Raw genomic sequence first — 230,686 nt, forward strand, 5'->3', positions numbered from 1 at the left:
ATCGACACGAGCGCGGTCAGCGGGAACAATAATTACGAACTCCGCTATGCGGGCACCGGTATTCCCATCGTAAGCGCTTTCTCCGGGACTATCCGGGCGCTCGTCTGGAAGCGCTGACCTTCATCAAAATCCAACCGAAAGAAACCGCGTGAACAGCGCGGGGAGGTAAACTCATGGCTGTTTTGCCCGACTATGTGACCGGGACGATAACGCTCGCCAATGGTTCAACGACCGTTAACGGCACTGGGACAATGTTCGCGACAGCGGCTTTCCGTCCCGGCGATACGCTGCAAATCCAGAACCTGACGGCAATCATTGCCAGCGTCGATAGCAATACTTCGCTGACCCTGACCGAACCATGGACTGGCACGAGCCTGACAAACGCGCCATATCGGGCTCGTTATTTGCCGGATGGCGCGCGTGTGACCGCCCAAACGACGACGCTCATTGAACTGCTCGGCAATGGTGTTCTGTCGAATATTGCGAGCGTCCCTGTGCAGGACGGCAAGTTGCTCGTTGGCAATGCGGCGGGGCAGTATGTTCCCATCGACAAGTCAGCGGTTGGCGTCCAAGACCCGAACGGCAGCCTTGGCAAGCTGGCGGCGCTGACGTTGGCGGCGAATAGAATTCTGAACACCGACGGCTCCGGCAATCTCACGCAGTCGGATATCACGGCAGCGGCGCTTGTGCTGCTCAAATTGGCCGGAACATCGGCCGCGAACAAGCTTCCGTATTTTGATGCTGCCAATTCCGCCGCTCTGGCTGACTACACCGCAGCAGCCCGTGCACTGACAAACCTCTCGGGCACGGCAGCAGCAGATATGCTCCCCTACCTTACTGGCGCAAGTGGGGCGGGTCTGACGGCTCTGACTGCTTTTGCTAGAACGCTTCTGGATGACCCGAACGCATTAACAATGGCAACGACCCTTGGAAATGTCTGGAGTTACGCCAGCAACGGTTATTGTAAGCTTTCATTCGGCGTTTACCTGATGTGGGGCGCGACCAGCAGTGCTAATTCGGATTTCCGCATCTATTTTCCAACTGCTTTTCCAATTTACTGCGCCTACGTCAACATGATTAACGTCTATGACTACGGTGGGGCTACTAACACTTACATGGCGGCATCAACTTCGAACCCTGACAAAACAGGTTTTGACGCTCGCTGTCGAGTTATCCAGAACGGCGGGTATGTGGGAGCGCAAACGAACCTCCCAATTCGTTGGTTCGCAATCGGTTGGTGAAGGACAATTTGCTATGCAAAGATATGCCGTGTTTGACAGTGATGGCCTTCCTCGTGGGTTTTATTCTGAAGATGTGCATGGTGCGAGGTTGCTGCCTGTTTATGCCGAAGCCGATGAGCAACCAGGCGAGGCCCAAGTTGTAGGTTGGAAGCCGAACCCTGATTGTAAAGTCCCTCCCGAAGCTATCGAAATCACAACCGACCAGTGGATTGAATTTCTCGATAATCAGGGGGCGAGGCGTTGGGAAAACGGACAGGTGGTTGAATATGTCCCGCCCGCTTCGCCGATTGTGACCGTTCTTCCAGCCGTCACTCTGTGGGAGCGCCTGACCGATGCCGAAGCTGAACAGGTCAACGCGGCGATGGCAACGCAGCCTTTCCGCACCCGTCAAATTTTCCTGACTGCGAACACCTTCCGCTCCGATCATGAGCTGTGGCCGCTACTCGTGCAGATGGCCACTGATCTGTTCGGGGAAGAGAGGGCGGCTGAGCTTCTCTCAGCTGCCTAGCCGACACCGAAAACTTGACGATCCGCACCGCCTTCAGGGCGGTTTTTTAATGCCCGAAAGGAAAGACCATGGATAAATCCGTGCCAGCAGGAGCGGCGCTTCTGCTCGACTTTATTGGCGGGATCGAAGCCCCTCGCGGCTATGACGTGATATACGGCAACAATCAGGACAAGTTGCCAAAGCCAATCACACAGATGACAATTGGCGAACTGGTCGACGCGCAAGCATCATTTACCAAGCGGTTCAAATCCTCGGCATCGGGCCGATACCAGTTCATGCGCGCCACGCTGCAAGACCTTTCCCGTGAGCTGGGTTTGCGTGGCACACAGAAGTTCGACGAAGACCTGCAAGACCGGCTCGGTTTCCATCTGCTGAAGCGGCGCGGCTATGACGACTATGTGGCCGGAAAGATTACCCGCACGGAGTTCGGCAAGCGTCTAGCGCAGGAATGGGCTTCATTGCCCGTGCTTGCAGCGACAAAAGGCGCTCATCGCGATTTGAAGCGAGGTCAGAGCTACTACGCTGGCGATGCTTTGAATAAGTCGCTTGTCTCCCCGGCGAAGGTCGAGGCCGTTTTGAACAAGGTCAATACAGTTGGCGCCGTTCAGCCGGCTATCGTCGTTCCCGAAGTCGTCACCGTGGAAAAACCCGTTGTGGCCGATCCGGGCGAGCTTGGAACAAAGCCGTCCAAGAGCAAGACAGTATGGACGTGGGCCGGTGCTGGCATCATGTCGGCAATCAGCGGGGCTGGATCGTTCCTTGGTGGCCTCGACTGGCGCGTCCAGCTTCTTTTCAGTGCGGCCATCATCGGATTTGCGATCTACGGCATCAAGCGTCGTGCGGATTTGTTCAAGGCCGTGAAAGACCTTAAGGCGGAAATCGGCTGATGGGCGCGCTTTGGGGACTTATCCCACCATGGGTAAAAACTGCTCTGGCTGCCGTCGTGGCGGCGCTTCTGCTTCTGACGGCTGGATATCTCGCTGGGAAGCGTGAAGGCCGTCAGCAGGCCGTTTCCGAGCAATTGCGCGAAACCGTCAAAGCCGAAAAGGAAAGGGGCAAGGACGATGAAAAACTACGCGGGCTTACGGATTATGATTTTTGTGTTCTTGCCCTTCGTCGTCGCGGGCTGTCCTTCGACCAGTGCAACGAGCTGCGCGGGGTGGAGACAGAATAACCTTTCGCCTGCTGGTCTGGTCGCTTTGACCAAAGTGGACCGGCCAGCAGCGGAACGGGTCGAGGGTAACGACGAAAACGGAAAACGGCGGGGCTGCTGGAAATGAACGGACCGTTAGACGAATTTGGCCTCAAATTATCCGTCGTGATTGCCGGGTTTGCAGGCGGTGCTCTACGCGCACTGTCCCGTAAGCGATATACTGTGCGGGAAACGATTGCTTCGCCAATTTGCGGAGCGCTCGCGGCCGGCTACCTGACCGGACCGCTTCTGCATTATTTAAATGCCGTCCATTTCCCATTGCCGCCCGATGACGGGTCAAATGCGGGGCTTCATGCCGCCGCATTTGTCGTCGGAGCCTGCGGAATGTGGATATCGGATGCCCTGTTTGAAATCGTTACCCGTCGCCTCAATCATTAACGATTCCTGCCACTGGGCATCTTCTGGCCAGCCGTTAGGCGGGCGTATGAAGCACTTAATACTGGCACGGAACGTTCCGTTTAACTATAAGGCCAGTCGATTCCGCGTCTGGCGAAAGTGTCGCGGCCAAATCAACTTTAAGAGGCTGGTATGAACAATCGCTACGGAACCCTCGCTTCCTGGGTCTATAATCTGGATAAACCTGTCGGGCGTTCTTTCGGCGATGTGGAATATTATCAGCAACGCCTTAGAGAATCCGATGGTCCGATCCTTGAGCCTGCTGTCGGCAACGGCCGTGTTCTTGTGCCGTTGCTCGAGGCAGGGTTCTCGGTAGGAGGGGTTCGATGCATCTGAAGAGATGCTTGGTTATTGCCAAGAGGAATGCAGGAAGCGCAGTCTTCCCGCGAATGTGATACGAGGGACGTTCGAAGATTTCTACTATGGCCAAGGCTTTGCAGCTATCATCATCCCAGCTGGTTCGTTTCAGTTGGTGACTGATATGAGAACTGCGACCGCTGTGCTGAGGCGGTTTTATGATCATCTGGTTCCCGGCGCGAAATTGATCATGGACCTCGATCCCATCGGGAGTTTCCTCGGCCCGACCGGTTCGGTACGACGTTGGACTACGGAAGACGGCGATCTGCTCACGCTCACAGATCATCGGGTCGAAACCGACTATGTCGCGCAGACCACACTCAGCCATCTCCGCTATGAACAATGGCGGGATGGAAACCTTGTGAAATCTGAGATTGATCTGTTCAAGTTGCGGTGGTGGGGTGTCGAAGAATTCTTGATGGCGCTCCAACGTGCGGGTTTTGTGGATGTCGTAGTGTCTGGTAACTACCAGCATGGAAGAGCGCCGCACAATGGCGACGAGATCATCAGCTTCGAGGCGCGGCGTCCCAGGTAAACCGAGATGGAGCTTTACGGCTGTGGGGCTTGAGTGCCCACATGAATGGTCGCTCGAATTCCAGCTGTTTGCTGCCCCGGAGTTCTTCAAACATCCATTTCACGAGGCTTACGACTTCGTCCTTGTTCTCACAAACGCCATAGGGCAAAGCCTGAAAGGGGCTTCGGGTGCAAACCAGTGCCCATTTCCAACTTCCCGCATTGGGGCCGAAATCGTTCCTCAAGATGCGGCAGAAATCGCCCCCGTCCGGGCCCACAAGCGACCAGAAGTGACAGCCTTAACACGAAAAGACCGCTGGAACCCTTATTCCGGCGGCCCTTACGACTCGGAATCTGAACAGATTTAGGTGACGCGTTCTCTTTTTCCCCTGGTTGCGTCTACCACTTCACGCGGAAGCCCACATTGCCCTGGAGCGAGTAGCTGTCGGCGAAGTTGTTGAGGCTGGTGTTGACGAGAGCTTCCCCGTAGATGGAGTACTTGTCATCGTTCCAGTTGTAGGAGCCGCCCAGTCCGATACCGCCCCACAGACGATCCTTCTGGTTGGCAAAGCTCACATCAGCAATATTCACACGGGTGCCTTCCAGAAACTCGTAATAGAGATTGGCAATCCCATAGACATGAGCCCGGTCCAGCATGCCGTTGGCATTTTGCCACGCGGTCTGGTGATCGAGCGTAAGGCCCAGTCGCCCCTGCAGGCTCTCACCCCGGTCGAGACCAACGGTGATATTATCCGCATCGTGGAAATCATCGAAGTCCACGGAGGAATAGACCAACTGGGCCTGTGGCGTAAGTGACCAAGCCGGATCAAGCGCGATGCGCTTACCCCCTTCGATGGACAGGGCATAGCCAAAGCCATCATTGCCTTCGATCAGAGACTGGTTACCGCCAGCATAACTCAGGTCGCTGTTATACCAGGTCGCCTGTGCCTGCGCATCAATGTAAAGGCCATTCTCGCCATACCAGGTCAGCGTTCCACCAAGGCCATAGCCATCCGTGCTGATGCGGCCGCCACCGGTCTTGGCATCATAGATCGAAGCCGTCTTAGTAAGGCCATGGGCATAATGAACGCTGATACCGCCGATCAACTTACCATTTTCATTCTCCATCAGCATGCCATCGACGCCAGCATGCAGCTTGAAGATGTTCTGGTCGTAAAAGACCTCGGTGGTCGAGCGTCCGGTCTCGATGTGATTATGCGCGCCTTCGATGCGTCCCCAGACCCCATTGCCCTCAATATGCGTGCCGGCTTCTTCCGGTGGGGCGTAAGGCGTACTGATGGCATCGGCCCCTTCGGCAATCACCTTGTTGCCATTGTCAGCCCAAACACGATTGCCAACGCGCTGCTGCAAGGTGGAAACGCCGTTCAAAGCGAGAAGTGCCTGCGGGTAGGCTTCATAGACGGGGGCACCCGCATCATAACGGGGTGTTTCCGGCTGGCCGGGTTCACCCGGCTCTTCAGGTTCCCCGGGCTGATCCGGATCGACAGGGGGCTCTTGGAGTGTCGAGCGCAGATACCAGTTTCCATCGGTCGGCGTGCTAATGCCATTGTGCTCCAGCGTGTAGGCATAGGCTCCGCCCCTGATTGCCTGCCTGTTGTCCAATGTTTCATAGTTACCAAGAAGGGTAAAATTCCCTTCCGAAGCCCCGCCAACCTCAATGATCTTGATGCCCTCCACCGTCTGCGCCCCGGTGCCACCGGCATTCGTGATCTTCACACTCGTCGAACCCGCTGTCTCGCCTGCCACAACAAGCAGATCTGTCGCAGATGCGTCATCACCCAAGACGGTATTAAAATGAACAGCGCCGCCATTTCCTGAATAATTGCCCGCGACCGTCAGAACTGTACCGGGCGTTGTATCGGTCCCCATATTGACGACACCTGCGTTCACCAGGCTCAATATGGTCTGGCTGTTGCCACGCAGATCGAGCATAGCACCACTCTGCACATCATAATCAGAATTGGGACTAAATACCTTGGTCGAACCAGCAACAAGTACAGCGCCGTCATAAACAGCTGTCCGGCCAAAATAATCGTTTCCAGCTCCAACCATTACCGTGGTTCCGGCGTAGACATCCACGGTGGTGGTTGTCGCAGTTCCACCCGTCAAAGCGGGAGCGAACTCGTAATTGCCACTCATGTCAGTATGGTTGAATACGAGACTACTCGTTCCTGAGCCAAAAGTGACTTTCGAGGTTGAGAGAATACCGGGGGCAACAGCAGGTCTGGCCTCGGCTGCGCCTACGTTCAATACACCAGTGCTGATATCATACTCGGCTATCGTAACCTCGGATGCGTTGACCGTTCCCGAATCTGAAATCGTTAGTGTGCCGTCACCACCATAACCTACATACAGAACACTAGCACCGTTCCATTGCGATCCCGCCCCGTTTACGGTTACCTCGCCAGCGCTATTGGCAGCGTAACCTATAAAGCCCCCGACATTCGACACCACGCCTCCAGTGGCGATATCCAACGAACCTTCGCGCGAGAAGCGGCCAATATAGAGATCGCCTGAGTTGGTCCATTTCGATCCGGGACCAGTCACCGTTACAACACCCGTACTACCAGTAATATTGCCTACGGCACTACTCGTACTGCTGACCACTCCTCCCCCGGTTATATTAAGCGCACCATCACCTTGATGGCCCACATATATAGCACTGGTGCCATTCCATTGTGATCCCGCGCCGTTTACGGTCACCGTGCCAGTGCTATTAGCACCGTAACCAATAAAGCTATCTACATTAGACAAAATACCGCCATCTGTTATTTCCAGCACCCCAGTACCATTAAAGCCAACATACATACCAGTACTGTTCCATTGCGCTCCGGCGCCGCTCACCGTCACTGACCCAATGCTATTAGCACCGTAACCTATATAACCCAGTGTATTCACCACGACGCCACTGGCACCAACGACTAATTCGCCGCTACCAGTGTCTCCGACCCTAAGTGACGTTCCAATGTTCCACGGTGAATTTTGGGATCCAGGCACTGTAACGATCTGCCCGCCGTCGATAACCACCTGGGCCAACGAGGAAGTCACTCCGAGCGACACCGCGCCGAAACCGTAAAGCAGAATAGCGGGCAAGGAAAATCGAATGAATTTTTTGGTAATCATTCTCATTCCTCCTATCCACGCGGGGCCCCGTTCCCGGCGCATCGCGACTGCAATATTAAATTTGCGATTTGAATTACTCATAGAATTTCCCCTCAAAATGGCTGTTTCATCATTTCCTGCTGCGCGTCGGACGAAACGGAAACCGGCAGATTTGGCTTTCCGCCCGGTATTAATCGCGGACGGTATCGAACAGCGGCACGAAATAATGGCCCTGCACATGCGTCGTACCTCCCGCACGCGCCCGCTCAAGATCGCTCACCGTTTCCACCTCCTCAACGACAACGAGAGGAGCGTAGTTTGAGGCGAAACTGACAATGTCGGCAAAGTAGTCACCACCGGTCGCGGACCGCTCCGCAGCGTGGACGAAAGACCGGTCGATATTAATGATCTCGAAGTTGATTTGCTGAATCAGACGCAGCGACGAAAGGCGCACGCCAAAGTCCATTGCAATGCGGCTGCCAAGACTGCGTGCCTCATCCTGCATGGTGGCGGCCAAGCGCACGGCCAGTTGCGGACGCGCCGCAATCTGGTCAAACAATGCGCGCCATGCGGGACGATTGACGAGGTTTTGGCCGGAGATGTTGCAACCCAAACAGAGGTCGGGTTCGCTTTCCAGGCTGTCCCGCACCAGAGCAGGGATACGCCGGTCTAAGGCGGGCGTCAGTCTGAGTCTATCCAGATAGGAGATTAGATCGACGGTCTCAATCAGTATGCCATTCTCATCGCCGACGCGAGCAAGACCTTCCCCGTAGGTGTTGTCTTTCGGATTAGTTGTGCGATAGATGCCTCCGGCAGCTAGCAATATCCGGTCTTGCGCCGCGGCATCCGCGACCAACGTAGTATGGAACCTGCAGACAGGTTTTCGAACAGACGGCACCGCAATAGCCTCTTCGTTCAGATCACAATACCAGTGTCCCCCGTCATTTCAGAGATCATCCCAGCCTTCATTCATGAGGAACGCTTTATTTGGCGCACTTCAATCACGTCGGCATGCAAGCTGTACGGTAAAATAATCGATCTTGTGTAATAACAACAATATAGTGTTTCTGCCATCGTCATAAGGACACGGCGAAGTCTCTATTTAAGGAAACTCTAATATAAATCGGCATTTTTGGCAAGCTAAACAAAAAAGAGCCCAGCGCCCGTTTCGTGGTGGTTAGCCCTATAAGTCATGGTTCGGTATTCGTTTGAAGATTTCTGGTTTTCTTTCACTGAGTGGATCGCAGAAAGAACGCCCTGCCGCGTCCACGGAAACATCAGACAGCAATCAGATGGCCGAGTACTCGACATTATCGAACTGGCAGAAAAGGCTGGTTGGACGACCTTAGCGGCCCCATCTGGCATAACGCGGTTCTCTTGTGTGGTGACCCACCACCGTCCGATTCACCGATTTTCGCTCGGTAATGCGATCAATTATTGCGCGCTCGTAACGACTGCATCGCTTATCCGCGAGGGCTGACTTGCTGGTGAAGCGAACCGGCGGCCAGATCTCGGCATAAATGATCTGATGCAAGCAGATTTTGTTTTGAACATTCGTGGGCTGAAGGAGGTCAACTCATACCTTGGTGGCCGGAAACACTTTTGTATGCGACAAATAAATATCATCCTTGTTGCTCGCTCCTCCTCTTCGAAGTACTTCGAACGAATTAAGGGGTTGCTTTCGGCAAATAATGTTACTGAATGGCGAGAATTTTCTTGACGGGAGAACGGTTGCTCCATTGGCAATATAACCGCACAGACCCGAAATTTTGATCGGGAGCTCCGATTTCTTAACTCGACCATAACGCTAAAATTATCCCAAGGAATGACAGTCAAACACAATACCTTTGAATTCGCAGATTGCAGCGGACAGTTTGCTAAAGCTGGTCAAAGAGAGACTTCATCGCAATTCGACTTCTTGGGTGTGCCCTGGGTGCAAAACCGCTTTTGTTCGCGTCACGTTCTGCATACGTCCACAAGCGTTCGACCAACTGGAACCGCGTAAATTAGCAGTTCTAAGCTTTCCCGATTGCGTTGCCTGAGTAGAGGTCACAAAGTGGGGCAGGCGCATGAAAAAACATAATGTTTTTAACGCATGCTTTTCTGTCCCACTTTTCTGCAAGTCATTGAAAAGGCCGGAAATCCGTAGAACCTCCGGGACTCACAAGCAAGCTAGCTATCATCTGATTTTTGGGTGCTTATTTTAAGTAATTCATCTTGGTGCCTTTGATGCTTAAAGTACCAGAAACTAAATCCTAAAGTAGCCATTATGCATCCGAACCCGAACGAAATTAAAAGAATAATGTTTTGAGAGTCTAGGCTTTTGGCTGTAATATTGGCGTTACTGATTTTCTCATTGATTTCATTAAATCGTTGCTTTATAGATTTGAGAGTTTTCTCACTCTCGGCTTTGGTGACTTTTAATTGCTCGACTCGTGATTCAATTCTGGCAAATTCAGCCGAACCGGGATCGGGGCGTTGTGCTGGATCTTTAAGTTGGCGATGCAACATACTGGCTTCATTGTCCGCGCCTTTAACCTCTCCCTCCAGGATTTCAGCTTGAGATCTTAATGATTGCATCTCAAATTCAGCGGTTAAGACGGCTACTTGGATTTTCCTGGTGTTCTCTATGTACGTCCACGCGCTGAAAATAATCAGCGCAACCCCCAAAAACGTAATAAATTTGTAGAGGTTGTCAGTAGGTGGATTTTGCAGCAATGAAGCCCCCTTCGCTCGATGTGTCCAATTAGTAGCGTATAGCGCCGTATATACCAGTGAAAATCGAGCCCGCTTGGTTCCAACTTTCAATCATAATAAGCTGAGAAAAGGTGAGCTGAAGTTGGAACGTTTTTTGATTTCGCAGGCTTTCTTCCCGCCTTCTAAGCCGGTGCTGGCGGGTTCGTGTCATTCGTGGTAGGTTCATGATGCTGTGAACTGCAGCCGATTTGGGCAAATATTTTGTGTATATAGTTGTGCATATCCTTGAAAAAGGCCTCTTCTGTTAAGGCTTATATTTCAAGTAGATAATCATATTAGATCGAGTGACACCCCCTCCGCCATTTTCATCGAATTCAATAAGTATCAGCGGTATTCGGTTGCAAGGGTGCGCGCGTTGCGGGCTACGACGCCCGTATTGAAAGCCTCCCTCCTTCTCGGTCCCAAGGACGGCCGAGCTTGTGCAACTGTGGAAGGCCACGGTGCCACCAAGCTGCAATCCTTGCAAAAGCGGACTCAAATATACTACAAAGTCCCATTGGTGTTCATGCCAATAAAAATCATGAACATTATCACTATGACGACCCCGAATAATGCAAGGGATTGGAGAATAGAGAATGTATCAATTTCCATATTCATTAATCCTAAAATATAATATTGTATAGACTGGCATAAAATTACTTGACACGCCAGAAGATGATTCTCGATTGGAGAGGTACGCTTTTTTATTGCGCTAATACTCGAGATTACTTTCGCTCAGGGGTGCGAAAATGAGAAGGGCGCGACAGGTTTCGCGCCCGGAGCGGTGCTCAAGAAGCTTCTTCTTCGATCACATTCTGTGCGACCTGTTCGATGCCGCCATTGAAGCGTTCGGCGGCCAGCAGTCCGAGCCATACGGCGATGAGGCATAGCACGACCGAAAAACCGATATTGAACAATGCCTTGCCCGGTTGGCCAGCCCGGAGGAGGTCCATTGTCTGCAAGCTGAATGACGAGAAAGTGGTGAAGCCACCGCACACGCCGACCATGAAGGCGATGCGCCAGATTTCCGGGATGGGAAAGCGGCCTTGTTCCAGCGTCAATGCGCCGAAGAACGAGATTGCAAACGAACCGATAATATTGACGACGATAGTGCCCCAGGGAAGCTCACGACTTACGGGGAGCATCAAGAGGGCCAGCCAGTATCGCGCGACGCTTCCGATCGCTCCGCCGAGCGCTACAACGAGGGTAGCTTGCATTGTTCTGTGTCCATTCAATAATGGATAGAGGCTTCGCCGTCTGCTTCCGGAAGCTTGATAAGTATCCTGCTTCACGAGGCACTGCGACGCGCTCTTCTCCTGTTTCAATTCAAGCAGGAGTCATCAGCCAATTGCTGGCAGTTTCGGGAGAACCCCATTCCCATCACGTATGGCAAAGGCCATGGGGGATTTATACTGAAAACCGAGACCGCCCGTCAATCTGACGGGCGCGGCTCCATCGCCCGTGCCGATCACAAAACGGTAATCAGTTGAGAGCGCCGCCTTTGCGCCGACCCAGACGGCGTCTTGCGGCGTCGCTTGCGCGATAAATGAATGAAGCGGGTGCGGGCAAGGTGCGACGCATGAAGGCGACCTTGCGCAAATAGTTTTCGATTTTCCAGGTAGCCCATGTGCCACCGCGGAAATAGGCGACGTCGCCCGCCCGCAAGATGCGGGTGCCGCCGTCCGCATCGGTGACGTGGACTTCGCCTTCAAGGATATAGACGGTTTCGTCCCAGCCGAAATACCAGCGGAAGGTGCCTGCGGTGCAATCCCATATAGCGGTATAGGCGGCGCCGTCCGCGCTTGCCGATTGCTCGCTGGAACGGGCCTGCGGATTGCCATCCAGCACCCAGTCGGGATTGATCGGCGCGGGCTTCAACTCCATTTCCATTGCATTGTCGGAGACGACGGCGGGCCCCTGGGGCGCAACGAAGACCCTTGGCATTGTCCGAGCTACAGCAAGGACGGCACTCGCAAACATCAATTTCCAAGCCATGATTTCCCCCGATTGGCTGCCACCCATCAGATAGCGGCTAATCGTCAGAAATCGGTTAAGGTGCGGGGCGAAATCGGCCGCCCGTGCAACTAATGCGATAGGCGCGGGCGGCAGAGTTTCCATATCAGTGGCACTGCGAGAATTGCGATGGCCCCGACGCCTGCGAAGAACGGTCCATATCCGAAATATTGCGCCACGTAGCCCGATGCGACGCCGCCCGCCATGCTGATGAGAGCATCCATGCACTGGAACAGGGTGAAGTCCACCCCGGCCTGTCTCGGGTCCGACCAGTGCATGAACTGCGCATAAAGCGCGACGAAACCAAGTGCCACAACGCCGGAGGAACTCGCCACTGCAACCGCAATGAGCACGACGCCTGCATTCTTGTCCGAGGAATGGAGAGCAAAGAACAGGAAGCAGAAAGCCTGCAGCAGCAGGGCCGCGACCAGAATGCCGCGAACGCCGAAAGCGCGAACCAGCCAGCCACCGGCCAGCGCCGCCGCAAGGCCGATGAACATGCTGCCTGCTCCGTTCAGAATGCCGACTGTGGTGAGGTCAAGCCCTGCATCGATGAGAAACGGGCCGAGCATTGCCAGTCCGGCCTTTTGTGCGATCACATAGACCGCAGCCGCCGCAAGGCCGCGTCTCATCTCCGGTCGCCGCCATGCGGCCAGCAGGGAAGGGGTGTGAGGGCGATCCTCGACCCTGTCTCGGCCGCGCGAAAAGACCGCGAAAGGAAGGCCCAGCAGCACGAGGACTGCGGCCATGGTCCAGATGGCGACCTGCCAGCCCGCTTTGTCCACGAGGATCAGAAAGGCACCGGCGCCGATGGCCGACCCGAGATAGGCGCCGCCGACCTGCGCTGCATTGCCCCAACCGTAGTTTTCGGGCGACAGGCTTTGCACGGCATAGCCGTCACAGGCGATGTCCACGGTGGCCGTGGCAAAGGCGACGACGGCCAGGATCGCAAGCAGCAGATAGACCTGTCCCGGATCGACAAAGCCGATGACAAGGAGGCAGAGAACGGACAGAAAGCCGCCGCCGAGAATAATGGTGGCGGTGCGGGTTTTGCCCGCCGGAGGCAGCCGGAAACGCTCTACCGCGGGCGCCCAGAGAAACTTGAGCGCCCAGGGCAGAATGATGAGCGAAACGAGGCCGATCTGGTCGAGCGATACGCCATTGTCGCGCATGATCGCTGGCAAACCCGTCCACGTCATGCCGCCAATGACACTCTGGGCGATGTAGAGGCCGCCGATCGTCGCAAACACGGCGACCGGCGAGGGTGCTTTGTCCATCCGCTCCATTTGGGCCATCAGAAGCGGTAGCGGAGGCTGCCGAACATCTGGCGGCCTTCCTGCTGATAGCAATAGCCTGCCGTGCAGACCGGGTCGCGATTGTCGAAGATGTTCTTGGCGTTGACCTGCAACAGAACGCCTTCAAGCTTCGGATCCTGATAACCGAAATCATAGGAAACGGCGGCATCGACCATGATGCGGGATTCGTTCTTGAAGCTGTTCAGATCGTCTCCATAGCTGGAGCTGACGTAACGAATGCCGGAACCGAGGCCGAGACCGGCAAGCACGCCGTTCTCGATCTTGTAGTTGCCCCAGAGCGACAGGACATCGTTCGGCGTGCCGGAGAGTTCGTTGCCGACGGTGCCTTCCGCGCCCTTGTCGATCTTGACCCGCAAGTGGGTGTAGGAAGCGATGATGCCGATGCCGTTATCGAGCGTGGCATTGGCTTCAAGCTCGAAACCGCGCGAATTCAGATCGAGCTGGCGCTGCTTGTTCATGCCCGAAGACGCATCGAGCACGATGCCGTCCTTCTGGTCGATGTCGAACAATGAAGCGCTGATGACGGCGTTATAACCGGGAATTTCGTATTTGACGCCGATTTCCTTCTGGCGACCGATGGTCGGATTGGCGACGTGCCTGTCATCGCTCGCGACGTCATCGTAAACGAAGCCGATATTGGGAGAGAAGGAGGTCGAATAGTTGACGTAGGGGATGAGCCCCCATTCGGTCTTGTAAGCCACGCCGACGCGTCCCGAGAACGCGCTGTCGTTCTGCCTGGTATCGGTATAGTCGACATCCGTGGTCGTGGACTTCACCCAGTCATAACGGCCACTGCCGAACACGGTGAGGTTATCCCACTCGATCTGGTCATGCGCGTAGATGCCGACCTGATTCATCTTCTGGGCGCCGTTGAACGGAACGTCCATTGCGCGAATGTCTTCAATCGACACGTAGGACAGGCCGCTATAGGCCTTGTAGTCCGACCAGGCATAGTCGATGCCAGCGATTGCCTTGTGGGTCAGCGCTCCGGTTTCAAAATCGAACTGCGCCATCGTGTCGACAACGAAGTTCTTCATGCGCTCCTTGTAGTGGCCCCAGTAGCGGGCGAGATCGGCGGTGCCTTCCTGCGGATAATGGCCGCTATATTCAAGGTCGGCATCGACATCGCTGTAGCGGACATTCTGGCGAACGGTCAGCAGATCGTTGAAACGATGCTCGAATTCGTAGCCAACGCGGCCCTGTTTCTGCACGAAATCATTATAGTTCGGATCGCCTTCGTAGAGGTTGGAAACCTCGCCATAGGACGGATTGTAGAACGCAGCCGTGCCCCCGGTCACCGAGCGGGAAAACTCGCTGAGGAATGTAAAGCGCGTGTCTTCATCCGGCTTTATGGTGAATGACGGGGCAATGTAATATTTGTCGTCCGGATAGCCGGGTAGTTCGGTATCGCTAATGCGGCCAAGGCCGGTAATGCGATAGAGGAATGTTTTGTCTTCATTGGCCGGGCCGGACAGGTCGAAAGCGGCCTGATAGCGATTGTGGCTGCCGAACAGCAACTCGACCTCCCGGAATTCTTCTTCCTTCGGGCGCTTGGTGACGACGTTGACGATACCGCCGGGGCCACTCACGCCATAGAGGGAGGAAGCCGGACCCTTCAGCACGGTAATGCCCTCGATGCCGTATGGCTCGGTTTTCAGCCACGCAGACGGGCCGTTGATGATGCGCAGGCCATCGCGGAACATGCCTGTGTAATAGGCCGGAAAACCCCGCAGATAGAACGCGTCATACCGTGTGTCGAAGCCGAAATTGTTTGGATTGGCGCTCGCCGTATAGCTCAACGCATCGTTGAGCGTAACAGGCTTCTGGTCTTCCATCTGGCGCTGGGTGATGACCGAAATGGACTGCGGAATCCTGACGATATCCGTGTCGATCTTGGTGCCTTCACGATCTCTCTTGGCGACATAACCGTCCTGAACGAGCGTGTCGTTGCTCTGCGACTGGATCGTAACCGTGTCCAGAACAAGCGGTTGCGCGCTGTCCTGCGCCAGCGAAATCGCAGTGGAAGCAAGAAGGGTGGAGCAGGTCAAAGCCAGGTTCAGCCGACCGTGACGGGAATTGAAGCGCATGCGGGTCCCTCGGTTCATAAGCCTGTCGCGAGAGTTCCCCGTCTCGTGACATTAAATAGGAGTGTGCTACTCAACTATAAAATGGAGTAAGAGAGTCAACAATTATTAGGGGGCAATCGAAGGGTAAGGGTGAGGTCAGGCTTGCGGCTGCGATCTATCTGCAACACTTTGCCCACGCTGCCGCAACCCTGTATGGCGGGCGTGAAGCAGCTTGCGAACAAGGGTTGTGCCAGGCGCTTGGAAGAGGTCAGCCGATCTCGCGGGATGCGGTCGGCGTGTGATAATAAAGCGGGAAGATCAGGCCGTAGGGAATGGTCACGACATCGGCCATCTGGTCGTCGGTAGGGCGATCATCGCTCATGCTATCGCGGTCCGTGTGACCGGCATCGATATCCAGCTCCGACAGTACGACGATGATCGTGCTCCAGAGCAGGAATGGAAGCAGGGCGATGGCGATATAGATATAGCTCGTGTCCATGCTGCGATGGTGAGCTACGAAGTCTTCTTCATCAAGGAACAGACTTCTCAAGTTCGGCCGCTTTGCAGTCGGATTTTGCTTTTGCCGTGGGCGCCACCGGAATTGCTCCGGTGGCGAAAATCATGCGGAGACGATTGCGTCGTTGGGGGCGGGCAGTTCAAACAGCCGGGCGCCGTTCTCGGTGCCCTTTTCCTCATAGCCGATGATCCGGAACCATTTCACAATGTCGGAACGGTCGAGCCAGCTTCGCGAGTGGACAGGCAGATCGCCCGCCAGCGCCTGAATCTGCCGGATATGCTGCTTGCAGAAGCGCACGGTGTTGCGGTTGAAGAATTCTTCCTTCGCGGCGAAAAGCGTGTCCGTCGCGCCATCCGCTTCGTGCCACGCGATGATTGCCACCACCTTGTCGTCTTGCAGCAAGGCATGTGCACGACCTTCCCGCAGGTTCATCATCAGGTTGTCATAGGCGGCTTTGGTATCCTTGCCGGCGGCGATATATTCGATCGCCATGCGCCTCGAAAGGTCATGAAAAACGCTTTCAAGATCACCGACAGTCGCTGTGCGTGCCTTCATTTTTCTGACCTCCCTTCGTTTCACTCCCGTCGTGCGCAAACCACGACGGCCCATAATGACCTCTTTCGGCCACCGCTTTCAACGTGAAAAGCCGGGGCCGGTTCCGGTCGGGCGAGGCGAATTATCCCTGCGGAAGCGGGCTCAAGGGCGTTGCCGGGCAATATCGGCGGGCAAATCCTGCAATCACGTGCCTGCAATCACGTGATTGTGAAAACGAGGTGCAAAACCGCCAAGGCAAGCGGATTTCCGGTCGTTCTGCGGGGCTTTTCCGAATGCGCTAAAGCCCCGGTTTTATAGAGACCTGGGGATGTTTATGCACAACTAGGGTACAAGATATTTGAACTATTCTGAAGGTATGTGTATCCAGCGTATATGTTTCTCGTCTGCGTATCGTGGAATTTCTCGGAAACACTCAAAAAGTCTTACCCACCAGATCGGCAGGAAACGACAATGACCGACCTCCCCGGATATCCGAGTCGTCGCAGTTTTCTGAAAGCCTCCGCAGCAAGTGTGATGCTTTCAGGGCTCACTGTCTCAGCAAAAGCGGAACCGCAAACTCCCCCGGTTCCACTCGAACAATATGAACGCCAATATTTCAATGAAGTCGAATGGGCTTTCGTTCTTGCAGCCACGGCGAGACTGATTCCGTCCGAAGGCGACGGCCCCGGCGCTATCGAAGCCCGTGTTCCCGTATTCATCGATCTCCAGCTCGCCGGCGATTTCGGTCGCGCGGATGACTGGTACATGGTCGGACCCCACGATCCGTCCGCAGATCCGACGCGTGGCTGGCAGACACCGCTGAACCCTGCGCAGATTTACCGTCAGGGCATTCCTGCATTCAACGCATGGTGCGAGCAGAAGTACGGCGCGGCTTTCTCCGCCCTGACTGCGGAACAGCAGGATGCGGCGCTGACCTCGCTGCAAAAAGGGGAGGTCGGCCTTCAACCTGAACTGCGCGACTTCTTCACGCTTCTTTTGCAGAACACCAAGGAAGGCTATTTCGCCGATCCGATGTATGGCGGCAATCACGGCATGCAGGCGTGGAGCTATATCGGCTTCCCCGGTGCGCGCGGCAGCTACAAGGAATGGGTCGAACGCTACAATGTTCGCTACCCGCTGGGCCCGGTCTCGATCAAGGGCGAAAGGGCTTAACGATGGCACGTCAGGAAAAGAAAAAAGACGTGGTTGTGGTCGGCCTCGGCTGGACCGGAGCCATCCTGTCCATGGAACTGGCGCAGGAAGGGCTTGAAATCGTCGCGCTCGAGCGCGGGCATGACCAGAACACGGTCCCGGATTTCAAATATCCCAACATGATCGACGAGCTGAAATACGGCGTGCGCCTGAAGATGATGCAGCGCGCCAGCCAGCAGACCGTCACGATCCGCCGCAACGCCGACGAAGTCGCCTTGCCCTACCGCAGCTTCGGCTCGTTTCTGCCCGGCAACGGTGTCGGCGGTGCAGGCACGCACTGGAACGGCCTGAACTGGCGTCCGCAGCCCGAAGAGCTGCGCCTGCGCTCCTATGTCAAGGAACGCTGGGGCGAGCAGATCATTCCCGAAGACATGCTTCTCGGCGACTACCCGATCCACTATGACGAGCTGGAGCCTTTCTTCGACCGTTTCGAGCGCATCGCGGGCATTTCCGGCAAGGCGGGCAATCTGAAGGGAAAGATCGTCGAAGGCGGCAATCCGTTCGAGGGCTGGCGTTCCAATGACTACCCGATGCCGCCGATGCACACGACCTGGGATGGACGGAAGTTCGCCGATGCGGCTCAGGGCATGGGGTATCACCCGTTCCCGTCGCCGGGCGGCATTGCCTCGACCGCCTATGTCAACGAATATGGCATGCAGATGGGGCCGTGCAATCACTGCGGTTTCTGCGAGCGTTTCGGCTGCTACCAGTATTCCAAATCATCGCCGCAGACGGCCATCCTCGATGCGCTGAAGCGCATGCCGAACTTCTCCTATCGCACGGAGTCTGAAGTTCTGCGCGTCGAAATGGCGCCGGACGGCAAGACCGCCACGGGCGTGACCTATTTCGACGAGGCGACGCAGGAAGAAGTCTTCCAGCCTGCCGATATCGTCATCCTGGCGTCCTTCTCGCTCAACAACGTGCATCTGGCGCTTCTGTCGGGCATCGGCCAGCCATACGACCCGGTAACGGGCGAGGGCGTCACCGGGCGCAATTATGCCTATCAGATGAACGGCGGCGTGACGCTCTTCTTCAAGGATGAGGAATTCAACCCCTTCATCGGCACCGGCGCGAACGGCATGTGCATCGACGATTTCGGTGTCAACCAGATCGATTTCGGACGGGAAGGCTTCATCGGCGGTTCGTACTGGCGCGCCGGCCAGACCAACGGCCAGCCGATCCGCAGCATGGCGCTGCCATCCGGTACACCGGCATGGGGCGGCGCGTGGAAAAAGGCCATCGCCGAATGGTACGGCCATTCCATGTCGATCGGCAGCCATGGTTCGCACATGTCCTACCGGACCAACCATCTCGATCTGGACCCGACCTACAAGGACCGTCACGGTCGCCCGCTCATGCGCATGACCTTCAACTGGAATCCGAATGATATCCGGATGACCCAGTACATGAAGACCAAGATGGAAGCGCTGGCCAAGACGATGAACCCCGACCTGATGCAGTCGTCCTTCAAGAAGGAAGGCGCGCAGTATGACGTGCGCCCATACCAGACGACGCACAATACGGGTGGCCATATCATGTCGGACAATCCGCGTGAGGGCGTGGTCAACCGCTATTCGCAGGCATGGGACAAGCACAATGTGTTCCTGACCGGCGCGGGCAATTTCGTGCAGAACACGCAGTACAATCCGACAGGTCTGCTCGGCGGGCTTGCCTATTCGACTGCGCATGCGATCCGCACGCAATACCTGTCCAATCCGCGTCCGCTGATCTGAGGAGAATGGTGATGAAGACTTTTCTTCGCATAATCGGCGCTCTCGTCGTCATCGGAATTGTCGCGCTGCTGGCCTTCATCTTCGTGCCGGTACAGCTGACGAAGCCAACCAGGGAACCGGCGGCGGACTGGAAACCCGCCGAAGGGCAGGGCCAGTATGTCATGTATGCATCGGACTGCATGGCCTGCCACACGGCGGAAGGCGGCAAGCCTTTTGCCGGTGGACGCCCGATTGCAAGCCCAATGGGTACGATCTGGACGACCAACATCACCCCGGACAAGGAAACCGGCATCGGAAACTGGACGCTCGATCAGTTCCGCGCCGCTCTTTATGACGGCATTCGTGCCGATGGCTCACATCTCTATCCGGCAATGCCTTACGAGAACTATCGCAAGCTGACCGAGGAAGATGTCCGCGCGCTGTATGATTATTTCATGCATCAGGTACAGCCGGTGAACAATGTCGTTCAGGAAACCAAGCTCGGCTTCCCGTTCAACATGCGTTTCGGCATTCGTGCATGGAACTGGCTGGCTCTCGGTCAGGAAGCGGGCTTCAAGGCCGCAGGCAAGTCGGAAGCACAGGATCGCGGCCAGTATCTGGTCGAGGGCCCGGCTCACTGCGCCGCCTGCCACAGCCCGCGCAATCCGCTGATGGCGCAGAGCGGCACGCAGGTTGGTGACAAGGACTTCCTCACCGGCGGCGTCGTCGATGGCTGGAACGCACCGTCGCTGCGCGGCGCAAATTCCGCCCCGCAGAAGTGGTCCATCGAGGAACTGGCGACCTATCTTGCAACAGGCCGCAATTCCTACTCCACGGCCAATGGCGAAATGGGCCTTGCGGTCGAACATTCGCTTCAGCATCTCACCGATGCCGACAATCTGGCGATTGCCGCATTCCTGAAGGGGATTGACGGTGCTGCCGTTGAAGTGCCGCAGGAGTTTGCCGTGAAGGCGTCCAAGGCGCTGCCAGCCGCCCCGGCTGATGCCGCCGGTGAAGCAACGACAAAGATGCTGACCGAAGCTTCTCCGGATATGCCGCTTGGTGCGCGGCTCTATCTCGACAACTGTGCTGCCTGCCATTTCGTGACGGGCAGGGGCGCTCCGGGTATCTTCCCCGAGCTTGCCGGTAATGATCTGGTGACAGGTTCGGAAACGCAGCCGCTGATCTCGATCATCCTGCACGGCGCCGAGGTTCCGTCCACGGCAAAGCGTCCGATGCGCCTTGTGATGCAGGGCTACGCCGACCGCCTGACGGACGATGAAGTTGCCGAACTGGCTACCTTCGTGCGCTCCGCATGGGGCAACAGCGCCGGGCCGGTGAAGGCGGCGGATGTTGCAACGGTCCGCAACAGCCAGACCCACTGACAACAAAGCGCCGATCTGACTGGATCAGATCGGCGCTCTGTCTCTTTATTTTGGGCGATCTTTCCCGAAAACCGTTTCACACTTTTCGGGATGCTCTTTAAAGAACGGCGGAATGAAAGTTCCGCCGTTTTGTCATTCAGGCGGCTTCGATGTCGCGCATCGGCGGGTTGCCGTAGAAGCGGCTATATTCGCGGCTGAACTGCGACGGGCTTTGATAGCCGACCCGATGGCCTGCCGTACCGGCGTCCAGCCGCTCGACCAGCATCAGCCTGCGGGCTTCGTTAAGGCGGAGCTGCTTTTGATACTGTACCGGCGTCATCGCCGTGATCGCCTTGAAATGGTGATGAAACGACGACGCGCTCATATTGACGTGTTCGGCAAGCTGTTCGATCCGCAACGGTGCGGCAAAGTTCTGGCGAAGCCATGCGATAGCCCGCGCTATACGGTTGGCCTGGCTGTCGGCGGTGGCGATGTTGATCAGTCGCTCGCCGCCGGGACCCGTCAGAAGGCGATAGAGGATTTCCTGTTCGATCAGGGGCGCCATCACCGGAATATCGTCGGGGTTGTCGAGAAGGCGCAGCAGGCGCAAGGCTGCATCCAGCAGGCCCGCAGGCGCGGCATTGACGGTTATTCCCCATTGATCGCCATCGGCCATCATCCGTCTGCGAACATCCACACGGCCGATCAGGTCGGTCAGTTTCTCGCTGTCGATGGCGAGCGCCAGGCACAGATGCGGCGCTTCCGGGCTCGCCTCCACCACCCGCCATGTGACCGGCAGGTCCAGCGACGTCACCAGATATTCGCCCTTGGTATAGTTGATCGTTTCGGAACCGAGGCGCAGCGATTTTGCGCCTTGCAGCACCATGGCGAGGCAGGGTCTGTAACTGCTGTGGCACGGTATGCTTGGCGTCGTGCGCCTGCTGATCGACAGACCTTCGATCGGCATGCGGTATTCGCCGTCCTGTGCGGTGAAACGCTCCGCGAGAGCGGCAAGCTCGTTATAGGTCTCTGTCAATGACGTCATGGATGATCCGGTTCAGACGATGTGGAATAGAGCAATTATTGCGCAAGCGGGTCGGTATCGGCAATCGCGAAACAGGCAGTTTTGCAGGATCGTGCAAGAAGCTTGCAGGATCGGTCTACCGCATCTGCCCGTGTCTCCGGCATATTCCGCCTGCTTCCCCAATCCAATAAATGGAGTCTATCATGGCCATAGCAAGAGGTTATGCTGCTACGGATGTAGACGAGCCGTTGGTTCCGTTCACATTTGAACGGCGCGAGCCCAACGCGGATGACGTGGTCATCTCGATCCAGTATTGCGGCGTCTGCCATTCCGACATCCATACCGTTCGCAATGAATGGAAGAATGCCGTTTATCCCATCGTTCCGGGACATGAAATCGCGGGCGTCGTGACTGCCGTCGGCGATGCGGTCACCAAATTCAAGGTCGGCGACAAGGTCGGCGTCGGCTGCTTCGTGGATTCCTGCGTCGGCTGCGCCAGCCGGGATGTCGACAACGAGCAATATCTTCCGGGCCTCATCCAGACCTACAACACCTTCGACGCCGAAGGAAAGGAACGGACGCAGGGCGGATATTCGGACCATATCGTCGTGAAGGAAGGATATGTCCTTTCCATGCCCGACAATCTCCCGCTCGATGCGGCAGCGCCGCTGCTTTGCGCGGGCATCACGCTTTATTCGCCGCTGCGTCACTGGAATGCAGGTCCGGGCAAGCGGGTCGCGATCATCGGCATGGGCGGGCTCGGGCATATGGGCGTCAAGCTCGCCAATGCCATGGGCGCGCATGTGACGGTGCTGAGCCAGTCGCTTTCCAAGAAGGAAGACGGTCTCAAGCTCGGCGCCCATGAATATTACGCCACCAGCGACGCTGCCACCTTCCAGAAGCTGGCCGGAACGTTCGACCTCATCATCTGCACGGTTGGCGTCGCCATCGACTGGAATGCCTATCTTGCGCTGCTCAAGGTAAACGGCACCATGGTTGTTGTCGGCGTGCCGGAACATATGGTGCCTGTGCATGCCTTCTCGCTCATTCCGGGCCGCAAGTCGCTTGCGGGATCGATGATCGGCTCGATCAAGGAAACGCAGGAAATGCTGGACTTCTGCGGCCAGCACAACATCGTTTCCGAAATCGAGAAGATCAATATCCAGGAGATCAACGAAGCCTATGAACGCGTCCTGAAGAGTGACGTGCGCTACCGCTTCGTCATCGACATGGCTTCGCTGGCAGCATGATGTAGCCTGGAGGAGAGGGCATTTCCCGTTTCAACCGAACATTGGAGATGCACGTCTATCCAGAAATGCAAAACCCCGGCCCATCGGTGCCGGGGTTTTGCCTTGGATAATCAGTGCCTGCGCAGGTTTTTCCATACCAGCGCGGCTGTCACCGTCAGAAAAGCCGCAAGGATCGTACCCTCTATTATAAAATACCAGTGCATGAGCGAAGCTCCTATGCCGGAACTCTGCCGCCGCCAGATCGAACGTTCGGTGCCCACGGAATTGCTGTTTGCGGTTCTTCGAGAATATTTCGCTTGAGGGCGAAGCCTGCTACCGCATGGCGCGCGACGTGCAGGGGTTTGAGACCGTTCTGCGCATCACAACATGCCTTCCATGTCATTTCATATATGACATCGCGGTCATGCTCCGGCCATTCATAAAGATAATCTATTGCATCTTCAACGCAGGCAATTTCGCGAATGAGATAGGGCCCATCCTTAACAAATACAGGGCTGTCAAACAAACGGTCGCTCATCAGAACCTCCATTTGATCGAACGAAAATGTTAGTGTGACGGCGTCGATTTAGTAAGCCGCCACGGCCGTTCAAGTGGCCGGAATAAAAAAGTTTTCAGCTTCTGGGGTTTAGGGGCAGGACCCTGTCAATTTGATGGAAATGGCGCCTGAAATGACAAGGGCTGCCAGGAGAGACGCACAGGCACATTGCTTATCGCTTATTACAAAGAGCTGAATTACACTCTGTCGGGCAGCATCTTGCGGTTGGGGGAACGCATCCTTGGGTTTTGACGAGAATACTCTGTTTTTTGCGGCGGGTATCTGCTCCCTGGCAGTGGCCCTGACGATCCTGAGTGTCTGGTACCAGAACTCCCGCGACAGCTTCCTGTTATGGGGTTGCCTTGGCATGATCCTGCTCGGCACGGGGGCGGTGCTTTATTATGCCGGTCCGTTGCCGCTGGCCACGGCCTCCATCATTGCCTTCACCCTCGAAAGCCTTGGCTTCATACTGCTGATCCTCGGTTCGCGGCAGATTTCGGGCCGTGCGGTTCGCAGCCGCTTTTTGATCGTTCTGGCGATTGCCGTCATCAGCGCGACGGTGCTGCCGATCCTGGCGGGACAGACGGGCACCGGCACGGCAATTTTCAACCTGACATCGGCCCTGTTGCTCCTGCTGACCGCGAAGGAATATTTCCATGTCTATCGCGAGGCGCCGGTGCCCGTGACAGGCATGATCGCGCTTTATGTCCTGACGGCGATCTCGTTCTTTCTGTGCGGTGCCGTGATCCTTTATGAACGGCAATGGGTGATGACCGCCATTCCCAGCAACTGGGCTGAAAATATCAATGCGATAACGGCCATCATCGGGATTACGGGCATTGGCGCCCTGTCGCTGAATTTCACCCAGTCGCGTATTGCGCGCCGCCATGCCAATGATGCGCGCACCGACAGCCTGACCGGTTTGCTGAACAGGCGCGCCCTTTACGATGTGCTGACCGACAATGAATTGCAGCTCGGGGATTCCGTCGTGATCTTCGACCTCGATGCGTTCAAGTCGATCAACGATACGCACGGCCACATCATCGGCGATGAGGTGCTTGGAACCTTTTCCAATGTCCTGCGCAGCCATGTCAGATGCGAGGCGCTGATTTCCCGTGTCGGCGGCGAGGAATTCGTCCTGGTCCTGCGGCAGAAGCAGAACAGCGAGGTTCTCGCCATGGCGGATGCGATCCGCAAGGCCTTCGCGGCGACAGTTTTTGAAGCTCTGGCCGGAGATTTTTCCACGACGACCAGTGCGGGCATCGCATTCTGTACGCCGGGAGACCGTGATTTCCTGACCGTGTTCCACCGGGCGGATGCCGCGCTTTATCGCGCCAAGCATCTGGGACGCAACAAGGTATGCACCGAACTGCACAGCGTCGCCTGAACCCTCTGGTCAGCAATGAAAATGGGCCTGAATTTCAGGCCCATTTCCTCTGGCTCGTCATGTGCCGAAGCGTTCTTCGCTGAGCGCCGCCGCCATCAAGGCCCTGGTATAGTCTTCGCGCGGGCGGTCGAAGACCTGTTCGGTGTCGCCCTGTTCGACGATCTTGCCGTTCTTCATCACGATCACATAGTCCGAGACGGCGCGCACGACCGCCATGTCGTGGCTGATGAAGAGATAGGACAGTCCATGGTCCTTTTGCAGGTCGCGCAGAAGCGTGACGATCTGCTTCTGGACCGAACGGTCGAGCGCACTTGTCGGCTCATCGAGCACGATGACGCGCGGTTTCAGGATCATCGTGCGCGCAATGGCGATGCGCTGGCGCTGGCCGCCTGAAAACTCGTGCGGATAGCGGTTGCGCATGGCCGGATCGAGGCCGACTTCCTTCAGCGCCTCCTGCGCGCGGCGGTCGCGTTCCTTTGCCGAAAGGTTCGGTTCGTGGATCAGAAGCCCCTCGGTAATGATGCGTCCGACCGTCATGCGCGGGCTCAGCGAGCCGAACGGGTCCTGAAAGACGAGCTGCAATTCACGGCGCTTGGGGCGCATTGCTTGCGGCTCGTGCGGCAATTCCTGCCCGAGATAGGCGATGCGGCCCTCGGAGGCTATCAGCCGCAGGATGGCGCGCCCCAGCGTGGACTTGCCCGAACCGGATTCGCCCACAATGCCGATGGTCTGGCCCTGCTTCAGCGTCAGCGAGACATTGTTGACGGCTGTGAGGTAGTTGGCGGCGCCAAGCCACGGCTTGCTGATGAGAAAATTGACCTTCACATTATCGGCGCGAATGAGAACCGGCGCATCATCGCGGGGAGGGGCTTTTTCGCCTTCCGGCTCGGCGTTGAGCAGCATCTTCGTATAGGCGTGCTCGGGCGCGGTGAATAGCTTTTCCGTCTCGTTCGTTTCGACCACTTCGCCGGAGCGCATCACGTAAACCCGGTCGGCAAAGCGCCGCACGATGCCGAGATCATGCGTGATGAAAACCACCGCCATTCCAAGCCGCTTCTGCAGATTGGCCAGAAGGTCGAGAATCTGCGCTTGAATGGTGACGTCGAGCGCGGTCGTCGGTTCGTCGGCGATCAGGATATCCGGCTCGTTGGCGAGCGCCATGGCGATCATGACGCGCTGGCGCTGGCCGCCCGACAGTTCATAGGGATAGCTGTCGATGCGGCGTTCCGGTTCGGGAATGCCGACGAGCCTGAGCAGTTCGAGAATGCGCGGGCGCGCATCCTTCTTGCTCAACCCGCGATGATAGCGGAGCGGCTCTGCAAGCTGGTCCCCGATGCGGTAAAGCGGATCGAGCGATGTCATGGGCTCCTGAAAGATCATGGTGATCTTTGCGCCGCGGATGGTGTTGAGCTTCTTTTCGGGCATGCCGATCAGATCCTGCCCGCGATAGAGCGCCTGGCCGGTAGCCCTGCCGTTCTGGGCGAGAAGGCCCATCATCGCCATCGTCGTCTGGCTCTTGCCCGAACCGGATTCTCCCACGATTGCGATCGTCTCACCCGCTTTGACATCGAGATTGATGCCGCGCACGGCTTCGACCGGGCCATCATGCGTGTCGAAAGTGACCTTCAGGTCGCGCACGCTCAGAATGTTTTCACTTGTCATCTCAGCGATCCTTCGGGTCAAGGCTGTCGCGCAGGCCGTCGCCAAGGAAGTTCAGCGCAAACAGGATTGTGGTCAGCGTGATGGCAGGCCAGATCAATAGCCAGCTGGCGCCGCGCATGTTCTGGGCACCTTCGGAAATCAGCAACCCCAGAGAGGTGAGGGGGTCCTGAACGCCGAGACCGAGGAAGGAAAGGAGACTTTCGAGCAGGATAGCCTTGGGCACCAGCAGCGTCACGAAAACGATGACGGGGCCCAGCGCATTCGGGATGATGTGGCGGGTAATGACGCCGCTGCGTGTCGCGCCGAGCGCTTCCGCCGCCTGCACGAATTCCTGCCGTTTGAGGCTCAATGTCTGCCCGCGCACGATGCGCGCCATATCCAGCCATTCCGTCGCGCCGATGGCGATGAAGATGATGAAAATGGATCGCCCGAAGAAGACGAGCATCAATATGACGAAGAAGATGAAGGGCAGCGAATAGATGATATCGACAAACCGCATCATCACATTGTCGATGCGCCCGCCCAGATAGCCGGAGATGGCACCAAAGGACACGCCGAGGATCAGCGACATGGCGGAAGCCAGCAGGCCGATGGCGAGCGACATGCGAACGCCGACGAAGATGCGGGTCATCAGATCGCGGCCCAGATTATCGGTGCCGAGCAGGAAATAGTTGCGCGTCACGTCGAGGGTGAGCTTGCCCGACAACCCATCGGACGCGATATCGATCTTGGGATTGCTGAACAGGTCGGAACGCTGGAAATAACGCAGCACGCGGTCATCTGTCGGGCGCTGTGAGGTGAAATTGACAACGACATTGTTGCCGGTCAATTCCGGTTCGCCAGCGGCTTTCAGCCGTGCACGGGCCAGTTCGCGTTCAAGGCCCGGCATGATCGTATCCGCGCGCGGATAGGCTTCGAGGCTCGGAGCCACGCGCACGAACTGCGGATAGATCTTGTCATAGGGATGCGGGCTCAGCATGGGGCCGAACACGCCCAGAAAAGCCATCACGAGAAGGGCGATGGCGCTCGCCGCGGCGGCCCTGTTCTTGCGCAGGCGCAGCCATGCATCCTGCCAGAGGGAGCGGCTTGGAACTTCCAGCCGGGCTGTTTCGGTCGGAACGGAAAGATCAGTCATAGCGAACCCTCGGATCAAGCCATGCATAGAGAAGATCGACGATCAGGTTGAAAACCACGATGAAGATCGAAATGACGACAACGGTTCCCATGACGAGGGTGTAATCGCGGCTGAGCGCGCCCTGCACGAAGTAACGACCGATGCCGGGGATGCCGAAGATCGTCTCGACCACGACCGAACCGGTGAGAAGGCCGGCGGCGGTGGGGCCGAGATAGGAAACGGCGGGAAGCATGGCGGCGCGCAAGGCGTGCACGCCGACAACCACGCGGGAAGGCAGGCCATAGGCGCGCGCCGTCCGAACGTGGTTGGCGCGCAGCGCCTCGATCGTTGCGCCACGCACGAGACGCGCAATGACGCCCACCTGCGGCAGTGCCAGGGTAAGGACCGGCAATATCCAGTAGGTTATATTGGCCGAGGACCAGCCGCCCGCCGGAACCCAGCCGAGGATGACACCGAACAGAAGGCTGAGAAGAGGGGCCACGACGAAGTTCGGCGTGGTGATGCCGAATGTGGCGAGCGCCACGACGAAATAGTCGATGGTCGAGTTCTGCTTCAGGGCTGCAAGCGTGCCGAGAAACGTTCCGATGATTGCCGCAAGCGTCAGGCCAAGCGTGCCGAGAACGATCGATACCGGCAGGCCGGAAGCGAAAAGATCATTCACGGAGAAGTCGCGGCGCGTGAAGCTCGGTCCAAGATCGCCATGCAAAAGATTGCCCAGATAAATCAGATACTGCTGCCACAGCGGCGCATCCATATTATAGGCCTTCTTGAGGTTTTCCAGGATCAGGGGGTCGATGGGCCTTTCAAGGTCGAAAGGTCCCCCGGGTGCCAGCCGGATCGCAAAGAATGTCAGCGTGATGATGATGAATATCGTGGGTATCGCACTACCCAATCGTCGGAGCGTATAGCCCAGCATGTTCTTTTCCCTTCTTTGCCGAACCGCCGTGCAGCGGTCCGGCAAATCCCAAACTCTTTGTTTTATGCATTTTCCTTATGCAAAACCGCTTCGCGCCTTTGACTGGAAAATGCTTCTTGGGCCTTGTTTTTGTTGTGTTTTCAGTTCTTCAAGGATAGCCAGCGGGTGCCGTGCGAATTCATAAGGTTGTTTTCATAACCCTGAACACGGTCGGCAACGAGCGCGGTGGACGAATAATACATCAGCGGAACGACCGACCCCTCGCTGAGGAGGATTTTCTCTGCGTCTGCGAGAATGTTTGCCCGGTCAGCGAGATTGGTCGTCGTGGCGGATTTCGCCATCAGCGCGTCGTAATCCTTGTTCGACCATTCGGCGTAATTGAAATAATTGCCGGTGGTATAAAGCTCCAGGAACGAATTCGGATCATTGTAATCGCCGATCCAACCGTCGCGGGTAATGTCGAACATCCCCTTTTCCTGAAGGTAGTTGTAGAAGGTCGTACCCTCGACCTCGTTGAGCGTGGCCTTGATACCGATATTGCCCAGCATATTGGCGATGGCCGCCATGGTATTCTTGTGGTTTTCCGAAGTGTTGTAGCGCAAGGTCACCGAAAGGCTTCCGGGCTCGACACCGGCTTCCTTCAGCAGCGTTTTGGCCTTGTCCTCACGGTCCAGAACGTCCGCATCGGCGAAATCCAGCTTCGGAGCGTCCTTCACGTAATTCACGATGCCGGGCGGCACCATGGAACTGGCTGGGAGCATGACGCCGCGCCAGACTTCATCGGCGAGGAAATCACGATCGATAGCCATGGAAATGGCCCGGCGCACACGCGGATCGCGCAGCTTACTCGACGGCTCGCCCTTGATGTCGATATAATAGATCCCGAGATAGGGGGCGAGGCGGAACTGGCCGCTCAGGTTCTTCTTCACATAGTCCATCTGCTCGGCCGGAACATCGGAACAGATATCGACTTCCTTCGCTTCAAAACGGCGCATGCAGCTTGCACGGTCTTCAAACGGTATCCAGTTCACTGCATCGATCTTCACATTGGAAGCATCCCAGTAGTTGGGGTTCTTCTTCATGGAAATCTTATCATTGGGATTGAAGCTGACAAGCGTATAGGCGCCATTGGTTACGAGATTGCCGGGCAGGGTGAACTTGTCCCCGAACTTCTCGACCGCTTTCCGGTTGAGCGGAAAACCGGTCTGGTGGGTGAGCAGTTCCAGAAAATAAGGGGCAGGGTTCTTGAGCGTGATCTGCAATGTTTTGTCGTCAAGCGCCTTCACGCCCAACTGGTCCAGCGGCATCTTGCCGGTAGCGACTTCCTCGGCATTCTTGATGGCATATAGGACGCTGGCATATCCCGCGGCGGTTTTCGGGTCCATGATGCGGTGGAAAGTGAACTCGAAATCGCCAGCGGTGACGGGGTCGCCATTCGACCACTTGGCGTTCTCACGCATGTGGAACGTGTAGATGAGGCCGTCTTCGGAGATGTCCCATGAGGATGCGGCGCCGGGAATGGCCTCGCCCTTCTCATTTTGCACAAGCAGACCTTCATAAAGGTCGCGCAGGACACGGTTTTCCGAAACTGTGGTCGTGTGTTGCTGGTCCAGCGTGGCGGGATCGGTATCGTTGCCCCGGTTGAGCACTGTTTCTGCCGATGCGGCACCTGCCAGCGCCATCAGGCAAACGCCTGTCATCAAAATTCCGCGAACCATGAAAAACTCCCATATACTTTTTTACAAAATGTTTGCCCCGCAAAAGGGCCCTCCGGATCTGCCGGAAGAAAAATGGGCCGCGCCGATAAGCGCAGCCCAAGCTGAAAATTTATTGTTTTAAGGAAAGCCAGCGCGTCTTGTGGACATCCATCAGGTTGTCGGTCCAACCCTCGACCTTGTCCGAAACAAGGGCGCGCGATGAATAATAGAGGATCGGAATATTGCTCAGTTCATCGAGCTTCAGCTGTTCGGCTTCGGCAAGCGTCTTGGCGCGTTCCTTGAGATCAAGGGTTTTTGCCGCCTTTTCCATCAACGCATCATAATCGGCGTTCTTCACCTTTGAATAGTTGAAGCTCACGTCGCTCTGGCTGATGTAGAGGAAGTTCTGCGGATCGTTGTAGTCGCCGATCCAGGCAGCACGGGCAATATCGAACGGACCATCGTCACGCATGTAGTTGAAATAGGTCGCGCCTTCGGTTTCGTTGAGCGAAGCCTTGATGCCGATATTGCCAAGCTGGTCGGCGATGGCAGCCATGGTGTTCTTGTTGTTTTCCGAGGTGTTATAACGCAGTTCGACCGAGAGCGTATTCGGTTCGACGCCTGCTTCCTTCAACAGTTCCTTGGCCTTGTCTTCACGCTCCAGCATATCGTCGGAATATTTCAGCCTTGGCGCATCCTCAACATAATTGGCGATATGGGGAGGAACCATCGAATAGCCCGGCAGCATCGTGCCCTGCCAGACCTGATCGGCGATGAAATCACGGTCAATGGCCAGCGAAATGGCCTGACGGACGCGCGGGTCCTTCAGCTTGCTGTCGGCGGTCTTGCCCTTCACCGGCAGATAGTAGACGCCGAGATAAGGCGCCAGGCGGAATTCCTTGGAAAGGTTCTTCTTCACATAGTCCATCTGCTCGGCCGGAACGTCGGAGCAGATCTGCACTTCCTTCGCCTCGAAACGGCGCATGCAGCTTGCGCGGTCCTCGAACGGTATCCAGTTGATCGTATCGATCTTCACCTGATCCGCTTCGTAGTAATGCGGGTTCTTCTTCATCACGATCTTGTCGTTCGGGGTGAAGCTTTCCAGCATATAGGCGCCGTTCGTCACCATCTTGCCGGGCGTGGTGAACTTGTCGCCATTGGCCTCGACGCTCTTCTGGTGCAGCGGGAAGCCGGTCTGGTGGGTCAGAAGCTCAAGGAAATACGGAGCAGGGGAGTTCAAGGTCACCTTGAGCGTATGATCGTCGACGGCTTCGACGCCGAGCTGGTCGGTCGGCTTCTTGCCGCCGGCAATGTCTTCGGCATTCTTGATGACGAACAGCATGCTGGCATAACCGGCGGCTGTCTTCGGGTCCATCAGGCGGCGGAAGGTGAACTGGAAATCGCCGGCGGTAACCGGGTCGCCGTTCGACCATTTCGCATTGTCGCGCAGATGGAAGGTGTAGACCGTGCCGTCTTCGGAAATATCCCAGGATTTCGCCACACCGGGAATTGCCTCGCCCTTGGCGTCCTGAATGGTCAGGCCGTCATAAAGGTCGCGCAGAACATTGCCTTCGGACACAGTCGAGGTGCGGTGATGGTCCAGCGTCGCCGGGTCGGTGTCGTTGCCGCGATTGAGAACGGCTTCGGCTGAAGCAGCACCGGCCAGCGCCAGAAGACATACACCTGTCAGTAGAAATTTACGATACATGTGAGAACCCCTCCTTTGAAATTTTTGAAATGCCCCGCATCTTATTTATAAGATCGCCACTTGCAAGAGAAATTATCAACACTTTGACTTAATTAATATATTCACAATTTTTTGAGTAATTCGCGCGCTTAACTTCTGGTACGGGGTCACGGGTTTTCATCGGATTTACAAAGCCGGAACGCCATCTGGATGTGCCCAGAAAACGCCGCATTTCCCGCGATTTCCGACATTTGAATGTCAGTTGGAATGCACTTGAAAACAGCTCGATTCGCTGGAAATTTACATGCACAGTTTCAGCGGCGATCCTGTTATAATCTGCATCCTGCCGTTTATCGCCGTCGCGCATCCGGGACGATATCCACCACTATCGCGATGGGTCCATCGCTTCACATCGGATAGTTCCATAATACATATTATCTGATTGATGCACGGACCCTCAGGCCTGCTCCCGCAAAGAAAGAAGCGCCTTTTCAGGCGCTTCCTCTCTCATCAGAATGTCCGCTGCAGCATGATCAAGCCTTGCCAGGCGTCTGTCCCGTTGAGGACCGACTTCTTGTCGCGCCACCGCACATAAGAAATCTCCGGCGTGACCGTGAAGCCCGGAACCATTTCGTAAGCAACATTTGCGGTCGTGTAGAATGTATTCACACCGTCATAGGAAAGCTCGGCATTGAATACGGTCTTGTTGGACATCTTGTAGGCGCCGCCGCCCCAGACGGCCCAGTCGCCACCCCATTGGCCATAGAAACTGTTGATCGCGCGAACCTGCCCCGCGACCTGTCCGTCCTCGCCCTTGACGTCCATATAGCTGTCCTTGTTGGACTTGTAGGCTCCCATGGCCCAAAGGGACAGCTTGTCGGTAATGTTGAGATTGCCGCGCAGCTTGCCCGCCCATTCTTCGTTGCGGGCATCATAGGCAGCGACTGCGATGATGGCGCCCCAGTCCTTGGAGTATTTCACGCCGCCAACGACATGCGGGGCGTAATCGCTTATGGTGCCGTCATAGCCATAATCATGGTCGGTGTCCTTATTGTTGCCCTGTTCGAGCGCAAGGACAGCCGACCAGCCATCTTTGCCGGTATAGGTATAGCTGATCGCGGCGGTGCGTGCGCCGCCAGCCGGGATGACATCGTCGTTGAAGACGTCGCCAAGATAGCCGACGAAAGATGTGAAGACCGAATAATCAAGACCGACACGCAGCCCGCCCAAATCCACATATGCAACGCGCAACGACCCGGTGGAGCTGGAATCCGCGCCATTGCTCCATTGGAAACGGGTTTCCGCATAGGTTTTGAGCGTACCCAACTCCGTCTCGGATGCTGTGCTGGCGCGAAGCGTGAAGCGCGTGGAAATATCCCAGGTGTCGCGCTTGGTGGAGCGCTGCAGATATGGCGCACCGTCCTTGTCGGTAAAGCCGCGGCCATAGACATCATCGCCGCCCTGCATGAGATAGCGGACATAGCCATGAACCCGCAGGCAGGTTTCGGTGCCGGGTATGTAGAAATACCCAGCGCCATAGGCATCGCAGACCCTGACATATTGTGCTGCGTCCGGCTCGGGTGCGACTATGTTGTCCGCACCATATGCCACGGAAAGGCTGCTCAGAGTCGCAATGGAACTCATCGATAATAAAGTAAATCTCATTTCCCCTCACAAATATTTAAAAAGTTATTGTCAAAGATTTGCTTCGTCTTACGATGCGTGAGAATGATAGATGAAAGGAATATTTTTCTCTAATCGCAAGTTGTATTACATTAATTGTATCGCACAATTAGTTGCACGTTATTGGAGAGGAAGTGGCAATAAAGCGGGGGTAATTACTTAAAATAGTAAGCCTGACACTGAACGGATACAGTTACTTATTCTCGCGGCCCTTGGGGCCGCTTTGTCATTGGGAGGGTTTCATGTATCTACGTTTCGTTCTTGCAAGCGCTTGCTGGCTTTCCTTGGCTGGTGCCGCATCGGCCGAAACCGTGCTTAACCGCGACAGCGGCAGCGATCCGTCATCGCTGGATCAGCATCGGACAACAACGGCGCAGGAAGGCGCCCTGCTGCGTGATCTTTACGAAGGGCTCGTTACGGAAGACGGCAAGGGAGAGCTGATACCCGGCGTTGCGCAGTCCTGGGATATTTCGTCCGATGGACTGACCTATACGTTCCGCCTGCGGGAGAACGCGAAATGGTCGAATGGCGATCCCGTCACGGCTGGAGATTTCGAGTATTCGTTGCGCCGCATCATGGACCCGAAAACCGGTGCTGGTTACGCCAGCATCCTCTATCCGATCAAAAATGCGCGGGAAATCAATACGGGCAAACTGCCGGTCGATCAGCTCGGCGTCCATTCGCTGGACGATCATACGCTGAAAATCACACTGGCCTCCCCCACCCCTTATTTCCTTCCCATACTGGCCCATCAAACGGCCTTGCCGCTCAACCGGAAAGCGGTCGAGAAATACGGCGACAAGTTCACCATGGCAGGAAACATGGTGTCGAACGGTGCATACACATTGGTGAGCTTCACGCCGAATGCCCAGATCGTCATGAAAAAGAACCCGTATTTCTGGGATGCCGGAAGCGTCAGGATCGACGTGGTGAACTGGGTCCCGTTTGAGGAGCCTGCCTCGTGCATGCGCCGGTTTGAATCCGGCGAGATACAGATTTGTGGCACGGTTGCTGCCGAGCAGATGGACTATATCAAGGCAAATCTGGGAAAGAATCTGCGCGTCGCCCCCTATTTCGGCATCTATTTTGTCAGCGTCAAAGGCGAACCCGATGGCAAGTTGCGCGATCCACGGGTGCGTCAGGCCATCTCGATGGCAATCGATCGCAATTTTCTGGCCAGTGAAATCAGGCGCGGAATGATGGTGCCCGGCTATTCGATGGTGCCTCCCGGCACCCAAAACTATGTCGCGGATGCGCCACGTCTGGAATATAAGGACCAGGATATTCTTGATCGCGAAGACAGGGCGAGACAATTGCTGGCGGAGGCAGGCGTCAAGCCGGGCAGCCTTTCGGTCAAGCTGCGTTATGCCACCTCGATCAATAACAAGAACTCAATGATCGCGATTGCCGACATGCTCAAGAATATCGGCATCGAGGCGTCGCAGGATGAAGTGGAAAGCACGACCTATTTCAACTATTTGCACGAAAAGGGCATGTATGATTTTGCATATCAGGCGTGGATTGGCGATTACAACGATCCCTATTCCTTCCTGAGCCTATTCACCACCGGCAATTACTTCAATATGTCCGACTGGTCGAACAAGGATTACGATGCCCTCATCACCCGGTCGGAAACCATGACCGACGCCAAGGCGCGGGCGGAAACGCTTGCCGAGGCCGAGCGCATCCTGTTGAAAGAAGTGCCGGTCATTCCCCTGCTCTACCCCTTGTCGCAAGCGCTCGTATCGGAACGGGTCGAAGGCTATAGCGACAATCTGACGAACGTGCACGCAACCCGCTGGCTGTCCCTCAAAACCAAATGAGGCATGCTCCATTGCACGCTATCGCGCTTGGGCAGGGATGATCCCTGCCCTTGGCACTTCATTGTCGAAACTCAAAAACGGCTCTTTGCAAAACGTTGCTGCAGCCACTGGGCGGCGGGCCCCTGTCGCCGCCGCTTGTTCCAGATCAGTTCCAAAGCGACGGGATGTGCGCCCTCGTCGAACTGTAACCGGGGAATGACGAGTTCCGGCGCCAGCGGCGAGTCCTGCAGTATATGTTCAGGAATGAACGCCCAGCCGATCCCTCTTGTGAGGATTTGCAGGATGACCCAGTGGCTTTCCACCCACCACACATCAGCGCCGACCCGCAGGCGCTGGCTTTCAGCCGTATCGCTGTGCTTTCGCGCCATGATCTGGCGAAACGAACGCAGATCTTCCCAACTGACCGCTGTTTGCGCCAGCGGGTGCGTGCGTCCGCAGACCAGCACCAGAGGCACCCAGCCGATTGTATGGAAGCCAAGTTCATCCGGCATCTGTTCGGCGCGCCACATGACCCCGAGGTCCGCCTTTCCGTCGAGCACAAGCCCGCTTATCGCGGTCGAGGGCGGGAATTTCAGTTCCAGCTCGACATGCGGAAATTCCTGCGCGAAAGCGGCAAACAGCGTCGCGATGGCGGGCTCGGGGTAAAGCTCGTCTATCGCGACGACGAGGCGGGTTTCAACGTGATCGCCGAAATTTCTGGCGACTGAAATCAGGTGCTCCCGCCGGGCAAGCAGCAGGCGCGCTTCCGGCAACAGCCGCGCTCCGGCCTCCGTCAGCACCGGATTGCGGGAAGCCCGACTGAACAGCTTGACGTCGAGATCGTCTTCCAGCGAGGAAACCAGCGTGCTGATGGCGGACTGCGCCTTGCGCAGGTGCCGCGCGGCGGCCGAGAACGAGCCGTGGTCCGCGGAGGCCACAAAGGCTTCGAGTTGCTCCAGTTCAATGCTCATCTATCTGAAATCCAGATAATATCTAACTTTTCTTATCGTCAGAATAAGATAGAAGCACGCTCGTTAACAACAGGGATTAAAGGAAATGCGCAGTTTTATGGACCGTGTCCGCCATGCAATGATGTTTGAAATCATCGGTCTGGCGATCTTCATACCCGGTTCGGCCTTCATTCTGGACAAGCCTGCGGCAGAGATGGGCGTCATCGGCATTGTTTCGGCTACCACCGCGACCGTGTGGAATTTTCTGTTCAATCTGGGCTTCGACAAGGCGATGCTGCGCTTCACCGGCAGCGTCAGCAAGAGCATGATTGTCCGGGTGCTGCACGCGACCCTCTTCGAGGGCGGGTTGGTCGTGCTCCTGATCCCATTCATCGCCTGGTATCTGGGAATTTCGCTGATTGCCGCCCTTGTGATGGATATAGCGATTGTCGTCTTCTATCTGGTCTATGCGTTTGTATTCAATATCGCATATGACAAGCTGTTCCCCTTGCCTGTCGGTCAGGCCGCGCACGCGGTTTGACCTCCCTTCAGGAGTGATGCAGCCGCACGGGGCGTGTTTGGCAGCCGGCTCTCAACAGGGAGCGCGGCGCTTGCGCAAATTCGCTTGGCGCTGTTCCCAGGCGATAAGCAGCAGACTCGCCAGCACGATCAGGAATGCACCGGCAAAGACATTTGTTGCCGGAACTTCCGCCCAGATCAGGTAGCCATAGATAAAGGCCCAGATCAGACCGCTATATTCCACCGGCGCCAGCGCGGAGGCCGGTGCGTGGCGAAACCCTTCGTAAAGAAGGAACTGGCCGAGCGTCGACACCAGCCCGAGACAGATCATCAGCATCCAGCCTGAAAGGTCGGGCTCCTGCCAGGTCCATGGAAAGGACAGCGCGCAGGCCAGACCGAACAGCAGGCTGGTCGCATACATCTGCGTCATCGTGGTTTCGCTGCGGCTGACAAGCCGGATCAGGATCGTGCTCCATGCCCAGCAGAAGCCCGCAACGATGCACATGGCGGCGGGAATGAGATTGGGCGAATGGGTCGGGTTCGCGGCCACGGTCACACCGATGAAACCGATGGCGCAGGCGATCCACCGCCCCGGCCCGATCTTCTCTTTCAGCACGAGGATCGACAGGAACATGACCATGATCGGCGCGGAGAAATAGAGCGTGGTCAGTTCTGCAAGCTCGAGATGGCGAGCCGCATTGTAGAACAGCAACCACGCGCCGAGCATCAGGCCCGCGCGGAGCACGATGGTGTTGCGATAAGGGCTTTTGAAAATCGACGGATGGCGGTGATAGCGGATCAGAACGCCCGTGATGAGCACGATCACCAGGCTGCGCATGAACAAGATCTGCGGCACCTGATAGGTCGCGACGAGCCATTTCACCATTGCGTCCTGAAGGGCAAAACAAGCGTAGCCGCCGCAAGCAAGGGCAATGCCTGCAAGCGGTCTTGAACTGACTGACCCGGTGTTCATGGATTCCCCGATCCGGTCCAGGAATCCCTGTAGCGGGAAGGACCACGAACGCTGAATTTGCAGGACTGGAGCCCATAAGCAAGAGGCTGATATATGACGGCTGCAGACGGAAGCGCCAATGTAGCCGGAATGCAACAAATTGGGAGCCTGGAGCGGTTCCGGTTAAAACGGAATTGTCAGAACCGCTCTAGGTATTTGTCTTGTCGCATTATCCACCGCGTAGACGCTTCGCACTTTTGCTGGAAATGCTCTAGAACACCAGGGATCGATGCGCCGCGGTTCCCGCCGTCACCCCGTCGGCAACCGACCACGCAACGCTGTGCGCACCGCGCGTAATATCGCCTGCTGCAAAAATGCCCGGCACCGTTGTCGTCTTCAGACCGTCCGTCCGTATCGTTCTGCCGAGCGGCAGTTCATCCATTGCGCAGCCGAATATGCAGGCAATCTCGCTGTTCAGGCGATTGCGGGGGCCTATGTAAAGCGCATCGATGGGCACCAGTCGCCCGTCCTCAAGCTCGACCTGCGAAAGTTCTGTCCCCTGCCCGCAGAGCGCACGGACGGGGCTGCGTTCGATCTTCACGCCGCGCCGTTGCAGTTCTGCGAATGCCTCGGCATCCGGCTCCATTCCCTCGTCGATGAAGAAGGTCGTTGGTCCCCATTCGGAAATCAGCATGGCCTGATGCACCGACATGGGCGACAGATTGAGGACGCCAAGCTGCCGGTCGCTGAATTCATAGCCGTGGCAATAGGGACAATGAATGACGGTATTGCCCCATCGCTCCGCAAGGCCGGGAATATCCGGCAGTTCGTCCGATATGCCGAAGGCAAGGATCAGCCGCCGCCCCTCGACGATCTCGCCACTATCGAGTTCGATCCTGAAATTGTCGATTTCGCCGCTGCCGGAAACGGCCTTGCCTCGTGTGAAGGTCACGGTCGGATAGGCTTCGACCTGCGTTTTCGCGGTATCCAGCATGGAAAGCGGGTTGCTGCCGTCCTGCGCAAGGAAGCCGTGCGAATGTTCGGCAAAACGGTTGCGCGGTTTTCCGGCGTCGATCACGCGGACAGTTCGCCTGCCGCGCGCCAGATAGGTTGCCGCAGACAGGCCGGCGAAGCTGCCGCCGATAATGATCGCATCATGACGCATGACTGCTCTCCAGATCGAACTTTACGCCGCGTTCCAGCGCGCGTTGATGAAAATCCGCGCTCAGCATGGCAAGCGTGACCTCGCCAAATCGCTCCAGAAGAAGATTTTCGGCGTCGCTGAATGCCTTGCCGAGCGAAGCGTTGACCGCCTGTTCCACCAGGCATTCCGGCTTTTCGGCGCGGTTTCCCATGGCCAGAAGTGTCGGTTCCCCAATGGCCTCGTAAATGTCGCGCAGCGTCACCTTGCTGAGATCGCAGGCGATTTCCCAGCCGCCGCCGTGTCCCTTTTCCGAGCGGACATAGCCCTGCTCGCGCAGGCCGCCCATCACGCGCCTGACGACGACCGGATTGGTGGTCATGGCCTTGGCAAGGACCTCCGATGTGACCGGCCCTCTATGTTCCGCCATGTGAAGAAGGACGTGCAGGACGCCCGATAGTTTGCTGTCTCTTTTCATGTAACTATAAATGTTACGAGAAGCGGCAGATGTCAACACATCCGGCGAAAAACACCGGATCAGATAAATGTGATAGCTATGGCGCGGGCTTGATTATGTAGCTGTTTCAGGCCTGTAGCAGTGCCGTTACATCCCTGGGCGTATGATCGTTTTCAAGCCGTTGGCCTCACCGGCTATCAGCCGGGCATAGGCGCGTGGCACTTCATCGAGCGGGATTTCCCGGTCGACAAGCTGCAATAGCTGCGCCTCAAGATCGGGCAGAAGTCTTGCGATTTCATGCAGTTCGTCCTGATAGGCGTGGCAGCCGATCAGGCTTATCTCCCGCTCGACCAGAATGTTGGGATCGAGTTCTATCCTGCCATGGGATATGCCGACCAGTGCCAGCGAACCGCCGCCGGAAAGCACGTCGAGCGTTGCCATGAGGACGCCGATATTGCCGGTGGCATCGATCGCATGCCGGATCGGCTGGCCATTGATTGCGGTCTCAATCGCAGCCTTGTCGAGAGGCACTGCGGTCGCGCCTGTGACCGTTGAAACGAGATTGGCGCGTTGGTCATTGCGGTCGCAGACCAGCACCGGACCGTCATGCAGGCGGGAGAGCAGCAGCGCTGCAAGCCCGCCGATTGGCCCGCAGCCGACAACGAGAACGGCTTCGCCCGACGGCATACGCTGCCTGCGGATGGCGTGCAGCGCCACCGACAGCGGTTCGCCCATGGCGGCGACCACCGGATTGATGGCCGGGTCGTAATGAACGAGCAGACGGACGGGAAGTGCTGTCTCCTCGGCAAAGCCGCCATCGCAGACTTCACCGATGAAGCCCAGCGTTTCGCAGACATTTTGCCTACTGCTTTTGCAGGACGGGCACTCGCCGCACCAGTAACGGGAGTCCGCGATCACCGTATCGCCCGGTTTGAATCCGGTCACGCCATCGCCGGTTGCGGTCACGATGGCTGCAAATTCATGGCCCGCGACCGAAGGGGACCGGCTGATCCACTGGCCGGTCATGAAATTATGCAGGTCCGAGCCGCAAATGCCCGCAGCCGTTACCTTGAGCCGGGCCCAGCCCGGCTCGGGATGCGCCGGCGGGTCGATGGTCTCGACCCGCAAATCCTTTGCCGCATAAAGCCGGACAGCCTTCATCGCAGCCCCTCCCGGCCTTAGAGGTAATCCTTGCGGATTTCCGACACGGCGTTCTCGTGCGAGGAGAAGCCTTCATAACGCGCCAGCGTGCGGGCGTGTTTTGCAAATTCCGGATAGGCGGATGCCGTCACATATCCGATGGACGAACGCTTGACGAAATCGGTTACCGAAAGCGGGCCATAGGTGCGCGCCCAGCGGCTGGTCGGCAGCACGGCGTTCGGGCCGAGGCCGAAATTGCCGATGACGACCGGCGTGTGCGGTCCCATCAGGATTTCGGCTGCTTCGGTGATGTGGCCGAGATGCGCGAACGGATCGGTCGAAAGAAGCTCCAGATGTTCCGGCGCATAGTCGTTGATGAACCTGTAGCTCTCTTCCACGGATGACGTCAGGACGATGCCGCCATATTTGCCGGTAAGCACGGTCCTGGAGAAGCCGACGCGCTGCTCGGTCATGCGCGCCCAATGGTCCGGCAATGCGGCCAGCGCTTCCTCCGCTACGCGGCGGCTGTGCGTGACGAGCCATGCCGATGAATCCGGACCATGTTCGGCCTCGATCAAAAGGTCGAGCGCCGCAAGCCCGCCCTTCACCGTATCGTCGGCGAAAATGACGGCTTCGGAAGGTCCGGCAGGCAGGCCTGGATCGATCACGCCGCCAAGCAGGCGCTTGGCCGCAACCACCCACGGGCTGCCGGGGCCGACGATCTTGAGCGCCGGTTTCACCGTTTCCGTGCCGTAGGCGACGGCAGCGACAGCTTGCGCGCCGCCGACCTTGTAGACGGTTTCCACACCGGCAAGCCGTGCTGCGACGAGCGTGGCAGCATCGACTGAACCATCCGGCGTTGGCGGAGTGACGATGGCAAGATCAGGCACGCCTGCAACGACAGCCGGAACCGCGGTCATCATGGTGACGGACGGAAACGCCCCCTTGCCGCGCGGAATATAGAGCGCGACGGAGCGGATCGGCGTGAAACGATCGCCCGCAAAGGCGCCGGGACGCATTTCCTTCAGCCACATGGCCTCTGGCTTCTGTTCCTCATGGAAATGGCGGATATTGTCGATGCCGAACTGGATGGCCTCGATCACGTCCTTTTCCACCTTGTCGAAGGCGGCATCGAATTCGGCTTCCGTCGCCTTGATGTTGGCCGGGTCGACCTCGGCCTTGTCGAGATCGCGCGCAAAGCGGACGAGTGCCGCATCGCCTTCCGTGCGAACGGCTTCGATGATCGGCTTCACCTTCTCGATAAAACCGGAGAGGTCGGTTTCCGAACGCTTGAGCAGTTCGGCGCGAGCTGCATCGTCCAGTTTTGCCAGTTCGTGAAAAGAAACATCGGACATGATCGGCTCCTTGCCGGTTGCTGTGGAGGCGCAACCGGTCATTTCGATTTGAGGAAGATGTCGAGCCCGACCAGCTGGTCGAGCAGGAATATGGCGGCGGCGGCACAGGCGATGAAGACGACGGAGATGGCCGCAAGGTCCGGCGTGATGATGGACCGGATCGAATTGTAGATCTGCACCGGCAGGGTGACGATGCGGGCATCGACCAGAAGCAGGCTCACCAGAAATTCGTTCAGCGCCAGAATGAACATCAAAAGCGAGCCGCTAATGACGCCCGGCACCACGACCGGCAGGGTGACGAAGAAGAAGGTCGAGATCGGCCCTGCCCCGCAATTGGCGGCGGCAAGTTCCAGATCGGCATCGAGATTGGCGGCACTTGCCGTGACGGCCCAGATCATGAAGGGCAGATTGATGACGCAGGCTGCAATCCCTACCGGCCAGAGCTGGCCCAGTATGCCCGCCTGACCGAAGATCAGCATAAGGCCGATACCGGAGCCGATCAGCGGAATGGTAAAGGGCAGCAGCAGGTAAATCTGGATCGTCTTTTCAAACCGCACGGCATATTTCGCCAGAGCTATACCAGCGAGCGTTCCGACCGGAATGGCGACGATAGTGCAGATGAAGGAGACGTAGAGCGAGCGCAGGAATGCATCCCAGAGGTCGCTCGTTCCGGCGATCTTCTGATACCATTTCAGCGAAAATCCTTCCGGCGGAAAGGTGATCATGTTGCCCGATGTGAACGACGCGCCAAGCACCACGATGGTCGGTGCGGAAAGCAGCACCAGAACGGCGATAACGAATGACCATATGACGATGGATTTCGACAGCGGCGAGGTCATTTGCGCGCCCTCCCCATGGCAAGCGTGCCTGCCCCGAACAACGTGAATACGATCCCGACGAGGATGGAGCCGACGCCGACCAGAAGCAGTGCCAGCGTCGCGCCCAGTCCCTGATCGGACGTGCGGAAGAACTGGTCATAGATCGCATTGGCGATGAAATCCTGCGATCCGCCGCCCAGAATAGCTGGTACGGCGAAGTCGGTAAGCGAAAGCGTCATCACCACCAGTCCCGCGCCGATCAGGCCCGGACGCGCCATGGGCAGCACGACATGGGCGAAGGTCCGCAGCCAGTTCGCGCCGAGCGAGCTTGCAGCCGCTTCCATTTCTTCCGGAATTGCAGTCAATGCCGGTGCGAGCATCAGTACGGCGAATGGCAGCATATACTGGATGAGACCGAACAGAACCGCCGGATAGTTATAGAGGAGCCGCATCGGCGCGATGCCGACAAGGCCAAGCGCCTCGTTGACCATCCCCTGATTGCCGAGAATGATGAGCCAGCCATAGGCGCGCACCACCTGCCCGATGAAGAACGGCAGGAACAGCGCGATCAGCAGGAATTTGCGCAAGGCAGCCGATGGCGTGCGCACCATGAGATAGGCGTAAGGAAAGGCCAGAACGAGCGTGAACACGGTCACGACGAGCGAGCCGAACAGGCTGCGCCATGCCACGGTTGCAAAGAGGCTTTCCGTCAGCGCGCGCTTGTAGTTGGCGAGCGTGTAATAATCCGACATCAGGAATGTCGAAGTGTCGAGCGTGCGCAGGCTGGTATCCGCGATCTGGATCAGGCCCAGCACCAGCAGTCCGACCAGGACAATCGCCGGAAGCAGCATCAGATAAGGTACTGCGCGATTGAACCGCGCAGGCCACAGAAAGGCTGCGATTGCTTCCAGCGCATCCATGATGCGCCAGACAACCGGATAGGCAGTGCGTGCCGCTCGCATGTCTCAATTCCTGAATATCTGAATGGGGAGCCGCCCCTGAAGGCAGCTCCTGCAATAAGGGGGTATCAGCCCTGCATGATGGCCTTGAACTTCGAGAACCACTCGCTCTCGTTTTCCACCTGCACCTTTGCCGAAATGCGGATGAGGTGTTTGAAATCCTCGTCCTTGGTCGGATAGGCCGGATCGTTCACAAGATCGGCGGGCGGGGTCAGGCCCGGCACGACGCCCGGCAGGCCAAGTCCATCGAGCCAGACCTGCTGCGCATCCTTGGTGAGCGCGAAGTTGATATATTCCTTGGCCCAGTAAAGCTCGTTTTCCGGCAGGCCCTTTGGAATCCACAGACCGTCCGTGTCGAACTTCGCGCCCTCTTCCGGGACGGTCCAGTCGATCTTGACGCCGTTCTTCTGGGCTTCGCGTGCATTGGTGGAAATGGTGCAGGCCAGATCGATTTCGCCCTTCTGGAACCAGGTGGTGAAATCCGGGTCCTCACCGAGAAGCGGCTGCTGCTGCTTCACCTTGGCGATGAAATCCCATGCGGGCTGCATATTGCCGGGAATGTCTTCCAGCTTGCCGCCACCGGCAACCTGCGCCGGGAAGTGGAAGCCGATGCCATCGTTATAAAGCGCGATGCGGCCCTTGAACTTCGGATCGAGCAGGGCGTGCCACGACTTCGGCGGGCCATCCGGGAAGGCTTCCGGACGATAGGCCAGCACATAGACATAGCCATATGTGTTGACGATCGGATAGCCATCGAGACCAACCGGCTTGGCAAGATCGGTGGTGTTCTTGAGGTTCGACAGGTCCGAAAGGTCTTCCGTCACGCCGCGCAATGCCGATTTGGTCGCATTGGTGGTCGTATCCCAGTTGACGTGGATCGGCGGAACACGCTTCTGCGCGACCGCAGCCCAGAGCTTCGGCTGGATTTCGTTGTCTTCGGTCAGGTCGTGGCGGACGGCAATGCCGGTCTTGGCAGTAAACGGATCGGACACGCCAGCTTTCAGCGCATCCACCCAGCTGCCGCCCCAGGCCCGCACGATCAGTTCCTTCGGCTTGGCCGGTTCTTCGGCAAAGGCGCGCGAAAGGCCGAGCGACGTCGTGCCGGCTGCGGCGGCAAGAGCGCCCGCGCTTTGCAGGAAGCGACGGCGGTCGAGGATCAGAAAAGGCTTCTTCAGATTGTTCATTTTGTTTCTCCTGTGGAGTTTCCCCGTAATGTTTCACTCATGCGGCAAAGACGATGAGATCGCGGGCGTTCCAGCCAAGATGCACGGTCTCACCTTCCGCAAACTGGCTGTGGCCGATGGGATCGTGGTCGAAGACACGCATCAGCGCGTCTCCCAGGGCAGGAACCCGCAATTCGTAGACGATGCGTTCGCCTTCAAAGATCGCATCGGTTACGATGCCTTCGAGCACTGTATCGAGTGCTCCATGCGCTGCGGCGCTGCCGCCAATGCGGATTTGTTCGGCGCGGATTGCGCAGGAGACATTCGCGCCGGGGGCAACGCCTCCACGCCCCTCGCCTGCCGTGCCTGCCAGAGCCGTTCCCGCATCGACCCGCACCAGATTGCCGTCGACTGAAGATGCCTTGCCGGAAATGAAATTGGTGACGCCGATGAAGTTCGCCACAAAGGCATTGGACGGGTTGCGATAGGTTTCGGACGGCTCAGCCATCTGCTGGATTTCGCCGCCATCCATGACGATAATCTCGTCGGATACGACGAGCGCCTCGCGCTGGTCGTGGGTGACGTTGATCGTCGTGACGCCGAGTTCCCGCTGGATACGACGGAATTCAAGCTGCATTTCCTCGCGCAGCTTGCGGTCGAGCGCTGCCAGAGGTTCATCGAGCAGAAGCAGGTCCGGCTCGAAAACGAGGGCGCGCGCGATGGCGACGCGCTGCTGCTGGCCGCCGGAAAGTTCATGCACACGCCGCTCGCCGAGGCCGTTGAGGCGAACGAGGTCGAGATAGCGTTCTACCCGCTCGGGGATGGAGCGCGCATCGAAACGGCGCATTTTCAGCGGAAAGGCGACGTTTTCAGCCGCCGTCATATGCGGAAAAAGCGCGAGCTTCTGGAAAACCATGCCGATGGAGCGCTTGTGCGGCGGCACGGCGCTGACGGCTTCACCATTGATGAAGATTTCGCCGATGCTCGGTTTCTGGAAACCGGCGATGAGCCGCAGGAGCGTCGTCTTGCCGGAGCCGGACGGCCCCAGAATGGTTAGAAAGCGGCCCTTGGCGAGATCGAAAGATGCCGCACGCACGGCGTGGAAGCCGTTATAGATCATGCTGACATTGTTGACCGATACGGCAGCCGGTCCGTTTGAGATTTTACGGCCAGGTCCGGTGTCGGTTGTATTCATCGCAGTTTCCCATTTCAGTCAAAGCACCGGAAGATGCTTTATGATGTTATTGCAGTCCTGTTTCGCGACTTGCTGATATTCCACTTCAGGAAAATCAGATCGAAGCGAGGTAGCCTCCGTCAATCGGTATCACCTGCCCGGTGACATAGGACGATGCGGCGCTTGCCAGAAACACCACGGCGCCCGCGACATCTTCCATCGCGCCGAAACGCCCCTGCGGAATTTTGGCCAGCATCGCCTTCTGCCACTCGTCATTCTCGTAAAACACATCGGTCATGGCGGTACGGAAATAACCCGGTGCGATGCCGTTGACGCGAATGCCGGAAGGCGCCCATTCGCTCGCAAGCGCGTGGGTCATGCCCATGAGGCCGGATTTGGAGGAGCCGTAAGGCACGGCGGTCGGCACGCCGACATAGGAGGTCAGCGAGCAGAGATTGATGATCGAACCGCCCTTGCCGTTCTCCGTCATCTGGCGGGCAGCGGCCTGCGCGCAGAAGAACGCGCCCTTGAGATTGGTCGAAACGATACGCTCCCAGAGCGCTTCGTCCACATCGAGCGACGGGCGGATTTCTTCATAACCTGCATTGTTGACGAGGATATCGAGACCGCCGAGCGTTTCCGCTGCCCGTGCGACGGCGGAGGCGCAGGCGGCGACATCACGCACATCGAGCGAAAGACTTGCCGAGGCGCGCCCATGAGCGGCGATACGGGATGCCGTTTCGGAAAGATCGCCGGACTTGCGCGCTGTAACAGCGACATCGGCACCAGCCGAGGCAAGCGCTTCGGCAATGGCCTGTCCCAGTCCCCGGCTCGCACCGGTAACCAGCGCTTTACGCCCGCTGAGGTCGAAAAGCGATAAAACCTGCATCATGTTCCCCTGCGGACCTTTGGCAAAACAATATTGTTGCCGAACTTCTACTCGTTCCGGCACTAATGTTTAGCAATTTTTTGTGGTCTCACCGACATAGGACCATCTTTTTTATATGTTGTCTATACATATATAAGCAAAATTGGATTTTAGACTTGGCCAGTCTCTCCTAAAGGCTGCTGACCGGCAAAAAGCTGCGGTCCGGCAGGGGCGAACGCACCGGAAAGTGCGGTCATGCGCTCTGATTCGGCCCCTTTCCACGGCTCCGGCAGTTGTTTCAGTTTGAAAGCAGGTTTCGGGAGGCTGTCGTCTGTTCTTGTGCTAGAAAGTTCCCATGAGAGACCTTTTCGACCAGATGGAACCGCGAGAAGTTCTTGCGCCCGGAGCCGTGCTTCTGCGCGGCTTTGCGCTTTCCCGCGAGGATGCCGTTCTGAAAGCGGTAGCGGATGTTGCTGCTGCCGCGCCCTTCCGGCATATGACGACGCCCGGCGGTTATCGCATGTCGGTTGCGATGACGAATTGCGGGAATTTCGGCTGGGTTACGGACCGGAGTGGGTATCGTTACAGCACCGACGATCCGGAAACCGGCCTGCCCTGGCCTGCCATGCCGGAAGCGTTTCGCACGCTTGCCCGGACTGCCGCCGGAGAAGCCGGTTATTCCGATTTCGTGCCGGATGCCTGCCTCATCAACCGGTATGAGCCGGGTGCGAAACTTTCATTGCATCAGGACAAGGATGAACAGGATTTCAACCAGCCGATTGTTTCGGTGTCGCTCGGCCTGCCCGCGACTTTCCAGTTCGGCGGGTTGAAGCGAACCGACCCAATCGCGAAATATATCCTGCATCATGGCGACGTGGTTGTGTGGGGCGGACCGTCGCGCCTCTTCTATCACGGCATACTTGCCTTGAAGCGCGGCGAGCATGAAAAACTGGGTCCGTTTCGCTTCAATCTGACGTTCAGAAAATCGCGTTAACCGTCATTAAACGCGATTTTTCGAACAAAAAACGTCATAAAACGCTTCTCAAATGCGGCGAACGCCCGTTCTTTCTGTGGCTATTTTGTGGCAGACGGGGTTTCAGTTGAATGCCCCGCCATCGCTTTTGCTCTCCGGGCGCTCCCTGGCAACCTTGTCGCGGTAGCCGCTCGCCCTGTATGCGGCAATGGGTTCGATGGCCCCGCCGGTGCGGCGGCGCGCTTCCGCAAGGATCGGTTCGACGTCTGTCCGGTAGGCCCGTTTCAGCGTATCGGAAGCCATCAGCGCATCGTTTTCCCGCTGGTAGATTTCCAGTGCCTCGCGGTCCACCAGCAGCGCCTGCGCATAGGCGCGGCGGATTTCATTTGCGGATGAGATGAGGCTTTCCAGCGGATCGGTGACATTATGCGACTGGTCGATCATGTGGGCGGGATGGAAATCCGCCACACCGCGGTAGTCGGCATCCACCAACTCATTGAAAACAAGGAACAATCGATAGGGATCGATGGAGCCGGCGTCGAGGTCGTCGTCACCATATTTGCTGTCGTTGAAATGGAATCCGCCGAGCTTTCCGAACTGGATCAGCCGCGCCACGATCATTTCGATATTGGTGTTGGGGGCATGATGGCCAAGGTCGACCAGACATTGCGCCTTCGGCCCAAGCGTCGAGGCGATGAGATAATTGGTGCCCCAGTCCTGAACCACCGTCGAATAGAAGGCCGGTTCATACATCTTGTGCTCGGAGAACAGCCGCCAGTCGTCTGGCAAGGCCTTATAGATTTCCCCCATCGAAGCCAGATAACGCTCGAAGGCGCGCGTGAAATTCTGCTGGCCCGGAAAGTTTGAACCGTCACTGAGCCAGACGGTCAAGGCCTTGGAACCTATGGCTTTTCCGATTTCGATGCACTCGATATTGTGCTCGACGGCCTGCGCCCGCACTGCCGGGTCGACATGGGTCAACGACCCGAATTTATAGGAAAGCTTCTGGTCCGCCGCATCGGCAAACGTATTGGAATTCATGGCGTCGAAGCCGAGACCAAGCGCCTGCGCATGGGCTTTGAGCTTCTTCGGATCAGCCTTGTCCCATGGAATATGCAGGGAAACATTCGGCGTTGCACGGCATAGCTCGTTGATGACCGCGCAATCGTCGAGCTTGTCGAAAATGCCACGCGGTTCGCCCCTGCCCGGAAAGCGCCCGAACCGTGTGCCGCCCGTGCCGGTGCCCCATGAAGGCACGGCGACGAAATAAGCCGCCACCTTTTCGGTGATCCTGTCGATCTCGATGCCACGGCGCAAAAGCTGTTCGCCAAGCGCCTGATAATCGCTTTTCAGGGCGTCTTCAAAACCGGAATTATGCTCGGCGATGAAATCTGCCGCAATGCGTTGCTCGGACATGGTTCCTCCCAGAATGTCCTGAATTTCATGGACAAAAGGCGCGAAAGCAAGGGCTGTCGCGCCTTTCCCGGATCAGCGCGGAAAGCTCTGCTGGTTTCCGGCGTCCACATTGATGATGTTGCCGGTCGACTTGGCCGAGGCGTCGCTCGCAAGGAAATAGATCGCCTCCGCAATGTCTTCGGGGAAGACATTCAGCTTCAGCATGGAGCGCTTGCGATAATGTTCCTCAAGCTCGGAAACGTCGATTTTGGAAGACGCCGCCCGCTGTTCGCGCCATTCGCCGTCCCATATCTTGGAGCCGCGCAGAACCGCATCGGGGTTGACCACATTGACGCGAATGCCCGCATCCGCGCCTTCCAGCGCCAGACAGCGCGCCAGATGGATTTCCGCAGCCTTTGCAGCGCAATAGGCCGAAGCATTGGGCGAAGCGGCAAGCCCGTTCTTGGATGCGACGAACACCACGTTGCCGCCGATCTTCTGGCGGCGGAACAGGCGGAATGCCTCTCGCGACACAAGGAAATAGCCGGTCGCCAGAATGTCGATATTGCGGTTCCACATGGAAAGTTCGGTGGTTTCCACCGGCGCGGATGAAGCGATACCGGCATTGGACACCAGAATATCGATGCCGCCAAGCTCGACACTGGCTTCAACAAAGGCGTTGGCTACGCCGTGCTCGTCGGTGACATTCAGTTCGACGCTGCGCACCTGATCGGCACCAAACCGCTTTACGAGATTTTCGTGAGCGGTTTTGAGCGATCCTGCGTCAATATCCGCCAGAACCACGCAAGCACCCTCGCCCGCCAGCTTTTCGGCGGTCGCAAAACCAATACCGCCAGCGCCGCCGGTGATGAATGCAACGCGGCCCGCAAGGCTCTTTGGCTTCGGCATACGTTGCAGCTTTGCTTCTTCAAGCAGCCAGTATTCGATATCGAAGGCTTCCTGTTCCGGCAGGCCCTGATATTCCGATACGCCGGATGCACCGCGCATCACATTGATCGCATTGACATAAAACTCTCCGGCAATGCGCGCCGTCGCCTTGTCGCGGGCAAAGGACAGCATGCCGACGCCGGGTATAAGAAAAATCACCGGATTGGGATCGCGCATTTTGGGTGAATTGTCGTGCCTGCACGCTTCGTAATAGCGCTTGTAATCGGCGCGATAGGCTTCCAGCGCTCCCTCAAGTCCGGCAACCACCGCATCGACATCGGGCTTCGCCGGATCGAAATCGACAACCAGAGGACGGATTTTGGTCCGCAGGAAATGGTCCGGGCAAGACGTGCCAAGTGCTGCGAGCGGATGCAGATTATTCGAGTTCACGAATTCCAGCACTGCGTCCTGATCGTCAAAATGGCCGAGCTTGCGCTCGTCCTTGCCGATCAGCCCGCGAATCTCCGGCATCAGCCGCGCGGCGATGGCGCGGCGTTCGGAAGCGGCCAGGCTTTGCGCGGCAGCGCCGCCGAAAGCAGCCTTGCCTGCCGTCTTCTGGTCCAGCCATTCGATGGCCTTGTTGATGATGGCGAGGGTGGTTTCATAGCAGGTCTTCGCATCGTCGGCCCAGGTGAAAAGCCCATGGCTTTCAAGGACAACGCCCCTGGCGTCCGGGTTTGCCTTCACGAAGGCTTCAAGATCGAGGCCAAGCTGAAAACCGGGGCGACGCCATGGCAGCCAGCCGATTTCGTCACCGAAAATCTCGGCCGTCAGTTCACGGGAGTTTTTGGAGGCTGCGATGGCAATGATCGCATCCGGGTGCATGTGGTCCACATGCTTGAAAGGCACGAAGCCATGCAGCGGCGTGTCGATGGAAGCGGCGCGCGGGTTGAGATTGAACGTGCAGTGCGGCAGGAAGCCGACCATGCGGTCCTCGTCCTCGACGCCTTTATAGATGCCTTTCAAAGCGTTGAGCTTGTCCTGATAGAGCGTGGCGAAACCGTCGAGCTTGATCGTGCCGACATCGCCGCCCGAGCCCTTGACCCAGAGAACCTGCACCTTCCCGCCGGTGAGCGGATCGGTTTCCTCGACCTTGGCGGAGGTGTTTCCGCCGCCGTAATTGGTGATGCGCTTGTCGGAACCGAGCAGATTGGAGCGATAGAGCAGCTTGCCCGGCTCATCCATCGTTGCCGCCCTGGCGTCATCCCACCGGTTTTCGAGAAGCCTGCTCTGGGCCACCATGTCATCCTCCCAATGCTGTTATGGTGGATCGCAATCCGCATGTCCGGGCCATGTGCCCGTCCGATGCGCCAGCGATCATGTTAGCGGCAGATATGACGTATGAAAGGAATTGCTGTCAATCACAAACAATCATCTTCAATCATTAATGTGATTTTTGTGCGCTGTTGTGATTGTTTGTGATTGACACGCGCAGGCTTTTTGCCCGATACAAGAAAAAGGAGGAGCCATGCACGAACGAGAGCGCCACCGCATCATCCTGAGCGCAGTTCAGGAAAAGCCGGTGATCACCATTCAGGATCTGGTGGAACTGACGGAAGCGTCGGAAGCGACCCTTCGCCGGGATATCGCGTCGCTCCATATGCAGGGCCGCATCAAGCGCGTGCGCGGCGGGGCCGAGGCCATCCATCCGCCGCAGTTCGCCAGCCTGACCGGACGTCCATTCAAGGTTTCGGAATCGGAAAATGCGGATCGCAAGCGCGCCATCGCCCGCGAGGCCGTGGCGCTTTGCGAGGAAGGCGACAGCATCATCATCAATGGCGGGTCCACGACTTTCCAGATGGTGCATTATCTCGCCCCGCGCCGCTTGCAGGTGCTGACCAATTCCTTTGCCATCGCGGAACATCTTCTGCGCCAGTCGAAAAGCACGGTGATCGTGCCCGGCGGCGCGATCTATCGCGACCAGAGCCTGATCCTGTCGCCGTTTGACAACGACGTCATCCGTAACTTCTACGGACGACGCATGTTCATGGGCTGTCAGGGCATCAGCCCGCTCGGGGTGATGGAGTCCGATGCGCTGATCATCCAGAGCGAACAGAAGCTGATGGGCCAGGCGGACGAACTTGTCCTGATGGTCGATTCAACGAAATTCACGCGCCGTTCCAGCCTCATCCTTTGCCCTCTCGACCGGGTCAGCACGCTGATCACCGATGACGGCATTTCGGACGAAGCGCGGCGCATGGTGGAAAATGCGGGCATCCGGCTCATCGTGGCGCAGGTTTCCGCAAATGCAGGCAGGGGTGACGAAGGCGAAGGTTCCGCCGAGGTAGCCTGAGCCGGACCTGACTTACGCTCCGGTTCCGAACCGGACGAAGCAAACATATGTCTTTATACTGGGAGGAATGAGACATGAAACTTTTCAAGAAACTTGTACTGGGTACAGCGCTGGCCGTGGCCTTCATGGCCACCCACGCGCAGGCCGCCGACATGAAGATCGCGCTTGTCGCAAAGTCGCTCGGCAACGGCTTCTTTGAAGCTGCCAACAAGGGCGCGCAGGAAGCCGCCAAGGAACTGGCCGAGGGAGGGGATAGTGTAGAGGTCATCTATACCGGCCCGACCACGACGACGGCGGAAGGCCAGATCGAGGTCATCAATTCCCTGATCGCGCAGGGCGTTGACGCAATCGCCATTTCTGCCAACGACCCGGATGCGGTCGTCCCTGCCCTGAAGAAAGCCGCGCAGCGCGGCATCAAGGTCATTTCGTGGGATTCGGGCGTCGCACCTGAAGGCCGCATCGTTCACCTCAATCCGTCCTCGAACGAACTGATCGGCAAGATGTGCCTCAAGCTTGCCGCCGATCACCTGCCGGATGGCAAGGGCGATTTCGCGATCCTTTCCGCCACCACCACCTCGACCAACCAGAATATCTGGATCGGCGAGATGAAGAAGCAGCTGAAAGACTTCCCCGGCCTCAATCTGGTGACGACTGTTTACGGTGACGACCTGGCCGACAAGAGCTATCGTGAAGCACAGGGCCTCCTGAAGTCGAACCCGAACGTCAAGGTCATCGTGGCGCCGACCACCGTTGGCGTCCTCGCCGCCTCGCAGGCCGTGAAGGATGCGGGCAAGATCGGCGAAGTCTATGTGACGGGCCTTGGCCTTCCCTCCGAAATGGCCGGTGCCATCAAGTCGGGCGCGACCAAGGAATTCGCGATCTGGAACCCGATCGACCTCGGCTATTCGGCAACCCAGATTGCCTATCACCTCGTCAAGGGCGATGCCGATGGCAAGCCGGGCTCTGAAATCGAAGCCGGACGCATGGGCAAGATCAAGATCGGCGATAACGGCGAAGCTGCGATGAGCGATCCGTTCGTCTATGACGCGTCGAATATCGACGAGTTCTCCAAGGTCTTCTGATCGGAAAAGCGCATCCCGAAAAGTGGAAACCGGTTTTCGGGATGCGCGCACGAAAGATGCATTGGGTGTCGCACCCAATGCCGCCTGTCGCTTTCCAAACCCGATTTCAGGTATCTGCGATGAATGCAGCCTTTCTATCCAACGGCCAATCCGGCGGCCAATCCGGCGGAGAGCCGGCACTTGCCGCCACGGACCAGCCCATTCTGGAAATGCGCGGCATAGCCAAGACCTTTCCGGGTGTGCGAGCGCTTGATGACGTGAACATCGCGCTTTATCCTGGCAAGGTGACGGCGCTGATCGGCGAGAACGGCGCGGGAAAATCCACGCTCGTGAAAATCCTGACCGGTATCTACCAGCCCGACGAAGGCGAAATCCTTATCGACGGCAAGCCGGTGCATTTCGCGACGGCGCAGGATGCGACCGATCACGGCGTTACGGCCATTCATCAGGAAACCGTGCTTTTCGACGAATTGTCGGTGGGCGAAAACATCTATCTCGGCCATGCGCCGCGCACGAGGTTGGGCTTTGTCAACTGGAAGGCCGTTTATGCGCGCTCACAGGCGCTGCTGTCGTCGCTGGAAACGACCGTCGATGCGCGTATCAAGCTGAAGGAACTGTCCATCGCGCAACGCCATCTGGTCGCCATTGCCCGCGCCTTGTCGGTGGATTCACGCATCGTCATCATGGATGAGCCCACCGCTGCGCTGTCGCGCAAGGAAGTGGACGATCTGTTCCGCATCGTGGCGCGGCTGAAGGCGCAGGGCAAGGCCATCCTGTTCATCAGCCACAAGTTCGATGAAGTTTATGAAATCGCCGATAATTATGCCGTTTTCCGCGACGGTCACGCCGTGGGACACGGCGCGCTGGCCGATACGCGGCAGAATGATATCGTGCGCATGATGGTCGGGCGCTCCGTCGAGCAGGCTTTTCCCAAGCAGGTTGTCGCCATCGGCAAGCCCGTGCTGAAGGTTGAAAACTATTCGCATCCGACCGAATTTCGCGACATTTCATTTGAGCTGCGCAAGGGTGAAATTCTCGGCGTTTATGGACTTGTCGGTGCTGGGCGTTCGGAGTTCGCGCAGTCGCTCTTCGGCATCACCAGGCCTTCGAGCGGCCGTGTCGTGCTGGAAGACCGCGAGATCAGCATCCGCCGCCCCGGCGATGCGGTGGCGCATGGGATCGTCTATGTGCCGGAAGAGCGCGGACGCCACGGCGCCGTGCTGCAATTGCCGATCTTCCAGAATGTGTCGCTGCCCTCGCTTGCCCGCACGTCACGCAACGGCTTTCTGCGCATGGCGGAAGAACTGGCGCTGGCGCGCAAATATGCCGAGCGTTTCGACCTGCGCGCCGCCGCACTTTCGGTCCCTGTCGGAACCCTATCCGGCGGCAACCAGCAGAAGGTCGTCATCGGCAAGTGGCTTGCCACCAGCCCGAAGGTCATCATTCTCGACGAGCCGACCAAGGGCATCGACATCGGCTCCAAGGCCGCGGTCCACGCCTTCATCAGCGAACTGGCGGCAGAAGGCTTGAGCATCATCATGATCTCGTCGGAACTGCCGGAAATCATCGGCATGTCGGACCGGGTGATGGTGATGCGCGAAGGGCTGATGGAAGGCATGTTCGAGCGCGCCAGTCTCGACGCGGAAGTGCTGGTGCGCGCCGCCACCGGAAACACGGAGTAGACGATGAAACAGTTGCTCAAGCAGCGCGAACTCCTGCTCCTCGTTATCATCGCGCTTATGGTGGGGCTGTTCGCAAGCCGCGCGCCGGGCTTCGCCAGCGCCGGAAATCTGGCGAATATTTTCAACGATACGTCGATCCTGATCATCATCGCGCTCGGGCAGATGGCGGTGATCCTGACAAAATCCATCGATCTGTCGGTCGCCGCCAATCTCGCCTTTACCGGCATGGCGGTCGCGATGCTGAACGCGACCTATCCCGGCCTGCCGCTGGTGCTTCTCATCGTGCTGGCCGTTGGCATCGGTGCGGTTCTGGGTGCGATCAACGGCATTCTCGTCTGGAAGCTCAACATTCCGGCCATTGTCGTCACACTGGGTACGCTTACCATCTATCGCGGGATGGCCTTCGTGCTCTCCGGCGGCGCGTGGGTCAATGCGCACCAGATGACGGCGCCGTTTCTCAACACGCCACGCACGGTGGTTTTCGGCCTGCCGCTGCTTGGCTGGACGGCGATCCTGATCGTCGCGCTGATCTATGTGCTGTTGACGCGGACCTTCTTCGGGCGCGCGCTTTATGCCTCGGGCGGCAACCCGACCGCCGCCGTCTATACCGGCATCGATGTGGGGCGCACGCGCTTCTTCGCCTTTGTGCTGTCGGGCGCGCTTGCCGGGCTTTGCGGCTATCTCTGGGTGTCGCGCTATGCCGTCGCCTATGTGGATGTTGCAGCCGGGTTCGAACTCGACAGCGTCGCGGCCTGCGTCATCGGCGGCATCTCGACGCTTGGCGGGATCGGTACGGTTGCCGGTGCGGTGCTGGGCGCGCTTTTCCTCGGCGTCATCAAGAACGCCCTGCCGGTCATCGACATATCGCCCTTCTGGCAGATGGCGATCTCCGGTTCCGTCATCATTCTGGCCGTGATCTTCAATGCGCGGCAGGAAAAGCGGCGCGGACGCATCATCCTGCGCGACAAGGCCGCAAAGACTTATGAGGAGGCTGCGGCATGAATAACGAACAGCGCCGTCACATTCCCGACCGGCTCGGAACGCCTTTCTCGCGCATCTTCGCAAGCTGGGAAATGCTTCTGCTTGGCGTGGCGATTGCGATCTTCATCGCCAATTCCTTCGCCTCGCCTTATTTCCTCAATGCCTGGAACCTGTCGGACGCCACGTTCAACTTTACCGAAAAGGCATTGATCGCCTTCGCGATGACGCTTCTGATCATTTCCGGTGAGATCGACCTTTCGGTCGCCGCCATCATCGCGCTTGCCTCCACGGCCATGGGCGCGGCGGCGCAGGCTGGCGTCGGCACTCCCGGCCTCGTCCTGATCGGCATCGGCACGGGTCTTGTCTGCGGCGCGATCAATGGCGGGCTGGTTGCAGGGCTGAAACTGCCCTCTATCGTGGTCACCATCGGCACGATGAGCCTGTTTCGCGGCATTTCCTATATCGTGCTCGGCGATCAGGCCTTTGGCGGCTATCCGGAAAGTTTTGCCTATTTCGGACAGGGCTATGTGTTCTGGGTGATCTCGTTCGAATTCGCGCTGTTTGTGCTCTTTGCCCTGCTGTTTGGCGTGCTCCTGCACCGGACCAGTTTCGGGCGCCGCATCTATGCCATCGGCAACAATGAATTTGCGTCGCGCTTTTCCGGCATTCCGGTCGAGAAAACCAAGTTTGTGCTTTTCCTCATGACCGGGGTGATGAGCGGCATTGCTGCGGTCTGCCTTACCTCGCGCCTCGGCTCCACGCGCCCGTCCATCGCGCAGGGCTGGGAACTGGAAATCGTCACCATGGTGGTGCTTGGCGGCGTGTCGATCCTCGGCGGCTCGGGCACGATCGTCGGCGTGGTGATCGCCGCTTTCGTGATGGGCCTCGTGACCTTCGGCCTTGGTCTTCTCAATGTGCCGGGCATCGTCATGTCGATCTTCATCGGCCTGCTTCTGATCGTCACCATTTCACTGCCCATCCTTGTCAGGCAGCTCAGGGCGAGGCGCGCTGCATGACCAGTGAACGCTATGCATTTCGCATGAAGCTGAACCCCGGCATGGAAGCGGAATATCGCCGCCGCCATGACGCGATATGGCCGGAACTGGTGGAACTCTTGCACAAGGCTGGCGTGTCGGACTATGCCATCTATTTCGATGAGGAGAGCAGTGCCCTCTTCGGCGTGCTGACGCGCAGTGCCAATCACGGCATGGCCGCCCTGCCCGATCATCCGGTGATGAAAAAGTGGTGGGCGCATATGGCCGACATCATGGCGACCAATCCGGACAATTCGCCGGTTTCGGTGGACCTCAAGCCTGTCTTTCATATGCCATGAAGCGCCCATGAAACACATTGCCATTCTGGATATAGGCAAGACAAACGCCAAGGTCGTTGTGCTGGATGCGGCGAGCGGCGAAGAGATTGCGGCCAGCCGCATGCCCAATATTGTGCTGCGCGATGGTCCCTATCCGCATTATGACATTGACGGGCTGTGGCGCTTTTTCTTGAAAAGTCTTGCAGCTTTTGCCCGAGATCCGGGCTTCGACGCCATTTCAATCACGACGCACGGCGCATCAGCCGCCCTTGTCGCGGCGGACGGCACTCTGGCGATGCCTGTCCTCGATTATGAACTCGACTATCCGGCAGAAATCCGTGCCGCCTATGCCGCCATCAAACCCGATTTCAAGGATACGTTTTCCCCGTCGCTTTCGCTCGGCCTCAACCTTGGTGCGCAGCTTCATTTTCTGAAGACCGCGTTTCCAGACGATTTTACGCGGACCCATTTCATATTCACCTATCCCCAATATTGGGCGTGGCGCCTGACCGGCATAGCGGCTACGGAAGTGACGTCGCTCGGGTGCCACACCGATCTATGGCTGCCGAAGGAATCCGCCTTCTCGCACCTCGTTGACCGGCTGGACATCCGCGAGAAATTTCCGCCGCTTCGCTCCGCCTTCGATGCGCTCGGCAACGTGCTTCCTGAAATTGCCGAGAAAATCGGCCTGAGCCGGTCTGTGCCTGTTCATTGCGGCATCCACGATTCCAACGCGTCGCTGCTGGCGCATCTGATGGATCGCGAAGGTCCGTTTTCCGTCGTTTCGACCGGGACATGGGTCGTCAGCTTTGCCGTTGGCGGCAATCTCGACGGGCTGGACCCGGCGCGAGACACTCTGGCCAATGTCGATGCCTATGGAAGAGCGGTGCCTTCTGCGCGTTACATGGGCGGGCGCGAGTTCGACCTCATGACCGAGGGATTGTCCGTGCCTCCGGCCGCCGAATTGCCTGATATTGTGGCGCGGGTGCTGGAGCGGCGGATCATGGCGCAGCCTTCGGCCGTTCTCGGCTGCGGCCCCTACCCGCATTCCAGCCTTCGCTGGATCAACGCGGAGACGACCAGCGATGCGGAGCGCCATGTTGCCGCCTGCATCTATGCCGCGCTGATGACGGAAACTTGTCTTCGGCTGCTGGGTGCCGATGGCCCGGTCATTGTCGAAGGCCCGTTTGCTGGAAACGTGACCTATCTTGAAGCCCTCGCGAACTTTACGGGCCGCGATGTTGAAGCGGTCACGGGATCGACCGGCACCGCGCTTGGCGCCGGATTGCTTGCAGGCGCAACCGTTCCCGAAAAACATGGCAGGATATTCAAGCCACGCAACGACGCCTATGCCGCCTACCGAAGGCAGTGGCTGGCGAATACAGTATAGCTGAATAAGCCGGAAGCCGGATTGGCTTCCGGGCCTGATCGTCAGTCCAGCGCCTTCTGCCGCGTTTCCACATCGATGAAGAAGGCGATGATGCCGGCCAGCGCCAGAAGCCCCGCAAACAGTGCTACTGCCACATAGAAACTCTGGCTGATGACGAGCGCCAGCGCGGACGGTGCAAGCAGGCCGCCAAGGCGAGCCATCGCGCCTGCCGCTCCCATTCCGCTTGCGCGCAATCCGGTCGGGTAAAGCTCCGGCGTGAAGGCATAGAGCGCGCCCCATGTGCCAAGCAGCGCAAAGCTCATGATGAGAATGGACGCACCCACGACTGCGGAACTGTTGGCGACGGTAAAGAGCGCGCAGGCGGCAGCGCTGATGAACAGGAAGGCAATCAGCGTCTTCTTGCGTCCCCACGCCTCGACCCCATAGGCGGCAAGCGCGTAGCCCGGCAATTGCGCCAGTGCAACCACGACAAGGAAGCCATAGCCGCGGACAAAGCCGAAGCCGTCACCGGCGAGCTTTGCCGGTATCCAGGTGAAAATGCCGTAATAGGAAACCGAAACAAGGAACCAGATCGCCAGTGTCGTCAGCGTGCGCTGGCGCAGATTGGGCGAGAGCAGCTTTTCATTGGTGACCATGAGCGGCGCTTCGAGGCGGGCTTTCGGCGGCAGTTCTGGCTTGCCGTTGCGGCGAAGCACGCGGTTCATGACCGATTTCGCTTCTTCCGGGCGTTCCGACTTGAGAAGATGCATCGGGGATTCCGGCACCCAGAGGCGCAGCCAGATGCCGATAAGAGCCGGGGCTGCGGTGACGATGAAGATATAGCGCCACGCATCCTCGACGCCCGCGAGACTTGTCGCCCAGGCCGCAAACGCAATGATAACCGTGCCGACCGCCCAGAAACCTTCCAGCATCACGAGCCAGCGGCCACGGTTCCTCGCGGGCAGGAATTCCGCCATCATCGCATAGTCGACCGGCAAGGTTCCACCCACTGCCACACCCGTCATGAAGCGCAGGGCAAGCAGAATGCCGAAATTTGGCGCGAACGCCGAAAGCAACCCGAACACGGCATCGCAGGCGACGGTGACCAGAAGCACGCGACGACGACCGTATTTGTCCGCCAGCCTGCCGAATACGGCAGCACCGATCAGCATGCCGAGGAAAAACAGCGTGCCGGTCTGCAATGCCTGCGGGATGGTGAGCCCGAATGTCCGCGCGATGGATGCGCCGGTAAAGCCGACGGCCAGCACCTGCATGGCGTCGGCGGCCCAGACCAGACCAAACACGCCCAGAAGACCGCGTTGAAATGCGCCCGTACCCGCCTGATCGAGCGTCTGTTCAATGGTAACTTTCATGCCGCGATGTGTCCCCTGCTACCGGCTGAAGATATGTTGCCTTTTACAGCGCTGACGGCGGGGTGCTGTCAATCGCCCTTTTCGGATATTGCCCGATCTTTTGCCTGCAAATATTCCCAGAAGCTTTCTGCATGGGCCGGAAGTGCTGCATCATGACGATAGATGCGGATTTCGACAGTGACGTCCCAGTAGGGATCGGCAGAAGCCGGTACGAGCTCGCCTCGCCGCAATTCGTCGTAGATGAGGCTCTCCGGCAGCCAGGCGGTGCCCCAGTCGGCAACCGCCATGGCCTTGAGACCGATCGACATGGTGTTCTCGTGGACTACCTGGCGCTCGAACGCGTTGCCAGATGCAAATTTCTGCGACAATACGGCCCCGAAGAAGGAAAAGTCGCCATAGCTCAGATATGGCAGCGGTTCTCCGCTGGCAATGGCGTGGTCGAGCGTCGGCCCTGCGGGCGAAGGGCGCGAGACCGGCAACAGCCGTTCCGTGCCAAGCACGATATAGGGAAATTGCGTGCGGTCGATGAGGATCGGCACCGAGCTGTGCGCATAGGTCAGGAAGAAATGTACCTCCCCTTCCGTCAGCGTCGCTATGTTGTCCTCGAAGCCGCCGCGATCCGGACTGAGCAGCGAGCGTATGCCGCCAATGTCGTTCTCGATCTGCTTCAGCCAGTGCGGAAAGAAGGTGACCGTCAGCGTATGCAGCGCTGAAAATGTGAGGACGGGGTTTTGAACCTCGCGGCTCGGTTGCAGCGCCTTGCGCGTGTTGTAGAACTGGCGAACGGTCTCCTGCGCGACAGGCAGGAAGGTTCGTCCCTCCCGGGTAAGTTCGGCCGGAAACGTCGCCCGGTTGACCAGTGTAACGCCCAGCCAGAGTTCAAGCTGCTTGATGCGGCGGGAAAACGCGGATTGCGTCACATGACGGGTATCTGCCGCGCGCGAGAAACTCGACGTTGCCGCCAGCGCGATGAAGTCTTCCAGCCATTTCAGTTCCATAGGGCGGGCCTTCTCAAGGGGGAGGTGATGCGTATGATCATAATTAGCGCTTATTTTCTTCTACACTAATTGCAAATGAAAACGTCATCGGCTCACCATGCCGAAACCCGATTTCGCAGATGTTCTCGTGAAAATATATATGTAAATAGATTTGAAAGTTTTTAGGCGATTATTCAATTCAAATGCAGGTGATCTGTCATAGTGGGAATTGAATATAGGTAGTGTAAAAATCGAAATATCAGTCAAATATATAGGTGTTGCGGCAAGTCATGCCGAATGTATATATCACCACGTAATCCGAGAAACGATTTTTCCACCGTGGAAGGATGATAATGCGTTTATATATTTATAGTCTTTGTTTTTTGTCTTCTTTCTCTCTGTTTGTTCCTTTGTCCGCTCATGCGGATGCTAATAACACCCCCGGCGTGAAGAGTGAAAAACTGCTGGAGTCCGAACAATCGTGGGATGGGACGGCTTACAAGTCCTATCCGGAAGGAACCCCTCAGCTCTCTGTTTTGAAAATTACCATTTCACCTTTCAGACGTCTGGCGTGGCATGAACATCCGGCCCCGAATGTTGGCTACGTCTTGGAGGGGGTTCTAACCGTGGAGAAAAAATCCACCGGTGAAAAACGCACCTTGAAGGCGGGAGAGGTGCTGCCGGAAACGGTTGATATTGCTCACCGGGGTTATACCGGCAAGGAGGGAGCCACGATTTTGGTCTTCTACGCTGGCAAGAAAGGGCTGCCCCTCTCCCGCCCCGCGCAATGATTTGAAAGGCTGTTGGCCGCGCCGATGCCTGAAGTATGAGAGGCGATCTTCCGTCTCTCATACTGCCGCTCGCGTTTGTTTCGCCGCCCCTGCACCTTATGCAATTTTAGCATAGTTATTGCAAAACATAGCATTGGCGGCTCCAAAAGTTTTTTCCTACCGTCCGGACCAATCAATCACACAGATGTCCGAGGACGTGTTTTGGCCAGGGTAATTTATTTGAACGGCGCTTTCGTCGCTGAGAATGAAGCGAAAGTGTCGGTGTTCGATCGCGGCTTTCTTTTTGGTGACGGGATTTACGAAGTCAGCGCTGTCATCGATGGCCGTCTTGTCGATAACGAACTTCACCTGGCTCGTCTGGAGCGTTCCGTCAAGGAACTCGGAATACCATTGCCTGCCTCGCTGGATGCGATCCGCGCCGCGCAGATCGAACTCATCGTCCGCAACAAAATGCACGAAGGCGTCGTCTATATGCAGGTGACGCGCGGCGAAGCCGAACGCGATTTCGTCTACACGGATGACATCAAGCCCAATTTCGTCATGTTCACGCAGGCGAAGAACCTCGCCAATGCGCCGTCGGTCCAGAACGGCGTGCGGGTGGACGTTGCGCCGGATACGCGCTGGGCGCGCCGCGATATCAAGACCGTCATGCTTCTGGCGCAGGTGCTGGCGAAGAAGCAGGCCAAGAGCAAGGGTTTCCACGAGGTCTGGCTGGTCGAAGACGGCTTCGTCACCGAAGGCGGATCCTCGACGGCATTCATCATCACCGCTGACAATGTGCTGGTAACGCGGCCCAATTCTCACGCCATCCTGCCCGGCTGCACGCGCCGTGCCGTCATCAAGATCGCGGAAGAACAGAACCTTCGCATCGAGGAGCGCCTGTTCACGGTCGATGAGGCAAAGGCCGCCAAGGAAGCATTCCTCACGAGCGCATCGAGCTTCGTGACGCCTATCATCGGCATTCAGGATCACACGGTCTCTGACGGCAAGCCCGGGCCACTCACCCGCCGTCTGCAGGAGATTTACATGGACATGGCTCGCACGGGAGCGGAGCCGGTATTTCAACCTTAACCTCAAAAAATGAAAGCAAGAGGGGAAAATGACAATAAAAAGACTACTGAAACATACAGCCTATGGTGCACTTTTTGCCAGCGCGGCAGCGCTGGCAGGTGCGGGAACAGCATCGGCGGCCACCGAAGGTTACGGCGACTGCCCGCTGACCGGTGAAAAGGGTTCGGCCAAGATCAATCCGGCGGTCGACGGACAGTTTACCGTCATCATCAACCTGCCTGCCCTTGGCCAGTTCAACGGCGATACGCCCGATACCATCAAGGACGGCTATGAATTCTGCATGGCCGTCAACATTGCGCATCGTCTGGGCTTCGACAAGGTAAAGCTCGTCAACGCCTCGTTCGATTCCATCGTGGCCGGACAGAACAAGGATTACGACATCGCGCTCGCGCTGATCTCGGTCACCGAACCGCGCAAGAAGGTCGTGGATTTCTCGGTTCCTTACATGAGTTCCGCCTACGGTGTCGCCGCGCGCGCCGACAAGCCGGTGACAGAAGCCGACATGAAGACCGGGAAGATCGGAACGCAGGCCGGTACGACGCTGGTTCCGTTCGCACAGGATACGCTGAAGGTCGCAAGCCTCGACGTGTTCGACGATACGGCGTCGATGTTCACCGCCCTTGCCGCAGGCAAGGTCGATGCCGTGATGACCGATCTTTCGATCATTCTCGGACAGGTGCACAATTCCAACGGAAAGCTGGCGGTTGTCGGCAAGTATGAGTCCGGCGGCCAGACCGCAGGCATCTACCCGAAGGGTTCGGAAAACAAGAAAGTCATCGATCAGCTGATCGAGGACATGGAAAAGGACGGCACGCTGAAGAAGCTCGAAGCCGCCTATCTGCTTCCGTCCTGGGGTACGTCGCCTTCCGACGTTCCGCTCTGGAAGCCTTGATCTGACGGCTCCCGGGTCGCAGCCGCAACGCCGGTTGCGGCCCGGACCGACTGTTCCCCATACTGTTTCAGCGAGAATAAATCATGTCTTATCCGGCACCGGATGCAGGCGCGGAACGCGCGCGGCAATGGCGTGTCCGAAACAAGGTTCGCACCCATGGCGGTCGTTCCCTGTTCGCTTTCGTCTTTTCCTTCCTCACCCTTCTGGCTGCGGGCCTGACGGTCTATAGCGTTTCGGCCTATACGATTTCGCAGGGCTGGCCCGAACTGCCCGTCGTCGCGGTCGGCACGGCCTTGCTGCTGGCGCCGCTCGCCGTCCTGTGGTTCGCATGGCGCGCCGTGCAGATTTCGGGCGCTTCCGGAAAGAGCGCGGACATTTACCGGGGCCGCGAACTCGGTGCAAAGACATCCGACCTTTCCTGGCAGGTGATTTCCTATGCGGTGGCGGTCCTCATCATCTGCGCCGGCGCGTGGTTCATGATCGTCAATGACGCAGCCGTCAGCCGGACCTTCTTCGACGTCAGCCTGATCGCCAAATCGGCTGGCACGGTGCTGAAGGCCTTCGGCACGAATATCGTCATTTTCTTCGTCTCGGCTATACTCATCCTCGTCTGGGCGCTCGTCATCGCCATTGCGCGCACCCTGCCGGGCAAGGCTGGCAAGCCGATCCGCGTGCTTGCAACGCTTTACAGCGATCTGTTTCGCGGGCTTCCAGCCATCATCACGATCTATCTCATCGGTTTCGGCCTGCCGCTGACCGGCCTGCCGATCCTGAAAGACCTGTCGTCCAACGCCTATGCCATCATCGCGCTGACGCTGACCTACGGCGCCTATACGTCGGAAGTCTATCGCGCGGGCATTGAAAGCGTGCACCCAAGCCAGATTGCGGCGGCGCGTTCGCTCGGCCTCTCCTATGCGCGCACCATGCGCTATGTGGTTGTGCCGCTTGCCGTGCGCGGCATCATTCCGCCGCTGATGAACAATTGCATCAGCCTGCAGAAAGACACCGCACTGGTCGCTATCATTGGCACCATCGATGCCTTCAACCAGTCGAAGATCATCGCGGCGAACTACTTCAACCTGTCGGCTGTCACCACTGTCGCCATCCTGTTCATCGTCATCACCATTCCGCAGGCCCGCTTTGTCGATCGCCTGATCGAACGTGATCGCAGAAAAATGCGCTCGAGCATGTAAGGGGGACGGACAATGGCACTCGTAGAAATCGACAAGGCATATAAGCGCTATGGCGCGCTGGAAGTTCTGTCCGGGATCAGCCTCAACATTGAGGAACATCAGGTCGTGTGCCTGATCGGGCCTTCCGGCTGCGGCAAGTCCACATTGTTGCGCTGCATCAACCGGCTGGAAACCATCGACGAAGGCGAAATCCGCCTGCACGGCGATCGAGTCACCGGGCCGGGCGTCGACCTCGACATTCTGCGCCGGGAGATCGGCATCGTGTTCCAGGGCTACAATCTGTTTCCGCACATGACGGTAATGGAGAATGTCACGCTGGGGCCGACAAAGGTGTTGGGCATGCCGGTGAAGGAAGCCCAGGAAAAAGGTCTGGCGCTGCTCGCACGCATCGGGCTCGATCACAAGGCGAAGGAATATCCGGACCGCCTGTCCGGCGGCCAGCAACAGCGCGTCGCCATCGTGCGCGCCCTGCTGATGGACCCGACGCTGCTGCTGCTTGATGAAATCACCTCGGCGCTCGATCCCGAACTGGTGTCGGAAGTGCTGGACATTGTGCGTGATCTTGCCAAGAAGGGCATGACCATGGTTCTGGCCACGCATGAAATGGGTTTTGCCCGCGAGGTTGCGGACAAGGTCTGTTTCCTGCAAAACGGCAAGGTCTATGAAGAAGGCCCTCCGTCGCAGATTTTCGGCAATCCGCAAGGGGAGCGCACGCAGGCTTTCCTCAAACGCATCATCGAGGCCGGGCGTCTTTGACGCCCTGCCCCTAGAGCATTTCCTGTTTCCTTGAATCATTGGAAATGCTCTATCTATTTGTTTTGTCGCATTATCCTACGCAAAACCGCTTCGCACTTTTGCTGGAAATGCTCTAGCATCAACGGAAAATGACCATGACTGGCAAGGCACGCGACTACGGCATCATTTGCGGCATCATGCAGCCGGGCGAGAATAACGCCATCACCGATGTGCCGGGCGTGCGCGTGGGGCACCGCACCTTGCGCAGCGGCGATATAAACACCGGCGTGACGGCGATCATCCCGCATGACGGCAACCTGTATCGCCGCAAGGTGCTGGCCGCTTGCGATGTCATCAACGGGTTCGGCAAGAGCACCGGTCTCGTGCAGGTCGAGGAACTGGGCACGCTGGAAACGCCGATCCTGCTGACCAACACGTTCGGCGTCGGAACCTGCGCCAATGCATTGATCCGCGAGGCGATTGCGGCCAATCCCGATATTGGCCGTACCACGGCAACCGTCAATCCGGTCGTTCTGGAATGCAATGACGGCCCGCTCAACGATATTCAGGCGATGGCCGTTACGGAAGCTGACGCAAGGGAAGCTCTGAAGTTTGCTGAAACGACTGTTGGCGAAGGCAATGTCGGTGCAGGCACCGGCATGAGCTGTTTCGGCTTCAAGGGCGGCATCGGCACCTCCTCGCGCCAGTTCGAACTGGGCGGCAAGGTGCATCATCTCGGCGTTCTGGCGCTCACCAATTTCGGTCGGGCCGGTGATCTGGTTCTTCCCGATGGACGCAGGCCCTCGCCCAAGGCCGAAGCGCAACCGGAAAAGGGTTCGGTCATTCTGGTGCTTGCGACCGATGTTCCGATGGAACACCGCCAGTTGAAGCGCGTGACGCGCCGCTGCGGCGCAGGGCTGGCGCGTCTCGGCGCCTTCTGGGGCCATGGAAGCGGCGATATCGCCATCGGCTTTTCGACGGCGGTGACATTCGATCACGATGAAGCGCGTGATGTGGTCGAGATCGCCGTGCTCAATGAAAACCGCATCGATACCTTGTTCCGCGCGGCAGTGGAGTCTACGCAGGAAGCCGTTCTCAATTCAATGTGCATGGCCGAATCGATGCGCGGGCGCGCCGCAAACCGCTGCTCGCTTGCCGACTGGCTGGAAAACGACAGAGGCTAGACCTTGGCGGAAGCTGACGGCTTCCACACACAATCCTGATATTTCCTGTGCATTGCCACAATTGACTTCGATCATCCGCTGATGGTCGAAGGCGAAGGATGGCATTATGCCACCCAAACGCGACTCGACGTGGCCCAAGGTATACTCCCACGAGCTTGGGGTGCCTGGGTGCTGCCGTTGCAGATATAAGGGCGTCTTGTTTTCGGTGGGTGAATACCGTCCGAGGACAGCACCGGAATTTCAGGACCCATTTATTGACGATATCGCTTGTTCGCCTGACCGTATTAGGAAGCATCCTGCCAATGCTGGCGGCGTGCGTCACTGTTGGTCCCGATTATCAGACGCCGAATGTGGTGACGCCTGCCGGTTGGAACAGCAGGGCTGACAGCCGTATCCCGCAACTGGGCGACTGGTGGAAAAAGCTGAAGGACCCGGTTCTGGATCAGCTGATAGCGGACGGTATTGCAGGCAGCCCCGATGTCGCGACTGCGAAGGCAAAGGTGCGGCAGGCTCGCGCCAATTACACTTCGGCGGGCGGCGCGCTTTATCCGAAGCTCGATGGCGACGGGAGCTACAAGCGATCTGACACCCCGGCGACATTCGCCACCAATCAGTCGAGCATGGGCTTCAACACCACGTGGGAACTCGATCTTTTCGGCGGCAACAAGCGCGGCGTGGAAGCTGCCTATTACAATGTCGAATCCGCAAATGAACAATTGCGGGCGGCGCTCGTCACGCTGATCGGCGATATCGCCACCAATTATGCCCGGTTGCGCGGTGCGCAGGCCGATATTGCCATTGCGCAGCGCAATGCCGCTTCCCAGCGACAGACCGTTGCACTGACGCGCAGCCAGCTTGAAGCTGGCCAGATTTCTCAGGTCGATCTTCTGAATGCGGAAACGCAGGCCAGCAGGACAGAATCCCAGGTGCCGGGACTGCGGATCAACTATGCCCAGTATCTGAACCAGTTGTCCGTCCTGACCGGGCGGTCTTCATCGTCGCTGGCCAGCGTTCTGGACAAGCCGCGTCCGGTCCCGGCCATTCCGGGCAAGATATCAGCCGGACTTCCGGCCGATCTGTTGCTGAGCCGCCCCGATGTCCGTGCAGCCGAACGCGATTATGCAAGTTCCAATGCCAGCGTCGGCCAGAAGCAGGCCCTGCTCTATCCAAGTGTTTCGCTCACGGGGGCCATCAATACGGGCGGCGCCAATTTCGGCGATCTTGGAAAGCTGTCGACGATCAGCTGGAACTTCGGCCCAAGCCTGACCGTCCCGATCTTCCAGGGCGGGAGATTGAGCGCGGATGTGGATGCCGCGCGCGCTGCGCGCGACCAGTCCTTCATCGCCTATCGCAAGGTCATCCTGACGGCGCTCAGCGAAGTTGAAAATGCCAGCGTATCGCTCAACCAGAACCGTCTGCGCGTTGCGCAACTGCAGAAAATCGTGAGCAACAGCCGGAAGATCAACGAGTTGACGCTGGAGCAGTACAGGGCGGGCACCAAGAGCTTCGTGGATGTGCTGACGGCGCAACGCGATCTTCTCGGCGCGGAAACCGAGCTCAGTCAGGCGCGGACCGAGCTTGTGCTGAATTATGTCGCCTTGCAGAAAGCGCTTGGCGGCGGCTGGAACGGCATCATCGACGTTGCGAAGCCGGAAGTCGTTGACAGCTATACAGGCCCCCGCATCGTCAAAACGACACGGATTCCTCCGCTGACAACCGATAAGAGACCACTATGAAACCCAAGTCGAAACGCCGTTTTCGCTGGCGCCTGTGGCTGGCGGTCCTCATCGCGTTGCTGATCGTCGGCTATTTCGTCGTTCGTGCGCTGACCAAGGAAGAGCCCCTGCCCGCCACGACAGAGATCAGGCGCGGCGAGATTGAAAGCTCGGTTCTTGCCACCGGCACGCTGCGGCCTAAAAATCTGGTCGCAATCGGCGCTCAGGCGACGGGCCGCATTCTTTCCCTGAAAGTGAAACCGGGCCAGCAGATAAAAGCCGGAGAGGTCGTCGCCCTGATCGACTCGACCAACCAGCAGAACGAACTGAACAAGGCCCAGGCGTCACTTCGCCAGAACGAAGCCACCCGTGCCCAGAATCTTGCCGATCTGGAACTGGCCCGGCAGGATCTGGCGCGTAACCAGATGATGATCGGCAAGAATGCCGTAGCGCGCGCCGATTACGACAAGGCGGTCAGCACCGTGAAGGTGAAGGAAGCGCAGGTCGAGAACAGCGAAGCGGCAATCGCTGCCGCGAAGGTCGAGGTGCAGATCGCCGAGACCAATCTCGCTTATACCCGCATAACCGCGCCCATCGATGGAACGATCCTCGCGACCGTGGTTCAGGAAGGCCAGACCCTCAACGCGCAGCAGAGCGCGCCGACAATCGCCATTCTGGGCCAGCTCGACACCATGAGGGTGGAGGCGGATATTTCGGAAGCGGACGTGACGCAGGTTCGCGAGGGGATGCCGCTTTATTTCACCATAGCGGGACAAAATTCGAAGCGTTACGATGCCGAGCTGGAAAAGATCGAACCCGCACCGGATTCCATCGTCAGCGACAAGAGCTTCACGACTACGGCAGTAAGTTCGTCCTCCAGCACTGCCACCGCTTCCGCCATTTATTACAAGGGCATTTTCACGGTTCCCAATCCGGATGGGCTGCTCAGGACCTATATGACCACCGAGGTTCATATCGTGCTCGCACGGGCAAAAGACGCCTTGATCGCGCCCGTAACCGCTCTGCAAGACACGGACGAACCCGGCAAGGCCAAGGTGCGCGTCGTGACCGGCGCTGGCAAGATCGAAGAACGGACCGTCGAAACCGGCATTACCGACAAGGTGAATATAGAAATTCGTTCGGGCCTGAACGAAGGGGACAAGGTCGTGACCGACAATCAGGTCGCGGCCCCCGCCCCGGCTGGTAGCTGACATGGCTGATGCGCCGCTGCTCTCGCTCAAGGGCGTCTCCCGGCATTACCCCTCGGGCGACGACTTCACGACGGTTCTGAACCATGTGAACCTGACCATCGAGCGGGGCGAGATGGTGGCGATCATCGGTGCGTCCGGTTCGGGCAAATCGACGCTGATGAACATTCTCGGCTGCCTGGACCGGCCGTCTGAAGGCGAATATCTGATTTCCGGCCGCGCCACATCGGAACTTGAAGCCGATGAACTGGCGCAGTTGCGGCGTGAGCATTTCGGTTTCATCTTCCAGCGCTATCATCTGCTGGGCGAGCTGGATGCGGTGGGCAATGTCGAAATTCCCGCCATATATGCAGGCCAGAAAAAGGAAGAACGGCGTCAAAAAGCCCGCATGATCCTGCAACGACTCGGGATGGGCGAACGCACGCATCATCGCCCGAGCCAGCTTTCCGGCGGACAGCAGCAGCGCGTTTCCATCGCCCGCGCGCTCATCAACGATGCGGAGGTCATTCTTGCCGACGAACCGACCGGCGCGCTCGACAGCCATAGCGGTGAAGAAGTTCTCGGCATCCTTCAGGAGCTCAACCGTGAAGGGCGCACCATCGTCATCGTGACGCATGACCGGCAGGTCGCCGCCCGTGCGCAGCGCATCATCGAAATTCGCGACGGCGAGATCATTTCGGATACGAGAAACGGTGAAACCGAACGCCCTGCGACGTCCGTGCCGGTTGAACAGGCCCCCGCCAGGCCAAGGCTTTTCGCCGGGATGTGGGATCGCTTCAACGAGGCGTTTTCGATGGCGCTTCGCTCGATGAACGCGCACCGTCTCCGCACCTTTCTGACCATGCTCGGCATTATCATCGGCACGGCATCGGTTGTCTGCGTGGTTGCACTGGGACAGGGGTCGCAGAAGCAGATTCTCGAGCAGATCAGCGATCTGGGCACCAATACGCTCTATATCAGCCCCGGCAAGGGATTTGGCGACCTGAAAGCGGCGCTTATCACCACGCTCAATCTGGCGGATGCGACCGAAATCGCGAAGCTGCCCTACGTTCTGGCGGCAACGCCGTCCAGTTCGACCAGTTCGACGATCCGCGTCGAGGACAAGGAAGTCAGCGTTTCCGTGAGCGGGGTCGGCGCAGATTATTTCGTTACCCGCAACAGCAAGCTGCTCGAAGGCCGCTTTTTCGATCAGCGCAACGTCAACGATCTGGCGCAGGTGGCGGTGGTCGATGAAACCGCCCGGAAGACGCTCTTTCCTCACGAAGCGGGTTCGGTCGTCGGCAAGACTATCCTTCTGAGCAAGGTGCCGGTACGGATCGTCGGCGTGGTCAAGGCCGAGGAACGCGGCATGGGTAGCGCGCAGCGGCTCGAAGTCTATGTCCCTTACACCACCGTGCAGACACGCATGACCGGCTCGCGTTCCCTGCAGATGATCCTTGTGCGCGTCGCCGACACGATGGACCCGTCTGAAGCGGAAAAGCTGATAACGGCATTCCTGACCAAGCGGCATGGCGAAAAGGATTTCTCGATCTTCAACACCGACAGCCTGCAAAAGACGATTCAGGCCACCACTGCGACGCTTGCCCTTCTCGTATCCAGCATCGCCGGCATATCGCTTTTCGTTGGCGGCATCGGGGTGATGAACATCATGCTCGTCGCCGTGTCGGAAAGAATCAACGAGATCGGCGTCCGCATGGCGATCGGCGCACGCCAGAGCGACATCCTGCAGCAATTCCTGATCGAGGCGATTCTGGTCTGCCTGATCGGCGGGGTTCTGGGCGTACTCATCGCCGTCGGTTTCGGCCTGCTGTTCGCGCAGTTCAACTCGATGTTCCAGCTCATCTATTCGCCGGCATCCATCGTGGTTGCGCTTGTCTGCTCCAGCCTGATCGGCATCGGTTTCGGCTTCATTCCGGCCCGAAATGCCTCGAGGCTCGACCCCGTCGTCGCGCTGGCACGGGACTGACGGGTGAGTCTGCCCGCGTCAGCGGCATTTACCTCCGGCGATGCGTGGAATGGCAAAATTAACAGGCCGCCGTCGCTACCTGTAATTGTTCGAATTCGAATAAATCAATATAAGAAACGTCTTTATCAAGCTGTTATTGTTTGGTTTTGTGTTGCAACCGATGGTGATATGCGTTGCGAACTGCCTTCCGGCGGCACGATTTGGCTGCAAGAAATTTCTGTCGTCTGGGCTGTTTCGGAAGGGGGTTGTTAACCTTCATTTTTTATTACTTGGGCTCATTCAGGCGACAGTATCTATGGTTCAGGTATCATGCGTAATTTGAGAGAAAATTTCCCCCCATCGACAGGAAATCGTGCAGAGAACGCTCAGGACCCGAAGCAGCCTCGCGGCCAGACGGGAAGCCACAATCCTGCCAGCGATGATGCCTGGAAAATCCATTTCTCGCTCGGTGAGAATGTTCGCTTTACCCGCACGCCGGAAGTCGAGCTCATGCGTCGCCGGGGCGAGGAACTGCCGAGCATCAATGAGCGGACGCAGGCGCATGCAGCCGACGCGGCGCCAGTGATCAGCGTTGAAAAGGTTGCCGAAGAGCAACCCATGGCTGTTGCCGAGCTTCAGAAAACCGTATCGCAGGGCATGGTTCGTTCGCCGGTGGCGCCCGTTCCCCCTGCAATGCCCGCGGTCCCCGTTGCTGTCGTCACACCGCCTGTAGAAGCCGCCCCGGAAGTGGTTGCTGTTGTAACCGAGCCTGCAACTCCCGAGCAGCCGTCGGCATTCACCTATCTATCCGACTTTGCCTTCTGGGAAGGCTGCGGCGTCGATACTGCGCTTGTGCCTGCGGAGCCTCTCGTTTCGGCTGTTCCGGCTGAACCGCGCAAGCCTTTGCCAACGGTCGAATCCATTCTGGCGCAGTTCCGCATTCGCGAATGGAACAAGCAACCTGAGCCGGTTGCTGCCGCCCCTGTCGAGCCAGTCGCGGAGACGCCGGTTGCCCCTGTTCCGGTCGAAGTGGCTGCACCGCAGCCCGTTGCTGTGACAGAAGTGGAAGCGCCTGCGCCACAGCCTGTCGCGGCCGAGCCGGAGATTGCGCCGGAAGTCGTCGGCGAAGCCACCGAAGATGAAATCGTGCTGACCGTTTCGGAAGCGGAAGAGCATGTCGTCGGGGACGTGGAAGTTGCCGAGCCGGTGATTGAAGCGCCTGCGCCGGTTGCAAAAGCCGCGCCTTCAATTGCGCTTTACCAGCCGCAGCCCCTCCCCCGTGCAGAAGCGCCCGTCATGCACGGCGCTTATGAGTTCCCGCCGCGCGACCTGTTGCAGATGCCGCCCGAACAGGACGGAAATGTCATCACGCAGGAAATGCTGGAACGCAGCGCCGGACTCCTCGAAAGCGTGCTGGAAGATTTCGGCGTGCGCGGCGAAATCATCCATGTCCGCCCCGGCCCGGTCGTCACGCTCTATGAGTTTGAACCGGCGCCCGGTGTCAAATCCTCGCGCGTCATCGGTCTGGCAGACGATATTGCCCGCTCCATGTCGGCGCTTTCCGCCCGCGTTGCGGTCGTTCCGGGCCGCAATGTCATCGGTATCGAACTGCCGAACGCCAACCGCGAAACCGTCTACTTGCGCGAAATGATCGACAGCCGCACCTTCGAGGCATCGAACTATCGCCTGCCGCTTTGCCTCGGCAAGGGGATTGGCGGCGAGCCTATCATCGCGGAACTGGCAAAGATGCCCCACCTTCTGGTGGCTGGCACCACCGGTTCAGGCAAGTCGGTTGCCATCAACACGATGATCCTGTCGCTGCTCTACCGCTTCAAGCCGGAAGAATGCCGCCTGATCATGGTCGATCCGAAGATGCTGGAACTGTCCATCTATGACGGCATTCCGCACCTGCTGACGCCGGTTGTTACCGACCCGAAGAAGGCCGTGGTTGCCCTTAAATGGGCCGTGCGCGAGATGGAAGAACGCTATCGCAAGATGGCCCGCCTCGGCGTGCGCAACATCGAGGGCTTCAATGCCCGTGCTGCTTCCGCCAAGGGCAAGGGCGAAACCGTGATGTGCACGGTCCAGTCCGGCTTCGACAAGGAAACGGGTGAAGCTACCTATATTCAGGAAGAACTCGACCTGACACCAATGCCTTACATCGTGGTCATCATCGACGAGATGGCCGACCTGATGATGGTTGCAGGCAAGGATATCGAAGGCGCAGTCCAGCGTCTTGCCCAGATGGCTCGGGCCGCCGGCATCCACCTCATCATGGCAACGCAGCGCCCGTCGGTCGACGTTATTACCGGTACGATCAAGGCCAACTTCCCGACCCGTATCTCCTTCCAGGTCACCTCGAAGATCGACAGCCGCACCATCCTCGGTGAAATGGGTGCCGAGCAGCTTCTCGGTCAGGGCGACATGCTGCATATGGCAGGCGGCGGACGCATCGTCCGTGTCCATGGTCCGTTCGTTTCCGACGAGGAAGTGGAAAAGGTGGTCAATCACCTGAAGGAACAGGGACGCCCGGATTATCTGGCAACCGTCACGGAAGACGAGGAAGAAGAAGACGCAGCGCAGGAAGCGGCTGTGTTCGACGCAACCGCGATGGGCTCGGAAGATGGCGATGACGTGTATGAGCAGGCCGTCAAGGTGGTGATGCGCGACAAGAAGTGCTCCACCTCCTATATCCAGCGCCGCCTCGGTATCGGCTATAACCGTGCCGCCTCCCTCGTCGAGCGGATGGAAAAGGACGGCCTGGTCGGTCCGGCCAATCATGTTGGAAAGCGCGAGATCCTGACCGGCAACCGCGACTGACCAGTAAGGCATGACAGAATGAAGCCGGATCGCGCCTGCGATTCGGCTTTTCTTCATGCTTTGCAATGGGTTGCAGACTGTTGCGCAGATGCGCTTGTCAAGACATAAAAATTGGTTAATACTTAGTTCATTCGTACATTCTTGATAATCGGTCGAGGCAGCCTCGGAAGCCGTCTCGTGCCCAGAATATAGGGAGAATGATCGATGAAAAGCATTATTATCGGTCCAGCAGCGAGCGATAAGGAACGCACAGTTACGCAGCAGATTCTGCGGCGCATCCATGAACAGATGCCAAAGCCTTCGGAAGACAAGACACAGGTCTGCAACGTATTGCGCCTGTCGAAGGGCGGCTATTCACACCGCAGACGTAAAATCCATAAACTTGCCTGATAACCAAGCGATATACTGAGATTTTTCCCAGCGCCACGCATTCGTCCCGAATGCGGCAGGCGCTGTAATTTTTTTTTGGACAGGCTGTTCAGTGCCGAAGAGCGAGCGCGCTGTAGAGCTTCGCGTCCTCTGGTTCCCCGGTCATACGCTCCGCCAGAATCCGCCCTGTCGTAGGCCCAAGCGTGAACCCCTGATGCCCGTGCCCGAAATTCAGCCATAATCCCTTGTGTCGCGGGGCTTCTCCAACGACTGGCAGCATTCGCGGCATGCAGGGTCGGCTGCCGAACCATGGCGTATGCTCCACGGGTGCGCCAATGTCGAAAAGCTCGCTTATGGCCTTGATAGACCTGTTCAGCTGCTCGTGTCGCGCCACGCTGCCGAGCGGCGTCAGCTCTGCCCCTGTCAGGATGCGCAATCCGGCGCGCATGGGTGTTGCAACGGTCGAATTGCTCACATCGAGAACAGGCACCTTCGGTCCCGCACCGGAGAAATGCTGATGGTATCCCCGTTTGATAACCAGCGGAATTTTATAGCCGAAAGTGCGAAGGATTTCCGGGCTCCACGGGCCGAGGGCGAGCACGACGTGGCGCGCAGCATGTGGGCCATCCGCCGTATCAATCTGCCAGCCGGAACCATCCTGCCGCAAGCCTCGCGCATCGCCTTGCACGAAAGTGCCGCCGCGCTTGACGAACAGGCTGGCATAGGACTGGACGAGCGCGCCGGGATCGGAACATGACCAGGGATCGGTCCAGTGAATGGCTCCGGCCAGATTTGCCTTCAAGGATGGCTCGGCGGCGCTGACTGCCTTGCCGTCCTCGATGATGCTGGCGACGCCGAATTCCTGCCTTTTCAGCTCCGCGTCACGTGCGGAAAGGTCGAACGATCGGGCAGACCGATGCAGTTCGCGCAATCCCGCCCGCCTGATAAGGTTTTCAGCGCCCGCCGCTTCGATCAGCGGCGCATGATCATCGGCAGCGCGCCGGATCATGCGTGCATAGAACTGCGATGCCGTGCGGTGACGCCCCGCTTCCGAATTATGCCAGTAGCGCCACAACGGGCCGACCTGGCGTGGCATGTCGCGAAGCCGCCATGCGACCTGATTATTGGCGCCGAACGCCGCCCTCAGCAGTTCCAGAGGGGCGCGTGGCAAGGCATAGGGGCTGACGGCCTCTGTCTGGATAATTCCAGCATTGCCATAGCTCGTTTCAGTTCCCGGACCGCTTCGGTCCACAAGAAGCACCGACCAGCCCCTTTCCTGCAAGGCGAGCGCTGTACCGACACCCACCATACCGGCACCCACAACGATGCAATCCGTCATATTCAGCCACTTCCAGAACTGGTGCGATTCTCTTTCCGCCACTATGGGAAATCCGGCTCGCAGATGACAAGTTCAGCGATCACGTTCTTTTGTGGTTCTGCCCTTTCTCGCCATTGCATTTTTGCTATAGAAGGCCACTTTCTCTATCAGGCTTTGTAGCTGCCGTGATTGAAGGACAGGATGATGCCCTCCCCCAAGAATGAACAACCCGTCCAGAAGCCTTCCTCGCGTTTCTTCATCGGCCTGTTTTCGGTGCTGGGCGCGGTTTTCTTCGTTCTATTCATGGGGCTTGGCATCTGGCAGGTGGAGCGCCTGCAATGGAAGCTCGATCTTATCGAACGGGTCGATGCGCGGGTCCATGCCGAGCCGGTCGCCGCACCCGCACGGGACGACTGGGCCAATGTCAACCAGAAGGATGACGAGTACCGCCGCGTCAAGCTGACCGGAACCTACCTGAATGACAAGGAAATACTGGTTCATGCGCTGACCGAACGCGGCGCGGGCTATTGGGTTCTGACCCCGATGCGCTCGCCCGACGGTGCGCTGACTTTCATCAATCGCGGCTTTGTTCCGAGCGACAGGCGCGATCCGTCTTCCCGCCACGAAACGCAAATTGCCGGGGAAACGACCGTAACCGGACTATTGCGCATGCCGGAACCGGACGGGTTTTTCCTGCGTCCGAATGATCCGGCGCGTAACGACTGGAACTCGCGCGATGTCGCAGCCTTTGCGCAGAAGCTCAATCTGGGTCAGGTCGCTCCCTATTTCATCGATGCCGATGCAAATTCCGCTGCCGGAGCGCTGCCCATCGGCGGTCTGACGGTCGTGAAATTCCGCAACAGCCATTTTTCCTATGCAATCACATGGTTCGCGCTTGCCGCCATGGTTGCCGGTGCCGCCATCTTTCTCTGGCGGCACGAGCGTAAATCATCAAACATGTAAGGCGTGACCGAGCGCCTTCATGCTGGCTTCGACAAAACCCTCGCTCAATGTCGGATGCGCGTGGATCGTTGCCGCGATGTCTTCCAGCCTTGCACCCATCTCCACGGCTTGCGCGAAGGAAGATGAAAGCTCGGATATGCCAACTCCGACGGCCTGAATACCAAGGATCAGGTGGTTATCCGCACGTGCGACGACACGGATCATGCCGTCTTCCCGCTCGACGGTCATTGCCCGGCCATTGGCCTGGAACGGGAAGATGCCGACCTGAATTTCATGGCCAGCCTTGCGGGCTTCATCCGGCGACAGGCCGACAGTGACGATTTCCGGATCGGTGAAGCAGACGGCAGGGATGCAGCGCTTGTCCCATACCTGGTTGCCGCCGGCAATGATCTCCGCCACCATCTCGCCCTGCGCCATGGCGCGATGGGCCAGCATCGGCTCGCCGGTCACGTCGCCGATGGCGTAGACGCCGCGCATGGAGGTGCGGCAGCGCTCGTCAATCCGGATGAAACGCCCATCCATATCCAGCCGGATTTCGCTCAAGCCCCAGCCATCGGTCTGCGGCTTGCGGCCTACCGTAACAAGTATCCTGTCTGCCTCGATGGTTTTCGTGGTTCCATCGGCGGTCAGGACTTCCAGCCCGGCCTCATCCTTTGAAAGTCCCTTGGCCGAAGTGCCGGTCAGGACTTCGACGCCGAGCGCCTTCAGGCGCGCCATGATGGGCCGCGTGAGTTCCGCATCATATTGCGGCAGGATGCGGTCTGTCGCCTCGACCACGGTGACCTTCGCACCAAGCTTGGCAAAGGCAGTGCCGATCTCAAGCCCGATATAGCCGCCGCCGACGATGGCGAGCTTTTCCGGTATCTTTTCCAGCGACAGCGCCTCGGTGGATGAAATGATTTTTCCGCCGAAAGGCAGCGCCTGAATTTCAACGGGAACCGAGCCGGTCGCGATCACGATGTTTTCGGCGTGGATCGTCTGGCGACCCGTATCGGTTTCAACGAGAACGGTCTTTCCGTCGAGAAAACGCGCCTGTCCATGGAACATGCGCACACGCGAGCGTTTCAGGAGACCGGCAACGCCGCTGTTGAGACGGTTGACGATGCCGTCTTTCCATTCGAGCGTTCTGGCGAAATCGATGGCCGGGTTCTCGGCGGAAATACCGAGCGCGCCCTTGGATGCAAAGACGGAAAGCCGGTGAAATTCGTCGGCCGCATGGATCAGCGCCTTGGACGGGATGCAGCCCACATTGAGGCAGGTGCCGCCAAGGCGCGTCTTCTCCACCAGCACCGTATCAATGCCAAGCTGGCCCGCCCGGATGCCGCAGACATAGCCGCCGGGGCCGCCGCCGATGATCAGGAGTTTGCAGGAAATCTCGCTCATTCGATCAGCCTTCTACAAAAATCATCGCAGGCGCTTCCAGAAGGCTTTTCAGCTTCTGCACGAAGACCGCCGCATCCCAGCCGTCGATCACGCGGTGGTCGAAACTGCATGACAGGTTCATCATCTTGCGCGGCACGAACTGCACCCCGTCCCACATCGGACGCACGGCCATCTTGTTGATGCCCACAATCGCGACTTCCGGACGATTGATGATCGGCGTCGTGGCGATTGCGCCGAGAGCCCCAAGCGACGTGATGGTGATGGTGGAACCGGTCAGTTCCTCCCGCTTGGCGGTGCCGTTGCGGGCGGCATCGGTCACGCGCGACAATTCGGAAGCCGCCGCAAATACGCTCATGCTTTCCGCGTGGCGCACCACCGGCACGATCAGGCCGTTCGGCGTCTGTGTGGCAATGCCGACATGCACGCCGCCGAACTGGCGGATGATGTCCGCTTCGTCATCGAAATGCGCGTTGAGGCCGGGCTGTTCCTTCACGGCTTTCACAATTGCCCGGATGATGAACGGCAACAGCGTCAGGCGCGGACGGCCTTCCTTCTTCTCGTTATTGAGACTATTGCGCAGTTCTTCCAACTGCGTGACATCGACCTCTTCGACGATAGTGATATGCGGAATGTGGCGTTTCGCTTCCGCCATGCGTTCGGCAATCTTGCGGCGAAGGCCGATGACCTTGATCTCATTGACCGAGGTGTCGGTCGCGTAGCCGGATAGAGCGGGAGCCGCGCCGGTTTCCTGCTGGAAATAGAGATCGAGATCGTCATGCGTGATGCGTCCTGCCGGTCCGGTGCCGCGAACCCGGCGCAGATCGACGCCCCCGTCGCGAGCACGCAGCCGGACAGAAGGCGTGGCAAGCGGCTTTTCACCTTCCTGGCGAACCGGTCCCGCGCCGGAGAAGGCACTGCCTGCGGCTTCGCGCTTCGGTACAGCGGGTTTCGGTGGAACAGGCGTCTGCAACAGAACAGGTGTTTCAGGCGCCGGCGCCGGTAGGGGTTTGGCCGCTTGCGCTGCCGCTGGAACCGGCTTTTCCTCAGCCTGTTCCTCCGGCGAGCCGCCCTCGATCTCCAGACGGACCAGTTCGGACCCGACCGCGATCTTCTCGCCTACCTCGCCATTGATGGCGATGACCTTGCCAGCGCGCGACGAGGGAATTTCCACCGTTGCCTTGTCGGTCATGACGGCTGCGAGAAGATCATCCTCGCGCACGACATCGCCGACCTTCACATGCCATTCGACGAGTTCGGCCTCGGCAACGCCTTCACCAACATCGGGGAGCTTGATCGTAAAATGTGCCATTTGCTTCGCCCCCTCAAGCTTCCATGATCGATGTAAGCGCGCGGCCCACCCGGTCCGGACCGGGGAAATAGGCCCACTCCTGCGCATGCGGATAAGGCGTATCCCATCCTGTGACGCGGATGATTGGCGCTTCCAGATGGTAGAAGCAATCACGCTGCACGAGAGCGGCAAGCTCCGCGCCATAGCCGCAGGTCAGCGTCGCCTCGTGCACGATCACGCAGCGCCCGGTCTTCTTCACCGAAGCCATGATGGTGTCGGTGTCGAGCGGCAAAAGCGTGCGAAGATCGATCACTTCCGCATCGACGCCGGTTTCCTCGACGGCGGCAAGCGCCACATGAACCATCGTGCCATAGGCAAGCACGGTCACGTCGCTGCCTTCGCGGCGAATAGCGGCCTTGCCAAGCGGCACGGTGTAATAGCCTTCCGGCACATCGCCGAGATCATGCTTTTTCCACGAGGTCACCGGGCGATCATGATGCCCGTCGAAAGGCCCGTTATAAAGGCGCTTCGGCTCGAACATGATAACCGGATCCGGGTCTTCGATCGCCGCCAGCAGCAGGCCCTTCGCATCGGCAGGCGTGGATGGCATGACGGTTTTCAGGCCCGACACGTGTGTGAACAGCGCCTCCGGGCTCTGGCTGTGCGTCTGCCCGCCATAGATGCCGCCGCCGGAAGGCATGCGGATCACGATAGGACAGGTGAACTCGCCCGCCGAGCGATAGCGCAGTCGCGCCGCTTCCGAAACGATCTGGTCATAGGCCGGGTAAACATAATCCGCAAACTGCACTTCAATGCAGGGGCGAAGGCCGTAAGCCGCCATGCCGATGGCAGTGCCCACGATGCCAAGCTCGCTGATCGGCGCGTCGAAGCAGCGTTCCTTGCCGTATTTCTTCTGGAGGCCAGCCGTACAGCGGAAAACACCGCCGAAATAACCCACATCCTCACCGAACACGACGACATTCTTGTCGCGTTCCATGGCAATGTCATGGGCGTTCTGGATCGCCTCGATCATGGTCATCTTGCTCATGGATTAAAACCCCGCTTCCTGGCGCTGGCGGATAAGATGCGGCGGCGTTTCAGCATAGACATCCTCGAACATGTCGCGCATGGATGGCTTGCGGCCATCATGCAGTGTGCCAATGGCTTCCGCCTCGCGCTGTGCGGCCACCACCAGATCCATCACCTCGGCTTCCGCCTGCTTGTGACGCTCGTCCGACCAGACACCGCGCTTGATAAGATGGTTCTTCAGTCGCAGGATCGGATCGCCAAGTGGCCATGCATCGCTTTCGGCTTTAGGGCGATAGGCGGACGGATCATCCGAGGTGGAATGCCCGCCAGCGCGGTAGGTCACATATTCGATGATGGTTGGCCCGAGATTGCGCCGGGCGCGTTCCACCGCCCATTTTGCAACCGCATGGACGGCCAGATAGTCGTTGCCGTCGACGCGAAGCGCCGGAATGCCGAAACCGTGCCCACGTGCGGCGAAAGTGCCGGAGCCGCCGCGTGCAATGCCCTGGAAGGTGGAAATGGCCCACTGGTTGTTGACGATGTTCATCACCACCGGGGCCTTGTAGGTCGAAGCAAAGACCAGTGCCGCGTGGAAGTCGCTTTCGGCTGTCGAGCCATCGCCGATCCATGCGGCGGCGATCTTCGTATCGTGGCTGATGGCCGACGCCATGGCCCAGCCGACGGCCTGCGTATATTGCGTTGCAAGATTGCCGGAGATGGTGAAGAAGCCGTGCTCCTTCGAGGAATACATCACCGGAAGCTGGCGGCCTTTCAGCGGATCGTGCTCATTGGAGAAAATCTGGTTCATCATGGTGACGAGCGGATAATCGTCGGCGATGAGCAGTCCGGCCTGACGATAGGTCGGGAAATTCATGTCGCCCTTGCGCAATGCCTTGCGGAAGGCGCAGCTTACCGCCTCCTCACCCAGATGCTGCATATAGAACGACGTCTTGCCCTGGCGCTGCGCCATCATCATGCGCGCATCATAGGCGCGCAGGATCATCATGTGGCGAAGACCCTCTTTCAGTTCGTCGTCGGTAAGTGTTCCTGCCCACGGGCCAACCGCCTCGCCATCACGATTGAGAACGCGGATGATGCTGAAAGCCAGATCGCGCATCGCTTCCGGTTTTTCATCGATCTCCGGTCTGCGAACGCTGCCCGCGCGCGGGATTTTGACATGGGAGAAATCCGGCGCGTCACCTGGCCGCCATTCCGGCTCGGGAACATGCAGGGATAGTACGACATCATCGCTCATGCGGGGAACCCTCGAAACTGGCCTGGCCACTGGCCTCGCAAATTTACGGAATGTCGAACGGGAAAATTTAAGACTGGTTCCGGAGCCCCCGGACCCGCTTTCGGCGCGTGAATATCACGCCGCCGATCTTGCTCCTCCCATGCGACATGGCGCCGATTTCCTCCTTCGGCACCATCCGCATTCAGGGTGGAACGGGTTCAAAAATAAAGCAAGATTATTTTTCGTGCCCCTTGGCACTCTTTCGTGAAACGGGTTCGCTCCTACCTGACCAGGGGGCGACGTCCATTGGACGAAACAAGCTTAGTTCCGCGATTTAAAAGGGATTTCAACTCGAATGTTTAGCGTCCCGATACCGCAACATTATTGCTTTTGATTGACGATAACGTCAGTACCCATCGGTACTATTCCGGCTCGTGCGAGCCATGTTGCCATCACTCATGAAACCGTGTGAGGCGTTTTGTCCATATTGGCCCGGCACGATTTGCAGCCACCGGACCAACCCGATTCTCCAAAAGAAAAGCCGCACCCGCGAGGGTACGGCTTCAATAGAAACTACGAATGTGGCTCTAGCGGATCGCCTTGCCGTTCGCATCGAACCGATGCACCTTGCCGTCATCGGGCGTGATGAAGATCACGTCGTCCTCATTGTAGTGGTGCTCGCCGAAGAGCCGCACTGTGATCAGGCCTGCTGCTTCTGTTTCGACGTAAAGGATCGTATCGGCCCCAAGATGTTCGGCATGGATAACCTTGCCTTTCCATCTGCCGCTATCGCGGCTGACGGAAATATGCTCGGGCCGGATACCGACCGTCTTCGCCCCTTCGTCGCCGATGCGGGTGCCGTCAACGAAATTCATCTGCGGCGAACCGATAAAGCCCGCGACAAAGAGATTATCGGGCTTGTTATATAGCTCCATCGGCGAGCCTACCTGCTCGATGCGACCGGCATTGAGAACGACGATGCGGTCCGCCAGCGTCATGGCCTCGACCTGATCGTGCGTGACATAGATCATCGTCGCCTTCAGCTCGCGGTGCAGCTTGGCGATCTCAAGCCGGGTCTGGACGCGAAGTGCCGCATCGAGGTTCGACAGCGGTTCGTCGAACAGGAACAGTTCCGGTTCGCGCACCAGTGCGCGGCCGATGGCGACACGCTGGCGCTGGCCGCCCGACATTTCCGCCGGGCGCCGTTCCAGATACGGGTCGAGCGACAACATGGCGGAAGCCTTCGAAACGCGCGTTTCGATTTCGGCTTTCGGCGTGCCTGCCTGCTTGAGGCCAAGTCCCATATTGTCCTTGACCGACAGGTGCGGATAAAGCGCATAGGACTGGAACACCATCGCAATGCCGCGCTTGGAGGGCGGCGTCACGGTTACGTCCTCACCATTGATGAGCACCTGCCCGGAGGAAACGTCTTCCAGCCCGGCGATGGAACGCAGCAGCGTTGACTTCCCGCAGCCGGACGGCCCGACGAAGATGATGAATTCCCCGTCCTGCACTTCCAGATTAATGTCTTTCAGGACTTCCTGCGCACCGTAGCGCTTGTGTACCGATTTGAGTAGCAGCGATCCCACGTATCAAATTCCCTTACAATTTGACCGGCTTGCCGGTGCGCACACTTTCATCCGCTGCAAGGCAGATGCGCAGCGATTGAAGCGCGTCATCCATATGGCGGTTGAGATCGATATCCTCGCGAATGGCCTTCAGCATGTAGGCCTGCTCGCGTTCACACAATTCCTGATGCCCCGGCTCGTCTGCCATGGAGAGGTCCGTATCCGGTTTCAGGAACTTGCCATCGGCTCCACGCTCGGCGCGGTGAACGCGGATGGTCGAGGTCTTGGTATGCGCGTCTACATCGTCGGATTTCGTCACGGCCTCGTTCATGACGATCGAGACGCAGCCATTGGGCGAGATGACGTCCTTCACGAAGAAGGCGGTCTCCGACATCATCGGGCCCCAGCCCGCCTCGTACCAGCCCACCGTACCGTCATCGAACAGCACCTGTAGATGGCCGTAATTATACATGTCTGGCTTGATCTCGTCGGAAAGGCGCAGGCCCATGCCGCGCACTTCCACGGGCTTGGCGTCGGTAATCTGGCACATGACGTCCACATAATGCACACCGCAGTCGACGATGGGCGACGTGGTGTTCATCAGGTTCTTGTGGGTTTCCCAGGTCGCGCCGCTGGACTGCTGGTTGAGGTTCATGCGGAAGACATAAGGTCCGCCAAGCTGGCGCGCCTCGGAGATGAGCCGCATCCAGGATGGATGATGGCGCAGGATATAGCCGATGACGAGCTTGCGCCCATTGGCCCGCGCGCAGTCGATCACGCGGCGCGCATCTTCGACCGTCGTTGCAAGCGGCTTTTCCACGAACACATGCGCACCCTGCTCCATCGCGGCGACGGCATAATCCGCATGGCTTTCCGAATAGGTGGCGACGCAGGCGAGATCGGGCTTCAGTTCCTTCAATGCTTCCAGGAAGGAAGGATGAATTTCATAGCCCGCCAGCTCGTCCGGAACCGCAACCTTGGTGCGATTGACGAGACCGACAATCTCAAAACCGGGATTGCGATGATAGGCGAGCGCATGGCTGCGGCCCATATTGCCGAGACCGGCGGAAAGAACACGAACAGGATTTTGCATTGCAGAACTCATTTTACAGCTCCCGCGGTAATGCCGCGGATCAGCTGCCGCGAGAAGAGAACATAGAGGATGAGGATCGGGAACATCGCCAGTGAAAGGGCCGAAAGAACAGCGTTCCAGTTGGTGACGAACTGACCGATGAAGAGCTGAGAACCGAGCGTTACCGTCTTGGTGGCTTCGCTTGGCGCGAGGATCAGCGGGAACCAGAGGTCATTCCAGATCGGGATCATGGTGAAGACGGCGACGGTCGCCATGGCAGGCCGGATAAGCGGCAGCACCAGCTTGAAGAAGATGGCATATTCCGACATGCCGTCTATTCGCCCGGCATTCTTCAAATCGTCGGACACGGTTCGCATGAATTCCGACAGGATGAAGATCGCCAGCGGCAGGCCCTGCGCGGTATAGACGAGGATAAGAGCCGTCAGCGTATTGACCAGACCGACCGCCACCATGCCTTGCAGCAGGGCCACCGTGCCGAGCCGGATCGGGATCATGATGCCGATGGCGAGATAGAGGCCCATCAGCGTATTGCCCTTGAAGCGGTATTCGGCGAGCGCGAAGGCTGCCATTGCTCCGAACAGGATCACGAAGAATATGCTGACCACGGTAACGATGGCGCTGTTCTGGAAGTAGGTCAGAAACGAGCCTTGCTTGAGAACCGTCTCATAACCGATGAGACTGAAACTTTCCGGTGTCGGAAACTGCAACGGCGTGCGGAAGATTGCGTTGCGGTCCTTGAAGGAATTGATCAGCGTCAGGGCCACCGGAAACACGGCGATCAGCATGTAGAAGATCAGGGCCGCATGGACGAGCGTGGTGCGAAGGGGCGATGTGCGTGCTTTCGACATGGTCTCGTCCTCAGAACTGATAGCGGCGCATGCGGCGCTGGATGCCGAACAGGTAGAGCGACACGCCTGCCAGAATGATGAGGAACATCACGGCGGCGATGGTCGCGCCCATCGACGGATTGCCAAGCTGCAACTGGAAGCCGAAGAAAGTGCGGTAAAGGAACGTGCCCAGAATGTCGGTCGACTTGTCCGGTCCCGCCAGCGCGCCCTGCATCGAATAGATGAGATCGAACGCATTGAAGTTGGCAACGAAGGTCATCACCGAGATCAGGCCGATCGATGGCAGGATCAGCGGCAGCTTGATCTTGAAGAACTGGCTCCAGCCGGTAATGCCGTCGCATTCCGCCGCCTCGATGATTTCATCGGGAATATTGAGCAGCGCCGCGTAGATCAGCATCATCGGAATACCGACGAACTGCCAGACCGAGACGAGTGACACAGTGACGAGAGCCGTATCGGCCTTGCCGAGCCACGGGCCGAACAGCCATTTCAGCCCGACGAGATCCATCATCCATGGAGCCACGCCCCAGATCGGCGACAGGATCAGTTTCCAGATGAAGCCGACGATAACGAAGGACAACAGCGTCGGAAGAAAGATCGCCGTGCGGTAGAAGGCGGCGAAACGCAGCTTCGGCAGCGACAGCATGGCCGCCAGCAGAATGCCGATCGGATTTTGAACGAGCATGTGAATGCAGAAGAATATGAAGTTGTTTTTCAAGGCATTCCAGAAATCACGCGACCAGTTCGGATCGCCGAAAAGTGCCTGGAAGTTCGCGAACCCCACGAAAGTGCGCTGTCCGTCGACGACATTGAAGAATGCCTGCCGCAAGGTCTCGATCAGGGGCAGGACCATCACTGCCGTGTAGATCAGGACGCAGGGCAGAAGAAACACAAGTATATGCCAGCGCCTCGGGCGCTTGTGCACGATACCTGTCATGTCGGCAGATTGGCTCATATAGGCATTCGCTCTTCAAGAGCATTTCCAGCAGAGGATGAACCGCTTGCATTCGGAAATGCATAAAACCGATGGCTGGCGTTCTTTCTCACGAGAAAGCGTGCAAACCGGAGAAAGCCGGGCTTCCCCTCCCCGCACGCTCGCGTCATTTTAAACTGACACGGAATGCACCGAATGCAAAACGGCATGTCGATGCGCCAGACGAAAAGATATGGGCGGCGCGCCCCCGCGATCGCCGCCCATAAAGCCCCGCGTGTTTATTTCGCAGGCTTGAACCAGCTGTCGAGACCTTCCTGAAGCTTCTTCGCAGCGTCTTCCGGCGTTACGGTGCCGTTGATGACGTTGGCCGACTGAACCCAGGTTTCATTTTCGAGGTTCGGCGTGCCACGCGACAGAATCTGGTAGGTCGAACGAATGGTCGGCTTGCACTTTTCGCGCCAGGAAACAAATTCCTGCGCCAGCGGATCGCTCATCTTCACCGCGGTCGAGTTCAGGCTGAAGAAGCCCGGCAGCGCGTTGGCGTAGATTTCAGCGAATTCAGGCGAAGCAACCCAGTTCAGGAACACCTTTGCCTGTTCTGCGTGCTTGCTCGAAGCGTTGAGACCGAGGCCGATGTCGTTGTGGTCGGAGATGTAGCAGGTGTCGCCTGCATTCTTGACCGGCGGCGGGAACGCGCCCATCTTGAACTGCGCCTGCGTATTGAACAGGCCGATTTCCCACGAGCCTGCCGGATAGATGGCCGCGCGACCGAGGGTGAACAGGTTCTGGCTGTCCGGATAGGTCTGCGCTTCGAAACCGTCGCCCAGATAGTCCTTCCACTTGGCAAGAACCTTGAACGGCTCCACCCACTGCGGGTCGGTCAGCCTCTGCGTACCGGCGATCAGTGCCTTGCGGCCCTCTTCGCCCTTCCAGTAGGTCGGGCCGATGTTCTGGTAGCCCATGGTTGCGGCTTCCCACATGTCCTTCGTGCCCATGGCCATCGGGATGTAGTTGCCGTCTGCCTTGATCTTTTCGAGAACGTCAAAGAATTCGGCTTCCGTGGCCGGAACCTTGAGACCCAGCTTGTCGAAGGCTTCCTGATTGTAGATGAAGCCGTGAATGACCGAAGCCATCGGCACGCAGAAGGTCTTGGAACCGTCGTCGGTGGTCCAGGCGGACTTGGCGACGTCGGAGAAGTTCTTCATGCCTTCCAGATCGGTGAGATCGGCGAGCTTGCCCTTGTTGAAGAGCTCAAGCGAAGTGTCGAAAGGACGGCAGGAAATGAGGTCGCCGCCCGAACCGGCGTCAAGCTTGGCATTGAGGGCCGCGTTGAATTCGGTTGGCGCGCTCGGTGCGAAATTGATCTTGATGCCAGGGTTCTTGGCTTCAAAAGCCGGAATGATCTTTTCCTGCCATATCTGCAGATCGTCGTTACGCCAGCTTTCAACCGTCAGCGTAACGTCTTCGGCCAGCGCAGCCGATCCCGACGCCAGAAGCGTGGAACCCAGCAGCATGAGTTTGAACGTATTACGAACCATTTGACCTTCTCCCGTTTTTTGAGCGCGGATGCGCAAAAGAGGCGAAAGCACGCCAGACCGCTTCGGTACGATCACTCCTCGCGTTACGGGATTGTACCGGGCCCCCGCCGGTTGTCTCCATCCCAAATCCGCGTGACCCACGCACTCAGCGGCACTGCGCTCCCCTTCTGCTGAAATTAATGCCAAAAACGTACCAATTGTCCAGAGAAGTTTACAACTTTCGCGCAGAAAAATTCAGAGCGGCTTTTTTTCCTTAATTGTTTCAATGAATTAATCAAATTTTTCACAAGTCGACAAATCTGCTTGGTTAATGGTATTTTTTTGGTATCTTCAAGCCGGAGGTATCTTCATGACTGAATTCTTCATTGGCGTTGATGGCGGTGGCACCGGATGCCGTGCTGTTGTGGCCGGCAGCGATGGTGCGATTCTGGGTTCAGGGCGCAGCGGCTCTGCCAATATCGTCACCGATCCGCAGACGGCGCTGATCAATGTGATCGCGGCGGTCGACAACGCTTTTGACGATGCCGGGCTGGACAAGGCGCACTATGCAAACAGCCACGCGGTTCTTGGCCTTGCCGGCGGCAATGTCGAGGGTGCGGGCGTACCGATAGAACGCGGCCTGCCCTTTGCGCACTCCGATGTGGAATTCGACGGCGTGATTGCGCTCCAAGGCGCGCTTGGCGATCAGGATGGCATCGTCGCCATTCTTGGAACCGGTACGGCCTATATCACGCGACGGAACGGCCGCATCCATTCGGTCGGCGGCTGGGGTTTTCCCTTGGGCGACCTCGGCAGCGGCGCGCGGCTCGGTCAAAGCCTGCTGCAGGAAAGCCTGCTTGTGCATGACGGCATTCATCGACGCACGCGCCTGACGACCGATCTCCTCGATGAGTTCGACAATAACCCCGACAATCTGGTCGAGTTCGCCTGGACGGCAAAACCCGGCGACTTCGGCAAATATGCTCCGCGTGTTTTCCAATATGCCAGTGAAGGCGATGAAACGGCGCGTATGCTGCTGGAGCGCTCCGCCGGTTATATCAGCGAAACGCTCGACATGCTGATCAATCAGGGCGCCGAACGCATCAGCCTGCTTGGCGGCATGGCGCCGCTCTATGTGGAATGGCTGCCTCCCCACCAGCAGGCGCTTCTGGTCGCCCCCGCGGCGGATGCATTGACAGGCGCGCTTCAGCTCGCTCTCAAGCGATATGGGCCGCAAAATGGAAGGGCGCGCGAATGAGCGGAAATTTCAGCGCTTTCCTTCCCAAGAACCTCCAAGGTTCCGCCCCTTCTTCCGGAGGGCCGCTTTACATGCAGTTGCGCCAGTCGCTGGAAGCCGCGATCCGCGCCGGACAACTGGTTGACGGCGAAGCCCTGCCGCCGGAACGCGACATCGCCGAATATGCCAATATCAGCCGCGTCACTGTGCGAAAGGCCGTGGACGATCTGGTAAAGGCCGGGCTTCTGGTGCGCCGTCACGGTTCCGGCACTTTCGTCGTGCGTCCGAGCGAGCGCGTGCAGCAGTCGCTTTCCATGCTGACCTCGTTCACCGAAGACATGGCACGACGCGGCATCACAACGCAATCCAAATGGCTGGAACGCGGTCTTTACTATCCCTCGCCCGAGGAAATGATGAAACTGGGCGTTTCCTCGGAAACCCGCGTTGCCCGCCTTGGCCGTCTGCGCATGGCGAGCGATCTGCCGCTGGCCATCGAACGGGCCAGCCTCTCGAGTGAAATCCTGCCCGACCCGGATGCGGTCAAGGGTTCGCTCTATGCCGAACTGAACCGTAACGGGTTTCGCCCCGTTCGCGCTGTCCAGCGCATCGCCGCCTGCAACATCAAGGACCCGGATGCACGCATTCTTGGCGTCAAGGAGGGAGACGCTGGCCTGTCCATCGAGCGGATTTCCTATCTGCCCTCCGGCCGGGTGGTCGAATTTACAAAATCACTCTATCGCGGCGATGCTTATGATTTCGTGGCGGAGCTGACGATACCGCAGCCTTGAATGAGTTTATCAATGAAAACGGCCCGTTTCCGGGCCGTTTTGGTTCGTATCAATGATGTTTCTTGCCTTCCCGGGCCATATCCGCCGTCGGATCTGCCGACAGGCGCCTGCGCGCCCGGTCGTCCATCAGCTCATACCACATGGCATTGAGCACGGCGAAAGCTGCTGCAAGCGGAAGCCCCAGTAACCAGGAAAAATACCACATCTTGCTTCCTTTCCGATTAGAGCATTTCCAGCAAAAGTGCGAAGCGGTTTTGCGTAGGACAATGCGTAAAACAAAGAGATAGAGCGCTCCAGCGGCTCCGGTTGAACCGGAACCGCTCTAATAGGCGTGGTTGCTGTCGTCTTCGATCATGTCCTTTTCGACCTTGCCCCACAAAACCTTGTAGACCCAGGACGTGTAGACGACGATCAGCGGCAGGAAGATGAGCGTCACCACCAGCATGATGAACAGTGTCATATGGCTGGAAGACGAATCCCACACCGTCAGGCTGGCGCGTGGATCGAGCGACGATGGCAGGATGAACGGGAACATCGACACGCCGACCGATGAAATGATGCCGAAAATCGACAGCTTTCCAAACAGCAGCGGCGCGACTTCACGACGGCTGCGCAGCGCGACGAAGACCGCAAGCGCTCCAAGGATGCCGAGCGCCGGAGCAATCAGCAGGATTGGATAGTTCGCATAATTGGCGAACCATGCGCCGTGATCCAGTTCCACCGTCTTGCGCAGCGGATTGGACGGGCCGTCCGTGACGACAGCGCTTGTGATGCGGTAGCCCGAAATCCAGAGCCAGCTGATCACCCCGGCCAGAACATAAAGGACAACGGTCAGAAGCGACGCGATGCTGCCATAGAACCGCGCACGCGCCTGTACTTCCCCGGTCGTTTTCAGGACCAGCCACGAGGCGCCATGCATGGAGAGCATCGTGACTGAGAGCACACCGCAAAGCAGCGCGAACGGATTGAGCAGGCCGAAGAACGAACCTTCGTAGAATATCTGAAGGTCGTCGGCGAGCCGGAAGGGAATGCCCTGCAGGACGTTGCCGACGGCAACGCCGAAGATGAGGGCAGGCACGAAACCGCCGATGAACAGCGCCCAGTCCCAGCCCTTTCTCCAGGCTTCGCTGTCCCGCTTGGAGCGATACTTGAAGCCGACCGGACGCAGGATGAGTGCGAACAGGATGACAAACATCGCCAGATAGAAGCCCGAGAAGGACACCGCGTAGAGCGGTGGCCAGGCGGCGAAAATGGCGCCGCCGCCCAGAATCAACCAGACCTGATTGCCTTCCCAGACCGGGCCGATCGTGTTGATGATGATGCGCCGCTCCACATCGGTCTTGCCGACCACCGGCATGAGAATGTCCACGCCGAGATCGAACCCGTCCATCGCGGCGAAGGCAATCAGCAATACACCGAGCAGTACCCACCAGATGATGCGCAGGGTTTCATAGTCCAACAAATCGCTGAGTGTCATGATCCTTACTCCGCAGGTGCGATGCTGGCCGGGGCGAGAATTGCTTCCGGCTTGCTGTCGGGTTCAGGTCCGGCCTTGATGGCGCGGATCATCAGGCCCATCTCAATGATGAAGAGAACCGTATAGATCGCCACGAAACCAAGTATCGTCAGCAGCACTGTGGACGCCCCGAGGTTTGAGACGCCGACCGCCGTCGGCAATATGCCCTCGATGACCCAGGGCTGACGGCCGAACTCGGCCACGATCCAGCCCATTTCGGCTGCGATCCACGGCAGCGGTATCGCAAATACGGCTACCCGCAGCAGGAACGGATAACGGTCGAGCTTGCGACGGGCGGACAGCACGAAGAATGTGCCCGTCAGCAGGATCAGGAAGAAGCCGATGCCCACCATGATGCGGAATGCCCAGAACAGGGGCAGCACGCCGGGAACCGTGTCGTTGGCGGCCTGCGTGATCTGCGCGTCGGTTGCCTGACGCGGATCGTCGACATAGCGCTTCAGCAGAAGCGCATAGCCCATCCACTGGCTGTTATCGGCAAAAACGTCCTTCACTTCCTGCGGAACGGCGTTCGTATCGCCAGCCGCGCGGATTTTCTGCAAGGCGTCATAGGCGACGATACCGTTCCTGATATGGTTTTCCGCATTCTGGACCAGATCGTTGATGCCCTGGATCGGGGTTGTGAGAGAGCGGGTGCCGATCAGGCCCATGACCCATGGAATACGCACCGCGAAATGGGTTTCGCGCGCCTCCTGATTGGGGAAGCCGAAGACCGTAAACGGCGCAGGTGCCGGTTCCGTTTCCCACATGGCTTCGATGGCGGCGATCTTCATCTTCTGGTGTTCATTGGCCAGATAGCCGCTTTCGTCACCGAGAACGACAACCGAAAGCGAAGCGGCCAGACCGAAGGAAGCCGCGATGGTGATGGAACGCTTGGCAAGCTCTACCGAACGCCCCTTGAGGAGATACCAGGCGGAAATACCCAGGACGAAAATGGCTGCTGTGACATAACCGGCTGATACCGTATGCACGAACTTTGCCTGGGCGACCGGGTTCATCAGCACGGCGAAGAAATCGGAGATTTCCATGCGCATGGTTTCGGGATTGAACGCCGAACCGACCGGATTCTGCATCCAGCCATTGGCGATCAGAATCCATAGCGCCGAGAAGTTGGAGCCCGCCGCAACCGCATAGGTCGCCATGAGGTGCCCGACTTTCGACAGGCGATCCCATCCGAAGAAGAACAGGCCCACGAAGGTCGCTTCGAGGAAGAATGCCATGAGGCCTTCAATGGCGAGCGGTGCGCCGAAGATGTCGCCGACATAGTGGCTGTAATAGCTCCAGTTCATGCCGAACTGGAATTCCATCACGATGCCCGTCGCAACGCCCATCACGAAGTTGATGCCAAACAGCGTACCCCAAAATTTCGTCATCTGCCGCCAGATGAGTCGCCCCGTCATAACGTAAACGGTTTCCATGATGGCAAGCAGCACGGAAAGACCCAAGGTCAGAGGTACGAAGAGGAAGTGATAAAGTGCCGTGATCGCAAACTGCAATCGCGACAGGGAGACAATATCGAGTTCCATCTCTTTAAGCCGGTAGATCCGGCCCTCCTGGTGTTATGAGCTGCGCTCCAGCGCTGCCCCCTTTGAAAGCGGGCGGGTTCCTGAAAACCCGTTTCCCGCGCTTCAATTCCAACTACCGGTCCAAGTTCCGGTTAAGCCACCGACACGAGCCTTAACCGTCCCGGTGCTGTTCGCTCACCTCATGTTTTCGAGGATTTCGTCAAAGCGCCCTGTCTCCTTACCTACGGACTCAATTAGAGCGCCTTGATTTAAAACAATGATCCGTTCACAAATTCGCGCCTCGCGACGGATATGCGTGGCGATCAGCAATGTACGTGAACCCGCCCGCGCCTTGAGGCGCTCAAGGACATCCTCGGCTGTCGCATTGTCCAGACCCTCGGTCGGTTCATCCAGCAGCCAGAGCGGCGCATCGGTCAGAAACAGCCGCGCAAGGGCCAGGCGGCGGGCCTGCCCGCCCGACAACCCCAGACCGCCCTCGCCCAGCATCGCATCCAGCCCGGCTGGCAATTCCCTGATAAATGTCCCAAGGCCAGCGGCGTCCAGCGCATCCATCAGTTCATGATCGCCTGCATCGGCGCGCGCCAGACGCAGATTATCGCGAAGACTGTCCTGAAAAAGCTCGGTCCGCTGTGTGAGAAGGCGTGTCGGCAACACCGCGACACTGCCCTGCGTTGCTTGAATTTCTCCTGCGAGCAGACTGAACAGCGTCGATTTGCCTGCGCCGCTTGTGCCGACGATGGCGACACGCTCACCAGCAGCAATATCGAGCGTGATATTTTTGAGGGCATCGCGTTCGGCACCCTCATGGCGAGCGGAAACGCTTTTCAGCTGAACCGCCTTGCCATTCGCTGGCCGTTGCGGCGCTGCGGGTTCGGCCTCATCCGTCAGTTGAGGCGCGACGCGCTTCGCAGCGAGGACTGTGCGGCCAAGTTCCATCGCGCCGCGCCGCAATGCGGAAAAAGGCTCCATCGCGCCAAGAATGACGAGCATTCCGAGCGCTGCGACGGGGGCTCCTATCGTCTCTGCCTGCATCAATAATCCAACAGCGACGAGACCGCCTGCAAGCAAGGATGCGTGAACGATGCCGAAACCGGCGCCGGTAACGATTTCTATGCGGTTGAGCCTGCGATCCGATGCGGCGATGTAACCATCGGCGCGGGCCAATGCGAGCTTCTGATCTGCAAGCCGCCCGGCCATCAGAAGTTCGGTCTGACCGGCCACAAGATCGACCGTGCGGGCGCGCAGCGCTTCCGTGCCCTTGGCGCGCCGGCGCATGGATTTTTCGGAACGGCGGGCAGCTGCAAGCGGAATACAAAGACCAGCCGCAAGTAGGACGGTCGCCACCACCAGCCCAAAAATCGGGTTCATCAGACCGAGCGCGATACCGGCAACAAGGGCGGTGGCAAGCGCAGCGCCAATCGGCACCACCACGCGCAGATAAAGCGAGTCGAGCGCATCGATGTCCGCGGTCAGACGGAAGAGAAGGCGCGCCGGACGTTTTAGCAGCGTATTTGCAGCGCTTGGGCGCGCCCAGCTGCGGAACAGTTTTTCGCGCAGGGCCGCGAGGATCGCGAGCGTCGCATCATGGGTGACGAGCCGTTCGAGATAGCGTGAACCGGTCCGCAGGATCGCAAGCAGGCGAATACCGGCGGCGGGCGCGAACACGTCGAACACAACCGCCGTGGCGATGCTCATGCCTGCGATTGCCGTTGCGGTTATAAACCACCCCGACAGGCCAAGAAGTGCAATGCCGGCGAGGACCGTTACGGTTGCCGTTGCGATACCTGCAAGGAGAGCTGTTCCCTTGGTGCGGAAAAAGAGCCTGAGGATCGGCTGCAATGACTGGAAACCATTCATTCAGCTGCCCTCCTCTGCCAAAGCGGATCGTTGCTCACGCCGCCATCCAGACGGACGACGCGATCCATCCTGCGGGCAAGGGTTTCGTCATGGGTAGCGACGATCAGAGTCTTGCCTCTGGCAAGCTTCAAAAGACTGTCGGCAATGAGCGTTGCCGTTTCCTGATCAAGATGAGCGGTCGGTTCATCAGCCAGGAGAATATCTGCACCGGGATCGACAGCCGCACGGGAAAGCGCCAGCCGCAGGGCCTCGCCCCCGGAAATGCCGGCCCCGTTTTCACCAATCAGGCTGTTGCCGGTAACGCCCAGAACATGACCAAGCGCCATGTCGTCGATAATGGCCCTGGTGGCTTCCACGTCGGTGTGTCGGCCAAGGGTGATATTTTGACGGGCCGATCCGGCAAAGATGTGCGGTTTCTGTCCGATCCAGCTCATCCTTGCACGAAGTGCTGCTGCGGTTTCATCTGTCAGCGCCACGCCGCCGATCTCGATCCGGCCAGCCTGCGGAGCCGTCAGCCCGGCAACAAGCGCCAGAATGGTGGATTTTCCGTAGCCACTCGGCGCGAGCAGAGCTACGTGTTCTCCAGCCTCGATGTTGAGGCTGAATTCGTTGAGAACCTTGGCTCCCGTCCCGTAACTGAAGCCGATATTGTGCAAGCCCACTGTGGGGGTTCCGCTCATTGCTGTCGGGCTTTCGCTCTTTCCGACAACGGTCATCGGATGTTCGGAAAGCTTTTCCAGCGCGTCGATAGAAGCTTCACCCGCAGCGCGGTCATGCCAGACGGCGGAAAGATCGCGTAGCGGCTCAAAGAACGCAGGCGACAGAAGCAGGACGAAAAGACCTTCCGCCAACGTCAGCTTATGGCCCCACGCTCCGAAGTTGAGCTGGCCCAGCAAATGAAAGCCAATGTAGACCGCGACCATGGCGACGCCAATTGCCGCGAAAAGTTCAAGCACGGCGGATGACAGAAATGCGATGCGCAGGACGGACATGGTTTTCGAGCGCAGGGTTTCCGCATTCTCGCGCAACCGGTTCGCGGTAGCATCCACGGCATGGAATGTGCGGATGGTGGCAAGGCCGCGCAGGCGGTCGAGCAGAAAACCGTTCATGCCGCCAAGAGCGATAAGCTGCTTTTCACTGGCCGCTTTTGCGCGCCAGCCGATCAGCGCCATGAATATCGGTATCAGCGGGGCTGCAACCATCAGGACAAGCGCCGCAGCCCAGGAATACCAGAGCACGACTGCAATTATGGCCAATGGAACCAGCATGACGCGAATGCGCACCGGCACGAAACGGGAAAGATAAGGAACGACCATTTCCGCTTGTTCGGCAAGAATGCTTGCAGCCTCGCCGGATGATGGGCGCATCACATCGAGGGGCGAGCGCTCCGCAAGCGCCGCAACGGCATTGGTTCGCAGTCGGGAAAGCTCTTGCCGGGCGGCATCGAAAGCCTTCGCCGCACCTGCACTTTCGAGAATGCTGCGCAGGCAGCCAAGAATGAAGATGCCTGCAGCACTGTAATAGACGGAATTGTCGAAGCCGGTATCGGCCAGCCGCCCGATCGCATAAGCGAGAATGCCCGCCTGCGGCAGCCACAAAAGTGCGGCCAATGCCTGAAGATATGCCCCCCGCTTCAGCAAGGACGGAACAGGACGACGTTGCGGGCGGCGCGAACTTTGCCGGATGCCCGTCACTTCGCCGCCTTCTGCCGTCAATGTTTCCGTTCGGGGGACAACGGATGTCACTCTCGCTTAGGCTCCTTTTTGGCCGATGTTCGCCCGCGCCCCAGCGCCACGATCCTGTCCGTGGTCTCAAGGAAGCGGGTCACCTTGGCGCCAAGCGCCAGGAGACTGGTCAAACGGTCCGTATCGAGCCGCTTGACGTCGTCGTACCAGTTGGTCAGCCTTTCGATCAGGCCGTACATGTCCTTCATGCGATCCTGCGCATAAAGATCGCTTTCGCCCTTCGGCTGTTCCATGAGGATCTCGCGCAGAACGGTAAGCGTGGGATCGATCTCGCGCTTCTTGCGCTCCTCGGCGAGCGTGCGCAGGATCTGCCACACATCGTCGGGCGTCGTGAAGAAATCGCGACGATCACCGGGAATGTGCTTCAGCAACACCAGATTCCAGCCTTGCAACTCGCGGATACCCATGGAGACGTTCGAACGTGACACACCGAGAGCGTCGACGATCTGGTCGGCGCAAAGAGGGTCAGGCGATATGTAAAGCAGCGCATATATCTGCCCCACGGTGCGGTTGATGCCCCAACGGCTGCCCATTTCTCCGAAGTGGAGCACGAACGATTGAACGATTGGCGACAATTCCAAAATTCTCTCTCCCGTAAATTCTGAATTTTCAGAAATTACTGAAAATCAGATAATTCAAATGGTCAGTTCCTTCAATCCGCTTGCCCCCGGGTCTGGCCCGAATGGACAATTGGCCGCAGCCCCGGGACACTCCTCCAAATGCCCGAAAAGACGATAGGCCGCTGCATCCCGCTCCGCGGTCGGTGGGCAATGATGCAGGGGATTCGGCAAATGGCAGATAAAGTTCCGGTCGGCAGGATAGCCGGTCTTGAAGCGAACTCCAAAACAGGTCTCCGGTCAGCCCGGAAGCGACAGCCGCCGTCTCCTGTCGGAGCAGGCGGTTTTCCCCATTTGGTGCGGCGGAAAACGCTGGCTTTCCGCCCTCTCCGCACCCTCGAACATCAAACCGACTATAGCGGGTCGGAAGATGAAGGCAGCTCCTTGCTGTCCTGCGTTCTGTCGCGATGGATCACGGCGCGGCTGAGCAGCATGAGCGTTACCGGCGTTGTGACAACCACAAAGACGGTAATGACCACTTCATGCAGAATCGGCTTCGATTGCAAGATGGAGAAAAATATAATCGACGCGATCAGGATCCCGCCCGCTCCGAACGACGAGCCGAGCGTGGGCGCATGAACGCGCTCGTAAAAGCTCTTGAAGCGGACGAGGCCGATGCATCCGACAAGCGTCAGGAACGCGCCGCCCAGCAGGAAAAATGAAATGATGACAGCGGCCCAGACGGGAATTTCGCCTGCATTGATCATTCGATCACCTCCCCGCGCATGAGGAATTTGGACAGCGCCACGGTAGCGACAAAGCCGAGAAGAGCGATAATCAGCGAGGCTTCGAAATAGATGATGCTGCCCGTGCGTATGCCGAATGTAATCAGCAGCAGCAACGCGTTGAGGTAAAGCGCATCGGTCGCAAGAATGCGATCCTGTGCGCGCGGACCGACCAGAAGCCTGTAGACTGCGCAGGCCATGGCGCCAAGAAGCATCAGCTGAGCGAAAAGCAGGGACCAGAAGATGATGACTGCGCTCATGCGGATTTCTCCCCCTCGATGATGTCGGCGGCTGTAAATATCTTGATGAGCGGCTGCTCATACCGTCCCTTGATCGTATCCCGCCACGCCTGCGCATCGTCCAGATCAAGCACGTGGATCGTCAGTTCGCGCCTTGCGGCGTTATAATCCACCCAAGCCGTGCCTGGCGTCGCGGTGATTATGCAGGCGAGCACGGCAAGCGCAGTCCGGTTTTCCAGATCGAGCTGGATGACGACGAAGCCCGGACGCCGCTTGCGCTTGCGCGACAGGATGATCCCCGCAACGGCGATATTCGATTGCAATATGTCATAGCTTATGGCTCCGAACAGCCAGAGCATGGTCGGGACAGAGCGAATATGGTTCTTCTGCGGCTGCAAGGCCGTCATGATGAGGCATGCAATGATTGCGATGATCGCACCGAGCAGGAACTGCGCCCGTGTGAAGCCATTTAAAAGCAGCCAGAACAGAAGCAGCGAGGCGAACAGAAGCGGATAAGGCAGGATTCTCTTCACTGTGCCTCCTCCGTTTGCATGCCAGCGCGCGGCGCATTGAGAACGCTGCTGATATAGGATGCAGGATTGTGCAGCGAACGCGCCGTTTCGTCCATGTAACGCATCGCCGGACCGGCTGCGATCGTCAGCGCCAGACAGATTGCCAGAAGTCCTGCGATCGGCACAACTTCGCGCACCAGAACACGCGGCACGTTACCTTCGAGCGAAGCCCAGAAGGTACGGATGCCGGTACGTGTCATCGCGATCAGGGCCGACAGGCCGGATAGGAGAACAAGCGCAACCAGTGCCCAGCTTGCCGGGCTGACCGGCATTGCAAGCTGCGGGGTTGCACCCTCTCCGTTGAACACCGCCGCCAGGATCAGAAATTTGGCGATGAAGCCCGAAAACGGCGGAAGACCGATCAGCAATATCGCGCAAATCCCGAAGAACGTGCCTAGGACGGCAAGGGTCGCAGGCAATACCGCGCCGATCTCGTCCTCTTCTTCTTCCTCCTCATCGTCACCATAGGCTTCCATGGTAACGGCGAGAACGTTGGCGGCTGCGTCCTGCCCACGTTCGATCAATTCGATCAGCAGGAAAAATGCGGCAATTGTGAGTGTCGAACTGACCATGTAGAAAAGTGCCGCACCTGTCATGGCGGTGTTGCCGCTGCCGATGGCGGCCAGCAAGGTGCCGGAGGATACTAGAATGCTGTAGCTGGCGAGACGTCCCATCGCTTGCGATGCGACGACGCCGATCAGGCCGAAGGCAAGCGTTACCATCCCGCCGAAATAGAGCCAGTCATTGCCGAAGCCATAGGATGAACCGGCACCGATGCCGAACATCAGCGGCGACAGGCGCAGAAGGACGTAGATGCCGACCTTGCTCATGATGGCGAAGACGGCCGCAACCGGTGCTGCTGCTGCAGTATAGGTTGGCGCGAGCCAGAAATTGAGCGGCCACATGCCTGCCTTGACGAGGAACGCTACGCCCAGCACCGCGGCGCCTGCTTCAAGCAGCATACGATCTTCGGGCGCTACCTGTGAAATCTTCTGCGCAAGATCGGCCATGTTCAACGTGCCGGTCACACCGTAGATCAGGCTGACACCGATCAGGAACAGCGACGAGGCGACGAGGTTGACGGCGATATAATGCATGCCGGCCTTCACGCGCGCCGGACCGGAGCCGTGTAGCGCCAGCCCGTAGGACGCAGCCAGCATGACTTCGAAGAACACGAAAAGGTTGAACAGGTCGCCGGTCAGGAATGCGCCGTTCAGTCCCATCAGCAAAAGCTGGAATATCGTATGGAAATGCGGACTGGCCTTGTGCCAATGGGCAAGCGCAAAGCTGAGCGATGCCATGCCGAGCAGGCTTGTCAGCACCAGCATGAGGGCCGCGAGGCGATCAAGCACCAGAACGATGCCGAATGGCGCGGGCCAGTTCCCGATCAGGTAGACCAGAGCGTCGGGCGCCCTTTCGCTCGCCATGCCTGCAAGCGTGATGGCAATCGCGATCAACCCCAGGGTCGAAATGGAGTTGATGGCCATCTTGAGCTTGCGCTTGCGCTCATCGAACAGCAGCAGGACGGCCGCCGTGACGAGCGGCAGGACGATTGGCGCAACGATGAGATGTGTTTTCCAGTCCAACATCAATTCTCCTTGCCGTCCACGTGGTCCGTACGTGTCAACCCGCGTGAGGCGAGCAGCACGACAAGGAAAAGTGCGGTCATTGCGAAGCCGATGACGATGGCGGTCAGAACGAGCGCCTGCGGCACAGGATCGGTATATTGCGTGGCCTGAACGTCAACACCGTTATCGAGTACGGGGGCCGCATTGGTGCGAAGCCGCCCCATCGAAAAGATGAAGAGATTGACCGCGTAGGAAATCAGCGACAGGCCAATTGCCACCTGGAAGGTGCGCGGGCGAAGGATCAGCCACACGCCGGATGCCATCAACACGCCGATTGCCAGAGCAAGAACGAGTTCCATCAGTTCTCCTCCTTCGTTGCGGCCAGTTTCTCGACACGGTGTTTGCGGAGCGATTGGTGCGCGAGAGCGATCAAAACGAGCACCGTAGCGCCGACCACGAGGGTGAAGACACCAAGATCGAACAGCAGGGCGCTGGCTGTCGGCATTTTTCCGATATGCGGTATCTCCGTATACTGGAAGAAGGTTGTGAGGAACGGATAGCCGAAGAACCACGATCCCGCGCCTGTTGCACCGGCCAACAGCAGGCCCATCCCGATCCAGCGCAGGGGCAGGATGCGCAGGCGGTCCTCCACAACGCGCGCGCCTGACGCCAGATATTGCAGCAGGAATGCAATTGCGAGCGTGATACCGGCCGCAAACCCGCCACCCGGCAGATCATGACCACGCAGGAACAGATGCACTGCCAGCACAACGATCACCGGGAAAAGCCATTGCATGATGACGGACGGCACGGCCAGATAATCGGCCAATGTTTCACCTGCCTTGCGGTCGGGCGCTGCCTCGTCATAGGCGTCCTGTATTTTCTGTTGGGCGGTCGATCCGGTCGTGTCAGGCGCTGGACGAAAACGTCGCAGCAGCGCAAAGACCGTAAGACCGACAATACCAAGGACGGCGATTTCGCCGAACGTATCAAAAGCGCGGAAATCGACCAGAATGACATTGACGACATTCTTGCCGCCGCCGCCCGAATAGGCGTTTTCGAGGAAATAATCGCCGATGCTGCTGGGAGACAGGCGCGTCATCACGGCATAGGCGATGACAGCCACACCTGCCCCGCTGCCGATGGCGAGCAACAGGTCGCGATAACGGCGGATGCGCGGGCCGATCTGCACCGGAAGCGGATCCGGATCTTCCCAACGCTTCGGGAGCCAGCGAAGCCCAAGCAGCAGCAGGACGGTGGTTACGATCTCGACGAGCAACTGCGTTACCGCAAGATCGGGCGCGGACAGCCAGACGAAGGTGATGCAGGTGATGAGCCCCGCCCCGCCCAGAAGGATAAGCGCTGCCAGCCGGTGATACTTGGCCTGATAGGCCGCCCCGACGGCACAGGCCCCGCCAAGTATCCAAAGTCCGGCGAAGATCGGGTCCACCGGCTGCGGACCAAGCGAACCGGATTGCAGGCCGGAGGCGAAAATCGGCCAGGCGGCGGCAAGGACCGCCACCGCGACCACGATACGGAGTTGCGGCTGCAGACGGCGCGTGCTGAGGAAAGCTTCCGCCTTGCGCGCCCAGTTCCACGACAGGGTTACAAGAACACGCTCGAAAATGCGCTGTCCCTGCAAGTGCCGGAAAAGCGGAGGGCCGTCTTCGCTCGTCGCGAGATAGTTCTTCAGCATCCAGTGCAAAAGAATGCCGCCGATCATGGCCACGATACTCATCATCAGCGGCAGGTTGAAACCGTGCCAGACCGAGAGGCTATATTCCGGCGTCGCATGACCCAGCACCGACAGCACGGCCGAATGCAGGAACGGCCCGATCGACAGTCCCGGAATGATGCCGATCAACAGGCAAAGCAGAACCAGAAGCTCGATAGGACGGCGCATCCAGTGCGGCGGTTCATGCGGCTCATGCGGCAGATCATGCGGCGGCGGTCCGAAGAACGTCGAATAGATGAAGCGCACCGAATAGGCGACCGTGAAGATGCCCGCGATGGTGGCCACGTAAGGCGTGATCGTGTCGAGCCAGGACGCCATATGGGTTTCGACCGCTTCGGCGAAGAACATTTCCTTGGAAATGAACCCGTTGAGCAGCGGCACACCGGCCATGGCCGCGCTCGCCACCATGGCAAGCGTCGCCGTATAGGGCATGGGGCGCAGGAGCCCGCTCAGCCTGCGCATGTCACGTGTGCCGGTTTCGTGATCGATGATGCCGGCGGCCATGAAAAGCGATGCCTTGAAGATCGCATGGTTGACCATGTGGAAGATCGCGGCGACTGCTGCCAGCGGACTGCCAAGCGAAAGCAGGACTGTAATCAGGCCAAGATTGCTGATGGTCGAATAGGCGAGCAGCCCCTTGAGGTCCTGCTGGAAAACCGCAAAGAAACTCGCGATCAGAAGCGTGATCAGGCCCGCCGAACCGACGATCCAGAACCACTCCTCAGTTCCGCTTAAAACCGGCCAGAGGCGGGCAAGCAGGAAAACGCCAGCCTTCACCATTGTTGCCGAATGCAGATAGGCCGATACCGGCGTCGGCGCTGCCATGGCGTTCGGAAGCCAGAAATGGAACGGAAACTGCGCGCTTTTGGTGAATGCGCCAAGCAGGATCAGGATCAGCGCCACGCTGTAGAGCGGATGCGTGCGAACGAGGTTGCCCGCTACCAGGACCTTGTCGAGATCGTAGCTTCCGACGATATGCCCCAGGATCAGAACGCCTGCCAGCAGACAGAAACCGCCTATGCCGGTCACCGTCAGCGCCATTCGCGCACCATCGCGGGCGCTGGCATTGTGATACCAGTAACCGATCAGCAGAAACGAGAAGATGCTGGTCAGTTCCCAGAATACCGCAAGCAATATCAGATTGCCCGACAGAACCACGCCGAGCATCGATCCCATGAAGGACAAAAGGAACGAGAAGAACCTCGGCACGGGGTCTTCCGGCGACATGTAGTAACGCGCGTAAATGACGACCAGAAGGCCGATGCCCGTGATGAGCATCGCGAAAAGCCAGGCAAAGCCGTCCATCCGGAAGGTGACGTTGAGACCATAGGCAGGGAGCCATTCCACGGTGCCGCGAAGCACCTTGCCGTCCGACACGATGGGATAAAGGCTGGCGGTGACGATAAAGGCGACAAGCGCAATCGCTGCCGTAAACCAGGCCGAACCGCTGCGATCCGCCCCCCTGAATAGTCCGGTTATGGCGCTGCCGAGAAATGGTAGAAGGACAAGCAGGAAAAGCATTCTGCCGTCCATCGTCATGCGCCACAGGCCTCCTAGCCGAAATCAAGGTTGATCCGAAGCAGGCACCGCTCAAGAAAACAGCAACAGAATCGCTCCGGCAAGTTGTAGAGAGGAATCATATGTTCCGATGGCGTTATTATGACGGGCCACGGAACATTATGGCAATAGCTTTCAATGGCTTATCGCGCGAATTTGAATCATTTTATGGTTCCTCTTGCCGGAAAATCTATAATTTGTCGGTTGCTGCGGACCGCGATGCCCGACGATTGGACATATTGTCCCGAATATCTTTCAGCCGAATGACATGATCTTATTGGGACGATTGCCGCAGGAATGGCTTTTGGAGAGGTTCTTATCCTTCAAGCAAGATCGCTGACAGCCGCTCGGCCTGAACGCGGATATCCGGTACGGCTGTGACCTCCCAGAATGCGCCTTTCGTGACTGGCCCGATCGCGAAGAACGGACCTGATGGTTCGCCTCGCGCATTGAGAAGCTGAAGGTCGCGGGTAACATCCAATCCGAGATCGAGCGCATCCGGCCGTGCCAGCCCATGCTCCATGAGGCCGATCAAAGCCGCATTGCGGGTTGTCGAGAAACGCGGATTTCCGCCACGGCAATCAATGACGGTCGCGACATGCTGCTTTTCGATCTTCTCACTGCGGCGCGGGCGATAGCGAATTTCCATCCCTCCCCCTTCGTCGCGTACTGAAACGAGGTGACCGGCCGTGATTTTGAGTTGCCCGTGCTTCATGGCAGATTCGATGCGATCCGCCACGGCGGGAGCCATGCGGTGACGATGGACATCCCACCATGGGCGCAGATGCCGGAGGAAACTGCGACGCTGTGAGGTCGGCAACCCCGCCCAGACATGCTGTGTATGCGGCCGCAGACCGTCCATTACGCCGCGCCAGCCGGAACCCGATTTTTCCGCTTCCGCCATCATGGTGCGCACGCGTCGCATGAGCTTGGAAAGCCCGAGCGAGACCGGAAGGTCGTCGGCTGCGACGGGAAAAACCTGCGCAGGGGCATGGCGTGCCGGAAGAAGCCCACGGCGCGAAATGGCATATATTTCCGCACGATGACCATTGTCGAGCAGCGACAACACGCTGTCGATCATCGAGAGGCCTGTACCAAATATCGCCACAGGTGCATCCGTCGGCACATCGAAATACCCGTTGCTTGCCCAGTATTCCGCAATCTGGCCGCCCGATTTCGCAATAGCGGCCTCATTGCCCGTTGCAAGAATGACCGCATCCGCGGCGAAGGTTTCGCCGGTTTCGGTGACAACCGTCGGCCTGCCAGCTTTGAGCGCCACATCGACGACGCCTGTCCTTTCGACCGTCAATCGTGAGCTGCCGGCAGAGAGATAAGGCTCAATCAGATGCTCCAGATAGGCGCGATAGACTTTGCGCGGCGCAAAACCGTGCGGTTCCCACCGGTCGCCACTCTCCTGCAACCAGTTGAGGAAGTGATCCGGCTGGTCGGGAAACGCGCTCATATTGCTGGCGCGCACATTAAGCAGATGGCTGGGATTTTCCGTCGCGTAAGCGATCCCCGCTCCCAACCTGCCCGACCGTTCGAAAATTCGCACAGACGATTCCGGTGAACGCCCGAGCAACTGTGCAGCCAGAATGATGCCGCTTGCCCCGGCGCCGATGATGATAAATGACTTCAAACTATCGTGACCTCATCCCAATTCCCGACAACGACCCGAATAGAGCGCCGTCAAAACCCGCCCTATAAATCTCACTAATTTAGTTAGATTCCAATAAAGAACCGCTCTTGTAAACCCCGCAAAACCGGGCCAATTGCCGTACGGCTGATGGACAATGAACCCGTGTTCGCTCCAGGCACATGGCGGGAAAGTAAACAGTCAGGAGAAACCAGCCACGTATCGTTGACAGTGTGTTTCAGAAACACGGGCTGGCCTCAACCGCCCGAATAACAATATCTAGCCCAACACTATCCCAACAGGTTGCCTCGAAATCCCAAGCCGGACAGCCTGCCAGACCGCTGAAACACAGGACCCAGTCATGAATAATTCCCTGCTGAATTCCATCAAGAAGCGCCGTACGCAGTATGCTCTGGGCAAGTCCCTTCCGCTGTCGAACGAAGATGTGGCCGAGCTGATCCGCGAAGCGGTCAAGCACACCCCTTCGTCCTTCAACTCGCAGAGCTCGCGTGCCGTGATCCTGTTTGGCGCCGAGAGCGAGAAGCTGTGGAGCGTCGTGAAGGAAACGCTTCGCCAGATCGTTCCGGCCGACGCTTTCGCGCAGACGGAAGCCAAGGTCGACAGCTTCGCTGCCGGTGCCGGTACGGTTCTGTTCTATGAAGACCAGAGCGTTGTTAAGGGGCTTCAGGAAAACTTCCCGCTTTATGCCGACAACTTCCCGGTCTGGTCCGAACAGTCCGGCGGCATGGCACAGCATTCGGTTTGGACCGCGCTCGCCAATGCAAATATCGGCGCCAGCCTCCAGCACTACAACCCGCTGATCGATCAGGAAGTTGCCCAGACTTGGGACATTCCAGCCTCGTGGAAACTCCGCGCCCAGATGCCGTTCGGCTCAAACGAACAGCCTTTCGGCGAAAAGGCTTTCATGGACGACGGCGACCGTTTCAAGGTTTTCTTCTAATCGTTCATTGTATCGAAAAAGACCGGGCCGGAGGAGTTTCCTCCGGCTTTTTCGTTTTGGCGGTAAAATATTTCACCAGGCCGTTGTCCCCTCTCCAAAAGCTGGATGTAATGGAGATGCTTCAAGAGAGTCGCGCCCAAGCGACAAGCTTGTGAAGCTTCATCAGAACGGGCCGCAATTGCACGACATGTGCAGATTGCGCGGTCCGAAGGGGAATTTGCATGACAACCGTAATACCGCCATTTGCTCATATCAAGGCAGCCCACAACAAGCGCGGCGTTGCACGAAAGCTGCTGCGCGCATCCATGCCGGCTGCGCTCGCGATCACTCTGCTTCTGTCAGCGTCGCCAAAAGCGGTGGAAGCCGCAACACCGGCCGACACGCTCGTCATAGCGATGAGCATCGATGATGTCATTTCACTCGACCCGGCTGAGATCTTCGAGATCACCACATCCGAAATCCTGACCAGCACCTATGAGCGGCTCATCACGACCGATACCAAGGACCCGACCAAGATCGTCCCGCAGATTGCCGAAAGCTGGACCTTCTCCGACGATGGCAAGTCGATTACGTTCAAAATCCGCAAGGGGCTGAAATTCGCCTCCGGCAATCCGCTGACCGCGCAGGACGCCGCCTATTCGCTGCAGCGCGCCATCAAGCTGGACAAGAGCCCGGCGTTCATTCTGAGCCAGTTTGGCCTCACCCGGGAAAACGCCGATCAGAACATCGTCGCGACCGATGACGAAACGCTTGTTTTCACTACGGGCAAGGCATTTGCGCCAAGTTTCGTCCTGAACTGTCTCACTTCCAGCGTGGCGTCGATTGTCGACAGCAAGCTGGTGAAGGAGCATGAACAGAAGGCGGAAAAGACCAAGGATTACCCCTACGAAACCGACTTCGGTTACGAATGGCTGAAGAACAACTATGCCGGTTCCGGTCCCTTGGCGCTCAAGCAATGGCGTGCCAATGAAGTGCTGCTTCTCGAACGCAACGAAAACTATTCCGATGCAAAACCGGCGATGAAGCGCGTCATCTATCGCCATGTGAAGGAGGGTGTTTCACAGCGCCTGCTCCTTGAGGCGGGCGATATCGACATTGCGCGCAATCTGGAACCCGGCGACATTGAAGAACTGAGCAAGAACCAGAAGTATCACGTCCTCAATGCACCAAAGGGCCGCGTCTATTATCTGGTGGCCAACCAGAATGTGCCGGAACTTGCAAAGCCCGAAGTCCGGCAGGCGCTCAAATACCTGATCGATTACGATACGATCGAAGCGAAACTCATCAACGGTATCGGCCGCACACATCAGTCCTTCCTGCCTCTCGGCATGTTCGGCGCTGTCGGTGACAAGCCGTTCTCCTATGATGTCGATAAAGCCAAGGAGCTGCTTGCAAATGCAGGTCTCAAGGACGGCTTCAAGGTGACGCTCGACGTGCGCAACACGCAGCCATTTGTCGGCATCGCGGAAAGCATCCAGCAGACCATGGGCAAGGCGGGCGTTCAAGTGGAAATCCTGCAGGGAGACGGCCGGCTGACGACCACCAAGGTTCGCGCACGCAAGCATCAGATGGCGCTTGGCATCTGGGGGCCGGACTATTGGGACCCGCACACCAATGCGGTCACCTTCACCAACAATCCCAACAATGGCGAAGACGTCTCAATGCGCACGAGCGCATGGCAGGCCCATTGGGATATTCCGGAGTTGACGGCGGAAACCATGGCTGCCGCTGAAGAGCGCGATACGGCCAAGCGTGAGGAGATGTATCACGACCTCCAGAAGAAGTTTCAGGAAACCAGCCCGTTCGCGATCATCTATCAGCAGATCGAAACAGCTGTGACGGCTCCGAATGTGCACGATTTCAACATGGTTGCCGACGCCAACTATGTCCAGACCGTAACGAAGGACTGACGCGATGCGAAAAGGCCGGGCGCTTTGCCCGGCCTTCTTATTTCCCGTCCTCGAAGCTGAAGGGCGGCAATTGCTCCAGCGCCGATTTCAGCGCTTCCGACCAGCTTTCCGATACTGTCTGATAATAAGGATCGGTAGCCTCGAACCGTTTGCGCGCGCCATGCGCGAAACTGTCGGCTTCGTAAATCTGCATGTCGAGCGGAAGTCCCACCGAAAGATTGGCTTTCAGGGTGGAGTCGAACGAGACGAGCAGCAGCTTCACCGCCTCCTCGAAACTCATCTGCTCCTGATAGGCGCGGACGAGGATGGGTTTACCGTACTTGTTTTCCCCAATCTGGAAGAAAGGCGTGTCTGCGGAACTCTCGATGAAATTGCCTTCCGGGTAGATATAGAAAAGGCGCGGCTGGCCGCCCTTGATCTGCCCGCCGAGAATGAACGAGGCGCCAAATGCATCGGCGTTCTGGCCGCCGGTGGCGGAGTTCTGGATGACTTCCTTGACCGTATCGCCGACAAGACGTGCGACCTGGAACATTGAGGGCGCATCAAAGACCGACGGGTGCCGGTCTGCAGGAGCCTTCATGCGTTCTTCCAGAAGACTTGCCACCGCCTGGGTAGTCGCGAGATTGCCTGCTGAAAGCAGAACGATCACACGTTCACCGGGCTTGGACCAGCTTCGCATCTTCGAGAAAACGGAGATATTGTCGAGCCCGGCATTCGTCCGCGTATCGGACATGAACACAAGGCCGCGATCGATTTTCATTCCAACGCAATAGGTCATAAGCAATATCCGGCAGGCAACTGGCTATTCAGAAGGATCACTGCCCTACATTGATGTGAACCGCAAGACTTTCCGCAGCACCGCCGAGCCGGACGCCCGAGATCGGCGCAGCGTCGCGATAGTCCAGCCCGGTTGCAATCCGCACATAACGGTCATTCGGACAGATATTGTTGGCGGCATCGAACCCCACCCATCCAAGGCCGTCGATATGAGCTTCGGCCCAGGCATGGCTTGCGGTCTGTTCCTCGACGCCTTCCATCATCAGATATCCCGATACATATCGGGCGGGAACGCCGATAAGCCGGGCCGTCGAAAGAAAGATATGGGTGTGATCCTGACAAACGCCCTTGCCGGCGTTCAGTGCATGTTCGGCATCCGTGGAAACGCTCGTCGTTCCCGGCATATAGGCAACCGCCTTGTGTATGGCGTTCATCAGATCGTGCATCAGGGCAAGTCGTTCCTGCCCTGTCGGGAGGTCGCCAGCCAGCGCCTTGATCCGCTCGCCCGGCATCGTCAGCGGTGTCTCACGCTCGAAAAGCCAGAGCGGTGCAAAGCCATATACGGGCCCGAGCACACCGACCCTGTCTTCCACATCGATGCTGCCGCTTGCCGTTATGACGATCTCGCTGACATTGCGGGCGTGCTGGACCAGATCGGTCTTGTTGCCAAAACCGTCGACATAGGAAACCTCCGGCTCGCCTCCTTCAATTTTCAGTTCCCAGTGTTTCACGACCTGACCCGGCACCGTTGGCGGACGCAGCCGCACCCTCTGCACCGCATAGGGAACCGGGTGGTCGTAGCGATAATGCGAAACGTGCCGGATATTGAGCAGCAAGCGAAGACCTCAATAGAAATTATAGGTTTCAGCGATCTCGTTGCCGAGCCGGTTGTTGCGGGTGATGAACTCGGTCAGGAATTCATGCAAGCCCATATCGAAGATCGCAGATATGTCCTGATTTTGCAGGCTTGCATAGATTTTGTCCGCTGTCTCGTGACAGGCGGCGCGATTGTCATAATCTTTCGACAGGTAGTCGAGATGCTCTGCGATGCTGCGATAGCAGTAATGAAGCGAACGCGGCATGCGACCGTTCAAGATAAGATAGTCAGCGACCTGTGCCGGACGATAGTCGCCATCATAGACCCAACGGTAGGAACGATGCGCGGACACCGAGCGGAGAATGGACTCCCATTGGTAATTGTCGAGCGTGGTGCCGACATAGGAAATCGCAGGCAGCAGAACATAGTATTTCACATCAAGGATACGGGCCGTGTTGTCCGCGCGTTCGATGAACGTGCCGAGGCTTGCAAAATCGAAGATTTCGTTGCGCAGCATCGTGCCGTGGAAAGAGCCGCGAATAAGTGCCGTTTCGCGCTTTATCTGGTCGAGGAGTTGCGGAAGGTCGCTTTCCTTCAACGGCTTGCAGAGCGACTTTTTCAGCGACATCCATGCTTCGTTGACGCTCTCCCACGCTTCCCGTGTCAGTGCCGTGCGCACCATGCGGGCATTGGAGCGCGCGGTCTCAAAGCATGTCATCACGCTCGACGGATTATCCGCATCGCGCAGCAGGAAATCGGCGACATTGGCGGCGTTATAGACATCGTATTTTGCCGAAAAACCCTGACTTGCGCCTGCCGAAACCGCCACCGATGACCATTCTTCGGGTGCATCTGAAGTTTTCGTCAGTGCCATGCGAAGACCCGCATCGACAAGGCGCGCCATGTTTTCGGCCCGCTCTATATAGCGGAACATCCAGTAAAGTCCGTTTGCCGTACGGCCAAGAAGCATAAATCATTCCCCTCTTCGCGCCCTGATCTTGCCGTCAGTTGCAGCACGTCAATCCAATTGTTTCAGTCGTCGAGTACCCACGTATCCTTGGTGCCGCCACCCTGACTGGAATTCACGACGAGCGATCCCTCCTTCAACGCCACACGCGTAAGTCCGCCCGGCGTTATGCGGATGCGATCCGAAACCAGAACGAAGGGGCGCAGATCGACGTGGCGCGGTGCAAGTCCGCTCTTGGTGAAGATGGGCGTGGTTGAAAGCGCCAGTGTGGGTTGAGCGATATAGTTGCGCGGCCTTGCTTTCAATTTCTCGGCGAAAACATCGCGTTCGGCCTTTGTCGAAGCGGGTCCGACCAGCATTCCATAGCCGCCAGAGCCATGGACCTCCTTGACCACAAGCTCGGCAAGGTTGTCGAGCACATAAGCAAGGCTGTCCGGTTCGGAGCAGCGCCATGTCGGAACGTTTTCGAGAATGGCCTTGCGGCCCGTATAGAACTCCACGATTTCCGGCATGTAGGAATAGATCGCCTTGTCGTCGGCGATGCCGGTCCCCGGTGCGTTGGCAATCGTGATATTCCCGGCCCGGTAGACATCCATGATACCGGCAACGCCAAGCGTCGAATCCGGCCTGAATGTCAGCGGATCCAGAAACGCATCATCCACGCGCCGGTAGAGCACGTCGATGGCGCGATACCCTTGCGTGGTCCGCATCGCCACACGTCCGTCCACAACGCGCAGATCGCTTCCCTCGACCAGTTCGACGCCCATCTGGTCGGCAAGGAATGCATGTTCAAAATAGGCGGAGTTGTAGATGCCTGGCGTCAGCACCGCGACGGTCGGAACATCTTGCGTGCCGGGAGGCGCAACGCTTGCCAGCGACTGGCGCAGCAATTGCGGATAATTCTCGACCGGGCGAACCTTGACGTTCTGGAACAGCTCCGGAAAGAGCTGCATCATGGTTTCGCGATTTTCCAGCATATACGAAACGCCGGATGGCGTGCGGGCATTGTCTTCCAGCACATAGAACTGGTTTTCGGCTGTGCGCACGATATCGACGCCGATAATATGGGTGTAGACGTTGCCCGGCGGGCGGAAGCCGATCATTTCCGGCAGGAAGGCTTCATTTTTGGAAATCAGCTCTTTGGGAATGCGCCCTGCCCTGACGATCTCCTGACGATGGTAGATGTCATCGAGAAAAGCGTTCAGCGCCATCACGCGCTGTTCGATGCCCTGCGACAGACGCCGCCATTCCTGCCCTGAAATGATGCGCGGAATGATGTCGAACGGAATAAGGCGTTCGCCCGCCTCCTGGTCGCCATAGACGGCGAAGGTGATGCCCGTCTTGCGGAACACGCTTTCGGCGTCGTCGCTCTTCTGCAGAAGTTTGTGCGGATCCTGTTGGTCGAGCCATTGCTTGAGAAATTCGTAAGGCTGGCGGACATTCCCGCCATGGTTGAGCATCTCGTCGAATGGCTTCACTTACTTCCCCTTCTTTTTCCCTATTATTCAGTCCGGGCTCAGGGAAAAGCAAGTCAGGAAATCATGCAAAAGCGCAAAGCTGGGTTGCGCATTTTCATCGCGACAGCAGGACTATGACGCATTCTAATAGCCGCGCAAATGTTGCCCGCGATGGTTCAGCCCGGTCGATGCGCCTTAACGACGCCCGGATCGGTCTCGATACGCCCCGCCCCGATGAGGTCGAGACAATAAGGCACCGCCGGAAAAATCGCCTGCAAGGTCATCGCAATCGAAGCAGGCTTGCCGGGAAGATTGAGAATGAAGCTCTTGCCGCGACTGCCTGCCGTCTGGCGGGACAGGATGGCGGTCGGGGTCTGTTCAAGGCTGACGCGGCGCATCAGTTCGCCAAAACCCGGCAGTTCCTTGTGGAGGACGGCCTGCATGGCCTCCGGCGTTTCATCACGCGGGCTCGGTCCGGTGCCTCCCGTCGTTAGGATGAGATCACAGGCTTCGTTGTCGCAAAGATCGATAAGCGTGTCGCGGACCGATTCCATACCGTCCGGAATCACCCGGCGGACTGTTTCATAAGGTGTGACGACTGCGCTTTTCAGCCATGCTTCCATGGCCGGGCCGCTCTGATCTTCGTATTCCCCGCGACTTGCGCGGTCGGAAACAGTCACGAAACCGATCTTTACCATCACATTCTCACAGCAAGTTTCTGGCTCTCAATAAACGTCTGGCGGACTTATAGGCGCTCGCCGGTTTGATGTGAAGGTTTGCGCGCAAATGAAAACGCCGCCCGAAGGCGGCGCTTTACATAAGGCGTAACTCAGAAGTTATGGCGTAACGTCGAAGCCGAACCACTTTTCCGACAGACGCTTGATCGTGCCGTCAGCCTTCGCGGCTTCAATGGCATCATCAAACATCTTCTTCAGTTCGGTATCGTCCTTGCGCAGGCCGACGGCGACGCCACGGCCCAGAATGCCGCCCTTGAAGAACGGTCCGGTCATGACGATGTCTTCATTACCCGGCTTCTTGGCAGCGTCGGTGAGGTAAGCGAGCGAAGCCACGACGAGATCGACACGACCCGACTTCAGGTCCAGGTCATGCTGTTCCGTGGTCTTGTATTCACGGATGTCGATATTGTCCTTGAAGTACTTGTCGAGGAGCGACAGACCGAGCGAAGCGGACTGGACGCCGACGGTGCGGCCCTTGATTTCGGCAGATACTTCGTCAATTGCCTTCTGTGCGGCCGCTTCGTCCTTGGCGAGATAAAGGGTCTCGCCGGTGTGCGGCAGCTTGGCGTAAGGGCTGTCCTTCAGCGTTGCGAAGGTCTGCGGCGTCAGGCCGTAGGAAATCGAGAAGCTGATGGTTTCTTCGCGCTTCGGCGTTGCCGTGAGGCCGGCCATGATCGCATCGAATTTGCCGGCATTCAGTGCCGGGATGATGCTGTCAAAAGGCTGCGCGACCAGTGTGCACTCGACCTTCATGCGGGCGCAGAGATCCTTGTAGAGTTCGACTTCATAGCCGTCCAGCGAGCCATCGGGCTTGGTAAAGTTGTAAGGACGGAATGCGCCTTCCGTGGCGATGGTGATCTTCGTCCACTTCTTTTCCTCGGCATGGGCCGAAATGCTCGTCAGAGCGAGAGCGGAAATGAACACGGCTTTGAAAAGTCCGATGGTCTTCATTACAGTTATCCTATTGCGGGTGTTTCTGTCCGGCTGGCGCCGGAATACAGAATTTCGATAATCAGGCAGCGTTCTCGTGGCTGATGAATTTACGGAAGCGTTCCGACTTTGAGTTGGCGAAGACGTCTTCGGGCTTTCCGTCTTCTTCCACCAGGCCCTGATGGAAAAACACGACGCGGTTGGAGACGTCACGGGCAAAGCCCATTTCATGGGTCACGACCAGCATGGTGCGGCCCTCTTCTGCGAGGCCACGCATGACGCGCAGCACTTCACCGACCAGTTCCGGATCAAGGGCTGAGGTCGGCTCGTCGAACAGCATGACCTTCGGCTTCATCGCCAGCCCGCGCGCAATCGCGGCGCGCTGCTGCTGTCCGCCCGAAAGGTGCGCCGGATAGAAGTCACGCTTGTCGGCAATGCCGACCTTTGCCAGCAGCGCTTCTGCTTCCGCCACGCATTCCGCGCGCGGACGCCCCTGCACATAGATCGGCGCTTCGATGATGTTTTCCAGAATGGTCTTGTGCGACCACAGATTGAAGCTCTGGAACACCATGCCCAGTTCCGAACGGATGCGCGAAACCTGCTTCTTGTCGGTCGGATAGGCTTCACCCTTCGCATTCTTCGCCATGCGGATGGTTTCGCCCGAAACTGTCACCGTGCCTGATGATGGGGTTTCCAGAAGGTTGATGCAGCGCAGGAAGGTTGACTTGCCGGAGCCGGACGAACCGAGGATCGAAATGACCTCGCCTTCGCGCGCTTCAAGCGAAATGCCCTTCAGCACCTCATTCGCGCCAAAGCTCTTGCGCAGGTTTTCGACTTTCAGAGCCACCGGTGCATTGGGAGAGACGATTTTGCTCACGATGTTTGTCCTTCGGATGAGAGCTTGACGACGGGCTGGCGCAGATAAGGGGTGAGCCTGTATTCTGCAAACATCAGCACACGGGTCAGGACGAAGTTGATGGCAAGGTAGATCGCACCGGCGATCACGAAGATTTCGATCGCCCGATAGCTCTCGGCGATCAGCTTTGCCGCGATACCGGTCACTTCCATGAGCGTGATGATCGATGCAAGCGAGGTTGCCTTGATCATCGAGATCATCTCATTGCCATAACCAGGCAGCGCCTGGCGGATGGCAAGCGGCATGACGATGCGGCGGAAGCAGGTGAAGGACGACATGCCGCAAGCTTTCGCCGCTTCGATCTGGCCATGCGGCACCGAGAGCAGGCCGCCGCGGATGATCTCGCTGGCATAGGCCGCATTGTTCAAGGTCAGGGCGATGATCGCACACCAATAGGGCTCGCGCAGGATGGGCCACAGGAAGGAATAGCGGATGGCCGGAAACTGGCTGAGGCCGTAATAGATGATGAATATCTGGACCAGAAGCGGCGTTCCACGGAACACGAAGACGTAAAGGCGGGCAATCCAGTCCAGCACCGTGAGGCCCGACAGGCGCATCAGGGCAAAGAGCAGGGCAAGGAAAGCGCCGAACACGATGGAGGATGCCGCAAGCTTCAGGGTCAGCGGCACGCCGCCCAGCATCTGGAAGAATGCATCAGAATAGAATTCAAGGTTCATTTTGCCCTCCTGACGCCGCGCGAGAAGTGGCGCTCGGCCAGTTGCAGAAGCCCGCCGGAAACCGACGAAATCAGCAGGTAGAGTGCTCCCGCAATGAGGAAGAAGTTGAAGGGCAGGCCAGTGGAGCCCGCACCGATCTGCGCCTGACGGAGAAGCTCGACCACGCCGGCGACCGAGACCAAGGCGGATTCCTTCAGCGAAACCTGCCAGACATTGCCAAGGCCCGGCAATGCGTGGCGCAGCGCGAGCGGTGCAATGATGCGGCGGAATTTCAGCATCCGGCCCATGCCGCAGGCGGTTGCCGCTTCGATCTCGCCTTTGAAGACGGCCCGGTATGCACCGCGAAACACTTCGGTGTGATGCGCGCCGCAGGAAATGCCGATTGCCAGCACGCCTGCCAGAAAGCCGGGAAAGCCGACGAAACCTTCCGCACCGAAATATTTGCCGATGGCGGTAACGGCGGCGCTGCCGCCGAAATAGAACAGATAGATGACGAGGAGATCGGGAATGCCGCGAATGATCGTGGTGTAGCCGTCAGCGACGGTGCGCAGCGTGCGTCCGCCGGAAATCTTCGCCCAGGCAGCGAACACCCCGATGGCCGCGCCGAGCAGAAAGCCCAGAACCGCCAAGGCTACGCTCACCAGTGCGCCCATCATCAGCACATAGCCCCAGCCGTCAGGACCGAAACTCAGAATATCGAGAAAGCCCATCTGCTTCATGATGCGTCAGGCCTTGTTGGAATTGGGGGAATGAATGTCATTTCTATTTTCAGAATCTGTCTGCTCGCTGCATCATTTTGCGGTTTCGGGCAGAGCGGGTTGAACGCTGTCTGGAATCGGATTGACGAAAACGGTTCCGCCGAGCCGTTTCTCGTGATCCTGCTTTGCTTTCTCGATCTGTGCCGGATCGCGGAACAGTTCGATGGCCGTGCTGCCCATGATCTTTGCAGCATGCGCCATGCCCTTGTGCGCTGCCGGCAGCTTGCCCTGAGCCACCATCTGCCACGAATGAAGCGGCGTGCCGATTGCGCAGGTCGCGCCGCGCATCTGCACGGTCGGCACGACCCAGCTCACGCTGCCCACATCGGTGGAGCCGACGAGGGTGTTGTCGCCTTTATAAGGCGTATAGATACCTTCGCAAAGCGAAAGGCCGTCCTTGGGCTCGACACCGAAGCGGCGGAAGGCATCGGAAATGTCTTCCCTGGAGAGCGTCTTCTGGAAGCGGCTTGCCGTTTCGCGGTCCTGATCGTCAAAGTCCGGGGGTCCGAGACGCTCAAGCTGCATCTGCATCAACTGTTCCAGCGGTGTGTTCCCGATCAGATCGGCATCGCCGCTAACGATTTCGCTGCGCACCGTCGTTTCGGTCATCAGCGCGGCGCCCTCGGCGATCTTCTTGACGCGTTCGAGAAGCGTATGCATTTCCGGCAGGCTGCGGGCGCGAACGAGATAACGGACCGTTGCCCTGGCCTGCACGACATTGGGCGCAAAACCACCTGTATCGGTCACGGCATAATGAATGCGCGCCGTGGACGGCATATGCTCGCGCATATAGTTCACGCCGACATTCATCAGCTCGACCGCGTCAAGCGCACTCCGTCCGAGATGCGGTGCTGCCGAAGCGTGGGCCGCACGGCCGCTGAAGTGAAAAATGATTTCATTGCAGGCGAGCGAGACCGGATCGTTTACGCCCGCAAATGGCGCAGGATGCCAGCAGAAGGCGATATCGACATCGTCGAACAGTCCTTCGCGAACCATGAAGCCCTTTGCCGAACCGCCCTCTTCCGCCGGGCAACCATAATAACGCACGCGTCCCTTGATGCCCTGTGCGGCGAGATAATCCTTCACGGCAGCAGCAGCGAGCAGCGATCCCGCACCCAGCAGATTGTGGCCGCAACCATGTCCGTGACCGCCTGCTTCGACAGGCTTCTCTTCTGCCAGTCCCGATACCTGGCTCAAACCCGGCAGGGCATCGAACTCACCAAGAATGGCAATGACCGGGCCATCCTCGCCAGCTTCGCCCATTACAGCCGTCGGCAATCCTGCAATGCCGCGTTCGACGCGAAACCCTTCGGCTTCCAGCATCGCCGCGTGGGCATCGCTCGATCTGTATTCTTCGTAGTTGGTTTCCGGATTATCCCAAACCGTATCGCTCAGTTCGAAATATGCGGCACTCTTGGCGTCGACAATATCCCAGATATCGTGATGGTTTTTCAACTTGGCTCCATCGCTCATTTCCCCGCCATGTCAGAAACTGGCGGGCCTCCGGAGGTTTCGGCATCGCGATTGCCGATCCTTCCGTGTGCTGTAATTTTTGATGATGCTGATAGAACTCAGGCCCCGCTCCCGCAAGGGCAGATCGAAGAGTTGACGCAAAATTGCAAATTTTCGGGCGGTTTTCAGCCCTCTGTTTGCCGTTCAGGTCCCATCAATCGATTGATGTTGGCTTCTGGCCTCCCACACGCCTCAATATTCCTCGCACCTGTACTGAGCAGTACCCGAGACGAATGGCGAGGAGTAGCCGCGATAGTGGTCAAAATTATCGCCGGTTTTTGCAATATGGCACGTTTCATGTGGCAAATTGGAAAAACGCCGCTCTTACGGGGCTGTTGCCCTTGAGTATCTGCCCTTGAGTATCCATGGATGAAACGGTAGTTCGTTCCGCGAACTGAACTTCCGGGGCAACGTTCATGGTACAGACAAAGAAGCTCGCAGATTTCACTATACGTCCGCTCGGAAGAAGCGAAGTGACGGACATCTGGCAAATCGACCGCAGCGAAATCATTGAGGAAATGTATCGCCTGCAAGACGACCAGCTCGGGCTGGAACCGCAATTCTACGATGTGCGCGGCTGGCCGGAAGGCGAAGCGGAAATCTACACGCCCATCCTGCTCGACTGCTACGACCACGGCGGGGTTTTTCTCGGTGCTGAAGCGGATGGTGCACTGGTTGCCGTCGCGGTTACGGATGTGCGCCCTGTCGGCCTCTATCCAGAACTACATCAGCTTGGTTTCATGCATGTCAATAAAGCCGTCCGTGGATTGGGCCTTGCAGGCGAACTCTATCGGCGCAGCATGGCCGTTGCTAAGGAAGCCGGAGCTGAAGGCTTTTATATTTCTGCGACGCCCACGCGGCGAACAATCGATTTTTATATGAAACAGGGCGCGAAAGTTACAATCAGGCCGGATCCGCTGCTCTTCGAGCGCGAACCCGAAGATATTCATCTGATTCATCGATTTACGAGCCAAGCTTCTTGACCCGGGACTGAAACCGCTATCATCGTCAGCCATGCGTATCCTGCTCGTCGAAGATAATCTCACCCTCGCAAACTGGCTGACAAAAAGCCTGCAACAGTCAAACTATAGCGTCGATACAGTGCACGACGCTGCTGATGCAGAACAGGCGCTCGCCTTCACAGAGTACGATCTGGTGATTCTTGATCTCGGCCTTCCCGACAAAACCGGGCTGGATGTGCTGGAACACGTCCGCGGCAAAGGCAATGAAGTACCCGTCATCATCCTGACAGCCAATGCCAGTCTTGACGGGCGTATCCGTGGATTGGATGCCGGTGCCGACGACTATCTGGCAAAGCCCTTCGAGCTCAGCGAACTCGAAGCGCGTATCCGCGCGCATCTTCGCCGCGCCAGCCAGCGAACAGCGCCCGTTGTGACCTGCGGGCTTTTACGTTTCGACACCAATACCCGGCTATTCTCGCTTGGAGACGATCCGCTTTCACTTGCCCCGAAGGAACATGCAGTTCTGGAACAGCTGTTGCGGCGCATCGGAACCACGGTCAGCAAGACGGCGCTTGTACAGGGCATCTACAATTTCGACAGCGAAACTGACGAAAACGCCATCGAAATCTACATTCATCGTCTCCGCAAGAAGCTGGAGGGCAGCCGAGCCGAGATCGTGACCTTGCGCGGCCTGGGCTATCTGCTGCGCGAAGCGAGTTGAGATGAAACGGCTGTTCACCCGCCTCTCCCAAAGCCTGCGCGCCCAACTCGTTTCGTGGATCGTAATCCCGCTGATTATCGTGGCAGGGATCAATCTTTGGACAGCATGGCGCGCGTCGGAAAACATGGCTGGGATCGTATCAGACCGAATGCTGACAGCGTCTGCACGCGCAATCGGCGAAGCGACCGCCGCGTCGCACAATGCCATCGATGCGGTCATTCCGCCGGTCGCACTCGAAATGTTCTCAACGGGATATGGGGACCGAGTCTATTATCGTGTGGAGACGTCCGATGGGCGACTGCTGGCAGGATTTCCCGACTTGCCCATGCCGGCCGATATCACGAATTACGATCCTCTTCATTATGAAGGCACCTATCGCGACCGCCCCTTGCGTCTGGTTGTGTTGCGCCATCCTGTTGCCGCACCTTCCACCCTGCCACAAGCTGTCGATGTGGTTGTGGGTGTCACCCTTGCGGGATACACCGCCATGCAACGGGAACTCTGGCTGAACTCCGTGCTGGAACAATCGCTGCTCATCATCGTCGCCGGTGCTCTCTCGCTATTGGGCTTGCGCTTTGTGTTGCGCCCGCTGATCCGGCTTCGCAATGAAGTCCGCAATCGCACATCCAAACTGGAACCGTTCGATCCACAGACCGTCCAGACCGAACTTCGACCGCTCGTCACGGCGCTGAACCAGTATATGGAACGCGTACGCAAGCAGATGTCGGCGCAGCACCGTTTCATTCAGAATGCGGCACATCAGTTGCGTACGCCGCTTGCAACGCTTTCGACACAGGCCAGCTTCGCAGAACGGGCAACCGAAGAAAATGACCGCAAGGATGTCCTTGCTGGCATCAAGAATACGGCCATGCAGCTGTCGCGGCTGGCCGGACAATTGCTGACGCTTTCCCGCGCCGAACCGGGCAGCAGGCGTCCCCGCGCTGATCGGGTTGATCTGGCGGAGGCGGGACAACAAATTCTGGAAAGCCTCGCAGGCAAGGCGTTCGACCGCAAAATCGATCTCGGATTCGAGCTTAAAGCGAAAAAGCCGGTCATTTCGGGCGATGGCACCATGCTGCGCGAGATGATCGTCAATCTGGTGGACAATGCCCTCACCTATACGCCGGAAGGCGGCACAGTCACGCTTGTGATCGATCAAGATGGACACAAAATCAAAATACGGGTCGAGGACAATGGCCCCGGTATCCCGGTCAGCGAATATGAACACGTTTTCGAACGTTTCTATCGTGTTCCAGGCACTCTGGCAGATGGAAGCGGGCTGGGTCTCGCCATCGTGCGTGAAGTGGCCGATGCTGCAGGCGGTGATGTGTCGCTTTCCGAAACGAAAGGCGGCGGGCTCACGGTGACTGTCACCCTGCCCGCCGCCTGAGCTGTTCAAATGTCTGGCTATCAGCTTCCCTGTTCGGAGAGCGCCTGTGGACGCCATTTCACCAGATGGTTTTCGATCAGCGTGATAATATATTCCACGACGAGCGCCAGCACCGCCAGAATGACCATGGCAGCAAAGACGCCATTGGCATTGAACGTGCCCTGTGCCGTTGAGATCATCAGGCCGACGCCCTTCTTCGCGCCCAGAAACTCACCGACGACGGCGCCGACGAGCGCAAAACCGAAGCTGACGTGGAGGCTTGCCAGAATCCAGCTCATGGCTGACGGCACGATGACGGTGCGTGTGATCTGCGAACGGGAAGCACCCAATATCTGCGCATTTGCGATCAACGCACGATCAGCTTCGCGTACACCTTGAAACGCATTGGCGAACACGACGAAGAACACCATGACGACGGCCAGCGCCACCTTGGACGCCATACCGAGCCCAAGCGCGATGATGAAGATCGAACCCAGCACGACACGCGGGATGGAATTGGCGATCTTGATGTAGATCGAGAACACGTCGGCGAGAAACTTGTTGCGGCCCAGCAGGATGCCGCAAATGACACCGCCAACCGCACCGATCAGGAAGCCGAGCGCTGTTTCCTCAAGGGTTACGATGATCTGCTCCGAAAGCGGCCCCTGTGACGTGCCTTCCGTGATCCATATCCATATCTGGTCGGCGATGCCGGAAGGGCTTGCAAAGAAGAATGGATCGATGAGGCCCGTCCGTGCACCAAGCTCCCAACCACCCAGAACGGCGACAAGAATGGCGAGGCGCACAAGGATAACCACGGCACGGCGGCGGCGCATTGCAGCCCGAAATTTCGCTTCGGTGCGTGCAAGTTCGTCCGTACTTGCACTGGACTGCAAGTTTGCTGACGCGGAGAGGGTTTGTGTTGTCATTTCATTTTTCTCCGATTAATTGCCGCTTGCCAGCGCGCGCTTCTGACCGATCTGCACTTCCTCGCGCAGATCGTCCCAGATCACCTTGGCAATATCGACAAACTGGCTGTCGTAGCGGATGTCTTCCATGACGCGCGGGCGTGGAATATCGATGTCGTAGACGCTCTTGACCGTGGCCGGACCGGCGGTCAGCACATAAACCTTGTCGGCCAAAGCAATCGCTTCCTCGAGATCGTGCGTAACGAAGATGACCGATGCGCCAGACTGTTGCCAGAGATCGAGCAATTCGCCCTGCATCAGTGTGCGTGTCTGCACGTCAAGCGCGCTAAACGGTTCATCCATGAGAAGGATTTTCGGCTCGTTGATGAATGTCTGCGCCAGCGCCACGCGCTTGCGCATGCCGCCGGAGAGCTGGTGTGGATAGTGGTTTTCAAAGCGGGCAAGACCGACGCGGGCGATCCAGCTGCGCGCTTTCGCATAGGCTTCTTCCTTGCCCATGCCGCGATAGCGCGGGCCCGCGCTCACATTGTCGATGACGCTGAGCCACGGAAACAGAGCATCCGCCTGAAACACAAAGCCGATATCAGGGCTGATACCTTCGATGGGCTTCCCCATCAGGCGAACTTCACCGGCACTTGGCTTGGCGAGACCTGTCACGAGATTAAGAGTGGTCGACTTGCCGCAGCCGGTCGGGCCGACGACACAGGCAAATTCGCCCTGCGCAACATTCATGGTGAAGTCGCGCAATGCGGTCATCATCTTGCCGTCGGGGGTGACGAAACGGCGGGTCACATTGTTGAGCGCGATGGCAGGCACATTGTTGCCAGCTGTTTCACGCGCAATGGTACTGGGGGCTTCCATGAGCATGGGTTCCTCGCGGGTATGCGGCACCGCTCGCACGCGACAGTTTCGTTATCGAGCATCCTGCACCAAAACGGTTTTTCCGTTTTGCTGGAATGCTCTGTCGCGTACCTGCAATGCCGCTGAATATGTTGAAACAGTGAGACTGACGTTCTAGGTGAACGTTAGTCGCAGGCTGGTCACTTCGCGGCGTCAAGCGCTGCGTTGGCCTTGTCCACGAACTCGGTCGTGAACGTCTTCGAAAGATCGACCTGTTTTTCCTGAAGCGGCTTCTTGAAGGTTGCGAGAACCTTCAGGACAGTTTCAGGACCATCTTTCGGCATGCGGCCATCCGGCGTGTACTGCGCCTTGCCTTCGGCAAGGCCCTTCACGTAGAGGTCCTTGTCGCCGACATAATAATCCTTGGGCATCTGGTCTGCGATTTCTTCGGCGCTGTGCGAAGCGATGTAACGCATGGTCTTGACCAGTGCGTTGGCAAGTTTCTGCGCATCTTCCTTATGTGTCTCGAGCCATGCGCTCTGCACGTAGAACGAAGCAGCCGGATATGGTCCGCCAAGGGCTTCGATGGTTTTATCCGGCGTGCGCATGTCGACCAGCACCTTCGCATCGCCGCTCTTCAGCATATTGGCGACAGTCGGCTCCGTGGTCATGCCCGCCTGCACGGCATCCTGCTTGAAGGCTGCAATGAAAGTGTTGCCAGCGCCAACCGGCAGCAACGTATAGTCGCCCTGCTTCAAGCCGTTGCGCATGGCAAGGTACTGGGTCAGGAAGTCTGTAGAAGAACCGAGACCCGTGACACCCAGCGTGTGGCCCTTGAAATCGGCGGGCGACTTGATCTGATCGGCATATTTGCTGGAAACGAGTTCCACTTCACCCGGCGCCTGGCTGAACTGTACGATCGACTGGATGAACTTGCCCTTCGATTGAAGATCGATGGTGTGATCGTAAAAGCCGACCACGGCCTGGGCTGCACCAGCCAAAAGCTCGTTTTCCGCATCGACGCCTGCACGGCTGTTGATCAGTTCGACATCAAGGCCTTCATCCTTGAAGTAACCGAGCTTTTCCGTCAGCACGGCTGGAAGGTAAATCTGCTTTTCCATGCCACCAACGATTACCGTCAGTTTTTCGGCATGGGCCGCGTTTGCGCCAATTACCATCGCGACGCCAATAATGGCCGCGCCAAACAGATGGCGATATGAATCTCTAGAGATTTTCATCTATGCTCCTCCGAGTGCTCCTGCTGGCCCGGCAAAACCAAGCCCCTCCTGATGCCGATTCCTCTATCGGTCTTGAATGGATATCGCAGGCAAGCTTTCAACCAGCTTTCAACACACTTGCAGCGGGATTTAGAGGCCAACGAAGTGGAAGACAGACTTTATCGCTGTTTGTATCCCATGAAACGGGGCTTTCGAAAACACTGTCCAACGTGGCTTGCGTCACTGTCATAAAACGATCAGTTGCATTCCCCTTAAATTAGGCGTTCAATCAGTCGAAGGGGAGGCCCCCAATGCCATTTCGCGGTAACAAATATCAAGGAACATACGCACCTGAAGACCTTCGGGTGCTTCAGGTTGCCTATAACCGTTGCTGTGCGGTTCTGGATCGCTGCCCGACAACACACGAAGATAAAGAGATACTCGCACGAGCAATCATCCGAACATATGAATCCGGTGCACATGACCCGGACAAGATTGCAGAAATCGTGGCCAAGCTCGAACTCTCGCGAGTCTAGTCTGTCGGCGTTGTGCAAGCGCTCGAACTAAGGACTGCCATGTAATTCTTTTGCACCCTGCCCTCACAGAGTATTTTACATAAAGTAAACAATTCTTCGATATAAAGTTTTGCAATCAGCTATATTTTAGTATAGTGGATCACACGGATTTATGGGCTGACAGGACGATCGGTCGGCCAGCCATATGCGGAATGCATAGAATGCCATTTTCGAGAGATTACTATTTCGGGCGCTTCAAACCCGCCGAGTTGAAAGAGCTGCAAGCGGCTTATGTGAAGTCGTGCGAAGCAATGGCGCGTTGCCCGATCACCTCTCCCCATAAGGACGAAATGGCACGCGAAATCATTCAGATTTATGAGTGCGGTGTCTGCGACGCCGAAAAAATCGCGGAACTTATGGTCCAGATCGAGGCGGTCAAGCCGCGTCCGATGAGCGAACTGTTGCTCGCACAGATAAGTGCGGCCCAACCCAAGACCGCCTGATCGAGATCAATTCCATGCGATAACCGGATGCGAGGCTCGCATCCGGTTATTTTTCGTTCAGCGTTTTGCAACGGGCCGGACAAGTGGCGTCACGCGACGGATGGTGACGCGGCGGTTCTCCTGCTCCGCTGCCTGTGTGCGAATTTTGAGGAAGCGTTCGCCATAACCCTGCGTCACGAGATTTTCAGCCGGGATATCATAGACTTCCGTCAAAAGGCTGGCGACGGACTCAGCTCGTTTGTCCGACAGGACCAGATTTGAGCGGTCCGACCCTACGGCATCCGTATGACCTTCGATAAAGAAGGTCTCGCCAGGATCCTTCGCCAGCACCTTCTGCATGGCGGTCGCAACCTTGCGCAAGGTCTTGGCTTGCGACATCGAAACCTCGGCACTTCCAGTCGCGAAGTGGATCGTATCCAGATCGATGCGGCGCACCTTGTCACGCAGACGGGCAGAGTGACGAACTTCATCGATTGTATAAACGCGCTCTACACGCTCCACCGGCGGCATGGCGAGGAAATCGTAGAAATCGCGATCCGGATCGTCGGCAACGTCAATGATATAATCTCTCACCGGAATGGTGAGACGCATTGGCGGCAGTTCATAGCCGACATCGATAATCGAAGCGCGCGGATTGTCATCGTATTCGGGCGCATAGATCATCAGATATTCGTTGCCGTCGCGGTCGATACGGGAACGCTGAAGAATGTCGCCGTAACGATCATAGATCGTGACAATCTGGTTCCCGCCGGGGCGAACGATGGTTTCGCGGGTACGTCCACGCGGCAATTCATCATAATAAGTCTGCTCGGCATCGCGGCGTAGCCTCGGGCGGTCATCCCCGCGAACGAAGATACGGTCGCCGACATCCAGGATGACGCGGTTGTCGACTTCCTCGATCACTTTGACGTTCGTGACATTGTTCGTCACGTTATTAACCGTCGTATTGTTTATGACTGTGTTGTTCACCACCGTGTTGTTGACGATATTGGTGGTTTCCGGCACGGCAAAGACAGGCGCTTCCTTGATCCGAGTGCCTTCTTCCTTGAGATTGGCCTCGATCTTCTGCGGCAGCGCTGCCTTCACTTCTTCCGGAATAGCGACCTGCGCCGCCGCATCATTTGCGGGTGGCGGGGCATTTTCCTCGGCTGAGCGCTGCTGCTCGCGCTGCTTGCGGCGATCTTCACGCGACTGGCTTCCCCCGGAATTGTCGGCATCCTTGTCGCTGTCGAGAATGGCGGCGCCATTTTCAACCGGCAAGACAACTGTGTCGTCGGTCTTCGCGGGATCTTTGGCAATCTCCTGCTTTTCCTCGGTCGAGCGCTGATCGACTATTTCCGGCGCAGGCTTTTGCTGGCCGTCGGTCGATTGCGGCTGTTCCACCGGTTGCGCAGGCTGCGCTTCGTTCTGTGGAGCTTCTGTTGCTTTCGGCTCCTGCGGCGGAACTTCTTCCGGATGCTCAACGATGGACTCTTCTGCAGGTTCTTTCTGCTGAGGCGTCGCCGGAGATGCTTCTGCCGGTTGCTCGGCAGGCTTTTCCGCTTGCGGAGCAGGAGCTTCCTTCCCGGGCTTCTCGGGTGCGGGTTGCTCGGGTTTCGCTTCGGGCTCACTTGCAGGAGCTTCCTTCACAGGTTTTTCGGTGGGCGCTGTCTGCTCCTGCTGTTCAGCATCCTTGCGAGCAGCCTCTTCCTCTGCCTTCTTCTGTTCTTCGGCGCGACGCTGGGCTTCTTCTTCAGCAGCCTTCTGCTGCTGTTGTTCGCTCTGGCGCTGCGCCTCCTCCTCGGCTTTTTTCTGCTCGGCCGCCTGCTTGGCCTGTTCTTCGGCCTGCTTCTGCGCTTCGCGCTCTGCTGCCTTCTGTTGTTCCTCGGCTTGTTTCTGTGCTTCTCGTTCGGCAGCCTTCTGCTGCTCTTCGGCCTGGCGCTGCGCCTCCGCTTCCGCAGCTCGTTTCTGCTCTTCCGCCTGACGCTGGGCTTCTTCCTGAGCGGCTTTCTGCTGTTGTTCTTCCGCCTGACGACGGTTTTCTTCGTCGGCAGCGCGCTGTTGCTCCTCAGCCCGGCGCGCTTCTTCCTCTGCCGCCTTTTGCTGTTCCTCAGCCTCGCGCTGTTGCAGCAATTGCTCGTCGGATGGCTGGTCCCCATTCTCCTGCGCCAACAGGATTGGAGCCGTCAGCGTATCTGCGAGCACGGGCTGCGCGAGAATGGAGGCCGACAGAACCGGCACCGCAACCGTGGCAAGAAGCTTCGAACGAATAGACATATATCCTTCTCCTTCTGGAAGGCAGAATTGGTGTGCGTCTGCCCATGGATTCGCAGGCAAGGACGCCGTACGTCGCCAGCGGTACCCACTGAATTGGGACAAATTCCGGCGACTTCACAAATCCGTTATCGCAATCCACATGAACGCAGGCTGAACTCAACCGTTCCTGAATTGAGAGATTTTTCGCATTCTTTTAGCCAGAAGTTCTATACCTTCCGCGATGCGGTTGAGTGGAATTGAAGAATAGGCGATGCGAAAATAACGGCATGGCCGGTCGTCGCTCCAGAAGAACGGCGCTCCGGACTCTATCAGCACGCCGTCCTCTCGCAGATCACGTGCGAGCTTGTCGGCATCCATGCCTTCAGGTCCCTCGATCCAGAACGCAGTACCGCCAAACGCGGACTTGCCCGCGATTTTCAAACCTTCCCGATCGAGAGCCTCGATCATGGCTATGTGACGCTTGTGATATTCGATCCGCATTCGGTGAATGACTGCATCATAATGGCCAAGCGCCAGAAAATAGGCGGCAGTTCGTTGCAGATGTCCGGGCGGATGACGCAGCATCAGCGCGCGCAACGCCCTCGCCTCGCGAATGACGGGAGCCGGGGCGACGAGATAACCGAGCCGAAGTCCCGGAAAAAGCGATTTGGAGAAGCTGCCCACATAGAGAACGCGACCATACTGGTCGAGCGATTTCAACGCCGGGGTCGGTGGCTGGAGAAAGCTCATCTCGAATTCGTAATCGTCCTCGACGATGACGAAATCTCGTTCCGCCGCCGCTTCCAGCAACGCGATACGCCGCGCCCGGGGCATGGTGGCGGCTGTGGGGGATTGATGACTTGGCGTAACGAAGACCGCGTCAATCCCGTCCGGCAGAAGTTCGGGCGGCAAGCCGCCTTCATCGACATCAAGTGCCGTAACGCGGGCTCCCGTCAGATGGAGCGTAGCGCTGATATCCGGATGGCCAGGATTCTCGCATACGACATGCGAACTCCGCGTCAAAAGCAGATGGCTGATGATCCAAAGCGCGTTCTGTGCGCCAACCGTAACCAATATCTCGTCCGGCTCCGCGCGTATCCCTCGGCTCGGCAGCGTACGGGAGCGGATGTAATTGACAAGTTCAACATCGTCCGCCGCGGCGAAATCACCTGCCATGAGGATGAAATCTTCCCGAGCAAGCGCACGCCGGGCGCAATCGCGCCATGCGGCCAGGTCGAACAGGGTCTGATCCATCTGGCCATAAAGGAACGGATAGCGGTATTTTCGCCAATCCAGCGGCTTGCGGATGGTCTTGGCGATATTGAAGCCGGGACGCAGTTTGGACGACCAGTCAACAGCGGTGTCGGGGGTCTGCAAGAAATCCCTGTCGGGATGACTGATGGGCGGTGTCGTGGCCACATGGTAGGCGCTGCGCGAACGCACTTCCAGATAGCCTTGGGAAACAAGTTCCTGATAGGCAAGCGTTACCGTCAGGCGCGAGACTTTCAGATAATCAGCCAGCCCTCGCGTCGACGGCATGCGCGCGCCCGGGAGAACGGCCCCAGACAGAATGGCCGATACAGTGGTTTCACGGATCTGCGATTGCAATCCGGTATTTCGGCTGCCGTCTATGAAGAATATCGTTGGCGAAACGGCGTCCAAAGCCCTGCTCCATTAGTAAATCTGCAACTGCGCCTCGGTTTGCGTCAGTTTTTCCGCTTCATGCTCCACTTAGCAATAGCGTTTCTTCTTTCTGATTTTCCCCATGGAATAATTGGGCCTGGCGAAAGTGTGTACATGTCCGCATCTCCGGCGGCACCGTCGCCGCCGCCAAACTGGACTTATTGACTATTCCAACTGGATATAAGGCAAATGTGATGACGTGGCTATCGTTTGTAATCGGAACTGGAGATTGGCGAAAAACGCCAACGGTCATGACCAAGTCAGACATGGTTCTTAAATGGAAGGGGAACTCCATGAACTATTTCAACAGCATAAAACGGGTGGTGTTATTTTCAGCCGCAGCAGCGCTTTCCACGTCTGCGGCCTATGCCGAAACCACGGTCGTGGTCGGTTATCAGCAGATCGTAGGGCCGTTTCTGACTGCGATTGCCAACGGAAAATTCGATGCGGCCGCCAAGGAGGCCGGATACAAGATCGACTGGCGCCAGTTCGCATCGGGCGGAGATATTTCCACAGCCCTTGCGTCCGGCAACGTGCCGGTAGGCGTGATCGGCTCGACAGGCATCGCGGCAGCTGCCACACGCGGGGTCGACCTCCAGCTCTTCTGGATCCTCGATAATATCGGCAAGTCGGAAGCACTGGTGGCGCGCGAAGGCTCCGGCATCGAGAAGCCGGAAGATCTCAAGGGCAAGAAGATCGGCGTGCCGTTCGTCTCGACCTCCCACTTTCATCTTCTCGTCGGCATGGACGACATCTGGAAGATCAATCCACGCGATGCGGAAATCCTCAACATGACGCCGCCGCAAATCGTTGCCGCTTGGCAGCGAGGCGATATCGATGCGGCCTATGTCTGGCCCCCTGCTCTTTCCGAAATTCTCAAGTCGGGCAAGGAAATTGCCAATTCGGAAGAAATTGGCGCAAAAAGTGTTCCGACTTTCGACGGGCTCGTGGTCGACAAGAGTTTCGCCAGCGAGAATCCGAAATTCATGACCGCCTTCACCGCCGTGCTCAAGGATGCCTATGCCGACTACAAGGCCAATGGTGGCCAGTGGACGGCAGATTCAGACCAGGTGAAGGGTATGGTCAAGCTGATCGGCGGCAATGCCGCTGACATACCCGGCGCGCTCGCACTGTTGTCCTTCCCAACAGTGGAAGAACAGGCCTCACCGAGCTGGCTCGGCGGTGGCAAGGACAGCGGCGCGCTCAAATCTGTCACCCAGAGCGCAAAATTCCTCGTCGATCAAAAACAGCTCGACAAGGCTCTGGACGACTATAGCGGCAACGTAAATGGCAGTTTTGCCGAAGCAGCCGCAAAGTAATTACGTGAAGTAATTCAAGCGCCTCCACCAGCGCATGTCTTTGAGGGACAGTCGCTGCACCGAGACGGTTCCTGCAATGATGCAACCTTTGGTTTATGCTGGAACCGCTTTCTCGTTCCCGAAAGGTGACGTTATGGAAACTTTGAACGTATCGAATGTCAGTCTGACCTATCCCGGTCTTTATGTGGAAGAAGCCGTGATTGCACTGAAGGGTGTCAATCTGCGGATCGACAGCGGGGATTTCGTGGTGGCGCTGGGTGCGTCCGGCTGCGGCAAGACCACGCTTCTCAATCTGATGGCTGGTTTCATGATCCCGTCATCCGGAGAAATCACGCTGGGTGGACGCCAGGTGCGCGGCCCCGGCGCCGACAGGGGTGTCGTGTTCCAGAAACACGCACTTCTTCCCTGGCTCAATGTCATCGACAACACCGAGTTCGGCCTGAAGCTTCAAGGCGTGCCGAAGGCAGAGCGCCGCGCACGCGCCACAAGAAACCTGGCCCTGGTAGGCCTGCAGGATTTTCATAATCACAAGATCTACCAGCTCTCCGGCGGAATGCAGCAGCGCGTGGGCATCGCCCGCGCTCTTACCTGCGATCCGGCGATGCTGCTCATGGACGAGCCGATGGCGGCGCTCGATGCACTCACCCGCGAGACGATCCAGGAGTTGCTGTTGCGGGTCTGGCAGGTGACCAACAAAATGTTCTTCTTCATCACTCACAGCGTCGAAGAAGCCCTGTTTCTCGGTTCGCGCCTGATCGTCATGTCGCCGCGTCCCGGACGGATCACTCACACCTACGATCTGGATTTCAACCGACGCTTTCTGGAATGCGGTGACGCGCGCGCCGTCAAGTCCAGTCCCGATTTCATCAAGATGCGTGAGACAATTCTGGGGATTATCTATGGCGATGAACGTGCATCAGGAAACCCGGAACTGGTCCATGCTTGAGTTCGTCACTCGGGCACGACCAGTCAAACCCGGTAAAATCTATGGCGCCCCCGGCGATGGCAACAGCGGCTTCATCAGCCTTGTGACCGCACTGATCTTGCTGGGGCTCTGGTTTCTCGTAACTGGAATGGGGTGGGTCAAGCCGCTGTTTCTCCCCTCTCCCTTTGCGGTCTATGGCAAGTTCATGGTGGCGATGACCGACGGTGTGGCAAACTCCACTCTGGCCGAACATACGCTCGCCAGCCTTGGACGCGTATTGGGCGCTTTCGCGATTGCCTGTGTCACGGCAATTCCGATCGGCATCATGATGGGGATGAGCAGTTTCGTTCGCGGCGTGCTGGACCCGATTATCGAGTTCTACCGTCCGTTGCCGCCGCTTGCCTATCTGCCCCTGATCATCATCTGGCTCGGCATCGGCGAATTTCCGAAGGTGTTCCTCATCTTCCTCGCCATCTTCGCGCCGATGGCTATTGCGGCGAGAGCCGGTGTTCGCTCGGTCTCGACGGAACAGATCCATGCCGCCTACGCCATGGGCGCATCCCGGACCCAGGTGATAACCCAGGTCATCATGAAAGCGGCAATGCCGGAAATCTTCACCGGCATGCGCATCGGCATCGGTGTGGGCTGGACGACGCTGGTTGCCGCGGAAATGGTGGCAGCACATCGCGGGCTTGGCTTCATGGTGCTCAATGCCGCGCAGTTTCTGGCAAGCGACACCGTCATCATGGGCATCATAGTCATAGGCGTGTTCGCTTTCGCCTTCGACCTCCTGATCCGCTATCTGGAAAAGGTGCTTATTCCGTGGAAGGGCAAAATCTGACGATGCCTCGACCGCATTAACAACCCGCCCGAAATCCAGTTCGCAACATCAACCGCGCGGCAGTGCTGCCGCGCCACGGGCAGGCTTTGCCCGAAAACAAGACGCATACCAGACTTGGCAGGGAGCAACCGAATGTCCGCAGGGCAACTCACAGAGAAACATTTTTCCGATCTTTTCGACGCCTTCAACCGGCACGACATCGACGCGATCATGGCCTTTTTCGCCGATGATTGCGTGTTCTTCACCATCGGCGGCGATGAGGTCTACGGCACCCGCATCGAAGGCAAGGACGCCATTGCCAAGGCTTTCTCCGGGGTTTGGGCTGCCATGCCCGACGTGAGGTGGGACGGACACCGGCATTTCGTGAGCGGCGACCGCGCCGTATCCGAATGGACCTTTCGCGGGACCGATGCCAGCGGCGCGCGCGTCGAGGCCGAAGGCTGCGATCTCTTCACACAGCGCGGCGGCAAGATCGTCCGCAAGCAGGCATTCCGCAAGAACCGGCCTTTGCTGAAGGCGTAAGCCCCAACATTGTCCGTCGGTGAATTGGAGGACCGACATATGGATACCCACACGCTCAACAGTTTCTCGGCCACCCAACCATTCGATCCCGCCTATGATCCGGTGGTCTCAAAAACGCCGGGACAAGGCCGTGACTATGCGCCGACCTATTGGATCGGAACCGCCGGTTCCGCGCCGGAAGATGACGGCCCCATTCGGGGCGACGTTGACGCAGATGTCGTCATCGTCGGTTCTGGTTACACGGGTCTTTCGGCAGCGATCCACCTTGCCCGCGACCATGGCGTCAAGGCTACGGTACTGGAAGCGAACGGCGTGGCCTGGGGATGCAGTACCCGCAATGGCGGACAGGCGCAGATTTCCGCCGGACGGCTCAAGCGATCGCAATGGATCGAGCGTTGGGGCGTGGACGTTGCCCGCAAGCTGCACAGGGAAATCGCCGAAGGTTTCGATCTCTTCCGGTCTCTGATTGCCGAACCCGAAATCGATTGCGACCCGCAGGACGGCGGTCATCTCTACATCGCTCATCGTGAGAAGGTTCTCCCATCGCTGGAGAAGGAATCCCGCCTGCTGAATGACGTGTTCGGCTATCGCACACGGATGGTCAGCCGCGATGAAATCCACCGCGACTTCATCCGCGATCAGGAAGCACGCGGTGCGATGTACGAACCGGACGGGATGGGCATTCACGCCGCAAAGTTGGCCTTCGGCTATCTCCGGCTTGCCCGCAAGCTTGGAGCGAAGGTACACACTTCAAGCCCCGTTCTAAGTTGCCGCAAGAGCGGCAGTGTTTTCCACCTCAACACGCCGAACGGCACGGTCAAGGCGCGACAGGTGTGCTTTGCGACGGCAGGGTATACCTCCCCCGGTCTTCATCCGCTCACCCGCTACCGGCTGATGCCGGTGCTGTCGAATTCCATCGTCACGCGGCCGCTGACAGCGGAGGAAATCGAGGCATGCGGTCCGAAAACGGGCATCCCGCTGACCGATACACGCACGCTTCGCCACTATTACCGATTTCTGCCGGATGGGCGGATGCAGATCGGCAGCCGCAGCGCCATTACAGGAGCTGATGCTCCAAACCCGAAGCACTACGATCTTCTGCTTTCTGGCCTTTACCGAAAATTCCCGGCCCTGAAAGGCGTCAAGATCGACTATTCCTGGTGGGGCTGGGTCGATGTCAGCCATGACATGATGCCCCGCATCTACCGTCCCGACCCGGCGCAGGAAATCTATTATGCCATGGGTTATGGCGGCAATGGCGTGATGTATTCGGCGCAGGCCGGACGCCGCGTCGCCCAATTGATGACAGGTGGCGGACAGGGACTGGACCTGCCGATCTTCACCTCCGAGTTGCCGAGCTACGGCATGCTCACTCCATTCAGGCGCATAGGCCAGCGCGCAATGTATCGCTGGTATGCGCTGAAAGACGAAGTTCTCTGAATTCCAAGGAAAGGTACGCGCCATGAAAATGACGACGGAAGAGGCATTTGTTAAGGTTCTACAGATGCACGGGATAGAACATGCATTTGGCATCATCGGTTCTGCGATGATGCCGGTGTCTGATCTTTTTCCAAAGGCAGGCATTACCTTCTGGGATTGCGCACATGAGACGAATGCGGCGCTGATCTGCGACGGCTATACGCGTGTGACCGGTAAGATGGGCATGGCCATTGCCCAGAATGGCCCCGGCGTGACCGGCTTCGTGACCGCCATCAAGACGGCCTACTGGAACCACACGCCCATGCTGCTTGTCACGCCGCAGGCTGCCAACAAGACCATTGGTCAGGGCGGCTTTCAGGAAGTGGACCAGATGGCGCTGTTCGAGGAAATGGTCTGCTATCAGGAAGAAGTGCGCGATGCGACCCGCATTCCCGAAGTGCTGAACCGGGTGATTGAGAAGGCATGGCGCGGTTGCGCTCCGGCACAGATCAACGTTCCGCGCGATTTCTGGACGCAGGTCATCGATGTTGACCTGCCGCAAATCGTGCGTTTGGAGCGCCCGAGCGGCGGTCGCGAGGCGATTGCCGAAGCCGCAAAGCTTCTGACGGAAGCAAAATTCCCGGTTATTCTCAACGGCGCGGGTGTCGTCATCGGGGGCGCGATCCCGGAATCCATTGCTCTTGCCGAAAGGCTCGATGCGCCGGTCTGTTGCGGCTATCAGCACAATGATGCCTTTCCCGGCACCCATCCGCTGTCCGTAGGCCCACTCGGCTATAATGGTTCGAAGGCCGCGATGGAACTGATCGCCAAGGCTGACGTTGTTCTGGCCCTCGGCACCCGCCTCAATCCATTTTCGACACTGCCCGGCTATGGCATTGATTACTGGCCGAAAGATGCAAAGATCATTCAGGTTGACATCAATCCGGACCGCATCGGGCTCACCAAGAAAATCTCGGTCGGCATTTGCGGTGATGCCAGGCAGGTTGCACAGCAGATACTCGATCAACTGGGAGCCAATGCGGGCAACACAGGTCGCGATGAGCGTAAGCAACTCATCCATCAGCGCAAGTCCGCCTGGCTGCAGCAGCTTTCCTCAATGGATCATGAGGATGACGATCCCGGCACACAGTGGAATGCGGAGGCAAGGGACCGCGAAAAGGACCGCATGTCGCCGCGACAGGCATGGCGCGCCATTCAGGCCGGCATGCCGAAAAACGCCATCATGTCGACCGACATCGGCAATAATTGCGCCATCGGCAATGCCTATCCAAGCTTCGAGCAAGGCCGCAAATATCTGGCGCCGGGCATGTTCGGCCCTTGCGGATATGGCTTTCCTTCCATCGTCGGCGCGAAAATCGGCCAGCCCGACACGCCGGTGGTCGGTTTTGCAGGCGACGGTGCGTTCGGCATCTCCATGAACGAGATGACCTCCATCGGCCGCAAGGGTTGGCCTGCGATCACCATGGTCATCTTCCGCAACTATCAATGGGGGGCCGAAAAGCGCAACACGACGCTTTGGTACGACAATAACTTTGTCGGCACAGAGCTCAATCCGAACCTGAGCTACGCCAAGGTGGCTGATGGCTGCGGCCTCAAGGGTGTGACCGTTGATAGCCAGCAGGCGCTCACCGAAGCCTTGCAGACGGCGATCGACGAACAGGCAAAGGGTGTGACCACCTTCATCGAAGTGGTGCTCAACCAGGAACTGGGCGAACCGTTCCGCCGCGATGCAATGAAAAAACCGGTTGTCGTGGCGGGCATCGACAAGGCCGACATGCGCCAGCAGATGCCGGTTTGACGATGATGCCGGGAGGTTTTCCTCCCGGCCACTCCGGGGAAACACACTTCCATGCTGCCATTAGAAAAGATTTTTGAAAAAGCGCGTTCGAGGCCGCGTCACATCGTGCTGGCCGAGGGCGAAGACCCGCGCATAATCGACGCGGCGCTGCGTGCGGAGCGCGAAGGCATTGCCCGCATCACGCTTATGGGGTCCGAAAACGTTGTAGGCAATGGATCATCAATTGCAGTTATCGATCCCAAGATATCGGATAGAAGTGTAGATTATGCGCACAAACTCTACCAGCTGCGCCAGGCCAAGGGCATGACGGAAGAACAGGCCGAGGCGATGGTGAGGACGCCGCTCGGCTTTGCTGCCATGATGGTGCGTGAAGACGATGCCGATGGAACGGTTGCCGGTGCGGTTGCGACGACAGCTGATGTGGTTCGCCACGCGTTGCAGATCATCGGCAAGGCCGAAGGAGCATCGCTTGTTTCAAGCTTTTTCCTGATGCTTTTATGTCAGACCTATCATCAGAAGAAAGGCGCTTTCGTCTTTGCCGATTGCGGGCTCGTGGTGGAACCGGATGCCGTACAGCTTGCCGATATCGCCATTCAGTCGGCAGACTCTTACCGCCAGCTTACCGAAAAAGACGCAGCCGTCGCCATGCTGTCCTTCTCCACCGGCGGCAGTGCCGCGCATGAGCGCGTGTCGAAGGTGGTGCAGGCGACGCGGACGGTCAGAGACCGGAAGCCTGATCTGTGCATCGATGGCGAACTTCAATTCGACACGGCTTTTGTGGAGGCGATCAGCCACGCAAAATCGCCGGATTCACCGTTGAAAGGCAACGCCAACGTGTTCGTTTTTCCCAATCTCGAGGCCGCCAATATCGGCTACAAGATTGCCCAACGCATCGGTGGCGCGCAGGCCATCGGTCCCGTGCTTCAGGGTCTGGCCAAACCGGCCAACGACCTTTCCCGCGGTTGCAGCGCTGACGATGTCCTCCACATGATCGCTATAACCGTCAATCAGGCAAAGTGAGGACATCGCGCTATTTGCAACAGCTAGGGCTTGAGGAAGCGCGCGGCTATGTCATAGAGAAACTGCGGCAGCACGGTAAAGGCATAGGGAGCGTAGACCCGTTCCAGCCGCTGATGGTACTCGCGGCCCCAAGGACCGATATTCACCACAGGATATGAAAGCGCCTTCGGATTGGCACGGTCTATGAATTGAGCTGCCGGTGTGTTGGCCGCAATGACCTCACTATCCGCCGCATCCGGCACATGGCCGAAGAAACTCATATCGGAGATACCGGCAAATATCTCCCGATACCGGATAGTCGTATCGAACTGGCGCTCCGCATCCACACGTGCGGTTTCCAGAGCTTCTGCAAAACGCTGTTCTTCTACAGTTTCAACTCCCATGCGAACATGCGGATAGACGAGACTTCCAAAGCCGATAACGACCGTCGGGCCAGTAACGCGCGCCTCCGCGACCATTCGGTCCACAAGTTCGCGCGTAATGAGGAGCGGGTTGTCGCTGCTTGAAAGTTCAGATTCCAAGGCTGTAATCCGTTCCAGCGCTGCATCGCCGCCAACGCGCCGAACCTCCTCGCGCAACTCGGCTGTGGTCAGAATTCGGCCCTTGTGATTGACGTTGGCCTCGCTGCCGACCAGCTTTGCAAACCGGTCCGCCTCGACATTGAAATGTGTGATTGCGCGATCCAGCGCCTCGCCGACAATCGACTTGAAACGCTGAAAGAGGGCATCTGGCGAGACAGAATGGGTCAGCCAGTTGAACGCAACCCATGTCCGTTCCGGCGTGGTCACTTCATAACCGCCCCGGAAATCTCGTGCTTCAAGACAGATAGGCGGAGGCGAGACCTCACCGTCGCCCGTATCGCAAACAGCCGCATTGGCTTCGACCGCCCGCATGATTTCGGACGCGATGAGATGCGCGCTGACACCTTCGAACGGATAGCTCGCATGGGAAGGCTGGCCAACCACGAAAGCAAAGGGAAGCTGTTTGCCGATGGTGCCACGATAGATGGCGCGGCCTTCCGCACCCTCGCCCTGATCGCTTGTCGCATCCAGATTGATACCGGCAGCGATATCGAGGCCCCAACGTTCGACAAGTTCCGGCAGGGCGTCGCGCAGACTGCGCATTCCCCGCGACCCGCGTTCTTCATCAGGTGTAGCGAACAGTATCAAATTGCCTTCCCGGTCCGGCTGTTGCGAGAAACGTTCCAATACCGCAATGCCTGCGGCGACCCCGCTTTTCATGTCGAGCATGCCTCGGCCGGGAATGTAATTTCCGCTCCTGAAATCGGCGAGAGCCTTTTCCTCGTTCGGTGCAAGTGGACGGCTCGAAAGGTCAGCAAGAAGCGCTTCGAGCAAGGCATCGGGTTCGAATGCCAAATGTTTCAAATCCCGGTAATTGCCGGTTTCCACCACATCGAAATGGCCGGCCAGCGCCAAAGTCCGCCGCCCGGTGCCGCGAACGACCGCAACGACATTCCTGGTCATTGGCGAACCGTGGCTGTCGATGACAGCAATGTCGTCAGGATTTTCCTGGAAGTAGGGAATCTCGCGCAAAAGTTCGGCAAGCTTGGGTCCGAACGATGCCTCGTCACGTGTTCCGGTCTCACTTGGCCATTTCACCATGCGATAGGAGAGTTCTCGCACCCGTTCCGTCGGGTTCCATTCATTTGGGCTTGCCACGGTCTTTCCTCGCTCAATAGTTCCCCGTCTCCGTACCTTGGGCAAGGTACAGGCGGGTCATGATCTGTTTTAAAAAGTCACTTACTGGTTGAGATGCTTTTTCAGGAACGCACGCGTTCTCTCATTTTCCGGATTGGTGAAGATCACATCCGGCTTGCCTTCCTCCACCACGACGCCCTTGTCCATGAACAGCACCTTGTCGGAGACTTCAGCCGCGAAACGCATTTCATGGGTCACGATCAGCATGGTCATATGCTCCTGCGCGAGCTGTTTCATGACTTGATTGACCTCCTCGACCAGTTCCGGATCGAGCGCGGATGTCGCTTCGTCAAACAGCATGACTTTCGGCTGCATCGCCAGTGCGCGGGCGATTGCCACACGCTGCTTCTGGCCGCCCGACAGACGCGACGGATACATGGAAGCCTTGTCGGCGAGACCGACTTTCTTCAAAAGGGAAACGGCCAGTTCCTGGGCTTCCTGCTTGCTCTTGCCCTTCAACTTGATAGGCCCGAGTGTGATGTTTTCCATAACATTGAGATGCGGGAACAGATTGAAGTGCTGGAAAACCATGCCCATCTGCTGGCGCACGGCATTGATATGCCGCTCGAAGGCACGTCCGCTCAACGACTGGTTCACCTGTACGCCGTCAAGCAGAATCTGGCCCGAATTGACTGTTTCCAGATGGTTGATGGAGCGAAGCAACGTGCTTTTACCGGAACCGGAAGGACCGATAATGGCAATGATCTGGCCGCGTTCGACCGACAGGTTGATGCCTTTGAGAACCTCGAGTGCGCCATAAGCCTTGTGGACGTCGCGCACTTCCACCATGGGTTTGCTGTTGCTCATCGGTAAGCCTCGACTTTCTTTTCCATCCAGTGCAATCCGGCTTCCAGGATGAGATTGAGTGCGTAGAAGATCACTGCGGCAGTGATGTAGAATTCAAATGGACTGTAGGTTTCACTGATCGCCTGCTGCGATGCATGCACCAGCTCGGTGATCCCGATTACCGACACGAGAGCCGTGTCCTTAAGAAGGGCAATCAGGTTGTTGCCCACCTGCGGCAGCGCATTGCGCACGGCCTGCGGTACGATGATGTAGCGCAAGGTCTGACCGCTGCCGAAGCCTAGCGAACGGGCGCCTTCGTTCTGCCCCGGATCGACGGTCAGGATCGCAGTGCGGAAAAGATCGGAATTATAAACCGCGAAATGCAGGCCAAGGCCTATAACGCCGGTCCACATGGCGGGAATGTTGATGCCGATCTGCGAGAGGCCATAGTAGAGCAGGAAGAGCTGCAGGAGCAGAGGCGTGCCCATGAACAGCCAGATGAAGAAACGAACAGGATACCGTACCAGCCAGTTGCCGTAAAGGACGAGCAAGGCAAACGCGATGCCGCCGAAGAAGCTGACGATAGATGAGGACACAGCGATGATGAGCGTCCACCAGACGCCGGTCATCAGCAGTTCGGTATAAGGCGGGACGATGGAGAAATCGAGTTGCATGGTGTCACCGCCTATTTGAGTGCGTAGCGGGCTTCGAGGAAATCGACGAAGCGTGCAACGATATAGATGAGGACCATGTAGATGGCCGCAGCGATCCCGAAGATTTCAAAGGGCCGGTAGGTCGAGCCGATGAAGCGCTGGGCCGTATACGTCAGTTCGACCACCGAAATCGCTGAAACCAGAGCGGACCCCTTGATGAGCATCACGGTGTTGACGCCGAGCGAGCGGATCATCAGGCGGGCTGCCTGCGGCAGCACTACAAAGCGCATCGACTGTCCGCTGCTGAAACCGATGGAACGGGCAGCTTCGTTCTGGCCGGCATCCACCGTCAGAATGGCGCCTCGCATGGCTTCGGCGTAATAGGCGCCGATATTGAGCCCGAGGCCAATGGCACCGGCTGCGAACGGCTCAAGATTGATGCCGATCTGCGGCCCGCCGAAATAGAGAACGAAGAGCTGCAGAAGACACGGGGTGCCGCGAAACACGCTGACGTAAGCGGCTCCGATAAAACGTAAGGGCCAGAAGCGCGATAGCTTCGCTGCTGTGGCAAGCGCGCCGACGCTCAGTCCTATAAGAATGGCCAGCGCCGATATTTCGACGGTAACCAGGGCGGCTTCCAGAAAATATGGAAAGACCTCCGCCATCAAAGAGAAATTCATCATCTCCCCTTTCCTGTCTGGAGAACCAAGTCGGAAAGACATGTTGCCGGGACAATTGTGGAACAGCCATCCCGGCAAGGGGTTTCAAATAGTTAGCGGATGTCGCGGCCGATCCATTTGGTCGAGATTTTCTCGTAGGTGCCATCGGCCTTCATGTCATCGAGAGCCTTGTTGATGGCATCCTTCAGCTCGGGATTACCCTTGCGCAGGGCGATGCCGACATTGTCGGTGCCCTGAAGCTCCGGCGTATCGAGCTGGCGAACCTTCTCGCCGCTTTCCTTGATGGCGATCAGGATCGGAATATCATCGGAAGCAATAGCGTCGACGCGGCCTGAACGAAGCTCGAGCAGCAATTCCGGAATGCCCTTATAGGTGCGAACCGTCCAGCCGCCCTGCTCGCGCGCCCACTTGTCGCTGGTTTCACCAAGCGTAACGGCGATGGTCTTGCCCTGCTTCAGTTCGTCCATGGACTTGATCGGGGAAGCTTCCGTCACGAAGATGCCACGGCCACCACGATAATACGGGCCTGCAAAATCGACGGCCTTTTCACGTTCGGGCGTGATGCTCATGCTGCCGACGACCACATCGAACTTGCCCGCGCGCAGACCGGCAATGATGCCATCGAAAGCGGTGGTTACGACAACCGGTTTCACACCAAGGCGCTTGGCGATTTCAGTGCCGATATCGACGTCGAAGCCGACAACCTGGTTCTGACCGTCGACAAAGCTGAATGGCGGGAAAACGCCGCTCATGCCGATGCGCAATTCACCGCTCTGCTTGACCTTTTCAAGGTCATTCGCCTGCGCGGATGCGAGCATCATCAGGGCACCGATGCCAGCGGCAATAAGTGAAGACAGAAGAGTTTTCATTTCGTTTTCTCCTAAGTGATCGTGACGCGATCACGGGCGACGCCCGTTCCGAGCGCCCGGCTGGACGCATCTTTCCAGATCACCGACGCCTGAAGGGCGGCGGCAAATTGCTCGGGAAAACAGATTCGGAACAGGCAAGATCGTCGCATCCTGGTGATCCAGGAGCGGAAAAACGAAACGTTTCATCGATCCACCTCCGAAATTCCCCCGCCGGTTTCGTTGCTGCTTGTCCGGCTTGTTTGTTTTCAAGCACGCTAACGGAGCAAAGGATCAACGAAAACGCCAATTCTGTATAGAAAAGTCCAGCAATCTGCGATAAACGCAATCAAACTGACGAAATCGTCAAAAGGCGGTGTGACGATGGATGATCTGGATCAACGATTAATCTCGGAACTGCGTATCAATGCACGTGCGTCTATCCCGACGCTTGCAAGCATCCTTGGGGTAGCGCGCGGTACGATCCAGAGCCGGATGGAACGTTTGATCGCATCGGGCGTCATTGCTGGCTTTACGGTGCGGCTGAAAGATCATGGGTCTACGGATATGATCCGTGGCATCATGATGATCGAACTGACTGGACGAAACATCAAAAGCGTTATTGCGACATTGCGTAAAAATCCGGGCTTTTCCGCAGTGAACACGACCAACGGCACCTGGGACCTGATCGCGGAGATCGAAGTCCCCAATATGAATGAATTTCACCGGCTGGTAACAGGCATTCGTGCCATGGACGGGATCGCGAAGTCCGAGACGCACATCTTTCTCGGACCCGCATAAGTCCCGACGGTTATTCGGCGGCTTCCACCACGTAACCGAACTGCGTAACCCCTTGCGGCGCAGAAACGCCGGGCAGAATACGACCATCATTCACCGGCGTTCCCATCTGGATAGTCATGGGAATGACACCGGCCCAGATCGGCAGCGCATAATCGGCATCGTCATCTTTCGGCGGGCCGGAACGGACTTTTGCCGAAGCCTCGTTCAGTTCCAGTTCGAGTAGCATGGTGGCCTTCAGCTCCTTTGCCATCATCGGGCGCAAGCCTTCCCAGCGTCCGGGGAAAAGCCCGTTTACGAAACTGCGCAGGTGATGCTCCTTCATCGCGACGTCGGAAACTTTGCGCGCTGTCCCAAAAGCCATGACCGAGCGATAATTGCAGGAATGATGAAACGCGGAACGCGCGAGAACCAGTCCGTCGAGCAGGGTAAAACTGACGCAGACTTCCGCCTGGTCGCAGCTTTCCAGCATTCGGCTGGCGGATGACCCGTGCCAGTAGATGAAATTACCTTCCCGCCAGACAAGCGTCGGCGTGACATAGGGCGTCCCGTTGAACACATAGGCCACATGTGCCAGAGGTTGGGCATCAATGATTGCATGAACCGTGGCTGCATCATAGGCGCCGCGTTCGTGCAGGCGCTTTACGCGACTGCGGTCGGTGGGGGCTTTCGTCATGGCCGATATTTCTCCTTTATATCTGGCCAAACTGCCTGCATAGTGGCTTTGACAAAATAGCCACTTTGACCGAATACGAAGATGCCAATTTCCAATACACTTCCGGAGTTCGGGATTGATCGCGGCAGCGATATTCCGCTTACCGCCCAGTTGGTTGACCAGATAAGGCAAGCCGTTTTAGCCGGACGCCTGAAGCCCAATGCCAGACTGCCGTCCACCCGCGCCTTGTCCTTGGAGCTTGGCTTGTCGCGAACAACGGTCCTTGCGGCATTCGATCAGTTGATTGCCGAAGGCTATCTGGAGGGAAGGCTGGGTTCGGGCACTCACGTCGCCGCTGAACTTCCCGACAGCAGCCTGACCGTAAATCAACCGCCTCTTCATGTGATAGACCAGCTGCATCTTCACCGGGAGAATCCAAAGCCCTTTCGTCTCGGCGTATTCGACAGCGATCATTTCCCCCACGATGAGTGGGGAAAGCTATTGGGCCGCATCTGGCGCAAGCCTTCCCCGGACCTGTTGAACAGTGACGATGTATTCGGCTTTCATCCTCTGCGTTCATCGTTGGCCCGCCATTTGCACGAATGGCGCGGGATGGTCGTGTCGCCGGAGCAGATCATAATAACCGGCGGCAGCGCAGACGCGCTTTCACTGATCCGAGAAGCCTTGTTCACCCACGGTGACAGGCTCTGGATGGAAGAACCGGGATATCCACCGGCGCGGAAGATCCTTGGCGTCAATGGCCTGGACATCATTCCTGTCCCGGTTGATGGCGGAGGGCTCGACGTTTCCAGCGGACGAAACAAGGCCGATGATGCGCGCGGCGCTTTTGTTACCCCGGCACGGCACCACCCGACAGGCGTAACCATGACCTTGGGACGCCGTCTCGAACTGATTGCCTGGGCAAGAGAACGTGATGCGATAATCATCGAGGACGATTACGACAGTGAGCATCGTTATATTGGCCAGCCGCTGCCGGCGCTGATGTCGCTGGACCCGGACCGTATTCTGTATATCGGAAGCTTCTCCAAGGTCTTCTCTCCCGTCTTGCGGCTCGGCTTTCTGATCGTGCCGTCGCATAGGGTGGCGCAATTTCGGGAACTACGTCAGACGTTGTTTCCCGCGCCCTCGCCGCTCGCGCAGCCAACTCTGGCCGCGTTCATTGAAACGGGGGCCTTTGCGCAGCACATAAGACGCATGCGCCGCATCCATGCCTCGCGCCGCCGCAAACTGATAGCAGCGCTTGCACCCGGAGAACCGAACCTGTTCCGGATTGAAGCCCCGCCTGCCGGACTATCCTTACTGTTGGCCTTGCCAGAGGGACAAAGCGATATACATCTCGCGTCCGTTCTGGCGGAGGCTGATATCGAGGTTCATCCGCTATCGACGCTCTTTACAAAACTGACGCCACGTCAGGGACTTATTCTGGGTTTCTCAGGATTTGATGAAACCGCACTGGAAAATTCTGCAACAGCTCTGATAAAAATCCTCAAACAGTCGAATTAAAGAATTTGCATTAGCAATTTCGTAAACTTTGGATTCAGCTTTTCCCGGTAAGCTTTGATTAGCAATTAGCTCGGGAGGAGCGTTGCAGCCCATTTGTTTTGCGTTACGGGTGCTCATGCGTTCTTCGGTTGTATCAGTCATTGCCCTTGCCTGCGCCGCCTTGACGGGCTGTACGTCAAGCTCTGGCGTCGACAGCATCATGCTCCAGTCGAAAACCTCGGCCGAGACCACGAGTTCTGTGGTCCGCCCGGTTCCGCCCGCTCCTTTGAGTGAAATGGTGAGCGCCTCCCAACCGATGCCTGCCGCCAGCCAGGAGGAAGTACTGGCATGGGCAGGCCCTATTCCAGATGCCGGGCCATTCAAGGCAGAGCCCCCAGTACCTGTTGCACCGCGACCGCAGCCACAGGAGCGGCCGCAAGCCCGCATTTCGGTACCGGCGGCTCCGGAGGTCGCGGCCTACCCACCCGTGCGCTTTGCACCGCAGGAACGATCCAGAGTCTATAGCCACCGCTTTCGCGATGCGAAGCCAATCAATTTCGGACGTTCATCGCCGCGCAAGCTGGCGGTGCACGGCGTGGATGTATCCCGCTGGCAGGGCGATATCGATTGGGTGAAACTGCGCACGCAGGGCGCAAATTTCGCTTATATCAAGGCTACTGACGGGGGTGACCACCTCGACCCAATGTTCCGCAAGAACTGGCGCGAAGCGAAAGCAGCTGGCATCAAACGCGGTGCCTACCATTTCTTCTATTGGTGCCGTGTGGCAAGCCAGCAGGCAGATTGGTTCATCCGCAATGTTCCCAAGGAAGCCGATGCGCTTCCTCCGGTCATCGATGTGGAATGGAATGGCGATTCGTCCTGTAAGAGACGGCCATCCCCGGCGCAGGTGCGGGAAAAAATGCAGGTCTTCATGGACAAGCTGGAGCAGCATTATGGCAAGCGGCCGATCATCTATACCGCTCCGGATTTCTACGACGACAATCTGAAAGGTGCCTTTACCAATTATCCATTCTGGCTGCGCGCAGTTGCACAGCACCCATCCAAGGTCTATCCGGGTCGTCCATGGACGTTCTGGCAGTATTCCGGATCGGGCCTGTCACAGGGCGTGAATGGCAAAATCGACCTGAATGTGTTCCACGGTTCGGAAGACGACTGGCACAGATGGCTGGCGCGTGCCGCCAGCTGATAGCCCTCGAAAGCTAGCGACAGACCAGTTTGAATGATATGAGGTCACATCAGGGATAACCGAAGCTTTGCCTCGAAACCCGGCATGCAACATCGCCATGCCGGGCCGTTTGTTGCCCGCATGGGGTTACCATGAAAGGGAACGGCAAACATGGATACCCGGATATTTGTGCTGGCGCTGGCAACATTCGTTACCGGCACCGCCGAGAATATTATTGTAGGCACTCTTCCCGGCATCGCTCGCGGCCTAGATGTTTCTGTCAGCGCCGCCGGTCAGTTGACCTCAATCTTCTCTATTACCTTTGCGCTTGCCGCTCCGCTGGCGCTCGTCCTCACCACACGGTTTGAGCGGAAAGTCATTCTGGTCTCTGCGTTGGGTGTTTTCATTGCAAGCAATATTCTCGCCAGCTTGAGCCCCGATTACGGGGTTCTGTTTGCCGCGCGTATCGGGATGGCGATGGCAAGCGCGGCGGTTTGCCTGATCGCCACGATGCTGGCAACGGAATTGGTCATCCCGGCAATGCGCGGGCGCGCCATCGGAATCATATTCGTGGGTATAAGCGGTTCGATGGTCGCCGGTGTTCCCACGGGAATGATCGTCAATGAGTGGCTGGGCTGGCGCACGGTTTTCCTTTGCCTGGCATCAGCCGCAGCTTTGGTTCTACTTCTGTCAATGCATGCATTGTCCGGCGCGGGACGCAGCCAGCGCGGCGTGCCGCCTTACACGCCGCACCTGAAATCTTTCCGGTTGGTATCGGCGCAACTGGTTTCCATCATGATGATCGGCGGTCATTTCGTGTTGTTCGCCTATCTCACCCCCTACCTTCTGGAAGCCGTGCACGTCTCTTCGCAGAGAATTATATGGGCGATGTTGGCCTTTGGGCTGGCTGGCATGACGGGCGGGTATCTCGGCGGCCTGCTTGCCGACAAGCTGTCGCCGCGACTGGCCATTGTGCTGACGCCACTCCTCTATCTAACGGCGTTGATGGCAATACCGGCTGCGATCAACTCCGGCACTGTTTTTGGTATGGTGCTGATGATCTGGGCTTGTTTGAGCTGGATGATATCGCCCGTCGTACAGAGTTTTCTCATGACAACCGATCCTGCGACAAGCGAGGCCGGCGTCGGGATCAACCTGTCTGCCATGCACGTGGGCGTGGCCCTCGGCACGGCAACAGGCGGGCTTGCGTTAGATTACATGTCGTTGCAGGCCCTGCCCTGGACAGGGTCTGTTCTGGTCGGACTGTCCTTGCTATGTGCTCTTAACGCTTCCCGATCTTTTCTAGGTCGTATGGCGTCGATTGATACATCTCGTTGATCCAGTTTCCGAACAGAAGATGCGCGTGGCTGCGCCAGCGATTTTCCGGCTGGCGCGTCGCATCGTCTCCGGGGAAATAATTGGCCGGAACCTTCGTGTCGGGCTGAGCCTGAATGTCGCGGAAATACTCATCCGCAAGCGATGTGGTGTCATACTCCACATGATTGAACATATGCAGCGAGCGGTGATGCGGATCGTCTAACAGACAGAGACCCGTCTCCGGACTGTCGACCAGCACCTTCAACCCGCTATCAGCCGGAATGTCGCTCTTGCGCACTTCGGTCCACCGGGAAACCGGAATCTTGAAATCATCCGAAAATCCGCGGAGATATGGCGAAGACGGAGCAAGGTTGCGCTGGCTATAGACACCCGAAGCCTTGTCCGGCAGTTCATATTTGCCCATGCCATGGAAATGATGGACGGCAGCTTGCGCTGCCCAGCATATATTCAGCGTCCGGTGCACATGGGTCTGCGTCCAGTCGAAAACACGCTGCATTTCGTCCCAATAGGTGACTTCCTCGAATTCGAGACGCTCGACCGGAGCACCCGTGATGACAAAGCCGTCGAAGCGTTGCTCCCGCACATCTTCCCACGGCTGATAGAAGGACAGCATGTGATCGGCAGGCGTGTGGCGCGCCACATGGTTGGTAATCCGAACGAGGGTCAGCTCCACCTGCAACGGTGTTGCGCCAAGAAGACGCGCAATCTGCGTCTCGGTCGTGACCTTGTTCGGCATCAGATTGAGGAGACCGATCTTCAGCGGACGAATATCCTGACGAATGGCATCTGCTTCGCGCATGACCATAACGCCCTCGGCTTGGAGAACACTGGTTGCTGGCAGATCGTCAGGAATTTTAATCGGCATGTCGCGTCGGTCCCTAGTTTATGTCGGAGCTGACGCGAGTGGCTTTATCCGTATATTTGCCGGTTGGGCCACATCCTCCCTTTACAGAGAGTACCACCTTGCCCGGAGAGGCAGGTTGGCGTTGGGCGTCGCCCCAACTCTTGATGTGATGTCACTTCTACTCAAACTCTTTCAGGGTGGCAATAGGGTTTAAGTGCCACCTCGAACTGTTTGAGAAATTTCCTTTTCAGCGGCTGGCCATTGCGCGAAATCAGCACTGCCATAGACACGGAATTTGGAATGAACGGCCTTTAAATATGTCCGATTGCGGCTTTCAACTCACTCATGCGCTGGGCTGATGTCCGAAAAGATCGTTCCCCAGCGAAACCGAATGCGATTGCACGAGAATCCTTTTCTTCGACTGCGACGCGACATGAAGCATGAACTTCTGTCGCCCCCGTGGCTTCGATTATCCGACCTACATTGCCGGCACTGACGCCGCTGCCGGGCATAATGCTGATGCGTTTCCCGGCCTTTCCCGCCAAATGCCGCAGATTGTCCAGTCCCTCTTCCGCGGTCTGGGAGAGGCCGGACGTCAGGATGCGCTCGAAACCAAGCGCGATTGCCTGCTCCAGCGCGGTCTCCGCGTCAGGCACGAGATCGAAGGCGCGGTGAAGCGTGGTTCCGAGACCTTTTGCCTCTGCAATCAGTCTTTCCAGCAAGGTAACATCCAGAGAACCATCGGCGAGCGAAGCACCCAGGACGACCCCGGCCAAGCCGGCATTTCTGGCGTTGCCAATATCTGCCGCCATGATGACTTCGTCTTCAGCCGAAAAGCAAAAGCTGCCCGCACGGGGTCTGATCATCGCGTAGACCGGGATCGGCACTGTTGAAGCAAGCTCCATCAATGCCTGCGAGGGCGTCAAGCCGCCCAGTTCAAGGGCGGAACAGAGTTCGATGCGATCCGCGCCACCTTCGATCGCCGAATACAGGCCTTCGGCGCTATCCACGCAGACTTCGAGTAACACGCTCACGCCTGATGCCCCAATATTGCAGCCCCGACCAAACCGCCATCGCTGCCGAATATCCCGGGAACGACTATAGGCTGCTCCGTTTTGCGCAGGATTCGGGCTCTCACTGCCTCGTCAATCGCTGAAATCAGCTCGGACGCCGTGGCAAGCCCGCCACCCACGGGAATGATCGATGTGCCGGTTACGTTGACGACGGCAGCCAGCGGATCGGCAACCAGTTGGAGATAGGCGGAGATTGTCCTTCCGGCCATCTGACAGCCGTCGAGCCAATCCTGTATAATCTCATGGCTCGTTGCATCGGCGGCATTCAGAAAACGGTGCAGCCTCTCAATCCCGCGCGCGCCGCCGACGGTATCGACACAACCGCTTTGCCCGCAACCGCAACTGAAGCGCGGGACCAGTACAGTTTGTCCATCAAGGTCCACCGATGTGTTGAGGATCGGGCCATGTCCCCATTCACCAGTCAATCCGCCCTTACCTCGAACCAGCCGGCCATCGACAACAAGCCCACCACCGACGCCTGTGCCCAGCACTGCGCAGAAGACGATATCGTGGCCTTTACCGGCGCCTTCAATCGCTTCGGCAAGCGTCAGACAATCGGCATCATTGGCCGCGATGACCCGGCGCTGCAGTCGCTCTCCAAGTTCGAGACTTAGCTTGTGACCTGTAATGCAGGGAATATTTGCCGACAGAGCAGTCGTTGTATCCGGATCGACCAATCCGGCGATCGAGAGGGCAAGCGGCCACTCCTCGTTCGGCGCGTGAGTTCGTAGCGTCGTTTCCAGCGCACACCCAAATTCTTCCCAGCTGTCAGCGGGAGTGGGGAGCTTTTCGAGAAGCTCGATATTTCCCGGATGCGTCGAGCGCGCAAGCCGAATGAAGGACCCACCGACATCTGCCGCGAGAACAGTTCCAGACCTTTGAGACTGACGCGTGCTTCTGTCGTGCATGGGTCGATCTTCCGCCGATACGTTTCGATGTATCATCCAATCATCGCAAATGTACCGGCAGTCAATCGCGGGGCGCAGTCTTTTCTAAGGTTTCGACGCTACAAGCGAGATGTTCACACCTTGCGAGTCCTTGCATTGAACGACCCACTCGCCGTTCGGCACCTCCATAGGTCCTTGCAGGACGGCTCCGCCAAGAGACTTGACCCTGTCGGCTGCATCCTTGACGCCTTCCACCATGAAGTAAAAACCCCAGCCGACCGGTGTGCCGGGAGGCGCGGTCATGATGCCTCCATGATCGGCGCCATCGACGCTGAATACTTTGTAATTGCCCATAGGGCCCATGTCGAAATTGCGTGAGAGTTTCCAGCCAAACACTTTCTCGTAGAAGGGAAAAACCGTCTCGCAATCCTTCGCATAAAGTTCGTGCCAGCCCGGATGTCCCGGTTTGCGTGAACCGAAATCATCCGGTGCCGGCATATCCCCCATCGGTTCGAAAAGCGCAAAGATGCCGCCTTGCGGGTCGGACACAATCGCGAACCGTCCGATATTCGGGATATCCTGCGGCGCCCTCAAAACCTTGCCGCCTTCCGCTTCCACTTTCCGCGCATATTCGTCGGCATTCGCCACGCCGACATAACCGAGCCAACCTGCCTGGCCGCCGCAATCCTCCTTCGGCATGTCCGCCATCGACATCATGCCTGCGATCATGCATCCGGGCACTTCGAACAGCGTATATTTCATGCCGGGAACACCGGCGTCCTTCGCCGCCCAACCGACGACTTTGGTATAAAAATCCTGCGCGCTGTCCGTGTCTGTCGTCATAAGTTCGTACCAGACGAACGGAGATGAGCCCTGTTTCATTGAACGTACTCCCTTGGTTCTCTCTTTTGTTCGAACGATCAGCCACAACAGCTATGACCGGATGCCTTTGTTTCGTATTCATCGTGCCGCTTGACGAAATGCATCGTCCCGTTTTCGTTGCGGCCCTTGGGCGCCCGATCAAGGATCATCAACGTGCCTATCCATTCTTCAATGCCGCGGGCATAGCTGGAATAGGTGTGATAGATTGTGCCGTTTTCGTCCTTGTAGAAGGCGCTCATGCCCGGCAGCTCATCGAAGGCGTCTTCTGCGGCAAGCTTGTCGAAATTGTAGAACACCCGATTGTTTTCGAGCTCTTCCTTCGTGAAGGAGACGTGATAATCGAAGTTGAAATCGCTGCCTTCCGATGAGACCCATGGGAAATGCCAACCCATTCGCTTCTTGTAGGCTTCAAGCTTTGCCAGCGGTCCGCGCGAAACGGCAACGAGCGTTACATCATGATTGTTGAGATGCGCCACCGCGCCATCAAAATTGTCGGCAAGAAACGAACAACCCGTGCAGCCTTGATCCCAGTCAGGTCCGAACATGAAATGATAGATCAGCAACTGGCTGCGCCCGTCGAACAGATCGGAAAGCGTTTTCCGTCCCGAAGGCGTATCGAACGTATAGTCCTTGTCTACCTTCACCCATGGCAGGGCTTGCCGCTCACGATTGACCTTGTCGCGCAGATGGGTGGCTTCTTTCTCGCTTGCCAGAAGCGCACGCCGCGCCTCAAGCCAAACTTCTCGGGATACGACCTCGTTCATGGTGCAAGCCCTCCTCCGGCTTTTGCTCCCGCCCGTAGATATCAATGTTCCTGCTTGACGATTTACATTGATATCAATATTAATAAATCATGTCAAATAGCCGTGATGTACCTTTTGAAACAACGCTTCTGGTTCGTGATACCTGCCTTTGCTTGCATGTTCAGCGCGCCGCCCGCGCCCTCGCCCGCCGCTTTGACGATGCCCTGCGCCCGGTGGGGCTAACGAACGGCCAGTTCTCCTTGTTGATATCGCTCAATCGCCCGGTGCCTCCACCAATGAAGCCGGTCGCGGAGCTTCTGGCCATGGATCAAACCACGCTGACCGCGGCGCTGAAGCCGTTGCAGCGGCAAGGCTGGGTGGAGATCATCGTGAATCCCGACGACAGGCGCGAGCGATTATTGCAACTCACACCCGAGGGTAAAGCTATCCTTGCGGCAGCCGTGCCGATCTGGAAGGCTACCCATCTGGACATTGAGAAGCAGCTCGTAAATGGCAATGGCGACGAAGTTCGTCGCAACCTGCTGGTTATGTCATCGGTGTGATTGCTGCACCTCCTTCAGAAATCCCACCCCTCGCAGACAAGCGGTCTGGAAATCGCAATCTACAGGTATACATTGGTGTCGAACGGTCGCGTACTGCTGGGAACGGGCCGGTCACTCGCCGATTGATCCAGCAAGCAGGCGGAAGTAATGAGCGAACAGCGTGTCCCCCATCTTGTCGTTGTCGGCGCCGGTTTTGGCGGATTGCAATTGATCCACGATCTCAAAAACGTCAATGTGCGGATTACATTGATTGATCAGCGTAACCATCATCTTTTCCAGCCGCTTTTATATCAGGTTGCGACAACCATCCTCGCCACATCCGAAATTGCCTGGCCGATCCGCCAGCTGTTTCGCGACCGCACTGAAGTGACCACACTGCTGGGTACAGTTACCGACGTGGATACGGAACGCCGGCAGGTGCAGCTCGAAAACGGCACAGAAATTTCATACGATATGCTCGTCCTCGCCACGGGCGCACGCCATGCTTATTTTGGCAACGATCAGTGGGAAGCGCTGGCGCCTGGACTGAAGGCGCTTGAGGATGCAACAACTATTCGCCGCCGTCTGCTCCTCGCCTTCGAGCGCGCTGAACGCGAAACCGATGAAGCAAAACGGAAGGCGCTGCTGACATTTGCCATCGTTGGCGGCGGGCCGACTGGCGTGGAGCTCGCAGGCATTATTGCAGAGCTCGCCAAGCAAACCATATGGCCTGAATTTCGCAATATCGACACGCGGCAAACGCGCGTAATGCTGCTCGAAGCGGGTCCGCGCATTTTGGCAGCCTTTCCGGAAGATCTGTCCGACTATGCATTGAGAGCACTGGAAAAACTGGGCGTGGAAGTACGGCTCGGGATTCCGGTGAAGGACATAACAGCCGAGGGCGTTACAGTCGGCGAAGAGTTCATTCCGTGCCGCACGGCGATCTGGGCTGCTGGCGTTGCGGCTTCCCCTGCCGCAACGTGGCTGGGCGCGGAGAGCGACCGTGCCGGACGCGTCAAGGTTCTATCAAACCTCAATGTTCCCGGGCATGAAGATATCTTCGTCATCGGGGATACGGCCTGGGTTGAGGGACCGGACGGGAAGCCGGTTCCGGGCATAGCGCCTGCCGCCAAACAGCAAGGTGCCTACGTTGCCACGGTCATAAAAAGCCGCATCGAAGGACAAACGCCGCCAATGCCGTTCCGTTACAAGCATCAGGGCAATCTCGCCACCATTGGCAGAGGCGCTGCTGTGGTCGATATGGGGCGCTTCAAGCTGAAAGGCATCATCGCCTGGTGGTTCTGGGGTATTGCGCACATCTTCTTCCTGATTGGAACACGAAGCCGTGCCGCTGTCGCGTGGAGCTGGCTGTGGACTTATATTTCCGGCCAGCATAGCGCGCGGTTGATCACCCAAGGCAAATCTGTCGAACGATGAATACGAAACGGCCCGCCAGAAGCGGGCCGTTTCCTTTCAAGTCGTCACTATTATTCAGCGGGTTCCAGCTGCGGAATAACATCCGTGATGAGAGGCGCACCGTTCATCGCTGCGGCGAGCTTGTCCGTGTCGAGTTCATTTTCCCAACGCGCCACCACAATGGTCGCCACCGCATTGCCGACAAGATTTGTCAGTGCCCGGCATTCGGACATGAAGCGATCGATACCGAGGATTAGAGCCATGCCCGCAACCGGAACGGCCGGAACGACAGACAGTGTCGCCGCCAGTGTAATAAACCCGGCGCCTGTAATGCCCGCCGCCCCCTTGGAGCTCAGCATCGCCACCAGCAAAAGCAGAATCTGATCGCTCAACGACAGCGGGATGTCCGTCGCCTGTGCGATGAAGAGCGCGGCCAACGTCATGTAGATATTGGTGCCATCCAGATTGAACGAGTAGCCGGTCGGAATGACCAGCCCCACCACCGAACGCTTGCAGCCGGCCTTTTCCATCTTGTCCATCAGCGCTGGGAGGGCCGCTTCCGACGAAGACGTGCCCAGAACCAGAAGCAGTTCTTCCTTGATGTAGCGGATGAGCGCGAGGATCGAGAAGCCATTGTAGCGGGCGACCGCTCCAAGAACGACAAGCACGAACAGCAGGGAAGTAAGATAGAACGTGCCGATCAACAGTGCGAGATTGGCAATCGAACCGATACCATATTTACCGATGGTGAACGCCATGGCACCAAATGCGCCAATCGGGGCTGCCTTCATCAGGATTGCAACCAGCTTGAAAACCGGTGCAGTCAAGACATGAAGAAAATCGGTAACGGGCTTGCCCTTATCGCCGACCAAAGCCAGCGCGATACCGAACAGGACGGAGAAGAACAGCACCTGCAGGATGTCGCCCTCAGCGAATGCGCCGACAATTGTCGTTGGAATTATGTTGCTCAGGAAACCAGTGATGGTCTGTTCGTGTGCCTTGGCGGCATAATTGGCAACGGCTTTCGGATCGAGCGAAGCCGGGTCGATATGCATTCCTGCGCCCGGCTGCACGACATTGGCGACGATAAGCCCGACGATCAGGGCCAGTGTCGAGAATGTCAGGAAGTAGATCATCGCCTTACCGGCAACGCGACCTACCTTCTTCATGTCGGTCATACCGGCGATGCCGGTTGCAACGGTCAGAAAGATGACCGGAGCGATAATCATTTTGACGAGCTTGATGAACGCATCGCCAAGCGGCTTCAGCTGCGTTCCCAGTTCGGGGTAAAAATGACCAAGGAGAATACCGGCAGCAATAGCCACCAACACCTGTACATAAAGGTGCTTGTAAAAGGGAATAGGACCACGCGGCGAAGCCGCGGCGCCTGTCGGTACTGCAATCATGACGTCCTCCGTTCGGCCCAGCCTGGAACTCGTTCCAACCTCCCGAGCCATTCAGTCTCAAGTTTCAGCGATCAGAACCGCTGCTGAGTTGTTTGATTGCAATCTCCGTGCCAGTCTACGACTCTAGGTCTAAGTTATTGTTTTTAAATATTTTAATATGTCTTACGGTGACGGGCCTCGATAAAAAGTGCGATTATCCGCACATTTCTATTTCTCCCATGTCTGAAATATTGCACAATAAAGTGATGAGCCCGCACCCTTCCACCATGGACATTCTAACCCTGCCCACAAACGCCAGCCGTCGCCCATGGGCGCTGTTTGGTTTGTTTTGGGCGGTGGTTTTTGCACTCGCTTTCTGGATCGTCGGCGACCTGGCGCGAGACAAGGCCATGCTGGCATTGAGCGAGCAGGCCCGGATCGATGCCAACCTCAATACGGCATTGTTGCGCGCAGTGCTCGACAAGCAGCGCGCTTTGCCTCTGGTGCTGTCAAAGGACCGGGCACTGGAAACTGCACTGCAGGACAAGACGCCCACGACGATCACTCCCCTGAACGAAAAACTGGAGACGCTCGCGCGCGGCACGCAGGCAGCGGTCATCTATCTTGTCGGTATGGATGGCGTCGCCATTGCTGCAAGTAACTGGCGCGAACCGGACAGCTTCGTCGGCAACGATTACAAATTTCGCCCCTATTTTCACAACGCGCTGAGAAACGGAGATGCCGAATATTTCGCACTCGGCAATGTCAGCAATCGCCCTGGCCTCTACATATCGCGCCGCATTGATGGCCCGAACGGTCCACTTGGCGTGATCGTCGTGAAACTCGAATTCGACCGTCTCGAAAGCGACTGGAACAGTGCCGGCCGTCCAACCTTCGTAACGGACGAACGCAACATAGTGCTGATTACGAGCCTGCCGTCGTGGCGATTCATGACTATCGGGTCAATCGGTCAGGAACAGATCCAGTCAATCCGCGATAGCCTGCAGTTTGGAGACGCACCGTTGGCACCCTTGCCGCTTTCGGTGACTTCATTTGATAGCGGGGACTCTTTGTTGATCGACGCCCTGCTCCCGGGCAACGCCCGCAATACCGACTTTCTTGCAATCCGCTCTGCCGTGCCCTCCACTTCCTGGCAAATGTACAGTCTCGCACCAATTCGTCCGCAAATTCCTGCTGCCGTCCGAGAAGCACGGCTGTTCGCCTTTATCGTTCTGACAGCGATCGCGAGCTTTGCAGGACTTCTCCTGCGGCGCAAACAGAAGCTCGCGGCCCGCATTGCCGATGCCCGACGCACACGGATGGAACTTGAAGAGCGGGTGGAAGAACGCACCCGCGACCTCAGCCTGGCGCGGGACAGGCTGCAAGCGGAGATCAGTGATCATCGCCGCACCGAAACGATGCTGCAGGGCGTGCAGCAGGATCTTGTTCATGCCAATCGTCTCGCCATCATGGGTCAGGTCGCAGCAGGCGTGGCGCATGAAATCAACCAACCGGTTGCAACCATCCGCGCTTATGCAGACAACGCAAGAACCTTCATTGAACGCAAGAGACTTTCGGAGGCAGCCGACAATCTCAACGAAATCGCGGCGCTGACAGATCGAATCGGCACGATCACAGGTGATTTGAAAGCGCTTGCGAGAAAAGGACGTTCTCCCTCCGAGCCAACCTCGCTAAGCAAGGTTATTTCGGGAGCCCTGGTATTGTTGCGCAGCCGTTTTTCCGGACGGATGGACCAACTCGACGTCGTGTTACCACCGCCCGAACTACGCGTCATCGGGCATTCCATCAGGCTCGAACAGGTTTTCATAAACCTGTTTCAGAATGCACTGGAAGCAGTTGATGCAAAAGAAAATGATGGTCGGATAGAAGTCCGAACCCATGTGGAGAATGACAAGGTCATCATCACCGTCTCCGATAACGGACCAGGCATGCCACAGCATATTCGCGACAATCTGTTTTCGCCCTTCAATACATCGAAGGAAAAGGGACTCGGCCTTGGTCTTGTGATCGTCAAGGAAATCGTCAACGATTATGGCGGGACGATTTCTGCCGAAAGCGGCCCCGCCGGCACGTCTTTCCGCATCGAATTGAGAAAAGCATGATGGATAAATCACCCTCCGTTATTCTGGTCGATGATGACAGGGCGCTGCGGCGCGCCACCCGGCAGACGCTCGAGCTTGCCGGTTTCGATGTTGCAGATTTTCCGAACGCTCTGGATGCCTTGAACAGTGTTACATCTGCTTATGACGGCGTCGTCGTCACGGATGTGAGAATGCCGCAAATCGATGGCCTTCAGCTCTTTGCACGGATCAAAGCGGTTGACGCCGAACTGCCCGTCATCCTGATCACCGGTCATGGTGATATCCCGATGGCCGTGCAGGCCATTCAGGACGGCGCTTATGATTTCATCGCCAAGCCGTTTGCAGCCGACAGGCTCGTGCACAGCATCCGCCGCGCCTGGGAAACGCGCCGACTGGTCCTCGAAAACCGCGCTTTACGCGAAGCCGCGCAGAATGCGGAGGGCGATCTGCCGTTGATTGGCCAGACGCCCGCAATGGAAAACCTGCGTCGTACCTTGCGGGATATAGCCGATACCGATGTGGATGTGCTCGTAGCTGGCGAAACCGGCAGCGGCAAGGAAGTGGTTGCACAATTGCTGCACAATTGGAGCCGTCGCCGCAAGGGCAATTTCGTGGCTCTCAACTGCGGTGCCTTGCCCGAAACGGTGATCGAAAGCGAATTATTCGGTCACGAGGCAGGCGCTTTCACCGGAGCGCAGAAAAAGCGGCTTGGGCGGATTGAACATGCAAGTGGCGGCACGCTGTTTCTGGATGAAATAGAAAGCATGCCGGCTGCGACACAGGTGAAACTGCTGCGCGTGCTCGAGATGCGGGAGATCACCCCGCTCGGTACGAACGAGGTGCGCCCGGTCGATCTTCGCGTCGTGGCGGCCGCAAAGATCGATCTTGCGGACCCTGCACAGAGAGGCGACTTCCGAGAAGACCTGTATTACAGGCTGAACGTCGTCACCCTTTCCATTCCGCCGCTGAGAGAAAGACGTGAGGACATTCCGTTGCTTTTCGCGCATTTCCTGTCGCGGGCTGCAAAGCGCTTCAATCGCGACGTGCCCGCAATCGAAGCCCCTACGAACCGCTATCTTATGAGTCACGACTGGCCGGGAAATGTCCGCGAGCTCGCCCATTTTGCCGACCGTGTGGCGCTTGGGGTTGAGAAAGCGGTTCATTCGACAACGCTCACGAGCAGCAATCAGGAGCCGCTTCCCAAACGGCTGGAGCGCTATGAGGAAACGATAATTCGCGAAACACTTGCCGCGCATAATGGCAATGTTCAGGAAACGATTGAAGCCCTCGGTATTCCAAGGAAGACCTTTTACGATAAGATGCAGCGCCATGGCATCAATCGTGCGGACTACCGCAGCAACGGCGATTGAGGTTGATCTGTAGCAATATGGGAGGACCATGATGTCGCTGAAACTCTACCTGCATCCCTTCTCGTCTTATTGCCAGAAGGCCATAACAGCTTTCTATGAAAAGGACATAGCCTTCGAAGCAAGAATGCTCGACGGCACCGAACCGGTTGCCAGCGAGTTCGCCGCGCTCTGGCCTTTTGGCAAGTTTCCAATCCTGACGGACAATGGAAAGCTGGTCTTTGAAGCAACTGGAATAATCGAATATCTCGAAGCTGCCTATCCCCATTCCCGACGTCTGATCCCGTCCGATCCACTTGCAAGCGCTGATGTACGCATGTGGGATCGCTTCTTCGATAACTATGTAAACTACCCACAACAGCGTCTTGTCTATATTGCGCTTGGCCGCGAACATGATGATGGCGGCGACCGCTGGCGAGCGATGCTCGATACAGCCTATGCGTTTTTGGATCGGCACATGGCTGGGCGCGAGTGGGCTTCCGGCGATGAGTTCAGTCTGGCTGATTGCGCTGCGGCTCCCTCCCTGCTCTACGCAGATTGGACTTATGCCATTGCCGAAGAGTTCACCAATGTGTGGGCCTATCGCAAACGTCTGCTTGCACGCCCCAGCTATGCCCGCGCTCTGGACGAAGCACGACCATTCCGGCATCTGTTCCCGCTCGGAGCGCCAGAAGAAGGCCGGGATTGAAACGTGTTTGGTGAGGCAGACTACATAGACTGCATGAACGCATGCAATACCACAGCCTGATTATGCTCTTCGTCTTTCGCACCATATAACAGCGTCAGACGACCGCCTTTCTCGCCAGCTTTGGCCATTAGCTCTTTCAGCACGGGCTTTTTGCGTTCAAGCTCTTCGCGATACTTCTTCTGAAAATCGCTCCATTTTGCCGGATCGTGGCAGAACCATTTGCGAAGTTCGGCTGACGGAGCAATATCCTTGGCCCACAGATCTATATCGGCTTTTTCCTTCGTCATGCCCCGCGGCCAAACTCGATCCACGAGGACACGGTAGCCATCCTCCGGTGAAGGAGCATCGTAAATGCGCTTCAAATCGATCGTCGTCACGGCAACTGCTCCCCTTTGCAAAACCGAAAATATGGCCGTCGGAGAGGTTTCGGCAAGTCCACCCCGAACAAAAGAAAAGGCCGCTGCAAATCGGACATCTCATGTCCGACAGGCAACGGCCTTTGGTGGCAAGAACCGACTGCGAGGGAGCCGCCGGTTATCGCACGAAACGGAAAACTTAGTTCTTCTTGGCCGGAGCGGCCTTCTTGTGCGACTTCTTCGCGGTGTGATGCTTCTTGTGAGCCTTAGCCTTCTTCGCATGATGCTTGGCAACAGTCGTGTGCGTTGCAGCAGCCGGAGCAGCGTTAGCAGCGCTTGCCGTCAGCACAGGAGCGGACAGGCCCAGAACAGCGGCCACACCAAGAGCAGAAATAAGAGACTTCTTCATTTTCCGGTTCCTCAATTGGGTTTTCCGTTCGGGGTCTTCCCCGCCGGAGGTAAAGCACTTTCCTGTCCGCCCGTATCGGCCATGTCAGGTTTGATCCCTAGAAGCTTGAGGGCCTCGGCATAGGCTCGCAAGCCTTGAGCCTCTCTTCTGCTTGCGCAGAATTTCATCCCCCGCTTCTGCAAGATCTCTGCCTGACGGGCCTGCCGGGTTTCGGCACGACCTGAAAGCGCGGTTTGCAGTTGATGCTGAAGCCTGTCACACCGTTCGCTACGTGTTACGAGTTGCGCTGCCATTGCTCCGTTGGGAAGCGGGAAGGACAGCAGACCCGCAAGACAAAGTGTTGAAAGAAACGCTTTCGTTGCTGTTTTCGATATGAAAACCGACTTGAACATACGAATTCAATCTTTCATTGGACTTCAGTTTCTTCAGCGAAACCGTTATGACACGCCTTGTTTGCCCTTGTTTTTCGCATCTGTTGCAATTTGTTTCTGGATTGTAGCGCTATCCAATTGCCGGTTGAAAACCATTGCCCAAGGCTTTTTATCGTCGCAATCCGGGCGCTACTATCTCGTAACCTTAGGCTATTACGGATACTTCAAATTGAAAGAAGACGCCCACGTTCTGATTGTCGATGACGATAAGGACATACGTGACCTTCTGCATGAATTTCTCAAACGGCGCGGCATGCGCGTTTCAATCGCCCATGACGGCGAAGAAATGCATGATGTGATGAGCCGGACGGCAGTCGACCTGATTATTCTCGACGTCATGCTTCCCGGAAAAAGCGGCATTGAAATCTGCCAGGATATCCGTCGTCATTCGCGGGTGCCGATCATCATGCTTACGGCAATTGCCGATGCTGCCGACAAGATACTGGGCCTGGAAATCGGCGCCGACGATTATCTGGCCAAACCGTTCGATCCGCGCGAATTGCTGGCCCGTATCCGTGCTGTACTCCGGCGCCTGGAAAACAACCGGGCGCCCAGCCGTCCCGTCACTCATAGCTACCGCTTTGCTGGCTGGACCCTCGATTGCGCGCGAAGGAGACTTACGTCTCCATCCGACGTGCGAGTGGAACTTACCACGGCGGAGTTCAATCTCCTCGAAGCCTTCGTCAAAAGTTCGCAGCACATCCTTAGTCGTGACCAACTGATGGAAATGGCCGGAAATCAAGCGGTATACGGCTATGACCGCAGCGTTGATATCCTTATCAGCCGGCTGAGGCGCAAGCTGAACGATGATTCTCGCTCTCCCAAATTGATCCTCACCATTCGCGGTGGCGGCTATCAGTTTGGCCATGAGGTCGAGGTGGAATGAGGTTCCCTTTTCCGCGTTCTCTACCGAGCTGGCTTCTCACGATACTGATCAGCGGCCTTCTGATTACCCAGATAGCAACGCTCTGGATCGTTTCGCAGGACCGGAAGGAAGCCAACTATGCGCTTGAACTTTTCCGTCTCAGCGAAAGGGCGACATCACTCGTCAAGCTCTTGAACACGACGCCGGTCAGCGACTGGAACAGCCTTGCTTCTCGCCTGGCAAGCTCAGGTCAGGGCCTCACCATCACCCTGCAACCCGATGTGCCAACCGTGCTGGCGAGTGAAGAAGATCTTGCGGAACTGGAAGATGTCCTTGTCGCGCGCCTGGCGCGCTACGGTGTCATCGATGCCCGCATTCGGCGGGACAAGCTTGCCCACGGCCCGCATGCCACCGTTGTGCCGACCGCTGACAGCGGAGACATCGGCGATGTCGAAAAGCAGATCAACGATCTTGCCGCAACGGCAAATCTGGGCGCCAGCCTGACGACATCACTGCAATTTGGCGATGGGCGCTGGATCAATTTTACCACGCGCATCACCCCGGCTGATCCAATCATCACGACCGAAACCATTCCACTTTTCGCGCTTGTGGCGCTCAGCGTGGTTCTTGTCGCAATATGGGCAACGCGGCGCCTGACCGCACCTTACCGTGTGCTGGAACATGCCGTCCACCGCATCGGAGGCGACTTGAAAAGCTCTCCGCTGCCCGAAGACGGCAGCAGGGAATACAAGGCAGCCGCGCGAGCAGTGAATACGATGCAATCGAAGCTTCTCGATTATGTGGCAGAACGCGAGCAACTTGCAGCCGCCCTTGCACACGACCTGCGCACGCCGCTCACCCGTATCCGGCTTCGCCTGGCGCTGGTTGAAGATGAAGCCCTCGCAAAGTCGCTGGCCAAGGATCTGAGCGATATCGAGGCTATTTCACGTTCCGTGATCGACTTTGCCACGTCAGAACTAGCGAATGAAGAGAAGGAGAAAGTCGATCTCTGGTCGCTTCTCCTTTCCATTGTAGACAATTATCCGGACGCAACTCTGGATGAAAGAAACTCGGACATGCTGGACGCCATAGCTTACTGCCAGCCAGTCTCAGTCCAGCGCAGCATCACGAACCTCATTGACAACGCCATTGCCTATGGCGGCAAAGCGAAACTGTCGCTGCGCCAGGAAAATAACGAGCTTGTGCTGCGGGTGAAGGACAATGGGCCCGGCATTCCGACAGACCAGATCGAGGAAATGTTCAAACCTTTCAACCGTGTGGAAAAGTCCCGAAATCGGGACTCTGGCGGTTTCGGCCTCGGCTTGACTATCGCCCGCAACGTAGCGCGTGCCAATGCAGGCGATATTCTCCTGAAAAACAATCCATCGGGCGGATTGATCGCTGAACTGCACTTGCCCGTCTGGCGGCCGTAACCCCGAGGACTGACCTCGGGGACAATCACTCATGCAAAGACGGTGTCGACAGCCTTTTTCGTAGCTGCAACAATCTTGTCCGCTTCCTCAGGCGTAAGGCAAAGTGGCGGCGCGAAGCCCAGAATATCGCCTTCCGGCATGGCTCGCCCGATAACACCGTTGGCCAGGAGCGCCGTCGAAACCTGTGCACCGATTTTGAGCGACGGATCGAAAAACCTGCGGTCGTCACGATCTTCGACAAACTCGATCGCCGCCATCAGCCCCTCGCCGCGAATTTCCCCGACATGGCGATGTTCACCGAGAGCATCCGCCAATGCCTTGCGGAAATAGATGCCTGTGGAACCGGCATTTTCGACCAGCTTCAGTTCGTCGATGAGTTTGAGGTTGGCCACGCCTGCCGCTGCACAGATGGGATGGGCCGAATAGGTCCAGCCATGGCCGATCGGTCCCATCTTGTCCGATCCCTGAACCAGCACCTGCCACATACGGTCCGATACAATCGAGCCGGAAAGCGGTGCATAGGCCGAGGTCAATCCCTTGGCGATGGTGATCAGATCGGGCTTCATGCCATAGTGCTCGGACCCGAACATGCTGCCCAAACGGCCGAAACCGGTGACCACTTCGTCAGCAACAAGCAGAATATCATAGCGATCAAGAACCACCTGGATCTTCTGCCAATAGCCAGACGGAGGCGGAACGATGCCGCCGGTACCAAGAACAGGTTCACCGATAAAGGCTGCGATTGTATCCGGGCCTTCTGCAAGGATCATTTCCTCGAGCTTGTCGGCGCAATGTTGCGAGAACTGCTCTTCGCTCATAGAGCGATCCGCCCGTCGAAAATAATAGGGTGACTCCGTGTGCAGGACAGGCGCGCGCGGCAGATCGAATGCGTTATGGAACGTCGCAAGCCCGGTCATGCTGCCGGTCATTACGCCGGAGCCGTGATATCCGCGCCAACGAGAAATGATCTTTTTCTTCTCCGGGCGTCCGAGAATATTGTTGTAGTACCAGATGAGCTTGATGTTGGTTTCATTCGCATCCGAGCCGGAAAGGCCGAAGTAAACACGGCTCATATGGTCCGGTGCGCGGTCGATGATCATCTTGGCGAGCGTGATGGACACTTCGGTGCCATGACCGACATAGGCATGATAATAGGCAAGTTTGCGCGCCTGCTCTGCAATCGCATCCGCGATTTCCGTGCGACCATAACCAACATTGACGCAATAAAGACCCGCGAAAGCGTCGAGGCTCTTTCGACCGTTCACATCGGCAATATAGACGCCTTCGCCGCCCTCCAGCACGCGCGTTGGTGTTTCACCCCGCGCATGCATGCCCATATGGGTGGAGGGATGAAAGAAATGATCCCGGTCCCAGGCGGTGAGTTCATTGCTATTGTTCAACATGGGTATGTTCCTTTCCTGTCGCCACGCTTTCACGCGGCGGTATCGATGCAGAGATATTTGATTTCGGTGAAGGCTTCGATGCCCTGATGGGAGCCTTCACGGCCAAGCCCCGATTGCTTCCAGCCACCGAATGGGATCGGTGCGCCGGTGATCTTCGCGCGGTTGATGGCCACCATTCCATATTCGAGGACACGGCCCATCCGGAGTTGTCGTGCGCCGTTTGCAGTCACGACATAGGCAACAAGACCATATTGCGTGGCATTGGCACGAGCGACAACTTCATCCTCGTCGTCAAAAGCCGTGACGGCGGCGACCGGCCCGAATGTCTCCTCCCGCATGATTGCAGCGTCGTCCGGCACATCAACCAGCAAAGTCGGCTCGAAGAAAAGCCCGGCTTCTCCAAGCCGGTTGCCCCCGGTGACTATTCTGGCGCCCCGCTGCTTGGCATCGAGCACTTGCTCTTCGACCTTGGCGACCGCGCGACTATGCATCAGAGGGCCTATATCCGATGCCGGATCAAGCCCGTTGCCGACTTTCAGGGCGGCGATGCGCGTAGCAAACGCTTCGGTGAAAGATTTCAGAATACCGCGTTGGACGAAGATACGGTTTGCAGCAAGGCAATCCTGACCGGACGTTGCAAACTTGGCAGCCATCGCCACATCGACGGCCCGTTCAACATCAGCATCATCGAAAATGATCAAGGGTGCGTGACCGCCAAGCTCCATGACGAGCCGCTTCATCGTGTTAGCGCTCTTGGTAGCAATCAACTTGCCGATTTCGGTTGAACCGGTGAAGCTCAGTCCCCGCACCCGCTCATCGCGGCATAAAACATCGACGATAGGCGCAGCCTTACCTGTTACCACATTGAATATGCCTGCTGGCATTCCCGCGCGCTCGGCCAGTTCCGCCAGAGCAAGTGCGGAGAGCGGTGTTTCTGAAGACGGATGCACGACAACTGGGCAACCTGCTGCAATCGCTGCAGCAGCCTTACGGGTAATCATGGCATGCGGAAAATTCCAAGGGGTAACAAGCGCGACGACCCCAAGCGCTTCGCGACGTACGAGCATCTCGGCATTCTGGAGATGGCTTGCTATGGTTTCACCATTAAGCCGCTTCGCTTCTTCGGCAAACCATTCGATGAACGATGCGCCGTAGTCGATCTCGCCGCGCGATTCCGCCAGTGGCTTGCCCTGCTCCAGCGTCATCAACAATGCGAGGTCTTCACGATGTGTCGTGACCAACTCGAACCAACGCCGCAAAACTGCTGATCGTTCCTGAGGCAGTTTATCCCGCCAGGACGGAAAGGCCTTTACAGCGGCATCAATCGCAAGTGCAGTCTCGGCTTCGCCGAGGCTTGTCACACGGGCAAGCCGCTGACCGGTTGCAGGATCGAGAACAGAAAAGGTTTCAGCCTTCTCTCCTGCTACCCAGCGCCCCTCAACATAGCCCAGTTCACGAAAAAGATGTTTATCGCGGAGCGTGCCAAGCCCGTCATGTCGTATCGGATGATCCAGAACGGCGTTCATTGTTCTTCTCCCAATTCAGGAAGAAGTCTGTCACAGAATAGTTCTGGATTCAGACCAAACCGATCTCCACGAACATGCGAAATGGACTAACTTTAAGAGCCAGACAGTCTGTTTGGGCTAGTCCGCGGCTTCCTTGAACAGCGACAAAGGCGCACTTGTCTTCTCGTCCTTGACCAACTTGGTTACGATATAGGTGAAGTAGCGTTCTATACCGATATTCTGGTCCAGAAGACGGTCAATCAGCCGCTGATAGCCATCAATGTCGCGCGCCACGATCATAAGAAAATAGTCCACCCCACCGCCAACCGACCAGCACGACACGATTTCGGGTACAGCTGTGACGGCTCTCTCGAACCCGTCGAAATCGCTTTGGCGATGATTGCCCAGCGTAATCTGGACTATGACATGGGCAATAGGGGCTATTTTTCGATAGGCGATGCGCGCGTGATAGCCGGTCACAACGCCCGCTTCTTCCAGCTTGCGCAGCCGCAGCCAGCAAGGTGTCGCCGAAAGCCCGACCTTCTCCGCCAAAGCAAGCTTGGTGATCCGCGCATTCTCCTGAACGGCTCGGAGAATACGCAAATCGACGGCGTCGAGCTTCAAGGCGGCTTTCATTCTTTTGATCCAGCATCTGCAAACACTTCTGTTTTCATTGGCACGCCCCCGCGCCGCTGACAAGGCTCCCGCACATAAAAGTCGTTACAGATCATGATTGTAATGATCCAATATAATTATTGACATGATCAGAATGGTCTTTCACACATAGAGCCAAGAACAAAAAATCAGACATATGGGGAACGAGGATGCGGACATACGGTTTCGCACGCGGTGCATCATTGCGCCTTCTATCCGCTCGTCCATCGCAGCGTTTGACAGAGTTCAACACTGCATTCCCTGTCGTCATGACGCTATGAGAGGCAGCGCCGTGCCACGAGTGACGAATGAAACGATTGACCTTGAGGTTATCGAAGCAGCGCGTGACAGGTTGAAAAGCCTCGTCGTGAAAACACCACTGACGCGCTCCGAGCATCTGAGCGGATTCGCCGGAACCTCGGTTTATCTCAAACTGGAAAATCGACAGACGACGGGCAGCTTCAAACTGCGTGGTGCGACCAACGCTGTCCTTTGCCTGTCGTCCGATGATCGCAGACGTGGACTTGTGACGGCGTCGACCGGCAATCACGGACGTGCCCTTGCGCACGCTGTGTCGGAACAAGGATTGATCGCGACCGTTTGCCTCTCTTCGCTGGTGCCGCGCAACAAGGTCGATGCAATCCGCGATCTTGGTGCAGATGTGCGTATTGTCGGAAAATCGCAGGATGACGCCATGGACGAGGTGGCGCGCCTTGCCCGCGAAGAAGGAATGAATGTCATTCCCCCGTTCGACGATCAGCGCATTATTGCCGGACAGGGCACAATCGGCCTGGAAATCCTTGATGACCAGCCGAACATTGAGACTGTTGTCGTTCCTCTTTCAGGCGGAGGACTTGCTGCAGGCATCGCCGCAGCTGTTAAAGCCCGGCGACCTCATTGCCGTATCATCGGCGTTTCCATGTCTCGTGGCGCAGCCATGGATGCCAGCCTCAAAGCTGGCAGACCGGTCAATGTCGAGGAGCTGGAGACGCTTGCAGATTCATTGGGCGGCGGTATCGGGCTCGACAATCATTGGACTTTTGAGATGTGCCGCTCGCTATTGGACGAAGTGGTCCTGCTCGATGAAGAGGAGATTGCAGCAGGAATCCGACATGCCGCGACGCGGGAAGGTGAAGTCGTCGAAGGTGCTGCGGCCGTCGGCATTGGGGCCTTGTTGAGCGGAAAGATCAAGCCAACCGGACCGGCCGCCGTCGTTATCTCCGGCGGCAACATCGATCCTGGACAGCACCGCGCAATCGTGGAAGACCGCTATCGGAGGGCTGGCTGATGGCTGAAATGAGAATTCTCACCGAAGCTGATTTAAGGCAGATCATTACCCTCGACATGGCAAGCGTGGCGTGTGTGGAAAGTGCTTTTCAGGCACTCGCCGGTGGCGGTGTCAACATGCCGCCAATACTACGACTGGACATCCCAGCCCAACGTGGCGAAGTTGACGTGAAAACGGCCTACATTCCCGGACTTGACAGTTTTGCCATCAAGGTGAGCCCCGGTTTCTTCAACAATCCTTCGATCGGTCTGCCTTCTACCAACGGGCTGATGATCCAGTTCTCAGCGAAGACCGGGCTTGTCGAGGCTCTATTGCTGGATAATGGCTATCTGACCGATGTGCGTACCGCCGCAGCCGGTGCTGTCGCGGCAAAACACCTGGCAAGGGAAGACGCCCGTGTCGCTGCGATCTTCGGTGCAGGCATGCAGGCAGGAATGCAGCTTGAAGCCCTGACCCTCGTGCGCCCGATCTCCGAGGCACGGATCTGGGCACGCAACTTCGAAAGTGCACAAAAAGCAGCGCGAAGCTTTTCAGAGAAGTTCGGAATACAGGTGACAGCAACCGCTGACGCACGACACGCCTGCGAGAGCGCGGATATTATCGTGACGACAACGCCATCCGAAACGCCGCTCATAAAGGCCGAATGGCTTGTGTCCGGCCAGCACATCACCGCAATGGGTTCGGACGCCGAACACAAGAACGAGATTGATCCAGCCCTTTTCCTGCGACCGGTCATCTATGTCGCGGACAGCCTTTCACAAACACGCAGGCTCGGTGAGTTGCATCATGCGATTTCGGCGGGAATTGTCGCGGCGGATACGATTTTTCCAGAACTCGGCCAGATCGCTCTCAATGCCTCTGCCTTCCAACGAAAGGCAGCGGACATAACCTTTTGTGACCTCACCGGGACGGGCGTTCAGGACACGGCCATCGCTCGTCTTGCGACAGAGCGCGCCAGCCTGCGCGATGCAGGCACGAAAATCGATTCAACTAAAACTGCAGGAGCCAGTCGATGAGTGTGGAACTCAACTTCACCCGCGCGGAATACGATCAGCGGATAGCAAAAACCCGTCGCGCAATGGAGAAGGCAGGCTTCGATGTCATCATCGTCACCGATCCGTCCAATATGCACTGGCTGACCGGCTATGACGGCTGGTCCTTTTACGTGCATCAATGCGCTGTGCTTTCGATGGAGGGGGAACCGATCTGGTACGGTCGCGGTCAGGATGGAAATGGCGCGAAACGCACCGCGTGGATCAGCCATGACAATATCATCGGCTATCCCGATCATTACGTGCAGTCGCTTGACCGGCATCCCATGGATCTTCTGGCTTCGATATTGGAGGAAAAGGGTTGGGGCAGCAAGACGATTGCCGTTGAGCTGGACAATTACTGGTACACGGCTGCGGCCCATCACGCTTTGCAGAAACATCTGCCGAATGCCCGCTTCAGGGATGCGCAAGGACTGGTCAACTGGCAGCGCGCCGTCAAAAGTCCGACGGAAATCGACTATATGCGCAAAGCTGGCCGGATTGTTGAAGCTATGCATCGGCGTATCGTCGATAAAATCGAGCCGGGCATGCGAAAATGCGATCTGGTTGCGGAAATCTACGACGCAGGCACACGCGGCGTTGAGGGTTTCGGCGGCGATTACCCAGCCATCGTGCCTCTGCTGCCTTCCGGGCCCGACGCCTCCGCACCGCATCTGACGTGGAACGATCTGCCTATGAAGACCGGTGAAGGCACCTTCTTCGAGATCGCCGGTTGCTACAAGCGCTATCACTGCCCTCTGTCGCGTACCGTGTTTCTGGGCAAGCCGACGCAGGCTTTTCTTGATGCCGAGGAGGCCACGCTCGAAGGCATGGAGGCAGGACTCGCGGCTGCTCGACCCGGCAATACATGCGAAGATATAGCCAACGGCTTCTTCGCAGTGCTCAAGAAGTACGGGATTATCAAGGACAACCGCACCGGCTACTCCATCGGCTTGTCCTATCCGCCGGATTGGGGTGAACGCACAATGAGCCTGCGTCCCGGCGACCGCACCGAGTTGCAGCCAGGCATGACCTTTCATTTCATGACGGGCCTTTGGCTGGAAACGATGGGGCTGGAGATCACCGAGAGCATCGTTATCACTGAAACCGGCGTGGAGTGTCTTTCGAATGTACCGCGCAAGCTCGTGGTCAAGGATTAGGACGTTGCGATGATGCACACCTCGCCTCGCTCACGTCCCTCCCCGATCACGCCCACTGTCGACCTCAACCGCGACGGCGTTCAGCACGGACATCTGCGGCTGCCATGGTCCAGAGACGATTCCGCATGGGGATCGCTGATGTTGCCGATCTGCGTCATCCGCAACGGCGACGGTCCGACCGCGCTCTTAACCGGCGCCAATCATGGCGATGAATATGAAGGGCCTGTCGCTCTTTATGATCTCGCAGCCAATCTGAAACCGGAAGAGATCAGGGGCCGCGTCATCATTGTTCCGGCCATGAACTATCCTGCCTTTCTTGCGGGAACGCGAACATCTCCCATCGACAAGGGCAACCTCAACCGCAGCTTCCCGGGCCGTCCAGATGGCACAGTTACTGAAAAGATTGCCGACTATTTCACCCGCTACCTTTTGCCGGCAGCCGATATCGTCATGGATTTCCATTCTGGCGGGCGAACACTCGATTTTCTGCCTTACGCAGCCGCACATGCCTTGCCGGATACGGCACAGGAACTCCGCTGCTTTGCGGCGGTCAAAGCCTTTTCGGCGCCTTTCTCGATGCGGATGATCGAGATTGACGCTGTCGGCATGTACGACACGATAGCAGAGGAAGCGGGCAAGGTGTTTGTCACGACCGAGCTTTCCGGCGGCGGTACGATCTCCGCCCGCACTGCTTCCATAGCCAAGCGCGGCATTCGCAACCTTTTGCGCCATGCAGGCATTCTGCAAGGAGAGGTCGAGCTGTCGCCAACAACATGGCTCGATATGCCATCGCAGGAATGTTTCGGTTTTGCCGACACCGAGGGATTACTTGAACCTTTGGTTGATCTCGGAGCTCAGATACGCAAAGGCGACGTCATTGCGCGGGTTCATACCGTCACCCGCACAGGCATGGCTCCGCAGGAATACCGTGCCGCGCTCGATGGAATTCTCGCAGCCCGGCATTTTCCTGGTCTCATCAAAATGGGGGACTGCCTGTCGGTCATTGCCACGATCAGTGAGGAGCCGTCTCCGGGATAGACGATCATTAACGCCAACTGACAAGCCGGACAATAGAACAACCGGCGTTCATAAAGAGGAGTGAACACAATGCGCATGAAACATCTTACAATTTCCGCTCTGTTTTCGGCAGTTGCGGTCTTGTCTTTCACGCTTCCGTCACAAGCTGTCACCATCGATGATCTCAAGGGTGCCGGCTTTGTTCGGGGGGCAACGGCCAATGAGGTGCCCTACGGCTACATGGACGAGAGCGGCGCGGCCAAGGGGATAGGCCCTGACGTCGCCGCAGCGATCTTCAAGAAACTTGGAATTGAAGAAATCGACTGGACTGTTACCCCGTTCGGCTCGCTCATTCCCGGTCTGAAGGCCAAGCGGTTCGAGTTCGTCGCGGCGGAGCAGAATGTCTTGCCGGACCGCTGCAAGCAGGTCCAGTTCACCGTCGCAAATTCGAGTTACGGTGAAGGCCTTCTGGTTCCCAAGGGCAACCCAAAGAACATTCATTCCTATGAAGACATCAAGAAAGATCCATCGCTGAAAGTCGCAATCGTTTCCGGTGCGGACCAGATCGATTTTCTGCATGGAATGGGGATCGATGAATCACAGATCGTCATGATCCAGGGCAATGCCGATGCACCATCGACGGTCCAGACCGGGCGCGCTGATGCCTATGCTGCAACGGAACTGACGGTCGCCAAGCTGGTCGACAATTCACCGGAACTGGAACAGGCGCATCCGTTCACCGATCCAGTTGTGAACGGCAAATCTGCGAGAAGCTTCGGCGCGTTCAGCTTCCGTCCGGAAGACAAGGAATTCTATGAAGCTTTCAACAAGGCGCTCATCGAATTCAAGAAGACAGACGACTACAAAAAAATCCTGATGACTTATGGGCTTAGCGAGGAAAGCGTAGAAGCTGCACGAACAGTGGATACAGCCAGCCTCTGCAATCCAAAGTAAGTTGATTTGCGCCCGCCGAACCGTGAGCGGTTCGGCGGGCATTGTCTCATCTCAATCGGGAGACGATTATATGCATTGGACGGAATATCTTCCCGCCCTTTTCAAGGGAGCGCAAATCACTGCCATTCTTGCCCTCAGTTCGATGGCCATTGGCACCATACTGGCATTTTCCGCCGGAATTGCCCGATTTGCGGGTGGACCGATCCTTTCCACGATTGCGGTGATCTATATCGAGATATTCCGCGGCACGTCTCTGCTGGTGCAGCTTTTCTGGCTCTATTATGCCTTGCCGCTGATCGGCATTTCGTTTGATCCGATCACAACCGGCATCATGGGCCTTGGTCTCAACATCGGTGCCTATGGCGCAGAAGTGGTTCGCGGTGCCTTACAGGCGGTGCCGGAAGCACAACATGAAGCCGCCCGGGCGCTCAATTTCAGCAAGGGTCGTACCTTGTTTCATGTCATTCTTCCGCAAGCAGTAGTCGAAATGATGCCGGCCTTCGGCAACCTTGCCATTCACAACCTCAAGGACACCGCGCTTGCTTCGCTCATTGCGATCAGCGACCTCACCTTCCAGGCCCAGCGCTTGCGAAACCTGACGCTCGACAGCGTGACAATCTATTCGCTGACCCTGCTCGGTTATTTTGCAATGGCGCTCGTGCTGTCAGCGGCCATTCGCTGGCTGGAGCGGCGTCTGAGACGCCAGACCATGGCCGGAGGTTTCGCATGATCTACGGTTATGCCTGGGACACCTCATCCACTCTTTCGTTCGCGATTTCCATTCTGCCAATTCTGGCGATTGGTCTCACCGTAACTTTGAAAGCCGCTGCCACGGGCTTTGCAATTGCGCTGGTCCTTGGCCTTGTCTTTGCTCTTCTCCGTCGCAGCCCATACAAGATCATATCCTGGCCAACGACGGTTGTAGTGGAGTTCCTGCGTGATACACCACTGCTGGTGCAGCTGTTTTTCCTCTATTACGTGCTCCCCGTATACGGCATTGTTCTGCCTGCATTTCTGACCGGCGCTCTGGCACTTGGTCTTCAATATTCGGCCTATACGTCGGAAGTTTATCGCGGAGGTATCGAAGCGATCCCGCGAGGACAATGGGAAGCCGCACGCGCATTGAATCTCACGCCCTGGCGAACCTATCGCGACATTGTCATTCCGCAAGCCATACCCCGGATCATCCCGGCCATGGGCAATTACCTGGTTTCCATGCTGAAGGAGACCCCGGTGCTCTCGGTTGTCAGCATCGTCGACATGCTGAACCTCGCCAATCTGATCGGCGACCGCACCTTCGAATATCTGGTTCCGCTGTCGATGGTAGGCCTGATTTTCCTGGTGCTGACCTTGATCTGCTCGGCACTCATACGCCTGCTCGAACGCACACTTCCAAAAAACGGGATCGCTCTCAAATGACCCAGGAAATTATCCGCTTTCAGGACGTAACCAAGCGCTTCGGAGCGCTGACCGTGCTGGATCGCTTCAATTTTTCCGTCAAATCAGGCGAGAAGGTCACCCTCATCGGCCCCTCGGGCTCAGGGAAATCGACAGTTCTCCGTATCCTCATGACCTTGGAGCCGTTTCAGGAGGGTACTCTCGAGCTTGCAGACATGTCCTATCACGAGCCGAACGGCAAAGGACAATTTCAGGCAAGTGAAGGCCATTTGCGCAAGATCAGGTCGCATGTCGGCATGGTGTTCCAGAGCTTTAATCTGTTCCCGCACATGTCGGTGCTGCGAAACATAATCGAGGCCCCGATTCATGTTCTGGGAATGAAGCGCGCCGAAGCAGAGGCCCGCGCACTCGACCTGCTCTCCCTCGTGGGCTTGACCGACAAGAAAGACCACTATCCTTCGCAGCTATCCGGTGGCCAGCAGCAGCGCGTCGCCATTGCCCGCTCACTTGCCATGCGCCCACGCGTATTGTTGTTTGACGAACCCACGTCCGCTCTTGATCCGCAGCTCGTGGGCGAAGTGCTGTCAGTCATTCGCGGGCTGGCACAGGAGCATGACCTGACCATGCTCCTTGTCACGCATGAAATGCGATTTGCCCGGGAAGTATCTGATCGCGTTTGCTTTTTCGATAAGGGGCGTATCTGCGAGCAAGGCACGCCGGAACAGATATTCCAGACCCCGAGCGAGGCACGCACCAAAGAGTTCCTGCGTTCGGTGCTTTAGAAACTGGCTTTCAGGCGATCGATCCCACATCGTAGACAGGCGGCAATTGCGCAAAGGTCTCGCGGATGGTCTCAAGTGCCGTCTGCAATGCCGGGCGCGAAAGCCGTCCCCCAAGACAGATGCGAATACCACCACTTCCTCGATCAGCACCCGCAACAAATGGGTCCGATGGCGTGACCGCAACGCCTTTATTGGCAAGCGCGCGCACCAGCCCATCCTCAGACCAGTTGCGAGGTATTTTCAGCCAGGCGCATAACGACAACGGATTGTTGCCCGCCACATGCGAACCCAGAATATCGGTTACCTGCGCCTGACGGGATCGCAACTCGCTGCGCTGGATTTCAATCAATTCCGTCGCCGTGCCATCTTCGATCCAGCGGCTGGCCATCTCACCCATAAGATTGACACCGCTCCAGCTTGTGACGCGCAAAATAGATGTAACCCGAATGGAATATTGCGTTGGAACGACGAGGTAACCGGTACGCAAGCCCGTCATAACCGTCTTGGTGAAACTTGTAACAAAGAAGCCAAGATCGGGCAGCAACTCCGGCATGGAAGGCAATTTTTCTTCAAGGATGGGTTTGTAAACCTCATCCTCGATAACGCAGACATCGTATCGCCGGGCAATTTCTGCGATGGCGATGCGACGCCCTGCGCCCATCAGATGACTGGTCGGATTGCCCAGTGTCGGGATCATCACGAGCGCACGAACATCACCGGCCTTGCAGGCGGTTTCAAAAGCATCCGGTAGAATGCCCTGTTCATCAGTAGGGAGTCCACGCAAAGTAAATCCGATCACATTGGCAAGACCTATGATGCCGTGGTCGGTCAGGCTTTCCGTGAGCACTACTTCCCCGGGCTGAACGACGGCGGCAACAGCAAGAAACAACCCATGTGCGGCACCATTGGTGAGGATGATCCGGCCCGGATCGACATCAACCGACAGATTGCGCAGCCAATCCCGCGCGACAGCACGATGTCTGTCCAATCCCGCTATAGGACGGCAGGGGCGCATGAAACTTGCATTGTCCGACTGGCTCAATTCTTCCAGCAGGCGGCGCGAGGCATTCTCGTGCGCTTCGGTATAGACCGCCCGAATGATCGACAGATCCGCCGTTCCGCTAGGATCACGATCGAGCATGAACCGGTCCGCGCGCTCTGTCACCCGGTTGCAGACATATGTTCCCCGCCCAACCTCGCCGCGCAGATAACCACGTCGTTCAGCTTCCTTATAACTGATACTGACGGTCTGCACCGAAAGTCCGAGCTTGTGAGCCAGGTCCCGATGCGTCGGCATACGCATGGCGGGTTGAAGAATGCCCTTTTCAATATCATCGACAATTTTTTCCGTCAGAAGTCGGTGCTTGGTGACCCCCTTGCGCATTTCCAACATAGGTTCCCACATGCGTCTACCGACTCCATCATGACATATTGAGAATTGTCCTATTATACTGAATTAATACCATGACATTCCAGTCAAAACGGCACAGAGAACGAAGCAATTCAAACTGATGGAAACCATTGCGCCAATTTCCCAGAAAATGACTTTGTGGGCGCCTGTCGCGCAGAATAGTTGGTCTGAAATTGTGTCGGAAGTTAGCGATATCGGGTCATAAAAGATGACAAGTCCATCAAAACAAGCTATTGATAGATAAAGCGATTTCTATCGTTTGCCTGTCCACATCGTTCCTCGCCGCCGGACGAAATGCGCATGAATGAAAAACGGAGCCAGCCGGTTTCCAAGCCGCCAAATCCAGCCAAACCGTTCCTCGAAAACGAACGTCCCACGCTGAAGACAATAGCATTCATGACTGGCCTGGGCGTAACCACGGTTTCCCGCGCCTTGAAGGATGCCCCTGAAATCGGCCCCGAAACCCGCAAACGCGTGCAATTGATCGCGAGGCAGATCGGGTATCGCCCCAATCGTGCAGGCGTACGCCTTCGTACCGGTAAAACAAACGTCATTGCGTTGGTTCTTAATACGCAAGATGAAATCATGGGCTTTACCAGTCAGGTCATTCATGGTGTTGCGGATGTACTCGCCGAAACGCAATACCATCTCATTCTAACGCCCTATTTTCATTCAAGGGCACCCATCGAGCCGATCCGCTATATCGTCGAGACAGGTTCAGCCGACGGAATTATATTCTCACGCACAGAACCGGACGACCAACGCGTCCATTATCTGACCGAACATGATTTCCCGTTCGCCACCCACGGACGCACTGATACGGGCATCGAACATCCTTATCATGACTTTGATAATTTCACTTTTGCCCTGGAGATGGTCGGTAAACTGTCAACGCTCGGGCGGAGGCGACTTGCCCTGCTGACTCCGCCAGCGCACCTCACCTATTACCGGCATATGGTGGGTGGATTTTATGAGGGGCTGCGGACCTTTCATTGCAGCGGAACCCCACTTGAAGGGGTTGATCTTGATACATCCCTTGAGGACTTGCGGCTGCATGTTGCTCAACTGATGAAGAGAGCAGATCGGCCGGACGGCATCATCTGCTCCGGCAGTGCGGCTGCATTAGCAATTGTTGCAGGTATCGAAGATGCGGGAATGAACATCGGCAATGAAGTTGATGTAGCAGCCAAACAGTCGACCGAGATTTTGCACTGGTTTCGTCCGGGCCTGATTGTTGTTGAGGAGAGTTTCAAGCTCGCGGGCCAACAACTTGGTAAAGCCATTCTGGGCCGGATCAACGGCAAGGACGTCAAGTCCCTGCAGACAATAGGCTAGGTGGGTGGAGGCCACCCCAATCCCGCGGGATCGGGATAGCCTCCAATCGCTCGGGAGGAGCGATGCAAAGTCAGTTTGCCGCCCGTTTCTTTCTGTTTTCTTCCGGCTGAAGCAAGGCTTCTGCGGCAGCGATATCGAGTGCTTCCGGGCGCGTGCATCGTGTTTCAATGTCGATGAAACGCTTTTCTTCACCTGATCTCAGAATGGCCAACATGACATCGACCCCATGCAGGGCGCGTTCCAGCGAACAGCGCATATCACGACCCTCCAGGATGGCGGCCGCCATATCTGCCAGTCCTGCCGCTCTATAGTTGGCCATCATGCCTTGCGAGTGCTGTTCATTGGCGATGCCAAAGGGGTGTTCCCAGTTTTCGACAGGTTCGGCTGGCTCACCCGGCTTCGCTATCTGTACCTCCCCACCGAAAAAATTTGGGTCCGGCAGATAGAGCGATCCTTCGGTGCCATATAGTTCCATGTTCGCATGGCGGTGCGCCCACACATCCCAACTCGCTGAAAGCGTTATTGTTGCGCCTTGCTCGAATTCCAGCAGTGCGTGAATGGTGGTTGGTGTCTCCACGGGAATCGTTTCGCCTTTGCGCGGTTCCGAACTGATCGTCCGCGTCGGTGTCGCCATGGAAGTCAAAGCCGCGACACGCTTCACAGGCCCGATGAGATTGACGAGATTTGCGATGTAATAAGGCCCGAGATCGAGTATGGGGCCGCCGCCATGCTTGAAGAAGAAGTCCGGGTTCGGATGCCAATGCTCCATACCGTGGCTCATGACGTGGCATGTGCCTGAAGTGATACGGCCGACATTTCCACTATCGATTTCGCGCCGCGCCAACTGGTGCGCACCGCCGAGAAACGTGTCCGGAGCGCACCCCACTTTGAGACCTCGGCCGTCGGCAAGTGCCTTCAGTTCCAGCCCCTGCTCCATTGAAAGAACCAGCGGCTTTTCCGAATAGGCGTGTTTGCCTGCCGCCAGTATCTGCTTGGTTACGGCATAGTGGGCATCTGGAATTGTCAGGTTGACGATGATGTCTATGTCATCATTCCGAAGCAGTTCCTCAATAGTCTGTGCCTTTACGCCGAACTCTTCTGCCCGCGCATTTGCCGCCGCCAGATTGATATCTGCGCAAGCCCTCATTTCGATGTTTCGAAACATAGGCGACAGCCGCAGATATGCAGCCGATATATTACCGCAGCCGATAATCCCGACACCAAGTGTCCTGGTCATTTCTTTCTCCAACTTAGAAAGTTCTTACGGTTTCGATGGAACGGCTCGCAAACCGGGTATCGTCCGACGGGTTATCGTGTTCCATGATGAAATAGCGGGCAGGCGTCTTGCGCAAAGCCGTAAACAAGGCAGGCCAGTCGACGGTCCCGTGACCAACATCTTCCCAACCGTCTTCGTCGGCCTTTTCTCCATTCACCGCGATGTCCTTCACATGAACTGCCAGTATCCGGTTGCCGTAACGCTCGATCCATTCAAGCGGGTCAGCTCCCCCTTTGATGATCCAGGCAATATCGGCCTCCCATACCAGATCGGGCGAAGCATTCAGGATGTGTTCCTGCGGCACGGAACCGTCAGCCAAGGGCCGGAACTCGAAATCGTGATTGTGCCAGCCAAAGGCATAGCCTTCCTTGCGATAAGGCTCACCAGCCGCGACCAGGCGTTTACCAAACTCCTGCCAACCAGCGACACTTTCCGGGCGGCGATCTGCATCGAGATAAGGACAGAAGATCGCCTTCATATCGGCAACCCTGGCAATCTCCAGAACGCGGCTCACTTCATTTTCCAGCATATCCAGACCAAAATGGCCGGTAGGCATGGAAAGCCCCAAAGCATCGAGATCCTTCTTTAATCGAACGGGATCACCATAAATCCCCCCGTAACCTTCTACACGACGATAGCCGAGGTCGCGCAACATTGTGAGTGTGCGCTCCAGCGGCTGGAAATTACGAGAGCTGTAAAGCTGATAGGAATATCCGTTCATGTCCTTATCCTTTGAACTCGTTCCAGAACTACGTTGGTTTTTCTGAGCAAAATGCACCCGTGCGGATCGACGCGGTGTCCGATCCGTCAGCAAAAACAATGGTCGCCTCTTGCTGAAGGCTGTTAAGGGGAGCGTTGTTCTCTGTTCATCTAAAGCCTCTCCTCCGTTTGAGCATCGAAAAGCGACAGAGTATCGGGTTTGAAGCCGATCCTGACCTTGTCTCCTGCCCGATAACGCTTTCCGGCTTCCACGCGCGCGGAAAGCGGATGCCCGTTCAGCCGAAGCCAGACCAGACTATCGGCGCCCATCGGTTCATCCAGATCGACCGTCGCCTCGAATCCGTCCTCGACCTCAAGCCTGACATGTTCCGGACGAACACCGAGTGTTGCCTTCCGACCCGGCTGTAGCGCTCCGTCATATCCGTCCAGCCCTACGGCTGTCTGTCCGATGTGGAATACGGCCTTTCCTTCTGCGACCGCAATTTCACCAGCGAAGAAATTCATCGATGGCGACCCCAGGAAACCCGCGACAAACCGGTTCTTCGGGCGGTTGTAGATCGTCAGCGGGTCGGCCAGTTGCTGAACCACGCCACCTTTCATCACGGCAATGCGATCCGCCAGTGTCAGCGCTTCAATCTGGTCGTGGGTAACGTAGATCATCGTGTTGCCGAGTTTCTGATGAAGACGTTTGATCTCGACGCGCAGCTCGGAGCGCAATTTTGCATCGAGATTGGAAAGCGGTTCATCGAACAGGAACACATCGACGTCGCGCACCAATGCACGACCGATCGCAACACGCTGACGCTGACCACCAGACAATGCCGAGGGTTTGCGTTGCAGCAAGGGTTCGATCTGGAGAATTTCGGCAGCACGCTTGATGCGTTTGTCGATCTCCCCCTTCGGCAGACCGGCCACGCGCAATCCGAAAGAAAGGTTCTTTTCGACAGTCATCTGCGGGTAAAGCGCGTAGGATTGAAACACCATGCCGATGCCCCGGTCCTTTGGCTCATCCCAGGTGACATTTCGGCCCTTGATGAAGATGCTGCCTTCGGAAATATCGAGAAGACCAGCCACGCAATTGAGCAGCGTCGACTTTCCGCAACCGGATGGCCCCAGAAGCACGAGAAACTCGCCTTCCCCGATTTCCAGATTGAGATTTTGCAGCACATTGACCGTGCCGAAGCCAAGCGACAGGTCCTGGATGGAAACGCTTGAATTCATGAACTCATCCTTTCACTGCGCCAGCGGCAATACCGCGAACGAAATAACGGCCGGAGAGGAAGTAAACGAGCAGTGGCACGGCACCGGTCAGGATCGTGGCTGCCATATTGACGTTGTATTCCTTCACGCCCTGCATGGAATTGACGATATTGTTCAACTGCACGGTCATCGGAAAATTCTTCGTTCCGGCGAACACCACGCCAAACAGAAAGTCGTTCCAGATACCGGTCACCTGCAAAATGATCGCAACTACGAAAATTGGCAGTGACATCGGCAGCATGATCTGAAAGAAAATTCGCCAGAAACCTGCACCGTCCACACGCGCCGCCTTGAACAATTCCGGCGGCAGACCGGCGAAATAATTGCGGAACAGCAGCGTGAGGATTGGCATGCCGAAAATCGTATGGATGAAGACAACGCCGGTCAGCGTGCCGAAAATTCCCAGTTCGCGTGTAATGATAACGAGCGGATAGAGCATGACCTGATACGGAATAAACGCCCCGAACAGCAGCACCGCGAAGAAGATTTCCGATCCCTTGAACTTCCAGTTTGCCAGCGCGTAACCATTCACCGATGCGATCGCGATGGAAACGATCACGCTCGGCACGGTGATCTTGATGGAATTCCAGAAACCTGCGCTGATTCCTTCGCAATAAAGGCCGGTGCAAGCCTGGCTCCATGCCTTGACCCAAGGTTCGAACGTGATTTCGACCGGCGGCGCAAAGATGTTACCGAGCCGGATTTCAGGCATACCCTTCAGGGATGTGACAACCATCACATAAAGCGGCAGCAGGTAATAGACGGCAGAAACAAACAGCACGCTGTAGAGCATGATGGTTGCTGGGGCAAAGCGCCGTTTCGGTTTGCGCCCCCAGGGCTGAGAGACCTGCTTCGCCGCAGGACGCGTCTGGTCCGTCGCAGCTTCGGTTCCGGCTCGTACCCTCCCGTTCAGAACAGCTTCCGTCATCGCGTTTTTCTCCGGCTATGCTCAAACATCGTCCACGGAACGAGGATGATCAAAACTGTAGTCAACATGACCGTAGATGCAGCAAGCCCCTGCCCCAGATTGGCCCAGCCGAACATGAAGTCGTAGACGTATTTTGCCGGCACTTCCGATGCGATGCCGGGACCGCCATTGGTCATGGCGACAACCAGATCGTAGAGTTTGACGATGCCGGTCGCGATCAACACGATGGTCGTCACCAGGACGGGACGCATCATCGGCAGGATGATGAACAGATAGGTTTTCCATTTCGGAATGCCGTCAACTCGTGCGGCCTTCCAGATTTCCTCATCGACACTGCGGAGCCCCGCCAGCATCAGGACCATGACGAGCCCTGTCATCTGCCAAAGCCCGGCAATGACAATCGCATAAATGACGTAGGTCCGGCTCGACAGGATCGCGATATGGAAATTTTCAAAACCTACATCGCGGACCACTTTCTCCAGTCCGAGTTGTGGATTGAATATCCACTGCCAGACGAGACCCGTCACGATACACGACAAGGCATAGGGATAGAGAAAGATTGTGCGGAACGTATTTTCGAAACGAATCTTCTGGTCCATCAACGCCGCAAGCACAAAGCCCGTCACGAGCGAAAAGCCCATGCACAAGACACCATAGATCGCAAGATTGCGGACCGACACATGCCAGCGGGTGGCAGAGAACAGGCGCGTGTATTGATCGAAGCCGACAAAGTTCAACATCGGCAGCGATTTGGAAGACGTGAAGGAATAAAGGACTGTCCAGAGCGTGCAGCCAATGAAGACCACGAGAACCGTCGCGATCATCGGAAGGGCTGCAACTTTCGCATTCAGATTGCGAAATATTCCCGGCGGCTTTCGACGATTGCCCTCTTCGATGACGGCCATGATATTCCTCCCTATCCCGGTTTTCGGGGTCCTGCACCGCCATCCTCAGGGACGGCGCAAGACCAGACCGAGACTATTGTGCCTGCTCGATAATCTCGGCAAAACGTTCCTGAATGTCGTCAACGGTCATATCGGGATTGGAGAAAAACTCAGCCGCCAGACTTTCGATCTGTCCTTGCGTGTCCGGTGCGCGCAATTGCTCCACTGATGGAACGATGTTATCCGGGTTCTTCAAAATCTCGATGCCCGCACGCATGCAAGTCGATGCTGCCTCAAGGTCGACATCGCCCCGGATCGGCAGAGAACCCTTGGCAAGATTGAACGCGACCTGCGTATCCTTGGAAACAAGCATGCTAGCCAGCTTTAGCTGCGCTTTCGTAACTTCCGGGTCCTTGTTCTTCGGGAAGTAGATCGCGTCGCCGCCAGTATCCAGATACGGATGGACACCGAGTCCCGGCAAGCAATCATAATCCTTGCCTGCAACCTTTCCGGCTGTACCAAACTCACCCTGCGCCCAGTCCCCCATGATCTGTGTTCCTGCGCGGCCGGTCAGCACCATATTGGTTGCCTCGTTCCATGAGCGGCCAACATAACCCTTATCAGCCAGTTCGCGTGCCTGCGCCAGCGCTTCAAAGACCTTCTTCATTTCAGGCCCTCGCGCCGCATCGGCATCCTTGTCCTTGTTGACCTTCAGGTAAAGGTCCTTGCCGCCAATCGCAGTCGTCAGGACGGTCAGTATGCCGTTCACCTGCCACCCGTCACCGGTTGCGAGAGGAACGATGTTCTTTTCCTTCAGCTTGGGAGCCGCAGCGACAAGATCATTCCAATTCTTGGGCGGTTCTGTTCCGGCATCACGAAATGCTTGCGGATTGACCCACATCCATTCCCAGGAATGAATATTCAGCGGAACGCAGTAAAGACGTCCTTCAAAGGTGCAGGATTCCAGGAGGCTCTTAGGGCGAATGAAATCAGCCCAGCCTTCCTTTTCAGCAAGCTCGGTCAGGTCCATCATCAGGCCGCCTTGCACCAGCTCTTCAGCCTGCCGTCCATGATTGAGCTGCGTCGCCCCCATCGGATTGCCGCCCAGAATTCGGCTGATAATGATCGGGCGTGCGGTAGAGCCGCTACCGGCTATCGCTCCATCGACCCATTTGTCGCCGCCGAGCGCATCAAATTTTTCAGCAAGAACCTTGACCGCCGCAGCTTCACCGCCGGATGTCCACCAATGGGTGACTTCAAGATTGGCCGCCGAGGCCGAACCTACCATTGTCAACGCTGTCATAGCCAGACAAACGGATGCGGTGAGCGTCTTTGCTCTTTGAAGCAACATTCCATCTCCTCCCAAATCTGAAACGTTACAGATATGGTATTCAAAAAGGTCTCACTTGCAACCCCTCTTCTGCGTATCTTCAGAGATTCCGCATCTGTAGGAAAATTAAGTTGTTGTTTTAACGATATTTTTCCGATGGCGTTTTTCTCGGAGCAAAGCATTCCAGTATGTGCCATTTCCGAACGAACGGCTGTCGAAGTGTCAGAAGCCGAAGAATCTGTAACGTTACAGTTACAAGCAATTGCAATAGAAAAAGCGCCCGTTTGGGCGCCTTCTCATATTTTTTCAAAACCAGATTGAATCAGGCGGCTTTTGTCACCAAGCCGTGCGGATCGAGAACAAACTTCTTGGCAGCGCCCTGATCAAAGCTCTCATAGCCCTTTGCCGCATCTTCAAGCGATATCACCTGAGCGTTGACAATATCGGCTATGTTGAGACGTCCATGAAGGATAGCCTGCATCAGCTGCCGATTGTACTTCAGCACGGGCGTCTGCCCCGTATGGAACGACTGCGCCTTGGCCCAACCGAGACCGAAGCGCAGGGACAAGCTACCTTGCTTTGCGGCATTATCGACGGCTCCCGGATCTTCAGTGACATAGAGCCCTGGAATACCGATGGCCCCCGCCGGGCGGGTGATCTCCATCATCTGGTTAAGCACAATTGCGGGTTGTTCGCCTCCGCTGTGGCCCCGTGCTTCGAAACCAACGGCGTCGATAGCACTATCGACTTCGTTACTGCCGGTGACCTCTGCAATCATGTCGCCGAGACGGTCGCTGGCTGAAAGATCGATCGGTTCAAACCCGACCTTCCGTGCGTGATCCAGACGTTCCTTGTTGAAGTCGCCGATCATGACGACCGCAGCTCCCAGAATGCGTGCGGATGCGGCGGCGGCAAGACCGACTGGCCCCGCGCCCGCGACATAGACAATCGAGCCGACTCCGACGCCAGCCTTGACGGCACCGTGAAAACCGGTTGGCAAGATATCGGAAAGCATCGTCAGGTCGCGGATTTTTTCCATCGCCTGTTCGCGATCAGGAAATTTGAGCAGATTGAAATCCGCATAGGGAACCATGACATAGCGGGCCTGTCCGCCGATCCAGCCTCCCATATCAACATAACCATAGGCGCCGCCGGCACGCGACGGGTTGACCGTCAGGCAAACGCCAGTGTCCTGGGATTTACAGCAGCGGCAACGTCCGCAAGCGACGTTGAATGGCACCGAAACGATGTCGCCCACGTCAAGCATTTCAACATCGCTGCCCTTCTCGATAATTTCACCGGTAATTTCATGGCCAAGCACAAGACCGGGCATGGCAGTGGTGCGCCCCCGGACCATATGTTGATCTGAGCCGCAAATATTGGTGGAAATTACCTTCAGTATAACGGCGTGGTCCAGCTTCCTCCCATCCGGTGCCGCCAACACTGGGTCTTCAATATCGCGTACTTCGACTGTCCCGGGCCGCAAATAAACGACGCCACGGTTCTTGCTCATGTCTACCTCCTCCAGGTCGAACAACACTGACAGATTTCAAACAATGCAATGATCGATAGTTTTCCGGGCATACGTTGGAACGCCCGTTTCTCGGAGGTTACAGACAGAACGCGTGTGGTTCAGTCCCAATCGCGACACGTCTCATTCAAATTGACCGTCAGAAGACTGGCTGCGGGCAGTCAGTAGGTAGCGGACTTTGCCTGCGCCGCATCTTCGTCGAAAATGAATGCAGGACCAATCACACGTACATTGCGGTCACTCATGGGAGCAAAAGACGTTGCCGAAATCGCGACCTCATCATTGCGTGTCGGTCGGGTGTCCGGCATGGGCACGACCACGTTTTTGAATGCACGACTGCCTTTGCTATTGGCTCGCAATTCGCTGATCTTGTTGACATAACCAGCCCAATCGCACTTCTTGAAATCGCTGCCGCCTTGATAGGCGTAGGCAGTTGGAAGCTCGATGTAGGACTTGCCGTTGGAAACGGAAATCATGTCCGCTGTTTCGCCATTCGGATCGGTCAAAATATAAAGATCGACATTCTCCCCCTGACAGATAAAGCGGCATTGCGCCAATGTCTCCGTCACATTGTCGGATTTCTGAAACTGCGAATGCGGAGCCGGGAAAAGATAACCGTCCGACAAGCGCACGCAATAGGTCAAGGCGCCCTTCACACCGCTGGGAACCCACGGCTTGCCGGGCGTGTTGACCGAAGACGTTTTCGGCCGATCGAGTTTTACTTTTGCAGTTTGCGGTGCAGTCGGCTGTTCGGCACACGCCCTAGAAGAAAGCGAACTGGACGCGAGTTGCCGCTGGATTTCAGCAACACGCTGGGCAAGATCACGACACGGATTGAAGAAACCTCCACGTTCGTCGCCCCCCTTGCAGCCACGGCTCCGCTCCATTGCGCGCAGGGCTGAAAGCTGGCGTTGCGTCATCAAATCCGCGGCGCCGGCTGCTCGCGTGCAGGACGCGGCAGCCAATTGCGGATAACAAATCAGTCCGATCATAAGCAGCAAGGCGAAAGATTTTGTCACAACAACACCGTTGAACCCCAAGACTTCTGACAATTATCCTGCCGACAAGAGGTGAAGCGGCCTTTCCATTTCCGAATTCCCGCGCTTGGGGTTCAGCACTTCATCCGGGTCCATCTCCGAGACCAGAGCAGCCAACGCCAATCGCAGATAAAGAGGCGCATCAGTCCGATCTATCGCCTTGAGGGCAACTCGCGAAATACCGAGAGAATGAGCCAGTTCCTGCTCGGATGTGTTCAGGGATGCACAGATTCTCGCGAGCTTTTCGTATGCACGTCTACCCATTGCCGTCGTTCCCTCCTCCAATTTTCTGGCGATCCGTTTCGGTCGCCATTGTTTTTCATCGTTCTGTTTCAACCCGAGACGGCCTTACCCTTAACCGGTGATCGCCCCCGACTTGATGAGGGCTGCAATTTGATCCGGGGCGAGCTTTGTCTCGGTCGGAGATGAAGCCGCAGGAGCCCAGATTACGGTCACGCATCATCTCAACTATTGGTCATATCTTGCCCGCAACAATAGAAGGACATTTTCTTACATTAAGCAACGTGAAATATCAGACAGAAAATGAAACTACTTCAACCAAACAAGGATAACCAAACAACCCTTATTCATGCTCCAATATGGCACATGCCGAATTTGAGTATACCGACTCCTTGTATACTTTTTATGCTAAATATTTGATTTCTATATCAAATAAGTCAAAATCCCCTTGAATAGGGGGATGCCAACACCCGCAAATTTTACTATCTTTAATTGAAATACAACAATCACATCAAATCTAAATTGCAGAGATTCCAAACGAAACAAAGGTTACCTTTATCTGGAAGAATGGAGCCCCAATGCGCTTTCGGGTCGGGTGCAGTAGCAGCGCATGGATTGAATCAAAAAACTGGCGAAGAATCGACACCAGGGCGACGCAAGTGCGCGCGACCTTCTGCTCGCCAAGTCGGACGCAAACGGGGATGTGAGTCCCTAGAAGTCATCCCGGTGGCGAATGGATTGCAGATAGGCGTAGGCCGTACCCAAAAGCACGGGCACGATTACCAGAGCGGTCCAGAATAGAATGTTGCTCATCTCTGCCCTCTCCCATAGTGCGTAGCGATGTGCGTTCTGCATCTCTGCAGGCACTATTCTAACACGGAAATGGCCGTCCTGTTTCAAATTCTTAATGGGAGGTTAATGCGCTTCGACGCCCTGACGGGCAAATATCGTCACCAACCAGTCGATAAATACTCTGACCCGCGGAGAAAGCTGACGGTCACGGGGGTATATGACAGAGACTGGTGATGGAGTTGGAGGATAAGCGGTGAGTATCTGCACCAGTTTACCATCAACGATGTGCTTCAACGCATGATAGCGGGGAATCTGTATGATCCCCAGCCCCTCACAGGCAGCAGCGGTATAGCTCTCGGCGGCATTGACCGTGACCGACGCAGGGATCGTGACGGTTCGCAATTTTCCGTCGATCATGAATTCCAGCGGCATGCGCGTAATACTACCGCTCGCCCTGAAACCGATCATCCGGTGACCTTCGCCCAACTCATCGGGGTGTTGGGGGTGTCCAAATCGCGAGATATAAGAAGGGGATGCGACGGTGATCTCATCCAGCATCGTAACCCGCCGGGCAATCATGTCGCTGTCTTGCAGCGAACCAACGCGCAGAACGCAATCGATACCTTCCCGAACCAGATCGACGAACCGGTCTCCCTCGGTCATATAGAATTCGATCTCGTTATATTTTTCCAGAAAGGCGGGCAGTTCGGGAAAAAGAAAATGACGGGCCAATGTTCCTTGAACTTCAACCCGAAGCAGACCTTTGGGCGCAACTCCGGAAAACCCGCCTTCGGCATCCTCCACATCAGCCAGAATTGCTGTGCAACGCTGATAATAAGCCTGACCGTCAAGCGTTGGGTTGACGTGTCGGGTGGTGCGTAGAAACAGCTGCGTACCCAGTCGTCTTTCAAGCTGCTTGATCGCGTCGGTAACGGTGGAACGCGGAATTCCGAGATCTTCGGCAGCCAGGGTAAAACTGCGGCGTTCCAATACGCGGGTGAAGACCCGCATCGCGTCGAACCTGTCCATCTGATTGTTCGCTCTTCTCGGATAGTGATAACAAATAATGCCCGATTAAACGGTTAGAGAAAAGTGCGATCTTGTTGGTGCTTACAAAACGGACCTAAGTGATCGGAGCACAGAATGTCAGATATGAAAAACAGGGTTGCCATCGTCACCGGAGCATCGCGAGGCATCGGTGCCGCCATTGCCGAACGTCTGGGGCGCGATGGTTTTACGGTTATCGTCAACTATGCCGGCAACGCTGCGATGGCCAACGCCGTAGTGACCAGGATCGAGGCTACGGGTGGCGTCGCGCTATCAGCACAGGCCGATGTTGCCGATCCCGTCGCAGTAAAGAAAATGTTCGATGCCGCCGAAACCGCATTCGGAGGAGTTGACGTCCTCATCAATAATGCCGGTATCATGGCCCTATCACCTCTCGCTGCTACCGAAGATTTGGATTTCGACAAGACTGTATCGGTCAATCTAAAAGGGACATTCAATACTATGCGGGAGGCAGGCAGGCGTCTGCGCGACAATGGACGCATTATCAATTTTTCGACCAGTGTGGTTGGCCTGAAACTGGAAAATTACGGTATTTACGCAGCGACCAAGGCCGCCGTCGAAACGCTGACGGCTATCATGGCCAAGGAAATGCGCGGTCGAAACATCACCGTCAATGCCGTCGCCCCCGGCCCCACCGCGACTGACCTCTTTTTGGATGGAAAATCCGAGGAAGTCGTTGCTCGCATGGCGAAGATGAGCCCGCTCGAACGGCTCGGCACACCGGAGGACATCGCAGGCGTAGTTGCGTTTCTCGCGGGACCCGACGGCGCTTGGGTGAACGGCCAGACCTTACGCGCCAATGGTGGGATCATCTGAAATACGGACATGCTCTGCGAGGCAGGTATCTCGCAGAACGTATTTCCCCTAAAACTATCCTAATAGTTGTAGATAATCCCTATTCGCCTTGACAGTTTGTCGCGGTGAGGCTTCACATGAGCCGGATTCTTTTCGCCTTTTCCAGATAAATTGGAATTGGCATCGGTCGTTGTGAGGGGATGCAAATGCTTATTGGTTACAACCGGCTTTTACGGGCCTTTGCAGTCGCAGCTTGCCTTTTGGCAGCTCCACACAGCACGCAAGCCGCCGAAAGTCGGCAGATAGAGATAACCAAAGACAGCGATTATTTCGGCTTCGACCTGCGAACGGAGAAAAATGTCTCCCTTGACCAGTGCAAAAGCATTTGTCTGGGCGACAACGCCTGCCTCGCCTTCACCTACAATCCGAAGGTCAAATGGTGCTTTCTGAAGTCTGATTTCAACAAGCTCAATCAGTCCGTTGGTTCCATCGCAGGCAAGGTTGTAACCCAATCCACAGCAGCCCGCGAAGTTGAAGATATTGGAGCTCCGCCAACTATCTCCTTTTTTGCCGCCAATCTGATTGACGAAGCCCGTCGCTTGAAGCGCGAACTGACTGGTCTCGAAAGCCCCGACAGCCTTCGCTCGTTGAAGAGCGAAGGCGCGTCTGCGGCGTTGAATGGCGACCCTCGCACAGCGATGGAAAAGTTCCGCCTGGCTGTCAGCATGTCCCCCGATGAAAGCGAAATCTGGGCCGGATATGTGCTGTCGGCGCTTGCGACCGAGCCATCCAACGGGCAGGAACGTTCAAAATTCCAACGCGATGCGACGTCCGCCTCCTGGTTTGCCTACCAGACTTCGCGCACCAAGGAGGAGCGCGCGCAAGCGCTTGCCATCATGGCCCAGGCGCTCGAAAAGCGCGATGCATCGCGCCCGGCCTTGCAGGCTTATGAAGCGAGCCTTGATCTCGTCAATTCCGCATCCGTTCGTGCGGCCTATGAAGACCTGAAAGCCCGTAAAGGCTTCCGTATCGTCAACAACACGGTCGATAATGACAATGCCGCGCCGCGCATCTGCGCGCAGTTCTCTGAAGAACTGGTGAAAAGCGGAGTCGACTATTCGAGTTTCGTCACGCTCGACAATGGCGCACCGCAGGCAGTTGAAGCCAAAGATCGCCAGATTTGCGTCGAGGGACTGGAGCATGGCCGCAATTATACGGTGACGTTCCGCCAGGGTCTGCCGTCGACTGTCGGCGAAGTGTTGCCGGCGCCGGTCAATCTTTCGATCTATGTGCAGGACCGTGCCCCATCGGTGCGTTTTACCGGCGACAGCTTCGTGCTGCCTGCCAAGGCGCGTCGCGGCATTCCGTTAGTTAGCGTCAATCTGGATGCAGCCAAGGTCAAGCTCTACCGCGTCGGCGACCGTTCGCTCGCTCAGCTTCTTTCAGGTTATCAATTCCTGCGCCAGCTCGACAGCTACGACATCAGCACGGTATCCGACCAGTTGGGCGCACCCGTCTGGGAGGGCGAGATCGAGGTTGCAGGCAATCAGCTGAACAAGGAAGCCACAACCAGCTTCCCGGTTGATGAGGCGCTGCCCGAACGCAAGCCTGGCGTCTATGTACTGACTGCCGAACCGCTGGTTCAGAAGTCCGATGATGCATATGGCACCAAGGCAACCCAGTGGTTCGTCGTCTCCGACATCGGCCTTTCGACCTATACCGGACAGGACGGCATCAATGTATTTGCCCGTTCGCTGGAAAGCGCAGAACCGCTTAAAGGCGTGAAGCTGACGCTGCTTGCACGCAACAATGAAGTGCTGGGCGAAGCGACCACCGACAGCGATGGCCGTGCGACGTTTACGCCTGGCCTGACACGCGGCATCAACGGCATGGTGCCAGCGGTTCTGATGGCCAGTCAGAATGACGACGATTTCACATTCCTCGATATGGCGCGCGCTGGTTTCGATCTTTCCGATCGTGGTGTGACGGGCCGTGCAGTGCCGAAAGCGCTTGATCTTTATGCATGGACGGAGCGCGGCATCTATCGCGCGGGCGAAGTCGTGCATGTGGGTGCGCTTGCGCGTGACGATACCGCAACGGCGATTGACGATCTGCCGCTCACCTTCATCTTCACGCGTCCCGATGGTGTGGAAGATCGCCGTCTCGTTTCCGACAGCAAACTCGCCGGTGGTCATGCCATCGACCTGACCTTGCCGTCGAACGCCATGCGCGGCACCTGGAACGTCTCAATCTATACCGATCCCAAGCAGCCCGCCATCGCAACGCAGATGTTTCTGGTTGAAGATTTCGTGCCGGACCGGATCGAGTTCGATCTGACGTCCGACAAGCCGGAAATTGCAGTAGGCGAAGCCGCCCATATCACCGTGGATGGTCGTTTCCTCTATGGCGCTCCCGCCGCGGGCCTTGCACTCGAAGGCGAAGTCACGCTTTCCACCAAGCGCCAATGGGACCGCTTCAAGGGCTATTATTTCGGCCTCGCTGACGAAGAACAGGGCGAAGCCACCCGCCTTCCGCTCGATGGTCTGTCGAAGGTCGATGAAAACGGCAAGGCGACTTTCCCGGTTGCGGTCGACGAAATGCCGTCAACGACGCGTCTCGTAAACGCGGCCGTGACAGTTCGCATGCGCGAAACCGGTGGTCGTGCTGTGGAACGCAACATCGACATCGCCATTCAGCCGGAAACCGATCTCATCGGCATTCGCCCGAATTTCGCTGGCGACGAAGTCCCGCAGGGTGGAACCGCGAAGTTCAGCCTGATCGCCTCTGACAGCAAGGGGGATCGCAAGGCGCTTGACGGCGCGCAATGGTCGCTGGTCAAGATCGAGCGTAATTATCAGTGGTATCGCAATGGCAACAGCTGGAACTATGAGCCGGTCACTTTCACCAAGGCGATTGCCAACGGCAAGATCGATCTGAAAACCGATAGTGAGGCTGAAATCAGCCTGCCGGTCGATTGGGGTCGTTACCGCCTGGAAGTCGAAACTGCCGACGCCTCAGGCCCGGCTACGAGCTACGAATTCGATGCGGGTTGGTATGTAAGTTCGACCTCGACCGAAACGCCGGATGGGCTGGAAATTGCGCTCGACAAGGAACATTATGCGGCGGGTGACACTGCAGAACTGAAAGTTTCGCCTCGTTTTGCCGGTGAATTGCTCATCACCATCGGTGCAGAAAAGCTGCTCAAGACCATCACGGCCAGCGTTCCGGAAGGTGGCACGACCATCGATATTCCGGTCGGTGAGGATTGGGGTGCGGGCGCCTATGTCACGGCCACCCTGTTCCGTCCGGGTGAGGCCGCTGAAAGCCACATGCCTGCGCGAGCGATTGGTCTTAAATGGCTGAAGGTCGATCCTGCCGACAAGCAGCTTGCGGTCAAGCTGACCCCGCCTGAAAAGATCGCTCCGCGTTCCACATTTTCCATTCCGGTTTCGGTTGAAAATGCGGGTGGCGAGCAGGCCTATGTCATGGTTGCGGCAGTCGATGTGGGCATTCTCAACCTGACACGCTACCAGCCGCCGAACCCTGAAAACTGGTTCTTCGGCCAGCGTCAGCTGGGTCTTGAAATGCGGGATATGTATGGTCGCCTGATCGATGGTTCGCTCGGCGTAACCGGCAAGCTGCGCACGGGTGGCGATGGTGGCAATATGGCAGCCGAAGGCAGCCCACCCACCGAAAAGCTGCTTGCGCTGTTCTCCGGTCCGGTTGAGCTCGACAGCGATGGCAAGGCGACGATCAGCTTCGACGTACCGCAGTTCAACGGCACTGCGCGTGTCATGGCTGTCGCATGGTCGAAGAAGGCCGTCGGTCACGCGGTTACCGATGTCATCATTCGCGATCCGGTAGTTATCACTGCTGGCCTTCCGCGCTTCATGGCGCCCGGCGATCAGGCAAATATCCGCTTCGATATTGCCAACACGGATGCGCCGGACGGCGATTATCGTGTGAGCCTCGAGACCACCGATAATCTCGGGGTTCAAGTTGGCTCCTATCCTGAAAGCATCGCGCTTACAGGTGGCAAGCGGCAATCGATCACCGTTCCGCTCAGTGCTGTGGCCACGGGTGCCGGTGGTGTGACGATCCGGCTTTCCAACGATGCGGGTCTCAATGTTGAACAGGCTTTGGCATTGCCGGTGCGTCCGGTCGATCTGCCGGTCACGAGCCGCCATGTCGTCAATCTCGCAGCCAATGGCGGAAACCTGAAAGTCGACGGCGGCCTTCTGTCTGAAAGCCTGCTTGATGGTGCCTTTGTCAGCGTCGGTGTCACGCGTAGCGCGGCCTTTGATGTCCCAGCCCTGTTGATGGCGCTCGACCGCTATCCTTATGGCTGCACCGAGCAGACCACCAGCCGTGCCCTCCCGCTGCTTTACTTGAGCGAAATGGCGGCAGGTACCGAAGCGGCGGCGGGTCTGGAAAGTCAGGAAGAACTGAAGAAACGCGTACAGGATTCCATCTTCCGCGTGCTGAACAACCAGTCTTCAAGCGGTTCGTTCGGCCTGTGGTCGCCAGGTTCGGGGGATCTCTGGATGGACGCCTATGTGACCGACTTCCTCACGCGTGCTCGTGAAAAGGGCTATGACGTGCCGCAGCAGGCAATGCTCTCTGCGCTCGCCAATCTGCAAAACGCTCTCGGTTATACAACCGACGTGAAAGAACGCGGTAACGACATTGCCTATGCGCTTTACGTTCTGGCGCGCAACAAGAAGGCATCCGTCGGCGATCTGCGTTATTATGCCGATACCCAGCTTGAAAACTTCGCGAGCCCCATGGCAGTCGCACAGCTTGGCGCAGCACTCGCCCTTTATGGCGATCAGCAGCGTTCCGAACGCGTCTTCGATGCGTCGCTCCAGCTTGCAACCAGCCAATCCAGTTTCGACTATAATCGCTCCGATTACGGTTCGCCGCTGCGTGACGGTGCTGCAATGCTTGCGCTTGCTTCGGAAACCAAGCCTGCGCCGAAAGTGCTGCCGTCGCTCATCACACTGGTCGAGTTCCAGCGTGAAAAGGCGCGTTATCTCAGCACACAGGATCAGGCATGGATGCTGCTTGCCGCACGCGGCCTGCAGGAAGACAATGGCGCAATCAGCCTCGACATCAATGGCACCGCGCATCAAGGCGCATTCTCGGAACGCCTCAATGGTGCAACTCTGGAAGAGCAGCCGCTGATTGTTACGAACAAAGGACAAGGCTCGGTCGACGCAGTCGTGACCGCCGTGGCGCCGCCGGCCCAATCTCTTCCTGCGGGTGGCGAAGGTTTCAATATCGAGCGCACCTATTATACGCTTGACGGTGAACCAGCCAATGTCACCGGGGTCAACCAGAATGAGCGCTATGTGGTTGTCCTGAAAATTGACGATTTGCAGGAATGGCAGTCGCGTCTGCTCGTGACAGACCTGCTGCCAGCTGGTTTCGAGATCGATAATCCGGGCCTCGTTTCCAGTGCCAATCTCGGCAATTTTCCATGGCTTGAAAGCACGCAGGCAGCGCATCTCGAATTCCGCAATGATCGCTTTGTGGCGGCTTTCGACCGCTCTGCAGGCACGAAGAGGCCGATCACACTGGCCTATGTGGTGCGCGCGGTAACGCCGGGTCTTTATACCCATCCGGCGGCCACGGTTGAGGACATGTATCGTCCGCAATTTGCAGCGCGCACGGCAACCGGCATGATGGAGGTGGCTGCGCCGTAAGCAATCCCAAAAGTGGGACCGGCTTTCGGACAAGATCATGGCTAGACATAAATCATGGCCAAAGAGATGAAAAGGCGATGGAAAATAGCCGTTAGCGGTGCCGTGTTCCTCTGCATCGCCGCTTTTGGAACCGTGGTCGGGCTGGACTGGCTCGACCGCGCATATCCACCGCCTTTGCCGGAACGGCTGACCAATTCCACCGAGGTCATGGATCGCGACGGCTCGTTGCTGCGCGCCTATGCGACGCCGGACGGATACTGGCGGCTTAACACCCGGATTGAGGACGTTGATCCAAAGTTCCTGAAAATGCTCATCGCTTATGAAGACAAACGTTTTTACGATCACGGCGGCATTGATTTCCGGGCTCTTGCACGGGCTGCGATGCAGCTTGCGGGCAGCGGCCGCATTGTATCCGGTGGATCGACGCTTTCCATGCAGCTTGCCCGGCTGATCGAGCCGCGCGAAAGCCGCAGCTTCGGTTCCAAATTCAGGCAGTTGGCCCGCGCTATCCAGATCGAACGGCGGCTGAGCAAATCCGAAATCCTCGAACGCTATCTGACACTTGCGCCCTATGGCGGCAATCTGGAAGGTGTGCGCTCGGCGTCATTAGCCTATTTTGGCAAGGAGCCCTTGCGCCTCACCATATCGGAAGCAGCTTTGCTCGTTGCCTTGCCGCAACTGCCAGAACGTCGCCGCCCGGATCGGGAGATGCAGAATGCAGTTGCAGCACGTGATCGTGTATTGAAACGCATGGTTTCGGCGGAGGTGTTTACGGAAGAGGAAGCCGACCGCGCAACGCGTGAGCGCATATACCCTACTCGTCATCCCTTGCCTTCATTGGCCGCCCACTTTGCCGATCTGGCGCTGAAGCAGGCTCCCACCGAAGCACGCCATCACCTCACGCTCAAAAAATCCGTGCAGGCAGGACTGGAAGCCGTTGCGCGGGAAGCCGCAGCGAAACTTGGGCCGAGAGTCTCGGTTGCCATGGTGCTGGCTGACAGCCGCAATGGCAACATTCTGGGCGAAGTCGGTTCCGCTGACTATTTCGATGGCAACCGGCAGGGCTGGATCGACATGACCCGCGCCGTGCGCTCGCCCGGCTCAACGCTTAAACCCTTCATTTATGGACTGGCTTTCGAGCAGGGATTGATTGCCCAGGAAACCATCATCGAAGACCGCCCGCAGGATTTCGCAGGCTATCGTCCGCGCAATTTCGATATGAGCTATCAGGGCGATGTCAGTGTCCGTCAGGCGCTGCAAATGTCCCTCAATGTGCCGACTATCAGCCTGCTCGATGCGGTCGGCCCTGCACGGCTGACGACGCGCATTCGTCAGGCAGGTGTCAGTCTGCAATTGCCGAAAGGTGAAGCGCCGGGACTTGCTATCGGCCTTGGCGGCGCAGGCATCAGCCTGCGCGATCTGGTGCAGCTTTATACTGGCCTTGCCAATGGCGGTCGCGGCACGGCCTTGCGTGATGGCACCGAAAGCTCGGAGCCTGTGCAGCCCTCCGCCCCCATTCTCACCGAGCAGGCGTCCTGGCAGATTGGCGATATTCTGGCCGGTGTCGTGCCGCCGCAAGGGGCGAAACGTATAGGCATCGCTTACAAAACCGGCACATCCTATGGTTATCGCGATGCTTGGTCGGTCGGCTATGACGGCCGTTATGTGCTGGGGGTCTGGGTCGGCCGGGCCGATGGCGGCTCGGTGCCGGGCCTTGCAGGCTATGTTTCGGCGGCGCCCATCCTGTTTGATGCCTTTGTGCGCTCCGGCATCGCTTCCGTACCGCTTCCGCGTGCGCCTGCCGGCGCTTTTCGCACTGCGCGTGCCGATCTTCCGGTGACGCAAATACGCTTTTCATCGGCAAGCGATCCCCTGCCGGTTTTCAAAGCCTCGATTGAGCCTGCGCCGCGCATAGTGTTTCCACCGGATGGCGCGCATGTTGAGCTGAAAGCGCTTACCGACAATGCATCGCCGCTGGTGCTAAAATTGCAGGGCGGGCGCGCACCATTTCGCTGGCTCGCCAATGGCAAACCGATCGCCGAGATCGAACGGAGAAGGACGACAAACTGGCAACCGGATGGAACCGGATATTCGACACTGACCGTAGTCGATGCAGCGGGGCGGGCCGCTAGCGTCAATATTTTTGTTGAATAACGACCTACTGGGCGGCTTCTGATAGCACTGGGTTCTCGGGAGCCTGCTTCTCAAGCGACATGACTTTTAAATTGCCGGAAAACAGGATGCCGGTGATCGGAAGTACCGGTTGCTCGGGCAGTTCCTCATGATGCGTGCTGTCTTTCGGAACATGCAGCTTATGTTCCACGCCCTCTTCAGCACCCGACAGGGTGAGCGCAACATTTCCCCGTGCTTCCAGCAGTTTCGCGCCGTAAAGAAACTCGAAGCTCAGCATCGAAACGAGGAATTTGTAGGTTCCGTCGCGCACGCCTCCCTTCATCATTGCAGCACGATGAACCTCCCCGCCCGTCACCACGTCAAGCGGCGGAATGCGGGGATCGCAGACGTAACCCAACGCAAGCAGCTGTCCGCCCTCAACCTCGAAGCGCATTTTATCCCCGCCAAGATCGAGCGCCGAGATCGAGAAACGGCGATTGCTGTATTGAACAGGAACACGCCCCAGCCGCTTGCACAATTGTTCGCCGCTCAAGGCGCGCGCATTCGCGAAATGGTCTGGATCAATAGCGAATGGCAGTGCTTTTGCGCGATGCGGAACAGAAAGGGCCGGTTCAAGAACATCCGCAATCAAATTCGCAACGATAGTCGTCGAAACCGGTCGCGCGTAATGGCCCTGATCGAGATAGAACGCCGGATTGCCCACGACATCGCGGCCATATTGCTGCATCAGCATTCGGGACACATCGACCGAGATCGTTCCATACCATTGCGAAATATAATTGATGCCCGCGTCGATCGACGGAACTGAATTCAGAAACGAGCCATTGCGAGCGCCAAATACAAGCGTTGCAATTCGCAAATTCGGATTTCGGTCAAGCGCGTAGCGAATGATCCCTTCGTAAAACCGGGCCCAATGGCGGAATGGCCGCCGCTCATCGCCATATACAAAGGCATCGTTGATTGCATATTCAATCAACAGCAGTTCGCAATCTTCGAGTTGTTCGAACTGCTTGAGTTGATAAAGGCCCAGCGCACTCGTCGTGCCCCCCACCGCAAGATCGGCAACAATATCAAGTTCCACACCGCGCCGTGCCATCGTCGACAGAAGAGTGGGCAGATAGCCGGGAAGCATGACGGTGTTCGAACCGCCGATAATTACAGTCTTGAGTTTCATTTCGTCACCGTTGCAGCTTTACCGGCTGGCGTCAGCGCACCGCAACGCCACACACCGTAAGTGCTTGCATCCCAATCAAAATAATAAGCAGCGGCGATCTGGCCGCTATCCATCATCTGTCGAAAGCGGTCGCGCGTCTTTTCGACCAGTTGCTCGCGATTATTGTCATTGGCAGGACAGGCTTTTGAAGTATTGGCAAAACCCCATTCCGTGATCCAGCAAGGCTTGCCGTCCACACCACCGCAAAAAGAAAGCGCATTGTTGATGTGTTTTGCCCGAGCAGCGCGCGTCCCGCTGCTGCCGGGATAGATATGAATACCATAGCCGTCAGCAACGTCGTCCAGACCATATTTCTTCAAAAGATCGGTAAAGGCCGCAGATTCGACAGTGTCTATCCCGCGCCGGTCCGCATCGATGAAAGGGATATCGGACAGGCCAGCAGATATGACTTTTGCCTTTGCGCTGTGCCTGGTTTTCGCCAATTCCGCCCGCACGATGCGCAAAAGTTCGACGTATTTTTCCGCCCCCCTTTCGACCAGAGGAAGCTCCTCCATCTCGGCCAAAGACCGCGCGGTCTTCATCTTCTCCTTGGGCAGAATGGCAAGGTCGCCATTATAGGCGCCCCAGTTGATCTCGTTTCCGGGTTCAACCGCCACAAGAGGCACCCCCAGCGCATCGATCTTCTGCAAGGCATCCGCCATCGCGTTCCGGAACCGCTCAGGAGATATGTCGGAAAGCCGATACATGTCCCATATACGCCCGCGCCCCGGCCGGGGTTTTGTTCCATCCGGATAAAAATCCGCATTGTTGAGCGAGATTTCGAGCAGGACCGCCAGACCCTTCTCGTGGGCAAGGCGTGCGGCATCGATGCTTTGATCGAGCGGTCGGGTGAGCGACAGCCGAACCGCCACTACCCCGTTTTCCACCATCTGATCGAATATCTGCTCGCGCTCGGCGGGCTTGAGCCAGGCCATATTCACCCGGTTGACGCCAAAGCGCGTATCCGCAAGAGCACCGTCGGGCGCAACCGCGAGTAGAACAGCGGCCAAGAAAGCCGCCATTACCCCTTTTCTGCCCCCGATGCTCTCGCGAAGTTTCATCATCGGATACCGATATCTTTCAGCGCGCCGTTAAAGTTGGCCTCGCATTCCGAATAACGGTTGATGGCCGCAGGCACGTCGATCTTGGAAAGGAAGTCGCGCAGGTAGGCTTTCTTCTGCGGCTCGCGGTTCCAGACGCTCGCTTCGATATGCGGAAAACCGACAAAGCCCAGCATCTCGCGCATACGGTCGTCGACTGCGATCATCAGGCCCGGAATACCCGACTGCATGCCGATGATCGTGCCATGGAATCTACGGCTCAGTCCGAAATCCTGGCTGGAGATCCAACTGCGCCATTTGTGCGTGTCGAAGAACACCAGCAGCTCGTTCTTGCGCTGCCATTTTTCCATATGCTTGTAATCGACGGGCGCAGTGATGCGGCTTGCCGCCTGATCATAGGCTTCGGCATGGTCTTCGCTTGCCATGTTCATGTTGTAGACGATCACCTCGTCCTGAATGACATAGCTTGCAACGCTATCCTTTTCGAGCAGCGCGTGGGCGTCCACAATCGTATCGGCAACGCTGCCGAGATAACCGCCAAAGGAGATTTTCTGCGCATCGGCAAGCGTTGGATCGGCGAGGCGGCTCAGCGAGCGTTTCATCTGGTCCGGCGCATAATAAAGCGACGGACAGCCGGTCGGGCGGACATATTTCATGCCCGCATCTTTCAGAAACTCCTCGGTGAAATGCCCGCGCGTGAGGAAGAAGCTTTCCTTGCGGCGCAGAATTTCGAGGAACCGACGCGTGCCTTCGGGCAACTCCGCCTTCAGGTTTTCCTTCTTTTGAATGCCGATGCCCATGACCACGATTGGCATGTTCAGCTTTTCAAAGACGAAGGATTCCGTCGTAGCTGCATAGCCGGGTCGCAAAAGATTGGCGGAGGCAAACAGGCACAGGTCGAAATTCTCATTGAGTTCTGCATAGGTGTCCGGCGAATTGAGGCTGTTGGCCAGATGCCAGAACGGAACGTAGGTCACATCGTGGCCGCGCACTGCGTTGGCCGCGCCCTCACCTATGAGATAATTGCCCGTATTGGCAATCTTCTTGACCTGATCGATCACATCCTTCTTGGTGCGGATGGGCTCGAAATAGGGGCGATGCTTCACTTTTGCCCCGGAAACGCTTTCGACGGTCCGCATCAGATATGACGGGATGCCGGTGATCATTATGCGCATGGTGATCCATCTTCGCTGGAATTAAGGAAACTGGTGAAGAGTGCCTGAGATCAGCCGATGCCGATTTCTGAAAGCACGCTCCGGAAATTGCGTTCTCGCGCCGAGTAAGTTTCGATGACTTCGGGAATGTTCATCGAAGCGATGTGGTCGCTGACGAAAGCCCGCCTGTCGTTGGCCGCGTTGAGATCGCGGGCATCGATCTTCGGCAGGCCGGAGAAATTCAGCATCTCGCGCATACGGTCATCGACAGCGACCATCAGGCTCGGCACGCCCGCCTGCATGGAGATGATATTGCCGTGGAAACGGCGACCGAAAGAAAAGTCCATGGTCGAGCACCAGGCGCGCCATTGATTGGTATCGAGGAAGGCGTGAACACTCACCTTCTTTTTCAGATCGCCCGAGCCCTTATAGGTCAACGGGCCGACAAGTTCGCCCGTGGTGGAGTCATAGGCGCGGCCATTCGCATCCGATTCAAGCTGCATGTCGAAATGCAAGAGCTCATCCTGAACCACGTAAGCTGAACGCCCGTCATCCGAACCGAGCGCGTTCATATCGCCGATGGTTTCGAGTTCCGCTCCCATATAGCCGGTGAAGACGGTACGGCCCTCACCCACCTTCACCTCTGGCAGGCGACTGATCGCTTTGCGCATATTGTCCGGACGGAAATAAAGCGACGGACAACCGACCGGGCGGACATAGGAAAAGCCCTGATCGCGGAGATAGCCGGCTGCATTTTCGCCCCGCGTGAGAAAATAGTGTTCGCGGCTTTTCAGCACTTCCAAAAGCTTCTTCGTACCCGCTGGCAGGCCGTCCTCGCCTTCAATATCGGGGCGGTTCTGGATGCCGATGCCGAGCATCACGACGGGCATATCCAGTTTCGACAGAACAAGCGCTTCTGCATCCGCCGACAAGCCCTTGCGGAGAAGGTTTGCGCAGGTGAAGACGCAGATATCAAACTCCTTGTTGACCTCCTCAAGCCCCGTTCCGTTGTTCACGCAATTGTAGAGGTGCCAGAACGGAATGTGCCTGGCAGACGGCAAAAGCGCTGTCATCGCACCTTCGCCGATCAGATAATTGCCGGTATTGCTGATATTCTTCAGCTCCTGGATAAAATTATCGCGGGCTTCGGAATCCCGCTGCTTTTCCGAATAATAGACCTGCGCCTTATCCGCACGCTGGATGAGGCGAGTGAGATGGCTCGGAATGCCCGTGACGAGGATTCTTGGGTTGGTTGGGCGGCTCATAGGTCGACCTTTCTGGTATAATCAGGCAACTGCACGGCCGGGGAGAACGGCGGTCGCGCTGGCATCGTCTGCAACATCCGGCTGGGAGAACCGGGATTTCGGATAAACGGGGCTTATTTCGTTCGCCCAATCGGTAAAGTCGGAGAACGCCGAGCTCCATGTGCGATGTGCTGCGGAAGCGAGAGCGCCTTCGGCGGTCCGCATCAAGGCTTCGCGATCTTGTGCAAGGATCGTCAGAATGCGTGTCATGTCTGAGACGATCTGCGCATCGTTGCCATTGCGGATGAGAATGCCATCGCGTCCGTGATTGACAAGCTCATCGACGGCGCCGACCGCCGTGGCGACCGGCACGCAGCCAAGCTGCTGCGCTTCGGCGATCATCAGCGGCGCGCCTTCCCAGCGCGACGGCATCAGGAGAACATCGGCCCAGGCCAGATGGTTGGCAATGTCCTTGCCGTCGAAAACCGGCGGCGAGACTTTCACGCCCGCATCCTTCAAACGTGTCATCCACGATGCGCTCGGATCGTCGGAGAGAATTTCTCCGCCGATGGCCTGCGCTTCAAAAGGAATGCCCTGCTCTTTCAGCTTGACGATTGCATCATGCAAACGGTCGATACCCTTCTGGCGGTCGAGGCGTCCCATGTAAAGGATACGCATGGGCTCGCCCTTGCGCCCCTGCTTGCGCGCGGCGGTGACTTGCGCCCGCTGTTTTGTATCGATTGAAAAACTGGCCCCGTTTGGCACCGAAAACACTTTTTCATACGGTACGCCAAAGCTGTGCAGATAAATTTTCAATTGATCCGAACACGTGAGAAAAGCGTCATAGGCATGTTCGAAGGCGATCGCCGCATAGGGTTGGCCTGCCTGACGGCGGAAGACCGTCTCGTCCACCACATGCAGATAGCAGGCGGTGCGGGTGCCTTCCGAGCGAAGCTTACCCATCAGGGGATGAGCGGCCATGACGTGGTTGTTCACGACAAGATCGAAACCGGAAAGCTGGCCGCGCAGGATACTCCAGTCGAGCGGATGATCTTCGGTGATAAAGTCCTGACCGAGGAAGCGGTTTGTGTCACCCCAGGCGGGAATGCCATCCTTCCAGAAATGCAGGTAGTCGAAGGACTGGTCGAACTCATCGAGCACGTCCATCCGCTCATTGCCGAGGACGAAGAGATGGGTTTCAAACCCCTGGTTCTTCAGCTCCCGCCCGGCGGCATAAGCGACCTTTTCCGCCCCGCCGAAAGAAGCATTCGGCACCAGAACGGCAGCGGTCTTTTTCCTTGCGGGGTTATGCGCAAGCGGCAAAACTGGTCCGCCGCCAAGTTCATTGCGCAGCACCTGATACATTTCGGAAAGAGCCGGTAGACGGCGCGGACGCCACGTCCAGCGTGTGGCCGCACTCTGCTTCAGCGGGCTTGTTGCAATCGACGTCACCAGATTGAGCATTGATTGTTCTGGCCGTGAGAGCGCGCGGCGCTGGCGAACACGCGGGAACGGAAAGCGCACCTTCATGCGCGCCGAGGTAGGCCATAGTTGCTGCGTACCCAACGAAGCGAACCAATCGAGCGCATCGTTTTCAATGATTTCCTTTATGAGCCGGGTCGAAACGAAAATCAGGTCGGCATGTGGCTGCCGCGTACCCGACGGCATGATTTCGGTGTCGATGCGCCGCTCGTCCTCGACATTGGTGAGTTCCACAAAGACGATGTTGGCCTGTTCCGCCAGCTTCTCAAGCCGCGACAGGATATTCGGCAACAGTCGCGAACGCGCCAGAAGTTTCAGCGTCTCTGTGTTGGACGAGGCAAGAAATGGCGGGAAATGGAAATTATCCGGCTCGGACACACTGCCCCAGAAGGCACGGATCGCATCATCGAACTTGAGATCGGCAGTGCCAAGGCTGAGATCGGTGAAAAGGCTGACCGTCCCCTCGCCCGCGCGGATCACGCCATAACGCGGGCATTCCTCATGCTCGAAACCTACGAGCGTCGGACGGCGAAACAGCGCCTTGTGCCGCTTGCGCAGAAAGCTGATCGAGCCGGAGCGGTCGCGATTGGCTTCCTTGAAACGGCTTTCCGCACGCAGGCGATATTCAAAGCCGGTATCGTGGCATGGCGTCCCGACAAACCCCGCCTCGATCGCCGAAAGCCAGAACTCCCAGTCTTCAAAACCATTCTGGCGATCATCATCAAAACGGACACCGCTACGGAAAACATCCGCAGAAATCATCGACCCCGTATCGCAGATATTGTCAGTGATGCAGTGGATCAGGCGCGAATAGCTGTTGCCATAGTGTGCGCGCCAATTGACGGAGAAAGTGTCGATATTGGTGTAGACCCATCCGGCGTTCGACGCCAGCAGCTGACGATAGAGCGTGTCGATGGTGTGCGGCTGCACGCGGTTGTCTGCATCGACAAAATATACAGCCTTCACGTCAGGCATTTCTTCAAGAATATAGTCGACAGCGCGATTTCGTGCGCCACCCGGGCCGGCGTTTTCGCCAAAGATGATATGGATGTTGGAATGCGCCGCAGCGTAGAGCGTCAGGCTGTCGAACACTTCGCGGCGCGGATCGCCATCTACCGACACCACGATCTGGGTACGGAAAACCGTTTCTGATGCAAGAATGGTTTCCAGTGCTTCAAGCGCCAGCGCCGCGTGGCCGTAAAGCGGCATGGCAACGACGATCAAATCCTTGGACCTATCGTACATTCGCGGCCTCTTTGGCTAATTCCTGAGCGGGCCGGGCCTCAATGTGCTTGACCAGCCGGAAGTTGAAGACCTTGAGCCAGGAAAAATCGACGGAATCCGCTGCGGCCTTGCTCAGCACAACGAGATCCATCGTCCGGTCGACCGGTCCCTCAAGCATGAAATTGATATCGATCGGGCGATTGGGCGCGACCTCCGACCAACCGCTGAACAAAACCTGCTGACGTCGCCGATCAAGATTGGAAATCGCGTCGATTTCCTCCTTCACGTCTGATGCCAGATTGACCAGCAACAGACCGACGGCACAGGGTTTGCCCTCTGGATGGTCAATCACAGCCCGCGCGGAGACGCGGACCGTACCCGGAGCAACCACACGGCGAATGGCAGCCGCAGTGACGCCCTCCTCGAGCGGATGACAGCCGATGGCATCCTCATGTTCCAGAAAACGCACAGTCGGAAAATCGGGAGTAATGGACGTAACGGACACGTTGGCCACGTTGCGCAGTAATTCGACCGGCAGACGGTAGTCGTCAACCTTTCGGCCATTGATCAACGCAGTCGGCACGATGGCGTTCGGCAACGATGCCGGGCGCACACCCGGCAAGCCGGTGAAAATCCTCAATGCCAGAGGGCGCATGTCGAGATCGGCGTGCGGAATACGGGCACGCGCCGCATAGCGTTCGTTGGCGATCACATTGCCCAGCGACAGTTCCGGCGGCACGCCGCCCGAGGCGGAGATGCGCAGGCGGAGCGTCCGATGGCTGCCATCACATGCCTTGGGAAGCGAGAAGAAATTCCATTCCGACTGCAGCGCGCTGTAGGGCACCAGCCACTCGGCAATTCCCTCACCGTTTTCCAGATAATCCAGCGTTACGATCAGCTGGCCGTTGCGATTGGCCGGCAGATCGCGGAAATGGAGGGCGAAACCGGAAACGGCATAGCTCGAAACCGGAAAAAGCTGTTCGATCTCCGATTCGCGCAGCAGACGCGCAAACCCCTCGTCCTTTGGATCGACCAGAGGGGCATGACTGAAAATCTCCGTCGAAGAATCCCAGTTGCGAGCGTGGAATGCGTCTTCAATCGCCCGATAATTCTCAAACATGGTCTCGCGCTCGCGGCGCAGCATGGCGAGCTCGGTGTGAACCTTGCTGACATGGCCGACAAGGCGATCCAGGCTGCTCTCAAGCAACTGCGTAACCAGCAGCGGAGCTGTTTCGGGGGATGCTTCATCGACCCGCACAACGGGTAGTTCCGGAATGGTGCTCAGACGATAAATCTGCTGCAGAACCGTTTTGAGTTCGTTCTCGCCCTCTTGCGACGCGGCGACGGCAATGAGTGGAAATGTATTCGCCAGACGAAGGCGTTTTCCGTCTCCTTCGACAAAGGTGGTCAGCTCGCCCAGAGACGTCGCTTCCAGCGCTTCACGATCACGCATCGAAGCAATGGCATATCGGCGGGATTTCCGCGCCGAGATCGCAGGAAGTGGTGTGCTCAACATAATCATCCATTGTGTGATGGCCGACTTGGGAGTCTCGGCCTGCACTTGCAATGAGAAAATACAGTCTATGTATTGTCAACAGTCTTATAGCATCAACTATATGATAATATTACGAATATTTGGAACGAGTTTAATTCAAAATTTGAAACAATGTTCATATATATTACAATAACAGCGTAAACACGCAGAAACACGGAGTTTTATATTTACGTTACAGGACTTGCACGCCCGATTGTCGCCACATACCAGCTACCGTCCGTTCAATACTGCCTCGATCAAGGTTTTTTGCTGCCGTAAACAATCCGACAACCTGAACCGGGTTTCCACGGTTCGTCGTGCTGCAGCTCTCATCTGGAGACATGCATCGGGGTCACGAAGCACGTTCATGATCACTTCCGCCAACACGTCCGGCTCAAAAAACGGTACAAGCAGCCCGTTTTGGCCCGAGCGGATCAACTCCCGAACGGGAGGCGTATCCGAACCGATGATGAGCGCGCCGCATGCCATCGCTTCCACGACCGACCAGGACAGGACAAACGGATAAGTCAGATAGATGTGGGCAGTCGATATCTGATAGAGTTTCCGCAACTGGGCGTGCGGGATCGTGCCGGGAAACACGATTCGATCCGGCGGCAGATCAAGATTCCGGACGAGATGCTCGCGCCATGAACCGCCGCCGGGTGGCGGCGTTCCATAGCTGACGCCATCGCCGCCAACAAAAACGAAGATCGCGTCATCGTTCTGCCGGATGACCTTGGCCGCTGCTTCCAGCGCTTGAGGAAAGCCGCGATAGGGTTCGAGATCGCGCGCGACAAACGTGATTACGCGCGATTCTCCTGCCTTCAGCGTCCGCCCATCCGGCAGTTGGATCGTTGCGTGACGATCCGGATAGAAGAGTTTGGTATCGACACCTTCGTGAACCACGGCAATGCGGTTCTGAACGGAACGCGGGTAAAGGCTCTTTTGCCAATGCGTCGGGCTGAATCCGCCGTCGATACCCTCAAGGGTTACCAACTGCGCCATGTTACGCAGGCGCAGGCGCTTGCGGGTTTCAATATCAGGCCGGTCGCCCGGTGCGAAACCGACATCGGCACCATTGGCGCGGTAGAAAAACTCGCAATAGCCAAGTGCGGGGACTGAGGGCAGCACGTCCTTGACGAACATCATGCTGCCCCAGCCAATATGACCGACGACGATATCGGGTGCCTGACCATGATGGGCCATGGATTCCAGGGTTTCGGCCACACGGTACCCGATCCTCGTGTGATGATCGGGTACTTCCAGATATCTGGCCATCGCACCGCCGGTGCGAGGACCAGATTCTACTCTGTGGCGAATGACGCGGACCGCTGGGAGGCGACGGTCCACTGTCTCGCAGATCAGGCTTACATCAAGTCCACTCGTAGCCAGATTCTCGGCTAACGCAGCGAACTGACCGAAACCGCGCCTGTGCACAAATGCTATACGCATGTTACGAAACGTGTTCGGCTGGCGGCCGAAAATAATCGCAACACATCAAATGCCAAACCGTGCGGCATTGCCCCACACGAGTTCCAGTCTGTGCAGTGTCTGATAGGCAATCTCCAGATTGCGAAGATCGTCATCATCGCGGGTGAGGATATGGTTGTAGGACCGGCTCGCATTCCGCAAGCTTGCACACAGCCTTTCACCCTTGTCCGTCAGGCGAATACGGGCAGACCGTTTATCTCTCTGCGAGGTTACACGGTCGACATATCCACCATCGGTAAGCTGTTTCAGATAATAGGAAATGTTGGACCCGACATAATGCCCGCGATCCAATAGTTCACCCACAGTGAGCTCGACATCGCCTATAGCCATCAAAACCAGGGTCTGGGCCGGACCGATATCTTCCACGCCTAACTTCGTCAGCTCGGTTTTCAGCAAGCTTACAAAGCGGCGGTTCACTCGTTCTATCATCCGGGCCAGCTCGAAATGCGTGATAACGACTGTATGAACCGGATGTCTGCGTTCCTGTTTTTCGGCGGTAACTTCAGGAAAATCAACGGCAGTAAAGCCATCGACTGATGTTTCGACTTCCACTCCCTCGTGTAGAAGTTTTTGCATCTCTTGCTCTCCATTTTCAATTTTACTTCAAATTTTGAAGAAATTTGCAGTTATATTTTCTTTGCTCCTTTCGCATTTCCCCGCCGTAAGAACCTTTTTTCTGTCACATTCTCTGCAGTATTACTTTACTGATCTTGAGAACTAGCACACAGTTTTTAGGGATATCCGCCACCTGTGACCATTCCAAGGCAGATAGCGTATGAATGATACTCGCGAAATCAACTCGATTGGCAAGAGCCCTGCACACAAAAAGGGGCAGGACGATTCGGTAACTACGCCGAAAGGCCTGATTTTCAAGGCCCGCCGCGTTTTCCTGTCGGGACTACTTTATGCAGTGCTGCTGAGCGCCTGTATCAATTTGCTACAACTCACTGTACCTCTCTACATGTTGCAGGTTCATGATAGGGTGCTGAACAGCCGAAGCATGGACACGCTCACCATGCTGACCGTGCTCGCCATCGGCGCCATGCTCGTATTCGGGGTGCTGGAATTCATCCGCTCCCTGTCGTTTCAGGCCATGGGCAGCGCACTTGTGCGCCGCCTGAATCTGGCGGTTTTGACGGCAGCGGTGCAGGCATCCGTAAATCAGGGCATGCCCAAAGCGACTCAGACGCTTCGCGACCTCAACGAGTTGCGCAGTTTCCTCACCTCACCGGCGATCAATGCTCCACTCGACGCCGCGTGGTCGCCGATCTTTCTCGGCGTCCTGTTCCTGCTCCACCCCATGCTGGGCGTGATCGGTCTCGTCGCCGTCATTATCCTGATTGCATGCGGTGTGCTGACCGACCTCCTTACCCGAAATCTCATTCAGGAGGCGAACCAGGCGAACATCGAAGCGGTGTCCAAGATCGGCAGCAGCCTGCGGCATGCCGAAGTCATCGAAGCCATGGGCATGCTCCCGGCCCTCGCTCGCCGCTGGCGCACGATGCAGGTTCAGGCGCTTCAAGTGCTCGATCTTGGCGGAACCCGCGCCCGTGCCCTCTCCTCGATTGCCCGCACGGCGCGTTTCATCATCCAGATCGGATCGCTCGGCATAGGCACGCTGCTTGCCATGCAGCAGGAAATCACGCCCGGCGCAATGATCGCGACCAGCATCATCATCGGCCGCCTGCTGATGCCGTTTGACCGAATCGTGGAAAACTGGCGCCAGTGGGTCAGTGCAATCGCCAGCTGGAAGCGCGTCCAGTCATTGCTTTCGGAAAACCTGGCTGTACGCCAGACCATGCCGACGCCACGCCCCAATGGCGACCTCGTGATCGACAAGCTCATCTATGCCGCACCCGGCGTGGATGTCCCGATCATCAAGGGCATCTCCTTTTCGATCTCGCCGGGTGAAGTCCTTGGGGTTGTCGGCCCATCTGCCGCAGGCAAATCCACGCTTGCCCGGCTGCTGATCGGCATCGTCAAACCCACCTCCGGCGGCGTTTTCCTTGACGGAAACAATGTCTATCTCTGGGAACGCGGTTCTTTCGGTGAGATTGCGGGATACCTCCCACAGTCCGTCTCGCTGCTGGATGGAACCATCAAGGACAATATCGCCCGCATGGGTGACAGCGATCCGCATCGCGTGCTGGAAGCCGCACGTCTGGCCGATGTGCATGAAATGATCGGCCGCATGCCGCTTGGCTACGATACCCCGGTGGGCGACGGCCGTCTGACTTTGTCCGGGGGGCAGCGCCAGAGAATCGGCCTTGCCCGCTGCCTCTACAACCGCCCGCGCCTGATTGTTCTCGATGAACCGAATTCGAATCTCGATGCGGTCGGCGAGCGCGCGCTCATCCGGGCGGTCGAACACGCGCGCGACGATGGCGCCATTGTCATCATGATCGCACATCGGCCATCTATCATGCAGGTCGCCGACAAGCTCCTGGTGCTCGAAAACGGACGTATCTCGCAGTTCGGGCCGCGCACGGATGTGGTCGCCTCACTGACACCTGCCAATAATGGCCCGCAAATGGGAGCAGCAAACGCATGATGGGCAAATCGATTATTCCTCGTCGTGTTTCCAGCCTGCTCGCGCCGCGCGCAGAATCGTCGGATCACCAGGCCCTTACCCGTTTTGGCAGCGTCAAACCTGAATGGGCGCTCGATCTGGAGCGCGAGGATTCAAGATCGCCCCTGCGTGGGCTGATCATTGCAGGCCTAGCAACAATCGGCGTCGCTTTCGGCGGGTTCTTCGCCTGGGCCTATTCTGCCAATCTTGGAAGTGCGGCGGTAGCAATGGGCACGGTCATCGTCGATTCCAAACGCAAGACTATCAGCCATCTCGAAGGCGGTATTCTTGATCGCCTGCTGGTGCAGGAAGGCGATATCGTCAAGGTCGGCCAACCGCTTCTGCGGTTGGACGACACAAAGGCACGTTCCGACCTCCAGTCCCTTGAAAGCAGGCGCATCGGCTTGATCGCAAAACTCGCTCGTCTGCGCGCCGAACAGGCGGGGGAGAAGGAGATAAGCTTTCCCGCCAGCTTTGCCGAGGGCGGTGAAAACGCGCAGAATGCCATTCGCGCCGAAAACATCTTCTTTCAGAAACGACTTGCCCAGAAACTGAGCAAGATCGACATACAGCAGAAAACTATCGAGCAATATACGGAGCAAGCCAAGGCATCGACCGCACAGATAGCCGCGACGGACCGGCAAATCGAACTCATCAGCGATCAGCGCAAGGCGATTGCCAGCCTCGTCGAAAAGGGTTTTGCCCAGAAATCGAAGCTTACGGAAATCGATACGCGTCTCAGCCAGCTCGCCGGCGACAGAGGCGAGTATGCCGGTGACAAGGCGAAAGCCGAGCAGGCGAAAGCCGGCGCGGAGTTTGCCCTGACTGGAATCGAAAGCGATCTCCAATCCGAAATCGCAGGAGAAATCACATCGAGCCAGGTCGAGCTTTCCGATGTGCAGGAACGTATCGTCGCGGCCAAGGATGTGATGCGGCGCGTGGAAGTCCGCTCGCCGCAAGACGGGATTGTAGCCAACATCCGGCTGCGTACGCCGGGCGGCGTCATCGCACCCGGCGAAGCGATCATGGATATCGTCCCTGAAAACGAACCCCTCGTCGTTGAAATGAAGATCAGTCCACGTGATATCGACAGCATTTCGGTTGGCGCAGGTGCACAAATCCGCCTGACCGCCTATAATCAGCGCTCAATGGCGCCGTTGGATGGCAAGCTGACCTATATCGCCGCCGATCAGTCACTTGACGAGAAGACCGATACCGCATTTTTCGTGGCACGCGCCGAAATCACTCCGGCATCGCTCGCCGCAAATCCGACCGCCCGGCTTTATCCCGGCATGCCCGCAGAAATCATCATCGTGCACAAGGAACGTCGTGCCATCGATTATCTGGTTTCTCCCATCACGGACAGCCTGAACCGGGCCTTCCGCGAAGATTAATATCCAGAGAATTTCAAAGTAAAACTCGATCATAGGTTGAAATTCCCGAAGGAAGTGTCGCCGCGCATGAAATGACATGTGCGGCGTCATCTTGTTGAAATATTTTCACATTCCCCTCTTCTTGGCCAGATAATTCAAATTTAGAATCAATTTCTGCGTAAACACAAAACAAATATAAATTATAATGACTGCAAATAGATTTCATACTTATGTTTACAGAACTGCAATATAAATTAATGGTAATAATTTGTTACTTACACATGCCGCAATTATACCAAATGACGATGTTGCAATTCCACATAATGCAGAGCAGACTACTAAGAGCATAATGGTCGGAGCATTCCGGCTTGTGGAAACCCCTACAGGAACACAAGGAGAAGCAGATGGCCACTCTAGAAGGCGGCGCCTACGACGACGTGTTGTTCGGCTCCCGCTTTGACGATTTCATCCGTGCCCATGGCGGTGATGATCTCGTATTCGGAGGCGATGGTAACGACACCGTCTTCGGCGGCAACGGGAATGACATCCTTTTCGGCGGCACGGGTAACGACACCCTGTTCGGCGAAAACGGCAACGACATTCTCTTCGGCAATGAAGGAAATGACGTCCTGAGCGGCGGCAATGGCAGCGACGTGCTGTATGGCGGCAATGGAGATGACATTCTCCAGGGCGGCAACGGCTCCGATTTGCTCTATGGCGGCGCACATAATGACATTCTCTACGGTGGGAACGGCAACGACATCCTTGATGGCGGAGCCGGAAACGACGTTCTCATCGGCGGAAATGGCAGCGATACATTCCTGTTCAATGGTGGCGGCGGAAACGACGTCATTCTCGACTTCAATCCCGGCGAAGACATTCTGCAGATTCAGAAGGGTATCAATGGTCTTGATATCTCTTCCGCAGACGATCTTGCCGACCGTGTCACGCAGGTTGGTGGCAATGTCGTTGTCGACCTCGGCAATGGCGACACCGTTACCCTCGTGAACACCAATGCAGACGATGTACAGGCTCATCCCGACCAGTACTTCACTGTTCACTGATTGAACAATTGAGAGCGTGCCCGGCAATCCTCCCGCCGGGCACGTTTCGACTTCGCCGGACACCCAACTTCCCCGTTGGGTGTCCGGACCTCCTGCAAGCTGAACTTTTCTGCAAGAATGAAAGGGCCACACATTGAACCTCGACCATTCGGCGGACATTGAAAGCAAAACCGAGAACCTCTCCATTTGCCGTCTTTGCGCCGATGTGGCTGTGGTCATCTGGGATATTCCAGGCCCGGCTCGCACGACCACCAAATGCACATTTGAAATGCCGGTTCAGCCGGTCCCCTTGCTGAGCGTCGGCATTCCGCTCGAAAATGGCGGCCTGCGCATGTTCTGGGCCATGCGTACAGGCAGTGAACCTGCGGAACTTTCGCTCTCGGCAGGGTCTCTTGGCCCGACGGCGCAAGCGGTCGTATATCCGGCCAAGGAACTCGCCCCTTTCGATGTTGAATATGTCGTAAGCGATCTGACGCTCCCCGGACATATCAAGCTTCTCACCAATATTCTGACCACGTGGCGCAGCACTTTCCGGCTTTCGCGAAACCAGACTTTCGCATCCCTCGTGCGGGACCTGACTTTCGCATTGACGCCGGAACCGCGCGAGGCCCAGCATTGCGGCGAGCCTGTTCAGGGACATCACCTCCTTGAAACAGCGGTCGACCCGATGCTGGGCGAGATTTCGGCTATCTATGGCATCACTTCCGGCAGCGTGATGGTCGTTCCACCACGCTTTGTGGTGGGCAGGCAGGCGCGCAACGCCTGGCAGCCATGCCATCTTCTGCTGGAAGCAGCGCAAGACCTGCCCTCATCGCTTCTGCTGGTGCTCACGGGTCAGAAAGGAGTCGCCGTTCGCAAGCTTGCGAGCGCTAGTGAACAAACGGATTTTGCCAAATGGTGGACCAAATGGCAGGGCAACGGCGCATTGCGGGAATTTCTTGTTCGCCAGCTCGGCAAGCTAAGCCCTGCGGGTGCGGCGGTCGCCATTGATTTGCAAACGCGCACGCCGCTGCCCGTCCGCCAGATTGCACAGTCTGCCACCCATCCGGCCGCTGAAATCGATCTCGCTCTGGCGCTCGATGGCGGGCTGATCGTGGGCGGATGGATGCATGATCCCGCCGCCATGCTTGCGGATATCGAATATCTCCCGGAGAACGGAAGCGCATTGTCGCTGAAGCCGCACTTCCACAAATTTCCCGGCAAGGTGGCCAAGCGCGAAGATGCACCCCAGCAGGATGTGACGGGTTTCGTCGCCTGGCTTCCTTCGGTGCAGAATCTTGGGCCTCTCCTGCAGCCACGCTTCCAGTTGCGCCTTGCTTCCGGCGCGACCGCGCCTCTGGTGCCCGCACCGCAGCCCTTCGAGCCATCAGCGCAGCGCAACCGCATTTTGCGATCCGTGCCGCCGCAACAGGCAAGGCCACACGTATTCTCCCATATTTTGGGACCGGCCCTCACCGAAGTCGAAAAGAAGCTCGCTGCAACGGTGCACATAGCCGAGGTGAAGGAATTCGGAACGACGCCTGCCTCCCCGCTCGCGTCCATCGTTATTCCGCTCTATCGCAACCTTGATTTCCTGCGTTTCCAGTTTTCATCCATGGCGACAGACCCGTGGCTGGTGGAGAATGCAGAGTTCATCTTCGTGCTGGATTCTCCTGAAATTCAGGACGACACCGAGCACATGCTGGGTGGGCTGCACATTCTGCACGATATGCCGTTCAAGCTGGCAATCATGAACCGCAATGGCGGCTATGCGCGGGCCTGCAATGCAGGTGCCAGCATTGCGACCGGAACAACCATCGTCATGTTGAATTCCGACGTCGTGCCTGCGGAACATGGCTGGTTGCAGCAACTGATCCAGCCTTTGTTCGATCAGCCAAAGCTTGGCGCAATCGGTCCTCGCCTCCTGTTCGAGGACGGCTCGCTTCAGCATGGCGGGCTTTATTTCGCCCGCGACCGTCAGGGCATCTGGCTCAACCATCACTATTACAAGGGCATGCCGGGTAACTATCCACCGGCACTCCGTCCGCGTGAAGTGCCGGGCGTTACCGGCGCCTGTCTCATAACGCGCAAGGATATCTTCGATCTCGTCGGTGGCTATACGGAAGACTATGTCATCGGCGACTATGAGGACAGCGATCTTTGCTTGAAGATCAGGCAGCTTGGCTTCCAGATATTCTACGAGCCTTCCGTGGCGCTCTACCACTTCGAGCGCCGCTCGATCCGCCGCAGCGCGGATTACATGCGGGGCCTCGCCAGCCAATACAATTCCTGGCTCCATACACAGCGCTGGGACGACGACATTACCGAATTGATGGCTCTGCCGCAGGAACAGGAGCGCACTGTCGACCTGTCGAATGTCATCATGACCAAATCTGAAAGGAGCGCCGCTTGACGGACGTGGTAGCGCTGAAACAGCCAGAACCTGAAGCCAAACCAGCAATACCGGATGCGCAGATCGACTGGCTGATGCAGTCGGTATTGAAAAACCGCTTCTTGCCCTCGCCCGATCCGAACAGCGTGTTCGTCGGCGATGGCGATTATCGCGCGGTCGGCGCAGAGTTTCTCGGGCATTTCATTCGCATAGGCGGCCTTCGGCCCGACGCGCGCGTGCTCGATATCGGTTCCGGCATCGGTCGCATGGCAGTGCCGCTGACGCAATATCTCGACCCGGCAAAAGCCCTTTATTCAGGTATTGATCCCGTGACAGGTGGCGTAAACTGGTGCCGCCAGAACATCACGTCGCGCTACCCGAACTTCGAGTTCCGCCACATCGATATCGCCCATGACCTCTATAATCCAAAAGGGGCGGTCAACGGGCTCAGTCTCGTCCTGCCTTTCGCTGACAGGAGTTTCGACTTCGTCATCATGACGTCGGTAGTCACCCATCTGCCGTCCGACGAGGTTAAAACCTATCTCGAACAGGTTTCCCGCGTTCTCGCTCCCGGCGGAAAATTGTTCATGACCGCATTCGTCGTGGACGATGTGGCCGCGCGAGACCGTCACGGCAAACGTGACAAGCGACTTGCATTCGAGCGCCATGGCAGCGGACCATGCTGGTTTGTGCCGGAACTGCCGCCGCTGGCGGCAGTCGGGTTTGAAAATGGCTTTCTGGACCGTGCGCTTGCCGGTGCAAAACTGTCGCTCGAAGCAAAATCCTTCGGTCACTGGCGCGGCATCGAGGCGGATCATTATCAGGATATTTTCATCGCTTCGCGAGGTGCTGCCTGATGGCGCAACGTATCCTCATCGCGGCTCATAATCACCCGTCGCTTCATCCCGGCGGAACGGAAATTTTTGCGCACGACCTGTTTCGTGCCTATCAGCGCGCCGGTTGCGAAGCCATGTTTATGGGCGCCACCAACAAGGTGCACCGCGAGGCCCGTCCTGGAACAAGCTTCCAGAGCATTGGCAATGGCGGCGATGAAATCCTGCTCTGGTCCGGTCATTTCGACCGCTTCTACATGAGCCAGATCGACCTTTACGGGATTGTTCCCGACATTGTCGAACTGCTGCAGGACTTCCGGCCCGACGTCGTGCATCTCCACCATCTGCTTTTGCTCGGCGCCGAATTCCCCCATATTGTGCGCCGCACTTTGCCGGATTGCCGTATCTTGCTGACTTTGCACGACTATTATCCCATCTGCCACCATGATGGATTAATGGTCCGCACCACGGGCAAGGAGCTTTGCCATGGTGCAAGTCCCGACCGCTGCCATGCCTGTTTCAAGGACATTGCGCTCGATAAATTCGTGCTGCGCGAACGGCATATCAAATCGCTCTTGAGCGCTGTCGATGCGTTCGTTTCACCCAGCGAGTTCCTCAAGCAACGCTATGTGGAATGGGGCCTCGCGGAAGGGTTGATCAGCGTCATTCCCAATGGTCAACCGCAGCGCCCTTCCCTCGAAACACGGCAAGTGGAGCGCGGGAAGCCGGTCTTCGGCTATTTCGGCAATCTCAATCCGTGGAAAGGCGCAACAGTGCTGCTGGAAGCAGCACGGCAGCTTATATCGGAAGGCTTCGATTTCGAACTGCGAGTCCATGGTGCAGCGCCATTTCAAAGCGAAAGCTTCGTCAGTGAAATCGAGCGCCTCTTTGCCGAGACATATCCTTTCGTCCAGCGTCGGGGTGCTTATCGGCGCGATGACATCGCCCAACTGATCCAGACCGTCGATTGCGCCATCATGCCGTCGATCTGGTGGGAAAACGCTCCGCTTGTCATTCAGGAAGCGCAGGGACAGAACCGTCCCGTCATATGCAGCAATATCGGTGGAATGGCCGAAATGATTGAACATGAGGTCAATGGCCTCACCGTTCCGCCGAACGATCCGCTCGCGCTCGCCCAGGCGATGCGTCGAATGGCGGAAAACCCGGATCTGCGCCACTCGCTTAGTGCGAATGCACGTCATCCGGACACCATCGACGCCACGGCAGCACGCTATCTCGATCTGATCGGGACATTGCGGATCGCGCGCGTCGAGGCAGCATGAGAGGTAAATCATGAACATCGCGACCAAAGTTCCAACCGAGGGGGAAGCAAAGCAGGCAGCGACACCCAACGCCGCCGCCGGACCTCAAAGGACCGAAGCCATGAAAGGACGCGTTGACGCCATCGAGGAAGGCCGCCTCTATGGCTGGGCCTTCGATCCTTCGGTCCCAACCGAACGGCTTCTGATCCGTGTTCTGCTGGATGACAAGCCTATCGCTGAAGCTCCGGCCGACAAGGATCGCCCCGACCTGAAGCGCAATGGTATCGGCGATGGCAAGCACGCTTTTGAAGTGATGCTGCCGCAATTCGCCGCTGCACGGGCAGGCGAACTTGTCGTCGTTGCCGCCAACGCCGCAGGCGGCGAGCAAAAACTGCGCGTGCCGAAGCCCGACGAACAGGCCGCCGAAGCGCTTATCGCAGCACCCATGACACGCATTCTGGACAAGCTCGACATGCTGATGGCCGCGCAACGCCAGTTGCAGGTCAACCAGCGTTCGTTGCAACGCGTCGCGCCGACGCTTGATGCATCCGGCAATGCAGCCCCCGCGGAATTGCTGGACATTGCCAGTTCCGTCGATGGCCTGCGCACCGATCTTCATCAGCGCATGACCGAGCTTGATGTGCATATCATGCGCATGGACGGTGTTGTCGCCGGATTGGAACAGCGCATGGAAGACGTACGCAAGCGCAGCAGCGGCGACATCAAGCTTCTGTTCATGCTGATGTTCGTGCTGGCTGGTTTCGTCGCCGGTGCCCTTCTGACCCTTGCAGTCATGCCCTGAGGGGACGTCCATGGCGCAAGACGAAAGACCTGTCGCACAGCAGCCGGCTGCAAGACCTTCCCGGTCTCCGGATCGTCCTCCCATGATGATGGAGGGCGAAATGGTCGTGGGCAGCGTGATCGAAGACACGCTGGTGCTGGTGCTTGGCATCGGCAGCGCCGCAAACGATCAGGTCACGGCCTTTCTCAACGGCGATCCTGCCATGAGCGTGAAAACAAGCCTGATCACATGGCCGCTCAAGGAACCTTCCCCTGCGGGAACGCATGGTTTCGTCGCCATCGTGCCAACGGCTGCTCTGCGCCGTGGCGTCTTGAAGACCATCATGTTCCAGCATCGGGCGAAGGTCGCTCGCTACAATTTCGCGTCGCGTTCTGCTTCTATCGCGGATTTTGTCGCCATGATTGGCGATTTGGCCGGACCGAGCCTGCCGGGCGTCATCGATGAACTGGTGGAAGGGCTGATCTCCGGCCCTATCAGCCGGAAGAAACTTTCGGCGATCACCGTTCTGTTGCAGGCCGGAGCCCGCTCCGACGGCTGTATCGAACTCATCGGCGGCAGCGACGAAGGCGAAATTTTTGTTCAGGGCTGGGCACAGGACCTGACGCCTGCTGTCACCCGGCTGCTGATCAGCGGCAAAAATCCATCCCTCGCGGAGTGCGCGATCAGCGTCTTTGCACGGCCCGACCTGAATGATGAAGCATCCGGATTTGCAGGGCTTCTGCTCGCCAATGAGCCGGTCGAACCGACCGATATCGAACGGCTTCTGTTTCGCGGGCGGCGGGGCTGGCGTTTTACCGAAGTCTATGACCGCAGGCTCTTGTCCGGCTCGCGTGAGACGCCGGGCCACATACGGGCGATCCTGCCACGGATACGCAGCTCGACCGACATTCTGCTGCGCATGCGGTCTGCCGCCAACCGCTTCGATGGCGCCGACACGGTATCCGGCCTCCCCTTTCCCGTCCGGATGGGAATAGACAATGTCTTCCGTGTGGAAGGAAGTGGCATGCTTGTTTCCGGCTGGCTGCTCGATCCCGACAGCCATGTGGAAAGTGTGAAACTGCGCCGCCATCGCGGTGAAATCCAGATCGACACAAGCTGGACCCGTATAGACAGGCCTGATGTAACCCGCGAATTCGATAATCAGCCGCCGTTCAATGCCGGGCTCGACCCCAGCCGCCATGCCCATGGTTTCGTCGCCTTCGCCCCGGAACTTGCCGGTGACAGCACCTCGCCGTTCTACCTTGAACTTTCGATCAGCGATGGGCGACGGGCCTTTTTTCCGTTGACGCCCACCCGCGTCACGTCCCGCGAAGCCATCGTCCGGCAAATCCGGGCAACCGATCCGAACGCATGGGCTCTGCGCCATATCGTGGACCAGCAACTCGTTCCATTGCTGCGCGGCGTCAGCCGCCCTGCGCCTGAAGTCTTCGGCGTTGTCGATCTCGGCCCCTTCGAGGATGCGATAGGGCCTGCGATCATCATCGGCATCGATGAACGCGTCGAGGAGATCGAAGCCTTGCTTGCACTGCTCGCGCTCGATCCGGAAACCCGGATCGCCCCGATCGTGATCGCGGCGGCAAGCGAGATCATCGACCGCATCGGCGTACAGATCAGACGCCTTGCGGATTTCTACCGCCTGCGCATACGGCTCGTTTCAGCCACCGGTTCCGAGGACCTCTACGATGCGTTGGAAGTCGGCGCCCGCACGGTTACAACGGATCAGGTCATATTCCTGGCCGGATCGCTGCTGCCGCGCCGCGCCGGATGGCTGAACAAGCTCGTCAGCGCCTATGAAGCGCACAAGGACTGCGTTCTGTCACCCACGCTTGCCTATGAGGATGATTCAATCCGTTGGGCTGGAACCTGGGTTGCGGGTCCGCCCTCCGGCATGTCGGCGGATCGGGCCCTGATCAGCCGCTATGCGGGTTATCCCATCGATGCCGTATCGGGAATGTCGTTGACGGAAGTCGCAACAGCGACGTTCGAGTGCTGCATCCTTCCCCGCGAAGCGCTGTTCTCGGTCGGCGGCTTCACGCGCGGCTATCTCGGCACTCACGAAAAGGGACTGGATCTCGGATTGAAACTGAAACAATCGGGCCTGCGCTCCTATTGGTTGCCTTCGGCCCATATGCTTGGAGCGGACGACACATCCGTTACCGACAGGGCATCGACCATTGCACTCATCGAGCGCATTGACCGGCAGGTCTTCGACGCGCGTTGGTCCTCCATTCTCGCTGGCAGGCGCAAGGCTCAGGCGGAGGAACTTGCATGAGCGATAAACTCCGGGTTCTCGTCATCTCGCACGCCCACCCTTCGATCTCTCTCGGGGGCGGTGAAATCGCTTCCTACAATCTGCACAAGGGGTTGAACAGCATTCCCGGGGTGCAGTCGGTCTATCTGGCGCGGGCGGCCCATCCGATCCCGCGACATGGCACGACGGCGCTCATGAGCATGCGGCGCGCCAGCGATGAAATCCTGTTTCATGCCGACGAATACGACCATTTTTATCTGTCGAACAAGAACACCGATGAAATCCGCCGCGACCTGCTGCGCTTCGTCCGAGACTACGACCCTGACATCGTGCATTTCCACCATGTCCTGGGCCTCGGGCTGGAGACCCTTTACGCCATCCGCGAAGCGTTGCCGGACCGGATCATTCTCGTGACTTTTCACGAGTTCCTGTCCATCTGCAACAATGATGGCCAGATGGTCAAAGCCGGCACATCGAAGCTGTGCAGCGAAGCGTCTCCCATCGATTGCCACGCCTGTTTTCCGCAGATACCGCCGGCGCGCTTTCTCAAGCGGGAACGCTTTGTGCGCGGCATGCTGGAACTTGCCGACGCCTTCGTTTCACCGAGCAAATTCCTCGCCAATCGCTATCTCGAATGGGGCCTCGATCCGGACAAGATGGAAGTCATTGAAAACGGCATAGCCATACGCGATGTCACCCCTCCACGTGAGCTGACCGGGCCGAACCCGCGCCGCAACCGCTTTGCCTTTTTCGGTCAGATCAATCCTTTCAAGGGCATAGACGTGCTGGTCGATGCGGTATCCCGTGTCCCGGAACAGGTCTGGGGTGAGGATTCCCGGCTGATGATCTTCGGAGGCAATCTGGAGAAGCAGCCACCCGCCTTTCAGGAGCGCATGCATAAACTGATCGAGGAGGCTGGTCCGCGCGTGCGCTTCTATGGCGCTTACCAGAATGCCGAAATGCCGCGCCTCATGCAGTCTGTGGACTGGGTGGTCATGCCTTCGATCTGGTGGGAAAACTCACCTATCGTCATTCAGGAGGCCTTGCATCATCGACGCCCCGTCATTTGCTCGAACATCGGCGGCATGGCGGAGAAGATTCGCGACGGCGAAGACGGCCTGCATTTCCGGGTGCGCAGCGCCGAGGATCTGGCCGACCGCTTTACGGAAGTGCTGAGCGAACCGGGCGTGTGGGACAGATTGCATCAATCCATCCGCAATCCGGTCCATTATATCGACTGCGCGAAGGAGCACCTCGATCTCTATAACCGGTTGCGGGAGTCAAAACCGCGCAGACAGAAACCGGCAGTTACGCAAACTGCTCTTTCACAGGCAAGCTGAGCCTGGCTTGACCTTATTGAAACAGAAGGAAAACCGTATGGCACGCGCCCTCGTCATGATCCCTGCGGGAGAAGTGTACGATCACGACAATGTCCGCTGGTATCGTCATACCGACGTTCAGGGCAGCATCAATCATTATCACAATATCGGCGACGCCTTCGTCTTCGAGTCATCGTTGAAGCTCATGGATTACGAGAAGGCTTCCGAACTCCCGATCACCAATTTTTCCCCGGAAAAGATTGATCAGCTGCGCGAAGAATATGATTATGTGATCCTGCGTGGCTCGAACTACATCAACAAGGATATGAACTGGCGCGACACGATCCCGGTTTTGCAGCGGCTGAAACTGCCGGTCATCGCATTCGGCGTTGGAGCGCAAGCGCCGGTCAGAGGGGAAATACAGCTTTCCGAAGAGACGAAGGCGGTCCTGCGCATCATCGCGGATTCCACAACGTCCATAGGTGTGCGCGGTGCTTATACGGCCCAGGTGCTCAACGATATTGGCATCCGCAATGTGCGGGTCATCGGTTGCCCGACCGCGTTTCGCCGCAACAACCAGCATCTGCGCATCAAACTGCCGCCGCTGGAAAACGTTGCCCAGGTCGGCGTTACGGTTCGCCGCGAGGTGTCGCCTGCCTATGCGCAGGACATCGAGCAATATCTGACCCGGCACCGCGACCTCATCAAATCCATGGCCCAACGCTTCGATGTAACCTTGATGGCGCAGGGCGAGATCGATGAAAAGAAAATGGTCTTCGGAACAGCGGAGCAGAAGGAAGAGGCCATTGCGGCCCTCAAGGCGCATCGCTGGACAGCAGACTGGTATTTCGACGAAACGATGGAAAACCTCTATCGCCATCGCATGTTCTACTCGGATGTCGTTGCAGATTACGAGGAACTGGTGCGCAAGCAGCAACTCGTCCTTGGTTATCGTCTGCACGGCAACCTGATGGCGCTGGCCAACGGCGTTCCGTCCATCTACTTCACCTATGACAGCCGCACGGCAGAATTTGCAGAAACCTTCAAGATACCGAGCTACGACGTCTTCAGCGACAAGCCCTTCCGGCTGGAAGACTACTGGGACCAGTCTCTTTTCGACAAATACAACCGGGCCTGGTTCGAGACCTATGCCGAAATGAAGCATTTTCTCGATGAAAACGGCGTCCAAAACAAGATGACCGAAACCGGGCTTCCCATCGCGGAACTGAAGGTCGCTTGAGTTCAGCTCTTCGGCAGTTGGGCAGGACCGTTGCCCTTCTGCTCTTCTGCCAGAAGCGACCATGCGGCGATGAACATCGCGGCAATCAGCGGGCCGACCACGAAACCGTTGATCCCGATCAGTGAAATTCCTCCGACCGTGGAGATCAGCACGACATAATCAGGCATGCGGGTGCCTTTTCCGACGAGCGGCGGGCGCAGGAGATTGTCGACCAGTCCGATCACGAATACGCCGACGAAGACCAGAACAGCGCCGCTGATCCACTCCCCGCTTGCAAAGAACCAGGCCGCCGCCGGTATCCAGACAAGGGCGGCGCCGACGGCCGGCAGCATGGAGAGGAACGTCATCATGACGCCCCAGAGCAAGGCTGCTTCCACGCCGAGAAGCCAGAAAGTCACCCCGCCTATCGTTCCCTGAATGATGGCGATGATGATATTTCCCTTCACGGTCGCCCGGATGACGGCTGTGAACTTTTCCAGAAACTGCCGGGTATAATCGTCGTTGAGCGGAATGGCCTGCCTGATCTTCCGCCCCAGCTCCGCACCATCGCGAAACAGGAAGAACAGCAGGTAAAGCATGATGCCGAAGCCGATGAAGAATTGCAGTGTATTCTGGCCGAAGCTCACCAGCCTTCCGGCGAAAAGCTGGCTGCCCTGCATGATGGCGGAGGAAATGCGTGAGCGCCATTCCGCGAAATCACCCAATTCAAACCGGGTCAGCCACTCCTCCAGCGAATCCGGCAAGGCACCCAGGATGCGGGAAATATAACTGTTCAGGTCAAACTCGCGGCTGCTCAGGCGTTGATAGAGGGAGTTACCCTCCTGAACCAGCGAACCGAAAATCGCCAGCATCGGAATGATGACCAGACAGATGCACATCAACACGGAAAGCAGGGCCGCAATGTTCTTCCTGCCCCCGAGCAAACGTTCCAGACGCTGTTGCACCGGCGAGAACACCACGGCAAGAATAACAGCCCACAAGACTGCCGAATAATAGGGCAGCAGCAACCACGCAAAGGCGATGGTGACCAGTGCCAGAAGAATATAGAAGCTCGCGCGCTGGACGGACATGAACACCTGCTGCAGATTTCCGGGTCGGCAAACCCTGCCCGGAAAACCGTTCCAATTCAATAGGGAAGCACGGGCCAGCCGATCATGCCGCTCTCAAAGGCACCAGCTTTTCATTGGGACGCGAACGCGCAAGCGTGCTCAGAAGATCGCTTTGCGATACGAGCCCGATGATGCGGCGCATTTCGTCGATGACCACGACGGCATGCGCCAGTCCATCGGTGAGGCTCGGCACGAGGCTCATCACCGGATCAGACTGTGATGCGGTGGGAGCCTCCACGATGTAGTTTCTGAAATCATCGCCTGGATGCATCAACTCGCGCAAACCGATCACGCCTTTCAGGCGCCCATCCGATGTGCGCACGGGCAGCGTCAGCAGATTGTGCCGCAGGATCAGCTCGCGCGCCTGGCTGGCGGTTGCACCTTCGTCGATACTGACGACATCCCGCGACATGATATCGGCGCATGTCAGGTCCCCGCGCGAGCGAGTGGACACTTCAAGCTCCACCTGCCGCAGCAGACGTCCGAGATCGTTGCGATCAATATCGAAGCTTTCATCCAACGCCAACAAGGCGCGGTCGATATCTTCCTCGCGGATGCCCATGCGGACCGAAGGCGGCAGGTCTTCCGTGCTGTGCTTGTTAACCGGCGCGGCAGCAACCACATGCGGATATTTCCGGCGCGACAGTTTGTGAAACAGGATCCCCAGTCCGACAAGAAGGCAGGAATTCAGCGCAACCGGCACCAACGGGAACAGCAAGCCCCATTTGGCGACCGCCGATCCCCCCAGAACCGCGGTCAGCGCCGCTGCGCCGCCGGGCGGATGAAGGCTGCGGGTGACGGACATGGCAGCGATGGCCAGAGCCACGCCAAGGCCGATTGCCAGCGCCGGATCATCGACAAACTGCGTGACGGCCAAACCGACGAAGGCCGAAATCGTGTTGCCGCCGATGATCGACCAGGGCTGGGCCAGCGGGCTGGTCGGAACGGCAAAGAGCAGAACTGCCGAAGCGCCGATCGGTGCTACGATCAAAGGCAGATGCGGCCCGTTTCCCAGCAACATGCTCGATATGAACCCGGTCAGCGTAATACCGATCAGGGCGCCGAGGCAGGCAATGGATCGTTCCCGCAGCGTAGCGCCGGCAAGAACCGGCTTGAACAGCCGGAAAGCGCGCGACTGGTTTGGTTCGGTATCTCTTTGGGTCATTCCGTCAATCAGGCCGATGATAGGGAGGCTTCAGCAAAAACCGTTGAAGCTGAAGGCTATTCTCTTGGGGGTGAGACAATATCCTGCCCTTGCCGGATTCGAACAAGAAAGCAAATCCGTATCAGCTTGCAGGAACGGAAAAATCCTTCTCCGTTCATCAACTTAACGAGAACAATGGTCTCAATGCCATTTCAAGTCCGAGGACCATGAGGCCTATCAGAAACCAACGACGAAAGCTTTCCGGCCGGATTTTGCGGCGAAAGAATTGCCCGAGGAACATCCCGGCCAGTGCGGGAACGATGGCCAGGACGGAGATCAACAGGAGATCGCCCGAATAGGCCTGCCTGCTTGAAAGCCCAACGCCCAGTGCGGCAGTCGAAACAGTGAAGGAAAGCCCCAGCGACTGCACCAGATCTTCTTTTCTGAGCCCCAGAGAACTCAGATAGGGCACTGCCGGAATGACAAATATTCCCGTGGCACCTGCAATCAATCCCGTCAGGAGGCCGATGACAGGGGATAGCAAACGCTCGAGCTTTTCCGGCACCTGTAGCTGGCGGGCCAATAACGTATAGGCTGCATAGACGACGAGCGAGAAACCCAGCATCGATGTGGTGATTGCAATATTTCCGCCGACCAGAACCGCGGTTCCTGCGATGGTCCCCACCACAATTGCCAGCATCATGCTCCAAAGGCGAAGCATGAGCGCGCCGAAACTCGGCCCCGCCACCAACTGCCACAGATTGGTGACGAAGGAGGGAATAATCAGCAGGCTCGCGGCTGCGAGCGGAGATATGAGCGCGCCCAATATGCCCATCGCGACGGTTGGCAGTCCCATTCCGGTCACGCCTTTGACGAAGCCGGCGCAGAGAAACGTAATCGCAATCGTGAGGATCAGGGAGAAGGAATAAGTCATGTCCCTGCTATAGCGACCTGGCCAGCGGGCGGAATGCGGAAGTTCCTCATCCAGCCTTCGGCTTTCCCATAGGCAGGATTCGCGCTAGTATCGCGCATGCGCTTTGATCTTACCGACCTTCGCCTCTTCCTTGCGGTAGCCGACACCGGCAGCATCACCCATGGCGCGGCGGAAGTAGGCCTCTCGCTTCCAGCGGCAAGCGAGCGTCTGCGCGATATGGAAGCGGCGGGACAGGTTATGCTTCTGGAGCGCGGGCGGCGGGGCGTAACCTTGACTGAAGCGGGCGAAGCCCTTGTCCATCATGCCAGAACAGTGATGCGGCAGATGGCGGATATGCATAGCGAATTGGGTTTGCATGCCAAAGCCATGCGTACAGCAATCCGTGTTGCGGCCAATACGGCGGCGATTACGGAGTATCTTCCGGCAAAACTCGCCGTCTGGATGGCAGAAAATCCGCGCATCGATGTGGAGTTGAAGGAACGGCAGAGCACCGATATTGCCCGGGCCGTCCTGCGCGGATTTGTCGAGATCGGGATATTATCGGACGCGGCAGACGCAACCGGTCTGGAAAGGATTCCGTTTGCTAAAGATCAACTGGTGCTGATCACGGCCAAGCACCATCTTCTCGCCAGCTATAGGCGGGTGAGTTTTCCGGATATCCTGCAGGAGCAATTCATCGGCCTTTCAGCCGGTGCCTTGCAGGAGCACATCGAGAGCCAGGCGAGCCGTCTGGGCGGCAGGCTCAAAATCAGGACGAGGCTTCGCACGTTTGAAGGAGTCGGCCACATGGTGGCTGCCGGTGCCGGGATTGCAATCATTCCGCAGACAGCCGCCCAACGTCTCAGAAAGACGCTGCCAATCGCGACTGTTGCGATCTCCGATGCCTGGGCCAGAAGAAATCTTGTAATCGCCGTGCGGTCCCGTGAGGAACTGACCGCCGCCGCCAGATCCCTCGTCGACCATCTGGCCGAAGAGCGAGCTACCCAGACTTTGGTAGTATAAGCGCTTTCGTTGAAGCTCAGGCATTGGCAAGCCGCCGGGTTGCATCTACATTCTGTTTGAAGCGCGCCGGAAATCATTGCCGATTCAAGAGCAAGTCCGGTGCGGAAGCGATTACTGCAGTGACCTGATAATATCGCATCTGATTGCCCGAAGCGCCCAAAGAGGCGTGGGGAACTGAATTCAGAATACGGGCTCGCCCGCCGCAACATAGTCTGGGAGGACGCTATGATGAAGACTATCGCCGCTCTGGCGACGACACTTGCCATTTCCGCTGCAACTTTCACCGCACAGGCACAAAACTATCCTGAACGGACGATTACCATGGTCGTGCCTTTTGCGGCAGGCGGGCCTACCGACACCGTGACGCGTCTTGTCGCGGAATCCATGTCCAAGGACCTTGGCCAGCAGGTCATCGTCGAAAATGTGGGCGGCGCGGGCGGAACACTTGGCGCCGGGCGCGTCGCAACCGCGGACCCGGATGGCTATACGCTCCTGCTTCACCATATCGGCATGGCCACAAGCGCCACTCTCTATCGCAAGCTTGCCTATGACACATTGAACGGCTTCGAATATGTCGGGCTGGTTACGGAAGTTCCGATGACCATCGTTGCGCGCAAGGACCTTGAGCCGACCGATCTGAAGGGGCTGGTCGAATATGCCAAGGCCAACAAGGATACCGTAACCGTCGCCAATGCGGGCATCGGGGCTGCCTCGCATCTTTGCGGCATGCTGTTCATGAGCGCTATTGAAACTCCGCTCGTCACGGTTCCATACAAGGGAACCGGCCCCGCCATGACTGACCTGCTCGGCGGACAGGTCGATATCATGTGTGACCAGACCACAAACACGACCAAGCAGATTCAGGCAGGCACGATCAAGGCCTATGCCGTCACCTCGCCCGAACGTCTGGACGTGCTGAAAGACCTTCCCACGACCAAGGAAGCCGGGCTTGACGGCATGGAAGTGGGCATCTGGCACGGCATTTACGCCCCCAAGGGAACCCCGGCAGCAATCACCGAGCGGCTGTCGAAATCGCTCCAACTGGCCCTGAAAGACCCGAATGTGGTTGCCCGCTTCGCCGAACTCGGCACAAAGCCGTCATCGGAATCCGACGCGACGCCTGCCGCGCTGAAGGCAAAGCTGGAATCCGAAGTCGCACGCTGGAAGCCCATCATCGAGGCTGCCGGACAATACGCGGACTGACGTCGCGGCCCTCAATCAAGGTGCGCAATCTGGCGCGCCTTGATTGTCATGTCCTGAGGCCGCCTCGCAACCGCAGCCTCGGGATAGCTGATCCCATTCACATGCCGAGCCCCCGGCATAGCCCTTTCAACGGCAAATCCGAAAGATGATTAGCCCATGAATGAGCCCTCAAGGAAATTTTCTATCGATCCGACCAACGGATTATGCGGTGCCCTTCTCACACTGACCGGCGCCTTTTTCGCCTATCAGGCGCTGGGTCTGGACTTGGGCACATCGCTGCGCATGGGACCGGGATATTTCCCGCTTGTTCTCTCAGGCGTACTAGTCCTTCTTGGACTGGTCATACTTATCCAGGCGACGCGCGTCTCCGGTGAGCCAATGGGTCCGATCGCATGGCGCGGTCTGTTCTTCATTCTGCCTGCACCCATATTCTTCGGCCTCACGGTACGCGGCCTCGGTTTCATACCGTCATTGTTCCTGACCTGCCTCATTGCCTCTTTCGCCTCGATGCGCATGAAGCCGCTAGCAGCACTGGTTCTTGCGGCTGCAATCACTGTCTTCTCCGTCATCGTGTTCAGCTACGCCCTCGCGCTGCCGTACCAGCGTTTCGGGCCGTGGTGGCCGTTCTAGGAGGCCGACATGGAACTTTTCAGCAATCTTGCGCTTGGTTTCTCCACCGCATCGACGCTTGCAAATCTCGGCTTCTGCCTGATCGGCGTATTGCTCGGCACCTTGATCGGCGTATTGCCCGGTATCGGGGCGACAGCGACAATTGCCATGCTTCTCCCGGTCACGTTCCAGATCGGCGATCCGGTTTCGGCATTGATCATGCTCGCCGGTATTTATTACGGCGCCCAATATGGCGGGTCGACGACCGCTATCCTCATCAACATGCCGGGTGAATCTTCATCCGCCGTCACGGCCATTGACGGCTACCAGATGGCGCGACGCGGACGGGCTGGCGCCGCACTTGCCATCGCGGCAATCGGTTCATTCTTTGCGGGCACTGTCTCGACATTTCTGGTAGCGGTGTTCGCTCCGCCACTGACTGAAATCGCGCTTAAATTCGGCTCGGCTGAATATTTTTCGCTCATGGTTGTGGGTCTGGTATCGTCCGTGGCACTGGCGCATGGCTCCATTGTCAAGGCACTGGCGATGGTCGTCCTGGGCCTCCTGCTCGGTCTTGTCGGCACCGACATCTACACGGGAGCGCCGCGTTTCACGCTCGGTATCACGGAATATGCAGACGGGCTTAATTTCGTTGCCGTTGCCGTAGGCGTGTTCGGCATTGCCGAAATCCTGCGCAATCTCGAAAGCGAACATACGCGCGAAGTGCTGATGGCAAAGGTCACAGGACTGATGCCAACACGCGACGATTTCAAACGCATGACGGCACCAATCCTGCGCGGAACCGTCATCGGCTCGGCGCTTGGCATTCTGCCCGGAGGCGGTGCCATTCTCGCGTCCTTTGCTTCCTATACGGTCGAAAAACGCATTTCCAGCACGCCCGAAGAATTCGGAAAAGGTGCTATCGCAGGCGTTGCGGGACCGGAATCCGCCAACAATGCCGGGGCGCAGACATCGTTCATTCCCATGTTGACGCTGGGCATTCCTGCCAATCCGGTGATGGCACTTATGATAGGCGCCATGATTATCCAGGGCATTGTGCCGGGGCCGAATGTCGCGACGGAACAGCCTGCCCTGTTCTGGGGCGTGATTGCGTCCATGTGGATCGGCAACCTTATGCTCATCGTCCTGAATTTGCCGCTGATCGGCCTCTGGGTAAAGCTTCTGACCGTTCCTTATTATGTGCTTTTCCCGATTATCATGACGTTCTGTTCAATCGGGGTTTATAGTGTGAATTCGAATGTCTACGACCTCTATGCGGTCGCATTCTTCGGATTCATCGGCTACCTGCTGGCCAAGCTGCGTTGCGAACCGGCTCCCCTGCTGCTCGGTTTCGTTCTCGGCCCATTGCTGGAGGAACATCTGCGGCGCGCCATGATCCTGTCTCGCGGAGACCCGGCAACTTTCTTCACCCGACCGATCAGCGCCATTCTGCTTGCCATAGCGGCAGCCGTTCTCGTGGTCGTGCTGCTTCCATCGGTACGCAAGAAGCGCGACGAAGTATTCGTGGAGGAAGGTTAGAGCATTTCCAGCAAAAATGTGAAACGGTTTTGCGTTGGATAATGCGATAAAACAAATAGTTAGAGCGGTTCTGGCCATTCTGTTAGGACTGGAACCGCTCAAGCGCGGTTAGCGCATTTCCTGTTCAGGCAAAAATTGTTGTTTCAGGCGCATCAAATCATGATGCGCCTGAATTCATCCGCGCCGCGCGCCTGAGGATACGATGTCGAGATAGACAGCCAGAACAAGAATGCTGCCCTTGATGATCTGCTGCCAGAACGTATCGACGCCGAGCATGGACATGCCATTGTCGAGGCTCGACATGATGAGCGCGCCGACCAATGCGCCGAGCACGGAGCCTACGCCGCCGCGCATGGACGTGCCGCCGATGAAGCAGGAAGCGATGGCGTCGAGTTCGCCGCCCATGCCCGCCGATGGCGTACCCGCTGCAAGGCGCGAGGTCGTCGTCAGGCCGGCCACCGCCGCCATCAGCCCCATCAGCGCGAAGACGGCCATCTTGACGAAATTGACATTCACGCCGGAAAAGCGCGTCGCTTCTGTGTTGGAGCCGACCGCATAGATGTGGCGACCGAACACGGTCTGTTTTGCGATCACGGTGAAGACACCGAGGATCACCAGCAGGATCAAGACCGGAACCGGCACACCCTGATAGCTGTTGAGGATCAGGATGAAGCCAAGGATCAGGACGCCGATGCCAAGAAGCCTCGCGACTTCCATGCCGGATGAAAGCAACTGAAGATTATGCTTGCGTTTGCTGGCTCGCGTGCGCAGCGTCATCAGGATAAGCACGCCAAACAGCGCAATGGCGCAGAGATTGCCAAGCCAGCCCGGCAGATAGCCTTGCCCGATATATTTGAATCCCGGCGAGATCGGCGCGATGGTGACGCCGCCCATGATGCCCAGCACGATGCCGCGAAAGACAAGCTGGCCACCAAGCGTGACGATGAAGGACGGTATGCCGAGATAGGCAGTCAGCCAGCCATTGAACGCGCCGAGCGCCACGCCGAGCACCAATACCGTAATGATCGTCGCCCATAACGGCCATCCAAGGAGCACATCGAGGACGGCGGCAATGCCGCCAAGGAGCCCCAGAAGCGCCCCGACCGAAAGATCGATTTCCCCGGCAACGATGACGAACACCATCGCGGATGCGAGCATTCCGGTGATCGCCATCTGGCGCAGAAGGTTGGAGAAATTGCGTGCGGTCAGGAACTGCGATCGCCCCATTTCGGGATCATAGGTGAGGATCGCGAAAAATGCCCATA

196 protein-coding genes, 1 pseudogene and 2 riboswitches (1 of these 199 cut by a window edge) are annotated in these 230,686 nt (G+C 57.4%); of the genes and pseudogenes, 86 read left to right on the forward strand and 111 right to left on the reverse strand.

The window, feature by feature from the left end; all coding sequences use genetic code 11:
• Positions 1 to 173 precede the first annotated feature (173 nt).
• The 6 genes from JNC63_RS00005 to JNC63_RS00030 all read left to right on the forward strand — a co-directional run bounded on the left by JNC63_RS00005 (position 174) and on the right by JNC63_RS00030 (position 4,250).
• Positions 174 to 1,241, forward strand: a complete 1,068-nt coding sequence (locus JNC63_RS00005) for a gp53-like domain-containing protein (protein ID WP_374846091.1) — start codon at positions 174 to 176, stop codon at positions 1,239 to 1,241.
• A gap of 13 nt (positions 1,242 to 1,254) precedes the next feature.
• Positions 1,255 to 1,749 (forward strand): hypothetical protein, encoded by a 495-nt coding sequence (locus JNC63_RS00010; protein WP_318264580.1) that lies wholly within the window; start codon positions 1,255 to 1,257, stop codon positions 1,747 to 1,749.
• A 68-nt stretch (positions 1,750 to 1,817) separates the two neighbouring features.
• Positions 1,818 to 2,636 carry a lysozyme family protein gene (locus tag JNC63_RS00015; RefSeq protein ID WP_374846092.1) on the forward strand — a complete coding sequence of 273 codons (819 nt, stop codon included), beginning with the start codon at positions 1,818 to 1,820 and terminating at the stop codon, positions 2,634 to 2,636.
• Positions 2,636 to 2,923 carry a hypothetical protein gene (locus JNC63_RS00020; RefSeq protein WP_374846093.1) on the forward strand — a complete coding sequence of 96 codons (288 nt, stop codon included), beginning with the start codon at positions 2,636 to 2,638 and terminating at the stop codon, positions 2,921 to 2,923. The genes JNC63_RS00015 and JNC63_RS00020 overlap by 1 nt, the downstream gene beginning before the upstream one ends.
• A gap of 567 nt (positions 2,924 to 3,490) precedes the next feature.
• Positions 3,491 to 3,694, forward strand: a complete 204-nt coding sequence (locus JNC63_RS00025; RefSeq protein ID WP_374846094.1) for a hypothetical protein — start codon at positions 3,491 to 3,493, stop codon at positions 3,692 to 3,694.
• A 145-nt stretch (positions 3,695 to 3,839) separates the two neighbouring features.
• Positions 3,840 to 4,250: a hypothetical protein gene (locus tag JNC63_RS00030; protein ID WP_374846095.1), complete on the forward strand. Its 411-nt coding sequence runs from the start codon at positions 3,840 to 3,842 to the stop codon at positions 4,248 to 4,250.
• A gap of 377 nt (positions 4,251 to 4,627) precedes the next feature.
• Here the strand turns inward: JNC63_RS00030 and JNC63_RS00035 are convergent, their stop codons facing one another.
• The 9 genes from JNC63_RS00035 to JNC63_RS00075 form a co-directional block, all read right to left on the reverse strand.
• A complete protein-coding gene (locus JNC63_RS00035) occupies positions 4,628 to 7,453 on the reverse strand; it encodes an autotransporter family protein (RefSeq protein ID WP_374846096.1) in 2,826 nt (941 codons plus the stop codon).
• A gap of 88 nt (positions 7,454 to 7,541) precedes the next feature.
• Positions 7,542 to 8,207 carry an EAL domain-containing protein gene (locus JNC63_RS00040; protein WP_374846097.1) on the reverse strand — a complete coding sequence of 222 codons (666 nt, stop codon included), beginning with the start codon at positions 8,205 to 8,207 and terminating at the stop codon, positions 7,542 to 7,544.
• 1,316 nt (positions 8,208 to 9,523) lie between these two features.
• Complete coding sequence (locus JNC63_RS00045) at positions 9,524 to 10,069, reverse strand: hypothetical protein (RefSeq protein ID WP_151654590.1); 546 nt, start codon at positions 10,067 to 10,069, stop codon at positions 9,524 to 9,526.
• Positions 10,070 to 10,875: 806 nt separating this feature from the next.
• Entirely contained in the window at positions 10,876 to 11,304 is a 429-nt protein-coding gene (gene crcB, locus JNC63_RS00050) for a fluoride efflux transporter CrcB (protein ID WP_006471356.1), read from the reverse strand.
• 107 nt (positions 11,305 to 11,411) lie between these two features.
• Positions 11,412 to 11,475, reverse strand: a riboswitch (Fluoride riboswitch).
• 94 nt (positions 11,476 to 11,569) lie between these two features.
• Complete coding sequence (locus JNC63_RS00055; protein WP_031346368.1) at positions 11,570 to 12,082, reverse strand: cupin domain-containing protein; 513 nt, start codon at positions 12,080 to 12,082, stop codon at positions 11,570 to 11,572.
• 89 nt (positions 12,083 to 12,171) lie between these two features.
• The gene (locus tag JNC63_RS00060; RefSeq protein WP_006471354.1) at positions 12,172 to 13,377 is read right to left on the reverse strand and encodes an MFS transporter; all 1,206 of its coding nucleotides are present in this window, start codon (positions 13,375 to 13,377) and stop codon (positions 12,172 to 12,174) included.
• A gap of 17 nt (positions 13,378 to 13,394) precedes the next feature.
• Positions 13,395 to 15,503: a TonB-dependent siderophore receptor gene (locus JNC63_RS00065; protein WP_006471353.1), complete on the reverse strand. Its 2,109-nt coding sequence runs from the start codon at positions 15,501 to 15,503 to the stop codon at positions 13,395 to 13,397.
• Positions 15,504 to 15,750: 247 nt separating this feature from the next.
• Entirely contained in the window at positions 15,751 to 16,032 is a 282-nt protein-coding gene (locus JNC63_RS00070) for a hypothetical protein (RefSeq protein ID WP_245670706.1), read from the reverse strand.
• Between the two features lie 69 nt (positions 16,033 to 16,101).
• Positions 16,102 to 16,554 (reverse strand): hypothetical protein, encoded by a 453-nt coding sequence (locus tag JNC63_RS00075; RefSeq protein ID WP_006471351.1) that lies wholly within the window; start codon positions 16,552 to 16,554, stop codon positions 16,102 to 16,104.
• A 450-nt stretch (positions 16,555 to 17,004) separates the two neighbouring features.
• On the opposite strand from JNC63_RS00075, the gene JNC63_RS00080 reads away from it, so the two are divergent.
• Genes JNC63_RS00080 through JNC63_RS00090 form a run of 3 tightly spaced genes read left to right on the forward strand, consistent with a single transcriptional unit; the run spans position 17,005 to position 20,842 of the window.
• Positions 17,005 to 17,706: a gluconate 2-dehydrogenase subunit 3 family protein gene (locus JNC63_RS00080; protein WP_374846098.1), complete on the forward strand. Its 702-nt coding sequence runs from the start codon at positions 17,005 to 17,007 to the stop codon at positions 17,704 to 17,706.
• 2 nt (positions 17,707 to 17,708) lie between these two features.
• On the forward strand, positions 17,709 to 19,478 hold the full coding sequence (locus JNC63_RS00085; protein WP_006471349.1) for a GMC family oxidoreductase: 1,770 nt from the start codon (positions 17,709 to 17,711) through the stop codon (positions 19,476 to 19,478).
• A gap of 11 nt (positions 19,479 to 19,489) precedes the next feature.
• Positions 19,490 to 20,842 (forward strand): cytochrome c, encoded by a 1,353-nt coding sequence (locus JNC63_RS00090; protein ID WP_006471348.1) that lies wholly within the window; start codon positions 19,490 to 19,492, stop codon positions 20,840 to 20,842.
• Positions 20,843 to 20,978: 136 nt separating this feature from the next.
• On the opposite strand, the gene JNC63_RS00095 is transcribed toward JNC63_RS00090, so the two are convergent.
• Positions 20,979 to 21,866, reverse strand: coding sequence for an AraC family transcriptional regulator (locus tag JNC63_RS00095; RefSeq protein WP_006468871.1), 888 nt, complete (start codon positions 21,864 to 21,866; stop codon positions 20,979 to 20,981).
• 182 nt (positions 21,867 to 22,048) lie between these two features.
• Here JNC63_RS00095 and JNC63_RS00100 point away from each other — a divergent pair, with 182 nt between their 5' ends.
• Entirely contained in the window at positions 22,049 to 23,095 is a 1,047-nt protein-coding gene (locus JNC63_RS00100) for an NAD(P)-dependent alcohol dehydrogenase (RefSeq protein WP_063620421.1), read from the forward strand.
• 214 nt (positions 23,096 to 23,309) lie between these two features.
• On the opposite strand, the gene JNC63_RS00105 is transcribed toward JNC63_RS00100, so the two are convergent.
• Positions 23,310 to 23,612: a DUF982 domain-containing protein gene (locus JNC63_RS00105; protein WP_063620422.1), complete on the reverse strand. Its 303-nt coding sequence runs from the start codon at positions 23,610 to 23,612 to the stop codon at positions 23,310 to 23,312.
• Between the two features lie 259 nt (positions 23,613 to 23,871).
• Between JNC63_RS00105 and JNC63_RS00110 the strand changes: the two genes are divergently transcribed.
• Positions 23,872 to 25,017 (forward strand): GGDEF domain-containing protein, encoded by a 1,146-nt coding sequence (locus tag JNC63_RS00110; protein ID WP_063620423.1) that lies wholly within the window; start codon positions 23,872 to 23,874, stop codon positions 25,015 to 25,017.
• Positions 25,018 to 25,074: 57 nt separating this feature from the next.
• On the opposite strand, the gene JNC63_RS00115 is transcribed toward JNC63_RS00110, so the two are convergent.
• From JNC63_RS00115 to JNC63_RS00140, 6 genes are all read right to left on the reverse strand, one after another.
• Complete coding sequence (locus JNC63_RS00115; RefSeq protein WP_006471343.1) at positions 25,075 to 26,679, reverse strand: ABC transporter ATP-binding protein; 1,605 nt, start codon at positions 26,677 to 26,679, stop codon at positions 25,075 to 25,077.
• A 1-nt stretch (position 26,680) separates the two neighbouring features.
• Positions 26,681 to 27,814: an ABC transporter permease gene (locus tag JNC63_RS00120; RefSeq protein ID WP_006471342.1), complete on the reverse strand. Its 1,134-nt coding sequence runs from the start codon at positions 27,812 to 27,814 to the stop codon at positions 26,681 to 26,683.
• Complete coding sequence (locus JNC63_RS00125; protein ID WP_021586012.1) at positions 27,807 to 28,730, reverse strand: ABC transporter permease; 924 nt, start codon at positions 28,728 to 28,730, stop codon at positions 27,807 to 27,809. Before JNC63_RS00125 ends, JNC63_RS00120 begins: the two co-directional genes overlap by 8 nt.
• Positions 28,731 to 28,870: 140 nt before the next feature.
• On the reverse strand, positions 28,871 to 30,448 hold the full coding sequence (locus JNC63_RS00130) for a peptide ABC transporter substrate-binding protein (protein ID WP_021586011.1): 1,578 nt from the start codon (positions 30,446 to 30,448) through the stop codon (positions 28,871 to 28,873).
• A gap of 109 nt (positions 30,449 to 30,557) precedes the next feature.
• Entirely contained in the window at positions 30,558 to 32,135 is a 1,578-nt protein-coding gene (locus JNC63_RS00135) for a peptide ABC transporter substrate-binding protein (RefSeq protein WP_006468861.1), read from the reverse strand.
• 489 nt (positions 32,136 to 32,624) lie between these two features.
• A complete protein-coding gene (locus tag JNC63_RS00140; protein ID WP_031346400.1) occupies positions 32,625 to 33,779 on the reverse strand; it encodes a porin in 1,155 nt (384 codons plus the stop codon).
• Between the two features lie 260 nt (positions 33,780 to 34,039).
• Here JNC63_RS00140 and JNC63_RS00145 point away from each other — a divergent pair, with 260 nt between their 5' ends.
• Positions 34,040 to 35,620: a peptide ABC transporter substrate-binding protein gene (locus JNC63_RS00145; RefSeq protein ID WP_063620425.1), complete on the forward strand. Its 1,581-nt coding sequence runs from the start codon at positions 34,040 to 34,042 to the stop codon at positions 35,618 to 35,620.
• 71 nt (positions 35,621 to 35,691) lie between these two features.
• Here JNC63_RS00145 and JNC63_RS00150 read toward each other — a convergent pair whose 3' ends face one another.
• Positions 35,692 to 36,570 (reverse strand): LysR family transcriptional regulator, encoded by an 879-nt coding sequence (locus JNC63_RS00150; protein ID WP_021586033.1) that lies wholly within the window; start codon positions 36,568 to 36,570, stop codon positions 35,692 to 35,694.
• An 85-nt stretch (positions 36,571 to 36,655) separates the two neighbouring features.
• On the opposite strand from JNC63_RS00150, the gene JNC63_RS00155 reads away from it, so the two are divergent.
• A complete protein-coding gene (locus tag JNC63_RS00155) occupies positions 36,656 to 37,090 on the forward strand; it encodes a PACE efflux transporter (protein WP_031346401.1) in 435 nt (144 codons plus the stop codon).
• Positions 37,091 to 37,141: 51 nt separating this feature from the next.
• Here JNC63_RS00155 and JNC63_RS00160 read toward each other — a convergent pair whose 3' ends face one another.
• From JNC63_RS00160 to JNC63_RS00205, 10 genes are all read right to left on the reverse strand, one after another.
• Positions 37,142 to 38,041, reverse strand: coding sequence for a DMT family transporter (locus tag JNC63_RS00160; protein ID WP_021586035.1), 900 nt, complete (start codon positions 38,039 to 38,041; stop codon positions 37,142 to 37,144).
• A gap of 250 nt (positions 38,042 to 38,291) precedes the next feature.
• A complete protein-coding gene (locus tag JNC63_RS00165; protein ID WP_021586036.1) occupies positions 38,292 to 39,185 on the reverse strand; it encodes an NAD(P)/FAD-dependent oxidoreductase in 894 nt (297 codons plus the stop codon).
• Positions 39,175 to 39,639 (reverse strand): Rrf2 family transcriptional regulator, encoded by a 465-nt coding sequence (locus JNC63_RS00170; RefSeq protein WP_063620426.1) that lies wholly within the window; start codon positions 39,637 to 39,639, stop codon positions 39,175 to 39,177. Before JNC63_RS00170 ends, JNC63_RS00165 begins: the two co-directional genes overlap by 11 nt.
• A 126-nt stretch (positions 39,640 to 39,765) precedes the next feature.
• Positions 39,766 to 40,779: a zinc-dependent alcohol dehydrogenase gene (locus tag JNC63_RS00175; protein WP_021586038.1), complete on the reverse strand. Its 1,014-nt coding sequence runs from the start codon at positions 40,777 to 40,779 to the stop codon at positions 39,766 to 39,768.
• Positions 40,780 to 40,796: 17 nt separating this feature from the next.
• The gene (gene hisD / locus JNC63_RS00180) at positions 40,797 to 42,113 is read right to left on the reverse strand and encodes a histidinol dehydrogenase (RefSeq protein WP_031346404.1); all 1,317 of its coding nucleotides are present in this window, start codon (positions 42,111 to 42,113) and stop codon (positions 40,797 to 40,799) included.
• A 38-nt stretch (positions 42,114 to 42,151) separates the two neighbouring features.
• Positions 42,152 to 42,952, reverse strand: a complete 801-nt coding sequence (locus JNC63_RS00185) for an ABC transporter permease (protein ID WP_021586040.1) — start codon at positions 42,950 to 42,952, stop codon at positions 42,152 to 42,154.
• Positions 42,949 to 43,893: an ABC transporter permease gene (locus JNC63_RS00190; protein WP_021586041.1), complete on the reverse strand. Its 945-nt coding sequence runs from the start codon at positions 43,891 to 43,893 to the stop codon at positions 42,949 to 42,951. Before JNC63_RS00190 ends, JNC63_RS00185 begins: the two co-directional genes overlap by 4 nt.
• A gap of 65 nt (positions 43,894 to 43,958) precedes the next feature.
• Positions 43,959 to 45,074, reverse strand: coding sequence for an ABC transporter substrate-binding protein (locus JNC63_RS00195; RefSeq protein WP_021586042.1), 1,116 nt, complete (start codon positions 45,072 to 45,074; stop codon positions 43,959 to 43,961).
• Between the two features lie 37 nt (positions 45,075 to 45,111).
• Complete coding sequence (locus JNC63_RS00200) at positions 45,112 to 46,248, reverse strand: ABC transporter ATP-binding protein (RefSeq protein WP_021586043.1); 1,137 nt, start codon at positions 46,246 to 46,248, stop codon at positions 45,112 to 45,114.
• Positions 46,249 to 46,342: 94 nt separating this feature from the next.
• Complete coding sequence (locus tag JNC63_RS00205; protein WP_021586044.1) at positions 46,343 to 47,116, reverse strand: SDR family NAD(P)-dependent oxidoreductase; 774 nt, start codon at positions 47,114 to 47,116, stop codon at positions 46,343 to 46,345.
• A 334-nt stretch (positions 47,117 to 47,450) separates the two neighbouring features.
• Between JNC63_RS00205 and alkB the strand changes: the two genes are divergently transcribed.
• On the forward strand, positions 47,451 to 48,089 hold the full coding sequence (alkB, locus tag JNC63_RS00210) for a DNA oxidative demethylase AlkB (RefSeq protein WP_021586045.1): 639 nt from the start codon (positions 47,451 to 47,453) through the stop codon (positions 48,087 to 48,089).
• 102 nt (positions 48,090 to 48,191) lie between these two features.
• Here alkB and rhaI read toward each other — a convergent pair whose 3' ends face one another.
• On the reverse strand, positions 48,192 to 49,484 hold the full coding sequence (gene rhaI, locus JNC63_RS00215; protein ID WP_021586046.1) for an L-rhamnose catabolism isomerase: 1,293 nt from the start codon (positions 49,482 to 49,484) through the stop codon (positions 48,192 to 48,194).
• 72 nt (positions 49,485 to 49,556) lie between these two features.
• Positions 49,557 to 51,653 (reverse strand): bifunctional rhamnulose-1-phosphate aldolase/short-chain dehydrogenase, encoded by a 2,097-nt coding sequence (locus JNC63_RS00220; protein WP_021586047.1) that lies wholly within the window; start codon positions 51,651 to 51,653, stop codon positions 49,557 to 49,559.
• Positions 51,654 to 51,879: 226 nt separating this feature from the next.
• Between JNC63_RS00220 and JNC63_RS00225 the strand changes: the two genes are divergently transcribed.
• The 7 genes from JNC63_RS00225 (at position 51,880) to JNC63_RS00255 (ending at position 59,151) form a co-directional block, all read left to right on the forward strand.
• Positions 51,880 to 52,704, forward strand: a complete 825-nt coding sequence (locus JNC63_RS00225; protein WP_021586048.1) for a DeoR/GlpR family DNA-binding transcription regulator — start codon at positions 51,880 to 51,882, stop codon at positions 52,702 to 52,704.
• 74 nt (positions 52,705 to 52,778) lie between these two features.
• The gene (gene rhaS, locus JNC63_RS00230) at positions 52,779 to 53,786 is read left to right on the forward strand and encodes a rhamnose ABC transporter substrate-binding protein (RefSeq protein ID WP_021586049.1); all 1,008 of its coding nucleotides are present in this window, start codon (positions 52,779 to 52,781) and stop codon (positions 53,784 to 53,786) included.
• 119 nt (positions 53,787 to 53,905) lie between these two features.
• The gene (locus tag JNC63_RS00235) at positions 53,906 to 55,468 is read left to right on the forward strand and encodes a sugar ABC transporter ATP-binding protein (protein WP_031346408.1); all 1,563 of its coding nucleotides are present in this window, start codon (positions 53,906 to 53,908) and stop codon (positions 55,466 to 55,468) included.
• 3 nt (positions 55,469 to 55,471) lie between these two features.
• Complete coding sequence (locus tag JNC63_RS00240; RefSeq protein ID WP_006468840.1) at positions 55,472 to 56,470, forward strand: ABC transporter permease; 999 nt, start codon at positions 55,472 to 55,474, stop codon at positions 56,468 to 56,470.
• Positions 56,467 to 57,465, forward strand: coding sequence for an ABC transporter permease (locus JNC63_RS00245; RefSeq protein WP_006471016.1), 999 nt, complete (start codon positions 56,467 to 56,469; stop codon positions 57,463 to 57,465). The genes JNC63_RS00240 and JNC63_RS00245 overlap by 4 nt, the downstream gene beginning before the upstream one ends.
• Positions 57,462 to 57,782: an L-rhamnose mutarotase gene (gene rhaM, locus JNC63_RS00250; protein ID WP_006468839.1), complete on the forward strand. Its 321-nt coding sequence runs from the start codon at positions 57,462 to 57,464 to the stop codon at positions 57,780 to 57,782. The genes JNC63_RS00245 and rhaM overlap by 4 nt, the downstream gene beginning before the upstream one ends.
• A 7-nt stretch (positions 57,783 to 57,789) precedes the next feature.
• On the forward strand, positions 57,790 to 59,151 hold the full coding sequence (locus tag JNC63_RS00255) for an FGGY-family carbohydrate kinase (RefSeq protein ID WP_021586051.1): 1,362 nt from the start codon (positions 57,790 to 57,792) through the stop codon (positions 59,149 to 59,151).
• Positions 59,152 to 59,192: 41 nt separating this feature from the next.
• Here JNC63_RS00255 and JNC63_RS00260 read toward each other — a convergent pair whose 3' ends face one another.
• Together JNC63_RS00260 and JNC63_RS00265 are read right to left on the reverse strand one after the other, a co-directional pair.
• Complete coding sequence (locus JNC63_RS00260) at positions 59,193 to 60,503, reverse strand: MFS transporter (RefSeq protein WP_021586052.1); 1,311 nt, start codon at positions 60,501 to 60,503, stop codon at positions 59,193 to 59,195.
• A 68-nt stretch (positions 60,504 to 60,571) separates the two neighbouring features.
• Positions 60,572 to 61,501 carry a LysR family transcriptional regulator gene (locus tag JNC63_RS00265; RefSeq protein WP_021586053.1) on the reverse strand — a complete coding sequence of 310 codons (930 nt, stop codon included), beginning with the start codon at positions 61,499 to 61,501 and terminating at the stop codon, positions 60,572 to 60,574.
• Between the two features lie 332 nt (positions 61,502 to 61,833).
• Between JNC63_RS00265 and JNC63_RS00270 the strand changes: the two genes are divergently transcribed.
• The 11 genes and pseudogenes from JNC63_RS00270 to JNC63_RS00320 all read left to right on the forward strand — a co-directional run bounded on the left by JNC63_RS00270 (position 61,834) and on the right by JNC63_RS00320 (position 75,424).
• Complete coding sequence (locus JNC63_RS00270; protein WP_021586054.1) at positions 61,834 to 62,271, forward strand: cupin domain-containing protein; 438 nt, start codon at positions 61,834 to 61,836, stop codon at positions 62,269 to 62,271.
• A 201-nt stretch (positions 62,272 to 62,472) separates the two neighbouring features.
• Positions 62,473 to 63,342, forward strand: coding sequence for a D-amino-acid transaminase (locus JNC63_RS00275; protein WP_006471014.1), 870 nt, complete (start codon positions 62,473 to 62,475; stop codon positions 63,340 to 63,342).
• Between the two features lie 28 nt (positions 63,343 to 63,370).
• On the forward strand, positions 63,371 to 64,234 hold the full coding sequence (locus JNC63_RS00280; RefSeq protein ID WP_021586055.1) for an ABC transporter substrate-binding protein: 864 nt from the start codon (positions 63,371 to 63,373) through the stop codon (positions 64,232 to 64,234).
• A gap of 83 nt (positions 64,235 to 64,317) precedes the next feature.
• A complete protein-coding gene (locus JNC63_RS00285; protein WP_021586056.1) occupies positions 64,318 to 65,427 on the forward strand; it encodes an amino acid ABC transporter permease in 1,110 nt (369 codons plus the stop codon).
• Positions 65,428 to 65,439: 12 nt separating this feature from the next.
• Positions 65,440 to 66,183, forward strand: a complete 744-nt coding sequence (locus JNC63_RS00290; RefSeq protein ID WP_006468831.1) for an amino acid ABC transporter ATP-binding protein — start codon at positions 65,440 to 65,442, stop codon at positions 66,181 to 66,183.
• A gap of 134 nt (positions 66,184 to 66,317) precedes the next feature.
• On the forward strand, positions 66,318 to 67,346 hold the full coding sequence (locus JNC63_RS00295) for a DmpA family aminopeptidase (protein WP_063620427.1): 1,029 nt from the start codon (positions 66,318 to 66,320) through the stop codon (positions 67,344 to 67,346).
• Between the two features lie 254 nt (positions 67,347 to 67,600).
• The gene (locus JNC63_RS00300) at positions 67,601 to 69,082 is read left to right on the forward strand and encodes an efflux transporter outer membrane subunit (RefSeq protein ID WP_112669803.1); all 1,482 of its coding nucleotides are present in this window, start codon (positions 67,601 to 67,603) and stop codon (positions 69,080 to 69,082) included.
• Positions 69,079 to 70,272, forward strand: coding sequence for an efflux RND transporter periplasmic adaptor subunit (locus tag JNC63_RS00305; RefSeq protein WP_006468827.1), 1,194 nt, complete (start codon positions 69,079 to 69,081; stop codon positions 70,270 to 70,272). Before JNC63_RS00300 ends, JNC63_RS00305 begins: the two co-directional genes overlap by 4 nt.
• A 1-nt stretch (position 70,273) precedes the next feature.
• Positions 70,274 to 72,235 carry a MacB family efflux pump subunit gene (locus JNC63_RS00310; protein WP_006468825.1) on the forward strand — a complete coding sequence of 654 codons (1,962 nt, stop codon included), beginning with the start codon at positions 70,274 to 70,276 and terminating at the stop codon, positions 72,233 to 72,235.
• Positions 72,236 to 73,006: 771 nt separating this feature from the next.
• Positions 73,007 to 75,034, forward strand: a pseudogene (locus JNC63_RS00315) (DNA translocase FtsK); the annotation flags it as partial.
• Positions 75,035 to 75,238: 204 nt separating this feature from the next.
• Positions 75,239 to 75,424, forward strand: coding sequence for a hypothetical protein (locus JNC63_RS00320; protein ID WP_006468822.1), 186 nt, complete (start codon positions 75,239 to 75,241; stop codon positions 75,422 to 75,424).
• An 88-nt stretch (positions 75,425 to 75,512) separates the two neighbouring features.
• On the opposite strand, the gene JNC63_RS00325 is transcribed toward JNC63_RS00320, so the two are convergent.
• Positions 75,513 to 76,742, reverse strand: coding sequence for an NAD(P)/FAD-dependent oxidoreductase (locus JNC63_RS00325; RefSeq protein ID WP_021586059.1), 1,230 nt, complete (start codon positions 76,740 to 76,742; stop codon positions 75,513 to 75,515).
• Positions 76,743 to 76,922: 180 nt separating this feature from the next.
• Between JNC63_RS00325 and JNC63_RS00330 the strand changes: the two genes are divergently transcribed.
• Complete coding sequence (locus JNC63_RS00330) at positions 76,923 to 77,684, forward strand: SURF1 family protein (protein ID WP_021586060.1); 762 nt, start codon at positions 76,923 to 76,925, stop codon at positions 77,682 to 77,684.
• Here the strand turns inward: JNC63_RS00330 and lpdA are convergent.
• From lpdA to JNC63_RS00375, 9 genes are all read right to left on the reverse strand, one after another.
• Positions 77,673 to 79,067: a dihydrolipoyl dehydrogenase gene (gene lpdA, locus JNC63_RS00335; protein ID WP_021586061.1), complete on the reverse strand. Its 1,395-nt coding sequence runs from the start codon at positions 79,065 to 79,067 to the stop codon at positions 77,673 to 77,675. The genes JNC63_RS00330 and lpdA overlap by 12 nt on opposite strands.
• 4 nt (positions 79,068 to 79,071) lie before the next feature.
• The gene (locus JNC63_RS00340; protein WP_021586062.1) at positions 79,072 to 80,376 is read right to left on the reverse strand and encodes a dihydrolipoamide acetyltransferase family protein; all 1,305 of its coding nucleotides are present in this window, start codon (positions 80,374 to 80,376) and stop codon (positions 79,072 to 79,074) included.
• Between the two features lie 13 nt (positions 80,377 to 80,389).
• A complete protein-coding gene (locus JNC63_RS00345; protein ID WP_021586063.1) occupies positions 80,390 to 81,403 on the reverse strand; it encodes an alpha-ketoacid dehydrogenase subunit beta in 1,014 nt (337 codons plus the stop codon).
• A gap of 3 nt (positions 81,404 to 81,406) precedes the next feature.
• Positions 81,407 to 82,639 carry a 3-methyl-2-oxobutanoate dehydrogenase (2-methylpropanoyl-transferring) subunit alpha gene (locus JNC63_RS00350; RefSeq protein ID WP_021586064.1) on the reverse strand — a complete coding sequence of 411 codons (1,233 nt, stop codon included), beginning with the start codon at positions 82,637 to 82,639 and terminating at the stop codon, positions 81,407 to 81,409.
• Positions 82,640 to 83,205: 566 nt separating this feature from the next.
• Positions 83,206 to 84,207, reverse strand: coding sequence for an ABC transporter ATP-binding protein (locus JNC63_RS00355; RefSeq protein WP_021586066.1), 1,002 nt, complete (start codon positions 84,205 to 84,207; stop codon positions 83,206 to 83,208).
• Positions 84,208 to 84,220: 13 nt separating this feature from the next.
• Positions 84,221 to 85,291: a Gfo/Idh/MocA family protein gene (locus JNC63_RS00360; protein ID WP_006468814.1), complete on the reverse strand. Its 1,071-nt coding sequence runs from the start codon at positions 85,289 to 85,291 to the stop codon at positions 84,221 to 84,223.
• Positions 85,288 to 86,127 carry a carbohydrate ABC transporter permease gene (locus JNC63_RS00365; RefSeq protein WP_021586067.1) on the reverse strand — a complete coding sequence of 280 codons (840 nt, stop codon included), beginning with the start codon at positions 86,125 to 86,127 and terminating at the stop codon, positions 85,288 to 85,290. The genes JNC63_RS00360 and JNC63_RS00365 overlap by 4 nt, the downstream gene beginning before the upstream one ends.
• A gap of 10 nt (positions 86,128 to 86,137) precedes the next feature.
• A complete protein-coding gene (locus JNC63_RS00370) occupies positions 86,138 to 87,082 on the reverse strand; it encodes a carbohydrate ABC transporter permease (protein ID WP_006468812.1) in 945 nt (314 codons plus the stop codon).
• Between the two features lie 257 nt (positions 87,083 to 87,339).
• Positions 87,340 to 88,599 carry an ABC transporter substrate-binding protein gene (locus tag JNC63_RS00375; protein ID WP_021586068.1) on the reverse strand — a complete coding sequence of 420 codons (1,260 nt, stop codon included), beginning with the start codon at positions 88,597 to 88,599 and terminating at the stop codon, positions 87,340 to 87,342.
• A 349-nt stretch (positions 88,600 to 88,948) separates the two neighbouring features.
• Here JNC63_RS00375 and JNC63_RS00380 point away from each other — a divergent pair, with 349 nt between their 5' ends.
• Both JNC63_RS00380 and JNC63_RS00385 read left to right on the forward strand, forming a co-directional pair.
• Positions 88,949 to 89,836, forward strand: coding sequence for a glucosamine kinase nucleotide-binding domain-containing protein (locus JNC63_RS00380; RefSeq protein ID WP_021586069.1), 888 nt, complete (start codon positions 88,949 to 88,951; stop codon positions 89,834 to 89,836).
• Positions 89,833 to 90,603: a GntR family transcriptional regulator gene (locus JNC63_RS00385; RefSeq protein ID WP_021586070.1), complete on the forward strand. Its 771-nt coding sequence runs from the start codon at positions 89,833 to 89,835 to the stop codon at positions 90,601 to 90,603. The genes JNC63_RS00380 and JNC63_RS00385 overlap by 4 nt, the downstream gene beginning before the upstream one ends.
• Positions 90,604 to 90,652: 49 nt before the next feature.
• Here JNC63_RS00385 and cydX read toward each other — a convergent pair whose 3' ends face one another.
• The 13 genes from cydX to JNC63_RS00450 form a co-directional block, all read right to left on the reverse strand.
• The gene (gene cydX / locus JNC63_RS00390; protein WP_006468808.1) at positions 90,653 to 90,808 is read right to left on the reverse strand and encodes a cytochrome bd-I oxidase subunit CydX; all 156 of its coding nucleotides are present in this window, start codon (positions 90,806 to 90,808) and stop codon (positions 90,653 to 90,655) included.
• A 117-nt stretch (positions 90,809 to 90,925) separates the two neighbouring features.
• Entirely contained in the window at positions 90,926 to 92,080 is a 1,155-nt protein-coding gene (gene cydB, locus JNC63_RS00395) for a cytochrome d ubiquinol oxidase subunit II (RefSeq protein WP_374846099.1), read from the reverse strand.
• Positions 92,081 to 92,085: 5 nt separating this feature from the next.
• Positions 92,086 to 93,663, reverse strand: coding sequence for a cytochrome ubiquinol oxidase subunit I (locus JNC63_RS00400; protein ID WP_006468806.1), 1,578 nt, complete (start codon positions 93,661 to 93,663; stop codon positions 92,086 to 92,088).
• 174 nt (positions 93,664 to 93,837) lie between these two features.
• Entirely contained in the window at positions 93,838 to 95,520 is a 1,683-nt protein-coding gene (cydC, locus tag JNC63_RS00405) for a thiol reductant ABC exporter subunit CydC (protein WP_021586072.1), read from the reverse strand.
• The gene (gene cydD, locus JNC63_RS00410; RefSeq protein ID WP_031346420.1) at positions 95,517 to 97,265 is read right to left on the reverse strand and encodes a thiol reductant ABC exporter subunit CydD; all 1,749 of its coding nucleotides are present in this window, start codon (positions 97,263 to 97,265) and stop codon (positions 95,517 to 95,519) included. The genes cydC and cydD overlap by 4 nt, the downstream gene beginning before the upstream one ends.
• Complete coding sequence (locus tag JNC63_RS00415; RefSeq protein ID WP_006468803.1) at positions 97,262 to 97,846, reverse strand: GbsR/MarR family transcriptional regulator; 585 nt, start codon at positions 97,844 to 97,846, stop codon at positions 97,262 to 97,264. Before JNC63_RS00415 ends, cydD begins: the two co-directional genes overlap by 4 nt.
• A gap of 389 nt (positions 97,847 to 98,235) precedes the next feature.
• Positions 98,236 to 98,589 carry a monovalent cation/H(+) antiporter subunit G gene (mnhG, locus tag JNC63_RS00420; protein WP_006468802.1) on the reverse strand — a complete coding sequence of 118 codons (354 nt, stop codon included), beginning with the start codon at positions 98,587 to 98,589 and terminating at the stop codon, positions 98,236 to 98,238.
• A complete protein-coding gene (locus JNC63_RS00425; RefSeq protein WP_006468801.1) occupies positions 98,586 to 98,867 on the reverse strand; it encodes a K+/H+ antiporter subunit F in 282 nt (93 codons plus the stop codon). Before JNC63_RS00425 ends, mnhG begins: the two co-directional genes overlap by 4 nt.
• Positions 98,864 to 99,379, reverse strand: coding sequence for a Na+/H+ antiporter subunit E (locus JNC63_RS00430; protein ID WP_021586074.1), 516 nt, complete (start codon positions 99,377 to 99,379; stop codon positions 98,864 to 98,866). The genes JNC63_RS00425 and JNC63_RS00430 overlap by 4 nt, the downstream gene beginning before the upstream one ends.
• Positions 99,376 to 101,004, reverse strand: coding sequence for a monovalent cation/H+ antiporter subunit D (locus JNC63_RS00435; RefSeq protein ID WP_025090358.1), 1,629 nt, complete (start codon positions 101,002 to 101,004; stop codon positions 99,376 to 99,378). Before JNC63_RS00435 ends, JNC63_RS00430 begins: the two co-directional genes overlap by 4 nt.
• Positions 101,005 to 101,006: 2 nt before the next feature.
• Complete coding sequence (locus JNC63_RS00440) at positions 101,007 to 101,345, reverse strand: Na+/H+ antiporter subunit C (RefSeq protein WP_006468798.1); 339 nt, start codon at positions 101,343 to 101,345, stop codon at positions 101,007 to 101,009.
• Positions 101,345 to 104,260, reverse strand: coding sequence for a monovalent cation/H+ antiporter subunit A (locus JNC63_RS00445; RefSeq protein WP_021586076.1), 2,916 nt, complete (start codon positions 104,258 to 104,260; stop codon positions 101,345 to 101,347). The genes JNC63_RS00440 and JNC63_RS00445 overlap by 1 nt, the downstream gene beginning before the upstream one ends.
• Positions 104,261 to 104,594: 334 nt before the next feature.
• The gene (locus JNC63_RS00450; RefSeq protein WP_021586077.1) at positions 104,595 to 105,917 is read right to left on the reverse strand and encodes an FAD/NAD(P)-binding protein; all 1,323 of its coding nucleotides are present in this window, start codon (positions 105,915 to 105,917) and stop codon (positions 104,595 to 104,597) included.
• A 358-nt stretch (positions 105,918 to 106,275) separates the two neighbouring features.
• Between JNC63_RS00450 and JNC63_RS00455 the strand changes: the two genes are divergently transcribed.
• Both JNC63_RS00455 and JNC63_RS00460 read left to right on the forward strand, forming a co-directional pair.
• The gene (locus tag JNC63_RS00455; RefSeq protein ID WP_021586078.1) at positions 106,276 to 106,875 is read left to right on the forward strand and encodes a nitroreductase family protein; all 600 of its coding nucleotides are present in this window, start codon (positions 106,276 to 106,278) and stop codon (positions 106,873 to 106,875) included.
• 221 nt (positions 106,876 to 107,096) lie between these two features.
• A complete protein-coding gene (locus JNC63_RS00460) occupies positions 107,097 to 108,785 on the forward strand; it encodes an ABC transporter substrate-binding protein (RefSeq protein WP_021585595.1) in 1,689 nt (562 codons plus the stop codon).
• Between the two features lie 37 nt (positions 108,786 to 108,822).
• On the opposite strand, the gene JNC63_RS00465 is transcribed toward JNC63_RS00460, so the two are convergent.
• From JNC63_RS00465 to JNC63_RS00510, 10 genes are all read right to left on the reverse strand, one after another.
• Positions 108,823 to 109,563, reverse strand: coding sequence for a proteasome-type protease (locus tag JNC63_RS00465; RefSeq protein WP_006471297.1), 741 nt, complete (start codon positions 109,561 to 109,563; stop codon positions 108,823 to 108,825).
• A gap of 37 nt (positions 109,564 to 109,600) precedes the next feature.
• Positions 109,601 to 110,398 carry a transglutaminase family protein gene (locus tag JNC63_RS00470; RefSeq protein WP_021585596.1) on the reverse strand — a complete coding sequence of 266 codons (798 nt, stop codon included), beginning with the start codon at positions 110,396 to 110,398 and terminating at the stop codon, positions 109,601 to 109,603.
• Between the two features lie 9 nt (positions 110,399 to 110,407).
• Positions 110,408 to 111,349, reverse strand: a complete 942-nt coding sequence (locus JNC63_RS00475; protein ID WP_006468791.1) for an alpha-E domain-containing protein — start codon at positions 111,347 to 111,349, stop codon at positions 110,408 to 110,410.
• Between the two features lie 62 nt (positions 111,350 to 111,411).
• A complete protein-coding gene (locus tag JNC63_RS00480) occupies positions 111,412 to 112,824 on the reverse strand; it encodes a circularly permuted type 2 ATP-grasp protein (RefSeq protein ID WP_025090364.1) in 1,413 nt (470 codons plus the stop codon).
• A 155-nt stretch (positions 112,825 to 112,979) separates the two neighbouring features.
• A complete protein-coding gene (gene mog, locus JNC63_RS00485; protein ID WP_021585598.1) occupies positions 112,980 to 113,501 on the reverse strand; it encodes a molybdopterin adenylyltransferase in 522 nt (173 codons plus the stop codon).
• 138 nt (positions 113,502 to 113,639) lie between these two features.
• Entirely contained in the window at positions 113,640 to 114,491 is an 852-nt protein-coding gene (locus tag JNC63_RS00490) for a transporter substrate-binding domain-containing protein (protein ID WP_006468787.1), read from the reverse strand.
• A 61-nt stretch (positions 114,492 to 114,552) separates the two neighbouring features.
• Positions 114,553 to 115,347: an ABC transporter ATP-binding protein gene (locus JNC63_RS00495; RefSeq protein ID WP_006468786.1), complete on the reverse strand. Its 795-nt coding sequence runs from the start codon at positions 115,345 to 115,347 to the stop codon at positions 114,553 to 114,555.
• Entirely contained in the window at positions 115,344 to 116,063 is a 720-nt protein-coding gene (locus JNC63_RS00500) for an ABC transporter permease (RefSeq protein WP_006468785.1), read from the reverse strand. The genes JNC63_RS00495 and JNC63_RS00500 overlap by 4 nt, the downstream gene beginning before the upstream one ends.
• Complete coding sequence (locus tag JNC63_RS00505) at positions 116,060 to 116,782, reverse strand: ABC transporter permease (RefSeq protein WP_006468784.1); 723 nt, start codon at positions 116,780 to 116,782, stop codon at positions 116,060 to 116,062. Before JNC63_RS00505 ends, JNC63_RS00500 begins: the two co-directional genes overlap by 4 nt.
• A gap of 72 nt (positions 116,783 to 116,854) precedes the next feature.
• Positions 116,855 to 118,294: a M20 family metallopeptidase gene (locus tag JNC63_RS00510; RefSeq protein WP_063620431.1), complete on the reverse strand. Its 1,440-nt coding sequence runs from the start codon at positions 118,292 to 118,294 to the stop codon at positions 116,855 to 116,857.
• A 455-nt stretch (positions 118,295 to 118,749) separates the two neighbouring features.
• Here JNC63_RS00510 and JNC63_RS00515 point away from each other — a divergent pair, with 455 nt between their 5' ends.
• Genes JNC63_RS00515 through JNC63_RS00525 form a run of 3 tightly spaced genes read left to right on the forward strand, consistent with a single transcriptional unit; the run spans position 118,750 to position 121,406 of the window.
• Positions 118,750 to 119,316, forward strand: a complete 567-nt coding sequence (locus tag JNC63_RS00515; RefSeq protein WP_063620432.1) for a GNAT family N-acetyltransferase — start codon at positions 118,750 to 118,752, stop codon at positions 119,314 to 119,316.
• A 31-nt stretch (positions 119,317 to 119,347) separates the two neighbouring features.
• The gene (locus tag JNC63_RS00520; RefSeq protein WP_021585602.1) at positions 119,348 to 120,016 is read left to right on the forward strand and encodes a response regulator; all 669 of its coding nucleotides are present in this window, start codon (positions 119,348 to 119,350) and stop codon (positions 120,014 to 120,016) included.
• A gap of 1 nt (position 120,017) precedes the next feature.
• Positions 120,018 to 121,406 carry a sensor histidine kinase gene (locus JNC63_RS00525; protein ID WP_021585603.1) on the forward strand — a complete coding sequence of 463 codons (1,389 nt, stop codon included), beginning with the start codon at positions 120,018 to 120,020 and terminating at the stop codon, positions 121,404 to 121,406.
• A gap of 20 nt (positions 121,407 to 121,426) precedes the next feature.
• On the opposite strand, the gene JNC63_RS00530 is transcribed toward JNC63_RS00525, so the two are convergent.
• From JNC63_RS00530 to JNC63_RS00540, 3 genes are all read right to left on the reverse strand, one after another.
• Positions 121,427 to 122,314, reverse strand: coding sequence for an ABC transporter permease (locus JNC63_RS00530; RefSeq protein WP_006468779.1), 888 nt, complete (start codon positions 122,312 to 122,314; stop codon positions 121,427 to 121,429).
• 15 nt (positions 122,315 to 122,329) lie between these two features.
• Positions 122,330 to 123,181: an ABC transporter ATP-binding protein gene (locus JNC63_RS00535; protein WP_021585604.1), complete on the reverse strand. Its 852-nt coding sequence runs from the start codon at positions 123,179 to 123,181 to the stop codon at positions 122,330 to 122,332.
• Positions 123,182 to 123,354: 173 nt separating this feature from the next.
• Positions 123,355 to 124,392: an ABC transporter substrate-binding protein gene (locus JNC63_RS00540; RefSeq protein WP_021585605.1), complete on the reverse strand. Its 1,038-nt coding sequence runs from the start codon at positions 124,390 to 124,392 to the stop codon at positions 123,355 to 123,357.
• A gap of 715 nt (positions 124,393 to 125,107) precedes the next feature.
• On the opposite strand from JNC63_RS00540, the gene JNC63_RS00545 reads away from it, so the two are divergent.
• Positions 125,108 to 125,389, forward strand: a complete 282-nt coding sequence (locus JNC63_RS00545) for a hypothetical protein (RefSeq protein WP_021585606.1) — start codon at positions 125,108 to 125,110, stop codon at positions 125,387 to 125,389.
• Positions 125,390 to 125,446: 57 nt separating this feature from the next.
• Here JNC63_RS00545 and JNC63_RS00550 read toward each other — a convergent pair whose 3' ends face one another.
• A complete protein-coding gene (locus tag JNC63_RS00550) occupies positions 125,447 to 127,645 on the reverse strand; it encodes an OmpA family protein (protein WP_063620433.1) in 2,199 nt (732 codons plus the stop codon).
• 156 nt (positions 127,646 to 127,801) lie between these two features.
• Positions 127,802 to 129,286, reverse strand: a complete 1,485-nt coding sequence (gene pdxR, locus JNC63_RS00555) for a MocR-like pyridoxine biosynthesis transcription factor PdxR (protein WP_021585608.1) — start codon at positions 129,284 to 129,286, stop codon at positions 127,802 to 127,804.
• 314 nt (positions 129,287 to 129,600) lie between these two features.
• Here pdxR (JNC63_RS00555) and tauA point away from each other — a divergent pair, with 314 nt between their 5' ends.
• The 7 genes from tauA (at position 129,601) to pta (ending at position 137,172) form a co-directional block, all read left to right on the forward strand.
• Complete coding sequence (tauA, locus tag JNC63_RS00560; protein ID WP_021585610.1) at positions 129,601 to 130,626, forward strand: taurine ABC transporter substrate-binding protein; 1,026 nt, start codon at positions 129,601 to 129,603, stop codon at positions 130,624 to 130,626.
• 133 nt (positions 130,627 to 130,759) lie between these two features.
• A complete protein-coding gene (locus JNC63_RS00565) occupies positions 130,760 to 131,572 on the forward strand; it encodes a taurine ABC transporter ATP-binding protein (protein WP_006471747.1) in 813 nt (270 codons plus the stop codon).
• Positions 131,565 to 132,392, forward strand: coding sequence for an ABC transporter permease subunit (locus JNC63_RS00570; RefSeq protein WP_006471746.1), 828 nt, complete (start codon positions 131,565 to 131,567; stop codon positions 132,390 to 132,392). Before JNC63_RS00565 ends, JNC63_RS00570 begins: the two co-directional genes overlap by 8 nt.
• A gap of 132 nt (positions 132,393 to 132,524) precedes the next feature.
• Positions 132,525 to 132,914 (forward strand): nuclear transport factor 2 family protein, encoded by a 390-nt coding sequence (locus JNC63_RS00575; RefSeq protein WP_063620434.1) that lies wholly within the window; start codon positions 132,525 to 132,527, stop codon positions 132,912 to 132,914.
• A 39-nt stretch (positions 132,915 to 132,953) separates the two neighbouring features.
• On the forward strand, positions 132,954 to 134,354 hold the full coding sequence (locus JNC63_RS00580) for an NAD(P)/FAD-dependent oxidoreductase (RefSeq protein WP_021585613.1): 1,401 nt from the start codon (positions 132,954 to 132,956) through the stop codon (positions 134,352 to 134,354).
• 22 nt (positions 134,355 to 134,376) lie between these two features.
• Positions 134,377 to 136,152 carry a sulfoacetaldehyde acetyltransferase gene (gene xsc, locus JNC63_RS00585; protein WP_021585614.1) on the forward strand — a complete coding sequence of 592 codons (1,776 nt, stop codon included), beginning with the start codon at positions 134,377 to 134,379 and terminating at the stop codon, positions 136,150 to 136,152.
• A gap of 51 nt (positions 136,153 to 136,203) precedes the next feature.
• A complete protein-coding gene (gene pta / locus JNC63_RS00590) occupies positions 136,204 to 137,172 on the forward strand; it encodes a phosphate acetyltransferase (RefSeq protein WP_021585615.1) in 969 nt (322 codons plus the stop codon).
• A 23-nt stretch (positions 137,173 to 137,195) separates the two neighbouring features.
• Here the strand turns inward: pta and JNC63_RS00595 are convergent, their stop codons facing one another.
• From JNC63_RS00595 to JNC63_RS00615, 5 genes are all read right to left on the reverse strand, one after another.
• A complete protein-coding gene (locus tag JNC63_RS00595; RefSeq protein ID WP_081252482.1) occupies positions 137,196 to 138,794 on the reverse strand; it encodes a M20/M25/M40 family metallo-hydrolase in 1,599 nt (532 codons plus the stop codon).
• A gap of 138 nt (positions 138,795 to 138,932) precedes the next feature.
• Entirely contained in the window at positions 138,933 to 139,697 is a 765-nt protein-coding gene (locus tag JNC63_RS00600) for an amino acid ABC transporter ATP-binding protein (protein WP_006468764.1), read from the reverse strand.
• A complete protein-coding gene (locus JNC63_RS00605) occupies positions 139,694 to 140,350 on the reverse strand; it encodes an amino acid ABC transporter permease (protein WP_021585617.1) in 657 nt (218 codons plus the stop codon). Before JNC63_RS00605 ends, JNC63_RS00600 begins: the two co-directional genes overlap by 4 nt.
• A gap of 11 nt (positions 140,351 to 140,361) precedes the next feature.
• Positions 140,362 to 141,009, reverse strand: a complete 648-nt coding sequence (locus tag JNC63_RS00610; protein ID WP_006471742.1) for an amino acid ABC transporter permease — start codon at positions 141,007 to 141,009, stop codon at positions 140,362 to 140,364.
• A 92-nt stretch (positions 141,010 to 141,101) separates the two neighbouring features.
• The gene (locus JNC63_RS00615) at positions 141,102 to 141,878 is read right to left on the reverse strand and encodes an ABC transporter substrate-binding protein (RefSeq protein WP_063620435.1); all 777 of its coding nucleotides are present in this window, start codon (positions 141,876 to 141,878) and stop codon (positions 141,102 to 141,104) included.
• A gap of 360 nt (positions 141,879 to 142,238) precedes the next feature.
• On the opposite strand from JNC63_RS00615, the gene JNC63_RS00620 reads away from it, so the two are divergent.
• Positions 142,239 to 142,655, forward strand: a complete 417-nt coding sequence (locus JNC63_RS00620) for an Lrp/AsnC family transcriptional regulator (protein WP_006471741.1) — start codon at positions 142,239 to 142,241, stop codon at positions 142,653 to 142,655.
• Between the two features lie 10 nt (positions 142,656 to 142,665).
• On the opposite strand, the gene JNC63_RS00625 is transcribed toward JNC63_RS00620, so the two are convergent.
• The gene (locus JNC63_RS00625) at positions 142,666 to 143,328 is read right to left on the reverse strand and encodes a pyridoxamine 5'-phosphate oxidase family protein (protein ID WP_021585621.1); all 663 of its coding nucleotides are present in this window, start codon (positions 143,326 to 143,328) and stop codon (positions 142,666 to 142,668) included.
• An 81-nt stretch (positions 143,329 to 143,409) separates the two neighbouring features.
• Between JNC63_RS00625 and pdxR (JNC63_RS00630) the strand changes: the two genes are divergently transcribed.
• The 3 genes from pdxR (JNC63_RS00630) to JNC63_RS00640 all read left to right on the forward strand — a co-directional run bounded on the left by pdxR (JNC63_RS00630) (position 143,410) and on the right by JNC63_RS00640 (position 147,334).
• Positions 143,410 to 144,831 carry a MocR-like pyridoxine biosynthesis transcription factor PdxR gene (gene pdxR / locus JNC63_RS00630; RefSeq protein ID WP_063620436.1) on the forward strand — a complete coding sequence of 474 codons (1,422 nt, stop codon included), beginning with the start codon at positions 143,410 to 143,412 and terminating at the stop codon, positions 144,829 to 144,831.
• A gap of 115 nt (positions 144,832 to 144,946) precedes the next feature.
• The gene (locus JNC63_RS00635; protein WP_031346209.1) at positions 144,947 to 146,017 is read left to right on the forward strand and encodes a glycoside hydrolase family 25 protein; all 1,071 of its coding nucleotides are present in this window, start codon (positions 144,947 to 144,949) and stop codon (positions 146,015 to 146,017) included.
• Positions 146,018 to 146,167: 150 nt separating this feature from the next.
• The gene (locus JNC63_RS00640; protein ID WP_021585624.1) at positions 146,168 to 147,334 is read left to right on the forward strand and encodes an MFS transporter; all 1,167 of its coding nucleotides are present in this window, start codon (positions 146,168 to 146,170) and stop codon (positions 147,332 to 147,334) included.
• Here JNC63_RS00640 and metA read toward each other — a convergent pair.
• From metA to JNC63_RS00665, 5 genes are all read right to left on the reverse strand, one after another.
• Positions 147,279 to 148,199: a homoserine O-acetyltransferase MetA gene (gene metA / locus JNC63_RS00645; protein WP_025091985.1), complete on the reverse strand. Its 921-nt coding sequence runs from the start codon at positions 148,197 to 148,199 to the stop codon at positions 147,279 to 147,281. The two genes, JNC63_RS00640 and metA, sit on opposite strands and share 56 nt — an antisense overlap.
• Positions 148,200 to 148,241: 42 nt before the next feature.
• Positions 148,242 to 148,351: riboswitch (SAM-I-IV-variant riboswitch) on the reverse strand.
• Between the two features lie 138 nt (positions 148,352 to 148,489).
• Positions 148,490 to 149,212, reverse strand: a complete 723-nt coding sequence (locus JNC63_RS00650; protein WP_031346210.1) for a copper homeostasis protein CutC — start codon at positions 149,210 to 149,212, stop codon at positions 148,490 to 148,492.
• A complete protein-coding gene (locus JNC63_RS00655) occupies positions 149,209 to 150,159 on the reverse strand; it encodes an ROK family protein (RefSeq protein ID WP_021585627.1) in 951 nt (316 codons plus the stop codon). The genes JNC63_RS00650 and JNC63_RS00655 overlap by 4 nt, the downstream gene beginning before the upstream one ends.
• 84 nt (positions 150,160 to 150,243) lie before the next feature.
• Positions 150,244 to 151,020, reverse strand: coding sequence for a VOC family protein (locus tag JNC63_RS00660; RefSeq protein WP_063882445.1), 777 nt, complete (start codon positions 151,018 to 151,020; stop codon positions 150,244 to 150,246).
• Positions 151,021 to 151,058: 38 nt separating this feature from the next.
• Positions 151,059 to 151,784 carry a DUF899 domain-containing protein gene (locus tag JNC63_RS00665; RefSeq protein ID WP_021585629.1) on the reverse strand — a complete coding sequence of 242 codons (726 nt, stop codon included), beginning with the start codon at positions 151,782 to 151,784 and terminating at the stop codon, positions 151,059 to 151,061.
• A gap of 89 nt (positions 151,785 to 151,873) precedes the next feature.
• On the opposite strand from JNC63_RS00665, the gene JNC63_RS00670 reads away from it, so the two are divergent.
• Both JNC63_RS00670 and JNC63_RS00675 read left to right on the forward strand, forming a co-directional pair.
• The gene (locus JNC63_RS00670; RefSeq protein WP_031346211.1) at positions 151,874 to 152,326 is read left to right on the forward strand and encodes a MarR family winged helix-turn-helix transcriptional regulator; all 453 of its coding nucleotides are present in this window, start codon (positions 151,874 to 151,876) and stop codon (positions 152,324 to 152,326) included.
• A 147-nt stretch (positions 152,327 to 152,473) separates the two neighbouring features.
• Positions 152,474 to 153,742 carry an NAD(P)/FAD-dependent oxidoreductase gene (locus JNC63_RS00675; RefSeq protein WP_021585631.1) on the forward strand — a complete coding sequence of 423 codons (1,269 nt, stop codon included), beginning with the start codon at positions 152,474 to 152,476 and terminating at the stop codon, positions 153,740 to 153,742.
• 50 nt (positions 153,743 to 153,792) lie between these two features.
• Here JNC63_RS00675 and JNC63_RS00680 read toward each other — a convergent pair whose 3' ends face one another.
• Complete coding sequence (locus JNC63_RS00680) at positions 153,793 to 155,127, reverse strand: dicarboxylate/amino acid:cation symporter (RefSeq protein WP_021585632.1); 1,335 nt, start codon at positions 155,125 to 155,127, stop codon at positions 153,793 to 153,795.
• Between the two features lie 266 nt (positions 155,128 to 155,393).
• On the opposite strand from JNC63_RS00680, the gene JNC63_RS00685 reads away from it, so the two are divergent.
• The 3 genes from JNC63_RS00685 to JNC63_RS00695 are packed head-to-tail and all read left to right on the forward strand — an operon-like array spanning position 155,394 to position 159,263.
• The gene (locus tag JNC63_RS00685; protein WP_374846113.1) at positions 155,394 to 157,229 is read left to right on the forward strand and encodes a sensor histidine kinase; all 1,836 of its coding nucleotides are present in this window, start codon (positions 155,394 to 155,396) and stop codon (positions 157,227 to 157,229) included.
• Positions 157,229 to 158,578: a sigma-54-dependent transcriptional regulator gene (locus JNC63_RS00690; protein WP_031346214.1), complete on the forward strand. Its 1,350-nt coding sequence runs from the start codon at positions 157,229 to 157,231 to the stop codon at positions 158,576 to 158,578. Before JNC63_RS00685 ends, JNC63_RS00690 begins: the two co-directional genes overlap by 1 nt.
• Positions 158,579 to 158,609: 31 nt before the next feature.
• Positions 158,610 to 159,263: a glutathione S-transferase family protein gene (locus tag JNC63_RS00695; RefSeq protein ID WP_025091995.1), complete on the forward strand. Its 654-nt coding sequence runs from the start codon at positions 158,610 to 158,612 to the stop codon at positions 159,261 to 159,263.
• 20 nt (positions 159,264 to 159,283) lie between these two features.
• Here JNC63_RS00695 and JNC63_RS00700 read toward each other — a convergent pair whose 3' ends face one another.
• The 3 genes from JNC63_RS00700 to JNC63_RS00710 form a co-directional block, all read right to left on the reverse strand.
• Positions 159,284 to 159,640, reverse strand: a complete 357-nt coding sequence (locus tag JNC63_RS00700) for a DUF488 domain-containing protein (RefSeq protein ID WP_021585636.1) — start codon at positions 159,638 to 159,640, stop codon at positions 159,284 to 159,286.
• A 178-nt stretch (positions 159,641 to 159,818) separates the two neighbouring features.
• A complete protein-coding gene (locus JNC63_RS00705) occupies positions 159,819 to 160,028 on the reverse strand; it encodes a hypothetical protein (protein WP_021585637.1) in 210 nt (69 codons plus the stop codon).
• An 11-nt stretch (positions 160,029 to 160,039) separates the two neighbouring features.
• On the reverse strand, positions 160,040 to 160,420 hold the full coding sequence (locus JNC63_RS00710; RefSeq protein WP_063620437.1) for a hypothetical protein: 381 nt from the start codon (positions 160,418 to 160,420) through the stop codon (positions 160,040 to 160,042).
• A 208-nt stretch (positions 160,421 to 160,628) separates the two neighbouring features.
• Here JNC63_RS00710 and JNC63_RS00715 point away from each other — a divergent pair, with 208 nt between their 5' ends.
• Both JNC63_RS00715 and JNC63_RS00720 read left to right on the forward strand, forming a co-directional pair.
• Positions 160,629 to 161,345, forward strand: a complete 717-nt coding sequence (locus JNC63_RS00715; protein WP_021585639.1) for a response regulator — start codon at positions 160,629 to 160,631, stop codon at positions 161,343 to 161,345.
• Positions 161,342 to 162,757 carry an ATP-binding protein gene (locus tag JNC63_RS00720; protein WP_063620438.1) on the forward strand — a complete coding sequence of 472 codons (1,416 nt, stop codon included), beginning with the start codon at positions 161,342 to 161,344 and terminating at the stop codon, positions 162,755 to 162,757. The genes JNC63_RS00715 and JNC63_RS00720 overlap by 4 nt, the downstream gene beginning before the upstream one ends.
• Positions 162,758 to 162,786: 29 nt before the next feature.
• Here the strand turns inward: JNC63_RS00720 and JNC63_RS00725 are convergent, their stop codons facing one another.
• The 3 genes from JNC63_RS00725 to JNC63_RS00735 form a co-directional block, all read right to left on the reverse strand.
• Positions 162,787 to 164,160, reverse strand: coding sequence for an aspartate aminotransferase family protein (locus tag JNC63_RS00725; protein WP_021585641.1), 1,374 nt, complete (start codon positions 164,158 to 164,160; stop codon positions 162,787 to 162,789).
• A 29-nt stretch (positions 164,161 to 164,189) separates the two neighbouring features.
• On the reverse strand, positions 164,190 to 165,686 hold the full coding sequence (locus JNC63_RS00730) for an NAD-dependent succinate-semialdehyde dehydrogenase (RefSeq protein ID WP_021585642.1): 1,497 nt from the start codon (positions 165,684 to 165,686) through the stop codon (positions 164,190 to 164,192).
• A gap of 117 nt (positions 165,687 to 165,803) precedes the next feature.
• A complete protein-coding gene (locus JNC63_RS00735; protein WP_063620439.1) occupies positions 165,804 to 166,301 on the reverse strand; it encodes an Lrp/AsnC family transcriptional regulator in 498 nt (165 codons plus the stop codon).
• Positions 166,302 to 166,596: 295 nt separating this feature from the next.
• On the opposite strand from JNC63_RS00735, the gene eutB reads away from it, so the two are divergent.
• From eutB to ehuA, 8 genes are all read left to right on the forward strand, one after another.
• A complete protein-coding gene (gene eutB / locus JNC63_RS00740; RefSeq protein WP_052018817.1) occupies positions 166,597 to 167,607 on the forward strand; it encodes a hydroxyectoine utilization dehydratase EutB in 1,011 nt (336 codons plus the stop codon).
• Positions 167,607 to 168,623, forward strand: coding sequence for a cyclodeaminase (locus tag JNC63_RS00745; RefSeq protein ID WP_021585645.1), 1,017 nt, complete (start codon positions 167,607 to 167,609; stop codon positions 168,621 to 168,623). The genes eutB and JNC63_RS00745 overlap by 1 nt, the downstream gene beginning before the upstream one ends.
• Positions 168,620 to 169,798 (forward strand): ectoine hydrolase DoeA, encoded by a 1,179-nt coding sequence (doeA, locus tag JNC63_RS00750; protein WP_021585646.1) that lies wholly within the window; start codon positions 168,620 to 168,622, stop codon positions 169,796 to 169,798. The genes JNC63_RS00745 and doeA overlap by 4 nt, the downstream gene beginning before the upstream one ends.
• A gap of 9 nt (positions 169,799 to 169,807) precedes the next feature.
• Positions 169,808 to 170,836, forward strand: coding sequence for a N(2)-acetyl-L-2,4-diaminobutanoate deacetylase DoeB (gene doeB / locus JNC63_RS00755; protein ID WP_021585647.1), 1,029 nt, complete (start codon positions 169,808 to 169,810; stop codon positions 170,834 to 170,836).
• A 69-nt stretch (positions 170,837 to 170,905) separates the two neighbouring features.
• Positions 170,906 to 171,769 carry an ectoine/hydroxyectoine ABC transporter substrate-binding protein EhuB gene (gene ehuB / locus JNC63_RS00760; RefSeq protein WP_021585648.1) on the forward strand — a complete coding sequence of 288 codons (864 nt, stop codon included), beginning with the start codon at positions 170,906 to 170,908 and terminating at the stop codon, positions 171,767 to 171,769.
• 70 nt (positions 171,770 to 171,839) lie between these two features.
• Positions 171,840 to 172,499 (forward strand): ectoine/hydroxyectoine ABC transporter permease subunit EhuC, encoded by a 660-nt coding sequence (gene ehuC / locus JNC63_RS00765; protein WP_063620441.1) that lies wholly within the window; start codon positions 171,840 to 171,842, stop codon positions 172,497 to 172,499.
• On the forward strand, positions 172,496 to 173,188 hold the full coding sequence (ehuD, locus tag JNC63_RS00770; protein ID WP_006468720.1) for an ectoine/hydroxyectoine ABC transporter permease subunit EhuD: 693 nt from the start codon (positions 172,496 to 172,498) through the stop codon (positions 173,186 to 173,188). The genes ehuC and ehuD overlap by 4 nt, the downstream gene beginning before the upstream one ends.
• A complete protein-coding gene (gene ehuA, locus JNC63_RS00775) occupies positions 173,185 to 173,949 on the forward strand; it encodes an ectoine/hydroxyectoine ABC transporter ATP-binding protein EhuA (protein ID WP_021585650.1) in 765 nt (254 codons plus the stop codon). Before ehuD ends, ehuA begins: the two co-directional genes overlap by 4 nt.
• A 10-nt stretch (positions 173,950 to 173,959) precedes the next feature.
• On the opposite strand, the gene ehuR is transcribed toward ehuA, so the two are convergent.
• Positions 173,960 to 175,354, reverse strand: coding sequence for a MocR-like ectoine utilization transcription factor EhuR (ehuR, locus tag JNC63_RS00780; protein WP_031346218.1), 1,395 nt, complete (start codon positions 175,352 to 175,354; stop codon positions 173,960 to 173,962).
• Between the two features lie 306 nt (positions 175,355 to 175,660).
• On the opposite strand from ehuR, the gene JNC63_RS00785 reads away from it, so the two are divergent.
• Positions 175,661 to 176,695 (forward strand): LacI family transcriptional regulator, encoded by a 1,035-nt coding sequence (locus tag JNC63_RS00785; RefSeq protein ID WP_021585652.1) that lies wholly within the window; start codon positions 175,661 to 175,663, stop codon positions 176,693 to 176,695.
• A 70-nt stretch (positions 176,696 to 176,765) separates the two neighbouring features.
• On the opposite strand, the gene JNC63_RS00790 is transcribed toward JNC63_RS00785, so the two are convergent.
• The 6 genes from JNC63_RS00790 to JNC63_RS00815 all read right to left on the reverse strand — a co-directional run bounded on the left by JNC63_RS00790 (position 176,766) and on the right by JNC63_RS00815 (position 183,114).
• On the reverse strand, positions 176,766 to 177,932 hold the full coding sequence (locus JNC63_RS00790) for a Gfo/Idh/MocA family protein (protein WP_021585653.1): 1,167 nt from the start codon (positions 177,930 to 177,932) through the stop codon (positions 176,766 to 176,768).
• A 13-nt stretch (positions 177,933 to 177,945) separates the two neighbouring features.
• Positions 177,946 to 178,692: a sugar phosphate isomerase/epimerase family protein gene (locus JNC63_RS00795; protein ID WP_021585654.1), complete on the reverse strand. Its 747-nt coding sequence runs from the start codon at positions 178,690 to 178,692 to the stop codon at positions 177,946 to 177,948.
• A 149-nt stretch (positions 178,693 to 178,841) separates the two neighbouring features.
• Positions 178,842 to 179,912, reverse strand: coding sequence for an ABC transporter ATP-binding protein (locus JNC63_RS00800; protein ID WP_021585655.1), 1,071 nt, complete (start codon positions 179,910 to 179,912; stop codon positions 178,842 to 178,844).
• Positions 179,913 to 179,916: 4 nt separating this feature from the next.
• Complete coding sequence (locus JNC63_RS00805; protein WP_006468713.1) at positions 179,917 to 180,879, reverse strand: carbohydrate ABC transporter permease; 963 nt, start codon at positions 180,877 to 180,879, stop codon at positions 179,917 to 179,919.
• Complete coding sequence (locus JNC63_RS00810; protein WP_075041470.1) at positions 180,876 to 181,784, reverse strand: carbohydrate ABC transporter permease; 909 nt, start codon at positions 181,782 to 181,784, stop codon at positions 180,876 to 180,878. Before JNC63_RS00810 ends, JNC63_RS00805 begins: the two co-directional genes overlap by 4 nt.
• Before the next feature lie 73 nt (positions 181,785 to 181,857).
• Positions 181,858 to 183,114, reverse strand: a complete 1,257-nt coding sequence (locus JNC63_RS00815; RefSeq protein WP_021585658.1) for an ABC transporter substrate-binding protein — start codon at positions 183,112 to 183,114, stop codon at positions 181,858 to 181,860.
• A gap of 33 nt (positions 183,115 to 183,147) precedes the next feature.
• Here JNC63_RS00815 and JNC63_RS00820 point away from each other — a divergent pair, with 33 nt between their 5' ends.
• Positions 183,148 to 183,414, forward strand: a complete 267-nt coding sequence (locus tag JNC63_RS00820) for a hypothetical protein (RefSeq protein ID WP_139309250.1) — start codon at positions 183,148 to 183,150, stop codon at positions 183,412 to 183,414.
• A 1-nt stretch (position 183,415) separates the two neighbouring features.
• Here the strand turns inward: JNC63_RS00820 and fdhA are convergent, their stop codons facing one another.
• The 4 genes from fdhA to JNC63_RS00840 all read right to left on the reverse strand — a co-directional run bounded on the left by fdhA (position 183,416) and on the right by JNC63_RS00840 (position 187,722).
• On the reverse strand, positions 183,416 to 184,606 hold the full coding sequence (gene fdhA, locus JNC63_RS00825; protein WP_006472269.1) for a formaldehyde dehydrogenase, glutathione-independent: 1,191 nt from the start codon (positions 184,604 to 184,606) through the stop codon (positions 183,416 to 183,418).
• Positions 184,607 to 184,785: 179 nt separating this feature from the next.
• Entirely contained in the window at positions 184,786 to 185,544 is a 759-nt protein-coding gene (locus JNC63_RS00830) for a DUF2865 domain-containing protein (protein ID WP_241083975.1), read from the reverse strand.
• Positions 185,545 to 185,676: 132 nt separating this feature from the next.
• A complete protein-coding gene (locus JNC63_RS00835) occupies positions 185,677 to 185,925 on the reverse strand; it encodes a hypothetical protein (RefSeq protein WP_006472270.1) in 249 nt (82 codons plus the stop codon).
• A gap of 891 nt (positions 185,926 to 186,816) precedes the next feature.
• Positions 186,817 to 187,722, reverse strand: coding sequence for a LysR family transcriptional regulator (locus JNC63_RS00840; protein WP_021585661.1), 906 nt, complete (start codon positions 187,720 to 187,722; stop codon positions 186,817 to 186,819).
• Positions 187,723 to 187,836: 114 nt separating this feature from the next.
• Here JNC63_RS00840 and JNC63_RS00845 point away from each other — a divergent pair, with 114 nt between their 5' ends.
• The 3 genes from JNC63_RS00845 (at position 187,837) to pbpC (ending at position 196,415) form a co-directional block, all read left to right on the forward strand.
• Positions 187,837 to 188,577 (forward strand): SDR family oxidoreductase, encoded by a 741-nt coding sequence (locus JNC63_RS00845; protein ID WP_021585662.1) that lies wholly within the window; start codon positions 187,837 to 187,839, stop codon positions 188,575 to 188,577.
• A 179-nt stretch (positions 188,578 to 188,756) separates the two neighbouring features.
• On the forward strand, positions 188,757 to 194,261 hold the full coding sequence (locus JNC63_RS00850) for an alpha-2-macroglobulin family protein (protein WP_241083976.1): 5,505 nt from the start codon (positions 188,757 to 188,759) through the stop codon (positions 194,259 to 194,261).
• A gap of 54 nt (positions 194,262 to 194,315) precedes the next feature.
• Complete coding sequence (gene pbpC / locus JNC63_RS00855; RefSeq protein WP_075041473.1) at positions 194,316 to 196,415, forward strand: penicillin-binding protein 1C; 2,100 nt, start codon at positions 194,316 to 194,318, stop codon at positions 196,413 to 196,415.
• 4 nt (positions 196,416 to 196,419) lie between these two features.
• On the opposite strand, the gene JNC63_RS00860 is transcribed toward pbpC, so the two are convergent.
• The 8 genes from JNC63_RS00860 to JNC63_RS00895 form a co-directional block, all read right to left on the reverse strand.
• Positions 196,420 to 197,568: an SGNH/GDSL hydrolase family protein gene (locus tag JNC63_RS00860; protein ID WP_021585665.1), complete on the reverse strand. Its 1,149-nt coding sequence runs from the start codon at positions 197,566 to 197,568 to the stop codon at positions 196,420 to 196,422.
• Positions 197,565 to 198,671, reverse strand: a complete 1,107-nt coding sequence (locus JNC63_RS00865) for a hypothetical protein (RefSeq protein ID WP_021585666.1) — start codon at positions 198,669 to 198,671, stop codon at positions 197,565 to 197,567. Before JNC63_RS00865 ends, JNC63_RS00860 begins: the two co-directional genes overlap by 4 nt.
• Complete coding sequence (locus JNC63_RS00870) at positions 198,668 to 199,843, reverse strand: polysaccharide pyruvyl transferase family protein (RefSeq protein ID WP_021585667.1); 1,176 nt, start codon at positions 199,841 to 199,843, stop codon at positions 198,668 to 198,670. The genes JNC63_RS00865 and JNC63_RS00870 overlap by 4 nt, the downstream gene beginning before the upstream one ends.
• A gap of 50 nt (positions 199,844 to 199,893) precedes the next feature.
• Entirely contained in the window at positions 199,894 to 201,087 is a 1,194-nt protein-coding gene (locus JNC63_RS00875) for a polysaccharide pyruvyl transferase family protein (protein WP_063620446.1), read from the reverse strand.
• Positions 201,088 to 201,108: 21 nt separating this feature from the next.
• Positions 201,109 to 203,793, reverse strand: coding sequence for a glycosyltransferase (locus JNC63_RS00880; RefSeq protein WP_021585669.1), 2,685 nt, complete (start codon positions 203,791 to 203,793; stop codon positions 201,109 to 201,111).
• Entirely contained in the window at positions 203,783 to 205,288 is a 1,506-nt protein-coding gene (locus JNC63_RS00885; protein WP_075041475.1) for a DUF6212 domain-containing protein, read from the reverse strand. The genes JNC63_RS00880 and JNC63_RS00885 overlap by 11 nt, the downstream gene beginning before the upstream one ends.
• Before the next feature lie 249 nt (positions 205,289 to 205,537).
• Positions 205,538 to 206,758: a glycosyltransferase family 4 protein gene (locus tag JNC63_RS00890; RefSeq protein WP_075041476.1), complete on the reverse strand. Its 1,221-nt coding sequence runs from the start codon at positions 206,756 to 206,758 to the stop codon at positions 205,538 to 205,540.
• Positions 206,759 to 206,803: 45 nt separating this feature from the next.
• Positions 206,804 to 207,373 carry a MarR family transcriptional regulator gene (locus JNC63_RS00895; protein WP_006468694.1) on the reverse strand — a complete coding sequence of 190 codons (570 nt, stop codon included), beginning with the start codon at positions 207,371 to 207,373 and terminating at the stop codon, positions 206,804 to 206,806.
• A 199-nt stretch (positions 207,374 to 207,572) separates the two neighbouring features.
• On the opposite strand from JNC63_RS00895, the gene JNC63_RS00900 reads away from it, so the two are divergent.
• The 10 genes from JNC63_RS00900 (at position 207,573) to JNC63_RS00945 (ending at position 221,881) form a co-directional block, all read left to right on the forward strand.
• Positions 207,573 to 209,348, forward strand: coding sequence for a type I secretion system permease/ATPase (locus JNC63_RS00900; protein WP_075041477.1), 1,776 nt, complete (start codon positions 207,573 to 207,575; stop codon positions 209,346 to 209,348).
• Positions 209,345 to 210,760, forward strand: a complete 1,416-nt coding sequence (locus JNC63_RS00905; protein WP_025092027.1) for an HlyD family type I secretion periplasmic adaptor subunit — start codon at positions 209,345 to 209,347, stop codon at positions 210,758 to 210,760. Before JNC63_RS00900 ends, JNC63_RS00905 begins: the two co-directional genes overlap by 4 nt.
• 383 nt (positions 210,761 to 211,143) lie before the next feature.
• Positions 211,144 to 211,803 carry a calcium-binding protein gene (locus JNC63_RS00910; protein ID WP_006470323.1) on the forward strand — a complete coding sequence of 220 codons (660 nt, stop codon included), beginning with the start codon at positions 211,144 to 211,146 and terminating at the stop codon, positions 211,801 to 211,803.
• Positions 211,804 to 211,936: 133 nt separating this feature from the next.
• Positions 211,937 to 214,195, forward strand: coding sequence for a glycosyltransferase family 2 protein (locus JNC63_RS00915; protein ID WP_021585674.1), 2,259 nt, complete (start codon positions 211,937 to 211,939; stop codon positions 214,193 to 214,195).
• Positions 214,192 to 215,031 (forward strand): class I SAM-dependent methyltransferase, encoded by an 840-nt coding sequence (locus JNC63_RS00920; RefSeq protein ID WP_021585675.1) that lies wholly within the window; start codon positions 214,192 to 214,194, stop codon positions 215,029 to 215,031. Before JNC63_RS00915 ends, JNC63_RS00920 begins: the two co-directional genes overlap by 4 nt.
• Positions 215,031 to 216,290 carry a glycosyltransferase family 4 protein gene (locus tag JNC63_RS00925; RefSeq protein ID WP_075041478.1) on the forward strand — a complete coding sequence of 420 codons (1,260 nt, stop codon included), beginning with the start codon at positions 215,031 to 215,033 and terminating at the stop codon, positions 216,288 to 216,290. The genes JNC63_RS00920 and JNC63_RS00925 overlap by 1 nt, the downstream gene beginning before the upstream one ends.
• A 10-nt stretch (positions 216,291 to 216,300) precedes the next feature.
• On the forward strand, positions 216,301 to 217,071 hold the full coding sequence (locus tag JNC63_RS00930) for a hypothetical protein (RefSeq protein WP_006468687.1): 771 nt from the start codon (positions 216,301 to 216,303) through the stop codon (positions 217,069 to 217,071).
• A gap of 10 nt (positions 217,072 to 217,081) precedes the next feature.
• The gene (locus tag JNC63_RS00935; protein WP_081375252.1) at positions 217,082 to 219,343 is read left to right on the forward strand and encodes a glycosyltransferase family 2 protein; all 2,262 of its coding nucleotides are present in this window, start codon (positions 217,082 to 217,084) and stop codon (positions 219,341 to 219,343) included.
• Positions 219,340 to 220,662 (forward strand): glycosyltransferase family 4 protein, encoded by a 1,323-nt coding sequence (locus JNC63_RS00940; protein WP_075041480.1) that lies wholly within the window; start codon positions 219,340 to 219,342, stop codon positions 220,660 to 220,662. Before JNC63_RS00935 ends, JNC63_RS00940 begins: the two co-directional genes overlap by 4 nt.
• 37 nt (positions 220,663 to 220,699) lie before the next feature.
• Positions 220,700 to 221,881: a polysaccharide pyruvyl transferase family protein gene (locus JNC63_RS00945; protein WP_021585680.1), complete on the forward strand. Its 1,182-nt coding sequence runs from the start codon at positions 220,700 to 220,702 to the stop codon at positions 221,879 to 221,881.
• Between the two features lie 2 nt (positions 221,882 to 221,883).
• Here JNC63_RS00945 and JNC63_RS00950 read toward each other — a convergent pair whose 3' ends face one another.
• The 3 genes from JNC63_RS00950 to JNC63_RS00960 all read right to left on the reverse strand — a co-directional run bounded on the left by JNC63_RS00950 (position 221,884) and on the right by JNC63_RS00960 (position 225,068).
• Positions 221,884 to 222,951 (reverse strand): AI-2E family transporter, encoded by a 1,068-nt coding sequence (locus JNC63_RS00950; protein WP_025092035.1) that lies wholly within the window; start codon positions 222,949 to 222,951, stop codon positions 221,884 to 221,886.
• 82 nt (positions 222,952 to 223,033) lie between these two features.
• Entirely contained in the window at positions 223,034 to 224,155 is a 1,122-nt protein-coding gene (locus tag JNC63_RS00955; RefSeq protein ID WP_025092036.1) for an HPP family protein, read from the reverse strand.
• Positions 224,156 to 224,312: 157 nt separating this feature from the next.
• Positions 224,313 to 225,068: a sulfite exporter TauE/SafE family protein gene (locus JNC63_RS00960; protein ID WP_021585683.1), complete on the reverse strand. Its 756-nt coding sequence runs from the start codon at positions 225,066 to 225,068 to the stop codon at positions 224,313 to 224,315.
• Between the two features lie 96 nt (positions 225,069 to 225,164).
• On the opposite strand from JNC63_RS00960, the gene JNC63_RS00965 reads away from it, so the two are divergent.
• The 4 genes from JNC63_RS00965 (at position 225,165) to JNC63_RS00980 (ending at position 229,421) form a co-directional block, all read left to right on the forward strand.
• Positions 225,165 to 226,070 carry a LysR family transcriptional regulator gene (locus JNC63_RS00965; protein WP_021585684.1) on the forward strand — a complete coding sequence of 302 codons (906 nt, stop codon included), beginning with the start codon at positions 225,165 to 225,167 and terminating at the stop codon, positions 226,068 to 226,070.
• 225 nt (positions 226,071 to 226,295) lie between these two features.
• Complete coding sequence (locus JNC63_RS00970) at positions 226,296 to 227,273, forward strand: tripartite tricarboxylate transporter substrate-binding protein (protein ID WP_006468679.1); 978 nt, start codon at positions 226,296 to 226,298, stop codon at positions 227,271 to 227,273.
• Positions 227,274 to 227,429: 156 nt separating this feature from the next.
• A complete protein-coding gene (locus JNC63_RS00975) occupies positions 227,430 to 227,903 on the forward strand; it encodes a tripartite tricarboxylate transporter TctB family protein (RefSeq protein ID WP_006468678.1) in 474 nt (157 codons plus the stop codon).
• A 9-nt stretch (positions 227,904 to 227,912) separates the two neighbouring features.
• Positions 227,913 to 229,421, forward strand: coding sequence for a tripartite tricarboxylate transporter permease (locus JNC63_RS00980; protein ID WP_006468677.1), 1,509 nt, complete (start codon positions 227,913 to 227,915; stop codon positions 229,419 to 229,421).
• Between the two features lie 174 nt (positions 229,422 to 229,595).
• On the opposite strand, the gene JNC63_RS00985 is transcribed toward JNC63_RS00980, so the two are convergent.
• Positions 229,596 to 230,686, reverse strand: the 3' portion of a protein-coding gene (locus JNC63_RS00985) for a sugar ABC transporter permease (RefSeq protein ID WP_021585499.1). It continues 79 nt past the right edge of the window; 1,091 of the gene's 1,170 nt are visible here — the last part of the coding sequence; the start codon falls outside the window, past its right edge; its stop codon occupies positions 229,596 to 229,598.

It is taken from the genome of Brucella ciceri, from assembly GCF_041930145.1.
Classification (GTDB): Bacteria; Pseudomonadota; Alphaproteobacteria; order Rhizobiales; family Rhizobiaceae; genus Brucella; species Brucella intermedia.

Bases quoted from the DNA above. Each gene is read 5' to 3' on its own strand.
- JNC63_RS00005 (WP_374846091.1), top strand. From the start codon at position 174: ATGGCTGTTTTGCCCGACTATGTGACCGGGACGATAACGCTCGCCAAT.
- JNC63_RS00010 (WP_318264580.1), top strand. From the start codon at position 1,255: ATGCAAAGATATGCCGTGTTTGACAGTGATGGCCTTCCTCGTGGGTTT.
- JNC63_RS00015 (WP_374846092.1), top strand. From the start codon at position 1,818: ATGGATAAATCCGTGCCAGCAGGAGCGGCGCTTCTGCTCGACTTTATT.
- JNC63_RS00020 (WP_374846093.1), top strand. From the start codon at position 2,636: ATGGGCGCGCTTTGGGGACTTATCCCACCATGGGTAAAAACTGCTCTG.
- JNC63_RS00025 (WP_374846094.1), top strand. From the start codon at position 3,491: ATGAACAATCGCTACGGAACCCTCGCTTCCTGGGTCTATAATCTGGAT.
- JNC63_RS00030 (WP_374846095.1), top strand. From the start codon at position 3,840: ATGAGAACTGCGACCGCTGTGCTGAGGCGGTTTTATGATCATCTGGTT.
- JNC63_RS00035 (WP_374846096.1), bottom strand. From the start codon at position 7,453: ATGAGTAATTCAAATCGCAAATTTAATATTGCAGTCGCGATGCGCCGG.
- crcB (WP_006471356.1), bottom strand. From the start codon at position 11,304: ATGCAAGCTACCCTCGTTGTAGCGCTCGGCGGAGCGATCGGAAGCGTC.
- JNC63_RS00055 (WP_031346368.1), bottom strand. From the start codon at position 12,082: ATGGCTTGGAAATTGATGTTTGCGAGTGCCGTCCTTGCTGTAGCTCGG.
- JNC63_RS00060 (WP_006471354.1), bottom strand. From the start codon at position 13,377: ATGGACAAAGCACCCTCGCCGGTCGCCGTGTTTGCGACGATCGGCGGC.
- JNC63_RS00065 (WP_006471353.1), bottom strand. From the start codon at position 15,503: ATGCGCTTCAATTCCCGTCACGGTCGGCTGAACCTGGCTTTGACCTGC.
- JNC63_RS00075 (WP_006471351.1), bottom strand. From the start codon at position 16,554: ATGAAGGCACGCACAGCGACTGTCGGTGATCTTGAAAGCGTTTTTCAT.
- JNC63_RS00080 (WP_374846098.1), top strand. From the start codon at position 17,005: ATGACCGACCTCCCCGGATATCCGAGTCGTCGCAGTTTTCTGAAAGCC.
- JNC63_RS00085 (WP_006471349.1), top strand. From the start codon at position 17,709: ATGGCACGTCAGGAAAAGAAAAAAGACGTGGTTGTGGTCGGCCTCGGC.
- JNC63_RS00090 (WP_006471348.1), top strand. From the start codon at position 19,490: ATGAAGACTTTTCTTCGCATAATCGGCGCTCTCGTCGTCATCGGAATT.
- JNC63_RS00095 (WP_006468871.1), bottom strand. From the start codon at position 21,866: ATGACGTCATTGACAGAGACCTATAACGAGCTTGCCGCTCTCGCGGAG.
- JNC63_RS00100 (WP_063620421.1), top strand. From the start codon at position 22,049: ATGGCCATAGCAAGAGGTTATGCTGCTACGGATGTAGACGAGCCGTTG.
- JNC63_RS00105 (WP_063620422.1), bottom strand. From the start codon at position 23,612: ATGAGCGACCGTTTGTTTGACAGCCCTGTATTTGTTAAGGATGGGCCC.
- JNC63_RS00115 (WP_006471343.1), bottom strand. From the start codon at position 26,679: ATGACAAGTGAAAACATTCTGAGCGTGCGCGACCTGAAGGTCACTTTC.
- JNC63_RS00120 (WP_006471342.1), bottom strand. From the start codon at position 27,814: ATGACTGATCTTTCCGTTCCGACCGAAACAGCCCGGCTGGAAGTTCCA.
- JNC63_RS00125 (WP_021586012.1), bottom strand. From the start codon at position 28,730: ATGCTGGGCTATACGCTCCGACGATTGGGTAGTGCGATACCCACGATA.
- JNC63_RS00130 (WP_021586011.1), bottom strand. From the start codon at position 30,448: ATGGTTCGCGGAATTTTGATGACAGGCGTTTGCCTGATGGCGCTGGCA.
- JNC63_RS00135 (WP_006468861.1), bottom strand. From the start codon at position 32,135: ATGTATCGTAAATTTCTACTGACAGGTGTATGTCTTCTGGCGCTGGCC.
- JNC63_RS00140 (WP_031346400.1), bottom strand. From the start codon at position 33,779: ATGAGATTTACTTTATTATCGATGAGTTCCATTGCGACTCTGAGCAGC.
- JNC63_RS00145 (WP_063620425.1), top strand. From the start codon at position 34,040: ATGTATCTACGTTTCGTTCTTGCAAGCGCTTGCTGGCTTTCCTTGGCT.
- JNC63_RS00150 (WP_021586033.1), bottom strand. From the start codon at position 36,570: ATGAGCATTGAACTGGAGCAACTCGAAGCCTTTGTGGCCTCCGCGGAC.
- JNC63_RS00155 (WP_031346401.1), top strand. From the start codon at position 36,656: ATGCGCAGTTTTATGGACCGTGTCCGCCATGCAATGATGTTTGAAATC.
- JNC63_RS00160 (WP_021586035.1), bottom strand. From the start codon at position 38,041: ATGAACACCGGGTCAGTCAGTTCAAGACCGCTTGCAGGCATTGCCCTT.
- JNC63_RS00165 (WP_021586036.1), bottom strand. From the start codon at position 39,185: ATGCGTCATGATGCGATCATTATCGGCGGCAGCTTCGCCGGCCTGTCT.
- JNC63_RS00170 (WP_063620426.1), bottom strand. From the start codon at position 39,639: ATGAAAAGAGACAGCAAACTATCGGGCGTCCTGCACGTCCTTCTTCAC.
- JNC63_RS00175 (WP_021586038.1), bottom strand. From the start codon at position 40,779: ATGAAGGCTGTCCGGCTTTATGCGGCAAAGGATTTGCGGGTCGAGACC.
- hisD (WP_031346404.1), bottom strand. From the start codon at position 42,113: ATGTCCGATGTTTCTTTTCACGAACTGGCAAAACTGGACGATGCAGCT.
- JNC63_RS00185 (WP_021586040.1), bottom strand. From the start codon at position 42,952: ATGACCTCGCCGCTGTCGAAATCCATCGTCATATGGTCATTCGTTATC.
- JNC63_RS00190 (WP_021586041.1), bottom strand. From the start codon at position 43,893: ATGCGAGCGGCACGCACTGCCTATCCGGTTGTCTGGCGCATCATGGAT.
- JNC63_RS00195 (WP_021586042.1), bottom strand. From the start codon at position 45,074: ATGAACAATCTGAAGAAGCCTTTTCTGATCCTCGACCGCCGTCGCTTC.
- JNC63_RS00200 (WP_021586043.1), bottom strand. From the start codon at position 46,248: ATGAATACAACCGACACCGGACCTGGCCGTAAAATCTCAAACGGACCG.
- JNC63_RS00205 (WP_021586044.1), bottom strand. From the start codon at position 47,116: ATGCAGGTTTTATCGCTTTTCGACCTCAGCGGGCGTAAAGCGCTGGTT.
- alkB (WP_021586045.1), top strand. From the start codon at position 47,451: ATGAGAGACCTTTTCGACCAGATGGAACCGCGAGAAGTTCTTGCGCCC.
- rhaI (WP_021586046.1), bottom strand. From the start codon at position 49,484: ATGTCCGAGCAACGCATTGCGGCAGATTTCATCGCCGAGCATAATTCC.
- JNC63_RS00220 (WP_021586047.1), bottom strand. From the start codon at position 51,653: ATGGTGGCCCAGAGCAGGCTTCTCGAAAACCGGTGGGATGACGCCAGG.
- JNC63_RS00225 (WP_021586048.1), top strand. From the start codon at position 51,880: ATGCACGAACGAGAGCGCCACCGCATCATCCTGAGCGCAGTTCAGGAA.
- rhaS (WP_021586049.1), top strand. From the start codon at position 52,779: ATGAAACTTTTCAAGAAACTTGTACTGGGTACAGCGCTGGCCGTGGCC.
- JNC63_RS00235 (WP_031346408.1), top strand. From the start codon at position 53,906: ATGAATGCAGCCTTTCTATCCAACGGCCAATCCGGCGGCCAATCCGGC.
- JNC63_RS00240 (WP_006468840.1), top strand. From the start codon at position 55,472: ATGAAACAGTTGCTCAAGCAGCGCGAACTCCTGCTCCTCGTTATCATC.
- JNC63_RS00245 (WP_006471016.1), top strand. From the start codon at position 56,467: ATGAATAACGAACAGCGCCGTCACATTCCCGACCGGCTCGGAACGCCT.
- rhaM (WP_006468839.1), top strand. From the start codon at position 57,462: ATGACCAGTGAACGCTATGCATTTCGCATGAAGCTGAACCCCGGCATG.
- JNC63_RS00255 (WP_021586051.1), top strand. From the start codon at position 57,790: ATGAAACACATTGCCATTCTGGATATAGGCAAGACAAACGCCAAGGTC.
- JNC63_RS00260 (WP_021586052.1), bottom strand. From the start codon at position 60,503: ATGAAAGTTACCATTGAACAGACGCTCGATCAGGCGGGTACGGGCGCA.
- JNC63_RS00265 (WP_021586053.1), bottom strand. From the start codon at position 61,501: ATGGAACTGAAATGGCTGGAAGACTTCATCGCGCTGGCGGCAACGTCG.
- JNC63_RS00270 (WP_021586054.1), top strand. From the start codon at position 61,834: ATGCGTTTATATATTTATAGTCTTTGTTTTTTGTCTTCTTTCTCTCTG.
- JNC63_RS00280 (WP_021586055.1), top strand. From the start codon at position 63,371: ATGACAATAAAAAGACTACTGAAACATACAGCCTATGGTGCACTTTTT.
- JNC63_RS00285 (WP_021586056.1), top strand. From the start codon at position 64,318: ATGTCTTATCCGGCACCGGATGCAGGCGCGGAACGCGCGCGGCAATGG.
- JNC63_RS00290 (WP_006468831.1), top strand. From the start codon at position 65,440: ATGGCACTCGTAGAAATCGACAAGGCATATAAGCGCTATGGCGCGCTG.
- JNC63_RS00295 (WP_063620427.1), top strand. From the start codon at position 66,318: ATGACTGGCAAGGCACGCGACTACGGCATCATTTGCGGCATCATGCAG.
- JNC63_RS00305 (WP_006468827.1), top strand. From the start codon at position 69,079: ATGAAACCCAAGTCGAAACGCCGTTTTCGCTGGCGCCTGTGGCTGGCG.
- JNC63_RS00310 (WP_006468825.1), top strand. From the start codon at position 70,274: ATGGCTGATGCGCCGCTGCTCTCGCTCAAGGGCGTCTCCCGGCATTAC.
- JNC63_RS00320 (WP_006468822.1), top strand. From the start codon at position 75,239: ATGAAAAGCATTATTATCGGTCCAGCAGCGAGCGATAAGGAACGCACA.
- JNC63_RS00325 (WP_021586059.1), bottom strand. From the start codon at position 76,742: ATGACGGATTGCATCGTTGTGGGTGCCGGTATGGTGGGTGTCGGTACA.
- JNC63_RS00330 (WP_021586060.1), top strand. From the start codon at position 76,923: ATGATGCCCTCCCCCAAGAATGAACAACCCGTCCAGAAGCCTTCCTCG.
- lpdA (WP_021586061.1), bottom strand. From the start codon at position 79,067: ATGAGCGAGATTTCCTGCAAACTCCTGATCATCGGCGGCGGCCCCGGC.
- JNC63_RS00340 (WP_021586062.1), bottom strand. From the start codon at position 80,376: ATGGCACATTTTACGATCAAGCTCCCCGATGTTGGTGAAGGCGTTGCC.
- JNC63_RS00345 (WP_021586063.1), bottom strand. From the start codon at position 81,403: ATGAGCAAGATGACCATGATCGAGGCGATCCAGAACGCCCATGACATT.
- JNC63_RS00350 (WP_021586064.1), bottom strand. From the start codon at position 82,639: ATGAGCGATGATGTCGTACTATCCCTGCATGTTCCCGAGCCGGAATGG.
- JNC63_RS00360 (WP_006468814.1), bottom strand. From the start codon at position 85,291: ATGAGTTCTGCAATGCAAAATCCTGTTCGTGTTCTTTCCGCCGGTCTC.
- JNC63_RS00365 (WP_021586067.1), bottom strand. From the start codon at position 86,127: ATGTCGAAAGCACGCACATCGCCCCTTCGCACCACGCTCGTCCATGCG.
- JNC63_RS00370 (WP_006468812.1), bottom strand. From the start codon at position 87,082: ATGAGCCAATCTGCCGACATGACAGGTATCGTGCACAAGCGCCCGAGG.
- JNC63_RS00375 (WP_021586068.1), bottom strand. From the start codon at position 88,599: ATGGTTCGTAATACGTTCAAACTCATGCTGCTGGGTTCCACGCTTCTG.
- JNC63_RS00380 (WP_021586069.1), top strand. From the start codon at position 88,949: ATGACTGAATTCTTCATTGGCGTTGATGGCGGTGGCACCGGATGCCGT.
- JNC63_RS00385 (WP_021586070.1), top strand. From the start codon at position 89,833: ATGAGCGGAAATTTCAGCGCTTTCCTTCCCAAGAACCTCCAAGGTTCC.
- cydX (WP_006468808.1), bottom strand. From the start codon at position 90,808: ATGTGGTATTTTTCCTGGTTACTGGGGCTTCCGCTTGCAGCAGCTTTC.
- cydB (WP_374846099.1), bottom strand. From the start codon at position 92,080: ATGACACTCAGCGATTTGTTGGACTATGAAACCCTGCGCATCATCTGG.
- JNC63_RS00400 (WP_006468806.1), bottom strand. From the start codon at position 93,663: ATGGAACTCGATATTGTCTCCCTGTCGCGATTGCAGTTTGCGATCACG.
- cydC (WP_021586072.1), bottom strand. From the start codon at position 95,520: ATGAATGGTTTCCAGTCATTGCAGCCGATCCTCAGGCTCTTTTTCCGC.
- mnhG (WP_006468802.1), bottom strand. From the start codon at position 98,589: ATGATCAATGCAGGCGAAATTCCCGTCTGGGCCGCTGTCATCATTTCA.
- JNC63_RS00425 (WP_006468801.1), bottom strand. From the start codon at position 98,867: ATGAGCGCAGTCATCATCTTCTGGTCCCTGCTTTTCGCTCAGCTGATG.
- JNC63_RS00440 (WP_006468798.1), bottom strand. From the start codon at position 101,345: ATGGAACTCGTTCTTGCTCTGGCAATCGGCGTGTTGATGGCATCCGGC.
- JNC63_RS00445 (WP_021586076.1), bottom strand. From the start codon at position 104,260: ATGACGATGGACGGCAGAATGCTTTTCCTGCTTGTCCTTCTACCATTT.
- JNC63_RS00455 (WP_021586078.1), top strand. From the start codon at position 106,276: ATGAATAATTCCCTGCTGAATTCCATCAAGAAGCGCCGTACGCAGTAT.
- JNC63_RS00460 (WP_021585595.1), top strand. From the start codon at position 107,097: ATGACAACCGTAATACCGCCATTTGCTCATATCAAGGCAGCCCACAAC.
- JNC63_RS00465 (WP_006471297.1), bottom strand. From the start codon at position 109,563: ATGACCTATTGCGTTGGAATGAAAATCGATCGCGGCCTTGTGTTCATG.
- JNC63_RS00475 (WP_006468791.1), bottom strand. From the start codon at position 111,349: ATGCTTCTTGGCCGTACGGCAAACGGACTTTACTGGATGTTCCGCTAT.
- mog (WP_021585598.1), bottom strand. From the start codon at position 113,501: ATGGTAAAGATCGGTTTCGTGACTGTTTCCGACCGCGCAAGTCGCGGG.
- JNC63_RS00490 (WP_006468787.1), bottom strand. From the start codon at position 114,491: ATGAAGACCATCGGACTTTTCAAAGCCGTGTTCATTTCCGCTCTCGCT.
- JNC63_RS00500 (WP_006468785.1), bottom strand. From the start codon at position 116,063: ATGAACCTTGAATTCTATTCTGATGCATTCTTCCAGATGCTGGGCGGC.
- JNC63_RS00505 (WP_006468784.1), bottom strand. From the start codon at position 116,782: ATGAAGCAGATGGGCTTTCTCGATATTCTGAGTTTCGGTCCTGACGGC.
- JNC63_RS00510 (WP_063620431.1), bottom strand. From the start codon at position 118,294: ATGAGCGATGGAGCCAAGTTGAAAAACCATCACGATATCTGGGATATT.
- JNC63_RS00515 (WP_063620432.1), top strand. From the start codon at position 118,750: ATGGTACAGACAAAGAAGCTCGCAGATTTCACTATACGTCCGCTCGGA.
- JNC63_RS00520 (WP_021585602.1), top strand. From the start codon at position 119,348: ATGCGTATCCTGCTCGTCGAAGATAATCTCACCCTCGCAAACTGGCTG.
- JNC63_RS00525 (WP_021585603.1), top strand. From the start codon at position 120,018: ATGAAACGGCTGTTCACCCGCCTCTCCCAAAGCCTGCGCGCCCAACTC.
- JNC63_RS00530 (WP_006468779.1), bottom strand. From the start codon at position 122,314: ATGACAACACAAACCCTCTCCGCGTCAGCAAACTTGCAGTCCAGTGCA.
- JNC63_RS00535 (WP_021585604.1), bottom strand. From the start codon at position 123,181: ATGCTCATGGAAGCCCCCAGTACCATTGCGCGTGAAACAGCTGGCAAC.
- JNC63_RS00540 (WP_021585605.1), bottom strand. From the start codon at position 124,392: ATGAAAATCTCTAGAGATTCATATCGCCATCTGTTTGGCGCGGCCATT.
- JNC63_RS00545 (WP_021585606.1), top strand. From the start codon at position 125,108: ATGCCATTTTCGAGAGATTACTATTTCGGGCGCTTCAAACCCGCCGAG.
- JNC63_RS00550 (WP_063620433.1), bottom strand. From the start codon at position 127,645: ATGTCTATTCGTTCGAAGCTTCTTGCCACGGTTGCGGTGCCGGTTCTG.
- tauA (WP_021585610.1), top strand. From the start codon at position 129,601: ATGAACTATTTCAACAGCATAAAACGGGTGGTGTTATTTTCAGCCGCA.
- JNC63_RS00565 (WP_006471747.1), top strand. From the start codon at position 130,760: ATGGAAACTTTGAACGTATCGAATGTCAGTCTGACCTATCCCGGTCTT.
- JNC63_RS00570 (WP_006471746.1), top strand. From the start codon at position 131,565: ATGCTTGAGTTCGTCACTCGGGCACGACCAGTCAAACCCGGTAAAATC.
- JNC63_RS00575 (WP_063620434.1), top strand. From the start codon at position 132,525: ATGTCCGCAGGGCAACTCACAGAGAAACATTTTTCCGATCTTTTCGAC.
- JNC63_RS00580 (WP_021585613.1), top strand. From the start codon at position 132,954: ATGGATACCCACACGCTCAACAGTTTCTCGGCCACCCAACCATTCGAT.
- xsc (WP_021585614.1), top strand. From the start codon at position 134,377: ATGAAAATGACGACGGAAGAGGCATTTGTTAAGGTTCTACAGATGCAC.
- pta (WP_021585615.1), top strand. From the start codon at position 136,204: ATGCTGCCATTAGAAAAGATTTTTGAAAAAGCGCGTTCGAGGCCGCGT.
- JNC63_RS00595 (WP_081252482.1), bottom strand. From the start codon at position 138,794: ATGGTGAAATGGCCAAGTGAGACCGGAACACGTGACGAGGCATCGTTC.
- JNC63_RS00600 (WP_006468764.1), bottom strand. From the start codon at position 139,697: ATGAGCAACAGCAAACCCATGGTGGAAGTGCGCGACGTCCACAAGGCT.
- JNC63_RS00605 (WP_021585617.1), bottom strand. From the start codon at position 140,350: ATGCAACTCGATTTCTCCATCGTCCCGCCTTATACCGAACTGCTGATG.
- JNC63_RS00610 (WP_006471742.1), bottom strand. From the start codon at position 141,009: ATGAATTTCTCTTTGATGGCGGAGGTCTTTCCATATTTTCTGGAAGCC.
- JNC63_RS00615 (WP_063620435.1), bottom strand. From the start codon at position 141,878: ATGAAAACTCTTCTGTCTTCACTTATTGCCGCTGGCATCGGTGCCCTG.
- JNC63_RS00620 (WP_006471741.1), top strand. From the start codon at position 142,239: ATGGATGATCTGGATCAACGATTAATCTCGGAACTGCGTATCAATGCA.
- JNC63_RS00625 (WP_021585621.1), bottom strand. From the start codon at position 143,328: ATGACGAAAGCCCCCACCGACCGCAGTCGCGTAAAGCGCCTGCACGAA.
- pdxR (WP_063620436.1), top strand. From the start codon at position 143,410: ATGCCAATTTCCAATACACTTCCGGAGTTCGGGATTGATCGCGGCAGC.
- JNC63_RS00635 (WP_031346209.1), top strand. From the start codon at position 144,947: ATGCGTTCTTCGGTTGTATCAGTCATTGCCCTTGCCTGCGCCGCCTTG.
- JNC63_RS00640 (WP_021585624.1), top strand. From the start codon at position 146,168: ATGGATACCCGGATATTTGTGCTGGCGCTGGCAACATTCGTTACCGGC.
- metA (WP_025091985.1), bottom strand. From the start codon at position 148,199: ATGCCGATTAAAATTCCTGACGATCTGCCAGCAACCAGTGTTCTCCAA.
- JNC63_RS00655 (WP_021585627.1), bottom strand. From the start codon at position 150,159: ATGCACGACAGAAGCACGCGTCAGTCTCAAAGGTCTGGAACTGTTCTC.
- JNC63_RS00660 (WP_063882445.1), bottom strand. From the start codon at position 151,020: ATGAAACAGGGCTCATCTCCGTTCGTCTGGTACGAACTTATGACGACA.
- JNC63_RS00665 (WP_021585629.1), bottom strand. From the start codon at position 151,784: ATGAACGAGGTCGTATCCCGAGAAGTTTGGCTTGAGGCGCGGCGTGCG.
- JNC63_RS00670 (WP_031346211.1), top strand. From the start codon at position 151,874: ATGTCAAATAGCCGTGATGTACCTTTTGAAACAACGCTTCTGGTTCGT.
- JNC63_RS00675 (WP_021585631.1), top strand. From the start codon at position 152,474: ATGAGCGAACAGCGTGTCCCCCATCTTGTCGTTGTCGGCGCCGGTTTT.
- JNC63_RS00680 (WP_021585632.1), bottom strand. From the start codon at position 155,127: ATGATTGCAGTACCGACAGGCGCCGCGGCTTCGCCGCGTGGTCCTATT.
- JNC63_RS00685 (WP_374846113.1), top strand. From the start codon at position 155,394: ATGGACATTCTAACCCTGCCCACAAACGCCAGCCGTCGCCCATGGGCG.
- JNC63_RS00690 (WP_031346214.1), top strand. From the start codon at position 157,229: ATGGATAAATCACCCTCCGTTATTCTGGTCGATGATGACAGGGCGCTG.
- JNC63_RS00695 (WP_025091995.1), top strand. From the start codon at position 158,610: ATGTCGCTGAAACTCTACCTGCATCCCTTCTCGTCTTATTGCCAGAAG.
- JNC63_RS00705 (WP_021585637.1), bottom strand. From the start codon at position 160,028: ATGAAGAAGTCTCTTATTTCTGCTCTTGGTGTGGCCGCTGTTCTGGGC.
- JNC63_RS00710 (WP_063620437.1), bottom strand. From the start codon at position 160,420: ATGTTCAAGTCGGTTTTCATATCGAAAACAGCAACGAAAGCGTTTCTT.
- JNC63_RS00720 (WP_063620438.1), top strand. From the start codon at position 161,342: ATGAGGTTCCCTTTTCCGCGTTCTCTACCGAGCTGGCTTCTCACGATA.
- JNC63_RS00725 (WP_021585641.1), bottom strand. From the start codon at position 164,160: ATGTTGAACAATAGCAATGAACTCACCGCCTGGGACCGGGATCATTTC.
- JNC63_RS00730 (WP_021585642.1), bottom strand. From the start codon at position 165,686: ATGAACGCCGTTCTGGATCATCCGATACGACATGACGGGCTTGGCACG.
- JNC63_RS00735 (WP_063620439.1), bottom strand. From the start codon at position 166,301: ATGAAAGCCGCCTTGAAGCTCGACGCCGTCGATTTGCGTATTCTCCGA.
- eutB (WP_052018817.1), top strand. From the start codon at position 166,597: ATGAGAGGCAGCGCCGTGCCACGAGTGACGAATGAAACGATTGACCTT.
- JNC63_RS00745 (WP_021585645.1), top strand. From the start codon at position 167,607: ATGGCTGAAATGAGAATTCTCACCGAAGCTGATTTAAGGCAGATCATT.
- doeA (WP_021585646.1), top strand. From the start codon at position 168,620: ATGAGTGTGGAACTCAACTTCACCCGCGCGGAATACGATCAGCGGATA.
- doeB (WP_021585647.1), top strand. From the start codon at position 169,808: ATGATGCACACCTCGCCTCGCTCACGTCCCTCCCCGATCACGCCCACT.
- ehuB (WP_021585648.1), top strand. From the start codon at position 170,906: ATGCGCATGAAACATCTTACAATTTCCGCTCTGTTTTCGGCAGTTGCG.
- ehuC (WP_063620441.1), top strand. From the start codon at position 171,840: ATGCATTGGACGGAATATCTTCCCGCCCTTTTCAAGGGAGCGCAAATC.
- ehuD (WP_006468720.1), top strand. From the start codon at position 172,496: ATGATCTACGGTTATGCCTGGGACACCTCATCCACTCTTTCGTTCGCG.
- ehuA (WP_021585650.1), top strand. From the start codon at position 173,185: ATGACCCAGGAAATTATCCGCTTTCAGGACGTAACCAAGCGCTTCGGA.
- ehuR (WP_031346218.1), bottom strand. From the start codon at position 175,354: ATGTGGGAACCTATGTTGGAAATGCGCAAGGGGGTCACCAAGCACCGA.
- JNC63_RS00785 (WP_021585652.1), top strand. From the start codon at position 175,661: ATGAATGAAAAACGGAGCCAGCCGGTTTCCAAGCCGCCAAATCCAGCC.
- JNC63_RS00790 (WP_021585653.1), bottom strand. From the start codon at position 177,932: ATGACCAGGACACTTGGTGTCGGGATTATCGGCTGCGGTAATATATCG.
- JNC63_RS00795 (WP_021585654.1), bottom strand. From the start codon at position 178,692: ATGAACGGATATTCCTATCAGCTTTACAGCTCTCGTAATTTCCAGCCG.
- JNC63_RS00800 (WP_021585655.1), bottom strand. From the start codon at position 179,912: ATGAATTCAAGCGTTTCCATCCAGGACCTGTCGCTTGGCTTCGGCACG.
- JNC63_RS00805 (WP_006468713.1), bottom strand. From the start codon at position 180,879: ATGACGGAAGCTGTTCTGAACGGGAGGGTACGAGCCGGAACCGAAGCT.
- JNC63_RS00810 (WP_075041470.1), bottom strand. From the start codon at position 181,784: ATGGCCGTCATCGAAGAGGGCAATCGTCGAAAGCCGCCGGGAATATTT.
- JNC63_RS00815 (WP_021585658.1), bottom strand. From the start codon at position 183,114: ATGTTGCTTCAAAGAGCAAAGACGCTCACCGCATCCGTTTGTCTGGCT.
- JNC63_RS00820 (WP_139309250.1), top strand. From the start codon at position 183,148: ATGGTATTCAAAAAGGTCTCACTTGCAACCCCTCTTCTGCGTATCTTC.
- fdhA (WP_006472269.1), bottom strand. From the start codon at position 184,606: ATGAGCAAGAACCGTGGCGTCGTTTATTTGCGGCCCGGGACAGTCGAA.
- JNC63_RS00830 (WP_241083975.1), bottom strand. From the start codon at position 185,544: ATGACGCAACGCCAGCTTTCAGCCCTGCGCGCAATGGAGCGGAGCCGT.
- JNC63_RS00835 (WP_006472270.1), bottom strand. From the start codon at position 185,925: ATGGGTAGACGTGCATACGAAAAGCTCGCGAGAATCTGTGCATCCCTG.
- JNC63_RS00840 (WP_021585661.1), bottom strand. From the start codon at position 187,722: ATGGACAGGTTCGACGCGATGCGGGTCTTCACCCGCGTATTGGAACGC.
- JNC63_RS00845 (WP_021585662.1), top strand. From the start codon at position 187,837: ATGTCAGATATGAAAAACAGGGTTGCCATCGTCACCGGAGCATCGCGA.
- JNC63_RS00850 (WP_241083976.1), top strand. From the start codon at position 188,757: ATGCAAATGCTTATTGGTTACAACCGGCTTTTACGGGCCTTTGCAGTC.
- pbpC (WP_075041473.1), top strand. From the start codon at position 194,316: ATGGCCAAAGAGATGAAAAGGCGATGGAAAATAGCCGTTAGCGGTGCC.
- JNC63_RS00860 (WP_021585665.1), bottom strand. From the start codon at position 197,568: ATGAAACTCAAGACTGTAATTATCGGCGGTTCGAACACCGTCATGCTT.
- JNC63_RS00865 (WP_021585666.1), bottom strand. From the start codon at position 198,671: ATGATGAAACTTCGCGAGAGCATCGGGGGCAGAAAAGGGGTAATGGCG.
- JNC63_RS00870 (WP_021585667.1), bottom strand. From the start codon at position 199,843: ATGCGCATAATGATCACCGGCATCCCGTCATATCTGATGCGGACCGTC.
- JNC63_RS00875 (WP_063620446.1), bottom strand. From the start codon at position 201,087: ATGAGCCGCCCAACCAACCCAAGAATCCTCGTCACGGGCATTCCGAGC.
- JNC63_RS00880 (WP_021585669.1), bottom strand. From the start codon at position 203,793: ATGTACGATAGGTCCAAGGATTTGATCGTCGTTGCCATGCCGCTTTAC.
- JNC63_RS00885 (WP_075041475.1), bottom strand. From the start codon at position 205,288: ATGTTGAGCACACCACTTCCTGCGATCTCGGCGCGGAAATCCCGCCGA.
- JNC63_RS00890 (WP_075041476.1), bottom strand. From the start codon at position 206,758: ATGCGTATAGCATTTGTGCACAGGCGCGGTTTCGGTCAGTTCGCTGCG.
- JNC63_RS00895 (WP_006468694.1), bottom strand. From the start codon at position 207,373: ATGCAAAAACTTCTACACGAGGGAGTGGAAGTCGAAACATCAGTCGAT.
- JNC63_RS00900 (WP_075041477.1), top strand. From the start codon at position 207,573: ATGAATGATACTCGCGAAATCAACTCGATTGGCAAGAGCCCTGCACAC.
- JNC63_RS00905 (WP_025092027.1), top strand. From the start codon at position 209,345: ATGATGGGCAAATCGATTATTCCTCGTCGTGTTTCCAGCCTGCTCGCG.
- JNC63_RS00910 (WP_006470323.1), top strand. From the start codon at position 211,144: ATGGCCACTCTAGAAGGCGGCGCCTACGACGACGTGTTGTTCGGCTCC.
- JNC63_RS00925 (WP_075041478.1), top strand. From the start codon at position 215,031: ATGGCGCAACGTATCCTCATCGCGGCTCATAATCACCCGTCGCTTCAT.
- JNC63_RS00930 (WP_006468687.1), top strand. From the start codon at position 216,301: ATGAACATCGCGACCAAAGTTCCAACCGAGGGGGAAGCAAAGCAGGCA.
- JNC63_RS00935 (WP_081375252.1), top strand. From the start codon at position 217,082: ATGGCGCAAGACGAAAGACCTGTCGCACAGCAGCCGGCTGCAAGACCT.
- JNC63_RS00940 (WP_075041480.1), top strand. From the start codon at position 219,340: ATGAGCGATAAACTCCGGGTTCTCGTCATCTCGCACGCCCACCCTTCG.
- JNC63_RS00945 (WP_021585680.1), top strand. From the start codon at position 220,700: ATGGCACGCGCCCTCGTCATGATCCCTGCGGGAGAAGTGTACGATCAC.
- JNC63_RS00950 (WP_025092035.1), bottom strand. From the start codon at position 222,951: ATGTCCGTCCAGCGCGCGAGCTTCTATATTCTTCTGGCACTGGTCACC.
- JNC63_RS00955 (WP_025092036.1), bottom strand. From the start codon at position 224,155: ATGACCCAAAGAGATACCGAACCAAACCAGTCGCGCGCTTTCCGGCTG.
- JNC63_RS00960 (WP_021585683.1), bottom strand. From the start codon at position 225,068: ATGACTTATTCCTTCTCCCTGATCCTCACGATTGCGATTACGTTTCTC.
- JNC63_RS00965 (WP_021585684.1), top strand. From the start codon at position 225,165: ATGCGCTTTGATCTTACCGACCTTCGCCTCTTCCTTGCGGTAGCCGAC.
- JNC63_RS00970 (WP_006468679.1), top strand. From the start codon at position 226,296: ATGATGAAGACTATCGCCGCTCTGGCGACGACACTTGCCATTTCCGCT.
- JNC63_RS00975 (WP_006468678.1), top strand. From the start codon at position 227,430: ATGAATGAGCCCTCAAGGAAATTTTCTATCGATCCGACCAACGGATTA.
- JNC63_RS00980 (WP_006468677.1), top strand. From the start codon at position 227,913: ATGGAACTTTTCAGCAATCTTGCGCTTGGTTTCTCCACCGCATCGACG.